The organism is Kribbella voronezhensis, from assembly GCF_004365175.1.
Classification (GTDB): domain Bacteria; phylum Actinomycetota; class Actinomycetes; order Propionibacteriales; family Kribbellaceae; genus Kribbella; species Kribbella voronezhensis.
On record NZ_SOCE01000003.1, the window covers coordinates 171,154 to 401,839 of the forward strand.

The 230,686-nt window shown below is 68.7% G+C and carries 205 protein-coding genes, 2 tRNA genes, 1 pseudogene and 1 riboswitch (2 of these 209 running past the window's edge); of the genes and pseudogenes, 130 read left to right on the plus strand and 78 right to left on the minus strand.

Annotated features, from left to right (window positions below; translation table 11 throughout):
• From EV138_RS35530 to mce, 4 genes are all read right to left on the minus strand, one after another.
• Positions 1–1,088, minus strand: the 5' portion of a protein-coding gene (locus tag EV138_RS35530; RefSeq protein ID WP_133984969.1) for a coiled-coil domain-containing protein. It extends 595 nt beyond the left edge of the window; 1,088 of the gene's 1,683 nt are visible here — the first part of the coding sequence; its start codon is at positions 1,086–1,088; the stop codon falls past the left edge of the window.
• A gap of 182 nt (positions 1,089–1,270) precedes the next feature.
• Positions 1,271–2,602 (minus strand): crotonyl-CoA carboxylase/reductase, encoded by a 1,332-nt coding sequence (ccrA, locus tag EV138_RS35535; RefSeq protein ID WP_133984971.1) that lies wholly within the window; start codon positions 2,600–2,602, stop codon positions 1,271–1,273.
• Positions 2,603–2,769: 167 nt separating this feature from the next.
• Positions 2,770–3,681: a sensor histidine kinase gene (locus EV138_RS35540; RefSeq protein WP_133984973.1), complete on the minus strand. Its 912-nt coding sequence runs from the start codon at positions 3,679–3,681 to the stop codon at positions 2,770–2,772.
• 56 nt (positions 3,682–3,737) lie between these two features.
• Positions 3,738–4,169, minus strand: a complete 432-nt coding sequence (gene mce, locus EV138_RS35545; RefSeq protein ID WP_133984975.1) for a methylmalonyl-CoA epimerase — start codon at positions 4,167–4,169, stop codon at positions 3,738–3,740.
• A gap of 93 nt (positions 4,170–4,262) precedes the next feature.
• On the opposite strand from mce, the gene EV138_RS35550 reads away from it, so the two are divergent.
• The 5 genes from EV138_RS35550 to EV138_RS35565 all read left to right on the plus strand — a co-directional run bounded on the left by EV138_RS35550 (position 4,263) and on the right by EV138_RS35565 (position 8,352).
• The gene (locus tag EV138_RS35550) at positions 4,263–5,477 is read left to right on the plus strand and encodes an acetyl-CoA C-acetyltransferase (RefSeq protein WP_133984977.1); all 1,215 of its coding nucleotides are present in this window, start codon (positions 4,263–4,265) and stop codon (positions 5,475–5,477) included.
• Positions 5,478–5,489: 12 nt separating this feature from the next.
• Positions 5,490–6,446: a methylmalonyl Co-A mutase-associated GTPase MeaB gene (gene meaB / locus EV138_RS35555; protein ID WP_112239618.1), complete on the plus strand. Its 957-nt coding sequence runs from the start codon at positions 5,490–5,492 to the stop codon at positions 6,444–6,446.
• A gap of 240 nt (positions 6,447–6,686) precedes the next feature.
• Positions 6,687–6,845 (plus strand): hypothetical protein, encoded by a 159-nt coding sequence (locus EV138_RS37525; RefSeq protein WP_166678885.1) that lies wholly within the window; start codon positions 6,687–6,689, stop codon positions 6,843–6,845.
• Between the two features lie 121 nt (positions 6,846–6,966).
• On the plus strand, positions 6,967–7,692 hold the full coding sequence (locus EV138_RS35560; RefSeq protein ID WP_133984979.1) for a PH domain-containing protein: 726 nt from the start codon (positions 6,967–6,969) through the stop codon (positions 7,690–7,692).
• An 84-nt stretch (positions 7,693–7,776) separates the two neighbouring features.
• Entirely contained in the window at positions 7,777–8,352 is a 576-nt protein-coding gene (locus EV138_RS35565; RefSeq protein WP_133984982.1) for a dienelactone hydrolase family protein, read from the plus strand.
• Between the two features lie 3 nt (positions 8,353–8,355).
• On the opposite strand, the gene EV138_RS35570 is transcribed toward EV138_RS35565, so the two are convergent.
• Positions 8,356–9,102: a maleylpyruvate isomerase family mycothiol-dependent enzyme gene (locus EV138_RS35570; RefSeq protein WP_133984984.1), complete on the minus strand. Its 747-nt coding sequence runs from the start codon at positions 9,100–9,102 to the stop codon at positions 8,356–8,358.
• A 35-nt stretch (positions 9,103–9,137) separates the two neighbouring features.
• A complete protein-coding gene (locus tag EV138_RS35575) occupies positions 9,138–9,641 on the minus strand; it encodes a MarR family winged helix-turn-helix transcriptional regulator (protein ID WP_133984986.1) in 504 nt (167 codons plus the stop codon).
• 107 nt (positions 9,642–9,748) lie between these two features.
• On the opposite strand from EV138_RS35575, the gene icmA reads away from it, so the two are divergent.
• From icmA to EV138_RS35590, 3 genes are read left to right on the plus strand one after another with little or no spacing between them, the layout of a single operon-like run.
• The gene (gene icmA / locus EV138_RS35580) at positions 9,749–11,422 is read left to right on the plus strand and encodes a coenzyme B12-dependent isobutyryl-CoA mutase large subunit (RefSeq protein WP_133984989.1); all 1,674 of its coding nucleotides are present in this window, start codon (positions 9,749–9,751) and stop codon (positions 11,420–11,422) included.
• Positions 11,343–13,175 (plus strand): NAD-binding protein, encoded by a 1,833-nt coding sequence (locus EV138_RS35585; protein ID WP_133984991.1) that lies wholly within the window; start codon positions 11,343–11,345, stop codon positions 13,173–13,175. The genes icmA and EV138_RS35585 overlap by 80 nt, the downstream gene beginning before the upstream one ends.
• Before the next feature lie 37 nt (positions 13,176–13,212).
• Entirely contained in the window at positions 13,213–14,157 is a 945-nt protein-coding gene (locus EV138_RS35590; RefSeq protein WP_133984993.1) for a tetratricopeptide repeat protein, read from the plus strand.
• On the opposite strand, the gene EV138_RS35595 is transcribed toward EV138_RS35590, so the two are convergent.
• A complete protein-coding gene (locus EV138_RS35595) occupies positions 14,154–14,603 on the minus strand; it encodes a MarR family winged helix-turn-helix transcriptional regulator (RefSeq protein ID WP_202867102.1) in 450 nt (149 codons plus the stop codon). The genes EV138_RS35590 and EV138_RS35595 overlap by 4 nt on opposite strands.
• Positions 14,604–14,700: 97 nt before the next feature.
• Here EV138_RS35595 and EV138_RS35600 point away from each other — a divergent pair, with 97 nt between their 5' ends.
• Both EV138_RS35600 and EV138_RS35605 read left to right on the plus strand, forming a co-directional pair.
• On the plus strand, positions 14,701–15,696 hold the full coding sequence (locus EV138_RS35600) for an SMP-30/gluconolactonase/LRE family protein (RefSeq protein WP_133984995.1): 996 nt from the start codon (positions 14,701–14,703) through the stop codon (positions 15,694–15,696).
• A gap of 49 nt (positions 15,697–15,745) precedes the next feature.
• On the plus strand, positions 15,746–16,621 hold the full coding sequence (locus EV138_RS35605; protein WP_133984997.1) for a MurR/RpiR family transcriptional regulator: 876 nt from the start codon (positions 15,746–15,748) through the stop codon (positions 16,619–16,621).
• On the opposite strand, the gene EV138_RS35610 is transcribed toward EV138_RS35605, so the two are convergent.
• Entirely contained in the window at positions 16,581–17,771 is a 1,191-nt protein-coding gene (locus EV138_RS35610) for a citrate/2-methylcitrate synthase (RefSeq protein ID WP_133984999.1), read from the minus strand. The genes EV138_RS35605 and EV138_RS35610 overlap by 41 nt on opposite strands.
• A gap of 75 nt (positions 17,772–17,846) precedes the next feature.
• On the opposite strand from EV138_RS35610, the gene EV138_RS35615 reads away from it, so the two are divergent.
• Positions 17,847–19,013, plus strand: a complete 1,167-nt coding sequence (locus EV138_RS35615; RefSeq protein WP_133985001.1) for a citrate/2-methylcitrate synthase — start codon at positions 17,847–17,849, stop codon at positions 19,011–19,013.
• On the opposite strand, the gene EV138_RS35620 is transcribed toward EV138_RS35615, so the two are convergent.
• Positions 19,010–20,458 carry a flavin-containing monooxygenase gene (locus EV138_RS35620; protein ID WP_133985003.1) on the minus strand — a complete coding sequence of 483 codons (1,449 nt, stop codon included), beginning with the start codon at positions 20,456–20,458 and terminating at the stop codon, positions 19,010–19,012. The genes EV138_RS35615 and EV138_RS35620 overlap by 4 nt on opposite strands.
• 92 nt (positions 20,459–20,550) lie before the next feature.
• Between EV138_RS35620 and EV138_RS35625 the strand changes: the two genes are divergently transcribed.
• The 3 genes from EV138_RS35625 to EV138_RS35635 are packed head-to-tail and all read left to right on the plus strand — an operon-like array spanning position 20,551 to position 23,093.
• Complete coding sequence (locus EV138_RS35625) at positions 20,551–20,919, plus strand: YciI family protein (RefSeq protein ID WP_133985005.1); 369 nt, start codon at positions 20,551–20,553, stop codon at positions 20,917–20,919.
• The gene (locus tag EV138_RS35630) at positions 20,916–22,142 is read left to right on the plus strand and encodes an RNA polymerase sigma factor (RefSeq protein ID WP_133985007.1); all 1,227 of its coding nucleotides are present in this window, start codon (positions 20,916–20,918) and stop codon (positions 22,140–22,142) included. The genes EV138_RS35625 and EV138_RS35630 overlap by 4 nt, the downstream gene beginning before the upstream one ends.
• 27 nt (positions 22,143–22,169) lie before the next feature.
• Positions 22,170–23,093 (plus strand): phosphotransferase family protein, encoded by a 924-nt coding sequence (locus EV138_RS35635; protein ID WP_133985009.1) that lies wholly within the window; start codon positions 22,170–22,172, stop codon positions 23,091–23,093.
• Here the strand turns inward: EV138_RS35635 and EV138_RS35640 are convergent.
• Positions 23,086–24,114, minus strand: a complete 1,029-nt coding sequence (locus EV138_RS35640; RefSeq protein ID WP_238158595.1) for an NUDIX hydrolase — start codon at positions 24,112–24,114, stop codon at positions 23,086–23,088. The genes EV138_RS35635 and EV138_RS35640 overlap by 8 nt on opposite strands.
• 138 nt (positions 24,115–24,252) lie before the next feature.
• On the opposite strand from EV138_RS35640, the gene EV138_RS35645 reads away from it, so the two are divergent.
• Positions 24,253–25,524, plus strand: coding sequence for a hypothetical protein (locus EV138_RS35645; protein ID WP_133985011.1), 1,272 nt, complete (start codon positions 24,253–24,255; stop codon positions 25,522–25,524).
• A 144-nt stretch (positions 25,525–25,668) separates the two neighbouring features.
• The gene (locus EV138_RS35650) at positions 25,669–26,988 is read left to right on the plus strand and encodes a hypothetical protein (RefSeq protein WP_133985013.1); all 1,320 of its coding nucleotides are present in this window, start codon (positions 25,669–25,671) and stop codon (positions 26,986–26,988) included.
• A 9-nt stretch (positions 26,989–26,997) separates the two neighbouring features.
• Here the strand turns inward: EV138_RS35650 and glgB are convergent, their stop codons facing one another.
• From glgB to EV138_RS38710, 4 genes are all read right to left on the minus strand, one after another.
• Positions 26,998–29,295 carry a 1,4-alpha-glucan branching protein GlgB gene (gene glgB, locus EV138_RS35655; protein WP_133985015.1) on the minus strand — a complete coding sequence of 766 codons (2,298 nt, stop codon included), beginning with the start codon at positions 29,293–29,295 and terminating at the stop codon, positions 26,998–27,000.
• A 79-nt stretch (positions 29,296–29,374) separates the two neighbouring features.
• A complete protein-coding gene (locus EV138_RS35660) occupies positions 29,375–30,796 on the minus strand; it encodes a maltokinase N-terminal cap-like domain-containing protein (RefSeq protein ID WP_133985017.1) in 1,422 nt (473 codons plus the stop codon).
• Positions 30,793–32,508, minus strand: a complete 1,716-nt coding sequence (treS, locus tag EV138_RS35665; RefSeq protein WP_133985532.1) for a maltose alpha-D-glucosyltransferase — start codon at positions 32,506–32,508, stop codon at positions 30,793–30,795. Before treS ends, EV138_RS35660 begins: the two co-directional genes overlap by 4 nt.
• Positions 32,509–32,804: 296 nt before the next feature.
• Positions 32,805–33,383, minus strand: a complete 579-nt coding sequence (locus tag EV138_RS38710; protein WP_202867103.1) for a sunset domain-containing protein — start codon at positions 33,381–33,383, stop codon at positions 32,805–32,807.
• 142 nt (positions 33,384–33,525) lie between these two features.
• Between EV138_RS38710 and EV138_RS35675 the strand changes: the two genes are divergently transcribed.
• Positions 33,526–33,780, plus strand: a complete 255-nt coding sequence (locus tag EV138_RS35675) for a hypothetical protein (RefSeq protein WP_133985019.1) — start codon at positions 33,526–33,528, stop codon at positions 33,778–33,780.
• A gap of 7 nt (positions 33,781–33,787) precedes the next feature.
• Here EV138_RS35675 and arfA read toward each other — a convergent pair whose 3' ends face one another.
• Entirely contained in the window at positions 33,788–34,939 is a 1,152-nt protein-coding gene (gene arfA / locus EV138_RS35680; protein ID WP_133985021.1) for a channel-forming protein ArfA/OmpATb, read from the minus strand.
• Positions 34,940–35,258: 319 nt separating this feature from the next.
• Here arfA and EV138_RS35685 point away from each other — a divergent pair, with 319 nt between their 5' ends.
• Positions 35,259–35,768 carry a winged helix-turn-helix domain-containing protein gene (locus EV138_RS35685; protein ID WP_133985023.1) on the plus strand — a complete coding sequence of 170 codons (510 nt, stop codon included), beginning with the start codon at positions 35,259–35,261 and terminating at the stop codon, positions 35,766–35,768.
• A gap of 96 nt (positions 35,769–35,864) precedes the next feature.
• Here the strand turns inward: EV138_RS35685 and EV138_RS35690 are convergent, their stop codons facing one another.
• Positions 35,865–40,232, minus strand: coding sequence for a S8 family serine peptidase (locus EV138_RS35690; RefSeq protein WP_238158596.1), 4,368 nt, complete (start codon positions 40,230–40,232; stop codon positions 35,865–35,867).
• Between the two features lie 327 nt (positions 40,233–40,559).
• On the opposite strand from EV138_RS35690, the gene EV138_RS35695 reads away from it, so the two are divergent.
• Both EV138_RS35695 and EV138_RS35700 read left to right on the plus strand, forming a co-directional pair.
• Positions 40,560–41,138: a winged helix-turn-helix domain-containing protein gene (locus EV138_RS35695; protein ID WP_133985027.1), complete on the plus strand. Its 579-nt coding sequence runs from the start codon at positions 40,560–40,562 to the stop codon at positions 41,136–41,138.
• 11 nt (positions 41,139–41,149) lie between these two features.
• A complete protein-coding gene (locus tag EV138_RS35700) occupies positions 41,150–42,325 on the plus strand; it encodes a threonine synthase (protein WP_133985029.1) in 1,176 nt (391 codons plus the stop codon).
• Here the strand turns inward: EV138_RS35700 and EV138_RS35705 are convergent.
• A complete protein-coding gene (locus EV138_RS35705; protein WP_133985031.1) occupies positions 42,322–44,310 on the minus strand; it encodes an alpha-1,4-glucan--maltose-1-phosphate maltosyltransferase in 1,989 nt (662 codons plus the stop codon). The genes EV138_RS35700 and EV138_RS35705 overlap by 4 nt on opposite strands.
• A gap of 247 nt (positions 44,311–44,557) precedes the next feature.
• Here EV138_RS35705 and glgP point away from each other — a divergent pair, with 247 nt between their 5' ends.
• Positions 44,558–47,155, plus strand: a complete 2,598-nt coding sequence (gene glgP, locus EV138_RS35710) for an alpha-glucan family phosphorylase (protein WP_133985033.1) — start codon at positions 44,558–44,560, stop codon at positions 47,153–47,155.
• A 490-nt stretch (positions 47,156–47,645) separates the two neighbouring features.
• Positions 47,646–48,536 carry a DMT family transporter gene (locus EV138_RS35715; protein ID WP_133985035.1) on the plus strand — a complete coding sequence of 297 codons (891 nt, stop codon included), beginning with the start codon at positions 47,646–47,648 and terminating at the stop codon, positions 48,534–48,536.
• Here EV138_RS35715 and EV138_RS35720 read toward each other — a convergent pair.
• A complete protein-coding gene (locus tag EV138_RS35720) occupies positions 48,514–49,401 on the minus strand; it encodes a transglutaminase-like domain-containing protein (protein WP_133985037.1) in 888 nt (295 codons plus the stop codon). The genes EV138_RS35715 and EV138_RS35720 overlap by 23 nt on opposite strands.
• Complete coding sequence (locus EV138_RS35725; protein WP_133985039.1) at positions 49,398–50,246, minus strand: MerR family transcriptional regulator; 849 nt, start codon at positions 50,244–50,246, stop codon at positions 49,398–49,400. The genes EV138_RS35720 and EV138_RS35725 overlap by 4 nt, the downstream gene beginning before the upstream one ends.
• Positions 50,247–50,428: 182 nt before the next feature.
• On the opposite strand from EV138_RS35725, the gene EV138_RS35730 reads away from it, so the two are divergent.
• From EV138_RS35730 to EV138_RS35745, 4 genes are all read left to right on the plus strand, one after another.
• Positions 50,429–50,977 carry a PadR family transcriptional regulator gene (locus EV138_RS35730; protein WP_202867105.1) on the plus strand — a complete coding sequence of 183 codons (549 nt, stop codon included), beginning with the start codon at positions 50,429–50,431 and terminating at the stop codon, positions 50,975–50,977.
• Between the two features lie 77 nt (positions 50,978–51,054).
• The gene (locus EV138_RS35735) at positions 51,055–51,474 is read left to right on the plus strand and encodes a DUF3995 domain-containing protein (RefSeq protein ID WP_133985041.1); all 420 of its coding nucleotides are present in this window, start codon (positions 51,055–51,057) and stop codon (positions 51,472–51,474) included.
• A complete protein-coding gene (locus tag EV138_RS35740) occupies positions 51,471–51,968 on the plus strand; it encodes an RNA polymerase sigma factor (protein WP_238158597.1) in 498 nt (165 codons plus the stop codon). The genes EV138_RS35735 and EV138_RS35740 overlap by 4 nt, the downstream gene beginning before the upstream one ends.
• Positions 51,965–52,438 carry a hypothetical protein gene (locus EV138_RS35745; protein WP_133985043.1) on the plus strand — a complete coding sequence of 158 codons (474 nt, stop codon included), beginning with the start codon at positions 51,965–51,967 and terminating at the stop codon, positions 52,436–52,438. Before EV138_RS35740 ends, EV138_RS35745 begins: the two co-directional genes overlap by 4 nt.
• Here EV138_RS35745 and EV138_RS35750 read toward each other — a convergent pair.
• Both EV138_RS35750 and glgX read right to left on the minus strand, forming a co-directional pair.
• Positions 52,412–53,212, minus strand: coding sequence for an SGNH/GDSL hydrolase family protein (locus EV138_RS35750; RefSeq protein WP_133985045.1), 801 nt, complete (start codon positions 53,210–53,212; stop codon positions 52,412–52,414). The genes EV138_RS35745 and EV138_RS35750 overlap by 27 nt on opposite strands.
• A gap of 101 nt (positions 53,213–53,313) precedes the next feature.
• Positions 53,314–55,410 (minus strand): glycogen debranching protein GlgX, encoded by a 2,097-nt coding sequence (gene glgX / locus EV138_RS35755; RefSeq protein WP_439649027.1) that lies wholly within the window; start codon positions 55,408–55,410, stop codon positions 53,314–53,316.
• Between the two features lie 219 nt (positions 55,411–55,629).
• Between glgX and EV138_RS35760 the strand changes: the two genes are divergently transcribed.
• From EV138_RS35760 to EV138_RS35800, 9 genes are all read left to right on the plus strand, one after another.
• Complete coding sequence (locus tag EV138_RS35760; protein WP_133985049.1) at positions 55,630–56,925, plus strand: ABC transporter substrate-binding protein; 1,296 nt, start codon at positions 55,630–55,632, stop codon at positions 56,923–56,925.
• Positions 56,922–57,797, plus strand: a complete 876-nt coding sequence (locus tag EV138_RS35765) for a carbohydrate ABC transporter permease (RefSeq protein ID WP_133985051.1) — start codon at positions 56,922–56,924, stop codon at positions 57,795–57,797. Before EV138_RS35760 ends, EV138_RS35765 begins: the two co-directional genes overlap by 4 nt.
• Positions 57,790–58,623: a carbohydrate ABC transporter permease gene (locus EV138_RS35770; protein ID WP_133985053.1), complete on the plus strand. Its 834-nt coding sequence runs from the start codon at positions 57,790–57,792 to the stop codon at positions 58,621–58,623. Before EV138_RS35765 ends, EV138_RS35770 begins: the two co-directional genes overlap by 8 nt.
• 8 nt (positions 58,624–58,631) lie before the next feature.
• A complete protein-coding gene (locus EV138_RS35775; RefSeq protein WP_133985055.1) occupies positions 58,632–59,657 on the plus strand; it encodes a Gfo/Idh/MocA family protein in 1,026 nt (341 codons plus the stop codon).
• Complete coding sequence (locus EV138_RS35780) at positions 59,654–60,691, plus strand: Gfo/Idh/MocA family protein (RefSeq protein WP_238158598.1); 1,038 nt, start codon at positions 59,654–59,656, stop codon at positions 60,689–60,691. The genes EV138_RS35775 and EV138_RS35780 overlap by 4 nt, the downstream gene beginning before the upstream one ends.
• A 90-nt stretch (positions 60,692–60,781) precedes the next feature.
• Positions 60,782–61,561 (plus strand): enoyl-CoA hydratase/isomerase family protein, encoded by a 780-nt coding sequence (locus EV138_RS35785; protein ID WP_133985059.1) that lies wholly within the window; start codon positions 60,782–60,784, stop codon positions 61,559–61,561.
• Between the two features lie 9 nt (positions 61,562–61,570).
• A complete protein-coding gene (locus tag EV138_RS35790) occupies positions 61,571–62,518 on the plus strand; it encodes a class I SAM-dependent methyltransferase (protein WP_133985061.1) in 948 nt (315 codons plus the stop codon).
• Between the two features lie 20 nt (positions 62,519–62,538).
• A complete protein-coding gene (locus tag EV138_RS35795; protein WP_133985063.1) occupies positions 62,539–63,390 on the plus strand; it encodes an acyltransferase in 852 nt (283 codons plus the stop codon).
• Positions 63,383–64,339 carry a hypothetical protein gene (locus tag EV138_RS35800; protein WP_238158599.1) on the plus strand — a complete coding sequence of 319 codons (957 nt, stop codon included), beginning with the start codon at positions 63,383–63,385 and terminating at the stop codon, positions 64,337–64,339. The genes EV138_RS35795 and EV138_RS35800 overlap by 8 nt, the downstream gene beginning before the upstream one ends.
• 76 nt (positions 64,340–64,415) lie before the next feature.
• Here the strand turns inward: EV138_RS35800 and EV138_RS35805 are convergent, their stop codons facing one another.
• Positions 64,416–65,684: a delta-60 repeat domain-containing protein gene (locus tag EV138_RS35805; RefSeq protein WP_133985067.1), complete on the minus strand. Its 1,269-nt coding sequence runs from the start codon at positions 65,682–65,684 to the stop codon at positions 64,416–64,418.
• 183 nt (positions 65,685–65,867) lie between these two features.
• Entirely contained in the window at positions 65,868–66,602 is a 735-nt protein-coding gene (locus EV138_RS35810) for a class I SAM-dependent methyltransferase (RefSeq protein ID WP_133985069.1), read from the minus strand.
• 130 nt (positions 66,603–66,732) lie between these two features.
• Between EV138_RS35810 and EV138_RS35815 the strand changes: the two genes are divergently transcribed.
• Together EV138_RS35815 and EV138_RS35820 are read left to right on the plus strand one after the other, a co-directional pair.
• Positions 66,733–67,515 carry an electron transfer flavoprotein subunit beta/FixA family protein gene (locus EV138_RS35815; protein ID WP_133985071.1) on the plus strand — a complete coding sequence of 261 codons (783 nt, stop codon included), beginning with the start codon at positions 66,733–66,735 and terminating at the stop codon, positions 67,513–67,515.
• A 15-nt stretch (positions 67,516–67,530) separates the two neighbouring features.
• On the plus strand, positions 67,531–68,478 hold the full coding sequence (locus EV138_RS35820) for an electron transfer flavoprotein subunit alpha/FixB family protein (RefSeq protein WP_133985073.1): 948 nt from the start codon (positions 67,531–67,533) through the stop codon (positions 68,476–68,478).
• Between the two features lie 60 nt (positions 68,479–68,538).
• Here the strand turns inward: EV138_RS35820 and EV138_RS35825 are convergent, their stop codons facing one another.
• From EV138_RS35825 to EV138_RS35870, 10 genes are all read right to left on the minus strand, one after another.
• Positions 68,539–70,200, minus strand: coding sequence for a PucR family transcriptional regulator (locus EV138_RS35825; protein ID WP_133985075.1), 1,662 nt, complete (start codon positions 70,198–70,200; stop codon positions 68,539–68,541).
• A gap of 98 nt (positions 70,201–70,298) precedes the next feature.
• Positions 70,299–71,402 (minus strand): o-succinylbenzoate synthase, encoded by a 1,104-nt coding sequence (gene menC / locus EV138_RS35830; protein ID WP_133985077.1) that lies wholly within the window; start codon positions 71,400–71,402, stop codon positions 70,299–70,301.
• On the minus strand, positions 71,402–72,271 hold the full coding sequence (locus EV138_RS35835) for a GNAT family N-acetyltransferase (protein WP_133985079.1): 870 nt from the start codon (positions 72,269–72,271) through the stop codon (positions 71,402–71,404). Before EV138_RS35835 ends, menC begins: the two co-directional genes overlap by 1 nt.
• Positions 72,268–73,389: a M20 family metallopeptidase gene (locus tag EV138_RS35840; RefSeq protein ID WP_133985081.1), complete on the minus strand. Its 1,122-nt coding sequence runs from the start codon at positions 73,387–73,389 to the stop codon at positions 72,268–72,270. The genes EV138_RS35835 and EV138_RS35840 overlap by 4 nt, the downstream gene beginning before the upstream one ends.
• On the minus strand, positions 73,386–76,721 hold the full coding sequence (locus EV138_RS35845) for a serine hydrolase (RefSeq protein ID WP_133985083.1): 3,336 nt from the start codon (positions 76,719–76,721) through the stop codon (positions 73,386–73,388). Before EV138_RS35845 ends, EV138_RS35840 begins: the two co-directional genes overlap by 4 nt.
• The gene (locus EV138_RS35850; RefSeq protein ID WP_133985085.1) at positions 76,718–77,503 is read right to left on the minus strand and encodes an ATP-binding cassette domain-containing protein; all 786 of its coding nucleotides are present in this window, start codon (positions 77,501–77,503) and stop codon (positions 76,718–76,720) included. Before EV138_RS35850 ends, EV138_RS35845 begins: the two co-directional genes overlap by 4 nt.
• Complete coding sequence (locus EV138_RS35855) at positions 77,500–79,413, minus strand: dipeptide/oligopeptide/nickel ABC transporter permease/ATP-binding protein (RefSeq protein WP_133985087.1); 1,914 nt, start codon at positions 79,411–79,413, stop codon at positions 77,500–77,502. Before EV138_RS35855 ends, EV138_RS35850 begins: the two co-directional genes overlap by 4 nt.
• The gene (locus EV138_RS35860) at positions 79,413–80,405 is read right to left on the minus strand and encodes an ABC transporter permease (RefSeq protein ID WP_133985089.1); all 993 of its coding nucleotides are present in this window, start codon (positions 80,403–80,405) and stop codon (positions 79,413–79,415) included. Before EV138_RS35860 ends, EV138_RS35855 begins: the two co-directional genes overlap by 1 nt.
• A gap of 4 nt (positions 80,406–80,409) precedes the next feature.
• Positions 80,410–81,999 carry an ABC transporter substrate-binding protein gene (locus EV138_RS35865; protein WP_202867107.1) on the minus strand — a complete coding sequence of 530 codons (1,590 nt, stop codon included), beginning with the start codon at positions 81,997–81,999 and terminating at the stop codon, positions 80,410–80,412.
• 15 nt (positions 82,000–82,014) lie between these two features.
• Complete coding sequence (locus tag EV138_RS35870) at positions 82,015–83,403, minus strand: serine hydrolase domain-containing protein (RefSeq protein WP_133985093.1); 1,389 nt, start codon at positions 83,401–83,403, stop codon at positions 82,015–82,017.
• 141 nt (positions 83,404–83,544) lie between these two features.
• On the opposite strand from EV138_RS35870, the gene EV138_RS35875 reads away from it, so the two are divergent.
• The 7 genes from EV138_RS35875 (at position 83,545) to EV138_RS35905 (ending at position 92,159) form a co-directional block, all read left to right on the plus strand.
• Positions 83,545–84,210 carry a nucleotidyltransferase domain-containing protein gene (locus tag EV138_RS35875; protein WP_166678886.1) on the plus strand — a complete coding sequence of 222 codons (666 nt, stop codon included), beginning with the start codon at positions 83,545–83,547 and terminating at the stop codon, positions 84,208–84,210.
• A gap of 576 nt (positions 84,211–84,786) precedes the next feature.
• Entirely contained in the window at positions 84,787–85,989 is a 1,203-nt protein-coding gene (locus EV138_RS35880) for a cysteine desulfurase family protein (RefSeq protein WP_133985097.1), read from the plus strand.
• Positions 85,989–87,077, plus strand: coding sequence for a tRNA 2-thiouridine(34) synthase MnmA (mnmA, locus tag EV138_RS35885; protein WP_133985099.1), 1,089 nt, complete (start codon positions 85,989–85,991; stop codon positions 87,075–87,077). Before EV138_RS35880 ends, mnmA begins: the two co-directional genes overlap by 1 nt.
• 25 nt (positions 87,078–87,102) lie before the next feature.
• Complete coding sequence (locus tag EV138_RS35890) at positions 87,103–88,110, plus strand: uroporphyrinogen decarboxylase/cobalamine-independent methonine synthase family protein (protein WP_133985101.1); 1,008 nt, start codon at positions 87,103–87,105, stop codon at positions 88,108–88,110.
• 113 nt (positions 88,111–88,223) lie between these two features.
• On the plus strand, positions 88,224–90,353 hold the full coding sequence (gene ligA, locus EV138_RS35895) for an NAD-dependent DNA ligase LigA (protein ID WP_133985103.1): 2,130 nt from the start codon (positions 88,224–88,226) through the stop codon (positions 90,351–90,353).
• 101 nt (positions 90,354–90,454) lie between these two features.
• Complete coding sequence (locus EV138_RS35900; RefSeq protein ID WP_133985105.1) at positions 90,455–91,894, plus strand: hypothetical protein; 1,440 nt, start codon at positions 90,455–90,457, stop codon at positions 91,892–91,894.
• Between the two features lie 40 nt (positions 91,895–91,934).
• Positions 91,935–92,159 (plus strand): hypothetical protein, encoded by a 225-nt coding sequence (locus EV138_RS35905; RefSeq protein WP_112239735.1) that lies wholly within the window; start codon positions 91,935–91,937, stop codon positions 92,157–92,159.
• A gap of 147 nt (positions 92,160–92,306) precedes the next feature.
• On the opposite strand, the gene EV138_RS35910 is transcribed toward EV138_RS35905, so the two are convergent.
• Positions 92,307–92,951 carry an ACT domain-containing protein gene (locus tag EV138_RS35910; RefSeq protein ID WP_133985107.1) on the minus strand — a complete coding sequence of 215 codons (645 nt, stop codon included), beginning with the start codon at positions 92,949–92,951 and terminating at the stop codon, positions 92,307–92,309.
• Between the two features lie 226 nt (positions 92,952–93,177).
• Between EV138_RS35910 and gatC the strand changes: the two genes are divergently transcribed.
• The 4 genes from gatC (at position 93,178) to EV138_RS38355 (ending at position 99,065) form a co-directional block, all read left to right on the plus strand.
• Positions 93,178–93,477 (plus strand): Asp-tRNA(Asn)/Glu-tRNA(Gln) amidotransferase subunit GatC, encoded by a 300-nt coding sequence (gatC, locus tag EV138_RS35915; RefSeq protein ID WP_133985109.1) that lies wholly within the window; start codon positions 93,178–93,180, stop codon positions 93,475–93,477.
• A complete protein-coding gene (gene gatA, locus EV138_RS35920) occupies positions 93,477–94,982 on the plus strand; it encodes an Asp-tRNA(Asn)/Glu-tRNA(Gln) amidotransferase subunit GatA (RefSeq protein ID WP_133985111.1) in 1,506 nt (501 codons plus the stop codon). Before gatC ends, gatA begins: the two co-directional genes overlap by 1 nt.
• Positions 94,979–96,481, plus strand: a complete 1,503-nt coding sequence (gene gatB, locus EV138_RS35925) for an Asp-tRNA(Asn)/Glu-tRNA(Gln) amidotransferase subunit GatB (protein ID WP_133985113.1) — start codon at positions 94,979–94,981, stop codon at positions 96,479–96,481. The genes gatA and gatB overlap by 4 nt, the downstream gene beginning before the upstream one ends.
• Before the next feature lie 577 nt (positions 96,482–97,058).
• Positions 97,059–99,065, plus strand: coding sequence for an HNH endonuclease signature motif containing protein (locus tag EV138_RS38355; RefSeq protein ID WP_238158600.1), 2,007 nt, complete (start codon positions 97,059–97,061; stop codon positions 99,063–99,065).
• 1,589 nt (positions 99,066–100,654) lie between these two features.
• Here the strand turns inward: EV138_RS38355 and EV138_RS35935 are convergent.
• Together EV138_RS35935 and EV138_RS35940 are read right to left on the minus strand one after the other, a co-directional pair.
• Positions 100,655–101,131, minus strand: coding sequence for a DUF488 domain-containing protein (locus EV138_RS35935; RefSeq protein ID WP_238158627.1), 477 nt, complete (start codon positions 101,129–101,131; stop codon positions 100,655–100,657).
• A 49-nt stretch (positions 101,132–101,180) separates the two neighbouring features.
• Complete coding sequence (locus EV138_RS35940) at positions 101,181–101,576, minus strand: RidA family protein (RefSeq protein ID WP_133985120.1); 396 nt, start codon at positions 101,574–101,576, stop codon at positions 101,181–101,183.
• 129 nt (positions 101,577–101,705) lie between these two features.
• On the opposite strand from EV138_RS35940, the gene EV138_RS35945 reads away from it, so the two are divergent.
• Both EV138_RS35945 and EV138_RS35950 read left to right on the plus strand, forming a co-directional pair.
• Entirely contained in the window at positions 101,706–102,686 is a 981-nt protein-coding gene (locus tag EV138_RS35945) for a helix-turn-helix transcriptional regulator (protein ID WP_133985122.1), read from the plus strand.
• Positions 102,687–102,809: 123 nt separating this feature from the next.
• Positions 102,810–103,271 (plus strand): general stress protein, encoded by a 462-nt coding sequence (locus EV138_RS35950; RefSeq protein WP_133985124.1) that lies wholly within the window; start codon positions 102,810–102,812, stop codon positions 103,269–103,271.
• An 11-nt stretch (positions 103,272–103,282) separates the two neighbouring features.
• Here EV138_RS35950 and EV138_RS35955 read toward each other — a convergent pair whose 3' ends face one another.
• Positions 103,283–104,413 carry a PQQ-dependent sugar dehydrogenase gene (locus EV138_RS35955; protein ID WP_238158601.1) on the minus strand — a complete coding sequence of 377 codons (1,131 nt, stop codon included), beginning with the start codon at positions 104,411–104,413 and terminating at the stop codon, positions 103,283–103,285.
• Between the two features lie 148 nt (positions 104,414–104,561).
• Here EV138_RS35955 and EV138_RS35960 point away from each other — a divergent pair, with 148 nt between their 5' ends.
• Entirely contained in the window at positions 104,562–105,065 is a 504-nt protein-coding gene (locus EV138_RS35960; RefSeq protein ID WP_133985127.1) for a hypothetical protein, read from the plus strand.
• 34 nt (positions 105,066–105,099) lie between these two features.
• Here the strand turns inward: EV138_RS35960 and EV138_RS35965 are convergent, their stop codons facing one another.
• Together EV138_RS35965 and EV138_RS35970 are read right to left on the minus strand one after the other, a co-directional pair.
• Positions 105,100–106,389: an SAM-dependent methyltransferase gene (locus tag EV138_RS35965; RefSeq protein ID WP_133985129.1), complete on the minus strand. Its 1,290-nt coding sequence runs from the start codon at positions 106,387–106,389 to the stop codon at positions 105,100–105,102.
• Positions 106,386–107,765: an FAD-binding oxidoreductase gene (locus EV138_RS35970; RefSeq protein WP_238158602.1), complete on the minus strand. Its 1,380-nt coding sequence runs from the start codon at positions 107,763–107,765 to the stop codon at positions 106,386–106,388. The genes EV138_RS35965 and EV138_RS35970 overlap by 4 nt, the downstream gene beginning before the upstream one ends.
• 143 nt (positions 107,766–107,908) lie before the next feature.
• On the opposite strand from EV138_RS35970, the gene EV138_RS35975 reads away from it, so the two are divergent.
• From EV138_RS35975 to serA, 9 genes are all read left to right on the plus strand, one after another.
• Positions 107,909–108,841: a 2-hydroxyacid dehydrogenase gene (locus tag EV138_RS35975; protein ID WP_133985131.1), complete on the plus strand. Its 933-nt coding sequence runs from the start codon at positions 107,909–107,911 to the stop codon at positions 108,839–108,841.
• A gap of 62 nt (positions 108,842–108,903) precedes the next feature.
• A complete protein-coding gene (locus EV138_RS35980; RefSeq protein WP_133985133.1) occupies positions 108,904–109,995 on the plus strand; it encodes a WD40/YVTN/BNR-like repeat-containing protein in 1,092 nt (363 codons plus the stop codon).
• Positions 109,995–110,276: a ubiquitin-like small modifier protein 1 gene (locus tag EV138_RS35985; RefSeq protein WP_112239759.1), complete on the plus strand. Its 282-nt coding sequence runs from the start codon at positions 109,995–109,997 to the stop codon at positions 110,274–110,276. Before EV138_RS35980 ends, EV138_RS35985 begins: the two co-directional genes overlap by 1 nt.
• 48 nt (positions 110,277–110,324) lie before the next feature.
• Positions 110,325–112,046, plus strand: a complete 1,722-nt coding sequence (gene ilvD, locus EV138_RS35990) for a dihydroxy-acid dehydratase (protein ID WP_133985135.1) — start codon at positions 110,325–110,327, stop codon at positions 112,044–112,046.
• Between the two features lie 354 nt (positions 112,047–112,400).
• Positions 112,401–114,149: an acetolactate synthase large subunit gene (locus tag EV138_RS35995; protein WP_202867108.1), complete on the plus strand. Its 1,749-nt coding sequence runs from the start codon at positions 112,401–112,403 to the stop codon at positions 114,147–114,149.
• Positions 114,149–114,853 carry an acetolactate synthase small subunit gene (ilvN, locus tag EV138_RS36000; protein WP_133985139.1) on the plus strand — a complete coding sequence of 235 codons (705 nt, stop codon included), beginning with the start codon at positions 114,149–114,151 and terminating at the stop codon, positions 114,851–114,853. Before EV138_RS35995 ends, ilvN begins: the two co-directional genes overlap by 1 nt.
• Before the next feature lie 123 nt (positions 114,854–114,976).
• Positions 114,977–115,996, plus strand: coding sequence for a ketol-acid reductoisomerase (ilvC, locus tag EV138_RS36005; RefSeq protein ID WP_112239767.1), 1,020 nt, complete (start codon positions 114,977–114,979; stop codon positions 115,994–115,996).
• Positions 115,997–116,100: 104 nt separating this feature from the next.
• Complete coding sequence (locus EV138_RS36010) at positions 116,101–117,330, plus strand: S1 family peptidase (protein WP_133985141.1); 1,230 nt, start codon at positions 116,101–116,103, stop codon at positions 117,328–117,330.
• 141 nt (positions 117,331–117,471) lie between these two features.
• Complete coding sequence (serA, locus tag EV138_RS36015) at positions 117,472–119,070, plus strand: phosphoglycerate dehydrogenase (RefSeq protein ID WP_133985143.1); 1,599 nt, start codon at positions 117,472–117,474, stop codon at positions 119,068–119,070.
• Between the two features lie 327 nt (positions 119,071–119,397).
• Here the strand turns inward: serA and EV138_RS36020 are convergent, their stop codons facing one another.
• Positions 119,398–120,273, minus strand: coding sequence for a LysR family transcriptional regulator (locus EV138_RS36020; protein WP_133985145.1), 876 nt, complete (start codon positions 120,271–120,273; stop codon positions 119,398–119,400).
• Positions 120,274–120,370: 97 nt separating this feature from the next.
• Here EV138_RS36020 and EV138_RS36025 point away from each other — a divergent pair, with 97 nt between their 5' ends.
• Both EV138_RS36025 and qcrB read left to right on the plus strand, forming a co-directional pair.
• The gene (locus EV138_RS36025) at positions 120,371–121,012 is read left to right on the plus strand and encodes a dihydrofolate reductase family protein (protein ID WP_133985147.1); all 642 of its coding nucleotides are present in this window, start codon (positions 120,371–120,373) and stop codon (positions 121,010–121,012) included.
• A gap of 224 nt (positions 121,013–121,236) precedes the next feature.
• On the plus strand, positions 121,237–122,796 hold the full coding sequence (gene qcrB / locus EV138_RS36030) for a cytochrome bc1 complex cytochrome b subunit (RefSeq protein WP_133985149.1): 1,560 nt from the start codon (positions 121,237–121,239) through the stop codon (positions 122,794–122,796).
• A 25-nt stretch (positions 122,797–122,821) separates the two neighbouring features.
• On the opposite strand, the gene EV138_RS36035 is transcribed toward qcrB, so the two are convergent.
• Together EV138_RS36035 and EV138_RS36040 are read right to left on the minus strand one after the other, a co-directional pair.
• Positions 122,822–123,652: an aldo/keto reductase gene (locus EV138_RS36035; protein WP_133985151.1), complete on the minus strand. Its 831-nt coding sequence runs from the start codon at positions 123,650–123,652 to the stop codon at positions 122,822–122,824.
• Positions 123,653–123,779: 127 nt separating this feature from the next.
• Positions 123,780–124,346, minus strand: coding sequence for an O-methyltransferase (locus tag EV138_RS36040; protein ID WP_238158603.1), 567 nt, complete (start codon positions 124,344–124,346; stop codon positions 123,780–123,782).
• A gap of 259 nt (positions 124,347–124,605) precedes the next feature.
• On the opposite strand from EV138_RS36040, the gene EV138_RS37530 reads away from it, so the two are divergent.
• The 6 genes from EV138_RS37530 (at position 124,606) to EV138_RS36065 (ending at position 130,177) form a co-directional block, all read left to right on the plus strand.
• Positions 124,606–124,758, plus strand: a complete 153-nt coding sequence (locus tag EV138_RS37530) for a hypothetical protein (protein WP_020392829.1) — start codon at positions 124,606–124,608, stop codon at positions 124,756–124,758.
• Positions 124,755–125,804: a 3-isopropylmalate dehydrogenase gene (locus EV138_RS36045; protein WP_133985154.1), complete on the plus strand. Its 1,050-nt coding sequence runs from the start codon at positions 124,755–124,757 to the stop codon at positions 125,802–125,804. Before EV138_RS37530 ends, EV138_RS36045 begins: the two co-directional genes overlap by 4 nt.
• Positions 125,805–125,894: 90 nt before the next feature.
• Positions 125,895–126,986, plus strand: a complete 1,092-nt coding sequence (locus tag EV138_RS36050) for a branched-chain amino acid aminotransferase (protein ID WP_133985156.1) — start codon at positions 125,895–125,897, stop codon at positions 126,984–126,986.
• Between the two features lie 234 nt (positions 126,987–127,220).
• The gene (locus EV138_RS36055) at positions 127,221–128,072 is read left to right on the plus strand and encodes an EamA family transporter (protein ID WP_133985158.1); all 852 of its coding nucleotides are present in this window, start codon (positions 127,221–127,223) and stop codon (positions 128,070–128,072) included.
• Between the two features lie 237 nt (positions 128,073–128,309).
• Positions 128,310–129,908, plus strand: a complete 1,599-nt coding sequence (gene cimA, locus EV138_RS36060) for a citramalate synthase (protein WP_133985160.1) — start codon at positions 128,310–128,312, stop codon at positions 129,906–129,908.
• Positions 129,905–130,177: a hypothetical protein gene (locus EV138_RS36065; protein WP_238158604.1), complete on the plus strand. Its 273-nt coding sequence runs from the start codon at positions 129,905–129,907 to the stop codon at positions 130,175–130,177. Before cimA ends, EV138_RS36065 begins: the two co-directional genes overlap by 4 nt.
• On the opposite strand, the gene EV138_RS36070 is transcribed toward EV138_RS36065, so the two are convergent.
• Genes EV138_RS36070 through EV138_RS36080 form a run of 3 tightly spaced genes read right to left on the minus strand, consistent with a single transcriptional unit; the run spans position 130,164 to position 133,224 of the window.
• Positions 130,164–131,414, minus strand: a complete 1,251-nt coding sequence (locus EV138_RS36070; RefSeq protein WP_133985162.1) for an MGH1-like glycoside hydrolase domain-containing protein — start codon at positions 131,412–131,414, stop codon at positions 130,164–130,166. The genes EV138_RS36065 and EV138_RS36070 overlap by 14 nt on opposite strands.
• Positions 131,411–132,205, minus strand: a complete 795-nt coding sequence (locus EV138_RS36075; RefSeq protein WP_202867109.1) for a sugar phosphate isomerase/epimerase family protein — start codon at positions 132,203–132,205, stop codon at positions 131,411–131,413. The genes EV138_RS36070 and EV138_RS36075 overlap by 4 nt, the downstream gene beginning before the upstream one ends.
• Complete coding sequence (locus EV138_RS36080; protein WP_133985166.1) at positions 132,205–133,224, minus strand: zinc-dependent alcohol dehydrogenase; 1,020 nt, start codon at positions 133,222–133,224, stop codon at positions 132,205–132,207. The genes EV138_RS36075 and EV138_RS36080 overlap by 1 nt, the downstream gene beginning before the upstream one ends.
• A 108-nt stretch (positions 133,225–133,332) precedes the next feature.
• On the opposite strand from EV138_RS36080, the gene EV138_RS36085 reads away from it, so the two are divergent.
• The 4 genes from EV138_RS36085 to EV138_RS36100 are packed head-to-tail and all read left to right on the plus strand — an operon-like array spanning position 133,333 to position 137,734.
• Positions 133,333–134,724, plus strand: a complete 1,392-nt coding sequence (locus EV138_RS36085; protein ID WP_133985168.1) for an ABC transporter substrate-binding protein — start codon at positions 133,333–133,335, stop codon at positions 134,722–134,724.
• A gap of 7 nt (positions 134,725–134,731) precedes the next feature.
• Complete coding sequence (locus EV138_RS36090) at positions 134,732–135,724, plus strand: carbohydrate ABC transporter permease (protein ID WP_133985170.1); 993 nt, start codon at positions 134,732–134,734, stop codon at positions 135,722–135,724.
• Positions 135,721–136,587: a carbohydrate ABC transporter permease gene (locus EV138_RS36095; protein ID WP_133985172.1), complete on the plus strand. Its 867-nt coding sequence runs from the start codon at positions 135,721–135,723 to the stop codon at positions 136,585–136,587. The genes EV138_RS36090 and EV138_RS36095 overlap by 4 nt, the downstream gene beginning before the upstream one ends.
• Positions 136,568–137,734, plus strand: coding sequence for an ROK family protein (locus EV138_RS36100; protein ID WP_133985174.1), 1,167 nt, complete (start codon positions 136,568–136,570; stop codon positions 137,732–137,734). The genes EV138_RS36095 and EV138_RS36100 overlap by 20 nt, the downstream gene beginning before the upstream one ends.
• A 9-nt stretch (positions 137,735–137,743) precedes the next feature.
• On the opposite strand, the gene EV138_RS36105 is transcribed toward EV138_RS36100, so the two are convergent.
• From EV138_RS36105 to EV138_RS36115, 3 genes are all read right to left on the minus strand, one after another.
• On the minus strand, positions 137,744–139,207 hold the full coding sequence (locus EV138_RS36105; protein WP_133985176.1) for an outer membrane protein assembly factor BamB family protein: 1,464 nt from the start codon (positions 139,205–139,207) through the stop codon (positions 137,744–137,746).
• A 71-nt stretch (positions 139,208–139,278) separates the two neighbouring features.
• On the minus strand, positions 139,279–140,334 hold the full coding sequence (locus tag EV138_RS36110) for a ribonucleotide-diphosphate reductase subunit beta (RefSeq protein ID WP_202867110.1): 1,056 nt from the start codon (positions 140,332–140,334) through the stop codon (positions 139,279–139,281).
• Entirely contained in the window at positions 140,331–143,153 is a 2,823-nt protein-coding gene (locus EV138_RS36115) for a ribonucleoside-diphosphate reductase subunit alpha (RefSeq protein ID WP_202867111.1), read from the minus strand. The genes EV138_RS36110 and EV138_RS36115 overlap by 4 nt, the downstream gene beginning before the upstream one ends.
• A gap of 133 nt (positions 143,154–143,286) precedes the next feature.
• A riboswitch (cobalamin riboswitch) is annotated at positions 143,287–143,422 on the minus strand.
• Positions 143,423–143,558: 136 nt separating this feature from the next.
• Here EV138_RS36115 and EV138_RS36120 point away from each other — a divergent pair.
• Positions 143,559–144,661 (plus strand): annotated as a pseudogene (locus tag EV138_RS36120) (serine hydrolase domain-containing protein).
• Between the two features lie 143 nt (positions 144,662–144,804).
• On the opposite strand, the gene EV138_RS36125 reads toward EV138_RS36120, so the two are convergent.
• A complete protein-coding gene (locus EV138_RS36125; protein WP_133985182.1) occupies positions 144,805–145,386 on the minus strand; it encodes a DinB family protein in 582 nt (193 codons plus the stop codon).
• Positions 145,387–145,472: 86 nt separating this feature from the next.
• Positions 145,473–146,744, minus strand: a complete 1,272-nt coding sequence (locus tag EV138_RS36130) for a Fic family protein (RefSeq protein ID WP_238158605.1) — start codon at positions 146,742–146,744, stop codon at positions 145,473–145,475.
• Positions 146,745–146,856: 112 nt separating this feature from the next.
• Between EV138_RS36130 and EV138_RS36135 the strand changes: the two genes are divergently transcribed.
• From EV138_RS36135 to EV138_RS36145, 3 genes are all read left to right on the plus strand, one after another.
• Positions 146,857–148,056 carry a VOC family protein gene (locus EV138_RS36135; RefSeq protein WP_133985184.1) on the plus strand — a complete coding sequence of 400 codons (1,200 nt, stop codon included), beginning with the start codon at positions 146,857–146,859 and terminating at the stop codon, positions 148,054–148,056.
• 91 nt (positions 148,057–148,147) lie between these two features.
• The gene (locus EV138_RS36140) at positions 148,148–148,744 is read left to right on the plus strand and encodes a hypothetical protein (RefSeq protein ID WP_133985186.1); all 597 of its coding nucleotides are present in this window, start codon (positions 148,148–148,150) and stop codon (positions 148,742–148,744) included.
• A gap of 60 nt (positions 148,745–148,804) precedes the next feature.
• Positions 148,805–149,626, plus strand: coding sequence for a class I SAM-dependent methyltransferase (locus tag EV138_RS36145; RefSeq protein ID WP_202867112.1), 822 nt, complete (start codon positions 148,805–148,807; stop codon positions 149,624–149,626).
• Here the strand turns inward: EV138_RS36145 and EV138_RS36150 are convergent.
• The 3 genes from EV138_RS36150 to EV138_RS36160 are packed head-to-tail and all read right to left on the minus strand — an operon-like array spanning position 149,610 to position 154,212.
• Complete coding sequence (locus tag EV138_RS36150) at positions 149,610–152,825, minus strand: P-loop NTPase fold protein (RefSeq protein WP_133985188.1); 3,216 nt, start codon at positions 152,823–152,825, stop codon at positions 149,610–149,612. The two genes, EV138_RS36145 and EV138_RS36150, sit on opposite strands and share 17 nt — an antisense overlap.
• Before the next feature lie 2 nt (positions 152,826–152,827).
• Complete coding sequence (locus tag EV138_RS36155; protein WP_238158606.1) at positions 152,828–153,715, minus strand: 3-methyladenine DNA glycosylase; 888 nt, start codon at positions 153,713–153,715, stop codon at positions 152,828–152,830.
• Entirely contained in the window at positions 153,712–154,212 is a 501-nt protein-coding gene (locus EV138_RS36160; protein ID WP_133985190.1) for a GNAT family N-acetyltransferase, read from the minus strand. Before EV138_RS36160 ends, EV138_RS36155 begins: the two co-directional genes overlap by 4 nt.
• Positions 154,213–154,288: 76 nt before the next feature.
• On the opposite strand from EV138_RS36160, the gene EV138_RS36165 reads away from it, so the two are divergent.
• From EV138_RS36165 to EV138_RS36185, 5 genes are all read left to right on the plus strand, one after another.
• The gene (locus EV138_RS36165) at positions 154,289–155,077 is read left to right on the plus strand and encodes a fumarylacetoacetate hydrolase family protein (protein WP_112237100.1); all 789 of its coding nucleotides are present in this window, start codon (positions 154,289–154,291) and stop codon (positions 155,075–155,077) included.
• Positions 155,070–156,608 carry a glutamate--tRNA ligase gene (gene gltX, locus EV138_RS36170; RefSeq protein ID WP_133985193.1) on the plus strand — a complete coding sequence of 513 codons (1,539 nt, stop codon included), beginning with the start codon at positions 155,070–155,072 and terminating at the stop codon, positions 156,606–156,608. The genes EV138_RS36165 and gltX overlap by 8 nt, the downstream gene beginning before the upstream one ends.
• Before the next feature lie 4 nt (positions 156,609–156,612).
• Positions 156,613–157,566, plus strand: coding sequence for a CPBP family intramembrane glutamic endopeptidase (locus tag EV138_RS36175; RefSeq protein WP_133985195.1), 954 nt, complete (start codon positions 156,613–156,615; stop codon positions 157,564–157,566).
• Positions 157,567–157,681: 115 nt separating this feature from the next.
• Positions 157,682–157,753, plus strand: a tRNA-Gln gene (locus tag EV138_RS36180).
• An 81-nt stretch (positions 157,754–157,834) separates the two neighbouring features.
• A tRNA-Glu gene (locus EV138_RS36185) sits at positions 157,835–157,910 on the plus strand.
• A 250-nt stretch (positions 157,911–158,160) separates the two neighbouring features.
• Here EV138_RS36185 and EV138_RS36190 read toward each other — a convergent pair.
• On the minus strand, positions 158,161–158,880 hold the full coding sequence (locus tag EV138_RS36190) for an IclR family transcriptional regulator (RefSeq protein WP_012922430.1): 720 nt from the start codon (positions 158,878–158,880) through the stop codon (positions 158,161–158,163).
• A 110-nt stretch (positions 158,881–158,990) separates the two neighbouring features.
• Here EV138_RS36190 and leuC point away from each other — a divergent pair, with 110 nt between their 5' ends.
• The 5 genes from leuC (at position 158,991) to EV138_RS36215 (ending at position 163,624) form a co-directional block, all read left to right on the plus strand.
• Positions 158,991–160,415, plus strand: coding sequence for a 3-isopropylmalate dehydratase large subunit (leuC, locus tag EV138_RS36195; protein WP_133985196.1), 1,425 nt, complete (start codon positions 158,991–158,993; stop codon positions 160,413–160,415).
• Between the two features lie 13 nt (positions 160,416–160,428).
• Positions 160,429–161,028 carry a 3-isopropylmalate dehydratase small subunit gene (gene leuD / locus EV138_RS36200; protein WP_133985198.1) on the plus strand — a complete coding sequence of 200 codons (600 nt, stop codon included), beginning with the start codon at positions 160,429–160,431 and terminating at the stop codon, positions 161,026–161,028.
• Between the two features lie 368 nt (positions 161,029–161,396).
• Complete coding sequence (gene corA, locus EV138_RS36205; RefSeq protein WP_133985200.1) at positions 161,397–162,557, plus strand: magnesium/cobalt transporter CorA; 1,161 nt, start codon at positions 161,397–161,399, stop codon at positions 162,555–162,557.
• Positions 162,558–162,641: 84 nt separating this feature from the next.
• Positions 162,642–162,827 carry a hypothetical protein gene (locus tag EV138_RS36210; protein WP_133985202.1) on the plus strand — a complete coding sequence of 62 codons (186 nt, stop codon included), beginning with the start codon at positions 162,642–162,644 and terminating at the stop codon, positions 162,825–162,827.
• A 224-nt stretch (positions 162,828–163,051) separates the two neighbouring features.
• Complete coding sequence (locus EV138_RS36215; protein ID WP_133985204.1) at positions 163,052–163,624, plus strand: HU family DNA-binding protein; 573 nt, start codon at positions 163,052–163,054, stop codon at positions 163,622–163,624.
• An 81-nt stretch (positions 163,625–163,705) separates the two neighbouring features.
• Here the strand turns inward: EV138_RS36215 and EV138_RS36220 are convergent, their stop codons facing one another.
• On the minus strand, positions 163,706–163,912 hold the full coding sequence (locus EV138_RS36220) for a hypothetical protein (protein ID WP_133985206.1): 207 nt from the start codon (positions 163,910–163,912) through the stop codon (positions 163,706–163,708).
• Between the two features lie 20 nt (positions 163,913–163,932).
• On the minus strand, positions 163,933–164,604 hold the full coding sequence (cofC, locus tag EV138_RS36225) for a 2-phospho-L-lactate guanylyltransferase (protein ID WP_133985208.1): 672 nt from the start codon (positions 164,602–164,604) through the stop codon (positions 163,933–163,935).
• 16 nt (positions 164,605–164,620) lie between these two features.
• On the opposite strand from cofC, the gene EV138_RS36230 reads away from it, so the two are divergent.
• Together EV138_RS36230 and EV138_RS36235 are read left to right on the plus strand one after the other, a co-directional pair.
• On the plus strand, positions 164,621–165,406 hold the full coding sequence (locus EV138_RS36230) for a lysophospholipid acyltransferase family protein (protein WP_133985210.1): 786 nt from the start codon (positions 164,621–164,623) through the stop codon (positions 165,404–165,406).
• Positions 165,403–166,407 carry an NAD(P)H-dependent glycerol-3-phosphate dehydrogenase gene (locus EV138_RS36235; protein WP_133985212.1) on the plus strand — a complete coding sequence of 335 codons (1,005 nt, stop codon included), beginning with the start codon at positions 165,403–165,405 and terminating at the stop codon, positions 166,405–166,407. Before EV138_RS36230 ends, EV138_RS36235 begins: the two co-directional genes overlap by 4 nt.
• On the opposite strand, the gene EV138_RS36240 is transcribed toward EV138_RS36235, so the two are convergent.
• On the minus strand, positions 166,404–167,537 hold the full coding sequence (locus EV138_RS36240; protein WP_133985214.1) for an ROK family transcriptional regulator: 1,134 nt from the start codon (positions 167,535–167,537) through the stop codon (positions 166,404–166,406). The genes EV138_RS36235 and EV138_RS36240 overlap by 4 nt on opposite strands.
• A 74-nt stretch (positions 167,538–167,611) precedes the next feature.
• Here EV138_RS36240 and EV138_RS36245 point away from each other — a divergent pair, with 74 nt between their 5' ends.
• The 4 genes from EV138_RS36245 (at position 167,612) to EV138_RS36260 (ending at position 171,540) form a co-directional block, all read left to right on the plus strand.
• Positions 167,612–168,709 (plus strand): Gfo/Idh/MocA family protein, encoded by a 1,098-nt coding sequence (locus EV138_RS36245; RefSeq protein WP_133985216.1) that lies wholly within the window; start codon positions 167,612–167,614, stop codon positions 168,707–168,709.
• A gap of 9 nt (positions 168,710–168,718) precedes the next feature.
• Positions 168,719–169,726 (plus strand): sugar phosphate isomerase/epimerase family protein, encoded by a 1,008-nt coding sequence (locus tag EV138_RS36250; protein ID WP_133985218.1) that lies wholly within the window; start codon positions 168,719–168,721, stop codon positions 169,724–169,726.
• An 81-nt stretch (positions 169,727–169,807) separates the two neighbouring features.
• A complete protein-coding gene (locus tag EV138_RS36255; protein WP_133985220.1) occupies positions 169,808–170,632 on the plus strand; it encodes a class I SAM-dependent methyltransferase in 825 nt (274 codons plus the stop codon).
• 80 nt (positions 170,633–170,712) lie between these two features.
• Positions 170,713–171,540: an SMP-30/gluconolactonase/LRE family protein gene (locus tag EV138_RS36260; RefSeq protein WP_133985222.1), complete on the plus strand. Its 828-nt coding sequence runs from the start codon at positions 170,713–170,715 to the stop codon at positions 171,538–171,540.
• On the opposite strand, the gene EV138_RS36265 is transcribed toward EV138_RS36260, so the two are convergent.
• Positions 171,537–172,715 (minus strand): MFS transporter, encoded by a 1,179-nt coding sequence (locus tag EV138_RS36265; RefSeq protein ID WP_238158608.1) that lies wholly within the window; start codon positions 172,713–172,715, stop codon positions 171,537–171,539. The genes EV138_RS36260 and EV138_RS36265 overlap by 4 nt on opposite strands.
• A 108-nt stretch (positions 172,716–172,823) precedes the next feature.
• Between EV138_RS36265 and EV138_RS36270 the strand changes: the two genes are divergently transcribed.
• Together EV138_RS36270 and EV138_RS36275 are read left to right on the plus strand one after the other, a co-directional pair.
• On the plus strand, positions 172,824–173,627 hold the full coding sequence (locus EV138_RS36270) for a DeoR/GlpR family DNA-binding transcription regulator (protein WP_133985224.1): 804 nt from the start codon (positions 172,824–172,826) through the stop codon (positions 173,625–173,627).
• Positions 173,624–174,841, plus strand: coding sequence for an MFS transporter (locus tag EV138_RS36275; protein WP_133985226.1), 1,218 nt, complete (start codon positions 173,624–173,626; stop codon positions 174,839–174,841). The genes EV138_RS36270 and EV138_RS36275 overlap by 4 nt, the downstream gene beginning before the upstream one ends.
• Here EV138_RS36275 and EV138_RS36280 read toward each other — a convergent pair.
• The 3 genes from EV138_RS36280 to EV138_RS36290 are packed head-to-tail and all read right to left on the minus strand — an operon-like array spanning position 174,808 to position 177,174.
• Positions 174,808–175,407, minus strand: coding sequence for a nucleoside deaminase (locus EV138_RS36280; RefSeq protein WP_133985228.1), 600 nt, complete (start codon positions 175,405–175,407; stop codon positions 174,808–174,810). The genes EV138_RS36275 and EV138_RS36280 overlap by 34 nt on opposite strands.
• Positions 175,404–176,510, minus strand: a complete 1,107-nt coding sequence (locus EV138_RS36285; protein WP_133985230.1) for a trans-sulfuration enzyme family protein — start codon at positions 176,508–176,510, stop codon at positions 175,404–175,406. The genes EV138_RS36280 and EV138_RS36285 overlap by 4 nt, the downstream gene beginning before the upstream one ends.
• A 31-nt stretch (positions 176,511–176,541) precedes the next feature.
• Positions 176,542–177,174 (minus strand): TetR/AcrR family transcriptional regulator, encoded by a 633-nt coding sequence (locus EV138_RS36290; RefSeq protein WP_133985232.1) that lies wholly within the window; start codon positions 177,172–177,174, stop codon positions 176,542–176,544.
• 145 nt (positions 177,175–177,319) lie between these two features.
• On the opposite strand from EV138_RS36290, the gene EV138_RS36295 reads away from it, so the two are divergent.
• A complete protein-coding gene (locus EV138_RS36295) occupies positions 177,320–178,525 on the plus strand; it encodes a cytochrome P450 (RefSeq protein ID WP_133985234.1) in 1,206 nt (401 codons plus the stop codon).
• Between the two features lie 45 nt (positions 178,526–178,570).
• Positions 178,571–179,692 (plus strand): D-alanine--D-alanine ligase family protein, encoded by a 1,122-nt coding sequence (locus EV138_RS36300; RefSeq protein WP_202867114.1) that lies wholly within the window; start codon positions 178,571–178,573, stop codon positions 179,690–179,692.
• 1 nt (position 179,693) lies between these two features.
• Here EV138_RS36300 and EV138_RS36305 read toward each other — a convergent pair whose 3' ends face one another.
• The 4 genes from EV138_RS36305 to EV138_RS36320 form a co-directional block, all read right to left on the minus strand.
• The gene (locus EV138_RS36305) at positions 179,694–180,905 is read right to left on the minus strand and encodes an RNA polymerase sigma factor (protein ID WP_133985238.1); all 1,212 of its coding nucleotides are present in this window, start codon (positions 180,903–180,905) and stop codon (positions 179,694–179,696) included.
• Positions 180,905–181,321, minus strand: coding sequence for a YciI family protein (locus tag EV138_RS36310; protein ID WP_133985240.1), 417 nt, complete (start codon positions 181,319–181,321; stop codon positions 180,905–180,907). Before EV138_RS36310 ends, EV138_RS36305 begins: the two co-directional genes overlap by 1 nt.
• A gap of 232 nt (positions 181,322–181,553) precedes the next feature.
• The gene (locus EV138_RS36315; RefSeq protein ID WP_133985242.1) at positions 181,554–182,036 is read right to left on the minus strand and encodes a DUF3515 domain-containing protein; all 483 of its coding nucleotides are present in this window, start codon (positions 182,034–182,036) and stop codon (positions 181,554–181,556) included.
• Positions 182,015–182,251, minus strand: a complete 237-nt coding sequence (locus EV138_RS36320; protein ID WP_026163142.1) for an Lrp/AsnC family transcriptional regulator — start codon at positions 182,249–182,251, stop codon at positions 182,015–182,017. The genes EV138_RS36315 and EV138_RS36320 overlap by 22 nt, the downstream gene beginning before the upstream one ends.
• A gap of 208 nt (positions 182,252–182,459) precedes the next feature.
• On the opposite strand from EV138_RS36320, the gene EV138_RS36325 reads away from it, so the two are divergent.
• The 3 genes from EV138_RS36325 (at position 182,460) to EV138_RS36335 (ending at position 184,968) form a co-directional block, all read left to right on the plus strand.
• Positions 182,460–183,419 (plus strand): thiamine-phosphate kinase, encoded by a 960-nt coding sequence (locus EV138_RS36325; protein ID WP_133985244.1) that lies wholly within the window; start codon positions 182,460–182,462, stop codon positions 183,417–183,419.
• A 104-nt stretch (positions 183,420–183,523) separates the two neighbouring features.
• Positions 183,524–184,330, plus strand: coding sequence for a bifunctional hydroxymethylpyrimidine kinase/phosphomethylpyrimidine kinase (gene thiD, locus EV138_RS36330; RefSeq protein ID WP_133985246.1), 807 nt, complete (start codon positions 183,524–183,526; stop codon positions 184,328–184,330).
• Entirely contained in the window at positions 184,327–184,968 is a 642-nt protein-coding gene (locus EV138_RS36335) for a DinB family protein (protein ID WP_133985248.1), read from the plus strand. Before thiD ends, EV138_RS36335 begins: the two co-directional genes overlap by 4 nt.
• 52 nt (positions 184,969–185,020) lie before the next feature.
• On the opposite strand, the gene EV138_RS36340 is transcribed toward EV138_RS36335, so the two are convergent.
• Positions 185,021–186,199, minus strand: coding sequence for an ROK family transcriptional regulator (locus tag EV138_RS36340; RefSeq protein ID WP_202867115.1), 1,179 nt, complete (start codon positions 186,197–186,199; stop codon positions 185,021–185,023).
• 48 nt (positions 186,200–186,247) lie between these two features.
• On the opposite strand from EV138_RS36340, the gene EV138_RS36345 reads away from it, so the two are divergent.
• The gene (locus tag EV138_RS36345; RefSeq protein WP_133985250.1) at positions 186,248–186,868 is read left to right on the plus strand and encodes an HAD-IA family hydrolase; all 621 of its coding nucleotides are present in this window, start codon (positions 186,248–186,250) and stop codon (positions 186,866–186,868) included.
• On the plus strand, positions 186,861–188,015 hold the full coding sequence (locus EV138_RS36350) for an MFS transporter (RefSeq protein ID WP_133985252.1): 1,155 nt from the start codon (positions 186,861–186,863) through the stop codon (positions 188,013–188,015). Before EV138_RS36345 ends, EV138_RS36350 begins: the two co-directional genes overlap by 8 nt.
• On the opposite strand, the gene EV138_RS36355 is transcribed toward EV138_RS36350, so the two are convergent.
• Positions 187,991–188,617 carry an HAD-IA family hydrolase gene (locus EV138_RS36355; RefSeq protein WP_133985254.1) on the minus strand — a complete coding sequence of 209 codons (627 nt, stop codon included), beginning with the start codon at positions 188,615–188,617 and terminating at the stop codon, positions 187,991–187,993. The two genes, EV138_RS36350 and EV138_RS36355, sit on opposite strands and share 25 nt — an antisense overlap.
• Positions 188,618–188,828: 211 nt before the next feature.
• Here EV138_RS36355 and EV138_RS36360 point away from each other — a divergent pair, with 211 nt between their 5' ends.
• From EV138_RS36360 to rpmB, 5 genes are all read left to right on the plus strand, one after another.
• Positions 188,829–190,109 carry an ABC transporter substrate-binding protein gene (locus tag EV138_RS36360; RefSeq protein ID WP_133985256.1) on the plus strand — a complete coding sequence of 427 codons (1,281 nt, stop codon included), beginning with the start codon at positions 188,829–188,831 and terminating at the stop codon, positions 190,107–190,109.
• Between the two features lies 1 nt (position 190,110).
• Complete coding sequence (locus EV138_RS36365; RefSeq protein ID WP_133985258.1) at positions 190,111–191,169, plus strand: carbohydrate ABC transporter permease; 1,059 nt, start codon at positions 190,111–190,113, stop codon at positions 191,167–191,169.
• Positions 191,159–191,986, plus strand: coding sequence for a carbohydrate ABC transporter permease (locus EV138_RS36370; RefSeq protein ID WP_133985260.1), 828 nt, complete (start codon positions 191,159–191,161; stop codon positions 191,984–191,986). The genes EV138_RS36365 and EV138_RS36370 overlap by 11 nt, the downstream gene beginning before the upstream one ends.
• Before the next feature lie 37 nt (positions 191,987–192,023).
• Positions 192,024–194,009, plus strand: a complete 1,986-nt coding sequence (locus EV138_RS36375) for an aldo/keto reductase (RefSeq protein WP_133985262.1) — start codon at positions 192,024–192,026, stop codon at positions 194,007–194,009.
• A gap of 83 nt (positions 194,010–194,092) precedes the next feature.
• On the plus strand, positions 194,093–194,314 hold the full coding sequence (rpmB, locus tag EV138_RS36380; RefSeq protein WP_112237032.1) for a 50S ribosomal protein L28: 222 nt from the start codon (positions 194,093–194,095) through the stop codon (positions 194,312–194,314).
• A gap of 93 nt (positions 194,315–194,407) precedes the next feature.
• On the opposite strand, the gene EV138_RS36385 is transcribed toward rpmB, so the two are convergent.
• Entirely contained in the window at positions 194,408–195,409 is a 1,002-nt protein-coding gene (locus EV138_RS36385; protein ID WP_238158609.1) for an SAM-dependent methyltransferase, read from the minus strand.
• Positions 195,410–195,489: 80 nt separating this feature from the next.
• On the opposite strand from EV138_RS36385, the gene EV138_RS36390 reads away from it, so the two are divergent.
• From EV138_RS36390 to mutM, 8 genes are all read left to right on the plus strand, one after another.
• Positions 195,490–197,208: a DAK2 domain-containing protein gene (locus EV138_RS36390; RefSeq protein ID WP_133985264.1), complete on the plus strand. Its 1,719-nt coding sequence runs from the start codon at positions 195,490–195,492 to the stop codon at positions 197,206–197,208.
• Entirely contained in the window at positions 197,205–199,454 is a 2,250-nt protein-coding gene (gene recG, locus EV138_RS36395; protein ID WP_133985266.1) for an ATP-dependent DNA helicase RecG, read from the plus strand. The genes EV138_RS36390 and recG overlap by 4 nt, the downstream gene beginning before the upstream one ends.
• On the plus strand, positions 199,451–200,032 hold the full coding sequence (rsmD, locus tag EV138_RS36400; protein WP_133985268.1) for a 16S rRNA (guanine(966)-N(2))-methyltransferase RsmD: 582 nt from the start codon (positions 199,451–199,453) through the stop codon (positions 200,030–200,032). The genes recG and rsmD overlap by 4 nt, the downstream gene beginning before the upstream one ends.
• Positions 200,029–200,514: a pantetheine-phosphate adenylyltransferase gene (gene coaD / locus EV138_RS36405; RefSeq protein WP_133985270.1), complete on the plus strand. Its 486-nt coding sequence runs from the start codon at positions 200,029–200,031 to the stop codon at positions 200,512–200,514. The genes rsmD and coaD overlap by 4 nt, the downstream gene beginning before the upstream one ends.
• A gap of 151 nt (positions 200,515–200,665) precedes the next feature.
• Positions 200,666–201,178 carry a YceD family protein gene (locus tag EV138_RS36410; RefSeq protein WP_202867117.1) on the plus strand — a complete coding sequence of 171 codons (513 nt, stop codon included), beginning with the start codon at positions 200,666–200,668 and terminating at the stop codon, positions 201,176–201,178.
• Positions 201,179–201,247: 69 nt separating this feature from the next.
• Positions 201,248–201,439, plus strand: a complete 192-nt coding sequence (gene rpmF, locus EV138_RS36415) for a 50S ribosomal protein L32 (RefSeq protein WP_133985275.1) — start codon at positions 201,248–201,250, stop codon at positions 201,437–201,439.
• A 14-nt stretch (positions 201,440–201,453) separates the two neighbouring features.
• The gene (gene rnc / locus EV138_RS36420) at positions 201,454–202,185 is read left to right on the plus strand and encodes a ribonuclease III (protein WP_112237018.1); all 732 of its coding nucleotides are present in this window, start codon (positions 201,454–201,456) and stop codon (positions 202,183–202,185) included.
• 3 nt (positions 202,186–202,188) lie between these two features.
• Positions 202,189–203,043, plus strand: a complete 855-nt coding sequence (gene mutM, locus EV138_RS36425) for a bifunctional DNA-formamidopyrimidine glycosylase/DNA-(apurinic or apyrimidinic site) lyase (RefSeq protein ID WP_133985277.1) — start codon at positions 202,189–202,191, stop codon at positions 203,041–203,043.
• A gap of 159 nt (positions 203,044–203,202) precedes the next feature.
• On the opposite strand, the gene EV138_RS37785 is transcribed toward mutM, so the two are convergent.
• Entirely contained in the window at positions 203,203–203,466 is a 264-nt protein-coding gene (locus EV138_RS37785; protein ID WP_202867118.1) for a hypothetical protein, read from the minus strand.
• 150 nt (positions 203,467–203,616) lie between these two features.
• On the opposite strand from EV138_RS37785, the gene smc reads away from it, so the two are divergent.
• On the plus strand, positions 203,617–207,174 hold the full coding sequence (smc, locus tag EV138_RS36435) for a chromosome segregation protein SMC (RefSeq protein WP_133985279.1): 3,558 nt from the start codon (positions 203,617–203,619) through the stop codon (positions 207,172–207,174).
• Between the two features lie 9 nt (positions 207,175–207,183).
• Here the strand turns inward: smc and EV138_RS36440 are convergent, their stop codons facing one another.
• Entirely contained in the window at positions 207,184–207,513 is a 330-nt protein-coding gene (locus EV138_RS36440; RefSeq protein ID WP_133985281.1) for a nuclear transport factor 2 family protein, read from the minus strand.
• An 89-nt stretch (positions 207,514–207,602) separates the two neighbouring features.
• Between EV138_RS36440 and EV138_RS36445 the strand changes: the two genes are divergently transcribed.
• From EV138_RS36445 to EV138_RS36460, 4 genes are all read left to right on the plus strand, one after another.
• Positions 207,603–208,136, plus strand: coding sequence for a hypothetical protein (locus tag EV138_RS36445; protein WP_133985283.1), 534 nt, complete (start codon positions 207,603–207,605; stop codon positions 208,134–208,136).
• 123 nt (positions 208,137–208,259) lie between these two features.
• Complete coding sequence (locus EV138_RS36450; protein WP_112237204.1) at positions 208,260–208,790, plus strand: sigma-70 family RNA polymerase sigma factor; 531 nt, start codon at positions 208,260–208,262, stop codon at positions 208,788–208,790.
• Positions 208,787–209,503 (plus strand): anti-sigma factor family protein, encoded by a 717-nt coding sequence (locus tag EV138_RS36455; RefSeq protein WP_133985285.1) that lies wholly within the window; start codon positions 208,787–208,789, stop codon positions 209,501–209,503. Before EV138_RS36450 ends, EV138_RS36455 begins: the two co-directional genes overlap by 4 nt.
• Positions 209,504–209,539: 36 nt before the next feature.
• Positions 209,540–210,634 (plus strand): threonine aldolase family protein, encoded by a 1,095-nt coding sequence (locus EV138_RS36460; protein ID WP_133985287.1) that lies wholly within the window; start codon positions 209,540–209,542, stop codon positions 210,632–210,634.
• Positions 210,635–210,795: 161 nt separating this feature from the next.
• On the opposite strand, the gene EV138_RS36465 is transcribed toward EV138_RS36460, so the two are convergent.
• Both EV138_RS36465 and EV138_RS36470 read right to left on the minus strand, forming a co-directional pair.
• Positions 210,796–211,704, minus strand: coding sequence for a M56 family metallopeptidase (locus tag EV138_RS36465; protein WP_133985289.1), 909 nt, complete (start codon positions 211,702–211,704; stop codon positions 210,796–210,798).
• Positions 211,701–212,105, minus strand: coding sequence for a BlaI/MecI/CopY family transcriptional regulator (locus EV138_RS36470; protein ID WP_255513795.1), 405 nt, complete (start codon positions 212,103–212,105; stop codon positions 211,701–211,703). Before EV138_RS36470 ends, EV138_RS36465 begins: the two co-directional genes overlap by 4 nt.
• 114 nt (positions 212,106–212,219) lie before the next feature.
• On the opposite strand from EV138_RS36470, the gene EV138_RS36475 reads away from it, so the two are divergent.
• From EV138_RS36475 to ftsY, 5 genes are read left to right on the plus strand one after another with little or no spacing between them, the layout of a single operon-like run.
• Positions 212,220–213,629, plus strand: coding sequence for a cytochrome ubiquinol oxidase subunit I (locus tag EV138_RS36475; RefSeq protein ID WP_133985560.1), 1,410 nt, complete (start codon positions 212,220–212,222; stop codon positions 213,627–213,629).
• A gap of 14 nt (positions 213,630–213,643) precedes the next feature.
• Positions 213,644–214,627, plus strand: a complete 984-nt coding sequence (gene cydB / locus EV138_RS36480; RefSeq protein WP_133985291.1) for a cytochrome d ubiquinol oxidase subunit II — start codon at positions 213,644–213,646, stop codon at positions 214,625–214,627.
• The gene (cydD, locus tag EV138_RS36485; protein ID WP_133985293.1) at positions 214,624–216,249 is read left to right on the plus strand and encodes a thiol reductant ABC exporter subunit CydD; all 1,626 of its coding nucleotides are present in this window, start codon (positions 214,624–214,626) and stop codon (positions 216,247–216,249) included. The genes cydB and cydD overlap by 4 nt, the downstream gene beginning before the upstream one ends.
• On the plus strand, positions 216,246–217,904 hold the full coding sequence (cydC, locus tag EV138_RS36490; RefSeq protein ID WP_133985295.1) for a thiol reductant ABC exporter subunit CydC: 1,659 nt from the start codon (positions 216,246–216,248) through the stop codon (positions 217,902–217,904). The genes cydD and cydC overlap by 4 nt, the downstream gene beginning before the upstream one ends.
• 43 nt (positions 217,905–217,947) lie before the next feature.
• Complete coding sequence (gene ftsY / locus EV138_RS36495) at positions 217,948–219,132, plus strand: signal recognition particle-docking protein FtsY (protein ID WP_202867119.1); 1,185 nt, start codon at positions 217,948–217,950, stop codon at positions 219,130–219,132.
• A 4-nt stretch (positions 219,133–219,136) separates the two neighbouring features.
• On the opposite strand, the gene EV138_RS36500 is transcribed toward ftsY, so the two are convergent.
• The 5 genes from EV138_RS36500 to EV138_RS36520 form a co-directional block, all read right to left on the minus strand.
• Positions 219,137–219,775, minus strand: a complete 639-nt coding sequence (locus EV138_RS36500) for a DivIVA domain-containing protein (protein ID WP_133985297.1) — start codon at positions 219,773–219,775, stop codon at positions 219,137–219,139.
• Positions 219,772–220,902, minus strand: coding sequence for a globin domain-containing protein (locus EV138_RS36505; RefSeq protein ID WP_133985299.1), 1,131 nt, complete (start codon positions 220,900–220,902; stop codon positions 219,772–219,774). The genes EV138_RS36500 and EV138_RS36505 overlap by 4 nt, the downstream gene beginning before the upstream one ends.
• Before the next feature lie 7 nt (positions 220,903–220,909).
• The gene (locus EV138_RS36510) at positions 220,910–221,299 is read right to left on the minus strand and encodes a group I truncated hemoglobin (protein ID WP_166678890.1); all 390 of its coding nucleotides are present in this window, start codon (positions 221,297–221,299) and stop codon (positions 220,910–220,912) included.
• Positions 221,300–221,573: 274 nt separating this feature from the next.
• A complete protein-coding gene (locus EV138_RS36515) occupies positions 221,574–222,548 on the minus strand; it encodes an asparaginase (protein WP_133985303.1) in 975 nt (324 codons plus the stop codon).
• Positions 222,549–222,625: 77 nt separating this feature from the next.
• Positions 222,626–223,204, minus strand: coding sequence for a helix-turn-helix domain-containing protein (locus EV138_RS36520; RefSeq protein WP_133985305.1), 579 nt, complete (start codon positions 223,202–223,204; stop codon positions 222,626–222,628).
• Between the two features lie 80 nt (positions 223,205–223,284).
• Between EV138_RS36520 and EV138_RS36525 the strand changes: the two genes are divergently transcribed.
• From EV138_RS36525 to EV138_RS36535, 3 genes are read left to right on the plus strand one after another with little or no spacing between them, the layout of a single operon-like run.
• Positions 223,285–224,232: an NAD(P)/FAD-dependent oxidoreductase gene (locus EV138_RS36525; RefSeq protein ID WP_133985307.1), complete on the plus strand. Its 948-nt coding sequence runs from the start codon at positions 223,285–223,287 to the stop codon at positions 224,230–224,232.
• Positions 224,233–224,258: 26 nt separating this feature from the next.
• Complete coding sequence (locus tag EV138_RS36530; protein ID WP_133985309.1) at positions 224,259–224,723, plus strand: RNA polymerase sigma factor; 465 nt, start codon at positions 224,259–224,261, stop codon at positions 224,721–224,723.
• Positions 224,720–225,967: a hypothetical protein gene (locus tag EV138_RS36535; RefSeq protein WP_133985311.1), complete on the plus strand. Its 1,248-nt coding sequence runs from the start codon at positions 224,720–224,722 to the stop codon at positions 225,965–225,967. The genes EV138_RS36530 and EV138_RS36535 overlap by 4 nt, the downstream gene beginning before the upstream one ends.
• Position 225,968: 1 nt before the next feature.
• Here the strand turns inward: EV138_RS36535 and EV138_RS36540 are convergent, their stop codons facing one another.
• Positions 225,969–226,565, minus strand: a complete 597-nt coding sequence (locus EV138_RS36540) for a TetR/AcrR family transcriptional regulator (RefSeq protein WP_133985313.1) — start codon at positions 226,563–226,565, stop codon at positions 225,969–225,971.
• A gap of 254 nt (positions 226,566–226,819) precedes the next feature.
• Between EV138_RS36540 and EV138_RS36545 the strand changes: the two genes are divergently transcribed.
• The 3 genes in view from EV138_RS36545 to EV138_RS36555 are tightly spaced (each overlapping or abutting the next) and all read left to right on the plus strand, a layout consistent with a single transcriptional unit that may run on beyond the window.
• Complete coding sequence (locus EV138_RS36545; protein WP_238158611.1) at positions 226,820–228,166, plus strand: ammonium transporter; 1,347 nt, start codon at positions 226,820–226,822, stop codon at positions 228,164–228,166.
• The gene (locus tag EV138_RS36550) at positions 228,163–228,501 is read left to right on the plus strand and encodes a P-II family nitrogen regulator (protein ID WP_112236980.1); all 339 of its coding nucleotides are present in this window, start codon (positions 228,163–228,165) and stop codon (positions 228,499–228,501) included. Before EV138_RS36545 ends, EV138_RS36550 begins: the two co-directional genes overlap by 4 nt.
• A protein-coding gene (locus EV138_RS36555) for a [protein-PII] uridylyltransferase (RefSeq protein ID WP_133985315.1) crosses the window boundary here: on the plus strand, positions 228,502–230,686 show its 5' portion. 80 nt of this gene lie beyond the right edge of the window; only the first 2,185 of its 2,265 coding nucleotides appear in the window; its start codon is at positions 228,502–228,504; its stop codon lies off the right edge, out of view.

Sequence of the window (230,686 nt, forward strand, 5' to 3'; positions counted from 1 at the left end):
CTGCCGGAGTTGAACGGCGTGTACGCCGGGGCGGCGGTCTCCGAGTCGAGCTCGGCGGCCTGCCGGGCGATGTTGCCGGCGATCTCGTTCAGGCCGGCGATCTGGGCCAGGATGCCGTCGCGGCGCTTGGCCAGCCGCTCGGTCTCGCGGGCGACGATCGTCCGGGACCGCTCCGCCTCGTCGGCGGCGTTGGCCAGCTCGGCCTCCGACCTCGTCCGGGCGGTGGTGAGCAACTGCTCGGCCTCGCGGCGGGCGCGGGCGAGCGTGCGCTCGGCCGACTCCTCCGCCTGCGCGCGGATCTTCGCCGCCTGCGCGGTGGCCTCGGCGACGCGACGCTCGGACGCCTCGGCGGCCTCGCGCATCTGGGTGGTCAGGTTCTCGGTGTCGCTGGCGATCTGGGAGTGCTTGTCGGCCAGCTCCTTGGCCTGCTGCTCGCGCTCGTCGGCGAGGCGGGCGCGCAGAGCGGCGGACTCACGCTGGATCGCCGTACGGATCTTCTCCGCTTCGTGCAGCGCGCCGTTCTTCAGCGTGCTCGACTGCGACTCGGCCGTCAGCTGCAACTGCTCGGCCTTGCGGCGGGCGGCCGCGAGGACCTCGCCGGCCTCGGTCTCGGCCGTCCGGCGGATCTCGGCGGCGTCGCCCTCGGCGGTGCGGCGGAGGCTGTCGGCCTCGTTCAGCGCGACGGTGCGGATGTCCTGTGCCTCGCGCTCACCGGCCGCGCGGGCCGAAGTGGCCTCCTTGGCGGCGGTGGCGCGCAGTTCGTCGGCCTCGCGCTTGGCCTCTTCCAGTGCCTCGGACGCCTGGTCCTGGGCGAGCCGGAGGATCTGCGCCGCGCGGTCACCGAGCCCCGCGTACGACGGGTTGGCGCTGGCCTCGAGCTGGCGCTTGGCCTCGTCGAGCTGGCGTTGCAGTGGCGCCGAGTTGTTCTGCAACTCGTCCACCCGGTTGCGCGCGTCGGCAAGCTGCGCCTCCAGCGCGCGGACGTAGTCGTCCACTGCCTGCTTGTCGTACCCGCGCCGACCGACGGGGAAGCCCCCGGCAGCGGTCGCCGTACGGTCGAAGAACGGCAGGCTCGACTCGTCAGCCATCCCCAAGTTCCCTTCTAGGCGGCTCGGATGAAATCCCCACCCTAGAGCCTGTCAGAACCACCCCACCATCACCTAACCGGGTCTGTGCATAACCCCAGGTGAGGGGAAGGAAGGAAGGCGGGGCGGGGGGCACCTCACCCTCACCTGACCGCTCCTGTGCCCAAACCAACTGAAGGTACGGATCAGCGGTTGCGGAAGCGGTTGATCTGGGGGAGGTGCTGGGCGCGGAGGTCGGGGTTGGTGACGCCGAGGCCTTCGGTGGGGGCGAGGGTGAGGACGCCGACCTTGCCCTGGTGGAGGTTGCGGTGGACGTCGTACGCCGCCTGGCCGGTCTCCTCCAGCGAGTAGACCTTCGAGACCGTCGGATGGACCATGCCCTTCGCGATCAGCCGGTTGGCCTCCCAGGCCTCGCGGTAGTTGGCGAAGTGCGAGCCGATGATGCGCTTCAGGTTCATCCACAGGTACCGGTTGTCGTACTCGTGCATGAACCCGGTCGTCGAGGCACACGTCACGATCGTCCCGCCCTTGCGCGCGACGAAGACCGAGGCGCCGAAGGTGTCCCGCCCCGGGTGCTCGAAGACGATGTCCGGATCGTCCCCGCCGGTCAGCTCGCGGATCTTCGCACCCAGCCGCTTCCATTCCTTCGGGTCCTGCGTCTGCTCGTCCGACCAGAAGCGATATCCCTCGGCCGACCGGTCGATGATCAGCTCCGCGCCCATCGCCCGGCAGATCTCCGCCTTCTCCGGCGACGACACCACGCAGACCGGGATCGCCCCGCCGTTCAGCGCGAACTGGGTCGCATACGAACCGAGCCCACCCGACGCGCCCCACACCAGCACGACGTCGCCCTGCTTCATGTTCGCGCCGTTCGCCGACACCAACTGCCGGTACGCCGTGGAGTTCACCAGGCCGGGCGAGGCAGCCTCTTCCCAGGTGAGATGGGCCGGCTTCGGCATCAACTGGTTCGACTTCACCAGCGCGAGCTCGGCCAGGCCGCCGAAGTTGGTCTCGAAGCCCCAGATCCGCTGCTCCGAATCCATCATCGTGTCGTTGTGACCGTCGGGCGATTCCAGCTCGACGGAAAGGCAGTGCGCGACCACCTCGTCGCCCGGCTTCCACGCGTTCACGCCCGGCCCGGTCCGCAGGACGACGCCGGACAGGTCGGAGCCGACCACGTGGTACGGCAGGTCGTGGCGGGCCGTCAGTGGCGACAACTTCCCGTACCGCTTGAGGAAACTGAAGGTCGAGACCGGCTCGAAGATCGACGTCCAGACCGTGTTGTAGTTGATCGCGCTGGCCATCACGGCGACCAGCGCCTCGCCCGGCCCGAGTTCCGGTGTCGGTACGTCGTCCAGGTGCAGGCTCTTGCGCGGATCCTTCTCGCGACTGTCCATCCCGTCGAACATGGTCGCCTCGTCGGCGTGCACGGTGATCCCGCGGTAGTGCTCGGGCACCGGCAGTTCGCCGAGGGCCGCGTTCTCGCCGGCCAGGATCGCGTCGAGGATCTGCTTCACGTCGTACCTCCGGATTGGTGGGGCGTGTGAGCGGAATCTACCGACGAGTATGCCCGCGCTGCAGCGGTCTGTGACCTAGTTCGCAGCCGTTGAGACGACTGTCACTTTCTCAGTCCAGTGCGTTTGGTGGTCTTATCGAGCGACTGGCTTTCGATGTCAGCGCGGAGTCAGTGCAGCCGCGTGTGCAGCCGCACCTGGGTGAAGCCGGCGCCCGAGCGGATCTGGACCAGGTCGCAGAGCTGGTTCGCGAGCCAGACGCCGCGTCCGCCGAGCCCGTCGACCGGCGGCAGCACCCGGCCGACCAGCAGGTCGTCGATCCGCCCGCGGTCGGCGACCTCCAGTACCAGCGCGTCGTCCTCGGACCACAACCACAACGTCCCGCGCCCACCGCCGAAACGGATGCTGTTGGTGCAGATCTCGTGCAGGGCGAGCGCGATGTCGTCGACCCGCGGACCGGGCAGGCCGCGCAATCGCGCCCGACCGGTGAACCAACGCCGTACGGCGGCCAGCTCGGCGAGCCCGAATTCGAGCCTCTCCGCGGACGCCGGTACGCCGGGCAGCGGGGTCCGGAAAGCTCGCTCCGTGGCCGACCGGTCGAAGCAACCCGCGTGCGTCTCGGCGACCGCCGGGGTCGCCATCGACGCGTCGTACGGGCAGAGCAGCTGGAACGGGCCGTCGTTCTCGAACGCCAGGTTCAGCAGCGCCTCGTGCAGTGTCGCCTCCGCGAACTCGGCCGCGGTCCGCCCCGGATAGGCGGGTTCGCCGATGCCACGCACCGGCCGGCCCGGGTTCTGGTCGAGCAGGTTGCGCCACAGCGGGATGATCCGGGCCGGATTGCGGCCGGCCGTGGTGATGTCGAGAAAGGTGACCTGGTCCGCAGCGGAGCCCAGAGCCGAGCGCAGCTTGGCGATCCCGGCCGGCGGAAGGGCTGCGAGCACGGCCTCGCCACCGGCCAGGCCGTCGCGGACGAAGGCCGAGGTCTGCTGCACGAACTCGTCGTCGTCGCGATAGACGAAAGCGTCGTGCAGGAACCCGTCCGGGACGTCGTGCAGGGATCTCGTAGCGCTGTTGATCAGCACCCCAACAGACTAGTCCCGTACCGGCGGGTCGGCCTCGTGACAGCGCCCGGCGGATGTCAGGCGGGCTCGACCAGTTCGACCAGGACGCCGCCGGCCGAGCGCGGGTGGATGAAGTTGACCCGCGAGTTGGCCGTCCCGCGCCGCGCCTCGTCGTACAGGAGTTCGGCGCCGCGCTCGCGCAAGGTCGCGGAGACCTGGTCGAGGTCGCGGACCCGGTAGGCGATCTGCTGGATACCCGGGCCGCGCCGGCTGAGGAACTTGGCGATCGGGGAGTCGTCGGACAGCGGCGCCAGCAACTGGATCGACGAACCGGAGCCACCGACCGACAGCATCGCCTCGCGGACTCCTTGGTCGGTGTTGATCTCCTCGTGCGCGACCGTCATCCCGAACATCTCCGCGTAGTACCGGACGGCCTCGTCGAAGTCCGCGACGGCGATGCCGACGTGGTCGATCGCCTCGAACAGCGTCAGGGTTCCGGTGTGCTCCATGGCCACAGACTGCCCGGGTTCCGGCCTTGAATCCAACGAGTGTGACCCGATCGACAGCGGCGTACCAGTGCCCTCGCAGGTATCGTGACAGACATGTCTGACGCCACTCGCAGCTCGCAGAACTCCAGTGTCATCGTCGCCGGCGCACGTACCCCGATCGGGCGCTTGCTGGGCGGCCTCAAAGGCTTCACCGGTGCGGACCTCGGTGGCTTCGCGATCAAGGGCGCGCTGGAGAAGGCCGGTGTCGCGCCGGAGCAGGTGGAGTACGTGATCATGGGCCAGGTGCTGCAGGCCGGCGCCGGTCAGATCGCGGCCCGCCAGGCGGCCGTCAAGGGTGGCATCCCGATGAACGTGCCCGCGATCACCATCAACAAGGTCTGCCTGTCCGGCCTGAACGCGATCGCGCTGGCCGACCAGCTGATCCGCGCCGGCGAGTACGACGTGGTGGTGGCCGGCGGGATGGAGTCGATGACGAACGCCCCGCACCTGCTGCCGAAGTCGCGCGAGGGCTTCAAGTACGGCAACGTCACGATGGTCGACTCGATGGCGTTCGACGGGCTCTGGGACGCCTTCACCGACCAGGCGATGGGCGCGCTCACCGACCAGGTGAACGACTCGGGCCTGAAGCTGAGCCGCGAGGAGCAGGACGAGTTCGCCGTCCGGTCGCACCAGCGCGCCGCGGAGGCGTGGAAGAACGGCCTGTACGCCGACGAGGTGGTGCCGGTCGAGGTGCCGCAGCGCAAGGGCGACCCGATCGTCGTCGAGTCCGACGAAGGTGTCCGCGCGGACACCTCGGTCGAGGCGCTGGCCCGGTTGCGGCCCGCCTTCGGCAAGGACGGGACCATCACCGCGGGGTCGTCGTCGCCGATCTCCGACGGCGGTTGTGCGGTCGTCGTGATGAGCAAGGCGAAGGCGGAGGAACTCGGGCTGACCTGGCTGGCCGAGATCGGCGCGCACGGCTCGGTGGCCGGCCCGGACTCGTCGCTGCAGAGCCAGCCCGCGAACGCGATCGTCAAGGCGTGCTCCAAGGAAGGCATCGAGCCGACGGCGCTGGACCTGATCGAGATCAACGAGGCCTTCGCATCGGTCGGCATCGCCAGTGCCCGTGAGCTGAACGTCGACCTGGACAAGGTGAACGTCAACGGCGGCGCGATCGCGGTCGGCCACCCGATCGGCATGTCGGGCGCGCGGCTGGTGCTGCACCTGGCGCTCGAGCTCAAGCGTCGCGGTGGAGGCACCGGCGCGGCCGCCCTGTGCGGTGGCGGCGGGCAGGGCGACGCCCTGATCGTCCGCGTGCCCAGCAGCTGACACACTGACCTGATGCCCCGACGGACAGCCCCGGTCGCCGAACTCGTCGAACGTGCCAGGGAAGGTGATTCCCGCTCGGTCGCCCGGCTCATCTCGCTGGTCGAGGACGAGTCGCCCAAGCTCCGTGAGGTGATGGCGGCGCTCGCACCGCATGCGGGGCGAGCGCACATCATCGGCATCACGGGCTCGCCCGGGGTCGGGAAATCCACGTCCACCTCGGCGCTCGTCACGGCGTACCGGGCAACCGGGAAGCGGGTCGGCGTATTGGCTGTCGACCCGTCGTCGCCGTTCTCCGGTGGCGCGTTGCTGGGCGACCGGGTGCGGATGCAGGACCACGCGACCGACAGTGGGGTGTTCATCCGCTCGATGGCGTCGCGCGGACATCTCGGTGGGCTGGCCTGGTCGACGCCGCAGGCGTTGCGGGTGCTGGACGCGGCCGGGTTCGACGTCGTCCTGGTCGAGACGGTCGGGGTCGGGCAGTCCGAGGTGGAGATCGCCGGGATGGCCGACACGACGCTGATCCTGCTCGCGCCGGGGATGGGCGACGGGATCCAGGCGGCCAAGGCCGGCATCCTCGAGGTCGGCGACCTTTACGTTGTGAACAAGGCGGATCGCGACGGGGTCCAGAACCTCACCCGCGATCTGCGCTCGATGCTCGGGCTGGCCGAGCGCCGCGAGGGCGACTGGGTCCCGCCGATCCTCAAAACCGTTGCCTCGCGCAACGAAGGGGTGGACGAGGTGGTCGCCGCGATCGAGAACCGGCTGGCCTGGATGGAAGCCAACGGGGTGCTGACCGAACGCCGCCGGGCCCGGGCCCGGGACGAGATCGAGGCGATCGCGATGACGGCCTTGCGCAACCGGTTCGCGCACCTGCACGGCGACGCGCGCCTGGACGTGCTGGCCACCAAGGTCGTCGACGGCGACACCGATCCGTACTCCGCCGCCGACGAACTCATCGCCGCGCTCTGACGACCGCGGACCAGCGAACAGTGAAACACCTGGCGACTCTCTGTCACATCCGAAAGCGGCAGCTGGGGACGGATCGTCTCAAGCGGCGCGCCGATGGCTGCCATGCCCCCGGATCCGTTACAGAATGGATCTTGTAGCTGGTGAGCATTGTGCGGTGGGCTGTGTTCAGTCAGTGACATTTGGTGACTATCCGTGATACAACACAGTCGACCGAGTTGGTTGCGAACGAGGAGTGGTGACATGCCGAAGAAGCTGCTGATCTGGCTGGTCATCGCCTTTGCGGCGTTCTACCTGTTCACACAGCCCAGAGGTGCCGCAGATGCCGTAGGAGGTGCGTTCTCGGCCGTCGGCGATGCGTTCGGGAGCGTGATCGTCTTCCTGTCCGCGCTGTTCAACTGATCCTTCGCTTCCAGGTGTCCCGTGACGAGCATTCGTGCGGGACACTTGGCTGTGATGGGTTCAGGGACCGGTTCGGCGAAGGCCGCGCGGCCGACAGCGGGGTGGACAGGGGAGTGAGTGGATGGCCGGAATAGGCCTTTTCAGGATCTTCGATCCGAAGGTCCGGCGCCATCTGATCTCGGACGAGGGCGAGGTCGTCATCGACGAGGTGCGGCACCACTGGGTGGTGTTCGCCGTGCCGATGCTCGAGGTCGTCCTGGCCACCGCGCTGCTGGTGGCGATGCTGTGGCTCCCGCTGAAGGGTGCCGGCGTGCTGCTGGTGCTCGTCCTGGTGCTGCTGTCGCATTCGTTCTGGCGTTTCCTCACCGAGCACCGGGACCGGTTCGTCGTCACCAACATGCGGGTGATGCGGATCCGCGGCGTCTTCTCGCAGACGGTCGCGACCACCCCGATCGCCCGGATCCTCGACATCACCCTGCAGAAGCCGATCATCGGGCGGATGTTCGGCTACGGCCACTTCGTCTTCGAGTCCGCCGCGCAGGACCAGGGTTTCCGCGAGATCAAGTACGTCAGCCGGCCCGACGACCGTGACCTGACCATCCAGCGCGTCATCCAGCGCACCGGCCTGCGCGCGTCGGCCAGTGTCGACGTCGTCCAGGGCGACGACGACGACACCGACGACGACGGTACGGGTCCGATCGGGATGGACTCCGCCCAGGACGTGATCACCACGACCAAGACGGTCCCGGCGCCGGCCCATCAGCACACCCGGGTCGCCGGGAACGCGTCCAAGTCGATCTTCAACTCCGAACGCGGCAACTGGACCGACGACCCCGACCGCGACTGACCTACCGCCGTACCTATTGATCGACTTCGGCGGAACGTACTAAAGTCATGGATCATTCGAGTCCACGACGGCGGGAAGATCACCATGGCTGAGGTTCTGTTGTTCCACCACGCGCTCGGGCTGACCCCGGGCATCACCGTGTTCGCCGACCGGCTGCGTGCCGCCGGCCACACCGTCCACACGCCGGATCTGTTCGAGGGGCGCACGTTCGCGACCCTTGAGGAGGGCGTGAAGCACGCGCAGGAGATCGGCTTCGGCGAGGTCGCCGAGCGCGGCGTCCGCGAAGCCGAGAAGCTGCCCGCGGAACTGGTGTACGCCGGTTTCTCGCTCGGTGTCGTCTCCGCCCAGAAGCTGGCCCAGACGCGCCCCGGTGCGAAGGGCGCGCTCTTGTACTACTCCTGCGTACCGGTCGAGGAGTTCAGCCCCAGCTGGCCGAAGGGCGTGCCGGTCCAGATCCACGGCGCGGACGCCGACCCGTACTTCGTCGACGAGGGCGACATCGACGCGGCCCGCGCCCTGGTCGCCGCGACCGACGACGCGGAGCTGTTCACCTATCCCGGCGACCAGCACTACTTCGCCGACAGCACCCTCCCGTCGTACGACGAGGCGGCGACCGAACTCCTCATCAGCCGGAGCCTCGACCTGCTCAAGAAGGTCTGAGGCTCAGGTCAGGGCCTCGGCCAGCCGGGACCGGAACTCCTGGACGGCGGCGTCGTCGCCGGCGGCCTGTTCGAGATCCAGCTCGCCGCGGCCCCAGAGCCACAGGTAGATCTCGTTCGGGTCGCCGAAGACCTCCGCGTCGACGGAGCCCTCGGCGCCCTGGGTGACGATCGCGCTGGTCGCGTCGAGGCGGATCGTCCAGGACCGGCCGTCCGTGGTGATGCGGATGGTCGCGTCCACCGGGTGCTTGGTGTCCCCTTCCTCCCACCAGGGGCCGCCGAGCATCAGCGTGAGGACCTCGTCGATCCCGTCCACCGCAAGATCGTTGTCGATCGGGGTGACGACGTCGTGGGCCTGCTCGACGTCGATGCGGTGCACCGCGGTCTCCAGCGCCATCCGGCGATACCAGAACGCCGAGGTCTTGTCGGTCGGCGAGAACGTCCAGGTCTCCTGGTCGGTACCGGCCGCTTCGAGGGCCGGGATGATCCTCTCGCGATGCTCGTCGTACACCTCGAGCGGATCGCGGTCGCCGAACTCCGGCGGCCAGGGATCCGGCAACGCGTTGAGGCGCAGGATCTCGATCTTGTGCAGATAGACCGTGGCGAGGTGCAGGACGACGTCCTCGACCGTCCAGTCGGGGCAGTTCGGCACCTTGGCGGGAAGCCCGAGTCGGGCGACTTCGGCGAAGCGGGCCGAATCGGCACGCAGACAGGCGAGGTAGAACGCGGCACGCTCGGGCGACGTAGACATGTCGCAGAGCATGGCAGAACCGACGGACAGTTTGCTCAGCTGAAGTCGCCGGCGGAGTGACGCAGTGGTTCCAGGACGGTCCAGAGCATCTTCAGTTGCTCGTCGGTCAGGCCGTGCAGAGCGAAGTCGGCCGCGACGAGATCCGCCGTGGCTGCCTCGACCAGGTCCCTGCCTTTGGGCGTGATCTCGCACAAAACCGCCCGGCCGTCGTCGGGGTGCGGGGTCCGGGTCACCAGGCCCGCGGCTTCGAGGCGGCGGACGATCGAGGTGACCGAGGTGGGGTGGACCTGGAGGCGTTCGCCCATCTTGCCCAGCGGCAGCGAGCCGCGCCGGGAGAACGTGAGCAGGACGAGGGCCTCGAACCGGGCGAAGGTGAGGCCGTGCTGCTTCAGGATGTCGTCGAGTTCGCCGATCACGATCTGCTGGGCCCGCATCAGCGAGGTGACGGCCCGCATCTGCTCGACGGCTCCCCAGCGCCGGCCCCACTGCCGTGACGCCTCGTCGATCGGATCGAACGGCAGCGGTTTCTTCCTGGCCATGCCCGGAAGGTTAACCGTCCACCGGCGGCCGATGAGGGAAAGCCGCGAAGTGGTATTTAGTAGGACGTCCTAGTAGTTTGGGTGTGAGCAACCCAGGGAGGTCGTTGATGGACGCCGAGCAGATCGCCGACGGACGGACCCGATGGCAGCAGCGGTACGACGCGTCGCGCCGCCGGGAGGCCGATTTCACCACGTTGTCCGGCACCGAGGTGGAGCCGGTCTACGGGCCACCGGAGGGCTACGACGATCCCCGGATGGAGCGGATCGGCTGGCCGGGCGAGTTCCCGTTCACCCGCGGGCTCTATCCGACCGGCTATCGCGGTCGCACCTGGACCATCCGCCAGTTCGCCGGCTTCGGCAACGCGGAGGACACCAACGCGCGGTACAAGATGATCCTCAACTCCGGTGGCGGCGGGCTGTCGGTCGCGTTCGACATGCCGACGCTGATGGGGCGTGACTCCGACGACCCGAAGTCGCTCGGCGAGGTCGGCCACTGCGGTGTCGCCATCGACTCCGCGGCCGACATGGACCGGCTGTTCAAGGACATCCCGCTGCAGGACGTCACCACCTCGATGACGATCTCCGGCCCCGCCGTACCGGCCTTCGTGATGTACCTGGTCGCCGCCGAGCGCCAGGGCGCCGACATCACCAAGCTCAACGGGACGCTGCAGACGGACATCTTCAAGGAGTACATCGCCCAGAAGGAGTGGCTGTTCCCGCCGGAGCCGCACCTGCGGCTGATCGGCGACCTGATGGAGTACTGCGCCGCCAACATCCCGGCGTACAAGCCGCTCAGTGTCTCCGGCTACCACATCCGCGAGGCCGGCTCGACGGCCGCGCAGGAGCTCGCCTACACGCTGGCGGACGGCTTCGGGTACGTCGAACTCGGGCTCAGCCGGGGCCTCGACATCGACACCTTCGCGCCCGGCCTGTCGTTCTTCTTCGACAGCCACCTGGACTTCTTCGAGGAGATCGCCAAGTTCCGCGCCAGCCGCCGGATCTGGGCCCGCTGGCTGCGTGACGTCTACGGCGCCAAGACCGACAAGGCCCAGTGGCTGCGGTTCCACACCCAGACCGCGGGCGTCTCGCTGACCGCCCAGCAGCCGACCCTCAATGTCGTCCGTACGGCGGTGGAGGCGCTGGCCGCGGTCCTCGGCGGCACCAACTCCCTGCACACCAACGCCCTCGACGAGACGCTGGCGCTGCCGACCGACCAGTCGGCCGAGATCGCGCTGCGCACCCAGTCGGTGCTGATGGAGGAGATCGGCGTCACCAACGTCGCCGACCCGCTCGGCGGTTCGTGGTACGTCGAGGCGCTGACCGACAAGATCGAGGCCGAGGCCGAGGAGATCTTCGCCCGGATCAAGGAGATGAGCCCCGACGGCACCATGACCGGCGGCATCCTGCGCGGGATCGAGGACGGCTGGTTCATGGCCGAGATCGCCGACGCCGCCTTCGAGTACCAGCAGAAGCTCGAGAAGGGCGAGAAGAAGATCGTCGGGGTGAACACCCAGACCGACACGGTGTCCGGCCAGCTGGAGATCCTCCGGGTCAGCCACGAGGTGGAGATCGAGCAGTGCCGGGTGCTGGCGGCACGCAAGGCACAGCGCGACGAGGACCTGGTACGTCGTACGCTGTCGGCGCTGGTCGAGGCATCCCGTGGGACCGGCAGTCTGATCGAGCCGATGCTGGAGGCTGCGCGTGCCGAGGCCACGATGGGGGAGATCTGTCACGTTCTTCGGATCGAATGGGGCGAGTACCGAGAGCCCGCCCGCTTCTGAGGCCGAGGAGACAGAGCCCGCCGCCCAGAGCCGGCGTCGCGGTAAGGCGCAGACGCGCACGGCCACGCCGACGCCGGACAGGCGCGGCGTCGTCGTCTGCGGCTCCGACCGGACCATGCTCCGGGTCGTCACCGAACTGGTCGGCTCGGGCGAGCACGTCACCGCGGTGGTCAATCCGGCCTCGCGCCACTTCGAGCGGATCGGTGAGCTCGGCGCGCAGGTGATGGGTGTGCGGGTGGTCAGCGAGTCCGTACTGCGGCGCGCTGGCATCGATTCCGCAGACGGCAAGCCGTCGACCGCGCGAGCGCTGGTGCTGCTGGATGCCGACGACGTCCACAACGTGCACACCGCGTTGACCGCACGGGACATGGACCCGGACCTGAAGATCGTCATCCAGATGGTCAATCCGCGGCTCGGTGGTCAGCTGCACAACCTGCTCGGCGACTGTGTGGTCATCGCCGGCCCCTCGCTGGCGGCGCCGGCGTTCGTCGCCGATGCGCTGGAGGACGACGAGCTGACCTGGTTCGAGGTCGGCGGCCGCCGGCTCGTGGCCGGTCCGGCCGCGCTGATCCGGACACCGCACCTGACCGTGCTCGCCGACACGACCTCGTCCGCGACCCCCGAGTTGCTGCCGGCCGGGAGTTCGGATCCGGCCGGCGACATCGTGGTGGGGACCGGGCTGCGCAAGGTCCTGCGGACCAGGGACGTCCGCCGGGCCGGCTGGCTGATGGCGACCCGGGACGTGATGGACCGCCGGGTCCGGGTCATCGCGGCCGTGATGGCCGGGCTGATCCTGACCGGTACGGCGCTGACGCACTGGATCGCCCACGTCGAATGGCTCCGGGCGCTCTACCTGGCCGCCGGGGCGGTGACCTCGGCCGGCATCGAGGACAACACGTTCTCGGACGCCAAGCCCTGGGCCAAGATCGCCGCGGTCGTCGTCCAGCTCACCGGCATCGTGTTGATGGCGCTGCTGACCGCGGTGATCGTCGACTCACTGATCGGCGCCCGGCTGTCCCGGGTGATCGGTGGCGTCCGTGGCCGGCCCCGCAATCACGTGGTGGTCTGCGGACTGGGAACGGTCGGCGGAAGAGTGCTGGAGATCCTGGTCGAGCGAGGCGTCGCCGTGGTCGGCGTCGAGCGCGACGACGACGCTCCCGGCGTACAGACCGCTCATCGGTTGCGGATCCCGGTGGTGATCGGGGACAGCAGCAACGAGGAGACGTTGCGGTCGGCCGGCGTTCAGCGCGCCCAGGCGGTGCTGGCGATCACCAACGGCGATATCACCAATCTCGAGTCCGCGATGGTGGTCCGCGAGCTGAACCCGGATGCGCGGATCACGCTGCGGATGTTCGATCACGACCTGGCCCAGCGGGTCGAGCGGCAGTTGGGGCTCGGGCACAGCCGGTCGGTGTCGATGCTGGTCGCGCCGGCCATCGCGGCCGCGGTGGCGAACAGGCGCAGCCAGTCGACTGTTCCGGCCGGCCGCCGGGTCGTGCTGCTGACCGAGGTCACCGTCGAGCGCGACTCGGTGGCGGTCGGCCGGCGGCTCGGTGAGCTGGACGAGGCCGGCGGGCTGCGGGTGCTGGCGAGGCAGGACCGGGACGGCTGGGACTGGGAGCCCGCGTTCGACCGGGCCGTCGCGCCAGGCACGCGGTTGGCGGTCGCCGGCACCCGTAGCGGGCTGGCCCGGCTGCTGCTGGCGACCCGCGCTCCACACCGTTCGGGGCCGTCGGGGAGGATGGACCCATGACTGTACGTACCGACCGAGTGCCGACCGGAGGCCACCGGTGAGCCAGCCGAACTTCTCCCGTCCCGGGGCGATCGACCTGTCGTCCCTGCGCAAGCCCGCCGCACCACGACCCGGTGCCGCAACGCCCGGAGCCCCGGCGGCTCCCGGTGGCGCCGCGACCGGTGGTGCGTACGTGCTGAACGTGACCGAGCCGACCTTCCAGGCCGACGTCATCGAGCGATCGATCCAGGTGCCGGTGATCGTCGAGTTCCACTCGCCGCGCTCGGAGGCGTCGCTCGCGCTGAGCCCGATCCTGGTCAGGCTGTCCACCGAGTACGCCGGCAAGTTCCTGCTGACCCGGATCGACATCGACGCGAACCCGCAGTTGGCCCAGGCGGTCGGCGTCCAGTCGGTGCCGCTGGTGATCGCCGTACTGCGGGGGCAGGTGGTCCCGCTCTTCCAGGGTGCCGTCGGTGAGCCGGAGGCGCGCCAGTACGTCGACCAGTTGCTCACGGTGGCCGTTGCCAACGGCATCACCGGTCGCACCGACCCGGTCGGTCAGGCCGGTGCGGAAGAAGCGGCCGAGCCCGAGCCGGACCCGCGGTACGAGGCGGCCGAGAACGCTCTGGCCGCGGGCGATCTGGACGGCGCGATCACGGCGTACGAGGTGTTGCTCAAGGAGACGCCGAACGACGCCGAGGCCAAGGCGGGTCTTGCCCGGGTCCAGTTGGTGAAGCGGACCCGCGACGTCCCGGCCGAGGTGCGGACCAGGGCCGCCGACAATCCGACCGACATCGAGGCCCAGCAGTTGGTCGCCGATGTCGACCTGATGGGCGGGCACGTGGAAGACGCTTTCGCCCGGCTGATCAAGACCGTCCAGCTGACCGCGGGCGACGAGCGCGACGCCGTCCGCAAGCACCTGCTGGAGCTCTTCGAGGTCGTCGGCGCCGACGACGAACGCGTCGTCAAGGCGCGCCGCCGGCTGATGGCAGCGCTGTTCTAGGAGCTCTTCAGGATCGGATCGTTCGTGAGGGACTCCGACACCCGCGCCAGCAGAGTGCGCAGGGTGTCGAGTTCCTCCGCCGTGAACGCGGCCGCCAGGCGGCGTTCTACTCCGGCGGCCCGCTCGTCGGCCTGGTCGAGTGCCTTCCGGCCGGCCGGCGTCGTGCGGGTTTCGATGACGTGCCGATGCAGCGGGTGCGGCGTGCGCTCGATCAGCGCGGCCGACTCCAGGTTGCGCAGGATCGTGGTCATCGTCTGAGGTGTCACCAGGCAACGCCGGGCCAGCTCGGCGGCTGAGATTCCCGGTTGCTCGTCCAGAACGAAGAGCGCCGCGTACTGCGGGACCGTCAGCCCGGCCGGCTTCACCGCGGCCGCCTTCGCGGTGGTCAGTTCCTGCTCGACCCGTTTGAGGTGACTGCCCAGGCGCTCCTCGAATGACATCCGCATGCCCTCATCGTACGAACGTAGCTGCTTGTATATGCATTGACAGCTATCAGAGCTCTGATTAGTCTCTGTGCTCGTATCCAATCGAGGGAGGCAACAGATGTTCCGACGCACAGCGGCAGTCGTCGCTCTGCTCACGTTCGCGACCGCGGCGCCGGTGTCCGTGGTACCGGCTTCTGCCGTGCGGGTCGACGCGTCGCGGGGATGGCCGGTGGCGATCAGTGGACAGACCGCGGATCGGTATCCGGAAGGAGTGACCTGGGATCCGAGCCGGCAGGCGTTCCTGGTCGGGTCGCTCGCGACCGGCAGGATCGATGTGGTCGACCGTCGCGGCCGGTCGACGCGGTTGGTGGACGAGGCGCCCGGGGTCTCGACGTTCGGGCTGCATGTCGACGCCGCGCGCAACCGACTCCTGGTGACGTACGCCGATATCGGCAACGGGGAGCAGTCCTCGGAGGCGACCACATACCAGCAGTCCGGGGTGGCGATCTACAACCTGCGGACCGGGCGGCTGCAGCATCGGGTCGACCTGAACACGCCCGCGCTGAACCCGGCGGGCGGCCGGCACGGGGTCAACGACCTCGCCGTCGACGGTCGCGGCAACGCCTATGTCACCGATCCCGCCGCGGACGCGATCTACCGGATCACGCCGCAGGGCAAGGCATCCGTGCTGGTCCGGGATGCCCGGCTGGCGAGCCGGACGATCGGGATGAACGGGATCGTCTGGGATCCGGCGGGCTACCTGCTCGCGGTCCGGTACGACGTCGGCGCTTTGCTGAAGATCTCGCCGGCCGGTGCGATCACCGAAGTGAAGTTGCCCAAGGCATTGATCGGTGGTGACGGACTGGCCTTGACGGCCGATCGCAAGTTGGTTGCCGTCACCAACAAGCTGGGGGCGCCCGGGGTCGAAGAGGTGACCGTGCTGCGGAGTACGGACAACTACCGCTCGGCTCGGGTTGTCGCGGCGAAGGCGTGGCCGATCAGCGGTCCCACCACCGTGGCGCTCAGCCCGCACGGGATGTACGTGGTGAGCGGGCGGATCGACGTCCTGGTGGCCGGCGGCCAGTCGAACGAATTCGACCTGTACCGGTTCTGATGCTGTGAACTGTTGACAGCTGGCGTCGACAGTTTTGAGAATCATTCACATGAATGCTGGCGAGCCGGTAGGTCTCGAAGCCCGGATCCACGGCTTGCTGCCGGGGCTGAGTCCGGCTCAACGGCAGGTCGCCGACGAGGTACTGCGGGATCCGGCCGCCGCGGCCTCGTCGACGATCGGTGAGCTGGCGGCCCGCTGCGGTACCTCGTTGCCGAGCGTCACCCGCTTCTGCCTGGCCCTCGGACTCAGCGGTTACGCCGAGCTCAGGCTGGCGCTGGCGGCCGAAAGCGGACGGTCCAGTGCGAGCTGGGAGCTGGGTACCGGGGGAGAGGTCGGCGCGGACGACAGCCTGGACGACGTACTGCGTACCCTCCTGCGGGCCGACACCCGCGCACTGGAGGACACCGTCGCCGAGCTGGACGTCCGTGCTCTCGGGCAGGCGGTCCGGGCCGTCTCCGACGCCAGACGGATCGACCTGTACGCCGTGGGCGGGTCGGCCACCGTCGCGGAGGACCTGCGGTTGCGGCTACACCGGATCGGTCGCAGTGCGAACTGCTGGAGCGACGTGCACAACGCGTTGACGAGTGCGGCACTGCTCGGCGCCGGCGACGTCGCGATCGGCCTGTCGCACAGTGGCGAGACGGTCGAGGTACTGGAGCCGCTGGTGCGAGCCCGGAGTCAGGGCGCGCGAACCGTTGCCATCACCAACTATCCGAGGTCACCGATCGCGCGGGCGGCGGACGTCGTCCTGATCACGGCCGCGCGGGACGTCACCTTCCGGACCGGTGGTCTGTCCGGGCGGCATGCGCAGATGATCGTGCTCGACGCGCTGTACATCGGAGTTGCTCAGCGCGACTACTCCTTGGCTGAGCAGGCCTTCGACGTCACGGCCGACGCTGTCGCGGCGCATCGGGTCCAGCGCTGATCGGCAGACCCGTGTAGATGCCGGCGGCGCGGAAACGCAGGCCTGGTTCGGCGTACTCCTCCAGGGCGTGGGCCGTCCAGCCGATGATCCGCGCGATGGCGAACAGCGCCTCGCCGGCGTCCGGCCGGAAGCTGTGGGCGTGCATCATCGCGGCAATGGCGAGATCGCTGTTGGGGAACCCGGGCACCTTCTCCGTGAGCTCCTGGATGCTGTGCAGAACGGGGCTGTCGGCAAGCAGTTCGAACAGCGCCTCCGCGCGGGGGTCGCGCTGCTGATAGATGCGATGGCCGAACCCGGGCACCGGCTCACCCGACCGCAACTGATCCGACAATGCCTCGACGGGATCCTGCAGCGCTCGTTCGAGGAACTTGTAGGCCAACGTCGTCGCGGCCCCGTGGTAGTGGCCGTCCAGAGCGCCGAGGCCGGCCGACACCACGGAGTACAGGTTGGCGCGTGCGCTCGCCGCGACTCGGGCAGCGATCGTGGAGACGGCCAGTCCGTGGTCTGCCAAGAGGATCAAGGCAGCATCCAGTACTGCGGGTTGCGGGGGTTGCGTGCTGACCTTCGGCCACAGTCGGGCGCCCAGCGTGCCCGCTGTGGTTTCACCGGGCAGTGCATCGACCAGTACGCCGAGGAGGCGGCTCGCGGCCGTCATGACGGACTCCGGTGCGAGCCCGAATCGCAGCGGGTCTCCAGCGCCCAGTACTGCGACGGCGATCCGCAACTGGTCCGTCATGCGCGCACTCGATGGCGCTACGTTCATCGCAGCACGAGCGAGCGCCACTGACTCCGGGGGAGCGGGGAAGGAGTCCTGCTCTGTCAGCTCGCCCGTCCACAGCAGGTGTGCGACGGACTCGACCGTGCTGGTGGTCGCCAGCTCGCGGGCGAGGCGGCCGCGGTAGTACAGCTCGTCGTCCTGCAGCAGGCTGAGCTCTGTCTCGATCCGCTCGACCACACCGGGGTGTTCGACACTCCGGCTGGCGAGCCGCTCCACGTCGGCTGCCGCGAAGAGGCTGCCGCGTCGGCCGCGAGCTCGAACGCTGGTGAGCTGCCCCCGGCTGACGTAGGCGTAGATCGTCTCGGGCTTCACGTTGAGCCGACGGGCGACCTCTGCCGTCGTCAGGTAATTCTCGTCACTCTGCTCTGCCATCCACCGCTCCGCGAGTCGCTCACATTGACTGGATCAACATTGACAATACTTGATTCCAGTTCAAGTCTGAGACTCATGTCAATCTCACTGGAAAGCCCGGTCGACGGACCGATCGAAGTACCCGCGGGCCTGCGCAACGTCGTGGTGACCGAGACCCGGCTCGGCGACGTCCGCGGCGACGAGGGTTTCTACCACTACCGGCAGTACTCCGCCATCGACCTGGCGCGCTCGAAGACCGTCGAGGACGTCTGGTTCCTGTTGTTCGAGGGGCGGCTGCCGGATGCTGCCGAGCGTGCCGGCTTCCTGGCCGAGCTCGCGCCACTACGGGTGCTGCCGACCGAAGTACAGGCTGTTCTTCCTGCGATCGCGGCCGCAGGATCGGCGTTCAATCCGCTGGCCGGCTTGCGTACCGCGCTGTCGCTGCTGGCCGCGGCTCGTGAGTTGCCGCCGCTGTGGGATGCCGATCCGGCTCGGCGGAAGGCCGACGCGATGCTTGTCTGCGCGGTGACGCCGACGATTCTGGCCGCGCTGTACCGGTTGCGCGCCGGGTTGGAGCCGTTGGAGCCTCGTGAGGAGTTGGGTGCCGCGGCTCAGTGGTTGTATCTCGTCACCGGCGAGGCGCCGGACGCGACGAAGACCCGGGCGATCGAGCACTACCTGATCTCGACCATCGACCACGGTTTCAACGCGTCGACCTTCACCGCGCGGGTGATCGCGTCGACCGGTGCCGACGTGGTGTCGGCCGTAGCCGGGGCGATCGGTGCGTTCTCGGGACCGCTGCACGGTGGCGCGCCCGATCGCGCGCTGGCCAGCCTGGACGAGATCGGTACGCCGGATCGGATCGACGCATGGGTCCGGGCAAAGGTGAGTTCCGGGGACCGGATCATGGGCTTCGGGCACGCGGTCTACCGCACCGAGGACCCGCGGTCGTTGATGCTGCGCGACATCGCGCGAGAGCTCAGCGGTGACCTGGTCGACTTCGCCACGACCGTGGAGCAGCGCATCGTCGAGGTGCTCGCCGAGCTCAAGCCCGGCCGCAACCTCTATGCGAACGTCGAGTTCTACGCCGGCGTGGTGATGTCCCTGTGCGGCCTGCCGCGCGAACTGTTCACGCCGACCTTCGCGGTCAGCCGGGTGATCGGCTGGAGCGCCAACATCCTCGAACAGGCCGGTACGTCGAAGATCATCCGGCCGTCCGCCCGCTACGTCGGTGAAGCCCCTCCGGTGCCCGTCCCCGCCTAGGCGGCTTGTTTGAAGCGCATCGAGCCGTCGGTCAGGGAGGTGTAGCGCAGGGAGAGGAAGTCGCGCGGGTAGTTCTGCCGGAGCCGCCAGGGGCCGTAGGAGCCCTGGCGGGGGAGGAGGTTCGCGGCGCGGCGGATGTAGCCCGAGGACAGGTCGACCACAGGTCGCGGCGGAGCGTCGTACTCGCTCGCGTCGATCTCCGGGACGCAGATGCTGGTGCCGGTGCGCTCCAGGTGGTTCAGCAGCCGGCAGACGTACTGCGAGGTGAGGTCGGAGCGCAGGGTCCACGAGTTGTTGGTGTAGCCGATGCACCAGGCGAGGTTCGGGACGCCGCTGAGCATCATGCCCTTGTAGACGAAGGTGTCGTGCGGGTCGACCGGCCGGCCGTCGACGGTCAGCTTGATCTTGCCGAGGGCAACCATTTGCAGGCCGGTCGCGGTCACCACCAGCTCGGCCCGGAGTTCGTCGCCGGAGCGCAGCCGGATGCCGGCCGGGGTGAAGGTCTCGATCTCGTCGGTGACCACCGACGCCGTACCGGCTCGCAATGCCTCGAACAGGTCCGCGTCCGGGACCAGGCAGAGCCGCTGATCCCACGGCTTGTACCGCGGGGTGAAGTGCGGGTCCGCCGGGATGTGCGCCGGGAGTTGCTTGGCGACCGTGCTGTTGAGCAACCAGGCGGCGTGGGCCGGCCACTTCCGGAAGGCGGCGTAGACGGCCGAGCTGAACGCGACGTTCTTCGTCCTGATCAACCTGTGCGCGAGCTTCTCCGGCAGCAGTTGCCGAAGCTTGTCCGAGAAGGCGTCGTGGGCCGGCCGGGACGCGACATAACTCGGGGTGCGCTGCAGCATCGTGACGTGCGCGGCGTCGGGGGCCATCGCCGGCACCAGGGTCACCGCGGTCGCACCGCTGCCGATCACCACGACCCGCTTGCCTGTGTAGTCGAGGTCCTTCGGCCAGTGCTGCGGATGCACCACGGTGCCTTCGAAGCTGTCGAGGCCGGGGAAGGCCACCTGATACCCGGAGTCGTAGTCGTAGTAGCCGGTGCAGACATAGAGGAAGGAGCAGGTGTACGACTCCTGATTCGTCTCCACGGTCCAGAGCGCATCCGCCGACGACCACGACGCCCGTACTACGTGGCGCCCGAACCGGATGTGCTTGTCGATCCCGTAGGTGGCAGCGGTCTCGTGCAGGTACTCCAGGATCGACGGGCCGTCGGCGATCGCCTTGGCCGCGGTCCACGGATGGAACGGGAAGCCGAGCGTGAACATGTCGGAGTCCGAGCGGATGCCCGGATAGCGGAAGAGGTCCCAGGTGCCGCCGAGGTCGTCCCGGCCCTCGAGGACGGCGTACGAGCGGCTGGGAGCCTGGGTCTGCAGCCGGTAGGCGGCGCCGATGCCGGACAGGCCGGCGCCGACGATCAGAACGTCCAGGTGCTCTCTTCGCATGATCGAGATTATCCCGGTCGGTCCTGTCGATTCCGCTCGCGGTCGTTCGTCAGCAAGATGTCCAGTACAAACCCCAGACAAGGGAGCCAGCGATGGCGCAGTACGTGTTCTTGCTGTTCGACACCGAAGAGTTCTACGACAACGTCACGCCCGAGGGCTGGCAGGAGGCGATGAAGTTGCACACCGCCTTCTCGGAGGCGGTCGAGGCGGCCGGTGCCAGCATTCTCGGTGGAGCGGCGCTGGAGAAGTCGTCCACGGCGAGCACGGTGAAGCAGGGCAGCGGCGAGCCGTTGGTCACGGACGGGCCGTTCATCGAGACCAAGGAGGCCCTCGGCGGGTTCTACATCATCGACGCGAAGGATCTCGACCAGGCGCTCGCACTGGCCAAGCTCTGCCCGTCGAACAACGTCGAGGTCCGTCCGGTGATGGACACGTCGGACGGTTCGGCACCGCCGGCGTGACGTCTGCGCGGGAGATTGCGCGGGTCGTGGACGAGGCGCACCGTGGGCATTGGTCCACGGTGCTGGCCTCCACCGTGCGGCTGACCCGGGATCTCGATCTGGCCGAGGACTGCACCCAGGACGCTTTCGTCCAGGCGCTGCGGACCTGGCCGGACGGGATCCCGGCCAACCAGGCCGGTTGGCTCACCACGGTCGCCCGGCGGTTCGCGCTCGACCGGCTGCGGCGGGAGACGACCCTGCGGCGGAAGTTGCCGCTGCTGATCGAGGATGCGGTCTCGCCGGACGACGTCGAGCAGCCGACCGATCCGCTCCGGCTGGTGTTCACCTGCTGTCACCCGGCCCTGGCGCGCGACTCGCAGGTGGCGCTGACCCTACGGTTGATCTGCGGGCTGACCACGCGTGAGGTGGCGGCCGGGTTGCTGATCAGCGAAGCGACGGCGGCCGCGCGGATCACCAGGGCGAAAAAGAAGATCGCGGCCGCAAGCATCCCGTACCGGATCCCGGCCGACGAGGAACTGCCCGAGCGTCTCGACGTGGTGCTGACCGTGGTGCAGTTGGTCTACACCGCCGGGCACGTGGCAGCAGGCCCCGAGCTGACCCGGGCCGATCTGACCGGGCGGGCGCTGGAGTTGGCGGGATTGCTGGTGAGGCTGATGCCGAACGAGCCGGAACCCCAAGCGTTGCTGGGGTTGCTGCAGATGACGCAGGCTCGCGGTGACGCCCGGCTCAGCGAAGACGGCGAGTTGGTGCTGTTGGCCGATCAGGACCGCTCGCGATGGGACGTGCGGCTCCTGGCCGAAGGGGTTTCGCGGGCGACAGCCGCGTTGCAGCGGGGGCACGGACGATTCGCCCTGCAGGCTGCGGTCGCCGGGCTGCATGTGACCGCTCCGTCGTGGGAGCAGACGGACTGGCATCAGGTGGTCCGGATGTACGACGCGATGCTGGTCAGCTGGCCGTCCCCGATCGTCGCCCTGAATCGGGCAGCCGCGCACAGCCTGGTCCCGGGCGCCGACCTGACCGCCGTCCTCGCCGAACTGGATGCCTTGGGCAACGAACCCGCGCTGAAGTCGTACGGCTACCTGCCGGCCGCGCGAGCCGACGTGCTGGCTCGCCTGGGACGCAGGGAGGCGGCCGTCGCGGCGTACGACGAAGCGATCGCCCTGACCGTCAACGGAGCCGAGCAACGGTTCCTCCGACGCCGCCGCGCCGCTCTCGCGGAGTGACCTGCGGATCGTGTTGACTGGATCGTCGTGTCGTCATCGAGTGAGTTCTTCCAGTCGTACGCCGTCGGCCCCATCGAGCCGATCGGTCAGGGCATGGAGGGCGCGGTCTTCGATCTGGGCGGCGACCTGGTCGGGAAGACGTGGTTCCACCGGTCGGCGGCAGAGGTTCGTCCGCTGCAGGCCTTCCTGCTGGAGCTGAGCAGCCAGCGGCTGCCGTTCAGGACGCCGGAGATCCGCGCTGTCGGTGAAGTCGACGGTCGAGCCGTCAGCGTCGAGGTGAAGCTCGCCGGTACGCCGCTACGAGCCGCGCTCGAGTCCGGACTGATCGGCCTGCCGGACGCGCTGGACCTCTTCGTCGGCCTGGTCGCCGCGCTCGCCACCACCTCCGCGGGCGAAGCGACGAAGGCATTGCCGGTCATCAGTGCGTCCGAGCCCTTCTGGCCACCTTCACCCGCCACGCCGCCCGAGTTGGTCTGGGGGCATGCGCTGGCCGAGTTGGTGTTGCGGCGGAGCCTGGCGGGGCGTCCGTTCCTTTCGGCGGACGTCGACGGGTTCGACGAACTCGTGGAGCGCGTCGTCGGCCGGCTTCGGGAGATCGTCGTCGACGAGCCGAGCATCGTTCACGGCGACATCTGTCAGCCGAACGTGCTGGTCAACGCGGCGGGGGAGGTCGCTCTGCTCGACTGGGGTTTCCTCACGACCGCCGGCGACAACACCTTCGATGCCGCGACCGCCGCCGGCTTCTTCGAGATGTACGGCCCGGATGCCGAGAGCCTGGACGCCGAGCTCCTGGCGCGCTTCGAGAAGCTCGGGCACCCGCTGGATCGCATGCACCTCTATCGGGTCGCCTACGCCATCATCACGGCGACGATCTACAGCCCGGACGCTCGCGACGGGCATTACCAGTGGTGCCTGCGCGACCTGACGAAGTTTGGCCCGACCATCAGGTGATCGGGTTGCCGTCGCGGAGATGGTGCAGGGGAGTCGGCGATTCGAGGATCACCGGCAGCCGGCGCTGGTTGAGCGGGCTGACGAGGCCGGTGAGCTCGTCGGCGGCGTACCAGTCGAGACCGAGGATCTCGAAGCCGTCCGGGTGCAGGCTGTCGATGAAAGACGGGTCGTGGACGCCACCGTCGTACAGGATCTCGATCGCGTCGCCCCAGCCCTCCCAGCGGGGCAGCCAGTCGATCGCGAGAACACCGAGCAGCGGGAGGGAGACGCCCAGTTCCTCCTCCATCTCGCGGAGCGCGCCGGTCGCGGGGTCTTCGTCCGGCTCGACCACGCCACCGGGTAGTTCGAGGTCGCGCTTGTAGCTGACCTTGCACAGCAGCACCCGACCGCCGGTGTCGCGGACCACCACGTGCGCGATCACCCGCTTCTTCGGCAGCACCGAGTCCATCAGCGCGGTCCACCCGGTCACCGTGTCCGCGCGTGGGTCGTCGTGGCGCAGGCCGTAGATCGCCAGATCCCGGCGCTCGCCCTGCAAGGTGGCGCCGCCTCGCAGCAGTCCCTCGCGCCGGAACCCGGAGCGGATCGCCACCCGGGCGGACGCGCGGTTCTCCGGATCCACCTCGACCTGCAGCCGCTCCAGCCCGAGCTCACCGAAGGCGTACACGACCAGCAGTTGTACTGCGCGCTGCGCGACGTGGCGCCCCCGGTACGGCTTGAAGGTCGACCAGGTGATGTTGCCGACGCCTTCCGAGGTACGCCGTACCGCGACCGTCCCGACCGGACCCGGGACGCCGGCCAGCTCGACGACGAAGGTCACCAGCGACCGATCCTCGGCGTACAGGCGTCGCCACCTGTCGAGCGCCGCGGCCAACCCGTCCCGCGGGGTCACTCCGTCGAGATCGAACCAGCGCACGATCTCGTCATCGGTCAGCCCGTGGGCGACCTCGATGTCCTCCGCGCGCCACGGCCGCAGCGTCAACTCCCCATCGCTCAACGTCGGCTGCGGCGGCACACCAGTCACACCCCGAACGCTACCCGCCCCCTCCGACCGACCGCCGGTCGGGGGAAAAAGGTTTCGGCCGGGACTCAATGTTTCGGTGGGGACAGCGCGTCGAGGGGAGTACGAAGTTGTGTTCATATCCTTGAGGGGGATTTGCCGATGTTCAAGAAGTCTTTGGCTGGAATGGTGTTGGTCACCGCGCTCGGGGTGCCGGCGGTCGCGCAGGCTGCGACCGGGTCGGCGGCGACGGTATCGAAGGTCGAGCTGGCCTGGGACAGCGCCCGGGTGAAGGTCACCTGGAGCGAGTCCGCCGCCGTCGCCAACACGATCACCGTCACGCGGGCCGGGCAGCCGGCCAAGGTGCTGGGTACGACGACGGCGACCGGGGCGAACCTGTTGTCGGTGGACCCGGCAGCGATCGGGGTGAGCAGCGACCCGGCGTCCGCGGCTGTCATCACGGTCACCGACAGCGCCGGCGGGGAAGCGAAGTCGGCCGCGTTCGACACCTACTTCCGCACACCGGCCTTCACCGAGACGTGGATGAACAGTCGCGAGCTGTTGTGGAGTGTCCCGGGCGATTCGGCAAAGGACGGTACGCCGAACGATCCGCTCGACATGCCGGGCCCGATCCACATCACGCCGATCATGAAGTTCGCCGGCTGCACGGTGAAGAGCCAACCGAGTACGACGGAGCTGCGCGGCACCATTCCGAACCAGGGCCGGCCGTTCAACCTGACCTTGCAGGCCGCCAACGAGTGGGGCCGGGACAACTACTACCGCAAGCAGGTGCGGACCTCCGCGGTCACCCTGTCCGCACCGGCGAGTACCCGGTTCGGCGCGGCGGCCGTGCTGTCCGGCAAGGTCGCGGTCCGGCACATCGTCGAGAGCGGAAGCACCTGCGTCGAGGCTGACGACCCGGATCGCGCCCGGATCCAGGTGAGCCTGCAGGGCCGCAACTCGGCCACCAGTCCGTGGTACCTGGTGAGCCCGGGCAACACGGATGCCCAAGGCAACTACAAGGTGACGCTCACCACCCCGGGTGCCCGCGAGTACCGGGTCTGGGTCAACGAGAACAGCCTGGCCGGCACCACCCAGTACGCCAGTGTCAGCGCGTCCAGGACCGTGCGGGCGACGACCGCGCTGATGTCGGCGAAGTTCATCACCCCGACCATCACCTACGGCGCCAAGCCGCAGGCCTACATCTGGGTCAATCCGGCCGGCACGCAGCAGGCGGCGTTGCAGTTCCTGAACGCGAGTGGCACCTGGCAAGGCGTCACGACCAAGGTGCTGTCGTCCGGCAAGGGGCTGGTGACCTTCCCCTGGAACCGCCGTGGAGTGGCTTCGTTCCGCTGGTGGGTCGGCGGGAGCACCCACAACGGACTCCAGGTCGATCCGATCTACACGGGGCCTTTCGGCCTGACGGTCAACTGACCTCCGGCTGAACCAAGGCTGGGCGGCGCTGCCTCAGGCAACGCCGCCCAGCCTTCGTGCCGCGGATCGACAAGTTTGCGCAACTTCCCGCCCTCACCGTGCATCGAGAGGGATATGAACCGACTGAGGACTGGCCCCGCGAGGGTGAAAGGGACGATTGCTGTCGGCTGCGGGCTGGTGTTGCTCGCAGGGTGGCAGAGCTCGCCGGCAGTTGCCGCTGAGACCGCGGTGAGCGGCGTCGACCTCGCCTGGACCGACACGACCCATACGAAGATCCGGATCACGTGGACCGAGACCACCCCGGTAGCCAACTCGCTGCGCCTCGACCCGGGGGACGGATCCGAGCCACTGCCACTCGGCTCGGTCCCGGCGAGCGCACCGAACGAACTACTGGTCGACACCAGCCACCTCGGCTCCACTTCCTCTTCAGCCATCTCCAAGATCGTGGTGACGGATCCGTCCGGCGGCGAGGCGAGCTCACCGGGCTTCGACCGCTTCGTGCCTGGTGTCTCCGATCCTGAGCTGACCGTGATGGCCGATGGCCGGGTGCGTTGGTCGGTGCCCGCCGCGACGGGGCAGGACACCACGCCGCGCGATCCGCTGGATCTGGACGAGCCCGCGCGCTACACGTTGACCTTGCGGCTGAACGAGCTACCCCACACGGTGATGAACTGCGGCGAGGTGACGTTACCCAGTACCACCGAACCGACCGGCATCATCGCGAACAGGAACAAGCCGTACGACCTGTTCGTCGACACCGCCAACGAGTGGGCTCCGAACGGACTCCACGGCGGCCTCGGCGGCTACGGGCACGTTTCGACGACGGCGCTGACCCTGAGCGCGCCCGGTTCGTCGGCGTACGGCGTACCGATCAGTCTGACCGGCACGCTCTCAGGTCGGTACATCTATGAGACCGGCAGGCCGCCTGCCTGCGCTGAGACGAGCAGCGCCATCGGCAGTGGAGAACTGGTCACCTTGCAGGGCCGCAACTCGGGCACTTCCCCCTGGTACGTCATCGGCAGCACCCATACGGTTGCCGGAGGCAAGTACACCTTCACGCTGCCCAACCCCGGCGCCCGGGACTACCGCACCGTCGTCGCGAACCAGTCCGGCTCGGCGACGGCCACCTACGGCAGCACTTCAGCGTCGAAGCTGGTCAGGGCGACAACCCGGGTGATGTCGGCGAAATTCATCACGCCAACGATCACCTACGGCACCAGGCCCCAGGCGTACCTCTGGGTGAACCCGGCCGGCACCCAACGGGCAGCCCTCCAGTTCAAGACCGCCACCGGCGCCTGGCAGGGCGTCGCCTACAAGACCTTGTACGCCGGCAAAGGCCTCCTCCAGTTCCCCTGGAACCGGCGCGGCACCACGCAGTTCCGCTGGTACATCCCCGCCAGCACCCACAACGGGCTCCCGGTGGATCCGATCTACACGGGGGCGTTCAGCCTGACCGTGCGGTGAGGTCAGGTGCTACGGGGTGTGGCGGAGCCAGAGGGTGGCTAGCGGGGGGACCGAGATTTCGGCGCTGCTGGGCATGCCGTGCCAGCCCGGGCCGTTGGCCTCGACGCCGCCGAAGTTGCCTACGCCGGAGCCTCCGTAGTCGGCTGCGTCGGAGTTCACCAGTTCCTGCCAGTGGCCCTCGGAGGGCAGGCCGAGGCGGTAGCCGTGGTGGGGGACCGCCGAGAAGTTGGTGACGCAGGCGAGCGTCGGCTCGCCTGCGTCGCCGTACCGGACGAAGGAGAAGACGTTGTTGCCGGCGTCGTTCGCGTCGATCCAGGAGAAGCGGTCGGACGCGTGGTCGGTCGACCAGAGCGCCTTCGTGTCGCGGTAGCTGCCGTTCAGGTCCTTGACCAGTTGCTGAAGGCCCCGGTGGTCGGAGTGGTCGAGCAGCCACCAGTCGAGTTCGCCCTTCTCGGACCACTCGGATTCCTGGCCGAACTCGCACCCCATGAACAGCAGTTGCTTGCCGGGATGGGCCCACTGCATCGCCAGGAACGCGCGCACGTTGGCGAGTTGCTGCCACCGGTCGCCCGGCATCTTGCGCAGCAGCGAGCCCTTGCCGTGCACCACCTCGTCGTGCGAGATCGGCAGCACGAAGTTCTCGGAGTACGCGTACATCATCGAGAACGTCATCTCGCTGTGGTGGTACTGCCGGTAGATCGGCTCGTGCTCCAGGTAGCGCAGCGAGTCGTTCATCCAGCCCATGTTCCACTTGAACCCGAAGCCGAGACCGCCGAGATGGGTCGCGCGGGTGACGCCCGGCCACGAGGTCGACTCCTCGGCGACGGTGATCACGCCGGGAACGCGCTTGTAGAGGGTCGCGTTCATCTCCTGCAGGAACGACACCGCTTCGAGGTTCTCGCGGCCGCCGTACTGGTTCGGCACCCACTGGCCCTCTTCGCGGGAGTAGTCCAGGTAGAGCATCGAGGCGACCGCGTCGACGCGCAGCCCGTCGATGTGGAACTCCTCGGCCCAGTAGACCGCGTTCGCGACCAGGAAGTTCCGCACCTGGGGGCGACCGAAGTCGAACACCAGCGTGCCCCAGTCGGGCTGCTCGCCACGCCGCGGATCCGGGTGCTCGTACAGCGGCGTGCCGTCGAAACGTGCCAGGGCCCAGGCGTCCTTGGGGAAATGCGCCGGCACCCAGTCGACGATGACGCCGATACCCGCCTGGTGCAGTGAGTCGACCAGGAAGCGGAAGTCGTCCGGGTTGCCGAAGCGCGACGTCGGCGCGAAGTACGACGTGACCTGGTAGCCCCAGGAGCCGCCGAACGGGTGCTCCATCACCGGCATCAGCTCGACGTGGGTGAAGCCCATCTCGGTGACGTAGGCAACGAGTTCGTCGGCGAGTTCGCGGTACGACCTGCCCTTGCGCCACGAGCCGAGGTGGACCTCGTAGACGCTCATCGGCTCCGCGTACGCCTGCGAGGCGGCACGTCGGTCGATCCAGGCGGAGTCCTGCCATTCGTACGTCGACTCGTGCACGACCGAGGCGTTCGCGGGCGGCGTCTCGGCCAGGTTGGCCATCGGGTCGGCCTTCTGCCGCCAGACCCCGTCGCGCCCGCAGATGTCGAACTTGTACCGCGTGCCCGGGCCGACGCCGGGGACGAAGAGCTCCCAGACCCCGGACGAGCCCATCGTGCGCATCGGGTGCGCGCGGCCGTCCCAGAAGTTGAAGTCGGCGGTGAGCCGGATGCCCTGGGCGTTCGGGGCCCAGACGGCGAACGACGTCCCGGTCACGGAGCCGGTCGGACCGTCGTACCGGCGGACGTGTGCGCCGAGCACGGTCCAGAGTTGCTCGTGCCGGCCTTCGCCGATCAGGTGCAGGTCCATCTCGCCCAGCGAGGGGAGATAGCGGTACGGGTCGTCGAGCTCGACCGCGGGACCGTCGGTGTAGGTGACCTCGAGCCGGTAATCGGGAACCTTGTCCACCTCGAGTACGCCGACCCAGACGCCATCGAACTCGTGCACCAGCTCGACCCGCTGGTCGTCGAAGACCGCGGTCACGGATTGCGCGAACGGCCGCAACGCGCGCAGTGTCACGCCACTCTTACCGAGATGCGGACCGAGCACCTGATGCGGATCGTGGTACGTCCCACTGACGAGCCGCTCGAGGATCTGGCGTTCGACCGGCACCGCCACCAGCCCGACGGGTTCCGCCGGCGCGTCGGCCACCGCCGGAATCACGTGCTCGGGTTCGCTCATCGGCTCGGAGATCGGCGCTCCGGCCACCTCACTGACCTCGGTGTCCCGCTCACTCGAATCCATACACCCCATCCTGCCCGATAGACCACACATCTCCCGCACCCCGTACCCGAAGCCCCCGGACCTACACGGCGGCGCCGGGTCAGTCGTCGGCGGAGGCGCTCAGTTGGGCGGCCGCGGCCAGCGGGATGGGCAGCCAGGTGGGGCGGTTGCGGGCTTCGTAAAGCGTTTCGTAGATGACCTTGTCCGCCAGGAACGCGCCCAGCAGGACGCCCTGGTCGCGAGGATCCGCGCCGGCCACCTCGGCGTAGCCGTCGCAGAAGGCCTTGCGGTTGCGGTTGGCCCATTCGGCCGCGCGGTACGCGATCTGCTGGTCACCCTGGTGGTCGGCCAGCAGTGAACGCGCGGCGTAGTCGAAGGACCGCAACATCCCGGCGATGTCCTTGATCGGGGTGTCCAGCGCGCGCCGCTCGATCAGCGACTTGGCCGGCTCACCCTCGAAGTCGATCAGCTTCCAGCCGTCGATCGTCCGCAGCACCTGACCGAGGTGGAAGTCACCGTGGATCCGCTGCACCGTCACGGGCTGCCCGTACTCCGCCAGCGCGTCGAACGCGCGGCAGAGACCCTCGGCGTACGGCTCCAACTCGGGAACGGCCGCGGCCGCCTTGTCGAGGCGGCGCTTCATCGCCGCCGCGTGCTCGACCATCAGTGCCGGCTCCCAGACGTCGGTGCCGAGTGCCTTGGCCAGTTCGGCGTGCACCTGCGCGGTCGCCGCGCCGAGCCGGTGGGACTCACCCGCGAAGTCGCCGCCGACCTCTTCGGCGTGCAGGTCCGCTTCGGCGTACAGGTCCCGGACCGAGGTGGTCGCGTACGACCAGCCGTCGGTCGCGTTCTTCTGGAACGCCGTCATCATCGCCAGGTCACCGGAATCCGTACCGCCGCCGGCGCGCGGCCAGGAGCCCCGCGCCGTCCCGAGCACCGCGGGCACCAGTTCGGAGCCCGCCTCGGTGAGTGCCGACTCGATCTCGACCCCGGGATTGCTCCCGGGCTCGAGCCGGCGGAACACCTTCAGCAGCGCGGTGTCGCCGAAGACCAGCGACGTGTTGCTCTGTTCGACCGTGAGGACGAGAGACTGCGCGTCCTCCGGTACGACGATCGTGCGCTCCGGCGCGTGCACGGGGTGGAACTCCAGCCCGTCGCGGGTGCGGCCGTGCGTGAGCGCGTCCAGCCAGTACGGCGTCGCTTCCTTGTCGTGCAGCGCGTCGTACACCCAGACCCTCGTGTCGTCGAGGTCCTGCTCCACCCAGTCACCGACCAGCGCGTGACCCATGTTGTCGGGCGGCGACTGGTGGTAGCTGAGCGGCAGCTGGTAGACCCGGATTGCGTTCTCCGCACCGGGCGGCCCGGCGCAGTAGACGAATCCGATCCGGACCGCAGGCCAGACGCCCTCGTCCGACAGCCAGGCCGAGGTGGCCATCGCATCGACATGGACGTCGTGTCCCTTCTCTGAGAACCATCGCTGGTTGGCACAGAAGGACTGGACCTGGTCCAGATGGGAAGTCACGAAGAGCTCTCCTCACGATTGGCCTGGGCGACCCCGGAGTTGTTGACTGGCAGCCGGAACCAGTAGAAACCGTGCGCACCGAGGGTGAGCAGGTAGGGCAGCTCGCCGATGGTCGGGAAGTGCACCCCGCCGAGCAGCTCGACCGGCTCCACGCCCTGCCACTGCCGCAGGTCCAGCTCGATCGGCTGGGGGAAGCGTGACAGGTTGTTCACGCACAGCACGACGTCGTCACCGAACTCGCGAACGTAGGACAGCACGCTCGGGTTGGAACCGCCTAGGTCAGTGAAAGTACCCATCCCGAAACACGGGTGCTGTTTGCGGGTCTGGATCATCCGCCGGGTCCAGTGCAGCAGACTCGACGCGTTCTCCATCTCGGCCTCGACGTTGACGGCCTGGAACCCGTAGACCGGGTCCATGATGACGGGCAGGCTGAGCTTGCCCGGGGTCGCGGTCGAGAACGACGCGTTGCGGTCGGGGGACCACTGCATCGGCGTGCGGACGCCGTCGCGGTCACCGAGCCAGATGTTGTCGCCCATGCCGATCTCGTCGCCGTAGTACAGGATCGGCGAGCCGGGCAGCGACAGCAGCATCGCGGTGAACAGTTCCATCCGGTTCACGTCGTTGTCGAGCAACGGCGCGAGCCGGCGGCGGATGCCGATGTTGGCCTTCATCCGCGGGTCCTGGGCGTACTCGCCCCACATGTAGTCGCGCTCTTCGTCGGTCACCATCTCGAGCGTGAGCTCGTCGTGGTTGCGCAAGAAGATGCCCCACTGGCAGGTGTCCGGGATCTGCGGGGTCTGGGCCAGGATCTCCGAGATCGGGAACCGCGACTCGCGCCGTACGCCCATGAAGATCCGCGGCATCACCGGGAAGTGGAACGCCATCTGGCACTCGTCGCCGCCGGACTCGCGATCGCCGAAGTACTCCACGACGTCACCCGGCCACTGGTTCGCCTCGCAGAGCAGGACGCGGTCGGTGTAGTTCGCGTCCACCTCCTTGCGGACCCGCTTGAGGAACTCGTGGGTGCGCGGCAGGTTCTCGCAGTTGGTGCCCTGCTCCTCGAACAGGTACGGCACCGCGTCCAGCCGGAACCCGTCGACGCCGAGGTCGAGCCAGAACTTCAGCGCCTCGATCATCGCGTCGCCGACGGCCGGGTTCTCGAAGTTCAGGTCCGGCTGGTTGGAGTAGAACCGGTGCCAGAAGTACTGGCCGCGGACCGGGTCCCAGGTCCAGTTCGACGTCTCGGTGTCGACGAAGATGATCCGGGCGTCGGCGTAGGCCTCGTCGGTGTCGGACCAGACGTAGAAGTCGCCGTACGGGCCGTCGGGGTTGCTGCGGGACTCCTGGAACCAGGGGTGCTGGTCCGAGGTGTGGTTCATCACGAAGTCGACGATCACGCGCATGCCGCGCTCGTGCGCGGCATCCATGAACGCGGCGAAGTCGGCGATCGTGCCGACCTCGGGCATCACGTTCGTGTAGTCGGAGATGTCGTAGCCGCCGTCACGCAGAGGTGAGGGATAGAACGGCGGCAACCACAGACAGTCGACACCGAGCCACTCGAGATAGTCGAGTTTCTCGGTCAGGCCTTGCAGGTCGCCGATGCCGTCGGCGTTGGAGTCCTTGAAGGACCGCACCAGGACCTCGTAGAAGACAGCCCGCTTGAACCACAGCGGGTCACTCTTCGTCAGTCCGTGGTGCTGCTCCGGCAGCATGTCGGTCACGCTCACCTCCAATGGGTGTCATCCCTCGGTCCAAACCTAGCTGTGATGCGGTTTGCGGTACGCCGAAATGATCCGGCGACGCGCGGGTGGACACGCTTTCTCCGGGCTGCACTGATATCCCTTACCCGTCAGACGGTTTCTCAAAAGGGCAGTACGGTCCGGTGATGTCCGGTGCTGTGGAAACCGGCCGTGGGATGGCGGTCCTGGCCGACGCTCCGCTCAGTCTGCCGGGCCTTTGCCAGTACATGCAAATGGGGGCCTGATCGCCCTATCTGCGGGCCGATTCCCTACTTTCCGGCGCCCGGCGACCGGCGCGGTTTGCGGACGTACTTGGTGAAGCCGGCGCGTTCGGCGTCGGCCTCGGTGCGGAACCAGACCTCGGGTCTGGTCCGGCCGTAGTACGGGGATTCCGGAGTGTGGAACAGCATCGACTGGGCGTTGCCCTTGATGGTGAATCCGTCCGGCGGGCCCTGGTGCGGCACCGCGTCGGCCGAGCCTTCGCCGTACCGTCCGGGCGGCACGTCGTCCATCGGCTCGTCGAACAACGTCGGCACCGCCGGCTCGCCGCCGTCCATCCGCTGCGAGAACTGCGCCGGTACTACCGGCGGCGCCGGCGTTGCGGGCGCTGCCGGTCCTGCGGGCACCGGCTCCGGGTCGGGGGAGCGAGGTGGTGCGGCGTCCGGCGTACCGGCTGCTCTTACGCCGGCTCCGACCAGGACGTCCGTCTTCTCCTCGGCGGCCTGTCGTGCGGCTGCCGGAGCGGCCCGCGGCTGTTGGCGGCGGGCCAGCAGGAACCAGGTGATGATCGCACCGACCAGGAACGCCAGCAGGGACCACGGCCAGTTGTTGCGGAAGAGCCAGCTCATCGGCCGGCGCCCTTCAGTCGGGCCGGGGCGAGCCGGAAGACCAGCCAGGCGGCTGCACTGCCGAGCACGAACGCGACCAACAGCAAGATCCAGACCTGCGCGACCAGCCAACTCATGGAGTCCCCTAAGGAATCTGTGGACCGTGCGCGAGGACAGTACTCCGTTCCGCAGTACGGCCGCACTCCACCCCGCGAAACAGCGTCGGTCCAGCCCGCTCAGCCAGGCTCGGCAGGTGGCAACCAGCCTTGCTGATGTGGGCCGGTCCACCAGTATTGTTGCCCGTAGCAACAACAGTGCCGGGCTGAAGAACTCCGGGGCGAACCGGCCGATCTGGCTCTGCCGTTGCCTCGACCGCGGCTGGGACCAGCTCTGGCCGAGGTTGACCTGGCTCGGCTGACGACTGGTTACGGGATGCGGAGTTCGACGCGGCGGTTGGCGACGCGGCCGGCCGCGGTGCTGTTCGACGCGACGGGGTCGGCTTCGCCGTACCCGCGGCTGGTGAGGCGCTCGGCCGGTACGCCGAGCCTCGTCAGGGTTGCCTTCACCGCGTCGGCGCGTTCCTGCGACAAGGGGAGGCTGCTCGCGCTGCTGCCCAGGTTGTCGGTGTAGCCGGCCACCTCGACGCGGGTGGTGGCGCAACTCTTGAGCAGGGCGGCCGCCTTGACCACCGAAGGACGGGAGGGATCGTTCACGATCGCGGTGCCGGACAGGAAGATGATCTTGTTCTGGGCGGTGAACTGGGCCAGCCGGGCCTCGAAGGTCTGGCAGGCCTCGGAGACCGGCGGCTTCGCGAGTTGCGGAACGGTCAGCTGGTTCGCGACCACCGCACCCGGTACGGCCGTGGCCGCGGCTCGTGCGGCAGTCGCCTTGGTGGCCTGGTCCGAGACCCGGCCGGACAACTTGACCGTCGTACCGTCGTAGTCGACCGAGGCGTCACCGGTCGCTGTCGACAGCGCGCGGAGCAGGCCGGTCACCGCCGTCACGTTCGCCAGACCGGAGTCCGGGTCGACGGTGATCTTGTCGCCGAAGGTGCCGCCGTCTTTCAGCAACGACTGCACCTCGGTGACGATCGCGTCCTTGATCGCCTGGTTCCGGACCGCGATCGTGACCTCGAAAGACGTGTCCGTCCGGACCAGACTGAACGGCGCGATCACTGCCTCGGTCTGCCCGCCCGTCGTCGGGGAGGGCGACGGGGTGGCGGCTACGTCGACGCTGCCGCCGGTCGCGCGGGCGACCCGGATTCCGTCGACACGGGCGACCACCTCCCGGGCCTGCTGCGCATCGGCACCGGCCGGTACGACGACCGTCGCGTCCCGCCCGTCCATCGTGACCTGGACCCCGTTGATTCCCTGGGCTTGCAGAGCAGCCAGCGATCTCTCGCGGAGGTCGTCCTCGGTCGCGCCGGTCCGCGTGACGAGCAGGGCGGCGGCCAGCAGCGCGGAGACGAGCACCGCGGCGAGCAGCCAGACGAAACCAGGCCGTCGGTGGACGAGTCCGGTACTCGTCGCGACTGCCGGAATGGGGTCGGACCGGTTCTCGTCCGAGGATCCGGGCACTGTTCCTCCGTCGACTGCGGTCAAGCGTGACCGTGCGCGCAGAGATTACTCCGTACGCCGTCCACCGCGCACGCCCGCCCACGCCTCGACATCCCCAGCTGTTCACCGCCGGCCTCCGCGTCCGCACGGCCGCGACTGTCTGCGACTGCGGAAGGCCCATTCCGTGGCGCTGCGTAGACCGAGCCTGTCCAACGTTGTCCTGTCTCGGACAGGGCGCAGATGTGCCATGTCGATGCGGAGGGAATCCCTTGACTTAACCCGCGCGGTTGGCCGTACTGGACCCTGCGCCCGACCCGGCAAGCGCTGACAGGAGGGGCTCATGGACAGACCGCCGGACTCGTCCCTGGTCATCGGCGTAGCCACGTCCACCGCCGAGCGAATGCACCTCGCGCGGCTGCTCGCCGACGCCGACGCGGTGCTCCTGGTCTCCAGCGCCGAACAGGCCCGCGCCTTCCTGGCTCTGACGACCGCGCCCGAGACGACACCCGTAGTACTGAGTCCCGCGGCTGAACCCCACCCGACGCCGGTCGCCACCTCCGATCCGGACGAGCTCAGTCTCGACGTCCACCGCCGCGTGGTCCGCTGGCGGGATCGCGAGATCTCCCTGACCCGCCTCGAGCACGACTTCCTGCGCTGCCTGGTCACCGAACCAGGCCGCGTCTGGACCTACCAACGCCTCCACCTCGCCGTCTGGGGCAACGAACACCTCGGCCACGGCTCCCACATCCACTCGGTCGTCAAACGCCTCCGCCAAAAACTCGCCGACCTGGGCACCACCGTCACCATCCACGCAGTCCGAGGCGTCGGCTTCCACCTCTTACCCGCCTGACTCCCCGCGTACGTCGAGCCGCGATGCGGGCTCGTAGTACAAGCAGACCGGCCCCGCCCACAGGTTGTGGGCGGGGCCGGGAGTGCTAGGCCGGGGTTACTTGGTGGCCTTCAGGGCGAAGTTTTCGGTGACCGGGGTGCCGGCTACCAGCTTGGTGGTGCGGGTTTGGGGTTTGTAGCCGTCCTTGGCGGCGATCAGGGTGAGGGGGTTGTTGCGACGGTCCAGCCAGTAGGCGTAGTTGCCGTCCTTGTCGGTGATGAAGGTGTACGACGACGCCCAGGAGTCGACCTCGACGGTCGCGCCCGACAGGGGAGCGGTGACGCCCGAGGTACTGACGCCGCTGACCGTGCCGAGGAGCTTGCTCCAGGTGGTCGGTGGGGTGACGTTCATCTTCACGTCGACCGGGTTGACCGTGTACGGCGTGTTCTCGCCGATGGTGACCGTGGCCGTGTAGGTGCCCGGCTGGTCGACGCTGGCGCTCAGGCCCACCTTGACGACGACCTTCTCGCCCGGGGCCAGGGTGGCCTCGGTCTGGTCGACGGTCAGCCAGCTGACGTCGGCCGACGATTCGGAGCAGTCCTCGAGACCGGGCAGTACTTCGCTGCTTGCGGTCGCGTTGAACGATCCGGACGAACCGCCGATCTTGTAGAAGCCGCAGGCCGCGCCACCGCGGTACCGCGGCTGGTTGGCGTTCGGTGTCGCGGTCCACGTGTTGGCGGCCGCGTCGTAGGCGAAGCCGGCGTTGGTGATGGCGCCGCCCTGGACGCCGCCGACGACGATCAGCTTGCCGCCGGCAACCGAGTTGGACGAGGCCCAGTGGTCGGCCGGAGCGTCGGCGATCGGCGACCAGGAGTTGGCCGACGGGTCGAAGACGTAGCCGCCCTTCTGCGCCGCTGCTCCGTCGTTACCGCCGGAGCAGTACACCTTGCCGTCGATCGCGCCACAGGCCAGGAACGCCACCGACTTCGGGTAGTTGGCAACCGTCGACCAGCTGTTGGCTGCCGCGTCGTACGCGACGACCGAGTTGGACATCGGGGTGCAGTTGGCGCTGGTGCAGCCACCGACGGCGTACAGCTTGCCGTCGAGGACAGCGGTACCGGCGGCCGCCCGCGGAGCGGGGTTGTCGGCGACCGGGGACCACTTGTTCGCGGCCGGGTCGTAGGACCAGGTCGCGGCGTCCGGGCCGGCGGCGCCCCAGCCGCTGCTGGCGATGATCTTGCCACCGACAGCACCGACGCTGACCGCGTTGCGGGCACCTGGCAGCGGCGCGATCGCCGTCCAGGCCAGCGTGGCCGGGTCGTAGACGTAGTTGTTCGCCGACGAGGCCGAACCGTTGCCGCCGGCAATCGAGTAGATCTTGCCGTCGACGTTGACCGTCCGGTTGTCCATCACGACCGCCGGGTAGTCGGCGATGTCCTGCCACGGGGCCGCGAGCGGCTTGACCGGAGCAGCGGCACCGTTCGTCTTGCCGGCCAGCTTGCTGCCGAAGTACGTCGGGACCTCCAGCCGCTGCAGCGGGGCGCCGGTGCCGGTCAGCACCTGCGTCTTGGTGGTGGTGCTGCCGTTGGCGTTCTGCAGGACGAAGCCGCCGTCGCGCTCACCGAACTTCAGGTCGACCGGCGCGCCGCCGGTGTTGGTGACGGTGAACGACTTGGTGACCTTGCCGTCGGGCATCCTCAGGTTCGCCGAGATCGCCGACGGGGTGACGCTGACCCGGCCGGCGGCCAGGGTGAAGTCGGCCGGGGTGACCCAGTCGGCTTCGACGTTCACCGACTGGTTCGCCGAGACGTAGTTGCCGGCCTTGGCGGTGAAGCTGTGCGTGTCGGAGTCCGACGAGTACAGCCAGTAGAAGCCGTCGGCGAGCCCGGTGTCGTCCGGGGTGGCGACGGTGGTCGCGGTCTCGGCCGGCTTGTCGTCGCGGGTGACGACGGCGCCGTTGACGAAGCCGCCGGTGTTGGCGTCCTTGACGTTGCCGACGACGAGGCCGCCGCCGGTCGGCTCACAGGTGACCGTGCTGCCGATCAGGACGTTGTCGACCTGCCACCACCACTCGTACGAGGCGTCGTAGTAGTGGAACCGAACCTGTACGGCGGACTTGCCGGCCGCCTGCGGGATCGGGATCTCCTTCACCCCGCGCAGGTCCGCGGTCTGGGCGACGAGGTTGCTCCAGGTCGCGCCGCCGTCGATCGACAGATCCACGTCGGCCTTCTCGCCGGACAGGTAGTTCAGGTCCTGGTTGAAGCGGACCACCGGTGCGGTGACCGCGCTGAGGTCGACGACCGGGCTGACCAGCGAGGTGTCCTGGGACTGCCCGGAGCCGTACTTGTCGCTGTCGACGATCGCGAAGCCGCCGGTCCCGCCGGTCAGGTTGCCGCGGTTGCCGGCATCGGTGAACTTCCAGGTCTGGCCGTTGCCCTTGTTGTCCACGACGGTCCAGCCGCTCGGCGCCGCGGTGCCGTCGAAGGTCTCGTAGACCCCGTCCGAACCGTTGCGGTAGCCGGGTGCGGTCAGGCAGGCGTCGCTGCGAACCGGTACTGCGACGTTCTTGGTGAGGTTGCCCGTGCCGACCGTGATCGGCTGGGTCACCGTCTGGTAGCCCGGGTACTGCGACTCGACCTTCAGCGAGTACGACGAGCTCGACGGGACTTTGAGGCTGTACCGGCCGTTCGTCGGAGTCGTGTAGTCGAAGACCCCACCTGGGCCGACGACGCTCACCTTCGCGTACAGCGGCCAGCCGTGGCCGGAGCCGTCGGTGATGGTGCCGCCGACGTTCACCGTCGGAGCGGAGGCGAGGGTGAAGTCCTTCGTCGTGGTGGTGTTCAGGGTGACCGTTGCGGTGGCTGTCTGGCCGACGTAGCCGAAGGCGGCCACTGCGATCGAGTAGTCACCGGCAGGCAGGATGGCCGAGTAGCTGCCGTCTGCCGAAGTGGTCAGCACCTTGTCCGGAGTACCGGTCTGGCTGATCGTCACCGAGGCGCCGGCGACAGCAGCACCACCGGTCGCGGTGACCTTGCCCTTGAGGGTGCCGGTGTCGCCGACCGGGGCCGCGTTCAGCAGTGCGAGCGCGTCGAGCCGGCCTTCGCCGTACACGTTGTTGTTGGTCGCGGTACCACCACAGGTGGTGTCGGACTTGTCGACGGCCGTTTGGTTGAGGAGCGCCCGGGTGGCCGCGACGTCGCCCTTCAGGCTCGGCGCGCCCGACCACAACAGCGCGACGACACCCGCGAGGTGCGGTGTCGCCATCGAGGTGCCGTTGAAGGCGCCGTAGGTGTTGCCGGGCAGGCTCGACCGGATGTTGACACCCGGGGCCGAGATGTTCGGCTTGATCACGCCGTTCTGGCCGGAACCGCGGCCGGAGAACGAGGCGACGTTGTTGTTGATGTCGTAGGCACCCGCGGAGTAGATGCTCTGCGTGCTGCCGGGTGAGCCGCTGGTGTTGCACCCCGGGCCGCTGTTGCCGTTGGCGAACACACCCATGATCCCGGACGCGGTCCAGGCGTTGGTGACGTCCTCCATGAACGGGTCGTTCGACGGCAGCGTGCTGCCCCAGGAGTTGTTGATGACGTTCGGCCGCTTGCTCGCGTCCGGGTTCTGACCGGCGAGGTTGGTCGGCTCGAGCATCCACTGCCCGGAGCTGATCAGCGCGTCGTCGCTGGGGCAGCAGCCGTTGGCGGCGATCCACTTGACGCCCGGTGCGACGCCGACCTGGTTGCCCGCGCCGTCGTCGCCGGCCATGGTGCCCATCGTGTGGGTGCCGTGCCCGTTGCCGTCGGCCGGTGCGTTCGGCGAGGTGCCGGCCGCGTCGAACCAGTTGTAGTTGTGGTCGAACTGGCCGTTGCCCAGGTTGCCGCGGTAGGAGTTCACCAGCGCCGGGTGGTCGTACTGGACCCCGGTGTCGATGCTGGCGACCACGATGCCGGCGCCCTTGTCGCCGTACTGCGACCAGACCTGGTCGGCCTTGATGTTCGCGATACCCCACTCGACCGAGTTGATCTGGTGCTCGGTGGTCCCGACGGTGGTCTTCGGGATCTCGTACTTGACCGGGTTGTAGATCGCCTCGACCTCGCTGCGCGCGGCCAGGCTCTGCGCCATCTCCAGCGAGCCGCCCTTGACGACGATCGCGTTGGTGGCCCAGTAGCTCTTGTACGACGCGTGGCCGGCGTCCAGCTGGGCCTTGACGCCCGCCTGGCTCTCCGCGGCGGTCTTCTTCAGCGCTGCGGCGACCGCCGTACCGCGCTGGGTCCAGTCGGTGATCTTGCTCGCGGCGGTCAGGTCGGCCTTGGCGCTGAAGTGGACCCAGAAGTCCGTGGCTTCCTTGGCGTTGTCACCCTGCAGCTTCGATAGCAGATCAGGCTTGATCTTGCTCACCGGCGCGGGCGTCCCGCTGGGTTTGGTGGGTGGTGCCGCCTGGGCGGCCGAGGCCAGCCCCGTCGTGATCACGGCAACCGCCGCCAGAGCACTCACCAGAGATCTGGCGAGTCCCCCTCTTCGTTGATGTGACATCTCTGCAGCCCCTCACTTGTACATCCCCGAGTCGGCCCCCGAGCCAACTTGCGAGGTGCAGGGCCTCGCAGCTCCCCGGTGCTGAACCGGTTCTGCGAACGCTCCGTGCCCCCCAGGTCGCGGCATGTGACGCCGCGAGCTTGTCGTGGACCCTATGTGTCACGCAAAGGTCTGAACAAGCACACTTCGTGAGCAAGACGTCACTAGCGGTTGCCCGCTTCGAGGCAAAGCCCGCCATTATTTGTCAATCCGTTGACGATTACAGGCAGGGGTTGACACCGTAGCCGGATGGTCACCGCCCGTGTTCCTGATCGACCGAACGACCCCGCCTCGTTTCCCCTGCTCATCGCCGTCAACGCCTCGCTCGAGGAGCGGGTCCGGCTGGCCGAACTGGTCGACGACGTCGCGCCGCTGCTGCTCGTCTCCAGCCTGGACGAACTCCGCAAGCTGATCTCGCCCGCCGCCCAGCAGCCTCCTGAGCAACCCGAACCGCCCGAGCCGGCCGTTGCGGTCACCCGGACGCGACCTGAGCGCAGGACGCGGTCGGCCGACGTACTCACGATCGATTCGGCGCGGTCGGTGGCGCAGTGGCGGGACCGGGAGGTTCCGTTGACGGAACTGGAGCACGATCTGCTGCTGCAGTTGACGATCGAGCCGCTGCGAACCTGGACGTACGAGGCGCTGCACCAGGCCGTCTGGGGCAACCGGCATCTGCGCGGAACGGCCGATGTGCATTCGCTGGTGAAGCGGTTGCGGCGCAAACTCGACGAACTCGGTACGACGGTCACCATCGACGCGGTCCGGGGGACCGGCTTCCGGCTCACCGATCACCAGCGACCGTCGATCACCGGATTGCGTGCCGGGTAGCCTCTGAACTCGTGCGCTTCTCAGCCTTGCGTCAGCTCGAATGCCCGAAGTGCGGTCTCGTCCACGACCCCGATCAGGTGATCGGTCTCTGCGACTGCGGCTCGCCCCTGCTCGCCCGCTACGACCTCGACGAGGTGCGGGCCGGCCTGACCAAGGCGGAGGTCGCCTCGCGGGCGCCGGATCTCTGGCGGTACCACGAGTTGCTGCCGGTCCGCGATCCGGCGAACGTGATCAGCCTGGGGGAGGGCATGACCCCCTTGCTCGCCCTGCCGGCGTACGGGCGGGAGCTCGGCGTACCGAACCTGCTGATGAAGGACGAAGGGCTGATCCCGACCGGCACGTTCAAGGCGCGCGGGGCCGCGGTCGGGGTGTCGCGCGCGTACGAGGTCGGCGTGCGGAAGATCGCGATGCCGACGAACGGGAACGCCGGGTCGGCGTGGGCGACCTTCGCGGCCCGGGCGGGGATGGAGGCGCTGATCGCGATGCCGATCGCGGCGCCGGAGATCTGCCGGCGGGAGGTGACGATCGTCGGGGCGGAGCTGAAGCTGATCGACGGGTTGATCGGTGACGCCGGCGCCTGGATCCGCGAGCAGTTGGCGACGCGGGACGGCTACCTGGACGTGTCGACGTTGAAGGAGCCCTACCGGATCGAGGGCAAGAAGACGATGGGTCTGGAGATCGCCGAGCAGCTGGGCTGGAAGATGCCGGACGTGATCCTCTACCCGACCGGTGGCGGCGTCGGGCTGATCGGGATCTGGAAGGCGCTGGCCGAACTGGCCGCGCTCGGCTGGGTCGACGGGCCGATGCCGCGGCTGGTCGCGGTACAGGCCACCGGGTGTGCGCCGATCGTGACGGCGTGGGAGAAGGGACTGCCGGAGAGCGAGCCGTGGGCCGACGCGAAGACCGTTGCCTTCGGCATCACTGTGCCGAAGGCGCTCGGTGATTTCCTTGTCCTGCAAGCGATCGCGGAGACCGATGGTTGCGCGATCGCCGTGGACGACGAGGAGATCCTTGCTGCTCAGCGTCGCTGCGCCGAGGTGGAAGGCGCCTTCGTGTGTCCCGAAGGCGCCGCCAACTTCGCTGCTGTCCGGCAACTCCGGGCGTCGGGCTGGATCAAGGCCGATGATCAGGTCGTTGCCCTGAACACCGGTACCGGCCTGAAGTACCCGGAGACGGTCCCGCTCTAGGCCTGCCCGCGGCGGACCGCGAGGATGTGCGCCGGCTCGCCGTTGGGGTCGAGCTTGACGTAGTTCTGCTGGCCCCAACGCCAGGTGGCGCCGCTGATCTCGTCGTACACGGTGAAGGTGTCCTCCGGGCGCATGCCGAGGGCCGCCATGTCGAGGTGGACCATCGACTCGCGGACCGAGTGCGGGTCGGTGTTCACCACGACGATGACGGTGTCGCTGTGCCCGTCCGGGCCGGTGACCCGCTTGGAGAAGCACATGATCTGGTCGTCGTCGACCGTGTGCAGGCTCAGGTTGCGCAGTTGCTGGAGCGCGGGGTGCCGGCGCCGGATGTTGTTCAGCAGCGTGATGTACGGCGCGAGCGTGCGACCCTCGGCGGCAGCCGCCTCCCAGTCGCGCGGCCGGAGCTGGAACTTCTCGGTGTCCAGGTACTCCTCGGAGCCCGGCCGCAGCGCGACGTGCTCGAACAACTCGTAGCCCGCATACACACCCCAGGCGGGTGCGGAGGTCGCGGCGATCGCGGCGCGGATCTTGAACGCGCCCGGACCGCCGTACTGCAGGTAGGCCGTCAGGATGTCCGGCGTGTTCACGAAGAAGTTCGGCCGCAGGTAGTGCCCGGTCTCCTGGGTCAGCTCCTGCAGGTACTCCTCCAGCTCCCACTTCTCGTTGCGCCAGGTGAAGTAGGTGTACGACTGGTGGAACCCGACCTTCGCCAGCTCACGCATCATCGGCCGGCGGGTGAACGCCTCGGACAGGAACACCACGTCCGGGTCGGTCTTGCGGACCTCGCCGAGCAGCCATTCCCAGAAGTTCACCGGCTTGGTGTGCGGGTTGTCGACCCGGAACACGGTGACACCGTGGGAGATCCACAGCTTCACGATCCGCAGCACCTCGGCGTAGATGCCCTCGGGGTCGTTGTCGAAGTTGATCGGGTAGATGTCCTGGTACTTCTTCGGCGGGTTCTCCGCGTACGCGATCGAACCGTCGGCGCGGACCGAGAACCACTTCGGGTGCTCGGTCACCCACGGGTGATCCGGCGAGGCCTGCAGCGCAAGGTCGATCGCCACCTCGAGCCCGAGCTCGCGGGCCCGGCCGACGAAGTAGTCGAAGTCCTCGAAGGTGCCGAGCTCGGGGTGGATCGCGTCGTGACCGCCCTCGGCCGAACCGATCGCCCACGGCGAACCGGGGTCACCCGGCTTCGGGTCGAGGGTGTTGTTCGGACCCTTGCGGTACGAGTGACCGATCGGATGGACCGGCGGCATGTAGAGCACGTCGAAGCCCATCTTGGCGACGGCCTCGAGCCGCTCCGCCGCCGTACGGAAGGTGCCCGACTTCCAGGTCTGGGTCTCCTCGTCGAACCTCGCGCCTTCGGAGCGCGGGAAGAACTCGTACCAACTGCCGTAGAGCGCGAGGCGACGGTCCACCCAGACCGGGAAGGTCTCGGAGGAGGTGATCAGTTCGCGGACCGGATACCGCCCGAGGGCGGCGCGGACCTGCGGCGAGATCCCGGCGGCGAGCCGGGCCTCCGGCGGCAGTGCGCCGTTCGCCAGCGCCTGCGCGGCGTCACTCAACGTACTGCGGTCCACGCGCACCGCCGGTGGCACACCGGCCGCGGCGCGGTCGAAGAACGCGGCGCCCTCGGCGAACATCAGGTCGACGTCGATACCGGCCGGGATCTTGATCTCGGCGTTGTGCCGCCACGTCCCGTACGGATCGCTCCAGCCCTCGACCGCGAACGTCCAGGCACCCTGCTCCTGCAGGGTGACGTCGACCGTCCACCGGTCGCTGCCCTGGCCGACCGGGGACATCAGCATCCGTCTGGTCTGTCCCGTCGGCGACGTCAGTACGACGTTCGCGTTCACCGCGTCGTGTCCCTCGCGGAACACGTCGGCCGCGATGGTGAAGGTCTCGCCGACCGACGCCTTGGCCGGATACGCTCCGGCGTCGACGGTCGGGCTGACGTCGGTGATCGGGATGCGCCCAGTCATGGAGTTAACGAACCTTCGCTTTCCGACTAGCGGGGACAGAGAAGTACAGCACTGACGTTATCGGTTCCCATTGTGTCGCCACGCCATGCAAGGGTCACAGTTCGGTCGGTCTGTCCACGACTCGGTCGGTTGCCTCACCGGTCGGTCCTGCCGTGCAACTGGTCTGGTCCTGCAAGATCTTGCTCGCGTTGCAAGATTGATGCATCCCGAGGGTGTTCTGGGCTCGGTCTGCCGGTACGGTGTCCCGGTGCGAGCGATACGACGATTCTCCGTCCGCCCTGTCCTGCCCGAGCCGCTGACCGGTCTCGGCACCCTGGTGAACAACCTTCGCTGGGCCTGGCACCCGGAGACACAAGATGTCTTCGAGGCTGTCGACCCCCAGCTGTGGCGGTCCACCGGCGGTGACCCGGTCCGGCTCCTCGGTGAGGTCCCGGCGGCCCGGCTCGACGAGCTGGCGAACGACCATGCCTTCCTGCGCCGGCTCGAGCTGGCGGTGGCCGACCTGACCGGTTACGTGACCGACGACCGGTGGTTCCAGTCCGACGCCGGTACGCCGGTCAACTCGGTCGCCTACTTCTCGCCGGAGTTCGGCATCACCCACGTCCTGCCGCAGTACTCCGGCGGTCTCGGCATCCTGGCCGGCGACCACCTGAAGGCGGCCAGCGACCTCGGCGTGCCGTTGATCGGCGTCGGCCTGATGTACCGGCACGGCTACTTCGTGCAGTCGCTGAACCGCGAGGGCTGGCAGCAGGAGCGGTACCCGCTGGTGGACCCGGACGGGCTGCCGATCAGCCTGCTCCGCGACGGCGAGGCACCTGCCCTCGTCACCGTCACCCTGCCGGGCGGCCGCGAACTGCACGCCCAGATCTGGGTCGCCCAGGTCGGCCGCGTGCCGCTGCTGATGCTCGACTCCGACATCGAGGAGAACGAGGCCGCCGAGCGCGAGGTCACCGACCGGCTGTACGGCGGGACGACCGAGCACCGGCTGCTCCAGGAGCTCCTGCTCGGCGTCGGCGGTGTCCGCGCCGTCCGCGAGTACTGCCGGATCACCGGCCACGCGGCGCCCGAGGTCTTCCACACCAACGAGGGCCACGCCGGCTTCCTCGGCATCGAGCGCATCCGCGAACTCGCCACCGAGCAGCAGCTCGACTTCGACACCGCGCTCGAGGTCGCCCGCGGCGGCACCGTGTTCACCACCCACACGCCGGTCCCGGCCGGCATCGACCGGTTCCCGGTCGAGCTGATCCAGCAGCACTTCTCGCCGGACGTGTTCGGCGACGGTGTCCCGATCGACCGGATCCTCGCGCTCGGCGCGGAGGACTTCGAGAACGGCGACCCGAGCGTCTTCAACATGGCGATCATGGGGCTGCGGCTGGCCCAGCGCGCCAACGGTGTCTCCAAGCTGCACGGCGTCGTCAGCCGCGGGATGTTCGCCGGGCTGTGGCCGAGCTTCGACCCGTCCGACGTGCCGATCACCTCCATCACCAACGGCGTGCACGCGCCGACCTGGGTGGCGCGGGAGATCTCGGCGCTGACTTACGCGAACGCCGACCAGGGCGACTCCGAGGGCATGTTCGAGGGTCTGGACAAGACCACCGACGCGCTGCTGTGGGAGACGAAGCGGATGCTGCGGCAGCGCTTCATCGACGACACCCGCGCCCGCGTCCGCGCGTCCTGGGTGAACCGGGGCGCGTCCGAGGCCGAACTGGGCTGGGTCGACTCGATCCTGGACCCCGACGTCCTGACGATGGGGTTCGCGCGCCGCGTACCGTCGTACAAGCGTCTGACGCTGATGCTGCGCGACCCGGCCCGGTTGAAGGCGCTGCTGCTGCACCCGACCCGGCCGATCCAGATCGTCATCGCCGGCAAGGCCCACCCGGCCGACGAGGGCGGCAAGAAGCTGATCCAGGAAATGGTGCGCTTCGCCGACGACCCCGAAGTACGGCACCGCATCGTCTTCGTGCCCGACTACGACATCGCGCTGGCGCAGCCGATGTACCCGGGCTGCGACGTCTGGCTGAACAACCCGCTGCGTCCCTACGAGGCCTGCGGTACGTCGGGGATGAAGGCGGCGCTGAACGGTGCGCTGAACCTGTCGATCCGCGACGGCTGGTGGGACGAGTGGTACGACGACGAGTTCGGCTGGGCGATCCCGTCCGCCGAGGGCATCGAGGACACCGACCGCCGCGACGACCTCGAGGCGCACGCGCTGTACGACCTGATCGAGAAGCAGGTCGCACCGCGCTTCTACGACGGTGACGTCCCGGGCCGCTGGATCGAGATGCTCCGGCACACGATCAAGGAACTCGGCCCGAAGGTGCTCGCGACCCGGATGGTGCGCGACTACGTCGAGCGGCTGTACGTGCCGGCCGCGCACTCGTCGCGCGAGCTCAACTCGACGTACGAAGGTGCGCGCGCGTTGGCGGCGTGGAAGAAGAAGGTGCGGGCGGCCTGGCCGCAGATCCGCGTCGACCACGTCGAGTTGCAGGGCCTTGGCGACGTACCGCAGCTCGGTACGACGGTCGGGATCCGCGCGTATGTGACGCTGGGCGACCTGACTCCTGGCGATATCGACGTCGAGGCGCTGCACGGCCGGGTGAACTCCGACGACGAGATCACCGACCCGGTCCGGGTGTCGCTGTCGCTGGCGGAGACGTACGAAGGCAACCGGCACCGGTACGAAGGTGAGCTGAAGCTCGACCGCACCGGCCCGTTCGGCTACACGGTCCGCGTCCTCCCGAAGAACGCGATGCTCGCCAGCCCCGCCGAACTGGGCCTCGCCGCAGGCCCCTCGGACCCCGAGGACCCGGAAACCCCGGACCTCCCCGCCGGCTCCGAGTTCTAACCGTCACTCAAACCGCGAGCCCCGCCGACCTCACTCGGCGGGGCTCGCGTCCGTTGGTTCCCCCCCACGCCGTCGCCTGCGGGCCCTCCTGCGTCGCGTCCTTCGGCGGCTGGCTCCCACCCGCCCGGGTCGCGGGCTCCTGCGTCGCCTGCTCGGTGGGTGCGCGGCGCGGCTCGCTCGGCGGTGCGAGTTGCCGGCGGGTCGCCCGGCTCCTGCATCGCTCGCTCGGTGGGCTCGCCGTGCGGCTTGCTTGACCTGGTGCTGGTCAACCCCGGCGCGAGCACGACCACGCGTCGCGGGTGCTGGTGATGGGTGGCCCGAATCCTGCATCGCCCGGTGGAAACTGGGTGCCTGTCGGTGGGCGGGAGCTAAGCGCCAACCGCGCCACGCAGAAGAGGCAGACGCCGGGGCAGGGAACCTCAGCCGCCGTGGAAAGATCAGTGCAGTGGAGGCGCTCAGGGTTCGGCGGTTTGGTGCTGTCGGGTTGGCCGTGGTTGGCGGTGTGGGCTTGGCCGTGCAGGCTCGGCTCAACGGCGGGCTAGGCGCCAGCCTTGGCGACGGTGTCGTCGCCTCGATGATCTCCACCGGTAGCGGGATCCTGGTTCTGCTGGCGATCGTGCCCGGCTCGCGGGTCGGTCGTCGGGCCTTGGCGCAGCTCCGGGAAGCTCTGCGAGTGCAAGCCCTTCGGTGGTGGCAGTGTCTCGGTGGCGTGGCGGGCGCCCTGTACGTCGTGAGCCAAGGCGTGAGCGTCAGCGCTCTCGGGGTCGGGGTCTTCACCGTCGCGGTGGTCGGCGGTACGTCGGCCGGCAGCCTCGCTGTCGATCGGGCGGGACTCGGCCCGGGCGGCGTCCGTGTCATCACGGTACGCAGACTGATCGGCGCGGCCGCGGGGGTGAGCGCGGTCGCTATCGCCGGTCACGATCAGCTGGCCGGGCACAGCAAGATCGCCTTGCTCGTCCTTCCGCTGATCGCCGGCCTCGGTCTCGCCCTGCAATCAGCTCTCAACGGCCGGGTCGGGGCGGTCGCCGGATCGCCCTGGGCCGCCGCGCTCGTCAACTTCGTCGTGGCCGGCTGCACGCTCTGCATCGCGCTGCCGATCGAGTTCCTGATCCGCGGCAAGACCCCCGGCGAACTCCCGACAGAACCTTGGCTGTACTGCGGCGGCTTCGTCGGCGTCGGCGTGATCGCCATCGCGACCTCGGTCGTCCGCACCCTCGGCGTACTCGTCTTCGGTCTGACCAGCATCGCGGGTCAGCTCCTCGGCGCCGTACTCCTCGACACCCTCGGCGCGCACCGCCCGCCGGTGACGACCTGGATCGCGATCGCGCTGACCCTCGGCGCGGTCGCGATCACGATGATCAGACCGTCGCGCGCGTCCTGAGGTCGACGGTCACCGGCGGATGCCCGGCCGGCGACAACTGCAGGATCCGATCGCCGGGGTGCAACCGCGGGTCCTCGGCATAACGAGCAGCCAGTACTGCGGTCGCCGCCTCATCTCCGTTGTCAGAGGCAACCAGTAGCGTGGCGATCTCGTCCGCAAGCTCGAGATCGGCGTCGTCGAGCGAGCCCGACTGGGCGCCCCAGGCGTCCCAGAGCAGCAGCTCGTCGCCCTGCAGATGGGCCAGCTGGAAGAACACGTAGTTGCGGATGAACCAGCCACCCCGGATCGGCATCCCCGGATCGACCCCGAAGTCGTCGCCGTCCAGCGCACCGGAACGGTAGCCCAGCCACACCTCGGCCGCCGAGCGGAACCACCCCGGCTCCATGTCCTGCGGGTCGAACTTCCAGTGCGGGTCGGGCCCGAGCTGCGAGTCGACCATCACCCAGCGATCACCGTTCCAGTACTCCGCGACGACGTGATCGGGATTGAAACCCTCGGCGAAGTACGAAGCGAACCCGACCCGGCTACGGGCCGGGATCCCCTTGTGGCGAAGGGCGGAGACCGCCAGCAAGGTGAAGTCGCGGCAGCACCCGACGATGCGGTCGACGGGCTCCCGCGGTATGGCGAGCGCAGTACCGTTGCGTTTCTGATCGGTCGCCAGCATCGCCGAGACCCAGCGGTGGTTGATCTCGTCGTACCGGTCGCCGGTGAACTCGATGCCGCCGCCGCGGTAGTGGATCACCAGGTTGCGGATCACCTCGGTCAGCCCTGGGATGTCGGCGGGCACCGCGTCGAAGAGTTCGGCGTACTCGCCCGGATCGCTGAAGGGTGTCTGGGCGGCGTAGTCGGCGGGGGAAGTCGTCATTTCCGTGGTCCTTCGATCGGTTGGGCGATGTCGACGGCCAGGTCCGAGCCGGCGGCCGCCGGGAAGTTCGGGTGGTAGATCTCGCGGACAGCGCCGGTCGTCGGTACGCCGGCCCGCCGCACCCAGTCGCTGAGGAGGTCGTAGGCGAGCATGATCCGCGGGTAGGCGCACTCGTCCTTGGTGAGCGTGCAATAGGCCTCGGTGTGCGCCGGTTCGACCCGGATCGCGATCGGCCCGGCCGGGTCGACCAGCCCGGTGAACGGAACGCACACCTCGACGGGCGCCTCGCTCTCCGGCGTGACCGCGCCGTGGAAGATCACCCACGAGCCGCCGGTCAGCACGGCACCGGCCCGGTCGAGATGCGCGCGGATCTGCATCACCGAGGAGATGATCACCCCGACCAGCAACTGCTGGTCGGTGTCCGTGCGGATCGTCGCGATCTTGGTCTCGGGGACCTCACGAGTCAGTACGGGCCGCGGCGCCAGCCCGGGAGTCGACGGCCGGAGCAGCCGGTCGCGCAGGTACTCCAGCGTCGCCCTGCGAGCCTCGTTGGTGGCCTGTTCGGCGGCCCACCAGCGGTCGAGCCGGATCAGGCCTTCCTCGTCGGTGCCGGCCAGGATCTCGGTGATCGTCGCGAGCGGTACGTCGAGTTGGCGCAGCACGCTGATCCGGCGGGCCCGCTCGAGCTGGCTGACCGAGTAGAACCGGAACCCGTTGGCCGGGTCGACCCTGGCCGGGGCGAGCAGCCCCGATACGTCGTACAGGCGCAGTGCCTTGTGGGAGAGACCGGCCCGGCGGCCGAACTCGCTGATCGTCAGCTCGTCGTCGAGATCCCGTGCAGCCATGGACGCCAGTGAACACCCTACCCCAGGGGCAGAGGGAAGTTTCCGCGACAGGCTTGTGTTGGAGAAGGTAACGATATATCGTTAGTGTCATCAACAATATCTTGGAGGATATGATGAACACCCCAGACGAACCCAGAGGCCGCGGACGCGGCCATCGTCACCCCCGCCGCGGTGGACCGCGGATGGGCGAAGAAGGCATCCCGATGCACCGCGGACGCGGTGAACGAGGCGAGCGCGGCTACGGCCGCGGTCCTCGTCGTGGCCCAGGCCGTGGCCGGGCTCCGCGCGGCGATGTCCGGACCGCCGTGCTGATGCTGCTCGGCGAGCAGCCGATGCACGGCTACCAGTTGATGCAAGCCATTGCCGACCGCAGCGGCGGGCGCTGGACCCCCAGCCCCGGCGCGATCTACCCGACCATCAACCAGCTGGAAGACGAGGGCCTGGTCACCGTGACCGCGGAAGCCGGCCGCAAGCTCGTCACCCTGACCGACGCCGGACGCGAGTACGTCGAAGGTCGTCGCGAGACGTCCGTCGACCCGTTCGCCGGCTTCGCGAGCACGGAGCCCGCCACCGACCTCCGTGGACTGCTCGAAGAGTTGCACTCGGCAACGCGGCAGGTCGGCCGGAGCGGCTCGGAAGAGCAGCGCGCCGCGGCCGCCAAGATCCTCGCCGAAGCCCGCCGCTCGCTCTACCTCCTGCTGGCCGACGGCCCGCAGACGCCCGAAGCCTGAGACCTGCGTCACGCAGGGAACGTTTCGGCCGAACGGCTCCTCTTCCCCGATGTCCACACATCTGAGGAGGGGTCGGAATGGGTTCTCGAAAAGTCGCCGCGAGCGCACACATCCTGCTGGCGGCAGTGCACCTCTACTGGGCGACGGGCGCGACCTGGCCGGCCGCCGATGAGCGATCACTTTCCCGAGCGGTCCTCGGGATCGACGCTTCCTTCGCTCCCCAAGTAGTGCTTCCCTTGGCGGGGCTGCACGTGCTCCTGGCCGTCGCGGTCCAGCGATCCGATCGGTCCGCTCTCGCGAGACTTGTCGTCTGCGGCCTGGCAACCGGCTTGGCCGCCCGAGCCGCCCTGGGCCTGGTGTGGGCCTTCGGCGATACCAGTACTGCGTTCTACTGGCTCAACCTCTGCGTTTACACCCCCGCCTGCCTCGCGCTCCTGGCGATCGACGTCGGGCTCATTCGTTCCGGGCGGTCCCGCCTGGAAGAGTTCGCCGGGTGATCAAGGATCCGGAGCGGCTCGTGCGTGCGGCGCAGGGCGGGAACACGCTCGCGATGAGCGACCTGCTCGACCAGCTCACGCCGTACATCGGGCGGATCTGCGGGCCGATTGCCTTGGGCAACGGTCCGGACGCGACCCAGGAGGCGCTCGTGGCGGTGTTCAGATCGCTGCGCACGTTGAAGGAGCCGGCTGCGCTGTTCGGGTGGGTCCGGGCGATCGCCGTCCGGGAAGCGGTCCGGGTGGCGCGGCAGGAGGGGCGGCAGGTCGTCGCTGAGCTCGCCGACTTGCCGGCCCGCGGCGACCCGCAGCTGGCGATCGACGTACGGGACACCTTGGCGAGGCTGTCGCCCGAACACCGTGCCCTGCTGGTACTGCGCGACCTCGAGGGGCTTGACGAGGCGGCGGCCGCGGAGCTCCTCGCAGTACCGGCAGGGACGGCGAAATCCCGTCTTCATCGCGCCCGCGCAAGTTTCCGAAAGGCCTGGACCTCATGACCGCCAACTGGCCGCAAGCAGAACTCGACGCCGTCCGCCGCCTCCGCGCTCTCGCTGCCGGGATTCCGGGTGCCGTCGTCACCGAGCGAGTCTTCGATCGTCCGCTCCCGGTCGTGTGGGAGGTGATGTGGGACGGCGGCCGGAGCTTCGCCGAGATCCAGCCCGACATGCACTCGATCACCGACCTGACCGTCGACGGCGACCGCGTCAGTCTCCACGCCCGCAGCCGCTACGGCTTCCGGGCCCACCTACAAGGGACCGTCCGCCCTGGCTGGTGCTGGCTGCAGAGCCGCTTCCTGCTGATCGGCATGGCGGCGGCCGAGGAACCGGACGGTCGCACCCGCGTCGCGCTGACCGGGGGAGTCCGCGTTCCGACTCGCGCAGCGCTCGTGCCCATCGGCGTACGACGAGAGAGCACCAAGTCGCTCGATCGCCTTCAGGAGCTAGTACTGCGCGACAGTACTCGGTAGCGCAGCGAGGAGGGCGTTGGCCAGTGGCCGGTAGCCGTGGTCGTTCGGGTGGAAGAGGTCGGGGGCGAGCTTGCCGCGCCACGGTGGGCGGACGTGACGGGAGACCTCCGCTACCGGCAGACCGCGTTCGAGGGCGGCGGCGTGGATCGTCCGGTTGAGGCCGGCGACGTACGGGCTGCAGATGCCGCCGACCAACCAGAACCTGTCCGGCAGCAGCAGATCCATGACGACCGAGGACGAGGGGAGCCGGTGGATCAGTTGGCGAAGGTTGCTGTGCGCCTTCTTCGGAACCGTGCCGAGGATGTCGTTGCTGCCGATCCCGCAGGTGACCAGGTCCGGCTCCGTACCGAGCGCTTCGAGCAACGGCAGTTGGTCGTTGAGCACATGCGCGGCCTGAGCACCGGCGCGCGAGAGGTTCAGGATGCGCCACGGACGATGCGACCGGCCGTTCAAGACATGCAGCACCTGACCGACGTACCCGTGCAGCGGTGAGCTGGCCCCGAGACCTTGAGCAGTCGAGTCGCCCAGCACCACCCAGAGCGGACCGTCACCGGTGCGGGCAACCGAGTTCTGCTCAGTCCAGTACTCCGCGAACGTCCGCGCCTGGACATCGACGAAGGCAACCCCGTCACACCACCGCCGGAAGGCCCGCCGCGACGTCATCCGCTCGGCATCACCCCAACGCACGACCAACTGATGCAGAACTCCGATCGGAGTCGTGTGGTCGTGCTCGCTGCGTTCGTAGTGCCGCTCCGCCGTTCCCAGTAACGCCATTCAGGCCCCCTCCGGACATCACTTCACCGCCGGACCACTGGAGGTGTCCCGGACGTGAACAGTTGGTGACGAACGAAGGTACCCGAGCTAGGTGAACAACCTCAGAGTGCTCGAAGGAGCACCAGGCAGCGGGGGGCTAGGGGGACTACGGCGTTGGCCTCGACCTCGGTGGCGCCGCTTCCGGAGGTGTCCAGGACGACCTCGTACGCCGGGGCCCAGGAGGCGTCCGGTACGACGACCTCGCGGGTTTCCGCGGTGGCGTTGAGGGCGAGCAGGAACGAGTTGTCCACGGGAACGTTGCCTTCGGCATCGGTTCCGCGGATGGCGTCGCCGGCCAGGAACATCCCGATCGTGCGGAGGTTGCCGTCGTGCCAGTCGGCCTCGGTCATCTCCCCGCCGTGCGGCGCGATCCAGGACAGGTCCTTGCGACCGCCGGGGACGACGGGCTGGCCGGAGAAGTAGTGCCACTGCCGCAACGCGGGGTGGGCCGAGCGCAGTGCGAGCAGCTTCTTGGTCAGCTCCAGTTGGTCCGACCACGAGGACAGCAGGGTCCAGTCGAACCACGAAGTCTCGTTGTCCTGGCAGTAGGCGTTGTTGTTGCCGTGCTGCGTGCGCCCGCACTCGTCCCCGGCGGTGATCATCGGTACGCCGGTCGACAGCACCAGCGTCGCCATCAGGTTCGCCATCTGCCGTTTGCGCAGCGCGATGACGCCCCGGTCGTCGGTCTCGCCTTCGACGCCGCAGTTCCAGGACCGGTTGTCGTCGGTGCCGTCCCGGTTGTCCTCGTGGTTCTGCTCGTTGTGCTTGTGGTTGTACGAGACCAGGTCGCGCAGGGTGAACCCGTCGTGCGCGGTGACGAAGTTGATCGAGGCATACGGGTAGCGCCCGTCGTCGCCGTACAGGTCGCTGGAGCCGGACAGGCGGTAGGCGAGGTCCTGTACGCCGTACGACGACGTCCGCCAGACGTCGCGCACCGAGTCGCGGAACTTGCCGTTCCACTCCGACCACGGCGTACCGAAGTTGCCGACCTGGTAGCCGAAGTTGCCGACGTCCCACGGCTCGGAGATCAGCTTGACCCGGCCGAGCACCGGATCCGCGGCGACCTCGGCGAGGAACGGATGGTTGACGGTGTCGACCTCGTGCCGTTCGTTGCGGATCAGCGTCACCGCGAGGTCGAAGCGGAACCCGTCGACGCCCATCTCCTCGACCCAGTAGCGCAGCGAGTCCATCACCAGCCGGCGGACCTGCGGGTGTGACGTGTCGACAGAGTTCCCGGTGCCGGTCACGTCGTACATCGTGCCGCCCTGGGTGAGCCGGTAGTACGCGCGGTTGTCGATGCCGCGGAAGCTCAGCGTCGGCCCGTCGAACCCGCCCTCGGCGGTGTGGTTGTAGACCACGTCGAGGATGACCTCGATCCCCGCGGCGTGGAACGCGGCCACCATCGCCTTGAACTCGGCGACCTGCTCACCCAGCGAGCCCGACGACGAGTACGGCGCGTGCGGGGCGAAGAAGTTCAGCGTGTTGTAGCCCCAGTAGTTGGGCAGCCCGCGCGCCGCGATCGCCGGCTCGGTGAGGAAGTGATGGATCGGCAGCAGTTCGACCGAGGTGATGCCGAGGTCGACCAGGTACTGGATCACCGAGGGATGCGCCAGGCCGGCGTACGTCCCGCGCTGATGCTCCGGTACGTCGGGGTGCAGCTTGGTGAAGCCTTTCGTGTGCAACTCGTAGATGACCGTCTCGGTCCACGGCACCGGCCGGCTGATGGGTGGTGGCGGCTCTGAGGACCCGACGACCACGCCGACCGGCACATGCCCGGCCGAGTCGCCCTCGGAGGAGTCGTAGATCAGCGGGCTGTCGAAGTCGAGTGATCCGTCCACCGCGCGGGCATAGGGGTCGAGCAGCAGCTTGGCTGGGTTGAACCGCAGCCCGTGGGTCGGGTCGAACGGACCGTGCACCCGGTACCCGTACCGCTGGCCGGGGCCGACGTCCCGGACGAAGCCGGTCCAGTACTCGCCGGTGTGCACCAGGTCCAGGTTGCGCTGGCTGCCGTCCGGAGCGATCAGCGCGAGCTCGACGCGCTCTGCCGCGGGAGCCCACAACGTGAAGGTGGTGCCGTCTTGATGGACCACTGCGCCCAGCCGCGGGTGCTGGTCGGGGGCGGGGCCGAGCTCGTTCGGGGCGGCGGTGGCTTCGGTCACCGGCACATTGTGCCCATGACAGGACCTAGGCGGTCCAAAGGAGCAGTGAGATGTCGCTAACGATGACAGTTGTGTTCATGACAGAGTAGTTGCGAACACGGACGCGCAATGATACAAACGCAAGAACCGTTACTAAATTACCTGACGCCATCCCTGTCAAGTAAGACCTTGCCGGTCCAGACGACGCTCTCGTGCTCCGCAAGCCGAGGAGATGACCTCATGCGAATCCCACCCTTGAAGGCCCTGTTCGCCGCCGCGCTCGCCGTCACCGCGCTCGCGGCCTGTGGCGGCAACTCCGGTGCCGCCGACGACGCCAAGGTCCCGGACGACCCGGCGCAGGTGAAGGGCGACCTCACCTACGCCATCTGGGACGTGAACCAGCAGCCCGCGATGCAGCAGATCGTGAAGGCGTTCAACCAGCAGTATCCGAACGTGAAGGTGTCCATCTCGCTGGCCGCCTTCGACCAGTACTTCACCAAGCTCAAGACCCAGGGCTCGTCGAACAACCTGCCCGACGTGTTCTGGATGAACGGCCCGAACTTCCAGCTGTTCGCCGCCAACAAGCAGCTCGCCACCCTCGACGGGCTGACCGGTGCCAAGAAGGTCGACCCGGCGAACTACCCGAAGGCGCTGGACGATCTCTACACGCTGGACGGCAAGCAGTACGGCGTACCGAAGGATTTCGACACGATCGCGCTCTGGTACAACAAGCGGCTGTTCGCCGAGGCCAAGGTCGCCGCGCCGACGGCGGACTGGACCTGGAACGACTACAAGGCCGCCGCGGTGAAGCTCAAGGCGGCGCTCGGCCCGAAGGGCATCTTCGCCACCGGCGACAGCCTCGGCAACCAGGCCGACTACTACCCGGCGATGCTGAGCAACGGCGGCTTCGTGATCAAGGACGGCAAGTCCGGGTACGCCGATCCGAAGTCGGTCGAGGCGCTCCAGTTCTGGTCGGACCTGGTCAAGGGCGGCTACACCCCGTCGAACGCGCAGAACGCCGAGACCAAGAGTCAGGACCGCTTCTTCGACGGCAAGGCCGCGATGATGTGGAACGGCAACTGGGTCGTCTCGGCCGCGCTCAAGTCGCCGTACAAGAACGACTTCACCGTCGTGCCGTTGCCGAAGGCCCCGAACGGTCAGCGCAAGACGGTGATCCACGGCATCGCCAACGTGATGAGCGCGAAGTCGAAGAACCCGGAGGCGGCCGCCGCGTTCCTGGCGTTCCTCGGCGGCAAGGACGCCGCGCTGATCCAGGCGAAGGCGGGCGCCGCGAACCCGGCGTACACCGGAACCCAGGCGGACTTCGTGAACTCCGCGCCGCAGTACAACCTGAAGACCTATATCGACGCGGCCGAGCAGTACGCCGAGCCGTACCCGGTCTCCAAGGACACCGGCGTCTGGAACAAGCTCGAGACCGATGTGATCGCGCCCGCGTTCGGTGGTGACAAGCCGATGTCCGAAGTCGGCGCCGAAGTCGCCGCCAAGATGGACGAGGCGCTGGGCAAAGAGAAGTGAGGAAGGCTGACGGCAAGTGGCCGTGGGTGTTCGTGTTGCCCACCTTCCTCGGCGTGCTGGTGTTCTACCTCTGGCCGCTGGTCAAGACGCTGTACGACAGCTTCACCGAGTCCGGCCCGTTCGGCGGCGCGACCTGGGTCGGCGCGGCGAACTACAGCCAGTTGATCGGCGACTCCGAGGTCTACCGGGCGATCCTGAACACCGTCGTCTACACCGCGATCGTGCTGCTCGGCATCCCGATCGCGGTGCTCTTCGCCAGCCTGCTGAACCGGCCGGGCCTGAAGGGCGCGATGATCTACCGCACCCTGTTCTTCCTTCCGTACGTCGCGATGCCGACCGCGATCTCGCTGGTCTGGCGGATCATCTACAACAGCGACTACGGCGCCCTGAACCAGGCGCTGAAGGCGATCGGCATCGACGGGCCGTCGTGGATCACCGAACCCTGGTTCGCGTTGATCGCGGTCGCGCTGCTCGGGTTGTGGCTGGTGATCGGGTTCAACATGATCGTGCTCTCGGCCGGGCTGAAAGGCATCCCGGCCGAGCTGTACGAGGCCGCCTCCCTGGACGGGGCGAGCCGGACCCAGCAGTTCCGGTCCATCACGGTCCCGCTGCTGACCCCGTCGATCTTCTTCCTGTCGGTGATCACCACGATCGCCGGGTTCCAGTTGTTCGACCAGTTGTTCGCGTTGCTCGGCCCGGCCAACCCGGTGATGCCGAAGACGCAGTCGCTGGTGTTCCTGTTCTACGACGCGGCCTTCGTCGGCAACGAACGCGGGTACGCCGCGGCGGTCGCCGTACTGATCCTGGTCGTGGTCGGGTTGCTGACCCTGTTCCAGTTCCGGCTCCAGCGCAGGTGGGTGAACTATGACTGACCGCAGCGAGCGCCTCGGCAGCAACCGGCTCGCGCACGTCGTGCTCGTGCTGGGCAGCCTGGTGATGATGTTCCCGTTCCTGTGGCAGCTGAAGATGGCGTTCTCCAGCCAGGCCGAGATCCAGGCGATCCCGCCGGACCTGCTGCCGAAGGGACTGGAGTGGAGCAACTTCAGCGAGGTGTTCCAGCGGCTGCCGTTCCTGCGCCAGTTCTGGGTGTCGGTGGCCGTGACGACCGGGCGGACCGTCGGGCAGCTGGTGCTCTGCTCGCTGGCCGGCTACGCGTTCGCCCGGATGGCGTTCCGCTTCAAGGCGGTGATGCTGGCGCTGATCCTGTCCATCCTGATGGTGCCCAGCCAGGTGTACCTGATCCCGCAGTACCAGCTCGTCCAGCGGCTCGGCTGGCTGGACAGTATCCAGGGGATCATCGCCCCCGGCATCTTCAGCGCGTTCGGCACCTTCTTGATGATGCAGTTCTTCAAGACCATCCCGGTCGAGCTGGAGGAGGCGTCCCGGCTGGACGGCTGCAACCCGTGGCAGACGTTCTGGAAGGTCGTCCTCCCGGTCGCCAAACCGGGGCTGGTCTCGCTGGCCATCATCACCGTGCTCACCTCGTGGGCGGACCTGCTCTGGCCGCTGGTCGTCACCTCGTCGCCGGAACAGATGCCGCTCGCGGTCGGGCTGGCCACCCTGAGCGGGTACGAGGGCAGTATCTCGCCAGGGGTGATGATGGCTGCGGCCCTGATGGCGATGGCCCCGATCCTGATCCTCTTCGTCGTCCTGCAGCGCCGGGTCGTCGAAGGCATCGCATTCTCCGGACTCAAGTAGAGGACTCCATGAGTGAACCAGAACTGACCGGTCTGACGGTCGGGCTGATCGGCGCGGGCAACATCGCGCACGTGCACGTCGCGGCCTGGAAGGCACTGGGTGCGCGCGTGCTGGTGCATTCGCACGCGGGTGCCGCCGAGCTCGCCGCGCAGTACGGGCTGGAAGCGGTCGATTCGTTGCCGGCCTTGTTCGCCGAGGTGGAGTTCGTCGACATCGTCACTCCGTCGGCGACGCACAAGGAGATCACGCTCGCCGCGATCGAGGCCGGTCGCGACGTCATCTGCGAGAAGCCGCTGACGCTGACCGCCGCCGACTCCCGCGAGCTGTCCGAGGCGGCGGCCGCGGCCGGCGTACGGATCTATCCCGCGCACGTGGTGCGGTTCTTCCCGGCGTACGCCGCTGCGCACGCTGCCGTGCTCGACGGTCGCATCGGGCAGGTCGCGGTCGCCCGGTTCTTCCGCGCGGCCAGTACGCCGGCCGCCAGAGGCTGGTACCGCGACGTCGCGCGCTCCGGCGGCGTGATCATGGATCTGATGGTGCACGACCTCGATCAGGCCCGGTGGATCTGCGGTGAGGTCACCAGCGTGTACGCCGCCCAGAGTCCGCCTTCGGTCGACGGGATCAGCCCGGTCAACGTGGCGGCGCACGTGACGCTGACGCACGAGGGCGGCGCGATCAGCCAGCTGCGGGCGACCTGGGGAGCGGAGGGGACCGAATTCCGGTCCGGCTTCTCGATCGCGGGAGCCACCGGCGTACTGGAGTACTCCTCGGCCGAGGACACCGGGTTCGCCGAGGAGTTGCAGGACGACGCGTCGACCGGCGACCTGCTGATCCCATCGTCGACGCTCTACGAGAGTCCCTATCTGACCCAGTTGCGGGAACTCGCGAGCGCGCTGCGGGGTGGACCCGAGCCGCGCGTGGTCGCGGATGACGGCATCGCCGCGGTGTATCTGGCCGAGGCCGCGCGGGAGTCGATGACGACCGGCCGCGCTGTGGACATGAGCACATTCACCCCGTCGGGAGCATCGGCATGAAGGTTGCTATCGCGTCATTCGCCCACACCCACACGTCGTCGTACGTGCGGCTGCTCGCCGGGATGCCCGACGTCGAGGTGCTGACGGCCGACCCGGATGGCGCCGCCGCGCCTGATGCCGGGCCGCGGGGCGCTGCCTTCGCCGAGCAACTCGGCGTGCCTTACGTCGACTCGTACGACGAACTCTTCGCGTGGGGCCCGGATGCCGTCGTGGTGACCAGCGAGAACTCGCTGCACCGCGGACTCGTCGAGAGAGCGGCCGCCGTCGGCGCGCATGTGCTCTGCGAGAAGCCGCTTGCCACCGAGGTCGTCGACGGCGAGGCGATGCTGGCCGCGTGCGACGCCGCCGGGGTGATCCTGATGACGGCATACCCGGTGCGCTTCGCGCCGTCGTACGGGCGGCTCCGGGCGATGGTCGAAGCGGGGCGGCTCGGTGAGGTCTTCGCGGTGATCGGGACGAACAACGGGAAGATCCCGTACGCGCAGCGGCAGTGGTTCACCGACGCGGCGTACGCCGGTGGGGGAGCGCTGGTGGATCACACGGTGCACTGCGCCGACCTGATCGACGGGCTGACCGGTGGTGTCGAGGCGACCCGTGTCTACGCGGCGGCGAACCGGGTGCTGCACCAGGACAAAGGCGTGGAGGTCGAGACCGGCGGGCTGGTGACGATCACTTACGCCAACGGATTGCTGGCGACCATCGACTGCTCATGGAGCGTGCCGGACAACGGGCCGACCTGGGGTGGTGTGACCTTGCAGGTGACCGGTACCAACGGCTCGGTGGAGATCGCGCCGTTCCTGCCCCATGTCGGTGGCACCGATGCCGGGGGCGAGGTGTTCCTCCCGGTCGGCGGCGACCTGGACGGGATGATGCTCGCCGAGTTCCTCACCGCTGTGCGCGCGTCCGGTCCGGCCGTTCCTGGCAAGCCGCCCGCGGTGGTGCCCCAACCCGACGGCGCGGTCGGTCTGCGCACCCTGAAGATCGTCGATGCCGCCCGTCGCTCCGCCCGGTCGGGGCAGCCCGTCGACCTGTAGCGGCGGCACCTCGTAGTACGACCGGAGGGACTGGTCCGGTAGCGTGCCCCGGGATGTGACCGGTGGGTAGGGCCTGACTGGAGGAGCGAGATGGGCGAGTTCGTCAATCTGACGGTGAGTGACGGGGTCGGGACGATCCGGCTGGATCGGCCGAAGATGAACGCGCTCAACGTGCAGGTCCAGGACGAGATCCGGGCCGCGGCAGAGCAGGCAGTGGCCGACGACGCGGTGCGGGCCGTGGTGATCTACGGCGGCGAGCGGGTGTTCGCGGCCGGGGCGGACATCAAGGAGATGGCCGACATGTCGTACGGCGACATGGTCAAGCGCTCCGGTCCGCTGCAGGCCTCCCTGTCGGCGGTCGCCGCGATCCCGAAGCCGACCGTTGCCGCGATCACCGGGTACGCGCTCGGCGGCGGCTGTGAGCTCGCGCTGTGCGCCGACTACCGGATCGCCGCGGAGGACGCGAAGCTCGGCCAGCCCGAGATCCTGCTCGGCATCATCCCCGGCGCCGGTGGGACCCAGCGGCTGTCCCGGCTGGTCGGCCCGTCGAAGGCCAAGGACATCATCTACACGGGCCGGTTCGTCGACGCCGCCGAGTCGCTCCGGATCGGGCTCGTCGACAAGGTCGTTCCTGCCGCCGAGGTGTACGACGCGGCCGTTGCCTGGGCCTCGCAGTTCTCGCGTGGCGCCGCGCTTGCGTTGAGGGCCGCCAAGGAGGCGATCGACGCGGGCCTCGGGGTCGACCTGAACACCGGGCTGGAGATCGAGCGGCAGCAGTTCGCCGCGCTGTTCGCCACTGAGGACCGCTCTATCGGGATGAAGTCTTTCGTCGAGAACGGCCCGGGAAAAGCAGCGTTCAAGGGCTTTTAGGAGATACAGATGACTACTGCCGGACCGAAGCCTGCCGCCTCCGCCGAGGAGGTCGAGGCCGCGTGGAACGACAACAAGCTCGCCCAGGTGCTCTACCACGACTGGGAGGCGTCCACGTATGACGAGAAGTGGTCGATCTCGTACGACGAACGCTGCGTCGACTACGCCCGCGACCGGTTCACCGACGTCGCCGGGTCCGACGGCTGGCCGTACGGCAAGTCGCTCGAGATCGGCGCCGGCACCGGCTTCTTCACGCTGAACCTCAAGTTGGCCGGCGTCCTCGCCGAGGCGCACGTCACCGACCTGTCACCCGGCATGGTCGAGGCGGCCAAGCGCAACGCGGACACCCTCGGCTTCGCGATCGAGGGCAAGGTCGCGGACGCGGAGAAGCTCCCGTACGACGACGACACCTTCGACCTCGTCATCGGGCACGCCGTCATCCACCACATCCCGGACGTGGAACTCGCCTTCCGCGAGATGCTCCGCGTCCTGAAGCCGGGCGGCCGCTTCGTCATCTGCGGCGAACCCACCCGGTACGGCGACTACGTGGCGCGCCGGCTCTCCCGGTTCACCTGGTGGGCGACCACCAACGTGACCAAGCTGCCCGCGCTGAGCCACTGGCGCCGGCCGCAGGCCGAACTCGACGAGTCCTCGCGGGCGGCCGCGCTCGAGGCCGTGGTGGACCTGCACACCTTCGACCCGGACACGCTGGCCCGGACCGCCGAGCGCGCCGGGGCGACCGGCGTACGGACCGTCACGGAGGAGTTGCTGGCGGCCTGGGTCGGCTGGCCGATCCGGACCTTCGAGGCCGCCGTACCGGAGAGCAAGCTCGGCTTCGGCTGGCGGATGTTCGCCTACAAGTCGTGGCTGCAGCTGTCCAAGGTCGACAAGGTGCTCGCTCAGGTAGTCCCCGACGAGCTCTACTACAACGTGTCGATCACCGGGGTAGCCCCGTAAAACATGCGCATAATGGACGGATGCGCTTGCTGACCGCGGCGAATCTGCGCTGGGTGGTGCGCCACCGGGCGTGGACGCCGTACTACCTGAAACGGTACTGGCGCTTCGCGGTGTTCAAGCTGCGGCACCGGCACGTGGTCACCGAGGGATTCGTCTTTCTCGGCAAGAAACTGGAGATCGTTGCCAGACCGGGGCACGGCCGGCTCATCCTGGGCAAGTGGGTGCATCTGGGTGACGAGACCCGGCTGCGGGCCCACGAAGGCACGCTGCGGATCGGCGACAAGGTGGTGTTCGCCCGCGATGTGACGGTGAACTGCTACCTGGACATCGAGATCGGCGCTTCCACGCTGATCGCCGACTGGACCTACATCTGCGACTTCGACCACAAGACCGAGGATCTCGGCCCGCCGATCAAGGACCAGGGGCTGGTCAAGTCGCCGGTCCGGATCGGCCCGGACTGCTGGCTGGCCACGAAGGTCACCGTGACCCGGGGCGCCGACATCGGCGCCGGTGTGGTGATCGGCGCCAATAGCGTTGCCCGGGGCAACATTCCGGCGTACTCGGTGGCGGCCGGGATCCCGGCGGTGGTGGTCCGTGACCGGGTCAGCCGGTACGAGGCGGAGGCGGAGCGCCGGGCGTACCTGGACAAGCTTGCCCGGGCCAACGAGGAGACCGCGGCCCGCCTGCGCGCGGGAGCGCCGGTGGTACCGGCCGCCGGCGGGGGACCGGTGGAGGGGGCCGACGCGCCGTCGGGTAACGGATCACCTACCAGTGGTGATAAAGCAGATGTGACCAGGGGGTTCTCAAGTTACTCGCCAGTCGGGCACTATGTCCCGGACGTCGTCGTCGGAGAGGAGAAGCAGCGTGGCTGACGTGAACCGGCAGCCGAGTCTCGACCAGGCTGCTGCCGACGGCTCCATCACGGGCGCGCGGCACCGGGCGGTCGAACCGGTGCCGATTGTCGCCGACAGTGTCGACGTCGCTACGTTGGACGGTGTGGACGACGTGTTGCCGGTCCCGGTGCCAGGCGTGCGGCGCAGATTGACGCCGCGTCCGGTCCCGGGCAACAAGCGGAAGAAGCCGCCGGTGCTGGGACCGGCGGCGGATGAGGAACCGACCCCGGCTGAGGAGATGGACGACGTGGGTACTCACGACGACAAGGCGGCCCCGGCCGCCGATGCCGAGAAGGCGGTGACACCGCCGGGCGTGGAAGCTGAGGAGACTCCGGCCGGCGCAACGGTGCGCGGCTCGACCGCGACGGCGACGAAGGCCGCGAAGCCGAAGACGGCCGCCGAGATCGTCGCGGCGCAGCGCGAACGCGAGAAAGCCGCTGCCGCGGCAAAGACCGACGACACCTCGGTCACGACGCCGCTGACCCGGCAACCCGCCGCGGCCAGTACGCCGTCGGTCGGCAAACCGGCCACCGGTACGGCGGCGACAGGTGCCGTCGGCAACAAAACGGCCGTGAAGAAGACGGTCACCGCGAAGGTTGCCCCGACCGCCAAGGGCAAGGCGGCGATGTCGACCGTCGGCACCGGCGTGAAGCAGGTCCGGAACCTGATCGCCTCGGTGATCTGGCTGATCGCCGTCCTGGCCGCTGCCGTGCTGGCCCTCGGCGCGCTGTTCACCGCCCTCGACCAGGCGAACCAGAGCAACGAGATCGTCCGCTTCGTCCTCGACCGCGGCCACGACATCGTCGGCCCGTTCAAGGACCTGTTCCGGCTGGAAACCGCGAAGAACACCCTGCTGGTCAACTGGGGCATCGCGGCCCTCGTCTACCTGATCGCCGGCAAGATCCTCGAACGCTTCATCCGGCCCTAGGGCTTCGATCGAGCACCCTAAAGGAACGGCCCCGGATCACCAGGATCCGGGGCCGTTCCTTTGGTGCTGATGGGAATCAGGGCAGCGGGAGCAGGGCGATGCGTTCGTGGATCTCGCCGCCGATGTGGGTGGTGTCGGAGCCGACCCAGAGGCCGTCCGCGGCGAGCAGGAGGTCGTAGCCGCCGATGCCGCGGTCCTTGGTCGGGTTCCAGGAGTAGGCGAGGCCGGTGTGCGGGTTCATCGCGCCGATGGCCTGCCGCGACACGGCGCCGGGACCGGCGTCGTTGTTGCCGCTCGGGTTGTTCAGGTAGCGGTTGTGGCCCTGGACGTAGACCGCGGACCTGGTCACCTGGACCGAGAGCAACGTGTCGCCGCCGGTGTAGTTCACCCAGACCGGGTACGTCGTGCGCTGGTCGTTGACGTTCCAGCGGCTCGCGGAGTCACAGAGCCTGGTCTTGTCGTCCGGCGCCGCGGCACCGGTGGTGACGACCACGAAGAAGGAACCGTCCGGCGAGAAGTCGACGTCCCGCGAGTACGACGGGGTCGCCGAGCTGCAGGTGTGGTCCCATAGCGGCGAGTACCAGCCGCTGACCGTGGTGGAGCTCGTGCCGAGCGTCAGCAGGGCCACCTGGCGCCGGGTCTGACCGCCGACCGAGGAGAAGGTGCCGACGATCGCCAGCCGGGTACCGGCCGGGTTGACGGCGAGGCGGAAGACCTTCGTCGGGCCCGACTCCGGGTTGCCCGGGAAGGGCACGCCGGCGATCGCGACCTTGATGTAGCCGGTGTTGCCGCCGGAGACCGGGCTGACCGCGAGCAGCTTCTGCGAGAAGGTGCCGCCGAGGATGAGCCGGCCCTTCACGTAGGCCATGTCGGTGACCGAGCCGGTGAGGTTGGCGTTGAACTTCGTGTCGACCGCGCCGGTGGTGGCGTTCAGCTTGACCACCCCGGTGCGCTTCACCCCGTTGACCACGTTGAAGTAGCCGCCGACGAACAGCGACGTACCGTCGGTCGCCAGCGCCCACACCTCGGAGTTGAAGGTGGCGTGCAGCCCCGTGATGCCGCCGGTCTTGGGGTTGAAGGCGAACAGCCGGTCGCGCGCGATCGTCGCCAGGTTGTTGTACGGCTTCACCTTGGTGAACTGGCCGCCGACGAAGATGGCCCCGCCGTGGCTGAGCATCTTGTAGACGGCGCCGTCCTGCACCCGGGGGGTGATGTCGGACGGATTCTGGGAGACGACGGCGTCCTGGGAGATCGGCGAGGCGTTCGACGGCCCACCGAGGAAGACCACCACGACGGCGGCGACGGCGGTCAGGGCGACGCCGATCGCTACAACGAGCTTTTTCATTCTCAAGGATTCCAAACCATGGTCAGGGTCCGACTGGGACGTGGCAACCGGGGCGGCAGCCAGACAGGTCGCGAAGGACGCGGACGACTCTGGCATATCCAGCGGGTGTTGCAGAAGTCACCTGGGGTCAATTTCTGTAAGCCTTGGCCGGATGGTTACCTGCCGAGCGTGGCCGGGGACTGGTCAGCGGGCCTTTCGGGCCACGATCAGCAGGTCGAGGGAATCCGCGGTCCCGGTCGGGGTGGACTCCTCGACGGTGAAGTCGGTGGCTCGCACTGATCTGACCAGGTCTATCAGAGATCGGCCCCAGTCCTGGTGACCATCCGCCAACTGGGCGTCGACAATTTGCCCGTACTGCGCCTCCCAGGCGCGCAGCCGTGGTCCGTGCCGCAGGCCGGCCACGGTCGTCACGTCCAGCTCGGCCGCCACCAGGTCCACGAGTTCGGGCCCGGTCAGTTCCCTGGTGTGGTACCAGTTCCCCGGCGGGAAGGTGAGCCGGTTGGGCGTCGTCAGTACTACGGCGCCGCCGGGCCGGACCACCCGGGCGCACTCGGCGACGAAGGCGGGCTGGTCCCAGAGGTGCTCGACCGTCTGCATCGACACGACCAGGTCAAACGCCGCGTCGGCCAGCCCTTGCTGGACCAGGTTCCCCTGCAGCGGCTTGAGTTCCGGATAGCTCTTGGCGACGTGGCGCAACGCCGTACGGTCGTAGTCGAGGGCGACCACCGACGCGGCGCCCGTAGTACGGAGCAGTTCGGCTCCGTATCCTTCGCCGCAGCCGGCGTCGAGGACGCGGCCGCCGGGCGGGATCAGGCCGGTCAGCCACTCGTACGCCGCCAGGTGCCGGGCGTACCAATAGTTCTCGTGCCAGATCCCGGGCGCCGTTCTCTCCCCGGTCAGCGGTAACGTCTCAGCCACCAGCCGAGCCTAGAGTTCTCCGGGTGCCTTTGGGTAACTGTGATGGGACTCGCACAGTGCTTATGTTTCTCGCGGGTAACATCCGTGGCAGGCTGGGAGTGACCGTTAACCAGAAGGGGTCCCACACGCTATGAAGATCGTCGTCTGCGCGAAGTTCGTGCCGGATGCCACCGCGGACCGCCGCTTCCGCTCCGAGGACAACACGGTGGACCGGGCCGGTGTCGACGGGCTGCTGTCCGAACTGGACGAGTACGCCGTCGAGACCGCTTTGACTGTCAAGGAGGCCGGCGAGGGGGAGGTGACCATCCTCACCGTCGGGCCGGAGCAGGCCGCGGACGCCATCAAGAAGGGCCTGCAGATGGGCGCCGACGCGGGCGTCCACGTGAACGACGAAGGGATCCACGGTTCGGACGCCGTCGCGACCTCGCTGATCCTGGCCAAGGCGCTGAGCAAGCTCGAGGCCGACCTGGTCGTCTTCGGGATGGCCTCCACCGACGGGTCGATGGGCGTCGTACCGGCGATGGTCTCCGAGCGGCTCGGGCTGCCGGCCGTCACGCTCGGCTCGTCGGTCACCGTCGACGGCGGCAAGGTGACGATCCGCCGGGACGGCGACACCGCCAGCGACACGATCGAAGGCACCCTGCCGCTCGTGTTGTCGGTGTCGGACCAGTCCGGTGAGCCGCGGTACCCGTCGTTCAAGGGCATCATGGCCGCGAAGAAGAAGCCGGTCGAGACCTGGACACTGGGCGACCTGGAGATCTCCGCCGACCAGGTCGGTGGCTCGAGCGCCTGGACCGAGGTGGTCGAGGTGACCTCCCGTCCGCCGCGCTCGGCCGGCACCATCGTCACCGACGAGGACGGTAGCGGCGCTACCCAGCTCGTCGAGTTCCTGTCCACCAACAAGTTCCTCTGAGGGGCGAGTCAGATCATGTCGAACGTTCTCGTTCTCGTTGACCACACCGGTGGCAAGGTCCGTAAGACGACCGCGGAACTTCTCACCATCGCGCGCCGCCTCGGCGAGCCCGTCGCCGTCTACATCGGCGAGGGCGTCCAGGAGGCCCTGCCGGCCCTCGGCCAGTACGGCGCGACCAAGGTGATCGCGCTGACCAACCCCGAGCTGACCCAGTACCTCGTCGCTCCCAAGGCGGAGGCGCTGCAGCAGATCGCGGCCAAGATCGAGCCGGCCGCGATCCTGATCTCGTCCAACGCCGAGGGCAAGGAGATCGCCGCCCGGCTGGCGGTCAAGCTCGAGTCGGGCCTGATCACCGACGCCGTCGACGTCCAGGCCGGCCCGGTCACCACTCAGTCGGTGTTCGCGGGCAACTACTCGGTCCAGTCGAAGATCACCCACGGCACGCCGATCATCACGGTCAAGCCGAACGCCGCCACTCCGGAGGCGGCCGAGACGTCGCCGGAGGTGGAGGAGTTCGACGTGACGATCTCCGATGCCGCGAAGACGGCTCGCATCACCGACTCGAAGCCGCGGGAGGCGACCGGCCGGCCGGAGCTGACCGAGGCGGCGATCATCGTGTCCGGTGGTCGCGGTACCGGCGGTGACTTCGGTCCGGTCGAGGCTTTCGCGGACTCGCTCGGCGCTGCGGTCGGCGCCTCGCGGGCAGCGGTCGACTCCGGCTGGTACCCGCACGCGTACCAGGTCGGCCAGACCGGTAAGACGGTGTCGCCGCAGCTGTACGTCGCGGCCGGCATCTCCGGCGCGATCCAGCACCGCGCCGGTATGCAGACCTCGAAGACCATCGTCGCGGTGAACAAGGACGAAGAGGCCCCGATCTTCGAGCTCGTCGACTTCGGTGTCGTGGGCGACCTGCACAAGGTTCTGCCGGCGGCGACCGAGGAAGTCACCAAGCGCAAGTCCTGACCCGCACCGACCAGCCCGGCCCGCTCACCCCCCCCGAGCGGGCCGGGCTTCTTTTGTGGGCTAGCGCTTGCGCGCTGGAGGCAGGACCCGGAGCTGGAGCATGGCGGCGAAGCGGGTGTCCGGGTCGTCGAGGTCGAGGACGCCGACCTCGGCGAGGCGGCGGAGGCGGTAGCGGAAGGTGTTGGGGTGGACGTAGACCGAGGCGGCCGCGGCGATGACGTCGCCGAAGGCGTCCAGCCAGGCGCGCAGGGTCTCGACCAGGTTCGAGTTGTGTTCGCGGTCGTAGCTGATCAGGCGGGCGATCGGACCGGTGGGCTGGTCGCCGCGGGCCTCGATCAGGTCGCGGAGTTCGAGCAGGAGCGTCTCGACGTGGACGTCCGCCAGCCGGGCGACGCGCTGCGACCCGCGGTTGGTTCGCAGTACGCGGAGGGCTCGGTCGGCGCCCGCACGGGCGTGCGGGAGGTGCGAGTTCTCCCGGACGACGGGTCCGACGCCGATCGTGGCGGTGACCCGGTCGCCGATGCGGTCGAGGAAGTCCTTGGCGATCCGTACGGCGTTCTCCTCGCCGTCGGCACGATCCGCGCGGACCGGGATCAAGCCGTAGGCGACATCGCCCACGAGTGCGGCAGCCGACCGGGGATGCACGGCGCCGAGGTGCATGGCGAAGGCGTCGGCCAGGCGCTGACGTTCGGTGGCTTGGGCGGCGTCGTGCACGTCGGTCTCCGTTGCAGCCTCACGCTGGTGAGCCGGAGTGAGCATCGAGAGGGCGAGTACGACGAGCGGCTGGTCGGCCAGGCCGAGGCGGTCCAGTGCCTCGCGAGCGCCGGAGCCGCCTTCGAGCGCAGTACTGACCAGGTCGGCTCGTAGCCGGCGTTCAACGTCGGCGCCGGCGCGGATGCGGAGCATGTGCAGGGCGACCAGCTTCGCCGCGTCGCAGAGGGCCTGCGTGCGTTCCTCGGTGAGGGGGGTGCGGACGACGACCCAGATCGAGCCGAGGATCTCGTCGCCGGCCCGGACGGCGACCGCCATCCGGGGGATGGTGAACTCGCCTTCGCTGATCGGCAGCGGGGGAACGTGTACCGGCTGGTCGGTGCGGTACAGCTCGCGGAACACGCCCAGTTCGTTGAGAAGCCGTGAGTACCGCTGTGGCACCTGGCGGCCGAGGACCGTCTCGACGCGAGCTGTGTCGGCCTCGTCCTGGCGGTTCGAGAAGGCGAGCACACGGGAGCTGCGGTCCTCGATGGTGACCGGGGCGTCGAGCAGCGCGGCAGCCGCGTTGGCGAGGGCGAAGAGGTCGCCTGACGGCATCCCGCCGAGTGTCTCCGGCTCGGCGACGCCCACATCGCCCTCGGCGAGGACCGAGCGGAGCAGTACTGCGAGTTGGTCCCACGAGGCGCCTCGGGTCAGACCGAGCAGGGCGACCCCCGACTCGGCGACCGCCGCGGTGATCGTGTCGTCTGCAGCGATGGGGGAGCGGACGACGAGACCGACCGCTTGCTGGCGGCCGAGGTCGCGCAGGAGCTGAGTGATGGCGGCCGGGTCCTGGAGCCCGACGCCGAGGACGAGGGCGTGCCGCGGCAGGACGGGTTCGTCGACCGGGTCGTGGATGACCACGCCGCCGAGCTCGGCCGGCTGGTCGGCGTCGCCGTGCACGAGTTCCAGCAGGGTGTCGCCGAGGTCGTCGAGAACCCGGCCGAGGCTGGCCCGAGGCCGATTCGTCACGGAAAGCAGCACCCTTCCGAAGCTAGAGCCTGATCACCCACCCTAACTCGTCCCGCTGGACAGATTCGGCGCTCCGATTTGTCGGATCGGACAAGACGTCAGGTGGGGAGCCATTCGGTGGCGGTGGTGACGTCGTCGAGTACGTCGGGCAGCGGGTCCACCCCGATGCCGGGGGCGGTGGGGACGGGCAGGTGGCCGTCCTGGAGCGTGAACGGGATGGTGAGGTCGGTCCGGTAGTAGCGGCTGGAGCCCGAGGTGTCGCCGGGGAGGGTGAAACCGGGCAGTGCCGCGAGGGCGACGTTGGCGGCTCGGCCGAGGCCGGTTTCGAGCATGCCGCCGCACCAGACCGGGATGCCGTGCGCGACGCAGACGTCGTGGATCCGCCGCGCTTCCAGGTAGCCGCCGACCCGGCCGGGCTTCACGTTGATGATCGAGCAGGCGCCCAGGCTGATCGCCGCCGCAGCCGACCGGGCCGAGGTGATCGACTCGTCGAGGCAGACCGGGGTCTTGATCAGGCGCGCCAGCTCGGCGTGCCCGAGGATGTCGTCCTCGTCCAGCGGTTGCTCGATCAACAGGAGGTCGAAGGGGTCGAGCCGCGCGAGGTGCCGGGCATCCGACACGGCGTACGCCGTATTCGCGTCGACCTGGAGCAGCACGTCGCCGAAGCGTTCCCGGACGGCGGCGACCGGCTCGATGTCCCAGCCGGGCTGGATCTTCAGCTTGATCCGCAGGTAGCCCTCGTCCAGATATCCGCCGACCGCGTCCAGCAGTTCGCCGATCGAGTCCATGATGCCGACCGACACTCCACACGGCACCCGGTCGTGCACTGCGCCGAGTTCACGAGCCAGCGGCCGCCCCTCCGCTCGCAGCTCGGCATCCAGTACCGCGGTCTCCAGCGCCGCCTTCGCCATCCGATGCCCGTGGAAGCGGGCCAGCGCCGGAGCGACTCCGACCGCCGAAAGCCGTTCCACAGCAGCCAAGGCAGGCACGAAGAACCGCCGCAGTACGTCGATCGCCCCGTCGACGTACTCCGACGAGTACAGCGGCCCGCTCATCGCGACGCACTCGCCCCATCCCTCCGCCTCGGTGCCGACGACCCGGACCAGTAAGGCGTCGCGCGTCGTCTCGGTCCCGAACGACGTCCGGAACGGCGCCACCAGCGGCAACGAGATCCGCCGCAACTCGACCCCGGTCAGCTTCATCACACCAGCCCTTTCGCAGCATGTTCGAGTACGTACCAGCCGGCCCGATCGAAGCCGGTCACCCGCGCGCCGTCGGCGAGGAGCCCACCGAGAACCTCGCGCACCGCCGCCCGCCAGTCCTTCGCCGCCGCGGGGTCCGTCGTCCGCAGTCCCTCGACATCAGTCGGTACTGCGACCAGCACCGTCCCGCCGTCTCCCGAGCGGCCCGCCGATGGTCGCTCGTCCGCCGTCCGCCCCAGCGCAATGGTTGCCGCAGGCAACGTGATGGCACGCGGTCGCCGCGCAGCGGCCGCGGCGACCTCCGGCGCGTCCAGCTGCCAGCGGACCAGCAGCCGATCGGTGTCGTCCCCGCTGTTGATCCCGTCCTCCATCAGTCCGTAGAAGTTCGTCAGGTACTCCGTCGGCACCGCCGCGAGCTTCACCAGATTGAAGTAGGCGTTGCGCCGGACCAGCGGATCGAAGGTCCACGAGATCGCCGTCACGCCACGCTGCAGGGCCCACGCCCGCTGGTGGAGCTTCAGCGCGAACCCGACGTTGCGGCCACGAGCAGCACCGGACACGCCGGCGACATGACTGTGCATCGCCACCTCTGCAGGCGCTCCGAAGAAGCCGACGCAGGCCCCGAGCAATTCGTCCCCGTCGTAGGCGCCGCCGACGTAGTTGCCGGCCTTCGTCAACGCACGCAGCAGTTCCGTCGTCACCGGCGGGTTCTTCGGATCCGGCCGCCAGATCGAGTCGTACAACCGGTAGACCTCGTCGAGTTCCGCCAGTTCGGACAGCTCGCGGACCCGTACGCCGGCCGACGCCGCTGCCGCCAAGCTGTCGCGGGTGGCGTCCTCGACCGAGGTACCGAAGGCGATGTTGCTCATGGGCTGTCCAGCAGATCCGCGATCAACGCTGTCAGCAGAGCGGTTCGTGGCGCGATCTCGGCCACCAGGACATGCTCGTCGTCGGCGTGAGCCCCGCCGCCGACAGCACCGAGGCCGTCGAGGGTCGGCGTACCGACGCCCGCCGTGAAGTTGCCATCGGATCCGCCACCTACCGAGATCTCCTGCAACGGCTCGAGTCCGAGCTCCCCCGCGAGTCGGGAGGCTCGGTCGAACAGGTCGGCGGACATCTTCCGCTCCAGCGGCGGGCGGTTCGGGCCGCCCAGGATCTCCAACGACGCGCCGTCGAGCACCGGGGTCAACGCGTGCAACGCCGCATCGACTCGTTGCTGCTCCGCGACATCGCGAGCCCGCGCATCGACGGAGAAGCTTGCCGCGGCGGGCACGGTGTTCCGCGTCGTACCGGAGGACAGGTTGGTCGGTGTCACGGTCGTCCCGCGCGACGCATCGCCGAGCCGGCTGATCGCGAGGATCTGGTGGGCCGCCTCGATGCTGGCGTTGACCCCGAGTTCCGGTTCGAGGCCGGCGTGCGAGGCGCGACCCGCGATCCTCACTTCATAGTTGGAGACGCCCTTGCGCTCCAGCTTCAAAGCGCCGTCAGCCGATGCCTCGAGCACCAACGCGGCGACACAGCCTGCGGCCTCGTCCTCGATCAACGCCCGCGACGACGGCGACCCGAGTTCCTCGTCACCCGTCACCAACAGGGTGACGCCGTCCGGACTGGGCAACGCGGCCAAGGCATGGAAAGCCATCACCAGGCCGGTCTTCATGTCGAACGACCCAGGCCCACGCAGTACGCCGTCCTCGATGGCGAACGGATGCGTCGCGAGCGATCCCACCGGCCACACCGTGTCGTGATGCCCCAGCACCAGCACCCGGGAAGGCCCCGCACCGAGTCGCCATCGCAGATGCGTCCGCCCATCGACCACCACGTACTCCGGTGCGCTGCCGAGCAGCCCACTACCGACCCGGGCGACCACTTCTGCGCTCCGAGCCACCGCCGCCAGGTCCGACGACGGCGACTCGCAGGTCACCAGCGTCTCCAGTTCCGCGAGCATCCCCGGCAGTTCCGCCTGCATCCGCTCGACCAGCGACGTCATCCGCTCACCTTCGGAGTAGCGCGGACCCCGGCATGCAGGTACTTCTCGCCGGTGGGCAGCGAGTAGAACGTCACCGGCATCCAGGTCAGCGACCCCGGCGGCCGTACGGCGAACAGGTCGCCGCTCTCGTCGACCGGCACCAACGGGTACTCGTGGGTGGGCTCCGGCAACAGTTCGGCGATCGGGCCGGTCACCGTCGTTCGTAGTACTGCCTCGCCGTCGCGGATCAGGACCTCCTCGATCGTGCTCGCGCGCTCGTACCGGCCCGCGTGCTTGTGCAGGTCGACCTTGGGCGGATCGGCGGGCGGCGCGAGCGGGGCCGGCATGGTGACGTCGGCGAGTTCGGCGAAGATCTCGCGGTACAGGTCCTGATAGAGGTCGCGCGTGTTGCCGCCGTTGGTGAGCAGGGCAACGGCCAGGCCCTCCGCGGGGAGCACGCGCAGGAAGGCGGACTGTCCGATCGTGTTGCCGTCGTGCCCGATCAGCCGCCGGCCGTCCCAGTCGAACCGGATCCAGCCGAGGCCCCACGAGTCGCCGAGGGTGTGCTTGTCCGGCAGGTCCGCTTGCTTCGAGGCCATCAGCGTTGCGGTCTCTTCCCGGAGTACCCGGGTGCCGTCCGGAGCGACGCCGCCCTTCAGGTGAAGGCGCGCGAAGGCCAAGGTGTCGGCAACGGTCGAGACGATCGTTCCCGCGGGTCCCAGCGAGCGGGGCAACATCCATACCGGCGCCCGCTTCGGCTCCTCGCCGGGCTCACCCACATGGCCGACGGCCGCCCGATGCAGGAGTACCTCTTCGGGCAGCGTCGCCGTGTGCTCCAGACCGAGCGGCACGAGGATCCGTTCGCGCAGTACCTGGTCCCAGGTCTTGCCGGTGACCTTCTCGATCACCCGGCCGGCCAGCGAGAAGCCCGAGTTGCAGTAGGACCAGGTCGCCCCCAGCGGATGGTTCTGGCCGACCTCGGCCAGCCCGTCGACGTACTTCTCCAGGCAGTCGTCACCGCGGCCCGTGTCGGTGAAGACGTCGCCGTCGATCCCGCTCGTATGCGTGAGCAGGTGCCGCAGGGTCACCTGCTTGGCGACGTCCGGGTCGCCCAGGCGCAGCTCGGGCAGTACCTCGATGATCGGGGCGTCGAGGTCGAGCAGGCCCTCGTCGACGAGTTGCATCGCCAGCGTCGCGGTCCAGACCTTGGAGACCGACCCGATCTGGAAGAGCGAATCGGCCGTCGTCGCGACACCCGTGTCCTTGAACACGACGCCGGTCGCGACTTCCACCAGTTCGTCTTCGACGCCGTCCCGCAGGCGCAGGATGCCAAGAGTTGCACCCGGTACGCCGTGTTTCGTGGCGAGCGTGTCGAGCCGGTGCTGCCAGTGGGCCGCGTCGATCCGGGCACGACGTGGGCCGGCCGCGTCACCGGCGTACTGCTCGACCCAGTCGAGGATCCGCCGGTTGAAGTCGAGCCGGTGCGACGGCCGTCCGTCGACGATGAAGAGGTGGCTCGCCTCCGGGTAGAGCACCAGTTGGGTCGGCACGCCTTGCTCGCGCAGTGCCGTGTGCCATTGCTGGGCCTGACCGATCGGGCACCGTACGTCGGCGTCGCCGTGCAGGACCAGCGTCGGCGTCTTCACCTTGCCGACCTGGCTGAACGGAGACATCTCGGTGTAGTCCGCAGGCCCGTTCAGCTCGTAGACGCCGAGGTAGTGGCCGAGGTCCGAGGTGCCCGCCATGCTGGTCAGGTCGCTGACCACGCCGCCGGTCACGGCCGCCGCGAACCGGTCGTCCCGGCTGGTCAGATAGCACGTCATGAATCCGCCGTAGCTGTAGCCGGCCACGGCGAGGCGCGCCGGATCGGCGATGCCCTCGGCAACCAATTCGTCGAGCGGTTCGAGGAAGTCCTTCGCGTCCTCGACGCCCCAGGCGCCGAGTGCGGCGTTGAAGAACTCCTCGCCGTACCCGTCGCTGCCGCGCGGGTTCACCAGGAAGACGGTCCAACCGCGAGCGGCCAGTTCCTGGTGGTAGAAGTGGACCTCGTCGGCCACCGCGTTCCACGCGTTGTGCGGGCCGCCGTGGATGTCGAGCAGCAACGGCTGCGGCCCGGTCGCCGAAGGATCGCGGATCAGGTAGCCGGCCACCACGGTCCCGTCGGAGATCGTGAACTCGCGCTCGGTCCGGGCGAAGTGCTCCACCTCGGCGAGCTTCTCGCCGTACGACGTGCGTGGGGTGACCGTTTTGCTCGCCAGGTCGAGGGTGACGACCTCGCCGTACGACGTCTCCGTGGTCAGCACGAGTGCGGCGGTTCCACCGGCGACGGTGAGGCTGGAGACGTTCTGGCCGGCTTTGCCCAGTACTGGTTGGGGAGTGCCGCCGGCGACGGGCACGGAGTACAGGTGACTGCAGCCGCGTTCGCGGATGGCGAAGAGGACCGTGCGACCGTCATCGGTCAACGTAGGCAGGGCTCCTGGGTACGCCGGTCCGCCGGGCATCACGTTGCGATCGAGTGACTCGGCCAGGTTCACCACCTCGCCGGTCGCGAGCGACAGTCGCAGCAGTCCGGCGTGACCGACCGGTCCGGCGAGGTTGCCGACGATCACCAGCGCGTCGCCGTCGGCGGTCCACACGACTGGGCCGGCCAGCCCTTCGGCGAGACCGACGAGCTGAGGCTGGGCCTTCTCATCGGTGGCATCGAGCACGTACGCCGGTGCTGTCGGGCTCAGGTCGGCGTCGGGAGCGGTGGCGGCTCCGAAGGCCAGCTTGGTGCCGTCAGGTGACCAGGCGGGGTCACCGGCGTGCCAGTCGCCCTCGGTGGCTTGCCTGCACTTCTTCGTGTCGACGTCGATCAGGTGGAGGTGCTTGCGGATCGTCCGCAGCCAGCCGGCACCGTCGGCCTGGTAGTCGAGTCGCTCGGTGACGATCGGCGCATGGCCGCGTGTCTCGTCGTCCAGCCCAGCGATGTCCACCGCCGCACTGAAGGCGATCCTGGTCCCGTCCGGACTCCACTGCGGGGCGCCTGCACCCAGCGGGAGAGTAGTGAGCTGCTCGGGTTCACCACCGCCGACAGGGAGCAGCCAGAGCTGCGCGGGTCCGTCCTTCGCGCGGAGGAACGCCAACTGGGTCCCGTCGGGTGACCAGACCGGCGTACTGTCGGCGTCTCCTCTGGTCAGCTGCTGTGGTTCGCCACCGGACGCGGGCACTCGCCACAGGCTTCGCAGTGTGCGGTCGCCTTCGACGTCGGTGGTTCGCAGTACGTAGGCGATCTGGGTGGCGTCGGGCGAGAGGGCCGGCTGCTCCGGTACCGCTAGCTCGGTCAGATCGTCGATGCGCAGGTGTCGAGTCACGCGGAGGTCCTCCCTGAATACTTCTGGCTTGGGTATGGCGAGGTCGTGCCGCGCCGGGGCGCGGCCGCGAGAAGTTCTCTGGTGTAGTCGTGCTGTGGATCGGTCAGGACCTGGTCCGCCGGGCCGAACTCGACGATCCGGCCGAGGTACATCACCGCGATCAGGTCGCTGACGTAGCGGACGACGGCCAGGTTGTGCGAGATGAACAGCATCGACAGCTTCAGTTCGCGCTGCAGGGAACGGACCAGGTTGAGCACGGTGCCCTGGACCGAGACGTCGAGAGCCGAGGTGATCTCGTCGGCGATGATCACGTCCGGCTGCCCGGCCAGTGCCCGGGCGATGGCGACGCGCTGGCGCTGACCGCCGGACAAGGCGCCTGGGTAGGCGTGGGCTCGGGCGGCATCGAGGCCGACCAGTTCGAGCAGCCGGGCGACCTCGTCGGCCCGGTGGCCGCCGGTCCGGGGTACCGCCTCCGCGATCGTGTCGCCGATCGTCATCCGCGGATCGAGGGACGAGTAGGGATCCTGGAAGACCATCTGCAGCGGCCGACGGCTGCCGGCGCGGTGATCCAGCGGTACGCCGTCCAGCAGGATCCGCCCGTACGACGGCTCGACCAGCCCGACGGCCGCGCGGGCCAGGGTCGACTTGCCCGACCCGGATTCGCCGACCAGCCCGACCACCTGGCCGGACGGCACCACCAGGTCGACGCCGTCGACGGCCGTGATCGCCCGGCTGCCGGTGCCGAACCGGACCGACACCTGATCGAAACGCAGTTCGCTCATCGTTGCCCCGTCCGGATCGACTCCGTGCCTGGATGCCGAGCTTGCCAGGCCGCCGAACCCTGCGGGTTCCAGCAGGCCACCTGATGCGCCGGACCGTGACTGACCAAGGCGGGATCCTCGCTCCGGCACCGGTCGGTGGCGAATTCACAGCGAGCCGCAAAGGCGCAGCCACTCGGATAGTGCGCCGGATCGACCGGCCGTCCGGGGATGACCGCCAGCGGTTCGTCCAGCGGAGTGTCGAGATCCGGTACCGCGGCCGACAGCGCGCGGGTGTAGGGATGGCGAGCTCCTGTGTAGAGCTCGCTCGCAGGCAGGTCCTCCACGATTCGTCCGGCATACATCACCAGAACGCGATCGCACACCTGCCCGACGACGGTGATGTCGTGGCTGATCAGCAGCACGGCGACTTCGTTCTCGGTCCGGATCTGTTCGAGCAGTTCCAGCACCTGCCGCTGCACGGTGACGTCAAGCGCGGTGGTCGGCTCGTCGGCGACGATCAGCGCGGGCGTACCCATCAGTCCCATCCCGATCATCGCCCGCTGCCGCATCCCGCCGGAGAACTCGTGCGGATACTGGTGCGCCCGCCGCTCCGGCAGGGGGATCCGGACCGCCCGCAGCCGGTCGACCGCCCGGCTCATCGCCTGGCGCCGGGACATCCCCTGGTGCTCGCGAGCACCTTCGGCGAGCTGGGCCCCGATCCGCATCGTCGGGTTGAACGACGTCATCGGGTCCTGGAAGACCATCGCGAACGACGTACCGAGCAACCGCCGCCGCGCGGCCGCAGTACTGCGAACCGCTGCCCGTCCGAGCAGGGGCGCTCCGAGGAACGACAACTCGGACGCTCGCACCTGGCCGGGTGATTCGATCAATTGGGCGACTGCAAGTGCAGTGAGGCTCTTGCCCGACCCGGACTCGCCGACCACGCCGACGATCTCGCTCCGCCCGATGGTGAAACTGATCCCGCGCACGGGGGTGACCGGCCCGGGGAAGCTGACGTGCAGGTCCTTCACGACCAGCACGGCGTCGTCGTCGACAGCGGCCGCCGGAGCGGTTTCCCCCTGCGGCAACCGCGGCCCCTTCAGTACCGGTACGCCGAAGCCCTTCGCCACGGCCTCTCCGAAGAGATTGAACGCCAGGCCCGCGACGACGACCGCGACTCCCGGTGCCAGTGCCGCGGCGGGATGCACGTAGATGCTGTTGAGGCTCTCGCCCATCAATCGCCCCCAGTCGTAGGCCGGCGGTTGCACACCCAGGCCGAGGAACGACAGGCCGGCGAAGGCGAGCAAGGTGCCGCCGGCACCGATCGTCGCGTTCACCACCAGCGGCTCGGCGATGTTGGGCAGGATGTGCCGCGACAACATCCGGAACCGGCCGACCCCGGCGATCCGCGCGGCGGCGACGAAGTCCCGCTTCTCGATCCCGGCGACCAGAGTCTGGGTCAGCCGCGCGAACGACGGTGCTCCGGCGAACCCGATCGCCAGAACTGCGCCCTTCGCGCCGACTCCGAAGACGACCGCGAAGAACAGGGCGAGCAGTAGCCCGGGGAACGCGACGGCGATGTTCACCACGGCCGTCGCCAGTCGACCGGCGCGTCGACCGAGGACAGTGGGTGCACAGCCGAGCGCGAGTCCGCACACCACCGCGATGGAGGTGGCGATCAGAGCGAGCAGGATCGATGTACGGGAGGCGACCAGTACTCGGTAGAAGATGTCGCGGCCGAGGTTGTCCGTGCCGAGCCAGTGCTTCGCAGAGGTGCCCTCCAGTAGGTGTTCTGTGTCGATCGCGGTCGCCTGATGCGTCCAGAGCAGCGGTGCGACGAGAGCGAGCAGGAGTACTGCGAGGAGGAGCACCCCTGCGCCGGCGCCGACCGGCGTACGTAGTACTGCGATCCAGCGAGCTGTTCTCTTCATCAGCTCTCCCGGATAGTGGATCGGGGGTCCAGCAGGGCGAGGATCACGTCGACTGCCAGGTTCACCAGGAGGACGCCGGCGCCGTAGACGAGTACTACGCCCTGCACCAGCGGGTAGTCCTTGGCCAGGATCGACGACACGATCGTGCTACCCAGTCCTGGCCAGCTGAAGACGTTCTCTACGAGTACTGTGCCGGCGACCATCGCGCCCAGGAGCAGACCGCCGAGGGTGATTGTTGCCGTCACCGCATTGGGCAGCGCGTGCCGTAGATACACAGCAACAGCGGGAAGCCGTTTGGCTCGTGCTGTCCGCAGATAGTCGGTCTGCAGTACTGCGAGCAGCTCGACCCGGCAGATGCGCGCGAGCACCGCAGCCGGCCCGATGGCCAGTGCAAGCACGGGTAGCACGTACGACGAGACGTTGCCGCGGCCGGCGACAGGGAACCAGTGGAGCTTCACTGCGAAGACGTAGACGAGTCCGACTGCCAGGAGGAACTCGGGGATCGCGGCGAGTACCACTGTGGTCGAGGTGAAGCTCAGCTCAGTACGTGGTCGGCGGCCGGCTCGGGTGAGGACGCCCATGGCCAGGCCGAGCGGTAGCGCGATGAGTACGGCGACGACGAAGGCGGCGACGGCGAGTTGGAGCGTGGCGGGCAGGCGATCGCGGATCACGTCGGAGACCGGGAGGCCGGTGGTGATCGACGTACCGAGGTTGCCGGTGAAGAGGTGTTGCAGGAAGTGCAGGTACTGCACCCAGAGCGGGTCGTTGAGGCCCAGGGACTCGCGCTGGGCGTCGACCACGCTCTGTGCAGCCGCGGGGCCGAGTGCGCCGCGCACTGGGTCGCCGGGGATCAGGTGGATCATCAGGAACGCGGCGCTGACCAGTACCAGCACGGACCCGACCAGCCGCCCGAGCCGACGGGCGGCGAACCGCACCCACGGATGGGTACCGAAGCTCGCCGCCGCACCGGAAACGCTCGCCGTCGCCGTCACCGGGTCACCCGATCATCCGGATCGATCCGGGGTCGACGCCGTCGTTCAGTTCGAAGGTCGCGCCCTTGGCGAAGATCGGCACGGTGGAGTTGACGAACGGCACGACGTTGACCTGCTTGAACAACGCGCGCTCGGCCGATGCCCAGTCGCCGCAACCGTCCGCCCCGGCGATCTTCGCCGCCTTGGCGACCGCGGCGTCGTACTCGGGGTTCTTGATCCAGGAGAAGTTGCCCCCACCCGGCGGGGTCGGGCCGGACAGGAAGCTCACGAGCTGGCTGGGCAGCGACGTCGTCAGCGGGATCAGGCCGGTGTGCCAGGTCCCTTGACCGGCAAGGACGACCGTACTGATCTCAGCGGTCGACACGGCCTTGAGCGAGACCTGGACGCCCAGCTCGGTCCACGCCTTCTGCAACAGTTCGGCGCCGGACTGCATGGTCGGCCCGAGGTTGGTCAGGTAGTAGGAGACGAGGGACAGCTTGGTTCCACCCTTCTCACGGATGCCGCCCGCACCCGGTTTCCAGCCGGCCGCGTCGAGAGTCGCCTTGGCCGCGTCGAGATCGTGGCCGGGGAGGTTGCCGGTGACCGTGTCGTCGTTGCACGGGCCGGTCCCCGGCACGGTCATGCTGGTGGTCGGTTTGCCGGTGCCACCGGTGATGACCTTGCCGAGCTGAGCCAGGTCGAGGGCTTGCGTCAACGCCTTGCGGACGGCGAGATCAGCGGTCGGCAGACCCGGCTTCTGGTTGAACCAGAGCTCACCCAGCGGAGTACCCATGCTGCGCGAGAAGACCTTCTGTGCCTCCAGTCGCTGCTTGTCCGGCCCGGAGATGGCCGCGATGTTGACCTGGCCGGCGAGCAGCAGGTTGGCTGCCGTGGTCTCGTTGGCGACGACCTTGAGCACCACCTTGTCCGGCATCCCGGGCTGGTCCGCCTTGAAGTTGCCCACACCCCACGCGTACTCCTTGCGGCGGGTCAGCGTGTAGTGGTCGCCCGGCACGACCTCCGTGACCTTGAACTGGCCGGTCCCGTCCGAGCCCTGCTTGAGCAGCGTGCGGTTCTTCATGCCCTTGCCGCAGACGATGTGCAGACCACCGACGTTGCGGACCAGGAAGGCGTCCGGCGCGGCTGCGGTCACGGTGACCGTGCCGGTCGCGTCGTCGCCGGTCGCCTTGGCTCCGGGTGGTACGAAGACACCGATCCGGGTGGACTTGCTGGCCGGGTTGCCGACGAAGGTGATGTTCTCCGCGACCGTGCTCGCGGTCAGCGGAGTCCCGTCCGCGCAGGTGACGCCCTTGCGGAGCGTGTACTTCGCGGTGGTGGTCGTCCCTTCCCACTTCTCCGCGAGACCCGCCACGTCCTTGCCGCTGCCGTCGATGTTGAGCAGCGAGTCGTAGAGGAAGGCGTCGACCTGCTTCGTGATCGACAGCGAGGTGAACTGCGGATCGAGGTTGCCCGGGTCGGCGTTCAGCGCCATGGTCAGCGTCTGGCCCGCCACCGGCTTGCCCGCACCGGTGGTCTGCTCGCCCGAACTGCAGGCGGACAGGACCAGTCCGGTGGCGAGCGCGCCGGCGACCGCGATGGTGGCTGCGGATCTCATCATCAACTCCTGGAATCAGGTGGTGGCGCGGCGGATGGCGCGGCCGTTGTGCAGGTACAGGGCATGCCCGCTGCCGTCGTCGCCGAGGAAGACCTGCGGCAGGTGCACCCCGTTCTCGGCCTTGACCGCGATCAGGCTCTCCTCGTTGCGGCCGACCAGTTCGACCGGCTCGGGGGCCGGGCCGAGCTCGGCGAAGATTCCCTTCGGTGTCTGGTCGAGCCAGACCTTTCCGTCGTCGTCCTGGCGGATGGTGAAGTCGGCGACCTCGCAGCTGTAGGTGCCGAGCATCCGCTCCGTGTCGATCGGTACCGCGGTGTCGGGTGGCGTGGGGAGCGCGGGCAACTCCAACCCGGCCAGCTCCTTGACCACCTGGCCGACGACGGCCTTGTAGAGCTCGATGGTGTCGCCGCCGTTGGTCAGTACCGTCACCGCCAGGCCGTGCTCGGGAACGATGCGCAGGAAGGCGTTCTGGCCGATGGTCCCGCCGTCGTGGCCGATCACCCTGGTGCCGCCCCAGTCGAAGATCTCCCAGCCGAGCCCCCACGAGTCGCCCATCAACCCGAGGGCCGGAACCTTGACCTGCGGCTCCTGCATCGCCTTGACGCTCGCGGCGCTGAGTACCGCCGTACCGTCTGCTGCCTTGCCTTCGGCGAGGTGCAGGGTGGCGAACGTGAGCAGGTCGCGCGGTCGCATCGCGAGCATCGCGCCGGCCGGCGCCATTCCCCGCGTCATCGCCCAGATCGGCGCGGGTACCGGTGCTTCGTCGGGAGCCGGCCGGAGATGCCCGACCGCGGCACGATGCAGGATCGCCTCGTACGGATCGGTGGCCGCATGCGTCAGGCCGAGCGGGGTGAACAGGTGCTCGCGCAGCACAGCGTCGTACGGCTTGCCACGCAGTACCTCGATCAGGCGGCCGAGGACGACGAAGCCGGCGTTGTTGTAGGAAAACATCTCGCCGGGCGCGAAGAGCTGGCCGACCTCGGCCAGCGTCGGCATGAACTTCTCGACGGCGTCGTCACCCTTGCCGGTCTCGTTGAAGATGTCGCCCTCGAAGCCGGCCTGATGGCTGAGCAGTTGCCGGACGGTGATCGCGGCCGCCGCCTCGTCGTCCTTGAGGACGAACTCGGGCAGGTAGTCGCGGACCGGTTCGTCCAGGTCGACCTTGCCCTCGTCGACGAGTTGCATCACCAGCGTCGTCGTCCACACCTTGGTGATCGAGCCGATCTGGAACACCGTGTCGGCCGTCGTCTCCACACCGGTCGCCTTGCTCAGTACGCCGGCCGCATGGTCGATCACCTCGCCGCCGAACAGCACTGCGACCGCAGTACCGGGGACCTCGTGCTCGGCCAGCAACGCCGGCAGCCGGTCTTGTAGCCACTTTTCGATCTCGCTCAGGGTCGCCATGCACCGACGCTAGGACCCCGACGCCGCCGAGTATTCGTCGCCGCTGACGACTGAGCAGACGTTTTTCGTCCGATCCGATGAAGTCGCCTCGGCGGAGTAATGGGATGGCTCTCCGACCGGCGCGGGTGTGAGGATCTCAGGATGGGTGACGAGGAGAAGCGGTACTGGTATCCGGAGGGGCTTGTCGCGGAGGAGCTGGAGTTCCAGCGGCTCTACGGCCCGGTGGAGCCCGCGACCCGCGAGGAGGCGGCGGAGTTCTTCAACGGCCTCGGCCTGCCGTGGTGGATCGCCGGCGGCTGGGCGATCGAGGCATTCACCGGCGTACCGCGCCACCACGACGACCTCGACGTCTCCTTCTGGCGCCGCCACGTGCCGGACCTGATCCGCCACGCCGAAGGCCGGTACCACGTGTGGTCGGCCGGCAGTGGGTTCCTCTCGCCTTTAAGCGTCGACAAGCCCGAAGTGCCGGACACGGCCGACCAGGTCTGGCTCCGCCAACACGCCCTCGCCCCCTGGAAGTACGACGTCGTGCTGAACCCCGACCGCAACGGCCGCTGGATCTTCCGCCGCGACCCGTCCCTCGACTACGACCTCGACGAGATCACCTGGGTCGCTTCCGACGGCATCCGCTACCTCAACCCGGAGATGGCGCTGGCCTACAAAGCCCGCTCCAACCGCCCCAAGGACCACCAGGACCTGCTCGCCGCCCTCCCACTCCTGTCCCCCGAGAAGCGCACCTGGCTCGCTGACATGGTCCACCACCTGCACCCGGACCACGTCTGGCTGGAGGAGATCCGCGGGGGATGAGCTGTACGGCGGGGTAAGTCCCTGTCGCGCCTCCTACGTCGGCGGCTCGACCCACCCCACCCCGGTCGCGGCTCCTCCGTCGCCGCTCGGACGAAGGCGGGCCGGATGCCTCGGACATTCGCTCGTCGGAGCTCGGACGACGGCGAGCCGGTTCGCTGAGAGAAGTTCGTCGGGGACCAGCCGGATGGGGTGCCCGACACCGAGACTGTGCTGCTCAGACCTCCCCACCTTCGCCGACAACCTCATCCGGAGGCGAGGCGGAAATGCGCAAACCACCGGCGAACCGGGGCCACCTTCGCCTCAGCATCGACCAACGAGCCGCGATGCATGGCGGTTTCGACGAGGGAGCCGCGACCTGGGTGGTGGAGGTTTCGACCGAAGCCCGCGGGGGGCATCCCAGCGAGCACCAGGCCCACCATCGCTTGAGCGGCGACGGAGGAGCCGCGACCCGGGGTGGGGGGTCGAGCGGCCGACGTAGGAGGCGCGACGGGGGACTACACGCCGTACCGGGCGATTTATTCCCGAATTGGCGGGTGGATCGGGAACATCTGTGGGGGACTTACTCTTATGGGTGTTATGAGCTCACCTGCGCGCCGTACGGTCTACCTGGATCATGCCGCGACGACTCCGATGTTGCCCGTGGCGATCGAGGCGATGACCTCGCACCTTGGGCGTACCGGCAACGCGTCGTCGTTGCACGGGTCCGGGCGGGCGGCTCGGCGGACGGTCGAGGAGTCTCGCGAGACGATCGCGGACGCTTTGAGCGCGCAGCCGAGCGAGATCGTGTTCACCTCCGGTGGGACCGAGGCGGACAATCTGGCGCTCAAGGGCCTGTGGTGGGCCCGTCTCGCGGAGAACCCGAAGCGGCGCCGGATTCTGCTCAGCGGGATCGAGCACCACGCCGTGCTGGACCCGGCGATCTGGCTGGCGCAGCACGAGGGCGCCGAGATCGAGTGGCTGCCGGTGGACGAGCTCGGCCGCGTCCGCCCGGACAGTGTCGCCGAGGCGATCGCGAAGGACCCGGAGAGCGTGTCGTTCGTCACGTTGATGATGGCGAACAACGAGGTCGGCACGCTGCAGCCGATCCAGGAGATCGCCGAGCTGGCCAAGTCCCACGACATCCCGATGCACACCGACGCGGTGCAGGCCGTCGGCCAGGTGCCGGTCGACTTCGCCAGTTCAGGCGTCGACGCGATGACCGTTTCGGCGCACAAGCTCGGCGGCCCGTTCGGGATCGGCGCGCTGGTGGTCCGCAAGGAGACGCAGCTGGTGCCGATCGTGCACGGCGGCGGGCAGGAGCGCGACGTACGCTCCGGCACCCTCGACACTCCTGCGACCGCCGGGTTCGCCGTGGCGCTGGAGCACTCGATCAAGCATCAGCAAGAGGAAGCCCAGCGGCTCACCGAGCTGCGCGACGCGCTGATCCGCGGCGTCCTCGACACCGTGCCCGGCGCGAAGCTGTCGGGTGACCCGGTCGGCCGTTTGCCCAACAATGCACACTTGTCGTTCAGCGGCTGCGAGGGTGACTCGCTGTTGCTGCTGCTCGACGCACGCGGGATCGAGGTCTCCACCGGGTCCGCCTGCAACGCCGGGGTCGCCGAGCCGAGCCATGTGTTGCTGGCGATGGGGTACGACGACCAGCGGGCGCGCGGCTCGCTCAGATTCACGCTGGGGCACACCAGCACCCGGGCCGACATCGACGCAGTACTGGACAACATCGGACCGGTCGTCGAGCGGGCGAAGTCCGCAGGTTTGCAGAACGTGGGAAGGAACAACTGATGCGGGTACTCGCAGCCATGTCCGGCGGGGTCGACTCCGCCGTCGCGGCGGCGCGGATGGTCGAGGCCGGGCACGACGTCGTCGGCGTACACCTCGCCCTGAGCCGGAACCCGCAGTCGTACCGCAGTGGCGCGCGCGGCTGCTGCACGATCGAGGACTCCCGCGACGCCCGAAGAGCAGCCGACGTGATCGGCATCCCGTTCTACATCTGGGACATGGCCGAGCGGTTCGCCGCCGACGTGGTGGACGACTTCGTCGCGGAGTACGCGGCCGGCCGTACGCCGAATCCGTGTCTGCGCTGCAACGAGAAGATCAAGTTCAGTGCGGTGCTGGAGCGGGCCCTCGCGCTCGACTTCGACGCCGTTGCCACCGGCCACTACGCGCAGATCGTCGACACTCCGGACGGCCGTGAGCTGCACCGCGCCGTCGACCCGGCCAAGGACCAGTCGTACGTGCTCGGCGTCCTCAACCAGGAGCAGCTCGCGCACGCGTTCTTCCCGCTCGGCGACACCCCGAAGACCGAGATCCGGGCCGAGGCCGAGCGGCGTGGTCTGTCGGTCGCGGCCAAGCCGGACAGCCACGACATCTGTTTCATTGCCGACGGCAACACCGAGGGCTTCCTCAGCAAGCAGCTCGGCGAGGCGCCGGGCGACATCGTCGATGCCCAGGGCAACAAGTTGGGTGAGCACAAGGGCACCCACGGCTTCACGGTCGGCCAGCGCAAGGGCCTGAAGATCGGTACGCCGGCCGCCGACGGCAAGCCCAGGTTCGTCCTGGACATCTCGCCGGTCGATCGCCGGGTCACCGTGGGATCGCGGGCGGAGCTGGCGGTCGAGCGGCTGACCGCGTCCAAGCCGCGCTGGTGTGGTCCGGCACCGACCGAGACCCTGCACGTGAAGGCGCAGCTGCGAGCGCACGGCGAGGAGATCGCTGTCACCGCGCGCGTTGTCGACGACCGGGTGCTGGTCGAGTTCGACGAGCCGGCCGACGCGGTCGCGCCCGGACAGGCCGTCGTCCTGTACGACGGCACGCGGGTGATCGGTTCGGCCACCATCGACTCCGTCGAGCGTGCGACCCAGCACGTCTGACCTGCCCGCCCTAGAGAGGCACACAGTGACCAGTCCGTTCGGCCTTGCCGCGACCACCGGGATGGGCTCACTGCCCGGTGACGACTTCACCGAGTGGACGAAGTACGTGCTGGACGCCGTCACGATCCCGTTCGTGCCGGAGCTTCCTGCACGCCCGTACGGCGACATGCTCAGTCGCTCGATGGCCCTGCTGCTGGAGCTCGCAGGCGACCTGCAGCCCGCGGGCTGGCGATTGACCGGGGGCAGCGATCCGCGCGCGAGCATGGACCAGCGCAGGGCCCGGTCGCTGCTGCAGCAGGACCTGGACACTCTCGAAGAGGTTGCCGACGGCTACACCGGGCCGCTGAAGATCCAGAGCACCGGTCCGTGGACGCTGGCCGCGACAGTAGAACTACCGCGTGGCGACAAGGTGCTGGCCGACCACGGTGCTCGCCGTGACCTGGCAGAGGGGCTGGCTCACGGTTTGGAGCAGCACGTTGCCGAGGTACGCCGACGCGTGCCGGGTGCTGACCTCGTCGTACAGCTGGATGAGCCGGCGCTCCCCGCAGTACTGGCTGGTGCTGTTCCGACAGCTAGTGGGTGGAGCAAGCACCGCTCTGTCGACGGACCGGATGCTGTGGAGCTACTGAGCCAGGTGATCGAGGCAGTAGCGCCTGCGATCACCTTGGTGCACTGCTGCGCGGCACGGCCGCCTATCGAGGTGTTCCGCAAGGCTGGGGCCGGGGGAGTGGCAGTAGACGTTGCCCAGCTCACCGAAGCCGCCTGGGAGCAGATCGCCCTCGCAGTAGAGGCCGGCACTGTCCTGTACGCCGGTGTGGTGCCCACGACTGGACCGATCCCCAACCAGGAGCAGGCGGCGACAACCCTCGTACGCCGGTGGCGCGAGCTCGGCCTCGACCCGGAACTTCTCAAACAGGTCGTGATCACGCCGGGCTGCGGGCTGGCCGGATCCCCCTCCCGCGCCGACGCCCAGGCCCGCCTCGAACTCCTCCGCAAAACCGCAGAAGTGGTCGGCGAGAAAGCCGAGGAGTGATCCCGGGTTCTGTCGGTCGCCACCCTCTACTCTCCGCTTTCCTTCCTTCCCGTCAGCTTTTCCGGGTTGTGCAGATGCCGGATTCTGTCGGTCGCCACCGGTAGATTCTGGGTATGAGCGAGGAGATCCCCGACACCACAGCCGCCGATCAGCTCGCCCCGCCCGCCGAGGTGCGGGAGCGGCATGCCGCGCTGAGCCGGGAGATCGAGGAGCACCGCTTCCGGTACTACATGGCCACCTCGACCATCTCCGACGCCGACTTCGACGCGCTGATGCACGAGCTGGAGGCGATCGAGGAGCAGTACGCCGAGCTCCGGACGCCGGACTCGCCGACCCAGAAGGTCGGCGTGCCGATCTCGACCTTGTTCACCGCGGTCGAGCACCCGCAGCGGATGGAGAGCCTGGGCAACGCGTTCTCGGCCGAGCAGATGGAGGCCTGGGCGAAGCGGCTGGAGCGCGAGGTCACGGTCAAGCAGATCGAGGAGAGCGGGTTCCTCTGCGAGCTGAAGGTGGACGGACTGGCGCTCGACCTGGTCTACGAGAACGGCCGGCTCGTCAGCGGCGCCACCCGCGGCGACGGCCGCACGGGCGAGGACATCACCCTGAACGCCCGCACCATCGACTCCATCCCGAACGAGCTGAAGACCGACAAGCCACCCGCGTTTCTGGAGGTCCGCGGCGAGGTCTACTTCCGCGTCGAGGACTTCACCGAGCTGAACGCTCAACTGGTCGAAGCCGGCAAGGACCCGTTCTCCAACCCCCGCAACAGCGCGGCCGGATCGCTACGGCAGAAGGACCCACGTGTCTCCGCGAGCCGCCCGCTGCGCTTCGTCGTGCACGGTCTCGGCAAGGTCGAGGGTTACCACGTCACCCGGCTTTCCGAGGCGTACGAGCAGCTGAAGGAGTGGGGCCTCCCCGTCAGCGACCGGGCCCGCCGCGTCGCCACCCTCGACGAGGTGAACGAGTTCATCGCGTACTACGGCGAGAACCGGCACTCCGTCGACCACGAGATCGACGGCGTCGTCGTCAAGGTGGACGAGGTCGACCTGCAGCGCGCACTCGGCTCGACCTCGAGCGCCCCGCGCTGGGCGATCGCGTACAAGTACCCGCCGGAAGAGGTCACCACCAAACTGCTCGCGATCGAGGTGAATGTCGGCCGCACCGGTCGCGTCACGCCGTACGGGGTGATGGAGCCGGTTCGCGTCGCGGGGTCGACCGTGGAGTTCGCGACGCTGCACAACGCCAAGGAAGTCGAGCGCAAGGGCGTCTACCCGGGCGACACCGTCGTACTGCGGAAGGCCGGCGACGTGATCCCCGAGATTCTCGGGCCGGTGATCGACCTGCGGCCGGACGACGCGCAGCCCTGGGTGATGCCGACCGAATGCCCGTCCTGCGGGACGACGCTGCGGCCCATGAAGGAAGGGGACATCGACATTCGCTGTCCCAACTCCCAGTCCTGCCCCGCCCAGTTGCGCGAGCGGCTGTTCCACCTGGCCGGTCGGTCGGCCTTCGACATCGAGGTGCTCGGCTTCAAGGCCGCGGACGCCTTGATCAGCAGCGGTTTGATCGTCGACGAGGGCGACCTGTTCGACCTGAGCGAGGAAGACCTGGTCAGCAGTTCGTTCTTCACCACCAAGGCCGGCGCACTGTCCGCCAACGCGCAGAAGCTGCTCGCGAATCTCGAGCAGGCCAAGACCCAGCAGTTGTCCCGCGGTCTGGTGGCTCTATCGATCCGTCACGTCGGCCCGACCGCGGCGGCAGCGCTGGCCGCGGCGTACGACGACATCGACGCGATCGAGGCGGCCACCGAGGAGGAGCTGTCCGAGATCGAGGGCGTCGGGCCGACCATCGCGCACGCGGTGATCGAGTGGTTCGCCGTCGACTGGCACCAGGCGATCGTGCGCAAATGGAAGGCGGCCGGCGTCCAGCTTCGCCAGGAGCGCACCGGTCCCGTTGTCGAGCAGACCCTGACCGGCCAGTCGGTCGTCGTCACCGGCACCGTCGAGGGGTACAGCCGCGACGAGGCGACCGAGGCGATCGTGTCCCGTGGCGGCAAGGCGGCCAGTTCGGTGTCGAAGAAGACGTCGTTCGTGGTGGTCGGCGACTCGCCGGGATCCAAGTACGACAAGGCTGTTCAGCTCGGGGTGCCGATCCTGGACGCGGCCGGATTCCAGGTGCTGCTGGACGACGGGCCGGAGGCCGCGAGCGCGATGGCGACCAACGCGGAGCCCGGCGACGCGTAGTACGGATGTCCCGACTGGCGATATTCGATGGAGCCGGGCGACGACTTGATCCGTCGGACTGTTAGTTTGCACCGTCTACCAGTGGGTTCAAAGGAGCGATTATGACGACGCCGCCACAGGGACCGTGGGGTCCTGGGCAGCCGGGGGGCCAGCCGGGCGGGCAGCAAGGGGGACAACCGGGACAGGGTGGGTGGGGCCAGCAACAGCCTCCCCAGGGCGGTGGCTGGGGCCAGCGTCCTCCTGCGCAGCAACCGCCCCAGCAGCCTCCGGCACCGCCGCAGCAGGGTCAACCTCCGCAGCAGGGCTGGGGACAGCAGCCTGGGCAAGGCCAGCCCGGACAGTCCGCGCCGGGTGGCTGGGGTCAGCAGCAGCAGCCCCCGCAGCAGGGCGGCTACCAGCAGCAGCCGTGGAGCCAGAACAAGCCTGGCCAGCAGCCCGGCTGGCAGCAGCAGCACGCCCAGCAGCCTTGGCAGCCCGGTGGACCGGGCGGTAAGGGCCCGGGTGGCGGCGGCTTCGGCAAGGACAAGATGCCGCTGTTCATCGGCGGTGGCGTGGTCGGTGTCGTGCTGATCGGCCTGCTCGTCTTCCTCGGCGTCAAGGCGCTCGGCGGCGACGACAAGAAGGAAGCCGACCCGCCGGCCCCGACCACCAGCACCCAGCCGACGGATGCCCCGACGACTCCTGGTGGCGACGAGACGACCGCGCCGACCAACGGCGAGCTCGGCAACGCGACCGGCCAGGCGAAGACCGCGACCGAGAAGCTGCAGGCCGCCGGCTTCGGCTGCAGCGACCTGTTCAACGGCCCGCAGGGCGCGCATCGCGGCTGCTTCAAGTACGACGGCGCGAAGTCGGCCGAGGTCATCTTCCAGTTCCAGTCCGACGGCACGATCATCGGCGTCAAGATCCGGTCCGAGGACAACGACAACGTCAACAACGCGGCCGTCACCTTCGACGCGGCGCTGCAGGCGATCGGCAACGACACCTTCGGTGGTAGCGAGGTGGCGAAGGTCCAGCAGGCGGTGAAGACCGGTCAGAAGCGGACCAAGGTCGGCAGCACCTGGGGCGAGTTCGAGCTCACCAACTACGGCGACGACCTGCAGATGTCCGGTGGCAAGTCCGGCTCCGACTCGTTCGAGATGCCGCGCAAGCAGTTCCAGATCACCGAGGCGCAGCTGAACGCGGCGCTGAAGGCGAAGAAGTACACCTGCACCTCGCTGTGCAAGAAGACGGTCGGGAAGTACGGCTCGCAGCTGATCGACGGCTACGGCAGCAGCAACGGCGGCCTGAGCTCGTTCGACATCCGGGTCAGCGGTGACCCCAACGACGTCAAGGCGGCGATGCCGGGTGCGATCGCGGACGGGTTCGGCATCCTGAAGGGCCCGGACGTCGAGGCGCTGAAGTCGTACGTGACCTCGCACAGCGACGGCAAGTCGTACGCCGGGTACGTGTCCGGCTGGCGGGTCGAGATCACCGGCGACACCTCCGACTCCGACTACGGTTCGCGGACGGTCTCCATCCGGTACGAGTCCTTCTACGTGTGAGTACTGTGGAAGGACAGGCGCCGACCAGACCAGAGGTGCGATGAAGTTCGAGCGGGAGTCGCGGGAAGCCCGTCAGGTGTCGAAACCGCCACCCGAGGCGATGCAGCGGGTGGACGGCGGCGGCGCCTGGGGGCCGACCCAGTTCGACCTGCCCGAGCCCGGCGGCAAGAACACGCAGGCGATCACGATCGTGGTCCTGATCGGCGTCGTGATCCTGCTCGTGCTGGCCGGCCTGTGGACGCTGGCGTACTACAAGTTCCTCTGAGTCACCGAACGCGCAAGAGCCGCCCTGTCCGGGAGTCCCGGGCAGGGCGGCTCTTTTCGGTACTACGGGTCGCGGGCTGGCCGCCGTACGGAACTACAGGTCGCGGGCTGGCCGCAGTACGGAGGGCTCTGGCTGCGTGGCTTGGCGTCAGGCGGTGGCGCGGATGGTGACGGCGAGGCTCGCCAGGTAGCTCAGCCGGGCGACCTCCGAGCCGAGGAACTCCGGTCCACCGCGGCGGCCGATCACCAGCACCCGGCGGTCGGACTCCAGCGGCGCGGCCACCAGCACGGACTCCGAGAGACCCTGGTGGCTCGGTGCGGCCAGCGTGGTCGCCTTCTCCAGCGGGAGCCACTGGTTGACCAGGTCGCCGAACTCCGGCGTCGCGCTCGTCTCCAGCGCGACCTTGATCTCGCTGCCGGTGCCGTCCAGCAAGGCGGCCCAGTCGGCGTGCAGCACCGACGGCGCCTGCTCGACCAGGATGTCGACCGCCTCGGCCGGCGCGGACGTCATCTGCTCGACGGCCTCCAGGTCCATGTGCAGGCCGCCACCCGCGCCGTAGCGGGAGAACCAGATCACCTCGACGTCGGGCACGCTGTTGCAGGCCGAGACCAGCCGGTCGGGCAGCACACCCGGTGGCAGGTCGACCACGATGTCGTCGACGGCGGTGCCGTTCTCTCGGCGGTGTTCGACGATCTCGATGGCGTGGATGTCGGCGTTCACCTCGCCGAGGGCCGTTGCCACGGTGCCCAGCGAACCGGGACGGTCCGGGATGATCAATCGCAGCAAGAACACCGAACGATCATCTCCCAGCCGATTACCACGCAAGTTACGCCCTGTCGCGGCCAATGTTACAGAGCGGAACCCGAAGACACGCCCGGCCTCTCACTTTCTGGTCCGAACTCACTTGTCCACAGGGTCCGGGATATAGGGGGCGAGGAGGTGCGAGTGGCCCACTAGGATGGCCCGGTCGGACTGAACCAGAGGTCCGGCCATCCTGCGAGACCATTGGATCCCTTTCATGCCATCGATTACCCGCGAAGAGGTCGCCCACCTGGCGCGACTGGCGCGGATCGAGCTCTCCGACGACGAGCTCGACCACCTCGCACCGCAGCTCGACCAGATCATCGGCCTGGTCGCGCAGGTCAGCGACGTGGCCGCGGAGGACATCCCGCCGACTTCGCACGCGTTGCCGCTGAGCAACGTGATGCGCAAGGACGAGAACGTGCCCTGCCTGACGCCGGAGCAGGCGCTGTCCGGCGCCCCGGCCGCCGAGGAGCAGCGTTTCCGGGTGCCGCGGATCCTGAGCGAGGAGGCGTGATGAGCGAGCTGACCCGCAAGACCGCTGCTGAGCTGTCGGAGCTGATGGCGTCCGGTGAGACGAGTTCGATCGAGATCACCCAGGCCCACCTGGACCGGATCTCCGCGACCGACACCGCCGTGCACGCGTTCCTGCACGTCGACACCGAGGGCGCGCTGGCGCAGGCGGCTGCTGTCGACAAGCGCCGCGCTGCCGGTGAGAAGCTCGGCCCGCTGGCCGGCGTACCGCTGGCGCTGAAGGACGTGCTGACCCAGGACGGCGTACCGACGACCGCCGGCTCGCGGATCCTCGAGGGCTGGAAGCCGCCGTACGACTCGACCGTGGTCAGTCGGCTGAAGGCGGCCGGCATCGTGATCCTTGGCAAGACCAACATGGACGAGTTCGCCATGGGCTCGTCGACCGAGAACTCGGCGTACGGACCGACCCACAACCCGTGGGACCTCGCACGCATCCCCGGTGGCTCTGGTGGTGGCTCGTCGGCCGCCATCTCGGCGTACCAGGCACCCCTCGCGATCGGTACCGACACGGGTGGCTCGATCCGCCAGCCGGCCGCCTTCACCGGCACGGTCGGCGTCAAGCCCACGTACGGCGGTACGTCGCGGTACGGGCTGATCGCGCTCGCTTCCAGCCTGGACACTCCCGGCCCGTGTGCCCGGACCACTCTCGACGCGGCGCTGCTGCACGAGGTGATCGCCGGCCACGACAAGATGGACTCCACCTCGATCGACCAGCCGGTGCCGCCGGTGGTCGAGGCGGCTCGCCGCGGTGACGTGAACGGGCTGCGGATCGGTGTCGTCAAGGAGCTCGGCGGCGAGGGGTACCAACCCGGCGTCGAGGCCCGCTTCCACGAGGCGGTCGAGCTGCTCACCAAGCTCGGCGCCGAGGTGGTCGAGGTGTCCTGTCCGCACTTCCAGTACGCGCTTCCGGCGTACTACCTGATCCTGCCGAGCGAGGCCTCGTCCAACCTGGCCAAGTTCGACGCGATGCGGTTCGGCCTGCGGGTCGGCGACGACGGCGAGAACGATGCCGAGCAGGTGATGAGGCTGACCCGCGAGGCCGGCTTCGGCGACGAGGTGAAACGCCGCATCATGCTCGGGACGCACGCGCTGTCCAGCGGGTACTACGACGCGTACTACGGCCAGGCGCAGAAGGTGCGCACGTTGATCGCGCGCGACTTCGCCAATGCCTACGAGCATGTCGACGTGCTCGTCTCGCCCGCGACGCCGACGACCGCGTTCGCGATCGGCGACCGGGTGAACGACCCGATCGCCATGTACAAGAACGACCTCTGCACGATCCCGTCGAACCTGGCCGGCAACGCGGCGGCCTCGTTCCCGGCCGGCCTGGCCGACGAGGACGGGCTGCCGGTCGGCTTCCACGTGATGGCGCCGGTGATGCGCGACGACCTGCTCTACCAGGTCGGCGCCGCGCTGGAGTCCGCGCTGGCCGACCAGTGGGGTGGCGTGCTGATGTCGAAGGCTCCGGAGCTGGAGGTCACCCGATGACTGTCGTTGCCGATGTGCTGCCGATCGACGAGGCGCTGGCGCAGTACGACCCGGTGATGGGCCTCGAGGTCCACGTCGAGCTGAACACGAAGTCGAAGATGTTCTGCGGTTGCCCGACCGAGTTCGGCGCCGAGCCGAACACGCAGACCTGCCCGGTCTGCCTCGGCCTGCCCGGCGCGCTGCCGGTCGTCAACGCGGTCGGCGTCGAGTCCGCCATCAAGATCGGGCTCGCGCTGAACTGCGAGATCGCCGAGTGGTGCCGGTTCGCCCGGAAGAACTACTTCTACCCGGACATGCCGAAGAACTTCCAGACCTCGCAGTACGACGAGCCGATCGCCTTCAACGGGTGGACCGACGTCGTGGTCGACGGCGAGACGTACCGGATCGAGATCGAGCGCGCGCACATGGAGGAGGACACCGGCAAGTCCCTCCACGTCGGTGGCGCGACCGGCCGCATCCACGGTGCGTCGCACTCGCTGGTCGACTACAACCGGGCCGGGATCCCGCTGATCGAGATCGTCACCAAGACGATCGAGGTGCCGGGGGAGAAGGCGCCCGCCGTAGCGCGTGCGCTGGTGAGTCAGCTGCGCGACCTGCTGCTGTCGATCGGCGTCTCCGACGTACGGATGGACCAGGGCTCGCTGCGGTGCGACGCCAACGTGTCGCTCAAGCCCAAGGGCTCGTCCACGCTCGGTACCCGGACCGAGACCAAGAACGTGAACTCGTTCCGCTCGGTCGAGCGCGCGATCACCTACGAGATCACCCGGCAGGCGGCAATCCTGTCGGCCGGCGGGAAGATCCTGCAGGAGACGCGGCACTGGCACGAGGACACCGGCATCACCACGTCGGGACGGGAGAAGTCCGACGCGGACGACTACCGGTACTTCCCCGAGCCCGACCTGGTCCCGATCGCGCCCTCGCGCGAATGGGTCGAGTCGTTGCGCGCAACGTTGCCTGAGGCACCTTCTTTGCGGCGCGCGCGGCTGCAGACCGAGTGGGGCTTCACCGACCCGGAGATGCGCGACGTCATCAACGGCGGCGCGCTGGAGTACATCGTTCGTACCGTCGAGCTCGGCGTCGACGCCCCCGCCGCGAAAAAGTGGTGGCTGGGCGAACTGGCCCGCGCCGCCAACGAGAGCGGCAAGGACCTCGGCGACCTGGGCGTCGGCCCGGCCGAGGTGGCCGAGGTACAGAAGCTCGTCGACGACGGCGCGCTGAACGACAAGCTCGCCCGCCAGGTCTTCGACGGCCTGGTCAAGGGCGAAGGCACTCCCGCCGAGATCATGGCGGCCCGCGGCCTAGCCCTGGTCTCCGACGACTCGGCGTTGATCGAGGCAATCGACCGCGCCATCGCGGCCAACCCCGACGTCGTCGAAAAGGTCAACTCCGGCAAACCCGCCGCCGCCGGCGCTCTCATCGGCGCAGTCATGAAAGACATGCGAGGCCAAGCAGACGCCGCCAAGGTCCGAGAACTCCTGAACACCAAACTCGGCATCTAGCAACTGACTGAGCCCGGGGCCTCCACACCCCGGGCTCAGCTCGCACTACCCCCACGCAGCCCCTGGCCGCTTGTGGTGGGTCCAGTTATCGCGCCATGTCTACGCCACCGGTCGGCTACCACCTCGTCGTACACCACTCTGCCGGGGGCGCAACGCCGGACCGATGACCAGGCCGATCGGCGCGATGTTCAGCAACAGCTGCGTCCCCCGGGACCGCCTGCCCCCGCCGCCCCCTGGGAGTCGTCACAAGCCCACCACCCGGGAGGCCCACCGCCTTATCACCTCGCCGCCTTCCGATCCGCAACTCCCACCCGCTCTCCGGAGACCCACGCCGACCTGCCCGGACTCTCGACCCGTCTGGCGCGAGGCCATCGGCCCCAGCACCCGGCACCCAGCACCCAGCACACCGCGATCTACCGAACGGCGTGCCTCGTGCGAACCTCCACAAAGCGCTCATTCTGTCCACAACTCGACTGTTGCTGTGGACAACTCAGCTCTTCTCGACGACCGTGAATCTCCTTGTAAATAAGGGTTCTGGCATCAGAAACTGTCGGTGGCCGCGTCTAGGCTAAGGGTTATGGAAGTCCAGGTCCTGCAGCGTCCTTGCATGATGAGTGGCGAGCAAGCAGTCGCCACTCTCGATGCGCTGCACGCCGAGATCGCGCGCCTGCAGACCTACAGCCTGGAAGTCATCGCCCGCCTCGACGACACCGGCCACACCAAAACCTCCACCGGCCAAGACACCGCCCGGTTCCTCTCCACCCGCTACCGCCGCAACCTGTACGCCGTACGCCACGACCTCGCCCTGGCCAACGCCCTCCCGAAGTACCCAGCCGTCACCGCCGCCCTCCCCAACCCCTACGCCCCACCCGGCCCCAACCCCACCGTCCAATACACCGCCCCGGACGCACCTACCAAGCCAACAGACACCACCGCTACCGCAGAGCGCCTCGCTCCCGACGCAGCCGCCGAGCGCACCAACGCCACCGCTGCCGCAGAGCGCCTCGGTCCCGACGCATCCGGCGAGCACAGCAACACCGCAGCTGCAGAGCAGACCAACGCCACCGTGCCCGCGGAGTACCTCGGCCTCGGCGCAGCTACCGAGCAGACCGACGCCACCGCTGCTGCAGAGCGCCTCGGCCTTGACGCAGCTGGCGACCTCATCAACACTGACGCGGCCGCCGAGCAGATTGCTTCCGACGCGGCCGCTGGGTGCACCGACAGTGTTGCTGCCGGTGATGGTGAAGGGGGCGACGAAGGCGGGGGTGGTCGGGTGTTGCTGCCGGTGTTGCTGCACCCGGAGCAGGCCGAGGCGATCGTGTCGGGGCTGGAAGCGATCCCGACCGCCGCCATGGTCCCGGTCGAAGATCTGCGAGTCGCCGAGGAACAACTGGTGGAAGCGGCCCGGCACCTCGCGCCGGCCGACTTGAAGCGTCTGGCGCGGCAGGCTCGCGACGTACTGGACACCGACGGCCCCGAACCAGCCGAACAGGCCGCCGCCCGCCGCGAAGCCCTGCGTCTGGTCAACGCCGACCACGGCGTGAAGTTCTCCGGCTTCCTCGCCAACGACAACGCCGAACTGTTCCGCTCACTGATCGAGGCCGCCGCCAAACCCCACAAGACCCCCGACGGCAAGCCCGACCCTCGACCGCGCGACAAGCGCCACGCTGACGCCCTCACCCAGGTCCTCACCAGCGCCGCCGCAGCCGGAGACCTGCCCGCACACGGCGGAGTGAAGCCCCACATCACCGTCACCATCGACTACACCGACCTGAAAACTGCTGGCCGTGACGCGACCGGCGACCTCCAGTTCGGCGACAGCCTGTCCGCCGCCGCGGTCCGCCGCCTCGCCTGCGACGCCGGCGTCCTCCCCGTCGTCCTCGGATCAGCCTCCGAACCCCTCGACGTCGGCCGCGAACAGCGCTACGTCACCAAAGCGATCCGCCAGGCCCTGAACCGCCGCGACAAAGGCTGCGTCGTCTGCGGCGCGCCACCGCGCTACTGCCACGCCCACCACATCGTGCATTGGATCGACGGCGGCGCGACCTCGCTGGAAAACCTCGCACTGTTCTGCGGCACCGACCACATCGCCGTCCACGCCGGCATCTACACCGTCACCATCATCAACGGCACCGCCCACGTCACCCGCCCCACCTGGGCCAACCCACCCCGAAACCCACCCTCCATCCCAGGCATCACCCGCCACTTCAATCCAGCCGCCTCTCATACCGCCACCACCGCAGACGCCACAACCACGACAAGCACTACAACCAAGTCACCCCAACCCACCGGCACCGACCAGCAGCCCGGTGCCGAAACCAACGCGCCCCAACTCACCGGCATCGACGGCGCGCCCACTGACGAAGCCACAGCGCCCCAACTCACCGGCATCGACGGCGCGCCCACTGACGAAGCCACAGCGCCCAAACTCACCGGCACAGACGGCGCGCCCTGGCCCGGCACCCCCAGCCGGACCCTCCGCCCAGCACGCGCCTTCCCCCTGTTCGGCGACCCACCGCCTCTCACCACCAGCCGCCCACCCGACTTCGACCCCTGGGCCCCCGAAACCCTCGACACCGGATAGCCCCGATCCGGCCACCTCGGCCGCCCGGTCATCGCGCCACTGTCCACAAGCGGAGCTCATCCAGCACCACGAGATGCATCCGCCGATCCCGCACGACCTGCGAACAGACACCCAGATCGCCAGCTCCGCGCCCATGCCGCTCGGCACCCGCCGACAGCCACGCATCCCGCGGCTGGCACCCTGCACGCAGCTACGCCTGCTGGGCTGGCGCACCGCCGACAGCTGCGCGTCCTGCCGCCAGCGACCCGCCACAGCCATGGGCTGAGCGGTGCGCACGCGCGCTGGCCGCGTGCAGCGCTGCCTGGGCCCCCTTTGCATCAGCTGCGTGGGACATAGATCGAGCCCCGCACCAGCGCTGCCCGATTCGGTCACCACCGCCCACAGCTATGCGCTGCGCGGTGCGCACGCGCGCTGGCCGCGTGCAGCGCTGCCTGGGCACCCTTCGCACCAGCTGCGTGGGACCCCGCGCCAGCCCTGCCCGGTTCGGCCACCACCGCACACAGCTGTGCGCTGCGCCTGCCGGGCACCCGGCATCTCCTGCGTCGGTACCACCGTCCGCGCGGAGTCTCCGCTCTGGCGTTGCGGCTCGTGTGAGGGTGGGGTTGCTGGTGGTCGGTGTTTGCCGGTGCCGGGTTGTGGTGTGGTGTCGCGCGACTCCGTGGCGGCCGCGCACCCTGCGTTGGCGCTGCCGCTCGCGGGGTGCCGCCGCTCATGCGCTGCGGCTCGTGCGAGCGTGCCGGGTTGCTGGTGGTGGATGTTTGCGGTGCGAGGTTGCGATGGCGTGGTTGTCGCCGCGCAGCCTGCGTTGGTGGTGCGGGTTGGTGGTGGGCGTCTGCCGATGTGAGGTCACGGTGTTGTACGACGGTGTGGTGGCGGCCACGCAGCGTGCGTCGCAGTTGCCCGTCCGGTGGTGCCGCTGCTGCGTTGTGCTCGTGAAAGTGCGGGGGTGCGGGTTGGTGGTGGTTGGGGTTTGGCGATGTGAGGTCACGGTGTTGTACGGCGGTGTGGTGGCGGCTACGCGGCGTGCGTCGAGTCGCCCGTCCGGTGGTGCCGCTGCTGCGTTGTGCTCGTGAAAGTGCCGGGTGCTGGTGGTGGTGGGCGTTTGGCGATGTGGGGTCACGGTGTTGTACGACGGTGTGGTGGCGGCCACGCAGTGTGCATCGCAGTTGCCCGCCTGGTGCTGCCGCTGCGGCGTTGCGCTCGTGAAAGTACGGGGTGCGGGTTGGTGGTGCGCGTTTGCTGATGCGAGGTCGCGGTGTTGTACGACGGTGTGGTGGCGGCCACGTAGCGTGCGTCGCAGTTGCCCGCCTGGTGGTGCCGCTGCTGCGTTGCGCTCGTGAAGGTGCGGGGGTGCTGATGGTGGGGTTTGCAGATGTCTGCGCCCGGCTGCGTCCGTTCCCGGAGGCCAGGTTCGCTGGTGCGTTCGCGGCGGGTGCGAGGGGCCGAGGGGCGGGTTGTGGGTGGGGTCGGTGACTGTGCCCGGCGTTTCCTGCGGTCGGTCTAGTCGGTGTGTTGGCGTCGTGTGCGTCGCGGGGGCTGGTCGCGACGAGGAGGGGCCTGCTGGTGGCTTCGGTTGTTGGCCTTGGGGATCAAGCCGGGTGGAGGTCTCTGATCGGCAAGCCGTGGTTGGTGTGTAGGCGGGCGGCTACCAGGGAGCGGTGGCAAGCTTCTGCGTCTCGTTCGACGCAGAAGAGGGCTGTCGTTGAGGTGGGTGGGAGTTGTGTGAGTAGTGCGTCGAGGTCGAAGGGGTCGAGGATTTCGTGGGTGTAGCGGGCGGCGAAGTTCGGGGCGAGTTCGGTGCGGTTGCGTTTGCCTACGTGCTGCCGGTCGTCCTCGCGGTACTGGAGTTGGCGCAGTTCGGTTGTCGGCGCCAACTCCTTCACGTGCCGGTATTCGATGGCCGCGTCGGCCAGCAGGCGTTGGAGCCGCGTCGAGTTCGCCCAGGAGTACTCAGGGCCCCGTACGCCGCGGCGCTGGCGGAGGTCGAGTAGCAGGCCCACGCCGGCGTCGGTGAGACTCTCGACGAACGTCGCGGCCGTGAAACCGTAGACGCCGATCGTCACCACGGAAAGCAACGGGAACCTCCTGCCTGCGGCTCGTACCAGTTCACCACGGTCACGCGACGGCGGTTCCTTCGAGTTCGACCATCAGGGTCGGGATCGCCAACCGTGTCACCCCCAGCATCGTGGTGGGCGGTGCTACGCCGGCCGCGCTCAACCGCGACGCCAGTACGCCGTAGTGCTGGAAGAGGAGATCGACGTCGGTGGTGTACACGTTGAGCCGGACGAGATTCACCAGCGACATCCCGGCCTCGGCGAGTACGGCTTCCACGTTGTCGAGGCTGAGCGACACCTGGGCCGCCATGTCGTCGGCGTACTGAGGCCGGCCGTCGCCGCTCATCGCGGTCTGCCCGGCAAGATAGAGGGTCTGGGTGTGCCCCGAGACGAGCTCGCCTTGGTGATACCCCAGCTGCGCCGACCACTGCCACGGGTTGACCGCACTTCGTTCCATCGCCACATCGGCTCCGTTCGATTCATTGAGAGAGAGTTCGTACGCCGGTCGGCTCGACCGCCGGCCTCGACGACAACCCTGGCAATGAATCACGACATCCTCTGTCGTGTATTTCTGTAGAGTTCGCGCATGCGCGCCGACCGGTTGGTCTCGCTGGTGTTGCTGCTTCGCCAGCGCGGCCGGCTTTCCGCGGACACCCTCGCCCGGGAGTTGGAGGTGTCCACCCGCACCGTCCTGCGCGACATCGATGCGCTGTCCGCGGCCGGCGTCCCGGTCTACGCCGAACGCGGCCGGCACGGCGGGTTCGCGTTGTTGCCCGGCTTCCGGACCGAGCTCACGGGACTGAACCACGAAGAAGCGCTCGCCCTGCTGATCGCGGGATCGCGACGCGGCGCGCAGGCGTTCGGCCTCGGATCGGCGCTCGCTTCGGCCATGCTCAAGGTGGCCGACGCGCTCCCCGAAAGCTCTCGGGACTCCGCAGCCGACGCCGTACAGCGGTTGCTCATCGACCCGGAAACCGACCTCCTCTCGCGCCGGCAGCTCACCGAAGAGGCGCCCGACGCAGTGGTGGCCGAGGTACGGCGCGCAGTACTCGCTGGACGCAAGCTGCGCATCCACTACGCGGCCCTCGGGCAAGAGCCGAAGTGGCGCACGGTGGATCCGATCGGCCTGGTCACCGTACGAGAGCAGGGCTACCTGCTGGCCGCACGAGGAGGCGAGGACCGCACGTACCGGCTGTCGCGGATCTCGGCCGCCGAGCAGCTCGACGAAACAGCCCAACGACCGAACCAGGTCGACCTGGACCGGGCCTGGCAGGAACGCAGTGTGCGATTCCGGACCGGAGGGGATCAGGTCACAGTGCTGGCAAGAGTGCACCCGAAGCGCCGGGAGGAGCTGGTCAGCACAGCGCTGGCGGTCCTCGCCGAAGTCGAAGAGACCGACGGCTGGCTACGGATGGAGCTCACTTTCCAGGACCAGCGGCACGCCGAGTGGGCGCTCTGGCAGCTTGCCACCAACGCGGAAGCGCTGTCCCCGCAGTGGTTGCGCAGCTCTCTGCGCGACCGCGCCGCCGCGATCGCTTCCTGCTACGAGCGTCACCCTGAAAGTTGACCCGCGTTACCGGACGCGGCGTTTCGCTTTTGCCGGGAGCTGGTACTAGTGGAGGGTCCGGTTCGGTTTGCGTTGGAAGGGAATGTCTTGCGGCCTGGGGTTGAGGTATTGGTTCACGACACGGTGATTGTCTCCGCGGCGAGTTACCGGGAGGCACAGGAGACGGTCGGGATTCTGCGATCGTCCGGGATGGGCCGGGACAGCCTGGCCATCGTCGGCGCCGAGCTCGTCCTGACCGAGAGACCTCGTATCTCGACCGCGCGGCTCGCCGCCAAGAATGCGGGCACCGGCCTCGCTGCCGGTCTGCTGGCGGCTGTCTTCGTGACGCTGGTCGCCGACACCAATCTGAGCGGGCTCGCCGTGCTGCTCTGGGGCGCGGTGTACGGCGTACTGGTCGGCGGCCTCATCGGTCTGTTCCGCGGCCTGATCCACAATCGCCCGGATGCCGTCTTCACCGACTTGCTCCCGGCCCGCTACGAGGTCCGCGCCACAGCCGCGGACGCCTCAGTAGCCCGAGCACTCCTCGACCGGCAGAACACCAGCACACCGGAATCGCAGGATCCAGGTCTGTCCAACGCTGCCTGATCCGCTGGCGGTCACTGACTGATCGTGACTCGGAGGATGCGGTCGTCGCCGGGTTTGGGGGTGCCTCGGCCGTCGGTGTTCGAGGTGGTCAGCCACAGGGAGCCGTCGGGGGCGGCTTCGACGGTGCGCAGGCGGCCGAACTGCTTGGTGAAGAAGGCGACCGGTTCACCCGTACGCCGACCGTCGGCGACCGGGATCGCCCAGAGCCGCGCGCCGCGGAGGCCGGCCATGAAGATGTGGCCCTGAGCGAACGTAATTCCCGACGGCGACGCGTCGCTCGTGCGCCACTGGGCGATCGGGTCCACCATGCCGTCGAGCTGGCTGACGCCTTCCGCCGCCGGCCAGCCGTAGTTGGCGCCGGCGGTGATCGCGTTCAGCTCGTCCCAGGTGTCCTGACCGAACTCGGCGGCGTACAGCTGCGAACCGCCGAACGCGAGCCCCTGCACATTGCGATGGCCCTTCGAGAACCACAGCCGCCCGTCGGGGTTGCCTGGTGCCGCCTTGCCGTCGGTGGTCAGGCGCAGGATCTTGCCGCCGAGGGAGTCGTCGTTCTGCGAGTTCGGCCGATCGCTGCCGTCACCCGTCCCGGCGTACAGGAAGCCGTCCGGGCCGAACCGCAGCCGGCCGCCGTTGTGGATCGCCGACATCGGGATCCCGTCGAGGATCACCTCCGGGCTGCCGATCCGCCCGTTCTCGAACGTCAGCCGCGCGATCCGGTTGTCCTTGCCAGTGGAGTAGTAGGCGTAGACATAAGGCCTCGACGGGTACTTCGGATCAACGGCAAGCCCGAGCAACCCGCCCTCGCTCGACGAGTCGACGCCGGGCACGGTCCCCACCTCGGTGACGCGCCCACCCGCGATGCGCTTCACCTTCCCCGAGTCACGCTCACCGACCAACGCCGACCGGTCGGGCAGGAACGCCAGCCCCCACGGCACCTCGATCCCGGTGGCCACCGTCCCGGCGACGGTCAGCTTCAAGGCGCGAGGCTGCGTGGATCCGCCAGGACTCGACGGTACGTCGGTTGGCGACGCGGTGGACACGGACGGCTCCGCGTCGCCGCCGTCATCGCTGCAACCCGCCACCAAGGCGCCCGCGGCCACCAGCACCACCGCAGTACGAACCAAGCCGCTTGCCTTGAGCACCTTCGTCTCCCTTGATCTGCCACCTCTGCCCAAACTAGCGGCGCCCCCCAGCCGAACGCGCTTCCCTCCGACACTCTTAACCAACCAACAGGCTCCGGGTTAGCCAATCGACTGTGCGGAGTCGGCGGTTGTTCGTACAGTCCTCCGTGTGAAGCCGATCAGGTTGCCGTTGCGGGAGGAGTTCGCCGCCTTGCTGACCAAGTTGGTCGCGGCGGTGGGGGAGGCGCCGGATCTTTACGCGGACTACGGCCGGTGGCAGCTGTATCGAGTGGCGGCCGCCGATGCCGGGCTCCGCGAGCTGCTGCTGAGTGTGGTCGAGGAAGAGCCGGATCGAGCGCTGGCCCGGGCTGTGGTGGTGTACATGCTCGAGCAGGTCGGCCCTGACGAGCACGCGCAGTGGATCGAGAGGCTGGGGGAAGGCGAGCGGGAGTTCGCCGAGCGGCGCAGTACGGAATGGCGGGTGTTGTTGCGGGCGCGCGAGCACGCACTGTCCCGCGACGAGGTCGAGACGAGCCTGGACGGCTGGAGCGACTGGCTGCAGTTGCGGATTCCGCCGTACGTCGAGGCCGAGGCGCGCCGCATCATCGAGGAGCGCGGCCGGACCGCCCGCATCCGTCAGCTGGCCAAGGCACCGAACGACCTGAAGAACTGAAGGCGCCGGCCCCGGAGGGCCGGCGCCGAAGGGTTCAGCTCAGCCAGGTCGGGCGGAGGGGGAAGTCCGACGAGGCGTCGTCGTGGAGTTTGACGGCGAGGATCTGGTGCAGCTGGGTGTTGTTGCGCTCGAAGCCGACCCGGCAGGCGGCCAGGTACAGGCCCCAGATCTTCGCGGTCGCGAAACCGACCTCCTCGACCGCCTCGTCCCAGTGGGCGACGAGGTTGTCGGACCAGCCGGCCAGCGTGAGGGCGTAGTGCTCGCGCAGGTTCTCCTCGTGCCGGACCTCGAACCCGGCGTCCTGGGCGTCGGCGATGATCCGGCCGGAGCCGATCAGCTCGCCGTCGGGGAAGATGTAGCGGTCGATGAACGCCCCGGTCGGCCGGAACCGGTTGTCCGGCCGGGTGATCATGTGGTTCAGCAGCCGCCCGCCCGGACGCAGCCGGTCGAGCAGGAAACCGAAGTACGACGGGTAGTTGCGGACGCCGATGTGCTCGGTCAGGCCGATCGAGCTGATCGCGTCGAAGTCGCGCTCGGACACGTCGCGGTAGTCGGAGAACCGCACTTCGGCGAGGTGCTCCAGCCCTTCGCGCTTGATCGCCTCCTGGGCCCACTCGGCCTGCGCGGCCGACAGGGTCACGCCCAGCGCCTTCACGCCGTACTCGCGGGCCGCGTGCCGGACCATGCCGCCCCAGCCGCACCCGACGTCGAGCAGCCGCTGGCCGGCCTTCAGATCGAGTTTCCGCGCGACCAGGTCGTACTTCTCGTACTGCGCCTGCTCGAGCGTCGCGTCCAGCGTCGGGAAGACGGCGCACGTGTACGTCATCGACGGGCCGAGGATGTACTCGTAGAACTTGTTCGACACGTCGTAGTGGTGGTGGATCGCGACCTTGTCCCTGGTCCGCGAGTGCCGCAGGCCTTCGAACGTACGACGCCACTTCGGCAGGTGCTCCTGCGGCGGCGGAGGTGGCGGCTTGAGGTGACTCCAGCCCAGCCCGCGAACGATTCGCAGTGCCTCCGCGGGCGAGGGCCGCTGGAAGTGCAGCTCGTTGAGCATCAGCTTCATCAGGTCGTACGGATTGCCCGGGTGGACGCCGGTGATCTCCAGATCGCCTTGCACATAAGCCCGGACGAGGCCGAGGTCACCCGGTGCGGTGAGCACGTAGGAGAGCCCTCGCTCGGTGGCCAGGTGCATGTGGACGGGGGAGTCCTCGGGCCCGGTCGAACTGCCGTCGTACGCCGTGAAGCGGAAAGGCAGCCCGGCCGGCGCCACCGCTGTCAGCGCCGCTGCGATCGAAACCTGCGTCGGAAGTGTTGCCGTCATCGACGCGTCACCGCCTTCTCGTAGAGCCCGGTGAGCCGGGCGTCGGGGTCGTAGCGATTCTTCACTTCGGTCAGGGCCGGGACGTTGTACAGCCGGTCGAACGTGTCCCGGTCGTAGTAGGCATCGGAGTACAAGGACTTGTGCCCGTCGAAGTCGGCGACGGCCGCCTCGATCCGCCGGTTCACGTCACCGTCGGCGGCGCCCGGGGCGATCGGCACGGTGCCCCAGAAGCCCACGTTCACGTAGGTCTCGCGGGGCTTCAACGGGTACAGCGGCCACGACTCGTCGCCGCGCAACCGCAGCGGGCAGAGCCAGACCGGCCGCATCCCCACCTCGGCGTCGAACCAGCGCAGGAAGCCCGCCAGTTGCGCGGCCGGGATCTCGACGTCCTGGACGACGCGCTCGCGGTCGGGGTTGCCGCGCCGGCGATTGATGCGGGCGGCAACTTGATGGCGGTTCTCGAACCCGATGATCTTGTGGTAGACGTCGCTGCGCCGCAGTCGTCGCGGCCAAACCCGCCGAAGATAAGGGTTCTGGGCTCCGAACGCGGCCGAGCACCAGAACCAGTCGGTGTCCCAGCGCCACAGGTAGTCGTTGGCCGTGAGGAAGTCGGTCGATCGTTGCTGGATCGACTTGTAGAAGATCTCCTGACCGGTGTAGTCACTGGTTCGTACTGCGGCGTCGCTGTTGCGCCCCAGCGTCAGATAGGCCTCGTCGGGGGAGAAGACGACGCCGTCGACGAAGTGCACCGGCTGGTCGGCATAGGTGCCGGCGGCAACGATCGACTCGATCGCGGGGCCCAGCTCGTCCAGACCCAGGCGGACATGCCGAAGCGCGACGTACGGGGAGATCGGTTCGAGTTCGATCCGCAGTCTGGTCGCATAGCCGAGGGAGCCGTAGGAATTGGGGAAGGTGCGGAACAGGTCGGCGTGCTCGCCCTCGGGGCGCGCGGTGACGAGCTCACCGGAGCCGGTCAGGATGTCGAGCTCCAGCACGGACTCGTGCGGCAGGCCGTTGCGGTACGACGTCGACTCGATCCCGAGGCCGGTGACCGCGCCACCGAGCGTGATCGTGCGCAACTGCGGCACGACCAGGGGCATCAGCCCGTGCGGGAGGGTCGCGGCGACCAGGTCTTCGTACGTGCACATGCCCTGCACGTCCGCCGTGCGGCCGACCGGGTCGACGCTGATCACGCCGGTCAGGCCGGACACGTCGAGACCCGGAGTATCGACCGTCGTGCGCGGGCGGAACAGGTTGGAGCTGCGCTTGGCCAGCCGGACGGGTTGCCCCGCCGGGATGCGCTGGTAGGACGCTCTCAGCCGTCCTACGGCCTGATCGTGATCGAGGGTAGCGGCCAGATCCGATGTCGAAGGCACCGATCCAGAGTACGACCGAAAACGTGCTCCGGCACGGAATTCTCGCCACGTTCGAGTTCCCTTTAGGACCACCCGGTCCAGTGGTCCTAGCGGCCGGTGGGAGGTGATCGGGATCTGTGCTCCGGTGCGGGTAGGTTCTGGACATGGCTGATGCGGTGAAGGCGTGGCTGCCGTGGGAAGACGCGGACGGTTTCCTCGGTGGCGTGCCGGCGGGATTCGACGTCGAGTACTTCGCGGGAGGGGACCGGCCCCCGTCGCTGGAGTCGGTCGAGTTCTACGTGCCCAGCTACATGGGCGGCCCGGGACTGGCGGAGATCATCCGGGAGATGCCTGCGTTGAAGGTCGTGCAGACCCAGACGGCCGGGTTCGAGAACTTCCTGCCGAACCTCGCCGACGGCGTGACCTTGTGCAACGCGCGAGGCGTGCACGACGCCTCCACGGCCGAGCTCGCGGTCGGGCTCATCCTGGCGTCGTACCGGAACCTTCCGCGCGCTGTGCGGGATCAGGAGCGCGAGCACTGGCCCTCGTCGTACTCCGAAATGGATGACTCGCTGGCCGATCGGACCGTGCTGATCCTGGGCTACGGCTCGATCGGGGAGGCGCTCGAGCGCCGTCTCGCCGGCTTCGAGTGCGAGGTGCTCCGGGTGGCGCGCCGGGCCCGCGAAGGCGTCTTCCCGATCACCGACCTGCCGGCGCTGCTGCCGAAGGCTGATGTGGTCGTCCTGCTGACGCCGGCAACGGCGGAGACCCGCGGGCTGGTCGACGAGAAGTTCCTGGCGCAACTGAAGGACGGTGCACTGCTCGTCAATGTCGCCCGCGGTGTCGTCGTGAACACGGAGGCGTTGCTGGCCGAGCTGACCTCCGGCCGGATCCGGGCTGCCCTCGACGTCACCGACCCTGAACCGTTGCCTGCCGGCCATCCGCTGTGGTCTGCTCCGAATGTGCTGGTGAATCCGCATCGCGGCGGCGCCTCGACGGCCTTCGAGCCGCGGGTCGCCCGGCTGGTCCGAGCCCAGCTGGAGCGTTATGCGAGTGGCGAACCACTCATCAACGTGGTGGCGGGCCCGGCCCGATGAAAATTGTCGGTGGGACCCGCTTGGCTGGCTGAAAGCCGTTCCGGGGTAAAGGGAGGACGACGATGTCCGAGGCTGTGTTGCTGATCGGGACCAAGAAGGGCCTCTGGGTCGGGCGGAGTGACGCCGCGCGCCGCGAGTGGGTCCTGGAGGGGCCGTCGTTCGAGATGCAGGGCGTCTACTCCGTCGGCATCGACACGCGCGGCGAGCGACCACGGCTGTTCGCGGGCGGCACGAGTGAGCACTGGGGTCCGGCGGTGTTCCACTCCGACGACCTCGGTCAGACCTGGGCGGAGCCACCGGAGGGTTCGATCGGCTTTCCTGAGGAAGCGGACGCCTCCCTCGAGCGCGTCTGGCAGATCCAGCCCGGTCCGCCCGGCCAGCCAGAAGTCGTGTACGCCGGTGCGCAGCCGTCCTCGTTGTGGAGGTCGACCGACGGGGGAGTGACGTTCGAACTGGTCCGCGGCCTATGGGACCACCCGCACCGCAAGGACTGGGGCGCGGGGTTCGGAGGCCAGGCCGTGCACACCGTGCTGCCGCATCCGACCGAGCCGGACAAGGTCAGCGTCGCCATGTCGACCGGCGGGGTCTACCGGACCGCGGACGGTGGCGAGACCTGGGAGCCGGCGAACCAGGGCATCAAGGCGTACTTCTTCCCCGACCCGTATCCCGAGTTCGGCCAGTGCGTCCACAAGCTCGCCGCGCACCCCGACGTACCGGAGCGGATGTTCGCGCAGAACCACCACGGCGTCTACCGGTCCGACGACGGCGGCACGATCTGGAAGTCGATCGCGGACGGTCTCCCGTCGGACTTCGGCTTCCCGATCGTCGTGCACCCGCACGAGCCGGACACCGTCTACGTCTTCCCGCTGATCGCCGACGGGAACAGGATCCCCACCGACGCGCAGTGCCGGGTCTATCGCTCGCGCGACGCGGGCTCCACCTGGGAGGCGTTGTCGAACGGGCTGCCCGACGTCCCGTCGTACGCGCCGGTCCTGCGTGATGCGCTGTGTACCGACCAGGGCGACCCGGCAGGTGTGTACGTCGGCACGCGCGACGGGTGCGTCTATGCGAGCGCGGACGCCGGTGACCACTGGACCGAGGTGGCTCGCCATCTCCCGGACGTGCTCACCGTCCGCGCGGCGGTTCTCGGCTGATGAAGGTCGGGGTGCGGCTGCCGACGGTGCTGAGACCGTTCGCGGGCGATGCGGAGCGGGTCGAGGTCGAGCCGGCGGAGGCGACGGTCGGCGGCGTCTTCGCCACGCTGGAAGGTGATCATCCGGCGCTGCGGCGCCGGCTGGTCGACGAGCAGGGCGCGCTCCGCCGGCACGTCAACGTCTTCCTCGGCAACGACAACGTCCGCGACCTGAACGGCCTGAGCACACCGCTGTCCGACGGCGACGAACTCCTCATCCTCCCCAGCGTCGCCGGCGGCTGAAACCGGGCCGGTGGTGACCACGAAGTGGACGGTCATACAGTGAGACACATGTCCACGAACACCGGTACAGACGCTGCGTCGAATCAACGGAAGAACACACCTGACATCAAGCCCAGGAGCCGGACCGTCACCGACGGGCTCGAGGCGACTGCCTCCCGCGGCATGCTTCGGGCCGTCGGCATGGGTGACGACGACTGGGTCAAGCCGCAGATCGGCGTAGCGTCGAGCTGGAACGAGATCACCCCGTGCAACCTGTCCCTCGACCGGCTCGCGAAGGCCGTCAAGGACGGCGTGCACGCGGCGAACGGGTACCCGCTGGAGTTCGGCACGATCAGCGTGTCCGACGGCATCTCGATGGGTCACGTCGGCATGCACTACTCGCTGGTGAGCCGCGAGATCATCGCCGACTCGGTGGAGACGGTGATGGAGGCCGAGCGCCTCGACGGCTCGGTGCTGCTGGCCGGCTGTGACAAGTCGCTGCCCGGCATGCTGATGGCGGCCGCCCGCCTCGACCTGGCGAGTGTCTTCCTGTACGCCGGTTCGATCATGCCGGGCCGGCTCGGGGACAAGGACGTCACGATCATCGACGCGTTCGAGGCGGTCGGCGCGTGCGCCCGCGGCCTGATCACCCGCGAGCAGGTCGACGCCGTCGAGCGCGCGATCTGCCCGGGCGAAGGCGCCTGCGGTGGTATGTACACCGCGAACACGATGGCTTCGGCCGCCGAGGCACTGGGCATGTCGCTGCCCGGCTCGGCCGCGCCGCCCGCGGTGGACCGCCGCCGCGACGGGTTCGCCCGCAAGTCCGGCGAAGCAGTGGTCAACCTGCTGGCCAAGGGGATCACCGCCCGGCAGATCCTCACCCGCGAGGCGTTCGAGAACGCGATCGCCGTGGTGATGGCGCTCGGCGGCTCCACCAACGCCGTACTGCACCTGCTCGCGATCGCGCGCGAGGCCGAGGTCGACCTGACCCTCGACGACTTCAACCGGATCGGCGACAAGGTGCCGCACCTGGGCGACCTGAAGCCGTTCGGCCGGTACGTGATGACGGACGTCGACCGCGTCGGCGGCATCCCGGTGATCATGCGGGCGCTGCTCGACGCCGGCCTGCTGCACGGCGACTGCCTGACGGTGACCGGCAAGACGATGGCCGAGAACCTGGCCGACATCGCGCCGCCGGACGTCGACGGCACGATCATCCGGGCGCTGGACAAGCCGATCCACGGCACCGGCGGGATCACGATCCTCAACGGCACGCTGGCGCCGGAGGGTGCCGTCGTGAAGAGCGCCGGGTTCGACTCCGACGTGTTCGAGGGCACGGCGCGGGTGTTCGACGGCGAGCGGGGCGCGATGGACGCGGTCGAGGACGGTTCGATGAAGGCCGGCGACGTCGTGGTGATCCGCTACGAGGGCCCGAAGGGCGGCCCGGGGATGCGCGAGATGCTCGCGGTCACCGGTGCGATCAAGGGCGCCGGCCTCGGCAAGGACGTCCTGCTCCTCACCGACGGCCGCTTCTCCGGCGGTACGACGGGGTTGTGCGTCGGCCACGTCGCTCCGGAAGCGGTCGACGGCGGCCCGATCGCGTTCGTCCGCGACGGTGACCGGATCACGCTCGACGTGAAGAACCGGACCCTCGAGCTGCACGTCGAGCCCGAGGAGCTGGAGCGCCGCCGCGAGGGCTGGACCCCGAAGACGCCGGCGATCACCAAGGGCGTGCTCGGCAAGTACACCCGGCTGGTCCGCTCCGCCTCCGAAGGTGCCGTCTGCATCTGAGCATGACCTGACTGCCCCCAGGAGCGTTAGTTCCTGGGGGCAGTTCTAAACTGATCATTTGTAAGACGGTCGTCTCGCCAAATGAGACACACAGGCGGCAGGCTTGACCGGATCGAGGGGAGTCGGCAAAGGTGACTGCATGCGATCGATTCTCCTCGTACTTGTGCGGCGCGCCGACTGACGCGACCACCGAGTCGAGCGCGCCCCCTTCAGCCCACCCGGCGGAGGGGGTTTTTTGTTGCATCGGTTGGCTCCTGTGATCCAGGGGCTGGCTGAAAGGCCCCGGGGCCGGGGACGATCGATCGCGAAAGCCGCACCGAAAAGATCTACCGTGACAACCAAGGGAAGGCACTCATGAGTGAGCAGCTGACCGGGGCACAGGCTCTGATCCGCGCACTGGAACATGCCGGCGTCGACACCGTCTTCGGCATCCCGGGCGGCGCGATCCTCCCGGCGTACGACCCGATGCTCGACTCGACCCAGATCCGCCACATCCTGGTACGTCACGAGCAGGGCGCCGGCCACGCCGCGCAGGGCTACGCCTCCGCGACCGGCAAGACCGGCGTCTGTATGGCGACCTCGGGCCCGGGCGCGACCAACCTGGTGACGCCGATCGCCGACGCGTACATGGACTCGGTGCCGATGGTCGCGATCACCGGCCAGGTCGCCAGCGCGTCGATCGGGACCGACGCCTTCCAGGAGGCCGACATCCGCGGCATCACGATGCCGATCACCAAGCACAACTTCCTGGTCAACGACCCGAACGAGATCGCCAGCACGATCGCCGAGGCCTTCCACATCGCCTCCACCGGCCGCCCCGGTCCGGTCCTGGTCGACGTCACCAAGGACGCGATGCAGGCGACCGTCGACTTCCACTGGCCGACCGAGCTGTCGCTGCCGGGGTACCGGCCGGTCACCCGCCCGCACCCCAAGCAGGTGCGCGAAGCGGCCCGGCTGATCGCCGCGGCGGAGAAGCCGGTCCTGTACGTCGGCGGCGGCGTGATCCGGGCGAAGGCGAGCGCCGAGCTGAAGCAGCTCGCGGAGCTGCTCGGCATCCCGGTGGTCACCACGCTGATGGCGCGGGGCGCGCTGCCCGACACCCACGAGCTGCACTTCGGGATGCCGGGCATGCACGGCTCGGTCTCGGCCGTCGGTGCGCTGCAGCGGTCCGATCTGCTGATCTGTCTGGGCGCGCGGTTCGACGACCGGGTGACCGGCAAGCTGAGCTCGTTCGCGCCCGAGGCGAAGGTCATCCACGCCGACATCGACCCGGCCGAGATCGGCAAGAACCGGGCCGCGGACGTGCCGATCGTGGGGGACTGCAAGGAGGTCATCACCGATCTCATCCAGGCCCTGCAGACGGAGATCGCGAGCAACGGCCGGACCCCGGACTACTCGGCCTGGCGCGGCCTGCTCGACTCGGTCAAGGCGAAGTACCCGGTCGGGTACGACGAACCGGAGGACGGCAGCCTCTCCCCGCAGTACGTGATCCAGCGGATCGGCCAGATCGCCGGGCCGGACGCGATCTACACCAGCGGCGTCGGCCAGCACCAGATGTGGGCCGCGCACTACCTGCCGTTCGAGAAGCCGCTGCACTGGCTGAACTCCGGCGGCCTCGGCACCATGGGGTACTCCGTGCCCGCCGCGATGGGCGCCAAGGTCGCGCGGCCCGACAAGACCGTCTGGGCGATCGACGGCGACGGCTGTTTCCAGATGACCAACCAGGAGCTCGTCACCTGCGCGTTGGAGGGCATCCCGATCAAGGTTGCCGTGATCAACAACCAGTCGCTGGGCATGGTCCGGCAGTGGCAGACGCTGTTCTACGACAAGCGCTACTCCAACACCGACCTGCACTCCGCGCGGATCCCCGACTTCGCCAAGCTGGCCGAGGCGATGGGTGGCGTGGGGCTGCGGTGCTCGGACAAGGAGTCGGTCGACGCCACCATCGACAAGGCGATGTCGGTCACCGACCAGCCGGTCGTGGTCGACTTCGTGGTCCACCGCGACGCGATGGTCTGGCCGATGGTTGCCGCCGGCACCAGTAACGACGACATCCGGATCGCCCGCGACATGGCGCCGAAGTGGGACGGGGAGGAGCTGTAATGTCGAAACACACCCTGAGCATCCTGGTCGAGAACAAGCACGGTGTGCTGGCCCGCGTGGCCGCTCTGATCTCGCGGCGCGGGTTCAACATCGACTCCCTCGCCGTCGGCCCGACCGAGCACCCGGAAGTGTCCCGGATGACCATCGCGGTCAGCGTCGACGAGCAGCCGCTGGAGCAGATCACCAAGCAGCTCAACAAGCTGGTCAACGTGATCAAGATCGTCGAACTCGAGCCGACCGCCACCGTGCAGCGCGAACTGCTGCTGGTGAAGGTCAAGGCCGACACCCTCAGCCGCGGACAGGTGCTGGAGACCGTCCAGCTGTTCCGTGCGAAGGTGGTGGACGTGGCTCCGGACGCGATCACCATCGAGGCGACCGGCAATCCCGAGAAGCTGGAGGCCATGCTCCGGGTGCTGGAACCCTTCGGCGTCCGCGAGCTGGTGCAGTCCGGCATGGTCGCGATCGGCCGGGGCAGCCGCTCCATCTCCGACCGCACCCTGCGCCCGGTCCCGGTCCCGCCACCGCACGTGGCCTCCGGAGCGCCGGCCCTGCAGGCCCGCCCGGCCAACAGCCAGGCGGGTTCCGCGAGCAGTCCGACCGGTACGACGAGCCCATCCGGCAACTCACCGGCCGCCCACCACCCGAACCACCCGGTGCCGGCGCCGCCGCCGGGTCGCCCCGCCGCCGGAGTGCGCCCAGCCTGAGCGGCCCACCACGAGGCGAACCACCTGCTCAGCGGCAGGATCGAACCAACCCCGGCCGGCACCCCGCAGTACCGGCGTGACCTATCGAGAATTCAAGGAGACGAGCTCCCAGTGGCAGCAGAAATGTTCTACGACGACAACGCCGACCTGTCGGTGATCCAGGGCCGTAACGTGGCCGTGCTCGGCTTCGGCAGCCAGGGCCACGCCCACGCGCTGTCCCTGCGCGACTCCGGCGTCGACGTCCGGGTCGGCCTGCCCGAGGGCTCGAAGAGCCGGGCCAAGGCCGAGGCGCAGGGCCTGCGGGTGCTGACCCCGTTCGAGGCGTGCGAGGAGGCCGACGTGATCGTCGTCCTCGCACCGGACCCGGCCCAGCGCAGCCTCTACAAGGAGGCCATCGAGCCGAACCTGGTCGACGGCGACGCGCTCGTCTTCGGCCACGGCTTCAACATCCGCTTCGGTTACATCAAGCCCCCGGCCGGCGTGGACGTGTTCATGGTCGCCCCGAAGGGCCCCGGTCACCTGGTCCGCCGTGAGTTCAGCGAAGGCCGTGGCGTGCCCGTGCTCGTCGCCGTCGAGCAGGACGCGACCGGCAAGGCCTGGGACCTCGCGCTCTCCTACGCCAAGGGCATCGGCGGCCTGCGCGCCGGCGGTATCAAGACCACCTTCACCGAGGAGACCGAGACCGACCTGTTCGGCGAGCAGGCCGTGCTCTGTGGCGGTGTGTCGCAGCTGATCCAGTCCGGCTTCGAGGTGCTGACCGAGGCCGGCTACCAGCCGGAGGTCGCGTACTTCGAGTGCCTGCACGAGCTCAAGCTGATCGTGGACCTGATCTACGAAGGCGGTATCGCCAAGCAGCGCTGGTCGGTGTCCGACACCGCCGAGTACGGCGACTACGTGTCCGGCCCGCGGATCATCGACGAGTCGGTCAAGCAGCGGATGAAGGAGGTGCTCGGTGACATCACCGACGGCACCTTCGCGGCCCGCTTCATCGCCGACCAGGACGCCGGTGCGCCGGAGTTCGCGGAGTTCCGCAAGAAGAGCCAGGAGCACCCGATCGAGGCCGTCGGTAAGGAACTGCGTGGCCTGATGGCGTGGGTCAAGTCGCACGACGACGACTACGTCGAGGGCAGCGCCGCGCGCTGATTCGCCGTACGCCGGACGCCCGGGTCGCCGCTATTGCGGTGGCCCGGGCGTCGCCCGTTTGTCTGACAGAATCGCGGTGACACCGGCCAAGGGGAGGTAGCGCGATGGAGGACGGCTCGCGCGAGTTGCCGAAGCCACCCCGTCGCATCCCGAGCTGGGCGACCGTGGACGACGAGGTGACGGCCGGCAGCCGGACGACGATCCAGCCGCGGCCCGCGCCGGTGCAGTCGGGTCCACCCCCACGGCCTCCCCGAGCCTTGGGAATACTGACGACCATCCCCTTGGTGGTGCTGATCGTCTCGGTTGGCGTCGGCGCGGGCTGGGTGCTGCGAGAGCAGAGTCAGGGTGCTGCGCAGTCGAGCCTCGACACAGGCACCGTGCTGAAGGCGAGCGGGCCCAGCGTCGTACGGGTGCTGGCCAGTACCTGTGCCGGGACAGGGGAGGCGACCGGCGTGTTGTTCGACGACGGCAAGGTGCTCACGGCTGCATCGGCCATCCGGCAGCCCGTGTCGGTCGCCGTGGTGACTGCGGACGGCCGGATCCGCCGGGCCCCGGTGGTGGGCACCAGCGACGACGGCGTCGCCGTACTGCAATTGGCCGGTCGGCTGGACGGTTCGACGGCCACGATCGCGTCGGCATCCCCGGATGACAAGGCGCGGCGCGCGATCATCGGGTTCGACCAGAGCGGCGAACAATCGATCCAGCAGGCTGGTACGACGGCGGAGCCGCGCCCGTTGCCCGAGTTCCTCGACCCGGCCTCACTCGGCGCGCCGGTGCTCAACCGGACCGGCCAGGTCGTCGGCCTGGTGACCGGCAATACCGTTGCCTCGAGCAAGATCATCGGCCTGGACGAAGTACGCCGGTACGCCGGCGCGGCGCCCGATGTGGCCGCGGAGCCGGCCGGGACGTGCCTGGCTCGCGGTCCGCGCACCGCGGTGCAACCCGAGCTGGGCGTGGCCGCGAGTCCGCTGGCCGCCGAGGTGCAGCGGTTGTTCACGTCGTACTTCAAAGCGCTCAATCAGCACGACTTCCTGGCGATGCGGGACACGTACTCCAAGGAGCTCGCGTCATCGAGTACGCAGGACGAGTTCACCCGGACGCACGGGACGTCGTACGCGTTCGAGCCGGTGATCACCGAGGTCGGGGGGACGGGGGAGGAGACGGCGACGGCGCGGCTGACGTTCACGGTGCTGTTCTCGCCGAAGAGCGCCGGAGCCAAGGGGACGACCTGCAGCCGGCTGGACCTGCGCTACAAACTGGTCCGCGAACAGGGCCGGCTCCGGATCGACGCGGCCACCAGCGTCGCCTCCAACCACAGTTGCGACACCGACTGAGGCTCACCGCCGTCGTCCGTCGTACGAGGATTGATACCCCCGGAGGTCTGGTCCGGGCTGCTGGTAGCATCGTTTTCAGCGGGCACAGCGCGGTGCTCTGATCGTTCGAGCCCCCAACCGCTTCTGCAGGAGACTTCTCCCATGACTGACGCTCAACGGCCCGTCGTCCTGATCGCCGAAGAACTGTCCCCGGCCACCGTCGAGGCACTCGGCCCCGACTTCGAGATCCGGCACACCAACGGCGCCGACCGCGCCGAACTGCTGCCGGCCATCGCCGACGTCGACGCCATCCTGATCCGCAGCGCCACCAAGGTGGACGCCGAGGCGCTCGCCGCCGCGAAGAAGCTCAAGGTCGTCGCCCGCGCCGGTGTCGGCCTCGACAACGTCGACGTGAAGGCGGCCACCCAGGCCGGCGTGATGGTCGTCAACGCGCCGACCTCCAACATCGTCTCCGCCGCCGAGCTCGCCGTCGCGCTGCTGCTCGCGGCCGCCCGCCGGGTCCCGGCCGCCGACCTCTCGCTGAAGAACGGCGAGTGGAAGCGGTCGAAGTTCTCCGGCGTCGAGCTGTTCGAGAAGACCGTCGGCATCGTCGGCCTCGGCAAGATCGGCGTCCTGGTCGCCCAGCGGCTGGCCGCCTTCGGCATGAACGTGATCGCGTACGACCCGTACGTGCAGGCCGGCCGCGCCGCGCAGATGGGCGTCCGGCTCGCCTCGCTGGACGAGCTCCTGGCGGCCTCGGACTTCATCAGCGTGCACCTGCCGAAGACGCCCGAGACGATCGGCCTGATCGGCGACGAGCAGCTGCACAAGGTCAAGCCCGAGGTCATCATCGTCAACGCGGCCCGTGGTGGCATCGTCGACGAGGCCGCGCTCTACACCGCGCTGAAGGAAGGCCGGGTCGCCGCTGCCGGCCTGGACGTCTTCGCGAAGGAGCCGTGCACCGACTCGCCGCTGTTCGAGTTCGAGAACGTCGTCGCGACTCCGCACCTGGGCGCCTCCACCGAGGAAGCGCAGGAGAAGGCCGGTATCGCCGTCGCCAAGTCCGTGCGGCTCGCGCTGTCCGGTGAGCTCGTGCCCGACGCGGTCAACGTCCAGGGCGGCGTGATCGCCGAGGACGTCCGGCCCGGTATCGCACTGACCGAGAAGCTCGGCCGGATCTTCACCGCCCTCGCCGGCGGTGTCGCGCAGCAGCTCGACGTCGAGGTGCGTGGCGAGATCACCGAGTTCGACGTGAAGGTGCTGGAGCTGGCGGCGTTGAAGGGTGTCTTCGCGGACGTCGTCGAGGACAACGTGTCCTACGTGAACGCACCGCTGCTCGCGGCCGAGCGCGGCCTCGAGGTCCGGCTGCTCACCGACCACGAGTCCCCGGAGCACCGCAACCTGATCACCCTGCGCGGCACCCTCGCCGACGGCGGCCAGGTCTCGGTCTCCGGCACGCTGGTCGGCGTGAAGCAGTCCGAGCGCCTGGTCGAGATCGACGGCTTCGACCTGGAGGTCGAGCTGGCCGCGCACCTGGCGTTCCTCAGCTACGAGGACCGCCCGGGCATCGTCGGCCAGGTCGGCGGCATCCTCGGCAAGTCCGACATCAACATCGCCGGCATGCAGGTCAGCCGCGACCGCAAGGGCGGCAAGGCCCTGGTCGCCCTCAGCGTCGACTCCACCATCCCGACCACCGTCCTCGACGAAATCGCCACCGCCGTCCAGGCCGACACCGCCCGCACGGTAGACCTCGAGGTCTGACACGCGACCCGGCTAGCCATGTGACCCATCAGTAAGTTCTACTGGTAAACACAAAGACCGGCCTGCCGCCCGCAGGCGCATGGCGGCCGGCCAGGGCCCAGGCGCTCTCACCGAGAGCCCCTGGGCCCACCTTTTGCCCGTACTACGAGCAGCAGCCCGCCACGCGTGCTCCTTCGTCGCACGCTCCCCACCCCCCAGCGCCCCCAGCTACGAGGCTCCTACGTTGCGCCTCCGCTGCCTTGGTCGGAGAAGACCCTGGGAGCCGCAGTGGGTTTTGCGTCGGCGGCGTCGTCATGCCATCGGTGCTGGCGGTTCAGCCTGCTATTGCTACGGAGCTTCCGGGTGGCTGGCTGTTTGGAGGGCTTTGAGCAGGGCTGTGGTGGCGGGTGGGTCCGGGGGGTCGCCGTAGGTGGCGGCGTGGAGTTGGCGGGTGTGGTGGGGGATCTTGCTGGCGTGGATGCCGGGGTGGCGGTGGGCCTGGAGGGCGAGGCCGGAGAGGGTGGTGACACCGATGCCTGCGGCAACGAAAGCCTGGACGACGGTCATGTCGTCGCTCAGTGAGCCGATGCGTGGGGTGAAGCCGGCTCGTCGGCAGACGGCGAGCAGCTCCTCCTGGCAGCGTTCGCAGCCGCCGATCCAGGGGGAGTCCCGATGGTTGTCCAGAGTGTCGTCCGGGTGCCGGCTGATCAGGTAGATCGAGTCCTCGCCGATGTGGACCAGCCGAAACGCGTCGTCTTCGGCAGGCGCATCGGCGTACCGGAAGATGAGCGCGACGTCGATCTCTCCGTGCCGGAGCATCTGCAACGCTTCGGCGGGGTGGCGTTCGATCAGGTTCAGCTCGAGGCCCGGAAAAGTCTTGGCCAAGGTGGCGGCGGCTCGTGGCACGAGCGTGCTGAGGACGGACGCGTTGGCGGCCAACCGGACCTGGCCCGTTCGGAGTCCGACCTGAGCGGCGAGCTCGTTGGTTGCGGCGTCGATCCGGCCGATGATCTCGGCGGCGCGGTTGGCGAGCAGCCGGCCTTCCGGGGTGAGCCGGATCCCGCGGCCGACCCGTTGGACGAGCTTGACGCCGGTGGCTGCTTCCAGGCGAGCCAGGTGATGACTCACCGACGGCTGCGAGTAGTGCAGCTCTTTGGCCGCTTCGGTGACCGAGCTGTGCCGCGCCACCGAGGCCAGCACCTTGAGATGGACCGGGTTCAGCATTGATCAAGAATATCGATGTATTGCTCGGGATATTGGCATTAGACGTCATCTCCTGGCTCCTCCATGCTCTGTTCAGGACCACTACCGAGGAGGAGCGATGAGCAAGCTCAGGTGCCACATCTCGATCTCACTGGACGGTTACGTCGCGGGGCCGAACCAGAGCATGGAGAACCCGCTCGGCGAGGGCGGTGAGCAACTGCACGACTGGGTGGTGCCGCTGGCGTCCTGGCGCGAAGGGCACGACAAGGAAGGGGGAGAGGTCAACGCCAGCAACCGGGTCGTCGAGGAGGTGCGGGAGAACATCGGCGCCGCGGTGATGGGCCGGAACATGTTCGGCCCGATCGGCGGCGGGCCGTGGGCGGACGAGGAGTGGAAGGGCTGGTGGGGCGACAACCCGCCGTACCACTACCCGGTGTTCGTCGTCACGCATCACCCGCGGGACCCGGTCGAGATGGCCGGCGGTACGACGTTCCACTTCGTCACAGACGGGATCGAGTCGGCGCTCGCGCAGGCGAAGGAGGCGGCCGACGGGAAGGACGTCATGCTGTGGGGCGGTGGGGACGTCGTCGGGCAGTACCTCGCGGCGGGACTGCTGGACGAGCTCGAGTTGCATGTCGTGCCGATCCTGCTGGGTGGCGGCTCTCGGATCTTCGGCGAGGTCGGGGGAGTGCGGCTGGAACAGATCCGGTCCGTCGAGGCGCCTGGTGTCACCCACCTCAGGTACCGCGTCCTGAAATGAAGCGAGGGCTCCTGGCGGGCCTTTCGACGTACGGGATGCGGGGTGCCCTTCGCCTGTTCTGGTTGTGATTTGGCTCATGTGGGGCTGTGGGTTTACGCCTGCGGGCCTGGTCGGGGTCTGGTCTGCGACGTGGGTCGATGTCACGAATTAGGGCGCTGCGGGGTCGTACAGGTAGCCGCGGGGTTCGCGGCCGGAGTCGGCAGTGATGGCGAGAGGACGAGCCGATGCACCGCTCGTTGAGGGACCTGCGGGAAAGGGTGTTCCCCGATCATTGGTCGCTGTTGTTCGGCCAGGTCGCGTTCTACAGCTTCGTCGTGGTGATGGTCACCGGCGTGGTCCTGATGGTCCAGTACGAACCATCGGTCGACCACGTCGTCTACGACGGTCCGTACGCGCCCCTTCGCGGCGTGTCGATGTCGCGGGCACTGGATTCGACCCTGGCGATCAGCTTCGAGGTACGGGCGGGCTTGCTGGTGCGCCAGGTCCATCACTGGGCGTCGCTGCTGATGGTGGCAGCGATCATGCTGCATCTGCTGCGGCTGTTCTTCACCGGCGGGTTCCGTCGACCACGGCGGCTGAGTTGGCTGGTCGTCTTCGGGTTGCTCATCGTGACGCTCGGCGCCTGCCTCACCGGTACTGCGCTTCCGGACGACATGTTGTCGGGCTCGAGCCTCGCCGTCACCGATGGCGTGGTGAAGTCTGTCCCGTTCGTCGGTTCGGATCTCTCCCGGCTGCTGTTCGGCGGGGAGTTCCCGGGCAACGTCATCGCCCGCTTCTATCCGTTGCACGTGTACGTTCTGCCCGCCGTACTCGTCGCGCTCTTCATCGTCCTCGCGGTCCTCGCCCTCAAGCGTCGGCCCGCACAGTTCGCCGGACCTGGGCGAACGAACGACAACGTGGTGGGTCGCCCGGCGGTTGTCGCCGCCGTCAAGGGCGCCGGGATGTTCTGTTTCGTGGTCGGCGTCGCGTTGCTGATGGGCGCCACGGCGACCATCAACCCGATCTGGATGTACGGCCCGGCCGACCCGGCGAATGCCTCGGCAGGAATCGGGCCGGCGTGGTACCTCGCGTTCCTGGACGGCGCGCTCCGGTTGGCGCCGGGATGGGAGGTCGTCTGGTGGGGGAGGACCATCACTCTCGCCGTCCTGCTACCGGTCGTGCTCTGCACGCTGTTCCTCGTACTGGTCGCCGTCTACCCGTTCATCGAGAGCTGGATCATCGGCGACCAGGGTGATCAGAACCTGCTCGAACGACCTCGCCACAACCCGATCCGGACCGGCATCGGCGTTGCCGGCATCGTCTTCTACGGCGTCCTGTGGGCCGCCGCCGGCGCCGACACCATGGCCGTCCTGTTCCATCTCTCGGTCAACTCGCTCATCCACCTGTTCCAGGTGCTGCTGATCGTCGGTCCGCCGGCCGCTTTCGTCCTGACCCGTCGCATCTGTGTGGGGCTGCAGAAACGCGATCTGGAACTCGCGGTGCACGGTATCGAGACCGGCCGGGTCGTCCGCCTCCCGGACGGCGGGTACGTCGAGGACCATCGCCCGGTCGACGCCTATCGACGCTGGCGCCTGGCCGGTTTCGTCCCCGCCGTACCCGCGCAACTGTCCGACACCGGTCAGCGGATCTCATCGGTACGACGCCTACGGGTCCGTCTGGCGACACTTTTCGACCAGGACCGGCTGACCCCATCGCCAGGAGTCCGCCCTTCGCCTCTCACGCCCGGGCCGCGAACGACCGGACCGTCCTCCGAAGTCCGGTCGCTGGGCGGCAGCGGAAAGTGAAGAACCTCGCCTCAGGCGGTCGGTGTCAGGACCACCACTTCTCGCTGGACGCCTTTGCTTCGGAGGTGTGGTTCGTGGTGTCGAGGGCGTCCAGTGCGGCCATCGCGTCGTCGTCGAGTTCGAAGTCGAGGGCGCCGAAGTTCTCCTGGATGCGGGCGGGGGTGGAGGACTTCGGGATCACCGACACGCCTCGCTGGAGGGACCACCGGATGAGGACCTGCGCGGGAGTGCGGCCGGTGGCGGAGGCGATCTTGGCGACTACCGGGTCGTTGAGGTGCTCGCCGGTTCCCAGCGGGCTGTAACCCTGCGGGACCACCGATGCTTCGACACAGGCTTCGACCAGGCCCCGGCGGTACACGAACGGGCTGAACTGGAACTGGTTGGCGATCGGCGCGATCTCGCTGGCCTTGATCACCTCGGCGAGTTCGGTGGCGCTGAAGTTGGACACACCGATGCCCTTGGCCAGGCCGGCCGCCTGCGCCGCCTCCATCCCGGGCCACGCCTTCGTCGGCCCACCCTGGGGCCAGTGCACGAGGTAGAGGTCGACGTAGTCGGTGTCGAGCCGCTCCAGGCTCTTCTCCATCTCGGCATGAGCATCCTGGTGACCGGGATAGAACTTCGTGGTCAGGAAGATCTCCTCCCGCGGAACCCCACTACTCCGAATCGCCCGCCCGACACTGGCCTCGTTCCCGTACGCCTGAGCGGTGTCGATCAGCCGGTACCCCGTCTCGAGCGCCGCCTCCACCGCCCGCTCACAAGTAGGCCCATCCGGCACCTGCCAAACCCCCAGCCCCAGCGCCGGAATCTCACCACCGTTCACCAGCTTCAGAGTCGGCTGAGCGTCATTCGCAGTCATATCGTTTCTCCCTTTCGAGCTAGTCCAGCGCCACCCATCATGCGCGCTGTACCCAACTCCCCACCCGCTCACGAACCAAGCCAACCGCAACTCACGCCGCACAACCCGAGCACACTCAGGCTGGTACTCAGCGTCTGGTGGCGAGGAGTACTGCGGCGTCGGGGGCGACCATGACTTCTACTGTGGTGAAGCGTTTGTCCATCAGCCATTCCTGGCGGAGGGTGTCGACGCGGCCTTCGTACATGGGCGGCCAGACCATCGAGGGGGTGAAGTCGTCCAGTACTACGAAGCCGCCCGGCTCCACTGCTTCGGCGATCACGTCGCGGGCGGACAACTTCGCCTCGCGCGCGTCCACGAAGAGCAGGGAGAAAGGTCCGCGCTCGATCAGGGCCGACCAGTCGGCGGAGAGTACTTCGATGCGGCCGTCTTCGGCGAAGAGTTCGGCTACCACCTTCGCGAGTTGCGGGTCGCTCTCCGCGGTGACGATCAAGGTGTCGTCGGTGGCGCCGCTGCGCAGCCACGCGGAGCCGACGCCGCAGCCGGTGCCGACCTCGCCGAGGGTGCCGGTGCGGGAAGCCGCGAGAGTCGCGAGCAGCCGGCCCGTCTCGTTGCGGGTGGCGCTGACGAATCCGCGCCGGCCGGACAGGCTGAGGGCCGCTGAAACCAGCGGCGGTAGTTCTGGAGGAGCGCTCACCGGTCGAGAGTTGCACAGCATTGGTCTACTCGTGTCACCGACATCTCACATCCCGGGACAGAGTGCCCGCATTGTGGCGAGATAGTCGGACGTCAGAGTATCTTCGGACCCATCATGCAGTTCGTGGTACGCCTTATTCGCTGCCGCGCCGGGGTCCGCTGAGGCCGACCTCCCCGGCGCGGGTTTCGGCGTACCTTCCGCCCGGTAGTGCCAGTCGTCGGCCGTTTGTGACCAGCACGAGACCAAACGGGAGAGCAGCATGTACGACATGTATCCGGCCAACTGGAAGGTCGTCGACGGACGCGAGCGCAAGGCCGCCCGCCGTCGCCGCCCCGCCCCACGCCAGGCCGAGACCCAGCCAGTCCAAGAGGCCATGAACCGCCGCGACAACGGGGGAGAACCCAAGAAGTGACCACCAACAAGTCGTTCAAGCTGGCCGTCGTCGGTGGCGACGGGATCGGACCCGAGGTCACCGCCGAGGCGCTCAAGGTCCTCGACGCGGTCAGCGCGAACTACGGCGTCACGTTCGAGCGTACGGAGTACGACCTCGGCGCGAAGCGCTGGCACGCGACGGGGGAGACCCTGCCCGACGCCGAGCTCGAGGAGATCCGCCAGCACGACGCGATCCTGCTCGGCGCGGTCGGCGACCCGACGGTGCCGTCCGGCGTACTGGAGCGTGGCCTGCTCCTCAAGCTCCGCTTCGCCCTCGACCACTACGTCAACCTGCGCCCGTCGAAGGTGTACCCGAGTGTCGGCTCCCCGCTGGCGAACCCGGGTGAGGTGGACTTCGTCGTCGTCCGCGAAGGCACCGAAGGCCCGTACGTCGGCAACGGCGGTGCCCTCCGCGTCGGAACCCCGGCCGAGATCGCGACCGAGGTCAGCGTCAACACGGCGTACGGCGTGGAGCGGGTCGTCCGGGACGCGTTCGCCCGGGCGCAGGCGCGGCCGCGCAAGAAGCTGACGCTGGTGCACAAGAACAACGTGCTCGTGTACGCCGGTCACCTCTGGAAGCGGACCGTCGACGCGGTCGCGAAGGAGTTCCCGGAGATCACCGTCGACTACCTGCACGTCGACGCGGCGACGATCTTCCTGGTCACCGACCCGGCGCGGTTCGACGTGATCGTCACCGACAACCTGTTCGGCGACATCATCACCGACCTGGCCGCCGCGATCAGCGGTGGGATCGGGCTGGCCGCGAGCGGCAACATCAACCCGGACAAGACCGCGCCGAGCATGTTCGAGCCGGTGCACGGCTCCGCTCCGGACATCGCCGGCCAGCAGAAGGCGGACCCGACGGCGGCGATCCTGTCCACCGCGCTGCTCTGTGACCACCTCGGCCTGACCGAGGCGGCAGCCGCGATCGAGGCGGCCGTGACGGCCGACATCGAGGAGCGCACCGGCGCGGAGCGGACCACCGCGGAGATCGGTGACGCCATCGCCAAGCGCGCGGCAGGGTGATGACGTGTCCCCGTACGCCGCGCGCCCGGGCGGCGCCGACCGCCCCGCGGGCGCTCGCCTGACCAGTTCGTTCAGAGGTACGGTGCGGGCATGAGCGCCGATCTGCAGTTCACCGTTGAGCCAAACACCCAACCGGCCAGCGACGACCAGCGCGCCCAGATCCTGGCGAACCCAGGATTCGGGCAGAACTTCTCCGACCACATGGCGATCGCCACCTGGACCAAGGAGAACGGCTGGCACGACGCGAGGATCACCGCCTTCGGGCCGCTGGAGCTTTCTCCGGCGACCTCGGTGTTCCACTACGCCCAGACCATCTTCGAGGGGATGAAGGCCTACCGGCATCCCGACGACTCGATCCACCTGTTCCGGCCCGAGGCCAACGCGCAGCGGTTCATCCGCTCCGCGCACCGGCTCGCGCTGCCGGAGCTGCCCGAGAGCGCTTTCCTGGACTCGCTGCACAAGCTGGTCGAGATCGACAAGGCCTGGGTCCCCGCCGGAGGCGAGACCTCGCTGTACCTGCGGCCGTTCATGTTCGGCTCGGACCCGTTCCTCGGCGTCCGCCCGTCGGCCCAGGTCACGTACTGCGCGATCGCGTCGCCGGCCGGCTCGTACTTCGCCAACGGCGTCAAGCCGGTCCGGATCTGGCTGAGCGAGGAGTACACCCGCGCCGCCCCCGGTGGTACCGGTGCGGCCAAGACCGGCGGCAACTACGCGTCGTCGCTGCTCGCCCAGGCCGAGGCCACCGAGCAGGGCTGCGACCAGGTCGCCTTCCTCGACGCGGTCGAGAAGAAGTGGATCGAAGAGCTCGGCGGGATGAACCTGTACTTCGTGCTCGACGACAACTCCGTCGTCACGCCGGAACTGTCCGGCACGATCCTCGAGGGCATCACCCGCGACTCGATCCTGAAACTCGTCACCGACCTCGGCTACTCGGTCGCCGAGCGGAAGATCTCGATCGACGAGTGGCGCGACGGCGCCGCCTCGGGCAAGATCCGCGAGGTCTTCGCCTGCGGCACGGCCGCGGTGATCACCCCGGTCGCGTCGCTGAAGTGGCGCGGCGGCGAGGTCCAGGTCGCCGACGGCAACGGCGGCCCCGTCACCGGCGCAGTCCGCTCCGCCCTCCTCGACGTCCAGTACGGTCGCGCGAAGGATCCCCACAACTGGATGACCAAGGTCTGCTGACCTTCTGTACTCCGTACGCAGCGGCCTCCCCGAGCATTTCGGGGAGGCCGCTTTTTTCGTGTGCTCGGCGGCGCCCAGGTTGCTAGGGTCACCGACGTGCATCGCATCATCGCTCCGCCCGCCGCCGCTTAGCGGACGGCCAAATCTCGGCGCGCTCAGGTCATTCCCCTGAGCTACTTCGGGCTGTTCGCAGACGCCCCGCTCTCTCCGAACCTGCGAACACCTGGAGTGTCGATGCATCACCGTCTCGCGCCGTCTTCGGCGCGTGGTCTCCTCTACGTAGCACTGGCCGGAGTCGCCTGGGGTACCGGCGGCGCCGCCGGCGTCCTGCTCTCCCACAACAGCGGCCTCAACTCGACAGCGATCTCCTTCTGGCGCCTGCTAGGCGGTGCCCTTTGGCTGGCTGTTGCCCGCCGTCTGCTCCGGCGAGATCCGATCACCCTGCAGTTCGCAGCTGCCCCACTCCGCTACCTGCTCAGCGGCCTGGGCCTGGCTGCCTGCCAGCTCGGCTACTTCGCTGCCATCCCGCGCCTGGGTGTCGGTGTCTCCACTGTCATCTCGCTCGGCGTCGGCCCACTCTTCATCACCCTCGGCGCTCGCGAACGCATCACCGCAACGTTGCCGCTGGCCGTCCTCGGCCTGACCTTGCTCGTCTCCGACGGTCGAGGCGTCGGCCACGCGTCAATCGCAGGCGTCGCCTTCTCAGTCCTCTCCGGGGCCGGTTACGCGCTCACCACCCTGCTCAATCGCGATGAGCAGGACCCCATCACCAGCGCCACACTCGGCTTCGGCGCCGGTGCGCTCATCCTGTTGCCGCTGGGGCTCGCGGGAGACATCACGCCTGCAGTGGGTAGCTGGCCTGTGCTCGCGTACTTCGGTCTCGTACCGACCGCGCTCGCCTACGCCCTCTTCTACACCGGGCTCAGAGCCGTCCGCGCGTCCACTGCCGCGGTCGTCGCCTTGATCGAACCACTTCTGGCCACCTTCATCGGGGTCCTCGCGTTCCACGAACACCTGACCGCTCTCAGTCTCATCGGGGCGGCCGTACTCCTCCTTGCGGTAGTCCGCCAGGCTCGCCGCGAGTGAACGAATCTGGACTGTGCGGGGCGCCGTAGTACTGGTCGGCGTACTGGATGTCCGCTTTCCGAGACAATTCGGCTCATTCACAAGAGGCTGTGGCAGACTTCGAATTGTTATGAAGATGCACCAGGTCATTATTCTCTAGGCGCGCTCAGCAAGCAGTACCTGAGCGCGCAAACCTCTCGCACCCTGCGGGAGGTTTTTTGTTTGCCTGATGCAACCAGTTCACCGGAAGGCGACATCGTGACCACTCCCGCCGCGGCCGACGAGTTCCACGTCTACGACACGACCCTGCGCGACGGCGCCCAGCAGGAGGGTCTGGCGCTGTCCGTCGCGGACAAGATCGCCATCGCGCAGCACCTGGACGACCTGGGCGTGGGCTTCATCGAGGGTGGCTGGCCGGGCGCCGTACCGAAGGACACCGAGTTCTTCGAGCGGGCGCGGACCGAGTTGCACCTGCGGCACGCGACGTTCGCAGCCTTCGGCGCGACCTGCAAGCCGGGGTCCCAGGCCGCCGACGACGCGCAGGTGGCGGCGCTGCGCGAGTCCGGCGCGACCGTGGTCACTTTGGTTGCCAAGAGCCACGATGCGCATGTCGAGCGGGCCTTGCGGACCACGCTCGACGAGAACCTGCGGATGGTCGCCGACACCGTGCAGCACCTGCGAGAGCACGGTCAGCGGGTCTTCCTCGACACCGAGCACTTCTTCGACGGCTACCGCGCCAACCGGGCGTACGCGCTGGAAGTAGTACGGGTCGCGGCCGAAGCGGGCGCCGATGTGGTCGCGCTCTGCGACACGAACGGCGGCACGCTGCCGCGCGAACTGCAGGACATCGTCCGCGACGTACTGGAGACGACCGGCGCCCGGCTCGGCATCCACGCCCACAACGACGGCGGGTGCGCGGTCGCGAACTCGATCGCCGCGGTCGAGGCGGGCTGCACGCACGTCCAGGGCACCATCAACGGGTACGGCGAACGCACCGGCAACGCGGATCTGCTCGCGGTCGTCGCCAACCTCGAACTCAAGCGCGGGATGCGACTCCTGCCGCCCGGCCGGCTGGCCGAGTCGTACCGGATCGCGCATGCGATCGCCGAAGTGACGAACGTGCCGCCGTCGACCCGGCAGCCGTACGTCGGTGTGTCCGCCTTCGCCCACAAGGCGGGGCTGCACGCCAGTGCCATCAAGGTGGATCCCGATCTCTACCAGCACACGGATCCGGCCCTGGTGGGCAACGACATGCGGATGCTGGTCTCGGAGATGGCCGGGCGGGCGAGTGTCGAACTGAAGGGCCGCGAACTCGGCTTCGATCTCGGCAACGACCGTGACCTGGTCAGCCGGGTGACGGATCGGGTGAAGGAGATGGAGGCACGCGGGTACACCTTCGAGGCGGCCGACGCGTCGTTCGAACTGCTGCTGACCGAGGAGGTCAGCGGGGCCCGCGCGAGCTTCTTCGACGTGGAGTCGTGGCGAGTGATCACCGAGTCCCGCGCGGACGGCGAGGCCGTCTCCGAGGCGACGGTCAAGCTGGTCGCCGGCGGCGACCGCGAGATCGTCACCGGCGAAGGCAACGGCCCGGTGAACGCGCTCGACCACGCCCTGCGCACCGCCATCGAGCGCGCCTACCCGGTGGTCAACAAGTTCGATCTGCGCGACTACAAGGTCCGCATCCTCGACCAGGGCCACGGGACGGACGCGGTGATCAGAGTTCTGATCGAGACCGCCGACGGAGAAGGCTCCTGGGTGACGGTCGGGGTCGGGCACAACATCGTCGAGGCTTCCTGGGAGGCGCTGGTCGACGGCGTCACCTACGGCCTGCTTCGCCACAAGGAGGTCGTCCGATGACGATGGTCGACAGCCGTACGGCGGACGTCGCGCCGGCTTACGTAGTACCGGACCGGGTCCTGACCACCTTCACCGCGGAGGTCGTCGAAACCCGCGGCCTGCTCGCCCGGATCGCCGTCCAGCTCAACCCGTACGACGTCCGTGAACTCAGCCTCTGCCTGGAGACCTGCACCCTGCGCATCGTCGTCGAAGGCGCCGGCTTCGACGCCGGCCGGGTAGCCGCCCGCCTCGACAAGATCATCGGCGTTCTGGACGTCAGCTACAGCTGAGGTCCAGGGCCAGCGCGGCTGTCCAGCTGAAGTCGCGGGCGCCTCGGGGCTGGCCGGTGTAAGGGTCCACGTATTCGGCGAAGTCGGTGTCGGTGGCGAGGGTGAGGAAGTCCTGCCGGAGGGCTTCGGCGAGAGTGGGTTGATCGAGGGCGGCCAGCGCCCGATGGATCAGCCAGGCGGTGTTGAACCAGCTCGGGCCGCGCCAGTAGCGGCCGGGCTCGAAGGCAGGGCCGGTGAGGTCGTAGCTGGGGACCAGGTGGACCTTGCCCAGCTGGAATCGCGGGCCTTGGGCGGTGCCGAGCAGTTCGGTTGCCTCTGGCAACTCCGGGACCAGCAGCGGCACCAGACCCGAGATGGTGTCGGCGGCAACCAGTTCGCCGCTCTTCAGGTCGCGGGCGCGGAAGATGCCGTCGGTGAACAGTGTGCTCAGCGACTTGGTCAGCTCTGCGGCCGCGGACAAGTGCGGCGCGGGATCGAGTGACAGCTCCGCGGCGATCGAGGCCAGGGCGTGTTCCGAGGCGATCAGCAGGGCGTTGAAGCACGGGTCTTCGAGCGCGAAGGCGAAGGGTGTGCGTGCATCGTCGTAGCGGTGATCGCGATAGGTGGCGGCCAGTTGGACGTAACGGCCGTAGTCGAGATCAGTGGGGCGGTCGGCGTTGCTGGCGTGGTCGGTGTCGCGGCGGGTGAAGGAGTCCAGCGGCGCCGGTTCGACCCGGGCGAGGGCTTCGTCCCAGGCCGGGCTGTTGTCCATCCCGGATTCCCACGGATGCACGATCGCGACCAGCCCGTGACCGCCGAGATCGCGGTGCTCGCGCAGATAGGTGTGCCAGGCAACGAGTTTCGGGTAGACCCGGGCGAGGAAGTTCCGGCGTACGGACTCCACCGGATCGGCCTGGTGGGTGAGCCAGACGGCGAGGGCGTGGACCGGCGGTTGCACGATACCGGACGTCTCGATGCCGCCGCGGGTGATCGCCTGCCAGAAGTCCGGGCCGGGGAAATAGGCGTCGCGGGCAACGGAAGGGGAGAAGCTGATGTGCGGGATCCGCCCATCGGCCCACTGGGAGCCGAGCAGGGACTCCAGCTCGACCTGCGCGCGGCGCGGCGACAGATGCCGCAGCCCGATCGCGATGAAGGCCGAGTCCCAGCTCCACTGATGCGGATACAGCGAGTGCGAGGGCACGGTGGAATGCCCGGTCCAGTTGCCGAGCAGGACTTCGCTGGCTTGCCGGTCGGTCACACGTACCGCCGAACCACGGCCGGGATCGAGCGGACCGCTTCGACGGGATCGCCGGACAGTCGGCACTCCACGGCCAGGTAACGGTCGTAGCCGATCGCATCCAGCGCACCCAGGAACGCAGCCCAGTCGAGATGTCCGGCGCCCGGCTGCAGCCGGTTGGAATCGCTCAGCTGCACGTGTCCGATATAGGGTGCCGCGGCAACGATCGCGGCCGACGGATCGGCTTCCTCGATGTTCATGTGGTAGCTGTCGATGCCGATCCGGACCGAGTCCAGCCCGACCTCCTCGATCAGCGACACCGCCTGCTCGAGCCGGTTGACCATGTGGTCCTCGTACCGGTTCAGCGGCTCCAGAAACAGCTCGACTCCCTCGGCCGCCGCATGCTCGCCCAACTGCCGCAGCCCGTCCAGCAGTACTTCGCGGTCACCGGCCTCGTCCCGCGGCGGCTCGAACGGAGGCAGCCGCCGGGAGAACATCCCGTACGACGCCGGCGTCTGCGCGCCGAGACCACCGAGCTCGGCGATCACCGAGAGCTGGGACTTCAGCTGCACGAGGGCGTCCGCGCGCTGCTCCGGATCGAAGGCCGCGAAGAAGTGCAGCATGTCCACGCAGACAGTCGGCATCACCACCCCGTCGGCCTGCGCCTTGCGGAGCTCGGGCAACCGGTCGCGGAACGACAGGTCCCCCTTGCCGCGCAGCTCGATCGCCTCGTACCCATTGGCGGTGGCGAAAGCCCACTTCTCCTGCAAGGTGGCGCCGGGCAACAGTTGCTCTTGGCATGCGATCTTCATCAGAACTCCAGTAGAACTTGCAGGGCGTCGCCGGGACGCGTGTCGAGCAGGGTGTAGGCGTCAGCCGCTTCCTCGATCGGGACGCGGTGACTGATCAGGGGTTCGACCTCGACGGCGCCGCTGCCGACAAGGTTCAGGAATGTGCTCTGGAGGCGGTCCACGGACCACCGGCCGGCCAGTTCGAGCGGTACGCCGCCGATCTGCGAGCTGATCAGTTCGACCCGGTTGTGATGGAACTCCTCGCCGAGCCGAAGGCCGTTGCCCTCGCCCTGGTAGAAGCCCGAGGCAACCACTCGCCCACCCACGCCGACCGACCGGATCGCCTCGTGCAGGGCGGCGTACACCCCGCTGAGTTCGATCGCGGTGTCAGCGCCACCGGCAGCCCGGATCTTCTCGGCCGCGGTGCCGGGGGCGAAGGAGTCGTCGGCGCCGAAGCGAAGCGACTCGGTACGCCGGGAGTCGACCGCGTCGACGGTGAGCACGTGGGCTCCGCTCAGCGTCGCCAGCCGGGTCGCCAACAGGCCGATGACCCCTTGGCCGAAAACGGCGACGAGTTCGCCGAGGTTGATCCGGGCGGCGAGGATCGCGTTGAAGGCGATCGCACCGACCCGGGCGAAGGCGGCCGCGGAGAGCGAGACGCCGGCCGGGAGTTGATGGCCGAGCAACTTGGCGGCGGGGAGGACCGCCTCGCTGCGGTGGCCCCAGATGCCCCAGACCTCGTCGCCGACCGCGAGCCCCTCGACACCTTCGCCGAGCTCGGTCACCACGCCGGTCTCGGAGTAGCCCCAGCCCACGACCGGGAAGGCGACGCCGGCCTCGGCGTCGCGGAAGATCCGGGCGTCCGGGTCCCAGGTGCGGGTCAGGTACGGGTTGGTGCCGCGGTAGGCGGTCAGTTCGGTGCCGGCGGAGATGCCGGAGAAGGCGGTCCGGACCCGGACGTGGCCGGGCGGCAGCGTCTCGGGCTGGAACTCCACCACCTCGGCCTGACGCGGAGCGGTGAACTGGACGACGCGGGCCACGAATACCTCCTGTGCGGGGACTGATACCAGCAAAGATCAGAACTTAGGTCTTGTCAAAATACAATAGTCCTGATGTTATGCGTGATGTCAGTCCCCTGAGGAGGATGCATGTCACGTTTGGTCAGGGCGCTCTCCGCGACGAGCGCGCTCCTGCTGACCGCCGGGCTGCTGGTGTCCTGCGGCAACGAATCCGAGGCCGGTAACCAGCGCAGCATCACCGTCTGGTCGCTCGAGAACGTCTCCGGCAGGCTGGAGACCACCCGCGCGATCCTGAAGAAGTTCACCGCCGACACCGGGATCGAGGCCAAGCTGGTCGGCGTCGACGAGCCGCAGCTTCCGCAGTTGGTGATGGCGGCCGCGGCCGCCGGGAAGCTGCCCGACGTGATCGGCGGCGTACCGCTCGCGGCCGTCCAGCAGATGTCCAGCAACGGCCTGCTCAATCCCGAGGCGGCCAAGAAGGTCGTCGACGGTCTGGGCGAGAAGACCTTCGACCCGCGGGCGCTCGAGCTGACCCGCAACGGCGACCAGCAGCTCGCCGTACCGTCGGACGGCTGGACGCAGTTGCTCTTCTACCGCAAGGACCTCTTCGCCGCGGCCGGGTTGCCCGCGCCGACGACGTACGAGGCGATCGAGAAGGCAGCACAGACCCTGAACAAGGGTGGCGTCGAGGGGATCTCGCTGGCGACGGATCCGTCGGACCCGTTCACCCAGCAGAGCTTCGAGCACCTCGCGCTGGCCAACGGCTGCGAGCTGGTCGATGCCCACGGCAAGGTCGCGCTCGACAGTCCGGCCTGCAAGGACAGCTTCAAGTTCTACGGCGACCTGGCCACGAAGTACTCCGCGGCCGGGACGCAGACCGTCGACTCGACCCGTGCGACGTACTTCGCGGGCAAGTCCGCGATGGTGGTCTGGTCCTCGTTCCTGCTGGACGAACTCGCCGGGTTGCGGGACGACGCGCTGCCGAGTTGCGAGCAGTGCGCGAAGGACAAAGGCTGGCTGGCCCGCAATACAGGCGTTGTCACCGCCGTCCAGGGTCCGGACGGCAAGGCGCCCGCGCAGTTCGGTGAAGTGGGTAGTTGGACAGTGATGAAGACCGCGAAGGCCGACCCGACCGAGCGCTTCGTCGAATACCTGATGGACCAGGGCTACGAGCAGTGGTTCGGGATGGCTGCCGAGGGCAAGTTCCCGGTCCGGCCGGGCACCGCGGCGGACCCGGACAAGTTCGAGCTGGCCTGGGACAAGGACGACATCGGCGTGGACACCCGCAAACCGCTCGCGGCCATCTACCCCGCGCCGGTGATCGCCGAGTTGCGCGACGGGCTCGGCAAGATGCAGCGCTGGGGCATCACACAAGGTCAGGGCGCTCTGGTGGGCGCCACCCTCGGTGAACTTCCGGTGCCGAAGGCAATCAGTGCACTGGCCAGCGGCCAGGTTGACGCCGGCAAGGCCGCCGAGCAGGCGACCGCCGACGTGGCCTCGATTCAGGATTCCCTCGGGTGAGGCGGAAATGACAACAGTGACGCAACGACCCCCGGACACCGAGCCGGAGCCCACGCACCGGGCAGCCAGGGCGAAGAGCACCTTGCGTGGACAGGAGAACCGGGCCGGGCTGGTGCTGGTTTCGCCGACCTTCGTGATCGTGCTGGTAGTCGTCGTGCTGCCGATCCTCTGGACGATCGTGCTCGCCTTCCAGAACGTCCGGCTGGTCGACATCCAGAGCCAGGGTCTGTTCGGCCACTGGACACTGCACAACCTGCAGCGAGTCTTCAGCTCGCCCGGGTTCTGGTCCTCGCTGTGGACGACCGTCGTTTACACCGTCGGCTCCACGCTGGGCTCGATCGTGGTCGGCCTCGTCGCCGCGCTGGCACTCCGCAAGCCGTTCCGCGGCCGTGCTCTGGTACGCGGCGCCATGCTGCTCCCGTACGTCGCGCCCGTGGTGGCCGTCGCATTCGTCTGGCAGGTCCTGCTCAGCCCCGACCTCGGCGTGGTGAACCACTGGGGGATGAACGTGTTCGGCTGGGACCGCCCGATCGCGTTCCTGACCCAGCGCTCGTACGACGTGGCGGGTGTCCCGGTCCCGATGGCGCTGTTCACCGTGATCGCGTTCGAGACCTGGCGCTACTTCCCGTTCGCCTTCTTGTTCCTGCTGGCCAGGCTGCAAGCGGTACCTGCCGTGCTGGAGGAAGCCGCGGTGGTCGACGGTACGACGCCGTGGCAGCGCTTCCGCTTCATCCTGCTGCCGCAGTTGCTGCCGGTGATCGCTCTGCTGACGGTGCTGCGCTTCATCATGACGTTCAACAAGTTCGATGACGTCTACCTGTTGACCGGGGGAGGGGCGGGGACGGACGTGGTCGCGGTACGGGTCTACCGGTTCCTGACCGCTCGCTTCGATGTCGGGCTCGCCTCGGCACAGGCCGTCGTACTGGCCGTCGTGCTGATCGTGTTGCTCGGCCTCTACTTCAAGTTCTTCGGCCGTCGGGTGCAGGAGGAGCAGTCGTGACCAGGGCCGCGTTCCAGGACAAGTTCTTCGGCATCATGCGCTGGGTGGTGATCGCCGGCCTGGTGGTGGCGACGCTCTTCCCCTTCTACTACATGCTGCTGCTGTCGGTGAAGCCGATCGACAACCTGCTGCTCGACCCGGGCCGGATCTGGGTGTCGGCCAGCGAGTTCACCGTCGACTCGTACCGGTCGGTGCTGACCTCGGTCGAGAACGGCGGCCAAGGGTTCCTGCTGATGCTGCGCAACTCGGCGCTGGTCTCGATCGGCGCGGTGATCCTCACCTTGCTGGTGGCGATTCCGGGCGCGTACGCCGTCAGCCGGCTGCGGTTCACCGGGCAGCGGAAGGTCAGCGCGCTGTTCCTCGGGGTCTACCTGTTCCCGGCGACGCTGCTCGCGGTACCGCTGTTCGTGATGTTCGCCAAGGCCGGCCTGCAAGGCAGTCTGGTCGGGCTGATCATCGTCTACATCGCCCAGACGGTGCCGGTCGCGATCTACATGTTGCGCAGCTACTTCACCACGGTGCCGATCAGTATCGAGGAGGCGGCCGCGCTCGACGGCTGTTCGCGGTACCAGATCGTCCGGCGGGTGGTGTTGCCGCTGGCGGCGCCTTCGGTGATGGCGACCGGGCTGTACGTTTTCATGATCGCGTGGAACGAGTTCCTGTTCGCGCTGCTCTTCCTGGCCGCGGAGCCGTCGCACTGGACGGTGTCGCTGGGACTGCAGCAACTGTCGAACGGCGTCGAGGTGCCGAAGACCGTCCTGATGGCAGGATCCGTGGTTCTGACGTTGCCGGTGGTACTCATGTTCTACGGCGCGGAGCGCATGCTGACGGAAGGATTGACGAGTGGGGCAGACAAGAGCTGACGGGGCGACCTCGGCCGGACAGCTGCTGCACCTCGTCCGGACCGGCGCCGCCGGCACCCGCGGCGAGTTGCAACAGCTGACCGGGCTGTCCCGCTCGACTCTGGGGCTCCGCCTGGAGGCGCTGTTGCGGAACGGCTGGCTGATCGAGGCGGGTTCCACCGCCTCGACCGGCGGCCGTCCCCCGACCGTACTGCGGTTCGCCGCCGGCCACGCGCTCGTTCTCGCGGCCGATCTGGACACTCGGCATGCCCGGGCGGCCGTGCTCGACCTGGCCGGCGAGGTGCTCGCGGAGAAGTCCGGCGAACTCGTCGTGGCCGACGGTCCGGAGATCGTGCTGGACACGATCGCGGACTGGTTCACCGCGTTGCTCGAGGACGTGGGCCGTTCTCCCGGCGAGGTGGCCGGGATCGGCCTGTCGGTGCCCGGGCCGGTGGAGTTCGACACCGGGCTGGTGATCCGGCCGCCGATCATGCCCGGCTGGGACGAGTATCCGATCAGGGAGCGGCTCGGCCGGCGGTTCGACGTACCGGTGTTCGTCGACAACGACGCGAACGCGATGGCGCTCGGCGAGCAGGCGGCCGGGTATCCGGACTGCCCGGCCTTCGTGCTGGTCAAGGTCTCCACCGGGATCGGCGCCGGGGTGGTGATCGACGGCTCGGTGTTCCGTGGGATCGACGGGGGTGCGGGCGACATCGGGCACATCCGGGTCCGGGACGCGGGGGATGCGAAGTGTCAGTGTGGCTCGCTCGGCTGCCTGGCCGCGGTGGCGAGCGGTGGAGCGCTCGCGGGTGCACTGTCGGATCTTGGGGTGACTGCTCGGTCCGGCACCGACGTTCGGGAACTGATCGCCGCCGGCCAGCCTGATGCCTTGCGACTGGCCCGCGAAGCCGGCCGGCGAGTCGGCGAGGTGCTGGCGACGGTGGTCAGCGTGCTGAACCCCGGCGTCCTGATGATCGCGGGCGACCTGGCCGACCACCACTTCGTCGCCGGTGTCCACGAGGTGCTCTACCAGACGACCCTGCCACGGGCGACCCGCCACCTCGAGGTGGTGACGGGCCGGCTCGCGGATCGCGCCGCGCTGCAAGGCATCGGCCGCCTGGTGGTCGACGAGGTCTACTCCCCGGCCGGCGTCGACGCCCGGCTCTGAAACCGTCCTTCAGTCGTTGGCGAGCGGGACGATTCGCCGGTTGACCTGGATGACGTCGTCGGCGGCGTCGAAGTGTTCGTCGGCCGAGCCGGGGATGCCGTCGGGGACCGTGATGGCGACTTGGGCTGAATCTTTCTCGACCACCGTGTAGCGGTCGGCGTCGCCGCCCACGGCGTCGACCACGCTGGTGTGCAGGAACGCCTTGTCTGCTGAGAACTCTGCGAGTTCGAGATCCACCGCGTGACCCCGTCCAGGCAGCCTCAGTACGTCGCCGGTGACCGTGTCGGCGACCGTCTGCGCTGTGACGCGATGATCGGGATCGCGCTGCTCGACCACGGCGTACCGTCCACCGATCCGGCCGGCGAACCAGGCGACCGACCAGTCGTCCTCGATCCGTACGGTTTGCACGGCGCCGGTTTCGGGCGTGATGAAGACGGCTTGGTTGCTGTACAACGCACGCGCCTTGCCGTCGACGACATCGAGCAACTCCTTGACGCTCGAATGCGGCAACTCGGCTGACCAGGGCCGCCCACCCGCGAGGGGGGTTCCCTGCGCGATGCGGCGACCCTTCTGGTCGTAGCCGAACTCGATGAAGGTCGCTCCCGCAATGACGAAGTCGGCACTCTTGGCCCGTACTACGGCCGCCGGCTGCCCGGTACCGGCGTCGAGCACGGTCGCGGGAAGTCTCTTGGACGTCGGGCTCTCCATGGCGATCCAGTCGGATCGCGGCACCCAGCGCCGCGGGCTGTACGAACTCTGTCCACCGGAGCCGGCCGTCGCCCGCCCTGGAGTCGACCAGACCTTGCGGCCACTGCGGAGATCGAGTCCGGTGGTCATCACCTCACTCGTGACGACAACCACGTCATCGTTGGCAGTGAACGGTGCCTGGTCACCGACGTCCTGCCTCCAGGTGGTCTTGCCGTCCGCGAGCGAGACGACGGCCGCTTGGCCATGGTGCCGCTCGGAGCCGGAGTAGACGAGCAGGCCATCCCCGCCGAGTCGGTGTAACTCCAGGTCGCTCAGCCCGAGGGATTCGGACTGCCACACGTTGTCACCGTTCGAGCGCTGGTGGCCCTGCAACCGGCCAGTGCTCGGATCGAGCGTGACCGCGACGTCGCCGGCCGCCGCGACCAGACGGATGTGCTCGCCGACCGTCCAGCCCGGCTGCGCGATCGGCGGGATCCGGACAAGAAGCACGCCGGCGGCAACCAGCGCCACAGCGGTGATCACGGCCGCGACGCGGTGGAGGCGGCCGAGGCGCAAGGACGCCACCGCGAGCGCGATGGCAGCGAGCCCCAGGCTCAGCCTCCAGACGACCCACCCCCAGTCGAGCGCGACGGTCAGTACGCCGAGAACGACGGCTACCGCGAGGACGACGAGCGCCGCGACGGTCCTGCGACGTGCCTGTTGGCGTCGTCCCTTGGCGATGTCGTCGGCCAGTTCGGTGTCGAGACCGGGGGCGGTGTCGGGCATCTGGGTTCCTCGGGTCGGCAGCCTGCTTGCGCAGAGCCTTGAACGGGGCCCTGCGCAAGCACTTTAAGGGATCAGTCCCAGCTGAGGCTGCCGCCGGACTGGTATTCGATCACGCGGGTCTCGAAGAAGTTCTTCTCCTTCTTGAGGTCCATCACCTCCGACATCCAGCCGAACGGGTTGCGCGTCTCACCGAAGATCGGCGCCAGGCCGATCTGCTCGGCGCGGCGGTCGGTGACGAAGTGCATGTACTGCTCGCACAGCTCGGCGGTCAGGCCCAGCATGCCGTTCGGCATCGTCGCCTTGCCGTAGGCAACCTCCAGTTCGCACGCCTCGGTGAGCATCTCCCGCACCTCGGCCTGGAACTTCGCGGTCCACAAGTGCGGGTTCTCCAGTTTGATCTGGTTGATGCAGTCGATCCCGAAGTTCAGGTGGATCGACTCGTCGCGCAGGATGTACTGGTACTGCTCGGCGATCCCGACCATCTTGTTCCGCCGGCCGAGCGACAAGATCTGCGCGAAGCCGGTGTAGAACCACATCCCCTCGAAGACCACGTAGAACGCGATCAGGTCCCGGAGGAAGTCGGTGTCGGCTTCCGGCGTACCGGTCCTGAACTCGGGATCCTCCAGGTGCTGGGTGTACTTCAGCGCCCAGGCGTCCTTGTCGGAGATCGACGGCACTTCGCGGTACATGTTGAACAGCTCGCCCTCGTCCAGACCGAGCGACGTGCAGATGTACTGGAAGGTGTGCGTGTGCACGGCCTCCTCGAACGCCTGGCGAAGCAGGTACTGGCGGCATTCGGGGTTGGTGAGCTGACGGTAGACGGCGAGGACGATGTTGTTCGCGACCAGGGACTCGGCGGTGGCGAAGAAGCCGAGGTTGCGCTTCAGCATCAGCCGCTCGTCCTCGGTCAGACCGTCCCGCGACTTCCAGAGCGCGATGTCGGCCTGCATCGACACCTCGGTCGGCATCCAGTGGTTGTTGCACCCGGCAAGGTACTTGTCCCAGGCCCACTGGTACTTCAAGGGCAGCAGTTGGTTCACGTCCGCGCGGGCGTTGATCATCGCCTTGTCGGCGACCTCGACCCGAGCCGCTCCGAGGGTGATCTCACCCAGTCCGGTGGTGGTCACTGGCAGGCCTCGCAATCGGAGTCCTCGATGGAGCAGGCGGCACCGGTCGGCTCGGGAAGTCCAGGGAGCGCGACCGGTACGGCGTTGAGCCGGCCGTCCGTGCCTTGCAGGGTGGACTTCTCCACGTGGGTGGCCGACTGCGATCGCAGGTAGTACGTCGTCTTCAGCCCGTAGCGCCACGCCGAGCGGTACAGCTCGTCGAGCGCCTTGCCGGACGGCGCCGACATGTAGAGGTTGAGCGACTGGGCCTGGTCGAGCCACTTCTGCCGGCGCGATGCCGCCTTGACCAGCCACAGCGGATCCAGCTCGAAGGCCGTCGCGTACAGCTCCCGCAGGTCGGCCGGGATCCGGTCGATCTGGGCGAGGATGCCGTCGTGGTACTTCAGGTCCGACACCATCACCTGGTCCCACAGCCCGCGCGCCTTGAGGTCGGCGACGAGGTACGGGTTGGCGACGGTGAACTCGCCGGACATGTTCGACTTGACGAACAGGTTGCGGTAGATCGGCTCGATCGACTGGCTCACGCCGCAGATGTTGGAGATCGTCGCCGTCGGTGCGATCGCCAGCACGTTGGAGTTGCGCATGCCGTCACGGAGTACCTTCGCCCGGAGTACGTCCCAGTCGAGTTGCTTGCCGGTGTCAACGGTCAGGTCGCCGTTGCGGGCCTCGCGGAGCAGTTCGAGCGAGTCGATCGGGAGGATGCCCTGGCTCCACAGCGATCCCTCGTACGTCTGGTACCGGCCGCGCTCCGCGGCGAGGTCGGTGGACGCCTCGATCGCGTGGTAGCTGATCTGCTCCATCGAGCTGTCGGCGAACTCGACCGCGGCGTCCGAGCTGTAGGGGATCCGAAGTGCGAAGAGCGCGTCGGCGAAACCCATCAGTCCGAGGCCGACCGGGCGGTGCCGCTGGTTCGCGCGCTCGGATTCCGGCGTGGTGTAGAAGTTCACGTCGATCACGTTGTCGAGCATCCGGACGGCCGTCTTCACGGTGTCGCGGAGCAGGTCGGCGTCCAGCCCGGTGCCGGTCAGGTGCGCGACCAGGTTGACCGAGCCCAGGTTGCAGACCGCGGTCTCGTCGACGGTGGTGTTCAGCGTGATCTCGGTGCACAGGTTCGACGAGTGGACCACGCCGTCGTGTTGCTGCGGCGACCGCAGGTTGCAGGCGTCCTTGAAGGTGATCCACGGGTGACCGGTCTCGAACAGGACGGTCAGCATCCGGCGCCACACGTCGACCGCCTTCACCCTGCGGAACACCCGGATCTCGCCGCGCTCGGCGGCCCGCTCGTAGTTCTCGTACGCCGTGGCGAAGGCCGCGCCGTACAGGTCGTGCAGGTCCGGGACCTCGTCGGGGGAGAAGAGCGTCCAGTCGCCACCGGCCTCGACCCGCTGCAGGAAGAGGTCGGGCACCCAGTTCGCCGTGTTCATGTCGTGCGTACGGCGGCGTTCGTCGCCGGTGTTCTTGCGGAGGTCGAGGAACTCCTCGATGTCCATGTGCCAGGTCTCGAGGTACGCGCAGACGGCACCCTTGCGCTTGCCGCCCTGGTTGACCGCGACCGCCGTGTCGTTGGCGATCTTGAGGAACGGTACGACGCCTTGCGACTCACCGTTGGTGCCGCGGATCTTGGCGCCGATCCCGCGCACCGGAGTCCAGTCGTTGCCGAGTCCGCCCGAGTACTTCGCGAGCAGCGCGTTGTTGCGGATGCCGGAAAAGATGCCGGCCAGGTCGTCCTCGACGGTGGTCAGGAAGCACGAGGACAGCTGCGGCCGCGTCGTACCGGAGTTGAACAGCGTCGGCGTCGAGGACATGAAGCGGAACGAGCTGAGCAGCTCGTAGAACTCGATCGCGCGGTCCTCGCGGTTGTCTTCCTTGAGCGCGATCCCCATCGCGACGCGCAGGAAGAACGCCTGCGGAAGCTCGAACCTGGTCTTGTCGATGTGCAGCAGGTAGCGGTCGTAGAGGGTCTGCAGGCCGAGGAAGGCGAAGTCGAGGTCGCGCTCCGGCTTGATCGCCGCCGCCAGCTTCGCCAGGTCGAAGGTGGCCAACTCGGGGTCGAGCAGCCCGGCGTCGATCCCAGTTTGGATGTAGAGCGGGAAGTAGTCGACGTACGCCGTGGCCATGTCGGCCTGGCTCGCCTGGCGCGGCTCGCCGTGCACCCGGCCGAGCGTCTCCCGGCGGATCTGGTCGAGCAGCAGCCGAGCCGCGGCAAAGCTGTACTCCGGCTCGGTCTCCACGTAGCCACGGGCGGCCATCACGAGGGCCAGCTCGACCTCGTGCTGGGCGATGCCGTCGTAGCAGGAGCCGAGTGTCTCGTTCAGGATCAGCTCGGCGTCGACCGACTCGAGGCCTGCCGCCGCCTCGGCGACGATCACACGCAGCCGGTCGATGTCGAGAGCTGCGGTGGTGCCGTCGGCGGCACGGACGTTGATGACGGGCTTGGTGTCGAGCTCGGCGGTGGTGTCGGGGGTGCGGGCCTTGGTGCGCTCCTCGCGGTAGAGCACATAGGCCCGGGCGACCTGGTGCTCGCCGGCCCGCATCAGCGCCAGCTCGACCTGGTCCTGGATGTCCTCGACCTGCACGCTGCGCCGCGCGTCACCGCGGCTGGTCAGTGCGGCGACGACCCGGTCGGTCAGGTCGGCGACCAGGTCGCGGACGCGATGGCTGCTGCCGGCCTCGGCGCCTTCGACGGCGAGGAAGGCTTTGCTCAGGGCAACCGAGATCTTGGTCGGGTCGAACGCGGCACTGCTCCCGTCACGCCGTACGACGGTCAGCTGGTGCGGTGCTCGTCCGGTGGTTGGTTCAGATGACGAAACGATGGTCACAAGCGCTCTCTCCACGCGAGTCTTTGACGACCGGGACCTGGGGAGTTGCGCGCACGACGAGACAGGGGCCGCTACCGAACCCGTTCTGTCACGCCCTGCGGCCCGCCCTCGAGGCCTCGGACAGCGCACACCGGCGGTGTGCGCCCCGGCGACAGGTATTCGGGCTCACGGAACACAGTCCCCGCTTACCGCTGCGGGGCAGCTCCGGATTTCCACCGGATTCCCCTGTCGACCAGTAGGAAGACACTAACCCCGCAACCCCTACATCTAGTGGTACGACGCGCCGCGTGTCGCACATGTTGTGGAAAGATCGCCTCGTGGGCCAATGTCAAGCTGGGCTCGACAGCTCCGACCAAGTACTGCGAGTCGCCGGTGGGGCGACGCCGTCGCCTGAGAGGAACCGGGATGAGCGATTTGCAGGAGCGGGTGCAGGCTGTCATCGACAGGCTGGTCGAGTCGGGAACCGAGACCGGGGTGCAGGCCGCCGTCTATCGCCGCGGCGAGTTGATCGTGGACGCGGTGGCCGGCGTCGCTGACAGCGAGACCGGGCGGCCGGTCGGGTCGGACACGCTGTTCTACGCCGCCTCCGCGGTCAAGGGCGTCGCCGCGACCGTCGTGCACGTGCTGGTCGAGCAGGGAGTCTTCGGTTACGACACCTTGGTGGCCGAGCTGTGGCCCGAGTTCGGTGCGCACGGCAAGGAGTCCGCGACGGTCAGACAGGTGCTGACTCGGCCGGGGTCCCGGCGGTGCCGGCCGACCTGACAGTGGAGCGGCTGTGTGACTGGGACGGGATGTGTGCGCTGATCGCCGACCTCGAACCGTGGTGGAAGCCGGGGGAGCGGGTCGGCTATCACGCTGTCACCTTCGGGTTCATCGTCGGCGAGATCGTCCGGCGGGCGACCGGGAAGCCGATGTCGCAGGTGCTGGCCGAGGGGATCGGGGAGCGACTGGGGGTCGCCGGCGAGTTGTTCTTCGGCGTACCGGCTGCTGCGCTGGACCGGGTGGCGCGCTGCGAGGACGACCCGGAGGGGGCGGCGATGTTCGCTTCGCTGCCACCGGACTTCCCGTTGTTCAAGGCTGCTCCTCTTCAGCTGTTCCCGAATGCCGCCTATGCCAACAACCCCGGCCTGATCAGCTCCGACGTGCCCGCCGGGGGAATCGTGACCGCCCGATCGATGGCCCGGATGTACGCCGCGCTGCTCGACGAGGTCGACGGTGTCCGGCTGGTGAGCCCGGCCCGGTTGCGGGAGATCGCGAGTCTTTCCACGGCCGGCAACGACGAGATGACCGGTGGCCCGGCGCGGTACGGGCTCGGCTACACGATCGGCCAGGTGGGGATGCGACCGGTCGCGCCGACCGTGTTCGGCATGGTGGGCTTCGGGGGCGGGGCGGCGTACGCCGACACGGCTACCGGCGTGGCGGTTGCTGTCACCAAGAACCGTTTCAACCCCGTTGAAATGAACGCCTTCGACCAGGTCTGGGAGCTGGCCACCGGGGCGCTTTCCTGAGAGCTGGTTGTGCCCCCGGCCCACTGGATGAACGGTGGGACAGGGGGACCTGACCGCCGGGGCGTTCTCCGGGCGGTGGAATGGAGCAGTCGCCCCAGCGGTCAGGCGCATCAGGACCGGCCGGATGACGGCCGGCGGGCTGGTCAGGCGGCCAGGGCGTGCAGGTCTTGCAGCGTCATGATCTCGGAGCCGTGGTGGATGAGTTCGCGGTTGAGCCGGAGGACGACGTGGCCGAAGGGCTCGGCGGCGTCGAGCTCCGTGGCTTGGGACAGGCCGACGGTCATCGCCTGCTCCTCGTCCAGCTCGGCGATCGAGTTGCTCCAGGCGTCCACCCAGTGCGCGAGCCAGGCGACCGCGTCCTGCGCGTTGCCGTGCAGGGTGATGTCGGCCCGGCCTTGCCTGCTCGCGCCGAAGGTCCACTCCCAGCGCTCGAAGAAGGTCTCGGTCAGATGCGCGATCAGCCAGGCGATGGTCCGCGGCCCCCGGTGATCCGGCTCGTCCGGCCATTGGGCGACCCACTCGCCGGACCCGAGCGATCTGAACCGGCCGGCATATTGCCGCCGGACGACGGTCAGCGCCTCGCTGCTCGGGCGCCAGAAGTACTCCTCGTCGGTCAGCGCGGCGAGCCGGCCCGACAACACCATCCAGCTGAAGCCGAGCTGCCCGCGCACCATCGCCATCGCCGATGGTCGCTGCAGGATGTCCCAGTCGAACGGCTCCGGCATCACAGATCCTCACACTCCCCGATTTGGTCCTGCTCTCGAACGTATGTTCGAATTGTTCATCGAGAAAGCGAGGAAAGTCAATCAGCTCAGCGTGTTGGTCGTGGCACTGACGGAACGGGTCTGCTAGGCGCCGCGATCAGGGTGTCCGCGGCCGGACTGGCGAACCGGCGTTCGAGGAGGGTGAAGGCATCGATCAGTTCAGGAGCTTCGTAGATCCGGTTGCGGCGACCGTCCGTGATCTCGCGCAGGACACCAGCCTCGGTCAGCCGGGTGAGTGCCTGGTTGGCGGCTTGTTGAGACCTGTCGATCAGCTTGGCCGCGGCGGCCAGAGTCAGCACGGGTGCTGCCGGCAGCGTCTCGATCAGGAGATCGACGGCCGAGCCGGCCCGAACGGGCGCGGCTCGCTCGCGCCATTCGGTCTTGAGATCCGCCGCGGTGCGCTCGAAGCGAGCCGCCTCGGCGGTCGCATGGCTGCAGGCCGTGGCGAACATGAGAAGCCACTGGTTCGCCGCCCGGCGAGCACGCGGACTCGTCGCCCTGCCGGTGTGCCGGAAGGCGGTGAGCGCTTCGACGTACTGCGTGGCGTGGGTGGCGAGCGACAGCGAGACCGGCGGGACGCTGCGTTCGACGAGCCCTTCCGCCCGCAGTACCAGGTGGATCAGCGCGCGCCCGGTGCGGCCGTTGCCGTCGGCAAAGGGATGGATGGTCTCGAACTGGGCGTGCGCGATGGCCGCTTTCGCCAGCACGGGCAGGCGCGATTCGCGGACGAAGGTCATCAGGTCGGCCAGCAGGTCGGGCACCAGTTGGGCGGGCGGCGGAACGTAGTACGCCTCGGCGGGGGAGCGGCCGCCGATCCAGTTCTGCAGGAAGCGCACCTCGCCGCCGTACTCCGGTGTCGGCGAGTGCGCCATCAATCGCCGGTGTGCTTCGAGCAGGTGCTCCACCTCGAGTTTGTCGCCGGTCCGGACGGACTCGGTCACCCAGGTCATCGCGTCCACCGCGCCGAGCACCTCGTCGGCGGTGACGTCGTGATGCCGGGAGTCGTCCCTCAGTACGTCGGCCTTGAGCAACCGCCGCGCCCCGACCACCAGGCCCTCGATCTGCGACGACCCGACCGCCTCGGCCCGCAACAACAACCGAGCCAGCGCCTCACTGTTGGTCAGCACCGCGGCCGTCGCGTCCAGCCGCGCGAGATCCCCGGCCGCGTCCTCCAACGCGGACAGCACGTCGTCGTCGAGATCGAACTCCCGCCCCACCAGCGGATCCGGGAAGTACAACTCGTACGACCCGCCCAGCCGCTCGGCCCGGGTGAACCCATCCGGGTGTCCCGGCCACCGATGCAGTTCCACCCGAGCCATACCTCGAGTGTGCCTTGTTCAAGCTTATCCAACAACCTTGAACAAACATCCGCCCGAGATAGGAATGCCATCCGGAAGGGGATCGTCCGGAATGAGCTATACAGTGCCGAGCATGGCGGAGATCGGAACGGATTGGCGGCTCGTCGACGGCGTGCTGACGGCATGGTTCGACACGCCTTCGCTGGTCGAGGGGGCTGCGCCGGCCGGGCGGATCGTGGAGCTGTCGGCCGAGGTCGCGGTCGACTTGCGCGCGACTGGCCTGCGGGTGCGCCTCGGCTCAGACAAGGACGCGGAGGCGGTGTCGGCGGCCGCGCGGGATCTCGGGGCGACCGCGAACCCTGCCGTGCTGCAGGAGCTGAGCGTCGTGTTCGAGTCCCCGAATCCGTCCGGGGTGGGAGGTTTCTGGCAGCGCGTGCTCGACTACGCGCCTGGGGACGACGGCGGTTTGGCGGACCCGTTGCGGCGCGACCCTGCGCTCCGGATCCGGCAGTCGACCGAGCCGCGGCCGTTGCGAAACCGGGTCCACCTGGACGTGGTGCGGCCGGCCGCGGCGGTCGAGCAGGCGAATCTTGGTGCGGCATCGGGACCGTTCGGGGTCTGTCACGCCGACCCCGACGGCAACGAGGTCGACCTGGTGCCGGGCGGGGCGCTTGGCGAGGGGAGCGAGACAGCCGACTGGCAGGCCGTGTTCAGCGCGATGGCGTGCTACCGCATCACCTCGCCGACACAGCAGCGCGACCTGGCCGCCGCAGCAGCGGCACTGGCCGACGACGCGGGCTTCCCGCTGCTGATCGACCTGCGCCCCGGACTCGTGATCCTCGACAGCGGTAAGGACCAATGGGAGGGCGACGCCCACGGCCTCGAGCTGGACTTCACCGATCTCGCCGGAAAGCTCCAGACCGCTGCCCGCGAACTCGGGGCCACTGCGGATCCGGCGCTGCCGCGCTTCGCTCAGCTCTTCCTCGACGCCGCCGACGTCGCCGCGGTCCGCGCGTTCTGGATCGCCGCGCTCGATTACACCCAGGATCGGCGAGCTGGGGTGAGCGACATCCACGATCCGCGGCGGCTGAACCCAGAACTGGTATTCCAAGAGCTCGACGCCTCCGACACGGAGCGGCGCCGACAACGCAACCGCATCCACTTCGAGCTCGCTGTGCCGGCTGACCTCGCGCAGACGCGCCTCGCCACGACAGTTGCCGCCGGCGGCCGGATCCTCGACGAGTCGGCGGACCGCCGGCGGATCGCCGACCCGGAAGGCAACGAACTGGTGATCATCGCCGGAGCAGTCGACGGCCCCCCGAGCGACGCCTGACGCGAACCGGCAGGTGACCTCGGGGCTGACCACGGCCCTGTAGGCGTAAAACCCTTTCGTTCGTACGGCGAGGGGCTGTCACGATGTGCGGATGGACCTGGTGATCGTCTTCGGCCCGGCCGCGGTCGGGAAAATGACCGTGGGGCACGCGGTGTGCGAGCTGACCGGGTTCAAGCTCTTCCACAACCACGTGACGATCGAGCCGGTGCTCGGGATCTTCCCGTTCGGCTCGGCGCCTTTCGGCCGGCTGGTGTCGGAGTTCCGGCGCCGGGTGATCGAGGAGGCCGCCGGCTCGGACCTGCCTGGCCTGGTGTTCACGTTCGTGTGGGACCTGAACGATGCCGAGGAGATCGACACGATCGCGTCGTACATCCGGATCGTCGAGCGGGCCGGCGGCCGGGGGCGGCTGGTCGAGTTGTCCGCCGGGCAGGACGAGCGGCTCGCCCGTAACGGCACCGAGTTCCGCCTCGCTCAGAAGGCCAGCAAGCGTGATCTGGAGAGGTCCCGGCTCAACCTGCTCGCGATGGACGCGGACTACACGCTGAACACCGGCGGCCCGCGCACCAAGGCCGAGGACCTGATCGAGCGGCACGATCATGTCCGCATCGACAACACGTTTCTCACACCACAGCAGGCAGCCGAGCGGATCGTCGAAGCTTTCGGGCTGCGGAAGGACCTGCAGCACTGACCCACTACGGCCCCCTGGATTGGGGAGACTGGTTCTCCGGCGTGGGACAGGAGGCGGTCTGTGGGGCTGGAAGCGGATGTCGTGCGGATGGTGGCGGCCAACGAGGCCGACTGGGATGCGCGGGCTGCGTTGCATGCGGCCAGTGAGTTCTACGATCGGCCGGCGGAGTTCTGGTTCGCCGACTACGAGTGGGAAGAGCTCGGCGAGCTGGACGGGCGGGACGTCGTACATCTGCAGTGTCATCTGGGGACCGAGACGATTGCCTTTGCCAGGCGTGGTGCTCGGGCGGTCGGACTCGACTTGTCGGCCAGGTCGCTCGAGGAGGCTCGGCGGATCGCGGCCGAAGCCGAGATGGACGTCGAGTATGTACATGCCAACGTGTACGACGCGGCGGAAGCCTTGCAGGGAAGGCGGTTCGACGTCGTCTACACCGGCAAGGGCGCGCTCTGCTACCTCCCGGAGCTCGGAGCCTGGGCCGAAGTGGTCCACCAGTTGCTCAAGCCCGGCGGCTCGCTCTACATCGTCGAGTTCCACCCGCTGCTCAACGCGCTGGGCCCGGTCGCGCTGCCCGGCGACACTGGTGAACTCGTGATCCGCAAGGACTACCTCGAAGGTCGCGGCCCCATCGCCCACGACTCCACGGTCACCTACACCGGCGACCAGGTCCCCGGCCGCCAACGCAGCTACGAATGGATGCACGGCCTCGGCGAGGTCGTCACCACCCTGGTCGCAGCAGGCTTCAAGATCACGAGTCTCCGCGAGTCCGAAGTACTGCCGTGGCCACGCTGGCCGTCCATGCAGCAAACCACCGAGGGCTGGTACCGCCTGCCCAGCGATGCCCCGCGCATCCCGCTGCTGTTCGCTCTCAAGGCGACGATCTGAACAGTTTGCTCACCGCGCTGCCGGTGGGGAACGACAGGCGACCGACCGGGATGACCCACTGGGCCCATATCTGGAGTTCCTGGGGCAGTGGCAGATCGTCGAGGGCGGCGCGTTCGCTGATCTTGGCGAGCGCGTCGAGCAGCTCGTTCCAGTGCCGGACCTGCGCGGGGGCCATCGTCGGGTCGAGACGGTTCCCGGATTCTGTCGGGCGAAGTTCCGCCAGGTAGTCGGTCCACGGCAGTCGCGGATTGCTGCGCGCTTTGGCATGAAGGTCAGGGAAGAGCTCGGGACCGAGCATCGGGAAGCCGATGACGGCCGCGAGCAGCACCATGCCGGCGCGGTACGGCAAGGCCACGGAGCCGCCCCGATCCGGCACCGGCTGCAGGTCGGTTCGCTCGCCGGTCAAAGCTCGGGTGGCGATCAACAGGCCGTAGCTGTTCGCGAGCCGCTTCACCGACCGCGGCCCGGTGATCAACGGCGGTCCGAGCAGGTTGATCAACCGGTACTCATCGGGTGTCAACGCCAGCGGGTCGACCCGATCGACAACCAGCGAACTCAGGTCGAGCGGCTCGTCAGGTTCCCAGGTCACCTCTGCGGAAACGAGCCGGGCGTCGGGCGCGGGCTCGGTCGCGTCAGCAACCGGAGCCACGGACGAGATCGAGGTTTCCTCGACCGGAGCGCGTACGCCGACCAGGTCGGTGATCATCCGCTGGTAGCCGTCCTGCTCCATCGGCGGCAGAGTCAGCACGATCTGGAAGATCTTCTCCAGGTACTGCGCGGGCGTGGTCGCCCGAAGCTCGTCGTCGGCCTCCTCGAAGATCTCGCGGTAGTGACTCGCGAGCGAGCGCAGCAGCCAGCGGGGATCGACCGCGACCACGACGACGAACAACCGCACCGCGAGCAGCAGATGCACCGCCTCCAGGACGTCGATCACGCGATCGGGTGGGCACCGGTCGAGATCGTCGATGTAGATGACGATCCGGTCGATCGCCGGCAGTTCGTCCCCGGCCGCATCCACCACCGGTACGTCGTTCTGCGCCGGGTCGTCCGGCCGCAGCAACTCGGCCATCCGCTCGAAGTCCTGCCGGATCTGCGTCATCAACCCGAGCCGCTCCCGGTACGACGCCGCTCCCGCACGCTCCTGCACGACCCCGGCGAGCTGCCCGGCCGAGGTGAGGTTCTGCACCCGCTTGCGCAACTCCTCCACCTCGGCAGCGGCGACCGCCTCAGCGGTCTCCAACCGCTGCTTCTGCTCATCCCGAATCCGCCGTACGGTCTGCCACGCCGAACCGGCGAGCTCTCGCACGGACTCGATCCGCGACCAGCCGTCCCGGGCGGTCGCTGCTATCGCGGCGAGCAACGGCACAGCGGCCAGCCACCACCTGATCAGACCGGGACCCCAGATCGCCAAGGCCACTGCGACGGCGAGCAGGCCGGCGGCCGTCAACCAGCCACGTGGAGAGATTGCCTTCAGCAACCTCTTCAGTGAATGCCCGGTGAGCTGGGTCGTCGACGAGGTGATGACGACTTCTTTGTAGAGCTTCTCGGCGTCCGCTCCGAGCACGGCCTGCAGATCAAGGCGTGCGGCCGGAGAGAGGCTCTGCCAATCCTTCCCCGCGTCGGCCTGCCGGAGTTCGGCCAGTCGCTTCTCCGCCGCATCGAGTTGCTCGCGCAGCCCGCGCGCCTGCACCAACTCACTGGCCAGCCGCGACCGCTGCCGCTGGTCGCGGACCGGATCCGAACCATCGCTCAACTGCGCGAAGAGCTCGGCGACCAGACTGGCCCACAGGTCGGCCTCGGCGTAGTGCCAGGCGTTGAAGCGCACCTGCCTGATGTTGCCGTGCGCGATCGGATCCCCAGGCCCAGCTGTGCGAGCCCGCTCGCCCACCTGCTCCTGCAACATCTCCAGGAACGTGCTCTTCCCGTCTCCCCACTGCCCGAACAACCCGACCGCCAGCGGTGGCCGCGCGGACCGCGCGGTGATCACGTCCGCCAACGCTGCCGCGTCGTGTAGCCGGTTCAACCGGTCACCGGCCCCGCCGGTGTCCGAGCTGTACCGCGGTACCCGGGGCACCGCTCGTTCCCAGACGAGATCCCAGAACTGCACCTCGTCCGCCTCGTCGGCGGTAGCCAACATCGGCCGGCCGTCCACGACCGACCAGGTGCCCCACACGACCTTCTTGTGCAGGCTCGTACTCCGGGTCGCCCCGGTGACCGGATCGCAGAACCAGACGTCGCCCGATCCGACGCCGACGATCAGCACGGGTGCGCCGCGCAACTGCGCCCACTGGCCCCAGGTCTCCGCACCCAGCGATTGACTCTGCCGAGCCGTACCGAAATGCAGGATGGTCATCTGATCCGTTCGCCGGCTGAAGAGCCGGACGGCCCCTGTGCTGTCACCGGTCGCCAGCACGGAATCTCCGGCCACGGTGCTCCAGGCACCCCACACCGTCTCCGGTCCGGTCAGGAGTTCGGGCAATTCGGCTCCCCAGCTGGCGGTCGGCTCTCGCAGAGAGCTCGCCGGCCAACGCTGGACCCCGGTTCTGCCGCCGGTCGCCAGTACCGGTTCACCGTTCTCGAGCCCCCAGGCGCCCCACGCGGTGAGGCCACCGTCATTGACCCCGAAGCTGGTGATCCGCTGAAAGTCGGCCGGATCCCACAGGTGGATCAGGCCGCCCTGGCCGCCGGTGGCCAAGACGGCCCGGCCGTCGACCTGCCCCCAGGCTCCCCACCACGGAACATCGGTCTCACCGATGCCGAAAGGGTGGAACGCTTCCTCTCCGGGTCTCCACCACCACAGCGCCGGTTGATCGTCCCGGCCCATCGCACCCCCGGTGACGAGGAGCTGGCTGCCGTCGAACTCATTCCACGTCCCCCAGTCCATGCGGTCCCGGGACGGGTCCCGCTGGGCTGCGCGGTCGACTTCGAACGAGGAGGAGCCGGCGCTGTCGCTGCTCGAAGCGCCCGGTGCCGAGCCGATCTGCAGCCAGCGAGGGGAACCGTGCGGCGGCGGATTGCCGCCGACCGATCGCCACAGAGTCGCGGTGCCGCGCCGCCCGTTCGTGATGAGGACCGGCGCACCTGCGAACTTCCCCCAGACGCCCCACGCGCCGGCCGAGCGGGGATCCGGTTGCTCGGATTCGCGCGGGATCAGGCGGGGAGTCAGGTTCGGGTCGAACGGTGTGGCGTCCTCCGGCATGCTCAGATGATGGCAGTCGCCAGCAGATCCGTGCAGAGTTCGGCGAGTTGGTGGCGGAGGGGGCGGGCTCGGTTGGCGAAGGTGCGTTGGGCTGCGGCGTACGACGCCTTGCCGGCGGCGGTCTCGATCTCGATCGGGGTGTAGCCGAGGGCGGTGAAGTCGTACGGCGAGGCGCGCATGTCGAGGGTCCGGATGTCGCGGGCCAGTTCGAAGCAGTCGAGGACCAACGTGCTGGGGGTGAAGGGCATCAGCTTCGTTGCCCACTTGTAGAGGTCCATGTTGGCGTGCAGGCAGCCGCCCTGCTCCAACAAGGGCTGCGCCTCGCGGGTGGGTTGCAGCACGTTGAGAGGGCGCGCGGGCGTGGTGAAGAAGCGGAAGGCGTCGTAATGGGAGCAGGCGATCTTGTGCGACTCGACCACGCGATCGGTGCCCTCGGCACCGAGGCGGAGCGGCCAGGCGTCGTGGCGGATCTCCTCACCGCGGTAGACCATCGCCCATTCGTGCAGGCCGAAGCAGCCGAACTGGGGCTGCCGGCCGGCGGTTGCCGAGAGCAACTGGCCGGTCCAGGCGATCGAGTCCGCGCGACGCGCGATCTCCGCAGGATCCAGGGCGGCCGCGCCCTCGGCGTACAGGTAGCCCTTCTTTCCTTCGTACTGCGTGGCGCCGGTGAGCCGGATGCCGGGGCCGGGGTGCCAGACCCGGAGTTGGTTGGGTCGCGTCGGGTAGTAGGTGAAGAGGAAGTCCTCGACCGGATGCTTCTCGCGGCGTTGCTTGCGAGCCAGGTGGCCCGCGAGCAGGGCATCGACCCGCTCGAAGTGGGCCGCCTGCAAGGGCTCCCACTCGGCGGGCTCGAGGGTGCGCGGCGCTGTCAGGCCGGGGCTTGCGGTCACAGGTCCAGGGTGAAGGCGTACAGGTCGACTCCGGGGCGGGGAGACCAGTCGCGTTCGGGGAGACGGGTGAAGCCGAGGCGTTCGTAGATCCGGTGGGCGGTCGTCATCGGCCGGGCGCTGCTCATCACGACCCGGGCGAAGCCGAGCTCGCGCGAGCGCTCGATGCAGTGCTCGGTCAATGCGGTGCCGACACCGCGGCCGCGGGCTGCGGGGGAGACGCCGAGCATCCGGAACTCACCCTCGTCGTCGCGCCCGATCTCTCGGTAGACGGAGCCGACCGGACAGAACGTGACCGTCCCCAACAGTTCCGTGGCCGAAGCCGCGACCCAGACCTCCGCCTTGGCGGCTCGGTCGGCGGCCGCCCGCAGAGTCAGGCCGTAGTCGGAGCCTGCCGGGATGAAGCCGTCGCTCTGGTAGGCCGACGCGGTGAGTTCGCCGACCGCGTCGTACTCGGTGGGCAGGGCCAGCCGGATGGTGGTGGAGGGTTCGGGCGTCACCGGATAACTGTCTCACCCCGGCCCGGCGGTAGGCTCGGGCCCAATCATTCCCGGAACACCGCGAAGGCTACAACCCGTGCGTATCGCCAGATTCTCCGTCGACGACGAGCCGAAGTACGGCGTCGTCGAGACCGACGACCCCGAGGGGCTCGTCGGCACTGTCGCCGTGCTCGACTCGGACCCGCTGTACCGGCCTGTCCAGTTCACCGGCGAGCAACTGCAACTGGCGGACGTCCGGCTGCTGGCGCCGGTGATCCCGCGCAGCAAGGTGGTCTGCGTCGGGCGCAACTACGCCGCGCACGCCGCCGAACTCGGCAACGAGGTGCCGAAGGAGCCGCTGATCTTCCTCAAGCCGAACACCAGCGTGATCGGCCCGCGGGACGGCATCGTCTACCCCGAGCAGACCAACGACCTGCACTTCGAGGGCGAGCTGGCGATCGTGATCGGCCGGATCTGCCGCGACCTGCCGAAGGAACGCGTCAACGAGGTCATCTTCGGCTACACCGTCGCGAACGACGTGACCGCGCGCGACCTGCAGAAGAGCGACGGCCAGTGGGCCCGGGCGAAGGGGTACGACACGTTCTGCCCGCTCGGCCCGTGGATCAGCACCGAGCTCGACGTCTCGGACCTGCAGGTCACCACGACGCTGAACGGCGAGCCGAAGCAGGACGGCCGGACCTCGCAGTTCATCTTCGACATCCCCGAGGTGCTGGCCTACATCACCTCGTTCACCACGTTGCTGCCCGGCGACGTGGTGCTCACCGGCACCCCCGCGGGGGTCGGCCCGATGCTGCCCGGCGACGAGGTCGCGGTCAGCATCGAAGGACTCGGAACTCTGACGAACAAGGTGATCGTGCGTGACTGACAAGCCCGCCCAGACCGACGACGATGTTCTCGGCGGCTTGGCGCCCGACCAGGTGCGCCTCCGCTTCGCGCCTTCACCGACCGGCCTGCTGCACGTCGGCAACATCCGTACCGCGCTGTTCGCGTGGGCGTTCGCCCGGCACTTCGGCGGCAAGCTCGTGCTGCGGATCGAGGACACCGACACCGCGCGGAACACCCCTGAGGGCATGCAGTTCACCCTCGACTCGCTGCGCTGGCTGAACATCGACTGGGACGAGGGTCCCGAGGTCGGCGGCGCCTACGGCCCGTACCGGCAGTCCGAGCGGATGGACATCTACACGGATGTCGTGGCGAAGCTGCTGGCCGCGGGTAAGGCGTACCACTGCTACTGCTCCCAGGAGGAGCTCGACCAGCGCCGTGAGGCTGCTCGCTCCGCCGGTCAGCACAGTGGGTACGACGGTCACTGCCGCGCGTTGACCCCCGAGCAGGTGCAGGCCTACATCGACGAGGGCCGGCGACCCGTCGTACGGCTGCGCATGCCGGACCGGCCGATCACCTTCGACGACCTGGTCCGCGGCGAGATCACCTTCCTGCCGGAGAACCTGGGCGACTACGTCCTGGTCCGCGCGAACGGCCACCCGCTCTACCCGCTGGTGAACCCGGTCGACGACGCGCTGATGGAGATCACTCACGTACTGCGTGGCGAGGACCTGCTGTCGTCCACGCCACGGCAGATCGCGCTCTACGAGGCGCTGGCCGAGATCGGCATCGGAACCGGCCGTACGCCGAGGTTCGGGCACCTGCCGTTCGTGATGGGCGAGGGCAACAAGAAGCTGTCCAAGCGCGACCCGAGCTCCAGCCTCGGCGAGTACATGGAGCGCGGCTTCCTGCCCGAGGGCTTGCTGAACTACCTGGCCCTGCTCGGCTGGTCGATCGGCGACGACCGCGACGTGTTCACCATGGACGAGATGATCAAGGCGTTCGACATCCGCCGGGTGAACGCCAACGCGGCCCGCTTCGACCCGAAGAAGTGCGAGGCGATCAACGCCTCCCACATGCGGTTGCTGGCTCCGGCCGAGTTCGCCGAGCGCGTGGTGCCGTACCTGGCCAAGGCCGGGGTGCTGCCGGCCGAGCCGACCGCCGAGCAGCGCGCACTACTGGATGCCGCGGTGCCGTTGGTGCAGGAGCGGATGAACACGCTGTCGGAGTCCGTCGACATGCTCGGCTTCCTGTTCGTGGACGAGTCGGCGTTCTCGATCGACCCGGACGCGGGCGCGAAGGTGCTGACCGGCGACGCCGGCGTAGTACTGGAGGCCACCTCGAAGGCGCTGGAGGAGGTCTCCGAGTGGACCACCGAGGCGATCGAGCAGGCGCTGCGCGCGTCGCTGATCGACGGGCTCGGGCTGAAGCCGAAGAACGCGTTCGGCCCGGTCCGGGTGGCGATCTCCGGTCGCCGGATCTCCCCGCCGCTGTTCGAATCGCTGGAGCTGCTCGGCCGGGACCGGTCGCTCAGCAGGATCGCGTCGGCCCGGGCGGCCGTCGCCACGGACTGACCTGATGCCGTACGACGCGACGCCGCATCCCGGGGCCACCGCCGATGTCCGGGACGCGGGTCCGCTGCCGTACCACCGGCTGCTGCGTAACCAGGTCACCCAGTCGTGGACCGTGCTGCTCGGCGCCTTCACGGTCCTGGCCGGCTGGATGTTCGCTTCACTGGTCATCCTCAGCATCCAGCAGTCGATTCGACAGGATCCGGTCGGCACGGTCTCGTGGCTCCGGCTGCTCGCGACGAACCTGTCGCTGATCGTGCTGATCCCGCTCTGCATGGTGGTCGCGACCAAGTTGAACCACCAGGCACCGGGGCTGCTGTCCTCGGTGGAAGGCCGGATCCGCTGGCGGCCGCTGATGTGGTTCGGGGCCGCCGCGGTGGCGCTCGAACTGGTCGCGCTCCTCGTCGTCGATCTCGGCGGCGTCGACGTCCTGGGCTCGGGGCACGGCGGCGCCGCGAAGGACGCGGCCGGGGTGATCGCGGTGGCGTTGCTGACGTCGACGTTGCAGGCGGCGGGGGAGGAGTACTTCTTCCGCGGGTACCTGATGCAGACCGTCGGTGCGCTGGCGCGGAGTCCGATCGTCGCCGTGCTGACGACCGCGGTGATCTTCACGATGGCGCACGGGATCTGGCCGTGGCAGAGCCCGGCGCTGTTCCTCGACCGGTTCGCCTTCGGGGTGGTGGCCGGCCTGCTCGCCGTACGGACCGGCGGGCTGGAAGCGTCGATCGCGGCACACGCGGCGAACAACGTGGTGACGTTCATCTACGCGGCACTGACCGACACCGTGGGGGACAGTCTGGGAGCCAAGGACGCGCCCTGGTCGCTGGTGGTGTTGGACGTCGCGAAGTTCGCCGCGTTCGGCGTCGTGGCCGTGCTGCTGGCCCGGCGCCAGAAGCTGGCAACCACCTGCGATCTCCCACTCGTCTCACCCCCGATCGGACCGGGCAAGAGGCTGGTGTGACGGGAGTGACAACCGCTGAGGCCGACCCCGTTTTGGTGTCTGGCGGCTTGCTCGGGTAGGCTCAGCGGGCCAGGTTGTGAGGGCGGAAACAAACTCTCAACCGGGTGAAATGCCTTGGGGTATGGGGTAATTGGCAGCCCGTCTGATTCTGGTTCAGTTAGTCTAGGTTCGAGTCCTAGTACCCCAGCGAGCGATTGGACCCGGCCGATGAAAATCGGTAGAGTCCTTCCTCGTTGCCCGGTCCGAAAAGACCGAGCGACAACCCTCTGGCCCCGTTGTGTAGCGGCCTAGCACGCCGCCCTCTCAAGGCGGTAGCGCGGGTTCGAATCCCGTCGGGGCTACCAGAGAAAGCGCCCTCCACCTCAGGTGGAGGGCGCTGTTGTTTGTCCATGGTCTCTGGCCAACTCCTGGCTCGCCCAGATCCGCCTCTGTCGACTGCTCTGACAGGAGGACGGCCGCGGCGAGGGTTGCGTAGCCGGCCCGAGCTGCGACGGGCGAGCTGCGTTCTGGGGTGGTGGGTCGAGCGCCGACGGAGGAGGCGCGAAGCGGGTGGGCCGGGGTGGGCGGCCCGCGCCGGGTGTTCGTAGTACGGGTTTACTCCGAGGCGCGGCGGAGGGCTTCGGAGAGGCGTTCGGCGGCGGCCATGACGGCGGGGGCGTGCATGCGGCCGGGTTGGCGGGAGAGGCGTTCGATCGGGCCGGAGACGGAGACGGCGGCGATCACCTTGCCGGAGGGGGAGCGGACCGGGGCCGAGACGGAGGCGACGCCTTGCTCGCGTTCGCCGACCGAGTGGGCCCAGCCGCGACGCCGTACGCCGGCCAGCGCCGCCGCGTTGAAGGTGGCGTTGTGGAGGCCGCGGTGCATGCGCTCAGGGTCCTCCCAGGCAAGCAGTATTTGAGCGGCCGACCCCGCGGCCATCGTCAACTGGCTGCCCACCGGAACCGTGTCGCGCAGACCGGACGGGCGCTCGGCAGCCGCGACACAGACGCGGTACTCGCCCTGGCGGCGGAACAGCTGGGCCGATTCGCCCGTGATGTCGCGCAGTCGCGCCAGCACCGGGCCGGCTGTCGCCAGCAGCCGGTCCTCGCCGGCCGCGGAGGCCAACTCGCTCAGTCGCGGCCCGAGCACGAACCGTCCCTGCATGTCGCGCCCCACCAGCCGGTGGTGTTCGAGCGCGACCGCGAGCCGGTGAGCCGTGGGCCGGGCCAGTCCCGTGGCCGCCACGAGGCCGGCCAGGGTCGCCGGTCCGGACTCGAGGGCGGACAGAACGAGAGCTGCTTTGTCGAGAACGCCGACTCCGCTAGAGTTGTCCATGAGACGATATTGCCGTCTCGAATCGTGGAACGCAAGTCGCAAAACCGGCCATCGCCGGAGCACTGTGACAGTTGCGGCACACAACCAGCAAACCTCTAAGGAGAAGTCTGATGGGTAGGACGTTGTCGGAAAAGGTCTGGGATGCGCATGTCGTGCGCCATGCCGACGGAGAGCCCGACCTCCTCTACATCGATCTTCACCTGGTGCACGAGGTGACCAGTCCGCAGGCCTTCGACGGCCTCCGGCTGGCCGGCCGGCAGGTCCGCCGCCCGGACCTGACGATCGCCACCGAGGACCACAACGTCCCGACCTTCGATGTCGACAAGCCGATCGCCGACCCGGTCTCGCGGACGCAGGTGGACACCCTGCGCAAGAACGCCGAGGAGTTCGGCATCCGGATCCACACCCTCGGCGACCCCGACCAGGGAGTCGTGCACGTCATCGGCCCGCAGCTCGGCCTGACCCAGCCGGGGATGACGGTGGTCTGTGGTGACAGCCACACCTCCACCCACGGCGCGTTCGGTGCGATTGCCTTCGGCATCGGTACGAGCGAGGTCGAGCACGTGCTCGCCACCCAGACGCTGATGCAGGCCCGGCCGAAGACGATGGCGGTCACCGTCGACGGCGTACTGCCCGACGGCGTCTCCGCCAAGGACCTGGTGCTCGCGCTGATCGCGCAGGTCGGCACCGGCGGCGGTCAGGGCTACATCGTCGAGTACCGCGGTGAGGCGATCCGCGCGCTGACGATGGAAGCCCGGATGACGATCTGCAACATGTCGATCGAGTGGGGCGCCAAGGCCGGCATGATCGCGCCGGACGAGACCACGTTCGCTTACCTCAAGGACAAGCCGCACGCGCCCCAGGGCCTCGACTGGGAAGCCGCGGTCGAGTACTGGAAGAGCCTGGCGACCGACGACGACGCGACCTTCGACAAGGAGGTCGTACTGCGGGCCGAGGACATCGCCCCGTTCGTCACCTGGGGAACCAACCCGGGCCAGGGGGTGCCGCTGTCGGCGAACGTTCCCTCACCGGACGACTTCGACAACGAGAACGACCGGGTCGCCGCCGAGCGCGCCCTGGAGTACATGGGCCTCACCGCCGGTACGCCGTTGCGCGAGGTCAAGGTGGACACGGTCTTCCTGGGCTCCTGCACGAACGGCCGGATCGAGGACCTGCGCGCCGCCGCCGGCGTGCTGGCCGGCCGGAAGGTTGCCGAGGGCACCCGAATGCTCGTCGTACCGGGGTCGGGCCGGGTCCGGCTGCAGGCCGAGGCCGAAGGGCTGGACAGGATCTTCAAGGACGCCGGGGCCGAATGGCGCGGCGCGGGCTGCTCGATGTGCCTGGGGATGAACCCGGACCAGCTGGCACCGGGCGAGCGCAGCGCCTCGACGTCGAACCGCAACTTCGAAGGACGCCAGGGCAAGGGCGGCCGGACGCACCTGGTCTCGCCGTTGGTCGCCGCCGCCACCGCCGTCACCGGAACCCTGGCCGCTCCCGCGGACCTGCAGCCGGTCGCCGTACCCGAGAACGTCTGAGGACAAAGGAATCATGGAAGCCTTCACCCAGCACATCGGCACCGCGGCCCCGCTGCGGCGCAGCAATGTCGACACCGACCAGATCATCCCCGCGGTCTACCTGAAGCGGGTCACCCGGACCGGGTTCGAGGACGGCCTGTTCGCTGCCTGGCGCAACGATCCTTCGTTCGTGCTGAACCAGCCGGAGTACGACGGCGTCTCGGTGCTCGTCGCCGGCCCCGACTTCGGCACCGGATCGTCGCGGGAGCACGCGGTCTGGGCCCTGATGGACTTCGGGTTCCGGGTCGTCGTGTCGTCGCGCTTCGGCGACATCTTCCGGGGCAACTCGGGCAAGGCGGGGTTGCTCGCGGCACTCGTCGAGCAGGACGTCGTCGAGCAGCTGTGGAGCACGATCGAGGCGGACCCGGGCACCAAGGTGACCGTCGACCTGGAGAACAAGACGATCTCGGCCGGTGAGGTCTCTGCTCCGTTCGAGATCGACGACTACACGCGCTACCGGTTGCTCAACGGACTCGACGACGTCGGCATCACGCTGTCCCACGAAGCCGACATCACTGCCTACGAGGCAACTCGGCCGGCCTTCAAGCCCGCAACTCTTCCCGCAAAGGCTTAATAGTCCGTACTGCGAGCAGCTGTGGCTGGGGCTTGTGTCCTGGCCACAGCTGCTTTTGGTTGGCGGGCACTACCCACCAGCTGGTTGCTGGAAACTTCGGCGTAACGAATCGCACATCTGCACCGATAACTCCGGTGTTAGGCTGACGGGGTTGTCAGAACAAGGCTTGCGAGACTTTGGAGGTGGGGCGCCATGAGCAGCGAACCCTCCAGACATACCGATCTCGCTCGGCCTTGAGGAACTAGGTCCTCTTCCAGGTCAGTCACCCCGGCGCGATCGCCTGGGGTGTGCTGTGGTGCGCGGTGACAGCCGCGGAGGTCGGGCAGAAGACGCCCACGACTTCCGCATCTGCCTTTCCTGGAGGACTCATGTCCGACCTGCGCATCCGTACCCTTCGTGCGTTCAGCCGCACCCCGTCGTTCCGCTCCGGCCGCCGGTACGCCGGTGACGCCACGCCGGCCGCGCTGGAGCAGAAGACGGCCACCCCGCAGAACCCCAAGCCCAAGGGGCACAGCGTCGTGGACAGCGCGATCTACTGCAACGGCAGCCGGGTCGCTTCGCCGCAATCGTTGGCAGACACCTACCAGGAACTGCACCAGTCCCCGCACAGCCTGGCGTGGATCGGCCTGTACCGGCCGGACCGGCGCGAACTGAACTCGCTGGCCCAGGAGTTCGACCTGCACGAGTTGGCGATCGAGGACGCCATCCAGGCCCATCAGCGGCCGAAGCTGGAGCGCTACGGCGACACGTTGTTCGTCGTCCTGAAGGCTGCCCGCTACCGGGACGCGACCGAGGAGGTCGAGTTCGGCGAGGTGCACCTGTTCGTCGGCCCGGACTTCGTGGTGACGGTCCGGCATGCCGAGGCGCCCAACCTGGCCGCGGTACGGCGCCGCGTCGAGCGCGACCCGGAGTTGCTCCGCCGCGGCACCGAAGCGGTTCTCTACGCGATCATGGACAAGGTCGTCGACGGGTACGCGCCGGTGGTCGCCGGTCTCGAGAACGACATCGACGAGATCGAGACCGAGGTGTTCCGCGGCGATCCCAAGGTGTCGCGGCGCATCTACGAGTTGTCCCGTGAGGTGATCGAGTTCCAGCGCGCGACCCGGCCGCTGATCGGCATGCTGGACTCGCTGCGGGCCGGCTTCGACAAGTACAAGGTGGACGAGGAACTGCAGCGTTCGCTGCGCGACGTGGCCGACCACGTCACCCAGGTGGTGGAGCGGGTGGATGCCTTCCGCGAACTGCTGCGCGACATCCTGACGGTGAACGCGACGCTGGTCGCCCAGCAGCAGAACGAGGAGATGAAGTCCCTCACTGTCGCCAGCAACGCCCAGAACGAAGAGGTGAAGCGGATCTCCGCGTGGGCGGCGATCCTGTTCGCGCCGACCTTGATCGGCACCGTGTACGGGATGAACTTCGACAAGATGCCGGAGTTGCACTGGCAGTTCGGCTATCCGTTCGCCGTCGGGATGATGGCGTTGGTCTGCGGCGGTCTGCACCTGATCTTCAAGCGTCGCGGCTGGCTCTGACTCCTCGGCCGGCGAAACAGCCGCGTCTTCGTTTGCCAGTAGGGCACTGGTCTTCCGGCAACGCGATCAAGGAGGCTGAAGACGATGTGGTTGTTCCTGCGGCGGCGACTGGTCATGTGGGTGGTACTGGCGATCGCAGTGCCCTTGCTGGATTGGTTGCTCGGCAAGGTGAGTGCGGAGCTGAGAGCCCGGAAAGGCGATTCGGTCGTCACCAGAGGACTCGACACGGCCCGCTCGGGCATGCAAACCCTGCGCGGCAAGCGGCGCTGAGGCCCCGATCGGAGCCGCTCGCCGACGTCACCGATGGTCGCCGGTTCGTTGCTCTCAAGGGAATCGAAGTGCCCTCAGAGGCCCGTTCGGGAAGAAATGTGCCCCAAATCGCCTGAAACAAGGCCGAATTGCCGCGTTGGTGTTTGTGCAGAGCGTGCAGAGTCCATAACGTTCACGGAAGATCGAGCGCTGTGCTCGACGCAGGAGTTCACGGAGGGAAGACAGTGAACAAGAGCCAGTTGGTCGAAGCGCTCGCAGTGCACTTCGACGGAAATCGCCGTTCGGCCCAGCACGCCCTGGAATCGGTGATCGACACCGTCCAGCGCGAGCTGACCAAGAAGGGCGGCAAGGTTGCCATCACCGGGTTCGGGGCCTTCGAGGCCATCGAGCGCGGCGCCCGGATGGTCCGCAACCCGCGGACCGGCGAGGTGAAGCGGGCCAAGAAGACGGTCGTGCCGAAGTTCCGCGCGGGTGCGGAGCTGAAGGCCGTCGTGTCCGGCGCCAAGAAGCTGCCGAAGCTGGTTGCGCCGAAGCCGGCCGCAGCCACCAAGGCGGCCGCACCGGCCAAGAAGGCCGCGCCGGCGAAGGCCGCCGCGACCAAGACCGCCGCCAAGAAGGCCCCGGCCAAGAAGGCCACCGCCACCAAGACGGTTGCCAAGAAGGCCCCGGCCAAGAAGGCTCCGGCCACCAAGGCCGTTGCCAAGAAGGCTCCGGCCAAGAAGGCCACCGCCACCAAGACGGTTGCCAAGAAGGCCCCCGCCAAGAAGGCACCGGCGAAGCGCGCAGCCGCACGCTGACCTTCGGTACCACAGCTTCACCTGCGAAGGCCGGTCACCCCGTTCCAGGGGCGACCGGCCTTCGCCATGTCCGGGGGGCGCTCAGTGGAGCGTGATGAAGTGCACCGCGGTGATCGCGAGACCGGCACCGGACCCGGTCGTGTCGAGGCGGACCCGCTGGCCGAGGCGGAGCAGGCGTACCGGCGTACGGGCCAGGGCTTCTGCTGTGAAGGACAGTTCGACGCCGGTGTCGGTCAGTACCGTGCCGGCGCCTGTCTCGGCGTCGTAGCGGCTCACAGTCGCTTGCATGGGTTCACGGTAGAGCAGACTCAGCAGGCAAGTCCCTCGGACCCTGTCGCCGCACCGAGAACCAGTGACATCACATCTGCGGTCCATGGCCCGACACCAAGCTGTACTGCGTGCGCAAGGTCGGCCGCGGTGTCCACGTCACGGCGCAGCGAGTCGATGGACGTCAGCTCGATCGGGTGAGCGCCGGACGCCTGGTGGGCCAGCGCCGAGCCGACACCGAAGCGGGGATCGAGCGGAATGCCCGGGCGGGCGGCAAGCATCGTCGTACCGGTGCCCGGGAGGTCGATGACGAAGCTGCGGTCCGCTGTCGAAGCGAGGAGTGCAGCCGACAGCTCAGTGGGCCGTAGCGCCGGGAGGTCTGCGGACAACGCTGCAACTCCAAAGCCCCGGTACTGCGTGGCTGCGATCGCCGCCCCATGCTCCAGCGCCTCGTTGAGCCCCACATCGGGCAGGTCCGGTACTACGTTCGCACCGACCGCGGCGACGTCGGCAGCGACCACTGGATCGTCGGTGACGACCAGGACGGCACGCACCAGCGGAGATTCGAGCGCAGCCGCAGTAGTGTCGAGAGCGAACGAGCGCGCCAGCTCCGGACGGTGCTGAGGGTAGGCGGCAGCGAGCCGGCTCTTCGCGATCGCCGTACGCTTCACCGGGATCACGAGGACCCAGGACGCGACCTGTAGGTCTGACATCAGGCAGGATTCTTCCATGACCGACGGCTCGTACGACGACCAGGAGGCTGAAGTGAACGGCCAGCGCACTGCCGGGGGACCGCGGCCACGCCGTGGTTTCTGGTTCGGCCTGGTGGTCGCCATCGTCAAACCGTTCATGCTGCTGTGGACCAAGCAGGATTTCCGCGGCAGGGAGAACGTTCCGCGCAGCGGCGGGATGGTGTTCGTGACGAACCACATCTCGCACTTCGACCCGTTCGTGATCGGGTTCTACCTGTGGGAATGCCGGCGGATCCCGCGGCTGCTCGGCAAGGCGTCGCTGTTCAAACTGCCGATCGCCGGGCGGATCATCACCAGTGCCGGGCAGATCCCCGTGTACCGCGACTCGGCCGAGGCCGCGGACGCCTTCCGCGCCGCGGTGGCCGCGGTGGAGAAGGGCGAATGCGTCGGCGTCTACCCCGAAGGCACGATCACGCGTGACCCGGACCTGTGGCCGATGACGGGCAAGACCGGTGCCGCCCGGATCGCGTTGATGACCGGCTGCCCGGTGATCCCGATCGCGAACTGGGGCGCGCAGGAGGTGTTCGCGTCGTACGGCAGCCTGCGGGTCCATCTGCTGCCCCGCAAGACGATGCGGGTAACCGCCGGTGAGCCGGTCGACCTGAGCGCGTTCGAGGGCCGGCCGATCACGAACGAGCTGTTGCACGAGGCAACCGAGGTGATCATGCAGCGGGTCGCCGCCGAGCTCGGCGTCCTGCGTGGCCAGACGCCACCCAAGGAGTTGTTCGACCCACGGAAAAGTGAGGATGGGGAGACTCGATGACCAAAGTTGCGGTGTTCGGTGCCGGTTCCTGGGGGACCGCCTTCGCCACGGTGCTCGCGAACGCCGGGAACCAGGTGTCCCTGTGGGGCCGGCGGGAATCGCTCTGCGAGGCGATCAACAGCCGGCACGAGAACCCGGACTACCTGCCCGGGCTCCGGCTCCCCGACGCCATCACCGCAACGCACGACCCGGCGCTGGCCGCCGAAGGATCCGAGGCGATCGTGCTCGCCGTACCGAGCCAGTCGCTGCGGGACAACCTGAAGGACTGGGCCGATGTCCTGCCGGCCGCCGTACCGCTGGTCAGCCTGATGAAGGGCGTCGAGGTCGGTACGACGAAGCGGATGAGCGAGGTGATCGCCGAACTCACCGGAGCCGGGCCCGAACGGATCGCGGTGGTGTCAGGGCCGAACCTGGCCCGCGAGATCGCCGAAGGCCAGCCTGCTGCCGCAGTGGTCGCCTGTGCTGACGAAGGGACGGCCGCGCGACTGCAGAAGCTGTGCCACTCGCCGACGTTCCGCCCCTACACGAACAACGACGTGATCGGCTGCGAGCTCGGCGGCGCGACGAAGAACGTGATCGCGTTGGCGGTCGGGATGGCCGTCGGCCTCGGCTTCGGTGACAACGCCCGCGCATCGGTGATCACCCGCGGCCTGGTCGAGACAGCACGCCTCGGTACTGCGCTGGGCGCCGACGAACACACCTTCTCGGGGCTGGCCGGTCTCGGCGACCTGGTGGCGACCTGCTCGTCGCCGTTGTCCCGCAACCGAACCTTCGGCGAGAAGCTCGGCCAGGGGATGACGGTGGCCGAGATCGCGGGCGGCACCCGGCAGGTCGCCGAGGGCGTCAAGTCCTGCTCGTCCATCACCGAACTGGCTCACCACCACGACGTGGAGATGCCGATCGCCGAACACGTCACCAAGGTGGTCGCGGGCGAGATGACTCCCAAGGACATGCTCTTCAGCTTGGTATCGCGATCGGCGAAGTCCGAACGCTGGGGCTAGCTGTCCAGCGTGTGCTGCAGAACCATCGCGGCCGCTCCCCGTACCGCCGCCTGGCGACCTGTCCGGGAGGCTGCGACCGTCAGCTCAGTGGTGGCCAAGGGCAACGATCGCCCGTAGATGGTTTCGCGGATACCGGCCAGCAGGCAGTCGCCGGCCTGGGCGAGCGAGCCGCCGATGACGATCACCGACGGATTCAACAGGCTGACACAGGCCGCGAGGACAGTGCCGATCTCGCGGCCCGCTTGCCGGACTGCCTGGGTCGCGGCGGTGTTTCCCGATCGCACCAGCTCGACGACGTCCAGACTGCTTCGCGGTTCGAGGCCGGCGGTGCGGAGCTGGGCGGCGATCGCTGATGCCGAGGCGACCGCCTCCAAGCAGCCGTGGTTGCCGCAGCGGCACAGCTCGTCGTGTCCAGGGGCCTGGATGTGACCGATGTCGCCGGCCGCTCCCTGAGCACCCCGGTGAAGCCGGCCGCCGCTGATCACCCCGGCACCGATGCCGGTGGCAACTTTGACGAACAACAGGTGCTCGACTTCGGCGTACTGCGTGGTGTGCTCGCCGAGCGCCATGATGTTCACGTCGTTGTCGACCAGCACCGGGCCCGGGAACTCAGCGGTGATCCGGCTGACGACGTCGTACGAATCCCAGCCAGGCATGATCGGTGGGTGGTTCGGGCGACCGGTGCTGTGCTCGACCGGGCCGGGCAGACCGATGCCGGTGCCGGCCAGTCTGTCCGTGCTGTGGCCGGTCCTGCTGAGCAGAGCGCGTGCGTGGCCGGCGAAGGCTGTGAGAACGGCTTCGGGACCGTCGTCGATGCTCTGCGCAACGGTGACGGTGTCGACGATCTCGCCCGTCAGGTCGGCGAGGGCGACGGTCAGGTGGGTCGCGCCGACGTCGCCCGCGAGCACCAGCCGGGCGGTCGGGTTGAACCGGAAACGCGCCGGCGGCCGTCCACCGCTCGAAGCGGCTTCACCGGACGGTACGACGAAGCCGGCCGCGAGGAGTTCCTCGAGTCTGCCGGTCACTGTCGACCGGGCCAGGCCGGTCAGCTCGATCAGCTCGGCGCGGGTCCGCGGCTGCCCGTCCAGCAACAGGCGCAGGACGCCGTGCGCGGAACCGGGGTCGGTCATCGGCAGCACTTTCGTCGCGGGGCCGGGAGGCTTTTGCTTGACAACGCGCAAAAGTGTCCCATAGCGTCCGGAGGGTGTCCACCACTGCGCGCAAGCTCCGGGTCGGGATCGTCGGCGGCGGATTCATGGGCCAGGTGCACGGCCGCTCCGCCTTGGTGGCCGGGGCCGACGTCGTGGGTGCGGTCGGTTCGAGTCCCGAGCGAGCAGAAGCCGCGGCCGGGGCCACCGGTGCCGCGCGTGGGTTCGCCACTCTGGACGAACTGCTTGCCGCGGACATCGACGTAGTACACGTCTGTACGCCGAACAACACGCATCTGCCGGTGACCCTGCAAGCCCTCGAAGCGGGCAAGCACGTGATCTGCGAGAAGCCGCTGGCCACTTCTGCCAAGGACGCGAGCGGGTTGCTCGCGGCGGCGACGGAGGCCGGGGCCGTCGCGACCGTGCCGTTCGTCTACCGCTACCACCCGATGGTCCGCGAGTTGCGGACCCGGATCGCGGAGGGCGAGGCCGGGCAGGTCACCAGCCTGCACGGGAGTTATCTGCAGGACTGGCTGGCGGGGGAGAACGACCAGAACTGGCGCGTCGACGACGAGGCCGGCGGACCGTCGCGGGCCTTCGCCGACATCGGTTCGCACTGGTGTGATCTGACCGAGTTCGTCACCGGCGACCGGATCACCGAGATCAGCGCGCAACTGCGGACGATCCGGGCCACCCGCGGCGGCGCCGTAGTACGGACCGAGGATCTTGCGTCGGCGCAGTTCCGGACCGCGGCTGGGGTGATCGGCACCGTGGTGGTCAGTCAGGTCGCGGCCGGGCGGAAGAACCGCTTGTATCTGGAGGTTTCCGGGACCGAGTCGAGCTTCGGCTTCGACCAGGAGGACCCGGACCGGTTGTGGGTCGGGCGGCGCGCCGCGAGCCAGTTGCTGACCCGTGATCCCGAGACCTTGAGCCCGCCCGCCGCGCGGGTGAACCGCCTGCCGGCCGGCCACGCCCAGGGATATCAGGACGCCTTCGATTCCTTCGTCGCCGACACCTACGCGGCGGTGCGGGACGACGACCACCCGGACGGCCTGCCCGACTTCGCCGCCGGCGCCCGTTCCGCCCGCCTCGTCGACGCCGTACTGCGGTCCGCTGCCGCGGACGGCGCCTGGACCACCGTCGAGAACCACTAGGAGCTCCACATGCCACGCCCGATCACCCTGTTCACCGGCCAGTGGGCCGACCTGCCGTTCGAGGAGGTCTGCGGCCTGGCCGCCTCCTGGGGCTACGACGGGATCGAGATCGCCTGCTCGGGCGACCACTTCGACGTCCAGCAGGCCATCGACGACGAGAACTACATCGCCGGCCGGCACGAGATCCTCGAGCGGCACGGCCTGAAGGTCTTCGCGATCTCCAACCACCTGGTCGGGCAGGCGATCTGCGACGACCCGATCGACTTCCGGCACCAGGCGATCCTGCCGTCGCGGGTCTGGGGCGACGGCGATCCCGAGGGTGTGCGGCAGCGGGCGGCCGAGGACATGAAGAACACCGCGCGGGCGGCGGCGAAGCTGGGGGTGAAGACCGTGATCGGCTTCACCGGCTCGTCGATCTGGCAGTACGTGGCGATGTTCCCGCCGGTGCCGGCCGAGCGGATCGCGGCGGGGTACCAGGACTTCGCCGATCGGTGGAACCCGATCCTCGACGTGTTCGACGAGGTCGGCGTGCGGTTCGCGCACGAGGTGCACCCGTCGGAGATCGCGTACGACTACTGGACCACGACGCTGACGCTCGAGGCGATCGGTCACCGCGAGGCGTTCGGGCTGAACTGGGACCCGAGCCACATGGTCTGGCAGGACATCGACCCGGCCGCGTTCCTGTGGGACTTCAAGGACCGGATCTACCACGTCGACTGCAAGGACACCCGGATGCGGGTCGGCGGCGGACGCAACGGGCGGCTCGGCTCCCACCTGCCGTGGGGCGACCCGCGTCGCGGCTGGGACTTTTACTCGACCGGTCACGGTGACGTGAACTGGGAGGACTGCTTCCGGGTCCTCAACTCGATCGGCTACGACGGCCCGATCTCGGTCGAATGGGAGGACGCCGGGATGGAACGCAAGACCGGCGCCGCCGAAGCCGTCAACGTCATCCGGGCTCTCGCCTTCGACAAACCAGAGGGCTCCTTCGACGACGCCTTCGCCACCGACAAGTAACCCAGGTCGGTCGACCACGCCTTCGCCACAGACCGGTGTTCTGGGGGGATGATGGGCGTCCGGGCGACGAGAGGTGGGGGCGTGGAGATCGACTGGGGTGTCGGTAGCTATGAGCCGACGGGGGAGTTGCTGGCGCCGGTGTCCGAAGCGGTGGTTGAGCTGGCCGGGCCGTTGGCGGGGCGGACGGTGCTGGACGTCGGGTGTGGGACGGGGAACGCGGCGCTGGCGGCTGCTGCTCGGGGTGCGGTGGCGACCGGGGTGGATCCGGCGAGCCGGTTGCTGACGGTTGCCCGGGAGCGAGCAGCCGCACAGAACCTGACCGTCGACTTCCTCGCCGGGGATGCTGCGAGCATTCCGGTCGGGGACCAGTCGGTCGACGTGGTGTTGTCGGTGTTCGGCGTGATCTTCGCGCCCGACGCCGCGGCCGCGATCGCCGAGCTGACCAGAGTCGTCGCGCCCGACGGCCGGATCGTCGTCACCGCGTGGCCGCCCGGCGGAAGCATGAGCGTCGTGAACGCTGCGGCCGCGAAGTTCATGGGCGAGGTCTTCGGTCAACCGAACACGTCAGCATCACAAGAGCCCTCACGAGCCGGAACGCCGAAGCCGCTTGCCTGGCACGATCCCGAGGCATTGGGGGCGGCGTTCGCGCCGTACGGGTTCGCTGTCGAGGTGAACCGTAAGAGCCTGGTCTTCGAGAGCGCTTCCGCGGAGGAGTATCTGGAGCGCTCGGCGACGCATCCGATGGCCGTCAGTGCCGACAGGGCGCTCTCGCAGCGCCCCGACGCCGACGAGCTTCGCGCCGAACTCTGGTCCCGCCTGCTCGCCGCGGCACTGTCGGTCAACGAAGACCCCGACGGCTATCGCTTCACCGCCGACTACACGATCGCCACCGCCCGCCGCAGCTGACGCGATGTCGAAAAGCCGGCCCCGGCTTCGTACCAGGGGTGAAGGTGTCCACAGCGGACACCGTGACCCAGGGAGTTGTGATGGCGGAGTTGTTGCTGGGCGGGTTGGCGATCGGGGAGTCGCCGAGGTGGCACGACGACCGGCTCTGGTTCTCGAACTGGGGGACCGGCGAAGTACTGGCCGTCGGCGCTGACGGCAAGAGTGAGCTGATGGCGAGCGTTCCGCCGGAGACGCTGCCGTTCTCGATCGACTGGCTTCCGGACGGGCGGCTGCTGGTCGTCGCCGGCGCACGCCTGCTACGCCAGGAGAACGACGGAACCCTGGTCGAGCATGCCGACCTGAGCGAGGTCGCCGACCTGTGCAACGAGATCGTGGTCGATCGGCGCGGCAACGTCTTCGTCAACGGCGGCTCCTTCGACTTCAGCAAGCCGAGCGTCGTGCTGGTGGTGACACCCGATGGGCAGGTCCGTCAGGTTGCCGAGGGCATCTTGTTCGCGAACGGGATGGCGGTGACCGAGGACGGTACGACGCTGATCGTGGCGGAGTCGCACGGCTGCCGGCTGAGCGCCTTCGACATCGGCGACGGCGGCGAATTGTCGAACCGCCGCGTCTGGGCCGACCTCGGCGAGGGCAACCACCCGGACGGCATCTGCCTGGATGCCGAGGGCGCCGTCTGGTACGCCGATGTGCCCAATCAGCACTGCGTGCGGGTGCGGGAAGGCGGCGAGGTGCTACAGACCGTCAAGCTCGACCGTGGCGCTTTCGCCTGCATGCTGGGTGGTGACGACGGCCGCACCCTCTACATCCTCGCGGCCGAGTGGGCCGGCTTCGAGAACATGTTCAGCCCGGCCCGCACCGGCCAACTCCTGACCCACCCCGCCGCAGCGCCCCACGCCGGCCGTCCTTAGCTCTGAGCGGCCGTACGAGGACGCAGGACGGGAGCGAAGGCAGCCAAGCCGAGCGTCAGGGCGGTGACGACGATGAAGGAGATCGTGAGGTCGGTGGCCTGCGCGATGCCGCCGATGATGGACGGCGCGACCAGGCCGGACGCGTAGGTGACGGTGGCGACGCCGGCGATGGCCTGGCTCTTGTTCGGCCCGGCATGGCCGGCGGCGGCGAAAGCCAGCGGTACGACGACCGCGATGCCCAGCCCGAGCAGGCCGAAGCCGGCCATCGCGACCACCGGATGCGGCGCGACGACGACCAGGACGCCACCGAGCGTCGCGACGGCCCCGCTCACCCGCACGGTGAGGACCGGACCCCACCGGTTGACGACCGCGTCGCCGGCGATCCGCGCGATCGCCATCGTGAGCGCGAAGCCCGTCGTCGCACCCGCGGCGACGGCGGCCGAGGTGGTCAGGATGTCGCGCAGGTAGACCGCCGACCAGTCCAGGCTCGCGCCCTCGGCGAAGACAGCGCAGAACCCGACGGCACCGATCAGCAGCGCCGACTTCGGCGGGAACGCGAACCGCGGTGGAGCCACCTCGTCCTCGGCCGGATAGATGTTCAGCACGTACTGCGAAGCGACCACCCCGAGCACCGTCAGGGTCAGCGCAGCCACCAGGTGGTGCAGTCGGGCGCTGATGTCGAGGTGGGCCGCGAGCGTTCCGAGTCCCGAACCGATCAGGGTTCCGACGCTCCACATCCCGTGCAGCCCGGACATGATCGATCGGCCGAGCCGATGTTCGATCTCCACCCCGAGCGCGTTCATCGCGACGTCGGCCATCCCCGCGGTCGCGCCGTACACGAACAGCGCGCCGCACAACGTCACCAGATTCGTGGCGAGTGACGGAAGGATCAGCGCGAGGGTCCACAGGGCGATCAGGAAGCGCTGGGCCGCGCGGGTGCCGAACCGGTGGCTGATCCGGGCCGCCAGCGGCATCGACAGCGAAGCCCCGATCGCCGGAAACGCCAGCGCGAGCCCTAGTTGCCCGGCGCTCACGGAGGCGTGTTCCTGGATCCACGGCACCCGGGTCGCAAAGGACCCGGTCACCGACCCGTGCACACAGAAGATCGCCGCGACGGCGATCCGGGACCGGCGGACGAGTTGGCCCTCGCGGACCGCCTGCAAGTCATCGACCACGACTGGAGACCCCTCACTGACCCGGCGCCGCTGTGCGAATCACCACACCGGGTGAACATATGAACAAAGAGTTTGTTTGATCAATCAGAGCAATGTTAGTTTTTCACAGTGCGAAGCTCCGAGCGGCAACGGGTCATCATCGAGCGTCTCCAGGGTTCCGGCCGGGTCGCGGTCGGCGAACTGGTGGCTGCCACCGGCGCCTCCGACATGACCGTACGACGCGATCTCGACTACCTCGCCGCGCAGGGCGTGCTCAAGCGCGTCCACGGCGGCGCGGTGCCCACGATGCCGTCCGGGATCGAGCCGCCGTTCGCTGCCCGGTCCACTGCCGCGACGGAGGCGAAGCAGGCGATCGCGGCGGCTGCCGTCGCGCAGATCCGGGACGGCGAGACCGTAGTACTGGACAGCGGTACTACGGCGTTGGAGGTCGCCCGGCTGCTCAGGGATCGCGTGGTCACGGTGATGCCGCTGTCGCTCCATGTCGCACAGGAGTTGATCGGCGCACCCGGCGTGCGGCTGCTGATGCCGGGTGGCGAGCCGCGGCCGGGGGAGTTGTCGATGGTCGGGCCGCTCACCCTCGCGTCGTTGCGGTCGCTGCGATTCGACGTCGCCGTACTCAGCCCGTGCGCGTTCAGCCTGGACGCCGGGATGACCGCGTTCGACCTCGGCGATGCCGAGGTGAAGGTGCAGGCGCTGGCAGTGTCCACCCGGTCGATGGTGCTGGTGGACGGCGCCAAGTGGGATCGCGCCGCGCTCGCGTACATCTGTCCAGCCGATCGACCCGATCTGATCATCACCGACGCCACCGCGCCCGAAGCCGACCGCGTAGTACTGGCCCAACGCGGCGTGCTGGTGCAGGTTGCCGACCGCGCTGGTGCCCAGGCCGACGAACTCCAGGAGTCCCTGTCTTGACCAGCGCGCCCGCCACCGCCGCGAACGCAACCTCATCACCACCACGTGCCGCCCGGATCGCCACCTGGATCTACTTCGGCCTGAACGGGTTCGCCGTCGGCATGTGGGTCGTCCACATCCCGAACGTCGAACGCGCCACGAACATCTCGCACAGCACCCTCGGCCTCCTCCTGCTCGTCCTCGGCGGCGCGGCCTTCCTCGGCATGCAGATCGCCGGCCCGCTCGCCGACCGCATCGGCCAGCGACGGCTGGTGCCGGCCGCCGGCATCTTCCTCGGCCTGTCGCTGTTCGGTCCCGGCCTGGCCGGCAACTGGTGGACGCTCGGCCTCACGCTGGCTCTGTTCGGCTTCGGCAACGGCTCGCTCGACGTCGCGATGAACTCGCATGCCGTCGTCGTCGAGCGGGCCTACCCGCGACCGATCATGGCCGCGTTCCATGCGATGTGGTCGATCGGCGGCGCCTTCGCCGCCCTGATCGGCGCGGCGGCGCTGCGCGGTGGCGTCGACACCGCGATCACCCTGAGTGCTTGTGGCGCGATCTGTATCGTCGTCTCCCTGCTCACCGCGCGCTTCCTGATCGAGGCCGCCGACGAGGAACCGGCCGCGGAGTCGAGCCCGGTGCCGGCTCAGAAACCGCCGGCGAGATTGGTCTGGCAGCTCGGCGCGCTGGCTTTCGGCCTGATGCTCGCCGAAGGAGTCGCGAACGACTGGGCCGCGCTGCAGTTCCGGGACGTCCTCGACACCTCGGCCAGTACGGCGGCCTACGCGTACGGCGCGTTCGCGATCGCCATGACGGTCGGCCGGTTCGCCACCGACCGCGTCGCGGCACTCATCGGCCCGGCGGCGATCGTCCGGTACGGCGCGGCGCTGGCTGCCCTCGGTCTCACCACGGTGATCTTCGTACCGTGGGTCCCCGTCGGTCTGGTCGGCTGGGCGTTGTTCGGCCTCGGCCTGTCCGGCGGCGTACCGCAACTCTTCACCGCCGCGGGCAACCTGGATCGCCGAGCCTCCGGCGCCCTGATGGCGAAGGTGGTCGGCCTCGGGTACGTCGGTCTGCTCGCCGGGCCGGCCATCATCGGCGGCCTGACCCACTGGATGCCGCTCAACGCCGCTTTCGCGCTCCCGGTCGTCCTCTGCGTCCTCACCGTCGCGGCCGCCGACGTCCTCAAACCGAAATCGGGTCAGTCCGAGCGCGACAAGGAAGCCGCGAGCTGATAAGCCTCCTTCGCCGACGCGCACTCCAGTACGCCGCCGGCCACGCACCTCCGCGCGCGCTCAATCGTTGCCCACGGCATCAAGTCTGACGGCTCCGCCGCCGATTCGGGATCGTAGGCGACCAGCCACATCGCCGGCAGCAACGAGCCCCAGCTGCCGGCGAACCCGTCGGCCGGACCGGTACGCCGGGGCCACTGCCCGGCGATCAGCTCCGGCAGCACCGCCGGCACGTCGTCGGTCGCGTTCCACAAGGGATCCGCGCCGGCGTGGACTACCTGGCTGATGCCGACCAACCGCAGCGCGGTCAAGCACATCAAGCAGGGCTGGAGCGAGCTGTAGAGGGTGTGCCCGTCGTACTCGGCCTGCGGCAACTGGCCGAGTACGTCGAGCTCGGCGTGCGCGATCGTCGTACCGAAGAGCCGGCCGGGTGGCGCGGATTGCTCGGCGGCCCGGTTGCGGCCGGAGTGGGTGATCTCGCCGGCCGGGTCGACGAGCACCGCGCCGACCGGATAGCTCTGGGCCCGCAGGGATTCCCAGGCGAGCTCGAAGACCCTGTCCCAGATCATGCCTCGAGGGCCTCGGCGAGGTCGTTCCAGAGGTCGTCGGGGTGCTCGATGCCGACGGAGAGGCGGATCAGGTCGTCGGGGATGGTCGGTACCTCGATCGCCCAGCGGCGGCGGCGTTCCAGCATCGACTCGACGCCCCCGAGGCTGGTCGCGTGGACCCAGAGCGCCGTGTTCTCGCAGGTCCGCTGAGCGCGTTCGGCGTCGCCGCCCAGCTCGATGGACAGGATCGCGCCGAAGCCGGACATCTGGGCGGCCGCCCGGGCGTGGCCGGGATCGCCCGGCAGGCCGGGGTACCGGACCCGGCTGATCCGCGGATGCTCGAGCAGTTTGGCGGCGAGGAAGGCCGCGTTCGACTGGGCCCGGTCGAGGCGGAGGGCGAGGGTGCGCAGTCCGCGCAGCGCCAGCCAGGCCTCCATCGGGCCGGGGATCGCGCCGAGGCTGCGGCGCCGGAGTTCCAGGGCCGTCCAGAGCGAGTCGTCCGCGGTGATCACGGCACCGAGCAGAACGTCCGAGTGACCCGCGATGAACTTGGTGGCCGAATGCATCACGATGTCCGCGCCCAGACTGAGCGGTTGCTGGAGCAGGGGAGTGGCGAAGGTGTTGTCGACGACGGTGGTGGCGCCCGCCGCGCGGCCGGCGGCGCAGATCGCCGGCAGGTCGGCGACCTCCATCGCCGGGTTGGTCGGCGACTCGATCCACAGCATGTCCGCACCGGCGACCGCGGCGGCGACGGCTTCGCTGTCGGCGATGTCCACCCGGTCGACCTTCAGGCGCCCGGTCGCGGCCTGCTGATCGAGCAGAGCCAGTACTCCGCTGTAGGCGTGCGCGGGTGCCACGACGCGACCGCCGACCGGGACCAGGTCCATGACTGCCGCGGCGGCCGCCATCCCCGAGGCGAAGGTCAGGCCGCGGCCGCCCTCCAGTTGCCCCAGGGTCGTCTCGAGCGCCGCCCACGCGTCGTTGTCGAACCGGCCGTAGCCGCGATCCCCGCCCGCGATGTAGGTCGAGCTGAACACGGGCGACTCGCCGAGCGGCGCGTCCGGAACACGGGCGGGCCGGCCGGCGTGCACGACGACGGTCGAGGGATCCAGGTCAGGGCTCATGCCTGGATTCTCCCCAACTGCGCCGTCGGCCCTAGAGCTGGGTGGGATCGACGGTGGGAAGGGGGATGCCGCCGCCGCGGAGGAGGCACATCGCCTCGCGGGCCAGTTCCTTGGCGTCGGTGCCGGCCGGGTTGTCGACCCAGGTCTGCACGGTCACCTCGATGACATTCATGGTGATGCCGGCCGCGAGTGCCGCGGTGAAGGCGACCGAAGCTCCGGCCAGCGGCTGGTCCGAGGAGTCGGCGGTCAGGCGGGTGGTCAGCTCGGCGGTCAGTTCGTCGCGCCAGCGCCAGATCACGTCGGCCAGGTGCGCGCTCACCGAGGGCGTCTGCCCGGCCAGTTCGTACACCGTCCGGACCCGGTCCGGATTGCTCTCCATCTGATCCAGCACGCGCTCCACCACGCCTTGCAGACCGTCCGGCAGGCTCAGCTGAGTCTGCTCGCGGAACCAGTCGAGCGCCTCGAAGAGACTGCCCTCGACGAACTCCAGAACGAGCCGCTCCTTGGTCGGGTAGTACCGGTAGAGCGTGCTGGGCCCGACCTCGGCGGCCGCCGCGATCTGCTCGACCGTCGTCCGGCCGAAGCCGCGATCGGTGAACAGCTCGAACGCCTTGTCCGAGATCAGCCGGCGGGTCCGTTCCCGCTTCACCTCGCGCAGCCCCATCCGAACCCCCAACCTCCTCGAGCGTGCCGGGCAGCCTACACGCCCCCGACGCGCCCGGAGGAGAGGCAAATATGGCACAAGCCATCATATGGTAGTCACTTCCATAATCACTCACTGTCAACTTCTGACTCCTGGGGGTTCTGCCATGACCGACTTCCCCGCAGCACGGCCGGCCGGGTGCCCGTTCGACCCGCCCGCCGGGTACGCCGCCCTTCGTCACCAGGACGGGCTCACCAAGGTGTCCACCCCGGCGGGTGTCGATGCCTGGGTCGTCAGCCGGTACGACGAGGTGCGCAAGGTGCTCGCCGATGCCAGGGTGAGCTCCCGGTCGGCCCCGTCTGCTCACGTCGTCCCGGGAGCGGACCTGGAGCGGGAGGTCGAGTCGGGCTCGATCCTGCAGAACGACGGTGAGCGGCACGCATATCTGCGCCGCCTGCTCACCAGTGAGTTCGCGGTCAGACGCGTGCGGGCTCTGCGGCCGCGGATCCAGGAGTTGGTCGAGGAGCACATCGACGCGATGCTCGCCGCCGGCGGTCCGGTCGACCTGGTCCAGGCCTTCGCGCTGCCGATCCCGTCCCTGGTGATCTGCGAGCTGCTCGGGGTTCCCTATGCGGACCGCGCGGAGTTCCAGCAGCGCAGCGCCGTACTGGTTGCGGTCGATCGGCCGGAAGAGGAGGTACTGCGGGTCAGCGACGAACTCAACCAGTACATGGCCGGTCTCGTGCAGGCCAAGCAGGCCGTGCGGGAGGACGATCTGCTCTCACGGCTGATCACCCGGGCCGAGGAGCAGGGCCGGCCGTTGTCGCTGGAGGAACTGGTGACGATCGGGATCACGCTGCTGATCGCCGGCCACGAGACGACGGCGAACATGATCGCGCTGAGCACCCTCGCGCTACTCCGCGCGCCGGATCAATTGGATGCCTTGCGCAACGATCCCGACCTGGCGCCGAGGGCCGTCGAGGAACTGCTGCGGTACCTCTCGGTCGTCCAGTTCGGTCTGTTCCGGCACGTGACGGAAGACCTTCCGCTCGGCGACGAGACGATCAAGGCCGGCGAGTACCTGATCGCGGCGCTGTCCTCGGGCAACCGGGACGATCGTGCGTTCCCGGACCCCGATCAGCTCGACCTGTCGCGGAAGTCGTCCGCGCACCTTGCTTTCGGCTTCGGGCCACACCAGTGCCTGGGACAGCAACTCGCCCGCGTGGAGTTGGAGGAGGTCTACACCCGCCTGTATCGCAGGATCCCGACGTTGCGGCTCGCCGCCCCGTTCGAAGAGATCCGGTTCAAGCACAACACCCTGGTGTACGGCGTCACCGCGCTGCCGGTGACCTGGGACCGGGAGGAGGCCTGACGACCCGGGCGAAGGTGCTGAGCGGATAGCGCTATCGTCGGCTCGGTGAGTGAAGAACCGAGAAAGCCCCGCATCGCCGTCGTCTTCGGTGGTCGCTCCAGCGAGCACGCGGTCTCCTGCATCACCGCGGCGAACGTGCTGAAGGTGATCGACCGGGACAAGTACGAGGTCGTCCCGATCGGTATCGACACCAGCGGCCACTGGGTGCTGGAGAGCGGCGACCCGGAGCGGCTGTCGATCACCAACGGCAAGCTGCCCGAGGTGGATGTCACCGCTCTGCCGGTGCTGTTCGGCGCCGGCCGCGAGTTGGTCGTGCACGCGCCGGACCAGGTGCCGAGCACGCTCGGCGAGGTCGACGTGGTCTTCCCGTTGCTGCACGGCCCGTTCGGCGAGGACGGCACGCTGCAGGGACTGCTGGAGATGTCGGACATCCGGTACGTCGGATCCGGGGTGCTCGCGAGTGCGGTCGGGATGGACAAGCACTACATGAAGGTGGTGCTGGCAGCGGCCGGCCTCGACGTCACGCCGTACGTCGTGATCCGGGAGCGCGACTGGTCCCGGCACCCGCAGGCCTGCCGGGAAGCGGTCGACCGGCTCGGCTACCCGGTGTTCGTGAAGCCCTCGCGCGGCGGTTCGAGTCTCGGGATCAGCAAGGTGAATTCGCGCGAGGAGTTGGACGACGCGCTCGCCGAGGCTCGCGCGCACGATCCCAAGGTGATCGTCGAGGCGGCCGCGAAGAACCCGCGCGAGATCGAGGTCGGGATTCTCGGTGGCCTGGACGGTGCCGATCCGGCGGCGAGCGTGTGCGGTGAGATCACGCTGACCGGTGGCGGGCACGACTTCTACGACTTCGAGGCCAAGTACCTGCCGGAGGAGGTCGACTACGCCGCGCTGAGCGTGCCGGCCGAACTGCCGGAGGAGGTTGCCGCGGAGATCCGGGCGCAGGCGCTGACCGCGTTCGAGGCGATCGAGGGCGAGGGGCTGGCCCGGGTCGACTTCTTCCTCACCGAGGACGGGCGGATCGTCATCAACGAGATCAACACGATGCCGGGCTTCACGCCGTACAGCATGTTTCCTCGACTGTGGGCAGCCAGCGGGATCGACTATGGCGACCTGGTCGACCGCCTCCTGGCCCTTGCCCTGACTCGCCCAACCGGCCTGCGCTGACTCAGGGCGCGATGGCGGCGGCCTTGGCGTTGAGGTAGCGCTGCTGCGGCAGACTGGTCGTCCGCGCTGCCGCCTCGACGTACGCCGCCCGCGCCCCCGCCAGGTCGCCGGTCAACTCCAGCAGATGAGCCCGTACGGCGAACAGCCGGTGGTCCGCCGCGATCCGCTCGTCACCCTCGATCCGCTCCAGCAGTTGCAGCCCTTCGGCCGGGCCGCGGGCCATCGCGACGGCCACTGCGTGGTTCAGCGCGACCATCGGGTTGTCGGTGATCCGTAGCAGCACTTCGTACAAGGCCACGATCTGCGGCCAGTCCGTCTCCTCGGCCGAGGCTGCCTCGTCGTGCACCGCCGCGATCGCGGCCTGGAGTTGATAGGGCCCGACCGGTCCGCGGGGGAGCGCCTTGGTGATTAGCTCGACGCCCTCGGCGATCTCTGCCGTGAGCCAGCGGCTGCGATCCTGCTCGGCCATCGGGATCAGCTCCCCGCCCGGTCCGGTCCGCGCCGGACGCCGGGCGTCGGTGAGCAGCATCAGGGCAAGCAGGCCGGCCACCTCGCTGTCCTCGGGAAGCAGTCGGTGCAGCAGTCGCGCGAGCCGGATCGCTTCGGCCGCAAACTCGACCCGCTGCAGGCTCGGCCCCGTCGTACTGGCGTAGCCCTCGGTGAAGATCAGGTAGATCACCTTCAGTACCGCGTCCAGTCGCTCGACGCGGTTCGAGGGCAGTGAGAACCGGGCGCCGCTGTCGCGCACGCTCTGCTTGGCCCGGGTGATCCGGCGCGTCATCGTTGCCTCGGGCACCATGAATCCGCGGGCGATCTCGGCCGTGGTGAGACCGCCCACGGCTCGCAGGGTGAGCGCGATCTGGGAAGCCGCGGACAGTGCCGGATGACAACAGAGGAAGAGCAGGATGAGGGTGTCGTCCGAGTCGGCGACCGGCTCGGCCGGAACCATCGTCCACTGGGCGACCGTGTCCTCGCGACGACGCCGGGCCTGCTCGCTGCGGAGCAGATCGGTCAACCGGCGCGAGGCCACGGTGATCAGCCAAGCCCGCGGGTTGTCGGGACGGCCTTCGCTGGGCCACTGCTGAGTCGCGGCGACCAACGCTTCCTGCACTGCGTCCTCGGCCGTGTCGAAATGACCATACCGACGGACCAACGCCCCAAGAACCTGCGGCGCCAGTTCCCGCAGCAGCTCCTCCGAGGCCGGCTCGGGCATCAGCCGGCCAGGTCCTCCTGGCCTTCCACGATCGGCCGGATGTCGGCGTACGCGGTGGCCCGGACGGATTCCGGAGCGGGGGTATCGGCGAGCCGGCCGGCGATCTCGGTCGCCCGATCGAAGCTGTCGCACTCGACGATCCAGTACCCGGCCAGCACCTCCTGCGTCTCGGCGTACGGGCCGTCCGTCACCACCGACGCGCCGTCCTTCGAGCCGAGCCGCCTGGTCAGCACCGGTGCGGCCAGCGCCCGGGTCTCGACGAGCTCACCCGACTCGGACAGTTCGTCGTTGAACTTCTGCATGAAGGCGCCCATCGCGGCGAAGTCCTCCGCGCTCCACGCGGGCTTGCCGGTGTCCTTCCCCGCCATCCCGTCGTAGTCCACCTGCGAGGCGTAGGTCAGGATCATGTACTTCATCTGCTGCTCCCGTCGTCAGAGCACCACTCTGGTGCCTCTCACCCGCTACGTCGACGACCCCACCCAGAACCGGACACGCCCTCCCCAGGAACTTTCAGAGCATCAAGTGTGGGAAGTGATCAGCTCCCGCCTCACGCCTTGCCTCTAGGTTGATGAGGTCAGGTGCAGGGGGTGATGAGTTCCCGCCCCACGCCTTCCCTTCGGGTTGGACCAAAAGGGCGGCTGGTGGTGGTCAGGTGCAGGGAGTTATCAGGGTGTTGTGTGCTTTGACGGCGTCGGAGACGTCGGTGAGGGCGTCGGCCTCGGGCTTGTACTTCGCGGGCACGGCGATCTCGAGGTAGACCTTGCGGCCGATAGTGGTGAAGATGACGCCGTTGCCGACCTCCTTGGCGAACCAGCCGACGCCGTTCACCTCGAAGCACTGCGACTGCGCCTCGGCCATCCCGGCCGGCGGCGCGACCCCACAGGTCACCTCGATCGGCGGATCCCCGTACGCCGTGGTCAGCGCGCTCGGCGGCTCCGTCTTGCGCCGCTTCCCGTCGAGCACCTTGGCGGGCATCCCCTTGATCAAGGCGTCGCACACCTGAGCCACCTCAGGCGCCGGTTCGGGCACGGCGATCCGCACCGGGTCCGGACTGCAGGCGGTCAGCAGCAGGAGGCCGGCGACGACGGCGAGAACGCGGTTGATCGGGGTCAGATGTGGACGACGGGGCACGTCAGCGTGCGGGTGATGCCGGGGACGTTCTGCACCTTCGCCACGACCAGTTTGCCGAGCTCGTCGACGTTGCGGGCCTCGGCGCGCACGATCACGTCGTACGGGCCGGTGACGTCCTCGGCCAGGGTGACGCCCTGGACCTCGGCGATCTGCGCTGCGACATCGGCAGCCTTGCCGACCTCGGTCTGGATCAGGATGTAGGCCTGGACCACCACGTCGTTCTCCACTCAGTCGTCCTCAGCTGGATCCGGCCACGGTACTGCAGAGCGGCCCGGCGTACTCTTCGTTGCCCGGTCACCGTACCGCCTAGTGTCCTGAGCCGGTAGTCACGCCAGTGCCAGCGTGCCTGGGCGCCGCTGGTGCGGCGTGAGGACCGGCTCAGGACACTTAGACTCACCGGAGCGATATGGGAGGTCTTCTGACGTGACAGAGACGTTGGGTGGAACGGGTGAGTTCGGCTTGATCGAAGCCGTCACCAAAGGGCTGCCCCGGGGTGAGGACGTCCTGGTCGGGCCGGGCGACGACGCGGCCGTGGTGGCGGTGCCGGACGGCCGGATGGTGATCACCACCGACCTGCTGATCGAAGGCCGGCACTTCCGCCAGGACTGGTCGTCGGCGTACGACGTAGGCCGCAAGGCGGCCGCGCAGAACCTGGCCGACATCGTCGCGATGGGGGCCCGGCCGACCTCGCTGGTGACCGGTTTCGGCGCGCCCGCCGACCTGCCGACCAGCTGGGCCGTCGAACTGAACCAGGGCATCGCCGACGAGGCCGAGTTGCTCGGCGTCAGCATCGTCGGCGGCGACGTGGTGCAGTCCGACAAGGTCGTCGTCTCGGTCACCGCCTTCGGTTCCCTCGACGGCAGAGCCCCGGTACTACGGTCCGGCGCGCGCCCCGGCGACGAGGTGGCCTTCGTCGGCCGGCTCGGCTGGGCCGAAGCGGGCGTCGCCGTACTGAACCGTGGCTTCCGTTCGCCCCGGACCGTCGTGGACGCACACCGCCGCCCACAACCGCCGTACGCCGAGGGTCCGCGCGCCGCGATCTCCGGCGCCTCCTCGATGTGCGACGTGAGCGACGGGCTGATCGCCGACCTGCGCCACATCGCGGATGCCAGCGCTGTCGTGATCGACATCCGCTCGCAGGCGCTGGCGATTCCCGAGCCGCTGCAGGCCGTCGCGGCAGCCACCGGGGTGGAGGCGCTGACGTTCGTGCTCGGCGGCGGTGACGACCACGCACTGGTGGCCACCTTCGAGCCGGCCGACGTACCGGACGGCTGGACCGTCATCGGTTCAGTTGCCGAGGGCAACGAGAACCTGCCGCCCGGAACGGTCACCGTCGACGGTGCGGCCTACACCGGCGCCCCGGGACACGCCCACTTCGGGTAACGACCCCGCACGATCCGCCCCGGGGTCGAGGGCCGACTGCGGCCGGCCTGGGGCGGTGTGAGGGACTAAGAGTTGAGTGGACCCGCTCGAGTTGAGGAGCTGACATGACTGCCGCGCCGCCCAGGGTGCTGACGATCGCCGGATCGGATTCCGGTGGCGGGGCCGGGATCCAGGCCGACCTGAAATCGATGCTGGCCAACGGCGTGCACGGGATGAGCGTGCTGACGGCGATCACCGCGCAGAACAGCATCGGCGTGCAAGGCGCCTGGGAGCTGCCCGAGGAGCAGGTGCGAGCGCAGTTCCGCAGTGTGGTCGACGACATCGGCGTGGACGCGGTGAAGACGGGGATGCTCGCTTCCGCCTCGATGGTCCGGGTGGTCGCGTCGCTGCTGCGGACCCTGCCGCCCGGCGTACCGGTGGTCGTCGATCCGGTGTCGGTCTCCAAGCACGGCGACGCGTTGCTGGCCGCGGATGCGATGGAGGCCGTGCGGGAGGAGATCGTGCCGTTGGCGACCGTGCTGACACCGAACCTCACCGAGCTCGGTCCCGTCGCGGGGACGAACGGCGAAGATCGCGAGCTGGCCGCGAAGATCCTGCTCGACGCCGGTGCCGACTGGGTACTGGTGAAGGGCGGCCACGACGACGGCCCGGTCGCGATCGACGTACTGCACGGGCCCGGCGTACGGCGGGAGTACAGCGCGCCGCGGGCCGACAACCGGCACACGCACGGCACCGGGTGCACGCTGGCCAGTGCGATCGCGGCGTACCTTGCGCGCGGGTACGACGTACCGGCTGCTGTCGGTGCTGCGAAGGACTACATCAGCGGGGCGGTCGCCGCCGGGTTCGCGCTCGGCGGCGGGATCGGCCCGGTGGACCACGGATGGCGATTTCGGACCAGGAGTGACCAGTGAACACGAGCCGGCCGCCGGTCGACGGGCTGTGCCAGGAATGTGGCTTCAACTACGACACCGGTGATCTGCAGGGCACGGTGACGACGCTGATCCGGCAGTCCGCGGAGAGCAGCATGGCGCTGACGAAGGCGGCCGCCGGGCCGGACGTGAACGTGGTCCGGCTCCGGCCGGAGCCCGAGGTGTGGTCGGCGATCGAGTACGCCTGCCATGTCCGCGACGTCCTCGAGGTGCAGCGGGCCCGGATCGCGCAGTGCCTGGCCGAGGACCGCCCGGTGTACGCGCCGATGGATCGCAGCGGGCGGCTGAAGGAACTCAAGTACGAACAGCAGGACCCGATGGTGGTCGCCGCCGCGCTGATGAAGAACGCCCGCGACTTCGGCGCCGCCGCCCGCGTCCTCAAACCGGCCGAACTCGGCAAACTCGGCCTCTACAACTACCCGGTCCGAGCCCCCCGCACCCTCGGCTGGCTGATCCGCCACACCGCCCACGAGATCCAGCACCACCGGATGGACATCATCACCATCCTGGCCAAACTCGAACCCCCCATCATCCCCGCCCCCAAAGCCGCACCGCCCGAAGACGCCGACCCCGAAACCGACGAGGCCACCCCCACCGCCGACGAACCAACCGGGACCTGACCGAACAGGACGAGGGCGTCTTGCGACGGAGGAGGCGCGGCGGTCGTCGTACCTAGGTTGTTGGTTCTGCCCAGGCGGCGATGGCTGGTTCGGTGGTGATGTGGTCCAGGGCGAGGGCCGCGGCGCCTCGGAGGGCGCCGTCGGTGGAGTGGGTGGAGTTGAGGATCGGCGGGGGAGTGGCTCGGCGGAAGCGCATCAGCCCGGACCGGTACGCCGTGTCGAAGGCTGCCGGTGCGCTCTGGCGAAGGGGGACGGCCAGGCCGCCGAGGGTGACGACGTCGGGGTCGTGGGCGTTCACCAGGCCGGCGATGCCCGAGCCGAGTGAGGTCGCCGAGAGTTCGATGGCAGCCGACGCCGCCGGGTCGGTGCGTTGCAACACTGCTTCGGCATAACTGAGCGGGTCATCAGGCTCGGCATCCCCGAGGCGCCGGGCGAGCGCGCGACCGTCGATCTCCAGATCCCAGCAACCACTCGCTCCACACGGACACCGCAACGAACGATCGCCGAAGGGCATGTGCCCGTATTCGCCACCGGCACCGGTCGCCCCACTCGCAGGAATCCCGTCCAGAATCAGAGTCCCACCCAAGCCGACCTCGACGATCAGATGCAGCGCTGTCCCCGCCCCCGCCGCAGCGCCGGTTCGTGACTCGGCCACCCCGCTGAGCGTCGCGTCGTTCCCCGCGAGCAGCGTCAGCCCGGTGTCCCCGACCACGGGACTCAGATCGACTTCGCCCCACCCCAAGGTCGACGCCTGCATCAACCGGTTGTCCCGGATCGTCCCCGCGACAGCAAGGCTCACCACCCGCAACCGATCGCCGTACTGCGCCGCAGTCGCTTCCACACGCTCGTGAAGGCTCGCCAGCACCGCCTCCGGTCGCCTGCTCCGGTGTGGCGTCGTCACCTGCTCATGGAGCGTTCCGTCGAGGGAGACGACCGCAGAGCGCCAAGTGCCTTGCCGAAGGTTCACCGCAAGAACCAGCGGCCCTTCTGGATGCGGCAGCAGCACACTGGTCGGCCGACCGCGACCACGACTCGGTGCCGGCGTCTCCGTGAGCAACTGCAACTCCCGCAGCCGTGCGGTCACCTCAGTCGCCGAACTGGTGCTCAGCCCCAGCTCACGCGCCACTGCAGCCCGCGTGATGCCCGGCTGCCGACCAACTAGGCTCAGCACCTCGGCGGCCGTCTGCCACCGGCCGCGCCGCGAAGATGTGGTGCCGACTCTTGCCGTCACGGGGACCTTCTCCCTTATGCTCGGAGAACGAGTTTAATGGAGGAGTCGATGGACCTGCAGCAAGTGCGCGCCGTGTTGTTCGACATGGACGGCACGCTGGTCACTTCCGACGAGGCGGTCGAGCGCGCCTGGACAACGTGGGCGCGCGAGTACGGCGTCGACGCCTCGGCCGTGCTCGCCATCGCCCACGGCAGCCCCGCCGACTCCACCGTCGCGCGAATCCTCCCCGCCCTCGACGAGCCCGGCCGCATCCGGGCCGCGAACCGCCAACTGCAACTCCAGTACGACGACCTGTCGGACGTCTCCGCCGCTCCCGGCGCCGCCCGGGTGCTCGCCACGATCGAGCGACTCGGGCTGCCGTGGGCCGTCGTCACGAGCGCTGACCGTCAGCTCGCCAAGGCCCGCCTCGGCGCCGCCGGCATCGACCCGCCAGTCCTGGTGACCTTCGAGGACATCACGAACGGCAAGCCGGACCCCGAGGGCTACCTCCGTGCTGCCGAGCTGCTCGACACGCCGCCCAGTTCCTGCCTGGTCGTGGAGGACGCCGAAGTAGGCCTGCAGGCCGGCCGGGCCGCTGGTTCGATGACCGCTGCCCTGAAAGGCCTGTCCGGCGACCTGGATCTCGCCGACCTCCACCAACTCGCCGACCTGCTCGAGCATCGTGAGTGACAGCGCCCGGCGGGTCGACCTGGAAGTGGGTCTCGCTCTGGCGGCCCTGGGGTTCCTGCTGGGCGGAATGGGCGCCTGCGTCGCAGTACTGGCGCGTGATCTCGACGAGCCGGCTAGCCGCCTTGCGTTGCTGCCGTCCGCTTTCGCTCTCGGTCTGCTCATCGTTGCCTTCGTAGGGCCGGTCCTGCTCCGCACTGGCAGGATCACGGCCGTACTGCGAAGCGGCGCGCTCGTCTGTGCGCTCGGAGCCGTCCTGGTCGCGGTAGCGCCCGGCTTCATCAGTGCGGTCGGTGGGGGACTGCTGATCGGCATCGGTGGAGCCCTGCTGGTGCTCCTGGCGCCACTGCTGCTCAGTGGTCCGACTGCAGCCGCCCGGCTCACCAAGGTCAACGCCGTCGGCAGTGCGACCGGCATCCTGGCGCCCTTGGCCATCGGCGGGCTCGACTCGCTCGGTCCCACCGGGCGCCTGGCGATGCTGGTCGCAGTACCGCCGTTTCTTGTTCTGATCGTCATCGCGGCTCCGGCGAGAGCGGGGGAGAGTCTTGATCCGACGCCGGCCGGTGAAGGCTCACCGTGGCTCAGTGCGTTTCGCGGCTGGTCGCGGGTCGTGCTGGCCGTGGCGGTGGAGTTCTGCTTCGTGGTGTGGGCCGTGGCCCGGCTGGTGGAGGCCGGCCTGCCGATCGCGATCGCGGCCCTGCTGGGGAGTGCGTTCCCGATCGGAATGGCTGTCGGCCGGTCGATCGGGCCGATCCACGTCCGCGGCTGGTCGCCACTGGTACCGGCCGGGCTGCTGGCCCTCAGTGGGAGCCTTTTGGTGAGTTTGTTCGGTGCGCCCGCCGTCGTGGTCGCCGGACTGTTGCTGGCCGGTCTCGGCGTTGCTCCGCTCTACCCGCTCACCATCGCCGAACTCGTCGCAACGCCTGGCATTCGGCCCGTACGGCTGGCGGCGTTGGGTGCGCTTGCCTCTGCGACAGCGATCTTGGCCGCGCCCACCATCCTGGCCGCGTTGGCGACGGTCGTGGAGCTCAGCAAGGCCTTTCTCATCACGCTGCCGCTGCTGCTCGTGTTGTTCCTGATCAGCGGGCCACTGCGGCCCGGGCGGCCGCAGACCGCAGTACGGCCTCAGGCGGAGGTCGGGAGGCCGTAGCGGGACAGCAGTTCGCGCAGGGCGTCCGTGCCATTGGCCAGGTCGTAGTGCTCGGCGTGCAGGCCGGCGCTCAGGGCGCCTTTCACGTTGCCCTCGTTGTCGTCGATGAAGAGCACTGCCGAGCCCTGCTTGCCGACCTTCGCCAGGATGGCGTGGAAATACGCCGGCTCCGGTTTGGCGACGCCGAGGTCGCAGGAGTAGAACGTCTGGTCGAACCAGTCGCCGTAGTGCCGTTCGTCCTGCATGATCGTCCGCCGGTAGGCCTGCTGGTTCGTCGCCAGGTGGCACCCGACACCCGCCGTACGGAGTTGCTGGATCAGGTCGACCACGACCGGGTCGGCCTCGAACCAGTGCCAGGGCTGCATCGCGTCATCGACAGAGGTGGTCGACTCCCACCGGGCCAGTACTTCGGCGACGGCCTCGCGGAAGTCGCCCTCCCCGCGCAGCGACGGCTGCTCCGAGGTCATCAGATCGAGGATGAACTCCTCCGCCGACTGGTCGGGGCGGATGAAGGTCGCCAGCGTGGCGCGCCAGTCGATGGTGGGCCGCTGGATCACTCCATCGGCGTCGAACAGGACGGTGTCGATCGCGGTGGTCGGCATGCGCCCATCCAACCAGCCGCCGCCCGGCCCGGGGGCAGGGTGGTCCGGATCTGGACCACCCGGCGGATGAGGCCTTGACCGGTTCAGTTGGTATGCGCTTACCTTAGCGATGTCTGAACATTTGTCGACAACTTCTCGCGCAAACAAACATCGAAAATCGTCGAAAAGTGCCCCTCCCGGTAGCGATGCGAAGGTGTAGGTGAGGCAGTCCATGGCAGTGACCAGACGGAGGTTCCTGGGCCTCGGCGCGGGAGGTGTGGCGGCCGCTGCCGGACTGACCGGATGCGGCTCGCGCAGCTCGCTCGGCGGCCGCGACGAGCTGAGCATGTGGTGCTGGACCGGCTCGGTGAACGACTCCCTGATCGCCACCGCGGAGAAGGGGATCGCCGGCACGGACAAGAAGCTCGCGATGACCCGGATCGGTGGCGACTACAAGACCAAGGTGCTGACCTCGCTGGCCGGCAAGTCGCTGGTGCCGGACATCATCGGGATCAACGACGACGTCGCCACCTACTTCCCGAACGCCGACCAGTTCCACGACCTGCGCGACCTCGGTGCCGACAAGGTCGAGGCCGACTACCTGCCGTGGAAGTGGAAGCTCGGCATCACGCCCGAGAACAAGATGATGGCCTTCCCGATGGACACCGGCCCGACCGCGCTGTTCTACCGGCGCGACGTGTTCGAGAAGGCCGGCGTACCGACCGAGCCCGCGGACGTGGCCGCGGCGGCCCCGGACTGGGACAGCTACATCCAGCTCGGCAAGAAGGTGAAGGCGGCGGTGCCGGGCTCGGCCATCACCGACAACATCACCTCGATCTTCAGCTACGCCCTGGCGCAGATGCCCAAGCGCTACATGACCGCGGAAGGCCAGTACATCGGCGACGGCGACCACATCCGCAAGGCCTGGGACCTGGCGGTCCGGGTCGTCAAGGAAGGGCTGTCGGCCAACGCCCAGTCGGGCAGTACCGACGCCAACGCCGTTGTCACCAACGGCCGGCTGGTCGCCTTCATCGGTGCGGTCTGGTGGGCCCAGCTCGGCCCGAAGAACGCGGCGCCGAAGACGAAGGGCCTGTGGCGGGTCACCCCGTCGCCCGGTGGTCCCGGCAACCGCGGCGGTTCCTTCCTCGGAATCACCAAGTACTGCAAGGATCCCGAGGCGGCCTTCGCCTTCATCACCTGGCTGGAGTCGGCCAAGAACCAGGCCCAGTCGTTCCTCGACCCGGTGCTCTTCCCGTCCACGCCGGCCAGCTACACCGACTCCCGGCTGACCGGGCCCGACCCGTTCTTCGGTGGCCAGCGGATCGTCGACGTCTTCGCCGACTCCGCGAAGAAGTATCCCGGCGCCTATTTCAGCCCGTACGACACGATCATCGGTACGCCGTTGTCGGCCGAACTGGTCAATGTCGAGATCGGCAGCAAGTCGTCCGACCAGGCCTGGAAGGACGCACAGCGCCAGATCAACCGCGAACTCACCCGGGCGGGGGCGATCTGAGATGGCCGTCAGTGAAACGGTCCGTGGACCGGCCGCGAATGTGAGCGCGAACAGTCCCGACGGGCCACCGAACCGGTTCCGGCAGGCGATACCGCAGTACGCCGCCGTCTCGCCGTTCTTCATCCTGTTCGCGATCTTCGGCGCCTTCCCGGTGTTGTTCTCGATCTGGTTGTCGTTCCATTCCTGGGACGGGATCGGCACGATGAAATGGGTCGGGATCGAGCAGTACAGCTACCTGCTCACCGACCCGAGTTTCTGGAAGTCGATCACCAACACCCTGATCATCTGGGTGATCTCGACCGTGCCGATGCTGGCGCTGGCGCTGGTGATCGCGAACGCGCTGCACAACGCGACCCGGTTCCGCACCTTCTACCGGATCGCCTACTTCATCCCGAACATCACCTCGGTGGTCGCCGTCACGATGGTGTTCGGGTCGATCTTCAGCAACAACTTCGGCCTGCTGAACGCGTTCCTGCAGTCGATCGGGCTGGACAAGATCGAGTGGCTCAGTCAGCCGTGGGGGATCAAGATCGCGATCGCCAGCATCGTCGCCTGGCGGTGGACCGGCTACAACGCGATCATCTTCCTGGCCGGCCTGCAGGCGATCTCCTCCGACATCTACGAGGCGGCGCGAGTCGACGGCGCCTCGCCGCGGCAGATGTTCTGGCGGATCACGGTGCCGTTGCTGCGGCCGGTGATCCTGTTCACCGCGGTCACCTCGACGATCGGCGGGCTGCAGATCTTCACCGAGTCGCAGGTGCTGTTCGGCAGCAGCGGCGCGATCGGCGGTCCCGGTGACGGCGGCCTGACGATCGTGTCCTACCTGTACGACAGCGCCTTCGGGAAGAACCAGTTCGGCTACGGCGCCGCGATCGGCTGGGCGCTGTTCATCCTGATCGTGTTGTTCTCGGTGATCAACTGGCGATTGATCGGCGGCAACGACGACGAGCGGCTGACCAGTCGTGCCGCCCGCCGGGTGCAGCGCAGGATCGCCGCCGAGAGAGCCGCTACGGGGAAGGCCGATGCCGACGCGGGGAAGGAGCACGCCGATGCGCACTGAACGAGTCCGGACCGTCGTCGGTCACGCCGTCTTGATGCTCGGGGTGGTCGTCTCGATCTTCCCGTTCTATTGGATGCTGGTGATGGCCTCGAACACCACGCCGGACATCTTCGCCTACCCACCGAAGCTGGTGATCGGCTCGCACCTGTTCGAGAACATGGGCCACGTGCTGGACAACATCGACTTCTTCGGCGCGATGCTGCTCACGCTGGTCGCCTCGCTCGGGGTCACCGTGCTGGTGCTGTTCTTCGACTCGCTGGCGGCGTTCGCGTTCGCGAAGTACGAGTTCCCCGGCCGCGACCTGCTCTTCGGGTTGCTGTTGGCAACCTTCATGATCCCGACCCAGCTCGCCTTGGTGCCGCAGTTCGTGACGCTGGCGGAGTTCGGCTGGATCGGGTCGCTGAAGGCACTGATCATCCCCGGCGCCGCGAACGCGTTCGGCATCTTCTGGATGCGCCAGTACGCCAAGGGCGCGATTCCCGACGAACTGATCTCCGCCGCCAAGGTCGACGGCGCCGGCTTCTTCCGCCAGTACCTGACGGTCGGCCTGCCCGTACTGCGGCCCGGCCTGGCGTTCCTGGGGATCTTCACCTTCATCAATGTCTGGAACGACTACCTGTGGCCGTTGATCGTGATGACGGACCCGAACAAGCTCACCCTGCAGGTCGCCCTGCAGCAGCTGAACGGTGTGTACGGCACCGACTACAGCATGGTGATGGCGGGCGCGCTGATGAGCGTGATTCCCTTGATCGGTGTCTTCATCATCGGCGGCCGCCACTTCATCGCCGACATCGCCGCCGGCGCCATGAAGTTCTGATACCTGATGTTCCGACTCTGCTTCCGAGAGGAATCTTTTGCCTTCCACCAAGCTCCGCTGGGGAATCCTCGGCACCGGCAACATCGCGTCCCGTTTCGCCAGTCAGGTGCCCTCGTCGGCCACCAACGAGGTGGTCGCGGTCGGCAGCCGTAGTACGGAATCGGCCAACGCCTTCGCCGACAAGTACGGCATCGCGAACCGGCACGCGTCGTACGACGATCTGCTGGCCGACGAGTCCGTCGACGCGGTCTACATCGCCACCCCGCACCCGCTGCACCCGCAGTGGGCGATCAAGGCCGCCGAAGCCGGCAAGCACGTGCTGTGCGAGAAGCCGCTGGCGATCAACCGCGCCTGGGCCGCGGCGATGATCGAGGCCGCGGTGCGCAACGACGTCTTCCTGATGGAGGCGTACATGTACCGCTGCCTGCCGCAGACCAAGCTGGTCGCCCAGTTGATCCGCGACGGCGCGATCGGCGAGGTCCACCAGATCCAGGCGTCGTTCGCGTTCCAGGCGTCGTTCAACGCCGAGAGCCGGATCTTCGCCAACGACCTGGCCGGCGGCGGCATCCTCGACGTCGGCGGCTACCCGGTGTCCTACGCGCGCCTGATCGCCGGCGCGGCCACCGGAGCGCCGTACGCCGATCCGGCCGCGGTGACCGCGGTCGGTCAGGTCGGCGAGACCGGGGTGGACGAATGGGCCGTCGCGACCCTGTTCTTCGACTCGGGGCTGACCGCCCAGGTGAGTACGGGCGTCCGCCTGAACGACGAGAACCGGGTGCGTGTGCTCGGCAGCGAGGGGTACCTCGTGGTCGAGGACCCGTGGTTCGGCGGCGACGGCAAGCCGACCCACGTCACTGTGCACAAGGTGGGGGAGGAGCCGCGCGACATCGCCGCGGACCCGGCCTTCATCTACCAGGCCGAGGCCGAGGCGGTCGCCGAGGCGATCGACGCGCGGCAGGCGCCGGAGATGAGCTGGGCGGACACGCTCGGGAATCTCCAGGTGCTGGACTCCTGGCGGAAGGCGATCGGGCAGCAGTACGACTCGGAGCGGGACGACGTGATCATCCCGACCGCGACGGGTCGCCCGCTGGCCCGGCGTACGGACGCACCGATGACGTACGGCGAGGTACCTGGCCTGGCGAAGCAGGTCTCGCGGCTCGTGATGGGCGTGGACAACCAGGAGACCCTGCCGCACGCGGCCGCGATGTTCGACGACTTCGTCGAGCGGGGCGGGACGACGTTCGACACGGCGTACATCTACGGCGGTGGGCGCGGCGAGAAGCTGCTCGGGCAGTGGATGACGTCGCGCGGCAACCGCGACGAGGTCGTTGTCATCGGCAAGGGTGCGCACACGCCGAACTGCGATCCCGAGTCGCTCACGCGGCAGCTCGGCGAGAGCCTGGAGCGGTTGCAGACCGATCACGTCGATCTGTACCTGATGCACCGCGACAACGAGGAGATCCCGGTCGGGGAGTTCGTCGACGTGATGGACTCCCACTTCCGGGCCGGCCGGATCCGGGCGTACGGCGGATCCAACTGGTCGCTGGAGCGGTTCGACGAGGCCAACGAGTACGCCGCGACGCACGGGAAGCAGCCGTTGACGCTGCTGAGCAACCACCTCAGCCTGGCGCGGGCGTACGACGTACCCTGGGCCGGTTGCCGGCATGTCAGTGACGACGAGTCGCAGGCGTGGCTCCGGGAGCGGCAGGTCGCGTTGTTCCCGTGGTCGAGTCAGGCGCGCGGGTTCTTCACCGGCCGGGCGAAGCCGGAGGACCGCTCCGACGAGGAACTGGTTCGCTGCTTCTACTCGGACGAGAACTTCGAGCGGCTGCGGCGGGCGCGCGAACTGGCGTCCGAGCATGGTGTCGAGCCGACGGCGATCGCGCTGGCCTGGCTGCTGCACCAGCCGTACCCGGTGTTCCCGCTGATCGGGCCGCGGCAGATCTCGGAGACCCGGACGTCGATGCCGGGACTGTCGGTGACGCTGTCGGCCGACGAAGTGGCGTGGCTTACACAGGCGTAGTCCACGATCGGACCGAATTGGTGGAGGCTCAGACCGCTGTGTAACATGGTCTGTCGGTGTCTCGACCCTAAACACGGAGAATCATGTCTAAGAAGTGCGATGTTTGTGACAAGAAGCCGACGTTCGGCAACAGTGTTGCGCGGCTGGGTAAGGGCGCGATGATCCGTCGGGTCAAGAAGCGCACGGCGCGTCGGTTCGACCCGAACATCCAGACCATCCGGGCGACCATCAAGGGAACCCCCACCAAGCTCAAGGTCTGCACGTCCTGCATCAAGGCAGGCAAGGTCCAGCGCGTCGTCGGCTAGGACCGTCTGCCCCCGATCGGGGCACAACTCCGTGTAGGGCCTGACCAGGCGCCCGGGAACCTCCCGGGCGCCTCGTCGCGTTTGCCGTTGGCGCTAAGGGTATTTGGCGATGACGGTGATTTCCTGGCGGTTGTGGTGGAGTTGGCGGGCGTGGAGTACGTCGTACTGTTTGCTGAGGACGTCGATGCCGCGGTGGGCCGCGTCGAGGGGGTTCTTGCCGCCACCTTTGAGGGTGACGATCGCGAGGGCGCCGCGGCGTAGGTGCGGTACGGCGTCGAGCATGACCCGGGCGCTCATGACCTGCTCCATGCGCATGTCGTTCACGACGACGTCGAAGCGGACGCGGTTGTGCCGGAAGAATTCTCCGGCGGTCGTCGCGATGTGGTGCACCCGCCGATCGGCCGTCACGCGGGGATCGAGAGCACCGGGGTCGACCGACCACATCTCCTGGCCGTGCTGGCGCAGAATGCGCGTCCAGCCGCCCGGACTCGCGCCGAGGTCGAGCCCCTTCCCGCCGGCCGGCAGGTCGAGCCCGAAGGTCTGGATCGCCTCTTCGAGCTTGAACTCCGACCGCGACACCCGCTCGTCCGACCGAGCCAGCCGCATCCGCCCACCCGGCCAGTCCGACAGGCTGTACTCGAGCCGGTTCCGCCCGAAGAGCACCGTCTTGGCGGAGACGAAGCACGACACCACCACGTCCTGCCCGGCCCGGCTCACCGCGATCCCGCGGTCGCCCAGGGCAGCTTCGAGCAGGTGGTAGTACGACCCGCCGCTCCCGGCGCCATCGGTCCATGTCTGCACCGCCAGCGCCTGCGGATGCTTCGGCAGACCCTCCAGCACCAGCTCCGCCAACTCGTGCGGCTCGGGCACCTCGTCCGGCTTGAAGCTCGCCAGCTCCACCGTCAGATGCCGGACGAAGATGATCCGCCCGGTGTCACACGCCGCAGCCAGGTCCTCGATCGCCGGTGCGTTCTCGACGATGCGGCCCAGATCCGCGCTGACCCGCTCGATCCGGACCCGGGGCCCGAACTCCGCCCGGATCTCCCGAACGGCCAACTCATAGCTGTCGGTCGCCACCGAGAACAAGATCTCCACACCCCACCCTAAGCCGCCCAGCCCGTCCGCTCCGGACGTGGAGCGCCGGGCGCGACGCGGGACCGGTTAGCCTTCCGGGCGTGGGAGAGCTGACGGTTGGGGTACTGCGGAGCTGGGCTCGCGTTGCGTTGACGGAGCTGCGGCGGGCTCGGGCGGAGATCGACGAGCTCAACGTGTACCCGGTGCCGGACGGTGACACCGGGACGAATCTGTACCTGACCTGGGAAGCCGCGTGCGACGCGCTGCCCGACGGTGAGCTGACCTTCGCGGAGGCGGTCCAGGCGTTCGGCCGGGGCGCTCTGCTGGGCGCTCGTGGTAACTCGGGAGTGATCACCTCGCAGCTCGTCCGCGCCTGCGGTCTGCGCCTCGCGGAGAACCTGCCGCGCGACCAGGAGGCCGACGCCGGCTCCGTCCTCGCCGATCCGCGGATGAGCGAGGCGGCGGCGCTCGCGAACGCGCTCGCGTTCGCGGCAGACGCGGCGTACGGCGCGGTCGCGCAGCCGGTCGAGGGCACGATGCTCACCGTCGCCCGGAAGGCCGCCGACGGCGCGCTCGCCGCCGCCAATGAGGGGAAGACGCTGGCCGAGGTCTGCCTGGCCGCTGTCGCCGGAGCGCGGCTGGCGCTGACGAAGACCACAGAACAGTTGGACGTACTACGGCGAGCCGGCGTGGTGGACGCGGGCGGCGCCGGGCTCGTGGTGATCCTCGGCGCGATGGAGTCGGTGCTGTCGGGCCGGCCGCCTGGCCAGAGCACCGGGGTTCCCCGCAGGGTGACCGGCACGGGCTCCGGTGCGGCCGAAGCGGACCAAGTCGGAGGGCCCTCGACTGCGGGGTCGGTCGGCGGGGAGGTGGGCGCGCTGGGGAGCGCGGACGGGCCGGCGTACGAGGTGGGTGGCGACGGGCCGGCGTACGAGGTGATGTATTTGCTGGATGCCGCGGATGAGCGGATCGGCGACTTTCGGCGGGCGCTCGCGGGGCTGGGGGACTCGGTGGTGGTGGTCGGTGGGGACGAGTTGTGGAACGTGCACGTTCATACCGACGACGTGGGAGCGGCGATCGAGCAGGGGATCGCGATCGGCCGGCCGCACCGGATCCGGGTGACGCACTTCGCCGACGTCGCTCCGCACGCCCCGATCGCCAGCCGCGCGGTGATCGCCGTGGCCGCCGGAGACGGACTGGCGAAGTTGTTCGTGGAGGCGGGGGCGGTGGTGGTGAAGGGCGGCCCGGGAAGGCGCTGCTCGACCGGTGAACTGCTGACCGCGATCGAGCAGTCGGGCGCCCCGGAGATCGTCATCCTCCCCAACGACAAGGACTCCATCGCCGTCGCCGAGGCCGCCGCCACCGCGGCTCGCCAGAACGGCATCCGAGTGGCAGTGATCCGGACCCGCGCGCAGGTCCAGGGGCTGGCCGCGATCGCCGTACACGATGACGACCTCAGCTTCGACGACGCCGTCGTACAGCTGTCCGCGGCGGCCGGCCAGACCCGGCACGGAGCGGTGACGATCGCGGTGAAGGACGCCTGGACGATGGCCGGCACCTGCCGGATCGGCGACGCGCTGGGCGTGGTGGACGGCGATTTCGCCTTGATCACCGAGGATCTCGTCGCGGCCGCGACCGGCGTGGCCGACCGGCTGCTCGGTGGCGGCGGTGAGCTGATGACCGTGGTCCGCGGCGCGAACGCGAGCCCCGACCTGGTCGACGCGCTGGTGCGGCACGTGCGCCGGAACCGCAAAGATGTCGATGTCGTGGTGTACGACGGTGGTCAGGAGAGGTACCCGTTGCTGATCGGGGTGGAATGAAGACGGACATCGACCGGAAGCTTCGCGACTTCGTCGGCGCGAAGACGGCCAAGACCTTCGCCGACGTGCTCGGCATCGAGACCGTCGGGGACCTGCTGCGGCACTATCCGCGGCGGTACCTGAAGAAGGGCGAGCTGACCCCGTTCGACGAGCTCAGGGTCGGCGACCAGGCCACGGTCAGCGGGCGGGTCAAGAAGGTCACCGTCCGCTCGCTGGACTCCAAACTGGAGATCAGGCCGGAGGACGTCAACAAGTACCGCCGGCACAAGACGATCACCAAGGTGGTCGTCACCGACGGCCGCAACGACATCGAGCTCGCCTTCTTCAACCAGCCCTGGCTGGCGAACAAGCTGACCGTCGGGACGGCCGCGCTGTTCTGGGGCGAGGTGACGATGTTCCGCGACATCATGCAGCTGAAGGGCCCGGGCACCGAGATCCTCGACGAGGAGGACCTGAGCGAGGCCGAGATCGAGCGCCGGGCCCGCCCGTTCCGGCCGCTGTATCCGGCGACCGCGAAGCTGCCGACCGCGACGATCGAGCGCAGCATCAAGATCGTGCTGGACAACCTGGACGACGTCGAGGACCCGATCCCCGAGCTGATCCTGCGCAACGAGAAGCTGCTCGGCCTGCGTGAGGCGCTGCAGAAGATCCACCTGCCGGAGACCGAGCAGGACTGGGTGACCGCGCAGAAGCGGTTCCGGTTCGAGGAAGCCCTGGTGATGCAGACGATCCTGGCCCAGCGCCGGGCCGTCACCGACGCGCTGAAGGCGATCCCACGGCCCCGGACCGACGGCGGCCTGCTGACCGACTTCGACGCCCGGCTGCCGTTCCAGCTCACCGCCGGGCAGGCCGAGGTCGGCGAGGAGATCTTCGCGGACCTGGCCCGGCCGCATCCGATGCACCGGCTGCTGCAGGGCGAGGTCGGCTCCGGCAAGACGATCGTGGCGCTCCGGGCGATGCTCGCCGTGGTGGATGCCGGTGGTCAGGCGGTCCTGCTGGCCCCGACCGAGGTGCTCGCGACCCAGCACCACAAGACCCTGACCAAGATGCTCGGTGAGCTGGCCGAGGCGGGCATGCTGGGCGGCGCCGAGCGGGCGACCCGGGTGGGACTGCTCACCGGCTCGCTGAACGCGGCAGCCCGGCGTACGGCGATGTTGGACGCAGCCAGTGGCGCCGCCGGGATCGTGGTCGGCACGCACGCGTTGCTCGAGGACAAGGTGCAGTTCGCGGACCTCGGCCTGGTCGTGGTCGACGAGCAGCACCGGTTCGGAGTGGAGCAGCGGGCCGCGCTGAGCCAGAAGTCCGGCGAGAACACCCCACACGTGCTGGTGATGACCGCGACCCCCATCCCGCGGACCGTGGCGATGACCGTCTTCGGCGACCTCGCGGTCTCCACGCTGACCGAGCTGCCGGCCGGGCGGTCGCCGATCACGAGTTCGGTGGTCCCCGCCGCGGAGAAGCCGGCCTGGCTGGAACGAGCCTGGCAGCGGGTCCGCGAGGAGGTGGGCAAGGGCCACCAGGTGTACGTCGTGTGCCCGCGGATCGGGGACGAGGTCAAGAACGCCGGCGACGAGGAGGCCGACTTCGCGGAGCAGGACTCCGACAGCGACGGCAAGCAGGCGCCCAAGGAGCGACGGCCACCGCTGTCGGTGATGTTCATCGCCGAGAAGCTGGCCGAGATCCTGGCCGGGCTGCGGGTGGAGATCCTGCACGGGCGGCTGCCGGCCGACGAGAAGGATTCGGTGATGACCCGGTTCGCGGCCGGGGAGATCGACGTACTGATCGCCACCACCGTGATCGAGGTCGGCGTCGACGTACCGAACGCCTCGACGATGGTGGTGATGGACGCCGACCGCTTCGGGATCTCCCAGTTGCACCAGTTGCGCGGCCGGGTCGGCCGGGGCACGGTCCCAGGGCTCTGTCTGCTCGTGACCGACAGCTGGCCCGCCAGCAAGTCACGGGAGCGGCTGGACGCGGTGGCCGCGACCACGGACGGCTTCGAGCTGTCCCGGATCGACCTGGAGACCCGCAAGGAGGGCGACGTCCTCGGCGTCGCGCAGTCGGGCGTCCGGAGCAGCCTGAAGCTGCTCAGCGTGCTCCGGGACGAGGACATCATCCTGGCCGCCCGGCACGTGGCCAAGTCGATCGTCTCGGTCGATCCCGAGCTGGTGACCTACCCGTCGTTGCGCTCCACCGTGGCCAGTGCGCTGGCGTCCGAGGCGACCGACTACCTGGAGAAGACGTGACCCGGATCATCGGCGGTGCCTCCGGCGGCCGGCGCATCGCAGTACCGGCCGGAAGCGGGACGCGGCCGACCGCGGACCGGGTGCGCGAGGCGATGTTCTCGTCGCTGGAGACCGAGTTCGGCAGCTTCCTCGGCCTCGCCGTCCTGGACCTGTACGCCGGCAGCGGCGCGCTCGGGCTGGAGGCGTTGTCGCGCGGCGCGGCTCGGGTGGTGCTGGTGGAGTCGGACCGGAAGGCGGCCGAGGTGATCGCCGCGAACATCAAGGTGGTCGGTCTTCCCGGCGCCACGGTGCTCACCCGGCCGGCCGAGAAGGTTGCCTCGGGCGACAATCCGGCCGGCCCGTTCGACCTGGTCTGCGCCGACCCGCCGTACAGGCTGGAAACCCTTGAACTGCAGGAGGTTCTGACCTCATTGCGGGACAACGGGTGGCTGGCCGAGGATGCCGTCGTGGTGGTCGAGCGGGGCAAGCGGGAGCCGTGGGAGTGGCCGGACGGGTTCGCCGCGCTGCGCGATCGCAAGTACGGCGAGGCCCGGCTTTGGTACGGTCACCGCCATGACCAGCGCGGGGTATCGGCATGAGTAGGGCCGTCTTTCCGGGCACCTTCGATCCGCCCACCAACGGTCATCTGGACGTCATCGGCCGGGCGGCCGCCGCCTTCGACGAGGTGATCGTCGCGGCCGGGGTGAACCAGTCCAAGCAGCGGCTGTTCAGCCTCGAGGAGCGGGTCGAGATGCTGACCGCGCTGGCCGAGCCGTTCGGCAACGTCCGGGTCGGCACCTTCGAGGGCCTGCTGGTCGACTACTGCCGGTCCGAGGGGGCCGGCGTGATCGTCAAGGGCCTGCGCTCGGGCGGCGACTACGACTACGAGCTGCAGATGGCGCAGATGAACCGGAAGTTGTCGGGCGTGGATACGCTTTTCCTGCCGACCGCGACGGAGAACGGGTACATCTCCTCCAGCCTGGTCAAGGAGATCGCCAAGCTCGGCGGCGAGGTGGGCGAGTTCCTGCCGCCCGTCGTGCACGCGGCGCTGCTCGCCAAGCTCGGCCGCGGGAACGGCTGACACTCGCCCCAAAGATTTCCCGGCCGCCCCGGATTGGGCGACCGGCCGGTAAGTTGGTAATGTTGTCCACTGGTCTCGACGAGACCGAGATTCTGCCTGCCCCACGCCTGAAAGGGTTGTTCTGAGCGCCTTGGACCCGCGGTCCCCACTCGTGATCGATACCCACGAGCTGTCTCGCCGCGCCGGGTCCCAGCGCGAAGTCTCCTTCACGGCACCGGCACCGGCCGATCTCGGAATCGACGTGATCGGCGTCCCCGAGGGCGACCCGATCCAGTTCGATCTGCGACTGGAAGCGGTGGTCGAAGGGGTGCTCGTCACCGGTTCGGCCACTGGCCGGCTGGTCGGGGAGTGCGCACGGTGCCTGGTCGATGTCGAGGACGAGTTCCTCGCCGACGTCCAGGAGCTGTACGTCTACCCGGAGAGCGATGCCGAGCCGGACGAGGCCAGCCGGATGGAGGGCGATCTGATCGACCTCGAGCCGGCGTTGAGGGACCAGGTGGTGCTCGCGCTGCCGTTCCAGCCTTTGTGTGCGGACGACTGTCCGGGCCTGTGCCCCGAGTGTGGGGTGCGCCTGGTGGAGGAGCCCGGACACAAGCACGAGGACCGGGGCGACCCGCGCTGGTCCGCACTGAGTGACCTGCTCCCGCAGGATGAAAAACCGTAAGATCGCACAGCCAATTTCCAGCCAGCCGGCCGGGTCGCAAGCCCCCGGCCGAACCGAGGAGTCATAACCGTGGCCGTTCCGAAGCGGAAGATGTCGCGCAGCAACACCCGGAGCCGCCGGGCGCAGTGGAAGACGACTGCCGCCGCGCTGGTCACCTGCGTGAACCCCGCCTGCCGCGCCAAGCACCTGCAGCACACCGTCTGCCCGACCTGCGGCCAGTACGGCGCCAAGGGCGAGCGTCGCCAGGTCGTCGAGAGCTAAACGGCAACCCCCCAGTGAACTCTGCCAACGAAACGGGGCTCTACGCCGAGCTGAACCAACGGCTCGGCGTATCGCTGGCTGACGCATTACTGGAGCACGCCTTCACCCACCGTTCGTTCGCATACGAGAACGGTGGGTTGCCGACCAACGAGCGGCTGGAGTTCCTCGGGGACTCCGTGCTCGGCGTCATCGTCACGGAGTCGCTGTTCCGCAACCATCCGGACCTGTCCGAGGGCCGGCTGGCCAAGCTGCGCGCGGCGGTGGTCAACATGCGCGCCCTCGCCGGCGTCGCCCGTGACCTCAAGCTGGGCAAGTACCTGCGGCTCGGCCGGGGCGAGGAAGCCACCGGTGGCCGGGACAAGTCCTCGATCCTCGCGGACTGCGTGGAGGCGCTGATCGGCGCCGTCTACCTGGACCGCGGGTTCGAGGTCGCCGGCCGGGTGGTGCACACGCTGTTCGACGAGCTGATGGAGTCGTCGGCGCGGCTCGGGGCCGGCCTGGACTGGAAGACGAGCCTGCAAGAGCTCGTCGCCCAACTCGGCGTCGGCGTCCCGGAGTACGTGATCGCCGAGTCCGGCCCGGACCACGCCAAGACGTTCGAGGCGCGGGTCCGGATCGGCGCGGACACCTACGGGCACGGCATCGGCCGGAGCAAGAAGGAAGCCGAGCAGCAGGCCGCCGAGACCGCCTGGAAGGCTCTGCGCGCGGCGCATCCCGACAGCATCGACCCGTCCCAGCAGCCTTAAGCGGTGCCCGAGCTTCCTGAGGTAGAGGTCGTCCGCCGCGGGCTCGCGGAATTCACCACCGGCAGGACCATCGACGCGGTCGAGGTGCTGCATCCGCGCCCGCTGCGCCGGCACCTGCTCGGGCCGGACGACTTCTCCTCGCGGCTGAAGGGCCAGGTCTTCGCCACGCCCGCGCGGCGCGGCAAGTACCTGTGGCTGCCGCTGGCCTCCGGCGACGCCGTCCTGACCCATCTGGGCATGAGCGGCCAGTTCCGCGTCCAGCCGGTCGGGGCCGAGGACGAGAAGCATCTGCGGGTCAGATTCCGGTTCGCCGACGACCGCGGAGAGGTCCGTTTTGTGGACCAGCGGATGTTCGGTGGTCTGTCGTACTCCGAAGGTGGCGCCGAGCTGCCCGCGGAGATCGCGCACATCGCCCGCGACCCGTTCGACCCGCTGTTCGACGACGACCTTTTCGTGGCGTCGATCCGGCGCCGCAAGACCGGTCTGAAGCGGGCCCTGCTGGACCAGACGCTGGTCAGCGGAGTCGGGAACATCTATGCCGACGAGGCTTTGTGGCGTGCAAAGCTGCACTACGCCAAGGCCACCGAGACCCTGAAACCCTTACAGGCAAGGGAAATCCTCACCCATGCCCGCGAGGTGATGGGCGCCGCCCTGGATGTCGGCGGCACCAGCTTCGATGCCCTGTATGTCAACGTGAACGGGGAATCCGGCTATTTCGAGCGCGGTCTGGCGGTCTACGGCCAGGAGGGCTCGCCGTGCCCTCGCGACGGCCGCCCGATCCGTCGCGAGCCGTTCATGAACCGTTCCTCGTTCCGTTGCCCGAAGTGCCAGCCGGTGCCGCGACACGCCCGGTGGTGAGCGAGATATTGTTAATTGACGTACCTCAGGTTGACCCGTGGCTCAGCCGGTGTCACCCTAAAAGACGGCACACTTTTATGCGCTCCATGCCACTTCAGGGCTCAGGGGCGCCACACTGCCAGAACCCTTCCGGAGGACAGCACAATGGCCAAGGCTCTTCTAGGGCACCTTGGAGGCACTGACCCGCGCATGCTCGAGCAGGTTCGTCTGCTCAACCGGCGTGTCGCCGATCTGGAGGCGCACGTGATGCGCTTGCAGGCAGAGAACGATCATCTGGTCGCAGCCGTTCACGAGGAACGACTGCTCACCGTCGACGAGGCTCTGCGCGCCCCCGCTTCGGTCTGAGTTCGGCCGAAGCCGCACCACATCACCGTCCGCACCACCCACGGCGGCGGCCCCCGTCCGGGCCTCCGCCGGTTTCATGTCCGCAGTAGGTACAGTGAAGTGCGGAACTACTTCCCCGGGTAGCGGCACTGTCACCGTCTGTGCGGTGGCCGATGCAAGTTATGACGGTTCCTTTAGGTATCGTCTGTCCTTTCACGGGTTGGGAGCCTCGCTTTGTACCTCAAGAGCATGACGCTCCGAGGATTCAAGTCGTTCGCGTCGGCCACGACGATGAACTTCGAGCCGGGGATCACCTGCATCGTCGGCCCGAACGGTTCCGGGAAGTCCAATGTCGTCGACGGTCTCGCCTGGGTGATGGGCGAGCAGGGCGTGAAGTCCCTGCGCGGCGGCAAGATGGAAGACGTCATCTTCGCCGGTACGTCGGGGCGCGCGCCGCTGGGCCGCGCCGAGGTCGTGCTGACCATCGACAACACCGACGGCGCCCTCCCGATCGACTACGCCGAGGTCACCATCTCGCGGACGATGTTCCGCAACGGTGGCTCCGACTACCAGATCAACGGCCAGAACTGCCGGCTGCTCGACGTCCAGGAACTGCTCAGCGACTCCGGTATCGGCCGTGAGATGCACGTCATCGTCGGCCAGGGCCAGCTCGACTCGATCCTGCGCGCCACGCCGGAAGGCCGCCGCGGCTTCGTCGAGGAGGCGGCCGGCGTCCTCAAGCACCGCAAGCGCAAGGAGAAGGCGCTGCGGAAGCTGGAGTCGACCGAGGGCAACGTGCACCGTCTCGGCGACCTGATCGCCGAGATCCGCCGCCAGTTGAAGCCGCTCGGGCGCCAGGCGGAGGTGGCGCGGCGGGCGGTGACGATCCAGGCGGAGGTCCGCGACGGCCGGTCCCGGCTGCTCGCCGACGACATCGTGCAGGCGCAGTCCGCGCTGGAGGCCGAGCTCAAGGACGAGGCGGCGCTGACCGAGAAGCGGGCCCAGATCGAGGCGGCGCTGCGGGAGGCCCGCGATCTCGAGGCGACGCTCGAGGACGCGCTTCGGACGGATGCTCCGGCACTGCAGGCCGCGCAAGATACGTGGTACCAGCTGTCCGGGTTCGGCGAGAAGATCAAGGGCACCGCGCGGATCGCCGCGGACCGGATCCGGTCGCTCAACGACGAGGCCGACGAGCCGCGGGCCGGGCGAGATCCCGAAGAGCTCGAACTCGAGGCAGCGCGGGTCCGCGAGACCGAGGCGCAGATCGAGGCCGAGGTCGAGGCGCACTCCGAACTGCTGGCCGCGGCCATCGAGCGACGCCAGGACCTGGAGGCGCAGCACGCCGAGGAGGAGCGCCGGATCGCCGCGCTGATCCGGGCCTCGGCCGACCGCCGTGAGGGACTCGCCCGGTTGACCGGGCAGGTGAACGCGCTGAAGAGCCGCGCGGCCGCCGCCGAGTCCGAGATCGGCCGGCTGGCCGCCAACCAGCGCGAGGCCGAGCAGCGAGCCGCCAAGGCACAGCACGACTTCACCGCTCTGGAGACCCAGGTCGCCGGCCTCGATGCCGGCGAGAAGGGTCTGAACGACCAGTACGAGGCCGCCCAGAGCGTGCTCGACGAGCTCGAGGAGCGGCTCACCAAGCTTCGTGCCGAGGAACGCGACGCCGAGCGGGAGCGGACCGGCCTGGCCGCCCGCAAGGAGGCCCTGGAGATCGGGCTGAACCGCAAGGACGGGGCGGGCGCGCTCCTGGCCGCCTCGGAGCAGGTGACCGGCCTGATGGGTTCCGTCGCCGCCCTGCTGAGCGTGCGCCCGGGGTACGAGACTGCGATCGCCGCCGCGCTGGGGGAAGCCGCCGACGCCGTCGCGGTGGCGCACACCTCCGCCGCCATCGAGGCGGTCGGGCACCTGAAAGAGCATGATCTCGGCCGCGCCGGGATGCTGCTCGGCGACGCACCCGCCGAGGACTACTCGTCGTGGCCGCAGTTGCCGGGCGGCGCGACGTACGCCGTTGATGTCGTCGAGTGCCCGGAGACGCTGCGGCCGGCCTTGCGCCGGCTGCTCCGCAAGGTCGCCGTGGTCGAGGACATTCCCGCGGCCCGGTCGCTGATCCAGCACCTGCCCGACATCACCGCGACCACCCGCGTCGGCGACGTACTGGGTGCGCACTTCGCGTACGGCGGGTCGGACGCCGCGCCGAGCCTGATCGAGGTGCAGTCCGCGGTCGACGAGGCTTCGGAGAAGCTGATCGAGGCCACCGCTCGGAGCGAGCGGCTGCGGTTCGAGTTGGCGGCGCTGGAGCGCGAGCGGGAGCAGCAGAAGCAGTCCGTCGAGATCACCCTGGCCCGGCTGCACGAGTCGGACGCGGCGATGGCTGCGGTGGCCGAGCAGTTGGCTCAGTTCGGGTCGCTGGCGAAGGCGTCGCGCGGTGAGGCCCAGCGGATGGCCGAGGCGATCGCGGCGGCCGAGGAGGAGCGCGACCGGAACCTGTCCGGCCTCGCCGACCTCGAGCAGCGGTTGAAGGACGTCGAGCAGTACGGCGACGACGAAGGCGACGAGCCCGACACGGAGGAGCGCGACCGGCTGGCCGAGGCGGCCAAGGCCGGTCGGGCGGCCGAGATGGAGGCGCGGCTGGCCCTGCGGACCACCGAGGAGCGGGCCCGGGCGTTGTCCGGGCGGGCCGACTCGCTGGAGCGCGCGGCCCGGCAGGAGCGGGAGGCGCGGGCACGAGCGATCGCCCGCGCGTCGCGGCGAGCCCGTCAGTCCGAGGCGGCGCAGGCCGTGCATCTGGCGGCCGGCCATGTGCTGGCCCGGCTGGAGAACTCGCTGCAGTTGGCTGCCGCCGAGCGCGCGGCGATCCAGGCTGAGCGCGCCGACCGCGAGCAGAGCCTGGCGCAGGCCCGTTCGGCCACGCGGAACCTGAGCAGTGAGCTGGAGCAGCTGACCAACACCGTGCACCGCGACGCGCTGGCTCGCGCGGAGCAGAAGATGCGGCTCGAGGCCTTGTACGAGAAGGCGCTCAGCGAGCTCGGTACCGAGGTGGAGACGCTCATCGCGGAGTACGGGCCGGATCAGCTCGTGCCGCCGCTGCCGGCCGCCGACGGCGACCCCGACCAGCCCGAGCTGGAGGTCGAGGGGGAGCCGTTCGACCGGGCCAAGGTGGCGAAGCGGCTGAAGGCGGCCGAGCGTGCTCTCGGCCAGCTGGGGCGGATCAACCCGCTCGCGCTGGAGGAGTTCGACGCGATGGAGGAGCGGCACCGGTTCCTGTCGGAGCAGCTCGAGGACCTGAAGAAGTCCCGCCGCGACCTGATGGACATCGTCAAGGAGGTCGACGACCGGGTCGAACAGGTCTTCACCGAGGCGTACCGCGATGTCGAGGTCGCTTTCGAGCACGTGTTCAGCCGGCTGTTCCCCGGCGGCGAGGGCCGGCTCGTGCTGACCGACCCGAGCGACATGCTGAGCACCGGCATCGACGTCGAGGCGCGGCCGCCGGGCAAGAAGGTCAAGCGGCTGTCGCTGCTGTCCGGTGGTGAGCGCTCGCTGGTCGCGGTCGCCTTCCTGGTCGCCCTGTTCAAGGCCCGCCCGTCGCCCTTCTACATCCTGGACGAGGTCGAGGCCGCCCTGGACGACACCAACCTCGGCCGCCTGCTGGAGATCTACGAGGAGCTCCGCGAGAACAGCCAGCTCCTGGTCATCACCCACCAGAAGCGCACCATGGAGGTCGCCGACGCCCTCTACGGCGTCACCATGCGCGGCGACGGCGTCTCAGCCGTCATCTCCCAACGAATCCGCGAACCCGAACCCGCCTGAGCCGAGCTGTCAGGCGGTGATGGTCATTGCGGTGATCTGGTTGCCGGCGGTCTCGAAGGTGAAGTGGGAGGGGCCGTTGTAGCCGTTGCCGCCGACCTGGGTGACGATGGTCAGCGGGTTGCCGGGGGTGGAGACCTCCGTGTCGGTGAAGGTGGCCTGTTTGCCGATCAGTTCGTTCTCGCTCCAGGAGCGGATCGCGGCGTGGCCGCGGAACTGGCGGCCCCAGTCGTCGACGTAGCCGTCCGGGGCGAAGGCGGCGACGAACGCGTCGTTGTCCTGGGCGTCGATGGCCGTCAACGCGCGCTGGATCGGTTCCGGGATTCCCGCTGGTGTGGTCATAACGAGACGATAAACGGTGAACCGATCGGGCGGATCGTCCGTGTGCATGGTGTCAACAGCCGAGCATCGTCCAGCCAGGGAGATCCATCATGAAGCGCTTCGCCATCGCGGCCGGGACGGCCGTCCTCGGGCTGGCCGCTCTCACCGCCTGCGGCGGCGGCAACGGCGGCTACGGCAGCAAGCCGGCTCCCGCGCAGAGCAGCACCAGCCAGACCGCCGGCGGTCAGGCGGCCGGCGCGAAGCTCGCCACGGCCGACGTCGCGAACCTCGGCAAGGTAGTTGTCGACGGCAACGGCCGCACGCTCTACGTGTTCGGCAAGGACTCCACCAGCCCGCCCAAGTCCAACTGCGACGGCGCCTGTGCCGCGATGTGGCCGCCGGCGACGGCCGGTGCCAGTACGCCGAAACTGGACGGCGTGGACGCCTCGCTGGTCGGCACTGTCACCCGCACGGACGGCAGCAAGCAGCTCACGCTGGCCGGGCAGCCGCTCTACCTGTACTCCGAGGACAGCAAGGCCGGTGACGCCAACGGCCAGGGCTTCGGCGAGCTGTGGTGGGCGGTCGGTAGTGACGGCAAGAAGAACACCACGCAAGACTCCGACAGCGGCAACGCGGGCTACTGAGCCTCGATGACATCGGCCGGCTTCCTTCTGCAGGGTCCCCACCGGGGCCCTGCAGTGTGTCGTGCCGGCGACACATCGCCTATCGTACGAACGACCGTGACGATCGAGGCCGGGAGGACTGCGGTGGGTGACGTGGACCGCCGGCCCGAGTCTGCCGAGGCGCTGGTCCGTTCGCTGTACGCCGAACACGGGCGCAGCCTGCTCGCCTACGCGACCCGGCTGACCGGTGACCGGGCGGCCGCCGAGGACGTCGTCCAGGAGACCCTGGTGCGCGCGTGGAAGCACGCCGACGACCTCACCAGCGGCAAGGGCTCCGTCCGGGGCTGGTTGCTGACAGTGGCCCGCAACATCGTCACCGACCGGGCCAGGGCGCGAGCCGTCCGGCCGGCCGAGGTGGCGGAGATCGCGGACCGGCCGCCGGTCGAGGGCGACCACTCCGAGGCCGTGGTGAACAGCATGGTCGTGCTGGACGCGCTGGACCAGGTGTCGCCCGAGCATCGCGAAGTACTGGTGGAGCTGTACTACCGGGGCCGGTCGGTGACCGAGGCGGCCAAGGAACTGGGTGTTCCGCCCGGTACGGTGAAATCGAGATCGTATTACGCCCTCCGTGCACTGCGTACGGTGATGGGACCCGGAGCGGAGGTGGCCAGATGAGCGAGCACGATCCCTCGCAGCTGGGTGCCTACGTGCTGGGTGCGCTGGAGCCGGACGAGGTCCGCGAGGTCGACGAGCACCTGGCCGGCTGTGCCGAGTGCAGGGCCGAGCTCATCGAGCTGGAGGAGATGAAGGAGTTCCTGGGCGAGGTACCGCCCGAGGCGTTCCTGGACGGCCCGCCGACCGACGGCGACCTGCTGCTGCAGCGGACTCTGCGCGAAGTTCGTGCCGCCTCGGCGCCACAAGAGGCTCCGGTGGTCAGCGCAACTGCTGCTCCCAAGAAGCGCACCCGGTGGCTGGCCGTGGCCGCCGCTGTGGTCGTGCTTGCAGGAGCTGTCGGCGGCGGCGTACTGATCGGACGGCAGACGGCCGACAACCCACCAGTGGCGACCGAAACCGTGCCGGCGGGCTCCAAGCAGGTCATGGTGAGCGATGCCGGCACCGGTACGACGATGGCGGCCACCGTCGAGCCGCGAGCCGGGTGGAGCTGGGTCACCGTCACCATCGCGGGCCTGAAGGCGGGCGCCGAGTGCCAGATGTTCGTCACCGACAAGACCGGGAAGAAGTACGTCGCCGGTAGCTGGGTCGTCTCTCCGAAGGCCGCGCAGGAGGGCAGTCGCTTCGGCGGTGGCGTCCTCGTGCCGATCGACCAGGTCCGGTCGGTCGAGATCAGGACAATCCAGGGCGAGCATGTGGTGACCGCCGCGGTCTGACGCCAATACGGTTGCGCGGGACGAGAGGATGGTCCCGTGGCGACTACTACTGCTTCCGAAGATCTCCGGGCCCGGCGCAAGGCTGCCGGCCTCGCCTGCACGCGCTGGCTGTACGGCCGCAAGGTGCCCGCTTCCGACGTACTGCGGACGCTGGCGGAGGCCGCGGTCGACGAGTGGGACGGCTACGGCAGCGGCGGTGAGGTGGAGCTGCTGGAGAAGGAGGTCGCCGAGCTGCTGGGCAAGCCCGCGGCTGTGTTCGTACCGACGGGGATCCTTGCGCAGCAAAGCGTGCTGCGCGTCTACGCGGACCGCGCCGGCACGCAGCGGGTCGCCCTGCACGGCCTGGCGCACTTCCTGCACCACGAGCTGAACGCCCTGGAGGAAGTGCATCACCTCCGCATCGAGCGGATGACGTCTGAGCCCCGGCAACCCCGTCCGGACGAGCTGGCGGCGATCCCTGGTCACCTGGCCGCTGTGGCGCTGGAGTTGCCGCTGCGCGACGGCGGCTTCGTCCTGCCGACGTGGGACGAGCTGGTGCTGTTCTCGGAGGCCTGTGCAGAGCGCGGCGTACCGCTGCATCTTGATGGCGCCCGGTTGTGGGAGAGCACGCCGTACCTTGAACACAGCCTGGCCGAGGTGGCTGCGCTGGCTTCGACGGTTTATGTCTCGTTCTACAAGGGCCTTGGCGGCCTGAGTGGGGCAGCGCTGGCCGGACCTGAGGACATCGTCGCCGAAGTACGACGGTGGCAGCGGCGGCTCGGCGGCAACCCGTACACGATCTTCCCGTACGCCGTGTCGGCGCGCGCCGGCCTGCGCGACGTACTGCCGTTGATGGGTGACCTTCGCCGGCGCGCCGTCGACTTGGCGGGCGTGCTGCAGACCGCTGGGTACCGCGTGTTCCCGGAGGTGCCGCACACCAACTCGTTCCGGGTCTACGCGCCGCTGCCGGCCGAGGAGATCGAGGTGGCCGCGATCCGCCGCATGGAGGCGACGCGGGAGTACCTGAGCTACACCTGGCGGCCGGCCGACGTACCGGGCTGGTCGTGGATCGAACTCGTGGTGACTCCGGACACCTTGCGGTGGGACGTCGACGAAGTTGGTCAGGCCTTCGCGGAACTTCTGGGAGAATGAAGGCGTTCAGAAGGCGTAGCACTGGCATAAAGCTTGTGTGGGGCAACAATCGGGGAGAGAAGTCAAGCTGTGCTGACGTTCGTCATCACCATGGTCATCCTGCTGGTTCTGTCAGGACTCGTCCTGCTCGCGGTCGCCCGGGGTGAGGGCAAGAATTTCGGTTAGCCGGCGAGGGCATGAACGACGGCCTGCACGATCGGTGCCGCGACCGTGAAGGTCGGCACGACCAAGAGCAACACGGCGGCGGCGTAGGTTGCCGCTGATTGCAGGGGATAGCGCGGCTCCGGGTCGCTCAGTCGTTGGACGCGCAGCACTGTCGACGACTTGGCTGCTGCCATCGCCGCTTCGGGGGCGGGGGAGCCGGCCAGTGCGACCAAGGCACGGGCGAGTGGGAGTGGGCCGTTGCGCCGACGCGCGTCGTCGTCGGCCAGTAGCTCGACCAACGTGCGAGCCTGCTCCAGCGCTACGTCGCTGCGGACCCACCTCGGGAATGCCGTGTGCAGTGCGGTGAAGGCTTCGAGGACCAGGTCGTGCCGGGCTCGTAGATGCGCCTGCTCGTGGGCCAGTACGGCGCGCAGCTCGCCGTCGTCCAACCGGTCGAGTGCACCGACCGACACCACCACCCGTGCCCCACGCAGTGCGGGCAGGCAGTAGGCCAGCGGCGTCTGCTCAGCCAGCACGCGCAGACCCGGTATCAAGCCGTCCGGTGTCGCCAGGACGTCCACCAGGTCGCGGTGCCTCTTCCGTCGTGCCCTGGTGCCGACAGCAACGCGGCCCGCCGCCCAGAGCAACCGGACGCCGACCAGCGCGGTCAATGCGAGTACTGCGGCCGCAGCCAGGTCTCGCGACGACGACGGGTCGAACCGTGGCTCACCAGGCTGCCCAGCGGTCGAGTACGACAAGGCGATCCCAGCACCGAAGGCAGCCAGTACTGCGGCCAGCGCGACCGACTGCCACAGGGCGACCGCTGCCCGGGGGATCCGGTAGGGCCAGTCGGCACGAGCCAGCAAGGCCGGAACCGGTCCGGCGAGGACCAGAGCGAGTGCGGCGAGCAGGATCGGGGTGATCACCCGTCCCGAGCCTCCAGCCGGGCCAGCGCGTCGCGGAGCAGTGCCGCCTCCTCGTCGCTGACCTGACCCACGAACCGGACCAGGGCCGCTCGCCGGTCGCCGGCCCGGTCGAGCGCGTCCCGCATCAGGCCGGCCGCCAGTTCCTCCCGCGGCGCGGCGGCCTTGTACCGCCAGGCCTTCCCGTCGCGCTCGCGCTCGGTCAGCTTCTTCTTGGCCAGCCGGTCGAGCACCGTCATCACGGTCGTGTAGGCCAGATCCCTGGTCGCCGCGAGCCGCTCGTGCACTTCGCGCACGGTCAGCGCGCCCTCGGCCGACCAGAGCTGCTCCATCACCAGCCGCTCGAGATCGCCGAGCGGGCGCGGGCCCTTCGGCGTACCTGCGGCGATCTCTTCTGCGGTCACGTGACCAGTATAACTACGCGTTGTAGTAGATCGGCGCTACGGTTTACTACAAGACGTAGTAGATTCTACTACGTAACGTCGTAGATGCCCGGCAAGCATGCTCGGAAGGCGCTGATGGACACCCTGGATCTGGCCCGCTGGCAGTTCGCGATCACCACCGTCTACCACTTCTTCTTCGTGCCGGTGACGATCTCGCTGGTCGCGATCACGGCCGGCCTGCAGACCGCGTGGTACCGGACCGGCAAGGACAAGTACCTGCGGCTGACCAAGTTCTACGGCAAATTGTTCCTGATCAACATCGCGATGGGCGTCGTCACCGGACTGGTCCAGGAGTTCCAGTTCGGGATGAACTGGAGCGACTACTCGCGCTTCGTCGGCGACGTCTTCGGCGCCCCGCTGGCGCTGGAGGGCCTGCTCGCCTTCTTCCTCGAGTCCACCTTCATCGGGCTGTGGATCTTCGGCTGGGACCGGCTGCCGAAGAAGGTGCACCTGGCCTGCATTTGGATGGTGGTGCTCGGCACGCAGTTGTCGGCGTACTTCATCCTGGCCGCGAACTCCTGGATGCAGAACCCGGTCGGCTTCCGCTACAACGCCGAGCGCGGCCGGGCCGAGTTGACCGACATCTGGGCGGTGCTCACCAACAAGGTCGTCCTGGTCACCTACCCGCACACGATCTTCGCGGCATTCATGGTCGGCGGCGCGTTCGTCGCCGGCGTCGCGATCTGGCACCTGGTCCGCCGGCCCGGCGTCGACACCGGCGCCTTCCGTACCGCGCTTCGCCTCGGCGCCGTCATCGTGATCGCGGCCGGTGCCGGGGTGGCCATCAGTGGTGACCAGCAGGGCAAGGTGATGACCGAGGTGCAGCCGATGAAGATGGCCGCGGCCGAGGCGCTGTACGAGTCCGAGAAGCCGGCGTCGTTCTCGATCCTCACCGTCGGCACGCTGGACGGTTCGCGAGAGCTCTACTCGGTCAAGGTTCCGTACCTGCTCTCCTTCCTCGCCACGGGACACTTCCAAGGTGAGGTGCAGGGCATCAACCCGCTGCAGCAGTCCTACGAGAAGCTGTACGGCCCGGGCTCGTACAAGCCGAACATCCCGCTGACCTACTGGACGTTCCGGCTGATGATCGGCGTCGGGATGACGTCGGCCGCGCTCGCCGTGTTGTTGCTCTGGGCAACCAGGCGCGGGCGGGCACCGAACCGGCTGCTGGTCTGGCTCGCGCTGCCACTGCCCTTGCTGCCGCTGTTCGCGAACGTCTTCGGCTGGGTCTTCACCGAGACCGGCCGGCAACCGTGGCTGGTGTTCGGGCTGCTGCCCACCTCGGCCGGCGTCTCACCCGGCACCACGTCGGGCGAAGTACTGACCTCGCTGATCGGGTTCACGGTCCTGTACGGCGTACTGGCGATCGTGGAGACCAAGTTGATGTTCCGCACGATCCGGGGCGGCCTCGCGGGCACCTCACCCGAGCCGGACCAGCCCGACCAGCCGGACGCCGCCGGCAAGCCGCTGTCGTTCGCGTACTGAGGAAGGGGATCGGGATGGAACTGACGACAGTGTGGTTCGTGGTCATCGCGGGCCTGTGGATCGGGTACTTCGTGTTGGAGGGCTTCGACTTCGGTGTCGGGATCCTGGTCCGGGTGCTCGGCCGGGACGAGCCGGAGCGGCGGGCCGTGATCACCACGATCGGGCCGGTCTGGGACGGGAACGAGGTCTGGCTCATCGTCGCCGGAGCGATGACGTTCGCGGCCTTTCCCGAGTGGTACGCGACCTTGTTCAGCGGCTTCTACCTGCCCCTGTTCGCGATCCTGGTGGCGCTGATCCTGCGGGGAGTGGCGATCGAGTACCGCGGCAAGCGCGACGACCTGCAGTGGCGCTCGCGGATGGACTGGCTGATCACCATCGGGTCGGTACTACCGGCCGTGCTCTGGGGGCTCGTCTTCGCGAACCTGGTCCGCGGCGTACCGCTGGACGCTTCGCACGAGTTCGTCGGGACTGTGGGGTCGCTGTTCAACCCGTTTGCTCTGCTGGGCGCAGCGACCGTCACGGTGTTGTTCGTGGCACACGGCGCGATCTTCCTGGCCCTGAAGACGACCGGTGACTTGCGTCGACGGGCGAACCGCCTTGCCTCGTGGTGCGGCCTCGCTGCTGCCGTGCTCGCTGTCGGCTTCCTGGGCTGGACGCAGGGGATCCGTGGTGACGCCGCTTCAGCAGTAGTCGCTAGTGGGGCCGCTGTGGCACTGCTGGCAGGACTGCTGGCGAACAGGCGCGGCCGAGAGGGCTGGGCCTTCGTAGGTACCGCTGCGGCTGTCGCGCTCGCGGTGACGTCTCTGTTCCTGGCGCTGTTCCCCCTGGTGACCCCGTCGAGCCTCGACCCGGCTTGGAGTCTCACGACGGTCAACGCGGCGTCGACCGCCTACACGCTGAAGCTGCTCACCGTCATCGCTGCGATCTTCACACCGCTGGTGATGCTGTACCAGGGCTGGACCTACTGGGTCTTCCGCAAGCGGGTGACCGTGTCGTGAAGCCACTGGACCCCCGGCTACTAGGCAGAGCCAAGGCAGCTCGCACGTTCTTGGCGGGGTCGGTGCTCATCGGCGTCGCCACTGGCCTCCTGATCGTCGTACAGGCCGTCCTGCTGGCCAAAGGGATCGCTGACGTCGTACTGCGGGGTCAGCTGGCTGCGGCGGTCGTCTGGTCGTTGGTGGCGGTGATCGCCGGACGAGCCTTGTTGTTGTGGTTGCAGGAGGTGGTCGCGCAACGGGCAGCGGCCGCGGTGAAGTCCACGCTGCGCCGGCAGGTGCTGGAGCACTCGCTGAACCTCGGACCCGCCTGGTTGAGCGGAGAGCGGAGCAGTGCACTAACGACGCTGCTGACCAAGGGCTTGGACGACCTGGATCCGTATTTCGCGCGCTACCTGCCGCAGTTGGTCCTGGCCTCGACGGTGCCGGCCGGTGTGATCGCCTGGATGGCGACCGGCGATCTGCTCGCCGCGGGCACTGTGCTGGTGACCTTGCCCCTGATCCCGATCTTCATGGCGCTGATCGGCTGGGCCACTCAGACCTACAGCAGGCGCAGGCAGCACGCACTGGCTGTGCTCGCTCACCACTTCGCGGATGTCGTGTCCGGGCTGCCGACGCTCAAGTTGTTCGGTCGTGCCAAGGCTCAAGCGGTCGCTGTGGAACGCGTGACCGAGCGGCATCGGGTGGAGTCGATGAAGAGCCTGCGGTTGGCGTTCCTCTCGTCGCTCGTCCTGGAACTGCTGGCCAGCATCTCGGTGGCGCTGGTCGCGGTCGGTGTCGGGCTGCGCCTGGTCGACGGGAAGCTGGCATTGGAGACTGCGTTGCTGGTCCTCATCCTGGCTCCGGAGGCCTACCTCCCGCTGCGCCAGGTCGGCGCGCAGTTCCATGCGAGCGCGGACGGGGTTGCTGCCAGCGAGGAGGTGTTCCGGGTGCTGGAGACACCTCTGCCGGTGCAGGGCGAGCGAACCGACGTACCGGACCTGCGGGTGACTCCGCTGCACCTGCACGACGTGACAGTGACGTACTCCGGGAGGTCGGCACCGGCGTTGGAGGGGTTCGACCTGGAGTTGTGGCCGGGCGAAGTGGTTGCGCTCACCGGGCCCAGTGGGGCAGGCAAGTCGACGGTGCTGGCGGCGCTGCTCGGGTTCGTCGTACCGGAGCGCGGGGTGGTTGTCGCGGCTGGGAGTGCGGCGGACGAGTTCGACCCGGTGTTGTGGCGACAGCAGTTCGCGTGGGTGCCGCAGCGGCCGGGGCTGTTGCTGGGGAACATCGCCGACAACGTCCGGCTCGGGCGGCCGGACGCTTCGAACGATGCGGTGCGACGGGCGCTGGCTGCGGCCGGGGCTGCCGAACTGGAGTTGGACACAGCGGTGGGGGAGCAGGGGGAGTTGCTGTCGGGCGGCCAGCGGCGGCGGGTGGCGTTGGCGCGGGCGCTGGTGACGGATGCGCCGGTGCTGTTGCTGGATGAGCCGACTGCCGGGCTGGATGCGGACGCCGAGGCTGCGGTGGTCGCGAACCTCCGTGCGACCGGGCGGACGGTACTGCTGGTCGCGCACCGGCCCGCGCTGATCGCCGCGGCCGACCGCGTGGTCGAGGTGGGCACGAAGGAGCTGGTGGGCGTATGAGCAGCCTTCAAAGCGACCGTACGGTGGTGAACCTGGCTGGTAGTCGGCCACTGGGGCTGGCTGTCGTTGACCGGCGCCTGGCCGGACGGCTGGTGCTTGCGGTGATCGCCGGAGTGCTGGCCTCCGGGTCGGCGGTGGCGTTGCTGGCGACCTCCGCGTGGCTGATCACCACTGCTGCCGCTCAACCCCCGGTGTTGACGTTGATGGTGGCGATCGTGGCCGTCCGGGCTTTCGGTGTCGGCCGCGGAGTCTTCCGGTACGTCGAGCGGCTGGCCGGTCACGACGCGGCGTACCGGGTGCTGGGTGGTGTGCGGGCGCGTGTCGCCGGGCGACTGGAGGAGTTGGCTCCTGCTGGGTTGTCGCTGCGGAGTGGGGATCTGCTGGCGCGACTCGTGCTGGATGTCGACGCTGTGCTCGATCTCTGGCTGCGAGTGGTGCTGCCGGTGCTGGTGGCGGCCGTGACGGCCACTGCGACGGTGGCTTTGCTGGTGATCCTGCTGCCGGTTGCAGGCGCTGCGGTCGCATTGGCCGTCCTGGCGGCCTGCACAGTGGTGCCGTGGGTGACCGCCGGTACGGCGCGACGAGCTGAGCGGACGATCGCCGGTGCTCGTGGGGCAGTCGCTGCGGGTGCGACTGAGGCTCTGCTGACTGCAGCCGATGTCGTCGCCTTCAATGCGGTCGACAACGTACTGGCCGGATTCAGTGCTGCTGATGCACGACTGGCCCAGGCAGAGCGTCGGTCAGCTTGGAGTACCGGGCTCGGGAACGCGCTGCTCGTGCTGTGTGTCGGCGGGGCGAGTGTGGCGGGTCTCGTGCTCGGTAGCCAGGCGGACGTGTCCGGCCCGGTCCTCGCAGTACTCGTCCTGACTCCGCTCGCCCTTGCCGACGTACTGGGCGGAATTCCGGTCGCGGCCCAGCTGGCGATCCGGGTGCGGGCGTCGCTCGGCCGTCTGCAGCAGGTGATGGCCCTGCCGACACCCGTGTCCGAGCCCTCTCAGGCCGTCGAACTACCGGCAGGGCGGGATCTGACGGTCCGCGGTCTGCGAGTCGGGTACGGCGAGGCAGACGTCCTGAGCGGCCTGGACCTGGAACTGCCGGCCGGGAGTCGTGTGGTCGTGACCGGGCCCAGCGGCTCGGGGAAGAGCACGCTGGCCGCAGTACTGCTGCGCTTCCTGGATCCGCGTGGAGGAGACGTGCTGCTCGATGGTGTGGAGCTGCGGCAGTTGCGGGGCGACCAGGTGCGGTCGGTCATTGGGCTGCTGACGCAGGAGAGCCACGTCTTCGACACCAGCATCCGGGAGAACCTGCTGCTGGCCAGGCCCGGCTCGAGCGACCTGAGGCTGTGGAAGGCCCTGTACCGCGCGCGGCTCGGCCAATTCGTCGAGAGCCTGCCCGATGGCCTGGACACGATGGTCGGGGAGCACGGGGCTCGACTGTCCGGTGGGGAGCGACAGCGGCTCGCCTTCGCCCGGCTGCTGCTCGCCGACCACGACGTACTGGTGCTGGACGAGCCCACCGAGCACCTGGACGAGGAGACGGCCCGGGCGCTCCTGGCCGACCTGTACGCCGCGGCGGGCCGGCGGACCGTAGTACTGCTGACTCACCGGCCAGAGCTGGCGCCTTACAGAACGCAACCGGTCGTGGACCTCGCGTGAGGGATGCCTGCCGAGGGCCTGGTGTCTGCCAAGATGGGGAATCGTGTCGAACCCTCAGCTAGTCACCCTGCTCACCGACCAGGCCCTGATCGCCATCATCGCGGTGATCGCCATCGTGCTGATCGGCGGTACCACCGGCCTGGTCATCTCCCGGCGCCGGAAGGCGGAGCTGCCGGCCGCCGAGCCGGCCCCTGAGCTCACCGAGCCCAAGGTCGGCGACGACGCGGAAGAGCCGCGGGACACGCCGACCCGGACGCTCGAGGACACCGAGCTGCCCGAGGCCGGCGCCACCGCCACGATCGAGAAGCCGGAGTCCGCCCAAGGCCGGCTGGTCCGCCTGCGGGCACGGCTGGCCCGGTCGCAGGGCTCGCTCGGCAAGGGCCTGCTCGCGCTGCTGTCCCGAGACACCCTCGACGAAGAGGCGTGGGAGGACATCGAGACCACTCTGATCACCGCCGACGTCGGCGTCGCGCCGACTCAGGAGCTGGTCGAGAAGCTCCGGACGCGGGTCCGGGTCGAGGGCGTGTCCGGTGACCAGGCGCGGACCATCCTGCGCGAGGAGCTGATCGCGCTGGTGAATCCCGAGCTGGACCGCACGCTGAAGTTGGAGGGCAAGGAAGGCCAGCCCGCTGTCGTCCTGGTCGTCGGTGTGAACGGCACCGGCAAGACGACCACGGTCGGCAAGCTGGCCCGGGTCCTGGTCGCGGAGGACAAGCATGTGGTGCTCGGCGCGGCCGACACCTTCCGGGCGGCGGCGGCGGACCAGTTGCAGACCTGGGGTGAGCGCGTCGGCGTACGGACCGTGCGTGGGCCGGAGGGCGGCGACCCGGCGAGTATCGCGTTCGACGCGGTCAAGCAAGGGATCGAGGAGAAGGCGGACGTGGTCCTGGTCGACACGGCCGGCCGGCTGCACACCAAGACCGGGCTGATGGACGAGCTCGGCAAGGTGAAGCGGGTGATCGAGAAGGCCGCCGAGGTGGACGAGGTGCTGCTCGTCATCGACGCGACCACCGGCCAGAACGGGCTCACCCAGGCCCGGGTGTTCGCCGAGGTGATCAACGTGACCGGCCTCGTGCTGACGAAGCTGGACGGGACGGCCAAGGGCGGCATCGTGATCGCCGTCCAGCGCGAGCTCGGCGTACCGGTGAAGCTGGTCGGGCTCGGCGAAGGCGCCGACGACCTGGCTCCGTTCGACGCGGAGCAGTTCGTCGACGCCCTGCTCGACTAGGACACTAGGGGCCGCCGTGCCTGGCCGGTGCCGGGCGAGGTTGATCGACCGGGCCGGCCGAGAGGTCCGTCCACCACTCGACCTCACCGGTGTCAGCCGGGGGCGCGTCGGCGGCCTTGTCCTGCGGGAAGTGGCCGAGGCGTTCCACCTGTTCTGCAAGGGCGTCCAGCACCGAGCGCAGCTGCACGTGCGCCACCTGCGTGAACGTGCGAACGTACTCGAGCTCGGCGGCCTGTGCGTCCGACCGTGGCAAGTGCTTGACCGCGGACTCCACCGAGTCGTGTGCCTGCTGCAGTACGTCGCGCTGCTGGTGGCGAGCCGATTCGACCAGGTCCTTGGCGTACTGCTCGGCCTCGGCGACCAGGTTGTCGGCAATCTGCTGTGCCTGGCTCAGTAGCCCGACTGCGTGCGCCGTGATGTGTGCCCGCTGGTCCGCGTCCGGCGTGCTGGCGCGGAGCCGCTCCAGCTCGGCCCTGAGCTCCGCCCGGTCGGCGTCGGCGTACTCGATCTGCTCCGCCAGATCGCTCAGGTAGCCGAGCACCTCGGCCGGATCCAGTCCCTTCCGCCGGGTGGGGAAGGTCTGGTGCCGGATCGCGTACGGCGACTGGGCGGGTCGCCGGGCGAACGGGTCTTCGGGCGTCACTGCTGGCCCCCTGCTGAGGTCGTGGTCCCGAAGGACTCGGTGCGGATGTCAGCCGCCGGCGTACCGGCTCCGGTCAGCTCGCCGACGGTGTGCGCCACCATGGCCGGCGAGCCGCAGACCAGAGCGATGTGCCCCGGCCACGGTCCGTGTTGCGCGGCCACGGTGCCGACCAGGCCGCGCGGGCCGGGGTACGACCCGTCGTCGGAGACCACGGGCGTGTAGCTGAACCAGGGCCGCTGGGTGAGCCGGGTGAGCTGCTTGTGTTCGTACAGGTTCCATGGCATCCGGGCGCCGTGGAACAGGTGCACGTTGGGCACCGGCTGCTGGCTGCGGTCGAGCTGTTCGAGCATGGCTCGTAGCGGTGCGAGCCCGGTGCCGCCGGCCACCATCAGGAGGTTCTTGTGCTCCTTCGGTAGCTGCAGGGTGTCGCCCACCGGCGCACCGAGCCGTACGGCGTCGCCCTTGCGCAGCGAGCGCACAGCGGCACCGCTGACCTGGCCGCCGGCGATCAGCTGGATGTGCAGCTCGATCGACCCGTCACTCCGTGGCGCGTTGGCCGGGCTGAAGTAGCGCCAGCGCCTTGGCCGGTAGGGGATCTCCAAGGCAACCGACTGGCCCGGTTGGTAGTGCAGTGGCTGCTCGGGTCGCAGCTGCACGATGGTGATGTCCATCGTGCGCCGGTCCACGCCGAGCACCTCCGCCGGCCACCAAGCGGGGCTGTCGTCGGCGGCTTCCTCGGCGGCTTGGACCATGACGGTCGCGACCAAGCCGTACGCCTCGGCCCAGTCGGCAGCGAGCTGCGACGTCCAGGCAGCGCCGAGGAAATGCTGCAGGGTCGCCAGCAGGGAAGCACCGACGGCCGAGTAGTGCTCCGCGATCACCGAGAACCGCCGGTGGTCGCGGCCGAGCTGTTGCAGGAAGGGGACCACTTCGTCGAGCTGAGCCGCGTTGCTGACAACAGCGCCGAGGGCGCCGACCAACTTGTCCCGCTGGGCGGCCATCGAGACCGGGAACATCTCCCGGACTTCCGGATGGGACAGGAACAGGTGGGAGTAGAAGAACAGCGGTACCTCGTCGCCCGACTTGGCGACGACGGCCCAGCTGCTCTTCAGTGCGGCCGGATCCATCCCCGGCTCAGGGCGCGGTGACGATGTCGCCCTGGGTGGCGCCGAGCGCCTGCACGACCCGGTCGGTGATCTCCTGCGGCACGCTGTGCGCCTCCAGGGCCTTGATCAGGTGCGCCACCACCAGCCCGAAGTCCTCGTCGGTGATACCGCGGCCGCGGTGCGCGGCGGCCAGGTCGGCGCCCTCGTAGGACACCGGTCCGCCCATCACCTGCGAGACCAGCTGCACCTGGTGGCGCTTCAGCCGGGTCAGGTCGGTGTCGGCGAAGTAGCCGGCCAGCTGCGGGTCGGCCAGAACGCTTTGGTAGAACAAATCCACCACCGAAGCGACGGCGGCACCACCACCGACCGCGGCGTAGTCACTGATCTTCTCGCTGCCGGCCTGTACGTGCTCAACCACGGAGCAACCACTCCCAAAGAGTCTCGAACCGATCCCCGAGCGGACCCGATCCGATCACCTGGGCAGGGCGCAGGTCAAGCCGTCGGAGGAGATTCGAAACGTAACGTCCGTTGTTCGTTCGAGGCGTTGACAATCGTTGCCAGGATGCGAAATCTTGGTCCGGCCCCCTCTTCTCACACTGTTGCCTGGAGCAACAGATCCGAAAAGACGTCTCCCGCTGGCATCGATGCCAGAGCAGAACCGGTTCAGCTCGCGCCGAGCCCGGCTGTGTGGTTCAGTGGTGTTGCGCGAAGGCCGCGGCGATCTCTTCCGCGCCCTCGTTAGTTGCCAGCAGCAACCGTAGGAGGAGCCGGGCTTTGTACGGGTCGAGGAAACCGCCGTCGATCAGGCCACGCCGCAGCAGGTCGGACTCGGAGCCGGTCGAGCTGTAGGTGTTCCGCAGCACGGAGCCGGCGCCCGTCCGCGAGGTAAGGACGACCGGGATGCGCTGCGCGAGCTCGCCGAGCACAGGTGCGAGCGCGGACGGCACATGGCCGACCCCGTACCCCGCCACGACCAGGCCCTGGTACTTGTCGGCCAGTCCGTCGAGCAGCAAACCGTCGTCGTCCATCGTGACGGTGTAGAGCGCCACCTTGTTGGCGTCGAGGTCGTCCGGCTCTGGCCGGCCCTGGACGCCGTCCTGCCGGGCTGGGCGTGTCAGGATCCGCACCTGGTCCTCCACCAGGTGCCCGATCGGCCCGGTGTTGGGGGACGCGAAGGCCGCAGTACTGGTGCTGTGGGTCTTTCGCACCCAGCGTGCCGCGTGGATCTGGTCGTTGAAGACCACCAGTGCGCCCAGGTCGCGTGCGGCGGGGGAGCAGGCGACCCGTGCGGCAGCCAGGAGGTTCGCCGGGCCGTCGGGGCCTGCCAGAGTCGGGTTCCGCATCGCGCCGGTGAGGACGAACGGGTTCGGGTGCGGCCAGACCTGGTCGACCAGGAAGGCAGTCTCCTCGAGGGTGTCGGAGCCCTGCAGGACGACGATGCCGGTCGCGCCGTCGCTGATCGCCTTGGAGGCGGCGTCGACCACCTCGAGCATCTTGGCGACCGTCAGGTTCGCACTGGGCACCGCCTCGATGTCCTGGACCTCCACCGGACGTTCCAGCTCGGCCAGCCCTGGTACTGCGGCGGTCAGCTCGGCTCCGGTCAACCGGGCGGTGTTGGGCCCGGCCATGCCGATCGTGCCGCCGAGGGTGAACAGTGCGACGCTCACGGGCCGTCCTCTCCTTCGCTGACAAGCCCGGGAAGGCTACAACCTCCTTGGATCGCACTAGCTACTTGGATCGCTACCTACTTGGATCGCGCCCGGACGTGCATCCGCTCGCCCTGTGGGCCGAACAGGGTCAGCATCTCGGCCGGGCCCGGCCCGGGGTTGCTGAACCAGTGCGGGATGCGGGTGTCGAACTCCGCGACCTCCCCTTCGGCCAGCACGATGTCCTTGTCGCCCAGCAGCAGACGGATCCGGCCGGACAGCACGTAGAGCCAGTCGTAGCCCTCGTGTGTCCGCTGGTCGGGTTCGCCGCCGGGCCAGCCCGCCTGCACGATCTGCTTGTACGCCTGCAGCCCACCGGGTCGCCGGGTCAGCGGGATCATCACCGCGCCGTCCTTCCGCTTGACCGGTCGCGCGTGGATCCGTGGGTCACCTGTCGGTGGGGCGTCGACCAGTTCGTCCAGCTGGACCTGGTGGGCCCGCGCCAGCGGCAGCAGCAACTCCAGCGTCGGGCGGCGCTGGCCGGCCTCCAGCCGCGACAGCGTGCTGACCGAGATCCCCGTCGCGGCCGCGAGCTCGGCCAGCGTCGTACCGCGTTCCTGCCGGAGCGTGCGCAACCGCGGTCCGACACCTTCCAGCACACCCTCGAAATCGTCCATGTTGCCATCTTGGCAAACTTTCTTGTCGTTTTGGCGATTTCGGCCGAGGCTCGGGACAAAGCTTTCGAGAGGAGTCGACGATGGACGAGTACGACGTGGTGGTGGTCGGCGGGGGAGCCGCCGGGCTCGGTGGCGCGCTGGCCCTGGTGCGGTCGCGCCGATCGGTGCTGGTGATCGACGAGGGCACGCCCCGCAACGCACCGGCCGAGCACGTCCACAACTACCTGACCCGCGACGGGGTGCCGCCGGCAGAGATCTACGCCCTCGGTCGCGCCGAGGTGACCGGCTATGGCGGAGAGGTGCGTACTGGCACGGTCACAGCAGTCACACCGGGCCAGGACGGCTTCGAGGTCCTGACGGCCGACGGTACTGCGGTGCGCGCCCGCCGGCTGCTGGTGACGACGGGCCTGGCGGACCAGCTGCCCGAGGTACAGGGGCTTGCTGAGCGGTTCGGCCGGGACGTACTGCACTGCCCGTACTGCCATGGCTGGGAGGTGCGCGATCAGGCGATCGGCGTACTGGCTACAGGTGTGATGGCGATTCACCAGGCGATGCTGTTCTCGCAGTTGAGTAGTGACGTCACCCTGTTTCTCAACGACGGACCGGAGCCGACAGAGGAGCAGTGGGAGCAGCTGGCGGCGCGCGACATCTCCGTAGTACTGGGGAAGGTGACTGCGATCGAGGTGGCGGACGACAAGCTGTCCGGCGTACGGCTGGATGGTGGCAGGGTTATCCCGTGTCAGGCGCTTGTGGTGCAGCCGTACGCCGCTGCCCGTGCTGCGTTCCTCGAAGGGCTCGGGCTCAAGCCGGCCGAGGTAGAGGCCAACGGAGTCTCCATCGGTACCGCGGTCCCGTCCGAACCCGGCGGAAAGACCGCCGTGCCCGGCGTGTGGGTGGCAGGCAACGTGGCTGACCCGCGAGCTCAGGTGATCACGTCCGCGGCCGCGGGTCTGGCAGCCGCGGCGGCCATCAACTACGACCTGATCGAAGAAGAGACCCGGCTGGCAGTGGCCGCGCGGAGTAGTTGAGGAGTTGAATAGGGGCGGGAGGGTGGATGCGCGACACTGTCGACCCAGAATTCGCCTCGTACGTCGATGCGCGGCAAGGAAAATGGCTCCGGGCGGCCTACCTGGTGTACGCCGACCTGGATCGGGCCGAGGAGCAACTTCGGCACGCCTTCACGCGGCTGGCGCTGCGCTGGGGCAAGGTCGACGATCCGGACGTCTTCGTCCAGCGGATCCTCTACGACTCGGCCCTGTCGCGGTGGTCCCGCGCGAAGCCGCTGCCGGTGGAGGACGACGAGCATCCGGTCCGGGTGGCATTGGCCGGCCTCAGCCCGGTTCAGCGTGCGGTGTTCGTGTTGCTGCATCTCGAGGAGCTCACGGAGTTCGAGGTCGCCGACGTCCTCAACCTGTCGCACACCACCGTGCACGGGCACGGTCTGAGCGCCCTGAACCAGTTTCGCGCGGCGCTCGGTGCGGGCGATCAGCGCGATACCAGGCGGAGGGACTGGCGGTGAGGCGGGAGGACGTCCACCCCCTGCTGACCCAGGCAGCCGACGGCATACCCGAGCCGGATCTCGCCGACGCCGCCTGGAACGCCGCGGTCGCGATCCGGCGCCGACGTCGGCGCAGTGTCGTCATCGCTCTCGTCGCGGTCCTGGTGATCGGTGCAGCAGCTGCACTGGTCGCCGCGCTCGGCGGCGGCAAGGCGGCGATCGCACCGCCGACCACGCCACCTTCCGGGCCGCCTGGCTTTGTGCGACCGGCCGGACAGATCGACGGGATGGATTTCTGGATCGCTCCGCCCAGTGGCAGCGAGCGGTACCTGGATCGGCTCGACACTTCATTGGGGGAGACGCTGACGCTCCCGGAGGATCCGAAGAGCCTCCGGGAGGCGCCGATCGAGCGGATCGCGGCAGTCGTGCTCGGGATCCACAGTGGGTCGTATGAGCCGCTCCTGCTCGGCAACGACGGGCACTGGGCGCACGCCGACGTACGGCTGAGTGCGATCAGTACTGGCGCTCCACTCAGCTCGGGAGCCGTATCACCGAGTGGGGAGCTCGTGGCCTTCCCACAACCAGGTGCCGTGCAGGTGCTCAGCGTCATCAACTCGGAGGCCCGGGAGATCAGCCTGCCGACGCAGGACCTGCGCAGTGTGAGCTGGTTGCCTGACGACAACCGCCTCATCGTCAGCGGTCCGGATGCCGCCTATCGCGTGCTGCTCGACGACGGCGGCAAAGGAGAGCGCGCAGTGACACCGGTGGAGCCCAGCGGCGACCCGGAGGACGCGACTTCGCCGTACCAGCTGAGCGGTAGTGGCGGGCGGGTGGCACTTGCGGGCTACTCGATCGCCAAAGGCTGGACCTCCCACACAGCGGCACAGCTGCCAGTGGAGTCCTGGGTCGGGCAGACCTTCGCCAGCGGCAGTACGGCCGCCCGCCTCTTCATCTCCGGCGAACTGTCCGAATTGCCCGATCCGGACCCCCAGCCGCAGGTCGTGGCAGCCATCTCCGTGCAGGGGGCCGCGCAGAGCAGGCTGCTGGTGCTGGGCTCCTCCCCACCGCCCACAGCGGGAACAGTCGCTCCCGCCGTCGACCGGCCGCCCGGCTGCTGCCTGGTGCTCGGCTGGTACGACAGCAACACCGTCCTGGTCCAGGTCCAGGGCTGGGTGATCTCCTGGGGCGTCCTGACCGGGCAGGTACGCCGGGTCACCGAGCTCGAGGTGAGCGGAGTCGCCCTCGGGCCCGGTGTCCGCGGCTGAACTACTCGACGATGCCGTGCATCGTCATGCCGACCAGATGGTCTGCCTCCGTCACAGCAGGCATCGCCTCGCCGGTGAGCGCCCGCAGGATCAGCACACCCGCGAGCCACTCCACCATCAGGATCGGGTCGGCACCCGCCCGGATCGGCTCACCTCGTTGCCGGGCCCGCTCCAGCGTGGCCGCCGTCAACGCGATCCGCCGGTCCAGGAAGCTGCGGTAGAGCACGGCGAACCGCTCGTCCCGGTTCAGCTCCGAGACCGCCAGCCGGACCCAGGCGAGGCCTTCCTTCGTACTGACGAACTGCAACGCCGCCGTGTAGACCTGCCGCAGGTCGCCCTCGATCGAGCCGGTGTCGGCATCCGGGATCTCGATGTCGAACAGCTCGGTCATCGCGTCGTTGGCCAGCTCTTCCTTGCTGGCCCAGCGGCGGTAGATCGTGGCCTTGCCGACGCCCGCCGCCTCCGCGACGTCGTCCACCGTCATCCCGTCGAACCCGCGCTCCAGCAGCAGCTGAACGGCGTACCGGCGGATCCTCGGCTCGGCGTCCGGGTCCCGCGGCCTGCCGCGGCGCGGCCTTTCCCCGCTTGTAATCCCCATTTCTTCGTCCCCAGTTAGGACAGGCGCAGTGGCGCGGCTGCGGCCCTGTGTGGTCAGGCCAGAGTGCCACACGTCGGCCGATGTCACGTCGATGTCACTTAAGAAGGCGCTTTGTCACATGCCTGAAACATGCGGACCGATCGGCTGAAACGGCGCGCCGACACCGTTTGCGGTGTGGCCGTGCGCGGGCTTCCCGGCGTTGTGGAGTTCCCCCCTGATGAGGACGCGGGCCACCCCCCAGATCGATGGAAGGGATGACGTTGATGGAGATCAACGCCGGCGATACCGCCTGGGTCTTGGTCAGTGCCGCCCTGGTGTTCTTGATGACACCGGGCCTGGCTTTCTTCTACGGCGGCATGGTGCGCGTCAAGAGCGTGCTGAACATGATGATGATGAGTGCCATCACCATCGCCGTGGTCACCATCTTGTGGGTGGTGGTCGGCTTCTCGCTGACCTTCACCGGTGACCACGGGCACGTGATCGGTGGCTTCTCGGCGGCCGGGCTGAAGGGCCTGATCGCGCCGGAGGCGGTCAGCGGCACGATTCCGACGCTCGCCTTCGTCGCCTTCCAGTTGATGTTCGCGATCATCACCCCGGCGCTGATCTCGGGCGCCATCGCGGACCGGGCCACCTTCCGTGGCTGGATCGCGTTCGTGGCCGGCTGGACCTGCCTGGTGTACTTCCCGGTCGCGCACTCGGTGTGGTTCCTGGACGACGGCAAGGGTGGCTGGATCGGCGACAAGCTGAAGGCGATCGACTTCGCGGGTGGTACCGCGGTGCACGTGAACGCCGGTGCGGCAGCGCTCGCGCTGGCCCTGGTACTCGGCCGCCGGGTCGGCTGGCGCAAGGACCCGATGCGGCCGCACAGCCTGCCGCTGGTCATCCTCGGCGCCGGGCTGCTGTGGTTCGGCTGGTTCGGCTTCAACGCGGGCTCCGCGCTCAGCGCCGGCACCACCGCCGCGGTCACCTTCGTGAACACCCAGGTCGCCACCGCCGCCGCCGTGATCGGCTGGCTGATCGTGGAACGGATCCGGCACGGCAAGGCCACCACGCTCGGAATGGCCTCCGGCGCGGTCGCCGGCCTGGTCGCGATCACCCCGTCCTGTGGTGCGGTCACGCCGGTCGGCGCGATCATCCTCGGCGTCCTGGCCGGTGCGATCTGCGCCTTCGCGGTGTCGCTGAAGTACAAGCTCGGCTTCGACGACTCCCTCGACGTGGTCGGCGTGCACCTGGTCGGCGGTCTGTTCGGCTCGCTGGCGATCGGCTTCCTGGGGTCGGCGGCCGCTCCGTCCGCGGTGGACGGCCTGTTCTACGGTGGTGGCGCCGGCCAGCTCGGCCGGCAGGCGCTGGCGAACCTGGCGGTCGGTGTGTACTCCTTCGTGGTCGCCTTCGGGCTGGGCAAGCTGATCGACAAGACGATCGGCTTCCGCCTGACCGAGGACGACGAGGTCACCGGTGTCGACCAGGTGGAGCACGCCGAGACGGCGTACGACTTCCTGGGCGCGTCCGGTCTGCGCGGTCACAACCCGCTGGCCCGGGCCACGGCGATCGTTCAGGACGCCCCCGCTGAAGAGGACACCAAGGAAGGCGCGAACGCATGAAGCTGATCACGGCGGTGGTCAAGCCGCACAAGCTGGAAGACGTCCGGGCCGCGCTGGAGACGTTCGGGGTGACCGGGATGACGGTCACCGAGGCGAGCGGCTACGGCCGGCAGAAGGGCCACACCGAGGTCTACCGGGGCGCGGAGTACGAGGTGGACCTGGTCCCGAAGGTCCGGCTCGAGGTCGTCGTCGAGGACGGTGACGGCGCCGATGTGGTGGACGTGATCGTCAAGGCGGCGCAGACCGGCAAGATCGGCGACGGCAAGGTCTGGGTGACCCCGGTCGAGTCGATCGTCCGGGTCCGTACCGGTGAAGTCGACGGAGACGCCCTCTAGATGGTGAACCGGGCAGAGCAGCGGCGCGTTCGGGCCGACGAGGCGGACGCGCTGCTGCACCTGCTCCTCTCGAAAGCCTGTGACGCCCTCGGCCAGTCCGCCGAGGGCGTCGCGCTCGTAGCCGTCGGCGGCTACGGCCGGGAGGAGCTTTCGCCGTACAGCGACCTCGACGTGATGCTGCTGCACACTGCCGGCTACCCACGAATAGACGAGCTGGCCGCACAGATCTGGTATCCACTGTGGGATTCGAGGACCAAGCTCGACCACAGCGTCCGGACCGTCGAGGAAGCCCAGACTGCCGCGGCGGACGACGTACGAGTCGCACTGGGTCTGCTGGACGCGCGGCACGTGGCTGGGGACTCTCACCTCACACTGCAGTTGCGGTCGGTGCTGATGGCCGACTGGCGTCGTACTGCGAAGACACGGCTGCCCGCGCTCGCCGCTGCGTGCCGGGAGCGCGCCAACACGGTCGGCGAGCTGGCCCACCTGGCGGAGCCGGACCTGAAGGAGGCGTACGGCGGGTTGCGGGACGCCGTCGTACTACGGGCGCTCGTGGCGTCCTGGTTGGTCGACGTACCGCATCCCGTGGTGGAGCGAGCGCGTCTGGACCTGCTGAACATCCGGGACGAACTGCACGACGTCGCAGGGCGCGCCACGGACCGGTTGGTCGCAGACGTCGCCGGTGAGGTCGCTGCTGGGCTGGGAATGGCAGACCGCGATGAGCTGCTGCGGCACGTCTACGCCACCGGGCGGACCTTGGCGCACGTGTGCGACGTGTCCTGGCGGCGGGTCGAGTGCCTGGTGGCGCGGCCACCTCGCTCACGGCGTCGCGGGCGTACTGGTGGTCCACTGCTGCTGGCCCTGGACGAAGGAGTCGGGCAGCACGAGGGTGAAGTCGTACTGATGCCTGACGCACGGCCGGAGCGCGATCCGGTGCTCGGCCTGCGCGCTGCGGCCGTTGCTGCGGACCGTTCGCTCGTACTGTCTCCCGCTGTTTGTGCGCGGTTGGCTGCTGCCTCGGCCCCATTGCCGACGCCCTGGCCTGGCGAGGCTCGTCGACTGCTGTGCGCTTTGCTCGGCGCCGGTCCAGGACTGCTCGAGGTGTGGGAGGCGATGGACCAGGCCGGGTATGTGTCCCGGCTGCTCCCCGAGTGGGACTCTGTGCGGTTCCGGCCGCCACAGTCCGCAGTACACCGCTACACGGTCGACCGGCATCTGCTGGAGACCTGTGTCGAGGCGTCGAAGATGGTGCGCGACGTACGCCGACCGGACCTGCTCCTGATCGCCGCGCTCGTGCACGACCTCGGCAAGGCGGTGGAGGGTGACCACAGCGTCACCGGTGCCGTGATCGCTACTGCAGTGGGCCGCCGACTCGGTTTCCCGGCTGCTGACGTCGAGACGATCACGCTGCTGGTGCGCCAGCACTTGATGCTCGCCCAGGTGGCGACACGGCGAGACCTGGACGATCCGATGACGGTGGAACTGATTTCGGGGATCGTCCGCGACACAGACACGCTGGACCTGATGGAGGCACTCACGTACGCCGATGCGCGTGCTGCTGGGCCCGCTGCCTCGTCGCCATGGCGGATGCGGCTGGTGGGAGAGTTGGCCCGTCGGGTGCGAGGTGACCTGTCCGGGGGAGGCGCCGGACTGTGGACGGAGGCTCCGCCGATCGCTGTGCCTGCACTGCACCAGGTGGTCGGCATCGGTCGGATCGGTGTGACCGTGTCGGACCATGCCGGTGAGCTGCGGATCAACGTGGCTGTGCCTGACCAGGTGGGGACGCTGTCGACGGTTGCCGGCGTACTGGCGGTCGAGCGGCTCGCAGTACGGTCTGCTGTCATCACCTCTGTCGACGGGCTCGGGATCTCCCAGTGGTCGGTTGCCGGCTCAGTGCCCGACCCTGTGCGGCTACGGGACCGGCTAGCTGTCGCACTGCGCGACGATGCCGACCTGGTACGCCGATTGGCTGCGCGGGACTCGTCCGCTGCCCGCCAAGCCGTTGCCAGCAAGGTCGATTTGTTGCCTGGGGCATCGGAAACCGCGACCGTGCTGCAGGTGCGCGCACACGACCGCCCCGGCCTGCTGTACGACGTGACGGCGGCGATCGCCTCGACCGGGGCCGACATCCGCTCGGCGCACGTGAGCACGCTCGGGGCCGAGTGTGTCGACGTCTTCTACCTGA

Excerpts from the sequence above, each read along its gene's own strand:
- EV138_RS36310 (WP_133985240.1), bottom strand. The coding sequence starts at position 181,321 with ATGAAGTACATGATCCTGACCTACGCCTCGCAGGTGGACTACGACGGG.
- EV138_RS35725 (WP_133985039.1), bottom strand. The coding sequence starts at position 50,246 with ATGGCTGCACGGGATCTCGACGACGAGCTGACGATCAGCGAGTTCGGC.
- EV138_RS35600 (WP_133984995.1), top strand. The coding sequence starts at position 14,701 with ATGTTCCGACGCACAGCGGCAGTCGTCGCTCTGCTCACGTTCGCGACC.
- EV138_RS36525 (WP_133985307.1), top strand. The coding sequence starts at position 223,285 with ATGGACGAGTACGACGTGGTGGTGGTCGGCGGGGGAGCCGCCGGGCTC.
- EV138_RS35940 (WP_133985120.1), bottom strand. The coding sequence starts at position 101,576 with ATGGAACGAAGTGCGGTCAACCCGTGGCAGTGGTCGGCGCAGCTGGGG.
- EV138_RS37530 (WP_020392829.1), top strand. The coding sequence starts at position 124,606 with ATGTACGACATGTATCCGGCCAACTGGAAGGTCGTCGACGGACGCGAG.
- EV138_RS35750 (WP_133985045.1), bottom strand. The coding sequence starts at position 53,212 with ATGGCGTTACTGGGAACGGCGGAGCGGCACTACGAACGCAGCGAGCAC.
- EV138_RS35855 (WP_133985087.1), bottom strand. The coding sequence starts at position 79,413 with ATGAAGAGAACAGCTCGCTGGATCGCAGTACTACGTACGCCGGTCGGC.
- EV138_RS36280 (WP_133985228.1), bottom strand. The coding sequence starts at position 175,407 with ATGATCTGGGACAGGGTCTTCGAGCTCGCCTGGGAATCCCTGCGGGCC.
- EV138_RS36140 (WP_133985186.1), top strand. The coding sequence starts at position 148,148 with ATGGACCTGGTGATCGTCTTCGGCCCGGCCGCGGTCGGGAAAATGACC.
- EV138_RS36020 (WP_133985145.1), bottom strand. The coding sequence starts at position 120,273 with ATGCTGAACCCGGTCCATCTCAAGGTGCTGGCCTCGGTGGCGCGGCAC.
- qcrB (WP_133985149.1), top strand. The coding sequence starts at position 121,237 with ATGCACCGCTCGTTGAGGGACCTGCGGGAAAGGGTGTTCCCCGATCAT.
- EV138_RS36455 (WP_133985285.1), top strand. The coding sequence starts at position 208,787 with ATGAGCGAGCACGATCCCTCGCAGCTGGGTGCCTACGTGCTGGGTGCG.
- EV138_RS36105 (WP_133985176.1), bottom strand. The coding sequence starts at position 139,207 with ATGCCCGACACCGCCCCCGGTCTCGACACCGAACTGGCCGACGACATC.
- recG (WP_133985266.1), top strand. The coding sequence starts at position 197,205 with ATGAAGACGGACATCGACCGGAAGCTTCGCGACTTCGTCGGCGCGAAG.
- EV138_RS35905 (WP_112239735.1), top strand. The coding sequence starts at position 91,935 with ATGAAGTTCGAGCGGGAGTCGCGGGAAGCCCGTCAGGTGTCGAAACCG.
- EV138_RS36355 (WP_133985254.1), bottom strand. The coding sequence starts at position 188,617 with ATGCCGACCACCGCGATCGACACCGTCCTGTTCGACGCCGATGGAGTG.
- meaB (WP_112239618.1), top strand. The coding sequence starts at position 5,490 with ATGCCCCGACGGACAGCCCCGGTCGCCGAACTCGTCGAACGTGCCAGG.
- EV138_RS36290 (WP_133985232.1), bottom strand. The coding sequence starts at position 177,174 with ATGGGGCTGCGCGAGGTGAAGCGGGAACGGACCCGCCGGCTGATCTCG.
- EV138_RS36445 (WP_133985283.1), top strand. The coding sequence starts at position 207,603 with ATGAAGCGCTTCGCCATCGCGGCCGGGACGGCCGTCCTCGGGCTGGCC.
- EV138_RS36370 (WP_133985260.1), top strand. The coding sequence starts at position 191,159 with ATGCGCACTGAACGAGTCCGGACCGTCGTCGGTCACGCCGTCTTGATG.
- EV138_RS35610 (WP_133984999.1), bottom strand. The coding sequence starts at position 17,771 with ATGGCAGAGCAGAGTGACGAGAATTACCTGACGACGGCAGAGGTCGCC.
- ligA (WP_133985103.1), top strand. The coding sequence starts at position 88,224 with ATGAGCGAGGAGATCCCCGACACCACAGCCGCCGATCAGCTCGCCCCG.
- ilvC (WP_112239767.1), top strand. The coding sequence starts at position 114,977 with ATGTTCTACGACGACAACGCCGACCTGTCGGTGATCCAGGGCCGTAAC.
- EV138_RS35835 (WP_133985079.1), bottom strand. The coding sequence starts at position 72,271 with ATGAGCAACATCGCCTTCGGTACCTCGGTCGAGGACGCCACCCGCGAC.
- EV138_RS36050 (WP_133985156.1), top strand. The coding sequence starts at position 125,895 with ATGAGCGCCGATCTGCAGTTCACCGTTGAGCCAAACACCCAACCGGCC.
- EV138_RS35735 (WP_133985041.1), top strand. The coding sequence starts at position 51,055 with ATGGGTTCTCGAAAAGTCGCCGCGAGCGCACACATCCTGCTGGCGGCA.
- EV138_RS35880 (WP_133985097.1), top strand. The coding sequence starts at position 84,787 with ATGAGCTCACCTGCGCGCCGTACGGTCTACCTGGATCATGCCGCGACG.
- EV138_RS35850 (WP_133985085.1), bottom strand. The coding sequence starts at position 77,503 with ATGAGCGAACTGCGTTTCGATCAGGTGTCGGTCCGGTTCGGCACCGGC.
- EV138_RS35595 (WP_202867102.1), bottom strand. The coding sequence starts at position 14,603 with ATGCGGATGTCATTCGAGGAGCGCCTGGGCAGTCACCTCAAACGGGTC.
- EV138_RS35985 (WP_112239759.1), top strand. The coding sequence starts at position 109,995 with ATGAAGGTCGGGGTGCGGCTGCCGACGGTGCTGAGACCGTTCGCGGGC.
- EV138_RS36360 (WP_133985256.1), top strand. The coding sequence starts at position 188,829 with ATGGCAGTGACCAGACGGAGGTTCCTGGGCCTCGGCGCGGGAGGTGTG.
- ilvN (WP_133985139.1), top strand. The coding sequence starts at position 114,149 with ATGTCGAAACACACCCTGAGCATCCTGGTCGAGAACAAGCACGGTGTG.
- corA (WP_133985200.1), top strand. The coding sequence starts at position 161,397 with ATGTCCGACCTGCGCATCCGTACCCTTCGTGCGTTCAGCCGCACCCCG.
- EV138_RS36065 (WP_238158604.1), top strand. The coding sequence starts at position 129,905 with ATGACGATGGTCGACAGCCGTACGGCGGACGTCGCGCCGGCTTACGTA.
- EV138_RS36345 (WP_133985250.1), top strand. The coding sequence starts at position 186,248 with ATGGACCTGCAGCAAGTGCGCGCCGTGTTGTTCGACATGGACGGCACG.
- icmA (WP_133984989.1), top strand. The coding sequence starts at position 9,749 with ATGGACGCCGAGCAGATCGCCGACGGACGGACCCGATGGCAGCAGCGG.
- EV138_RS35560 (WP_133984979.1), top strand. The coding sequence starts at position 6,967 with ATGGCCGGAATAGGCCTTTTCAGGATCTTCGATCCGAAGGTCCGGCGC.
- coaD (WP_133985270.1), top strand. The coding sequence starts at position 200,029 with ATGAGTAGGGCCGTCTTTCCGGGCACCTTCGATCCGCCCACCAACGGT.
- EV138_RS36035 (WP_133985151.1), bottom strand. The coding sequence starts at position 123,652 with ATGACTGCGAATGACGCTCAGCCGACTCTGAAGCTGGTGAACGGTGGT.
- rpmB (WP_112237032.1), top strand. The coding sequence starts at position 194,093 with ATGTCTAAGAAGTGCGATGTTTGTGACAAGAAGCCGACGTTCGGCAAC.
- EV138_RS35780 (WP_238158598.1), top strand. The coding sequence starts at position 59,654 with ATGAAGGTTGCTATCGCGTCATTCGCCCACACCCACACGTCGTCGTAC.
- EV138_RS35615 (WP_133985001.1), top strand. The coding sequence starts at position 17,847 with ATGTCAATCTCACTGGAAAGCCCGGTCGACGGACCGATCGAAGTACCC.
- EV138_RS35705 (WP_133985031.1), bottom strand. The coding sequence starts at position 44,310 with ATGACTGGGCGCATCCCGATCACCGACGTCAGCCCGACCGTCGACGCC.
- EV138_RS35875 (WP_166678886.1), top strand. The coding sequence starts at position 83,545 with ATGGGTGACGAGGAGAAGCGGTACTGGTATCCGGAGGGGCTTGTCGCG.
- EV138_RS36025 (WP_133985147.1), top strand. The coding sequence starts at position 120,371 with ATGAGCAAGCTCAGGTGCCACATCTCGATCTCACTGGACGGTTACGTC.
- EV138_RS35550 (WP_133984977.1), top strand. The coding sequence starts at position 4,263 with ATGTCTGACGCCACTCGCAGCTCGCAGAACTCCAGTGTCATCGTCGCC.
- EV138_RS36285 (WP_133985230.1), bottom strand. The coding sequence starts at position 176,510 with ATGAGCCCTGACCTGGATCCCTCGACCGTCGTCGTGCACGCCGGCCGG.
- EV138_RS36250 (WP_133985218.1), top strand. The coding sequence starts at position 168,719 with ATGCCACGCCCGATCACCCTGTTCACCGGCCAGTGGGCCGACCTGCCG.
- EV138_RS36130 (WP_238158605.1), bottom strand. The coding sequence starts at position 146,744 with ATGGCTCGGGTGGAACTGCATCGGTGGCCGGGACACCCGGATGGGTTC.
- EV138_RS36530 (WP_133985309.1), top strand. The coding sequence starts at position 224,259 with ATGCGCGACACTGTCGACCCAGAATTCGCCTCGTACGTCGATGCGCGG.
- gatB (WP_133985113.1), top strand. The coding sequence starts at position 94,979 with ATGACTGTCGTTGCCGATGTGCTGCCGATCGACGAGGCGCTGGCGCAG.
- EV138_RS36190 (WP_012922430.1), bottom strand. The coding sequence starts at position 158,880 with ATGGACAACTCTAGCGGAGTCGGCGTTCTCGACAAAGCAGCTCTCGTT.
- EV138_RS35760 (WP_133985049.1), top strand. The coding sequence starts at position 55,630 with ATGCGAATCCCACCCTTGAAGGCCCTGTTCGCCGCCGCGCTCGCCGTC.
- gatC (WP_133985109.1), top strand. The coding sequence starts at position 93,178 with ATGCCATCGATTACCCGCGAAGAGGTCGCCCACCTGGCGCGACTGGCG.
- EV138_RS35645 (WP_133985011.1), top strand. The coding sequence starts at position 24,253 with ATGTTCAAGAAGTCTTTGGCTGGAATGGTGTTGGTCACCGCGCTCGGG.
- EV138_RS36175 (WP_133985195.1), top strand. The coding sequence starts at position 156,613 with ATGCCGTACGACGCGACGCCGCATCCCGGGGCCACCGCCGATGTCCGG.
- EV138_RS35790 (WP_133985061.1), top strand. The coding sequence starts at position 61,571 with ATGACTACTGCCGGACCGAAGCCTGCCGCCTCCGCCGAGGAGGTCGAG.
- EV138_RS36520 (WP_133985305.1), bottom strand. The coding sequence starts at position 223,204 with ATGGACGATTTCGAGGGTGTGCTGGAAGGTGTCGGACCGCGGTTGCGC.
- EV138_RS35730 (WP_202867105.1), top strand. The coding sequence starts at position 50,429 with ATGGGCGAAGAAGGCATCCCGATGCACCGCGGACGCGGTGAACGAGGC.
- EV138_RS35745 (WP_133985043.1), top strand. The coding sequence starts at position 51,965 with ATGACCGCCAACTGGCCGCAAGCAGAACTCGACGCCGTCCGCCGCCTC.
- EV138_RS35785 (WP_133985059.1), top strand. The coding sequence starts at position 60,782 with ATGGGCGAGTTCGTCAATCTGACGGTGAGTGACGGGGTCGGGACGATC.
- gatA (WP_133985111.1), top strand. The coding sequence starts at position 93,477 with ATGAGCGAGCTGACCCGCAAGACCGCTGCTGAGCTGTCGGAGCTGATG.
- cydB (WP_133985291.1), top strand. The coding sequence starts at position 213,644 with ATGGAACTGACGACAGTGTGGTTCGTGGTCATCGCGGGCCTGTGGATC.
- ilvD (WP_133985135.1), top strand. The coding sequence starts at position 110,325 with ATGTCCACGAACACCGGTACAGACGCTGCGTCGAATCAACGGAAGAAC.
- leuC (WP_133985196.1), top strand. The coding sequence starts at position 158,991 with ATGGGTAGGACGTTGTCGGAAAAGGTCTGGGATGCGCATGTCGTGCGC.
- cofC (WP_133985208.1), bottom strand. The coding sequence starts at position 164,604 with ATGTCAGACCTACAGGTCGCGTCCTGGGTCCTCGTGATCCCGGTGAAG.
- EV138_RS36540 (WP_133985313.1), bottom strand. The coding sequence starts at position 226,565 with ATGGGGATTACAAGCGGGGAAAGGCCGCGCCGCGGCAGGCCGCGGGAC.
- EV138_RS36260 (WP_133985222.1), top strand. The coding sequence starts at position 170,713 with ATGGCGGAGTTGTTGCTGGGCGGGTTGGCGATCGGGGAGTCGCCGAGG.
- EV138_RS35975 (WP_133985131.1), top strand. The coding sequence starts at position 107,909 with ATGGCTGATGCGGTGAAGGCGTGGCTGCCGTGGGAAGACGCGGACGGT.
- EV138_RS36010 (WP_133985141.1), top strand. The coding sequence starts at position 116,101 with ATGGAGGACGGCTCGCGCGAGTTGCCGAAGCCACCCCGTCGCATCCCG.
- EV138_RS36055 (WP_133985158.1), top strand. The coding sequence starts at position 127,221 with ATGCATCACCGTCTCGCGCCGTCTTCGGCGCGTGGTCTCCTCTACGTA.
- EV138_RS36305 (WP_133985238.1), bottom strand. The coding sequence starts at position 180,905 with ATGCCCGAGCCGGCCTCGGAGGAGCTGCTGCGGGAACTGGCGCCGCAG.
- EV138_RS35625 (WP_133985005.1), top strand. The coding sequence starts at position 20,551 with ATGGCGCAGTACGTGTTCTTGCTGTTCGACACCGAAGAGTTCTACGAC.
- EV138_RS36545 (WP_238158611.1), top strand. The coding sequence starts at position 226,820 with ATGACGTTGATGGAGATCAACGCCGGCGATACCGCCTGGGTCTTGGTC.
- EV138_RS36125 (WP_133985182.1), bottom strand. The coding sequence starts at position 145,386 with ATGCCGGAGCCGTTCGACTGGGACATCCTGCAGCGACCATCGGCGATG.
- EV138_RS36150 (WP_133985188.1), bottom strand. The coding sequence starts at position 152,825 with ATGCCGGAGGACGCCACACCGTTCGACCCGAACCTGACTCCCCGCCTG.
- EV138_RS37525 (WP_166678885.1), top strand. The coding sequence starts at position 6,687 with ATGCCGAAGAAGCTGCTGATCTGGCTGGTCATCGCCTTTGCGGCGTTC.
- EV138_RS36440 (WP_133985281.1), bottom strand. The coding sequence starts at position 207,513 with ATGACCACACCAGCGGGAATCCCGGAACCGATCCAGCGCGCGTTGACG.
- EV138_RS36085 (WP_133985168.1), top strand. The coding sequence starts at position 133,333 with ATGTCACGTTTGGTCAGGGCGCTCTCCGCGACGAGCGCGCTCCTGCTG.
- EV138_RS35570 (WP_133984984.1), bottom strand. The coding sequence starts at position 9,102 with ATGTCTACGTCGCCCGAGCGTGCCGCGTTCTACCTCGCCTGTCTGCGT.
- EV138_RS36550 (WP_112236980.1), top strand. The coding sequence starts at position 228,163 with ATGAAGCTGATCACGGCGGTGGTCAAGCCGCACAAGCTGGAAGACGTC.
- EV138_RS35980 (WP_133985133.1), top strand. The coding sequence starts at position 108,904 with ATGTCCGAGGCTGTGTTGCTGATCGGGACCAAGAAGGGCCTCTGGGTC.
- EV138_RS35945 (WP_133985122.1), top strand. The coding sequence starts at position 101,706 with ATGCGCGCCGACCGGTTGGTCTCGCTGGTGTTGCTGCTTCGCCAGCGC.
- EV138_RS35795 (WP_133985063.1), top strand. The coding sequence starts at position 62,539 with ATGCGCTTGCTGACCGCGGCGAATCTGCGCTGGGTGGTGCGCCACCGG.
- EV138_RS35815 (WP_133985071.1), top strand. The coding sequence starts at position 66,733 with ATGAAGATCGTCGTCTGCGCGAAGTTCGTGCCGGATGCCACCGCGGAC.
- EV138_RS36235 (WP_133985212.1), top strand. The coding sequence starts at position 165,403 with ATGACCAAAGTTGCGGTGTTCGGTGCCGGTTCCTGGGGGACCGCCTTC.
- EV138_RS36230 (WP_133985210.1), top strand. The coding sequence starts at position 164,621 with ATGACCGACGGCTCGTACGACGACCAGGAGGCTGAAGTGAACGGCCAG.
- EV138_RS35575 (WP_133984986.1), bottom strand. The coding sequence starts at position 9,641 with ATGGCCAGGAAGAAACCGCTGCCGTTCGATCCGATCGACGAGGCGTCA.
- EV138_RS35775 (WP_133985055.1), top strand. The coding sequence starts at position 58,632 with ATGAGTGAACCAGAACTGACCGGTCTGACGGTCGGGCTGATCGGCGCG.
- leuD (WP_133985198.1), top strand. The coding sequence starts at position 160,429 with ATGGAAGCCTTCACCCAGCACATCGGCACCGCGGCCCCGCTGCGGCGC.
- EV138_RS36075 (WP_202867109.1), bottom strand. The coding sequence starts at position 132,205 with ATGAAGATCGCATGCCAAGAGCAACTGTTGCCCGGCGCCACCTTGCAG.
- EV138_RS35605 (WP_133984997.1), top strand. The coding sequence starts at position 15,746 with ATGAATGCTGGCGAGCCGGTAGGTCTCGAAGCCCGGATCCACGGCTTG.
- serA (WP_133985143.1), top strand. The coding sequence starts at position 117,472 with ATGACTGACGCTCAACGGCCCGTCGTCCTGATCGCCGAAGAACTGTCC.
- glgB (WP_133985015.1), bottom strand. The coding sequence starts at position 29,295 with ATGGATTCGAGTGAGCGGGACACCGAGGTCAGTGAGGTGGCCGGAGCG.
- EV138_RS38710 (WP_202867103.1), bottom strand. The coding sequence starts at position 33,383 with ATGAGCTGGCTCTTCCGCAACAACTGGCCGTGGTCCCTGCTGGCGTTC.
- EV138_RS35870 (WP_133985093.1), bottom strand. The coding sequence starts at position 83,403 with ATGGCGACCCTGAGCGAGATCGAAAAGTGGCTACAAGACCGGCTGCCG.
- EV138_RS35620 (WP_133985003.1), bottom strand. The coding sequence starts at position 20,458 with ATGCGAAGAGAGCACCTGGACGTTCTGATCGTCGGCGCCGGCCTGTCC.
- EV138_RS35805 (WP_133985067.1), bottom strand. The coding sequence starts at position 65,684 with ATGAAAAAGCTCGTTGTAGCGATCGGCGTCGCCCTGACCGCCGTCGCC.
- EV138_RS36135 (WP_133985184.1), top strand. The coding sequence starts at position 146,857 with ATGGCGGAGATCGGAACGGATTGGCGGCTCGTCGACGGCGTGCTGACG.
- EV138_RS35685 (WP_133985023.1), top strand. The coding sequence starts at position 35,259 with ATGGACAGACCGCCGGACTCGTCCCTGGTCATCGGCGTAGCCACGTCC.
- EV138_RS35770 (WP_133985053.1), top strand. The coding sequence starts at position 57,790 with ATGACTGACCGCAGCGAGCGCCTCGGCAGCAACCGGCTCGCGCACGTC.
- mnmA (WP_133985099.1), top strand. The coding sequence starts at position 85,989 with ATGCGGGTACTCGCAGCCATGTCCGGCGGGGTCGACTCCGCCGTCGCG.
- EV138_RS35720 (WP_133985037.1), bottom strand. The coding sequence starts at position 49,401 with ATGACGACTTCCCCCGCCGACTACGCCGCCCAGACACCCTTCAGCGAT.
- EV138_RS36220 (WP_133985206.1), bottom strand. The coding sequence starts at position 163,912 with ATGCAAGCGACTGTGAGCCGCTACGACGCCGAGACAGGCGCCGGCACG.
- EV138_RS36505 (WP_133985299.1), bottom strand. The coding sequence starts at position 220,902 with ATGGATCCGGCCGCACTGAAGAGCAGCTGGGCCGTCGTCGCCAAGTCG.
- EV138_RS36295 (WP_133985234.1), top strand. The coding sequence starts at position 177,320 with ATGACCGACTTCCCCGCAGCACGGCCGGCCGGGTGCCCGTTCGACCCG.
- EV138_RS35565 (WP_133984982.1), top strand. The coding sequence starts at position 7,777 with ATGGCTGAGGTTCTGTTGTTCCACCACGCGCTCGGGCTGACCCCGGGC.
- menC (WP_133985077.1), bottom strand. The coding sequence starts at position 71,402 with ATGAAGCTGACCGGGGTCGAGTTGCGGCGGATCTCGTTGCCGCTGGTG.
- EV138_RS35900 (WP_133985105.1), top strand. The coding sequence starts at position 90,455 with ATGACGACGCCGCCACAGGGACCGTGGGGTCCTGGGCAGCCGGGGGGC.
- thiD (WP_133985246.1), top strand. The coding sequence starts at position 183,524 with ATGACTGCCGCGCCGCCCAGGGTGCTGACGATCGCCGGATCGGATTCC.
- EV138_RS35865 (WP_202867107.1), bottom strand. The coding sequence starts at position 81,999 with ATGAGATCCGCAGCCACCATCGCGGTCGCCGGCGCGCTCGCCACCGGA.
- mce (WP_133984975.1), bottom strand. The coding sequence starts at position 4,169 with ATGGAGCACACCGGAACCCTGACGCTGTTCGAGGCGATCGACCACGTC.
- EV138_RS35695 (WP_133985027.1), top strand. The coding sequence starts at position 40,560 with ATGGTCACCGCCCGTGTTCCTGATCGACCGAACGACCCCGCCTCGTTT.
- EV138_RS37785 (WP_202867118.1), bottom strand. The coding sequence starts at position 203,466 with ATGAAACCGGCGGAGGCCCGGACGGGGGCCGCCGCCGTGGGTGGTGCG.
- EV138_RS35820 (WP_133985073.1), top strand. The coding sequence starts at position 67,531 with ATGTCGAACGTTCTCGTTCTCGTTGACCACACCGGTGGCAAGGTCCGT.
- treS (WP_133985532.1), bottom strand. The coding sequence starts at position 32,508 with ATGCTGCCGGAGCAGCACCACGGACTGACGAAGAGTGACCCGCTGTGG.
- EV138_RS36210 (WP_133985202.1), top strand. The coding sequence starts at position 162,642 with ATGTGGTTGTTCCTGCGGCGGCGACTGGTCATGTGGGTGGTACTGGCG.
- cydC (WP_133985295.1), top strand. The coding sequence starts at position 216,246 with ATGAGCAGCCTTCAAAGCGACCGTACGGTGGTGAACCTGGCTGGTAGT.
- EV138_RS38355 (WP_238158600.1), top strand. The coding sequence starts at position 97,059 with ATGGAAGTCCAGGTCCTGCAGCGTCCTTGCATGATGAGTGGCGAGCAA.
- EV138_RS35965 (WP_133985129.1), bottom strand. The coding sequence starts at position 106,389 with ATGACGGCAACACTTCCGACGCAGGTTTCGATCGCAGCGGCGCTGACA.
- EV138_RS36240 (WP_133985214.1), bottom strand. The coding sequence starts at position 167,537 with ATGACCGACCCCGGTTCCGCGCACGGCGTCCTGCGCCTGTTGCTGGAC.
- EV138_RS36090 (WP_133985170.1), top strand. The coding sequence starts at position 134,732 with ATGACAACAGTGACGCAACGACCCCCGGACACCGAGCCGGAGCCCACG.
- EV138_RS35995 (WP_202867108.1), top strand. The coding sequence starts at position 112,401 with ATGAGTGAGCAGCTGACCGGGGCACAGGCTCTGATCCGCGCACTGGAA.
- EV138_RS36475 (WP_133985560.1), top strand. The coding sequence starts at position 212,220 with ATGGACACCCTGGATCTGGCCCGCTGGCAGTTCGCGATCACCACCGTC.
- EV138_RS36365 (WP_133985258.1), top strand. The coding sequence starts at position 190,111 with ATGGCCGTCAGTGAAACGGTCCGTGGACCGGCCGCGAATGTGAGCGCG.
- smc (WP_133985279.1), top strand. The coding sequence starts at position 203,617 with ATGACGCTCCGAGGATTCAAGTCGTTCGCGTCGGCCACGACGATGAAC.
- EV138_RS35840 (WP_133985081.1), bottom strand. The coding sequence starts at position 73,389 with ATGACGTCGCTGGTCGAGCGGATGCAGGCGGAACTGCCGGGGATGCTC.